General features: G+C 54.8%; 208 protein-coding genes, 1 tRNA gene and 1 riboswitch (1 of these 210 cut by a window edge). Of the genes, 124 read left to right on the top strand and 85 right to left on the bottom strand.

Annotated features, from left to right (window positions below; genetic code table 11):
- The 3 genes from aceB to aceK form a co-directional block, all read left to right on the top strand.
- Positions 1-964, top strand: the 3' portion of a protein-coding gene (gene aceB, locus F3J37_RS14200; protein ID WP_166933976.1) for a malate synthase A. Its footprint begins 635 nt before the window's first position; the window shows 964 of its 1,599 coding nt (coding positions 636-1,599); its start codon lies off the left edge, out of view; it ends in the stop codon at positions 962-964.
- A gap of 16 nt (positions 965-980) precedes the next feature.
- The gene (aceA, locus tag F3J37_RS14195; RefSeq protein ID WP_058960030.1) at positions 981-2,282 is read left to right on the top strand and encodes an isocitrate lyase; all 1,302 of its coding nucleotides are present in this window, start codon (positions 981-983) and stop codon (positions 2,280-2,282) included.
- Positions 2,283-2,415: 133 nt separating this feature from the next.
- A complete protein-coding gene (gene aceK / locus F3J37_RS14190) occupies positions 2,416-4,149 on the top strand; it encodes a bifunctional isocitrate dehydrogenase kinase/phosphatase (RefSeq protein ID WP_166933974.1) in 1,734 nt (577 codons plus the stop codon).
- On the opposite strand, the gene iclR is transcribed toward aceK, so the two are convergent.
- The gene (iclR, locus tag F3J37_RS14185; RefSeq protein ID WP_166933972.1) at positions 4,146-4,976 is read right to left on the bottom strand and encodes a glyoxylate bypass operon transcriptional repressor IclR; all 831 of its coding nucleotides are present in this window, start codon (positions 4,974-4,976) and stop codon (positions 4,146-4,148) included. The genes aceK and iclR overlap by 4 nt on opposite strands.
- A 198-nt stretch (positions 4,977-5,174) precedes the next feature.
- Here iclR and metH point away from each other — a divergent pair, with 198 nt between their 5' ends.
- Positions 5,175-8,858 carry a methionine synthase gene (gene metH, locus F3J37_RS14180; protein ID WP_166933970.1) on the top strand — a complete coding sequence of 1,228 codons (3,684 nt, stop codon included), beginning with the start codon at positions 5,175-5,177 and terminating at the stop codon, positions 8,856-8,858.
- 119 nt (positions 8,859-8,977) lie between these two features.
- On the opposite strand, the gene F3J37_RS14175 is transcribed toward metH, so the two are convergent.
- The 5 genes from F3J37_RS14175 to pgi all read right to left on the bottom strand — a co-directional run bounded on the left by F3J37_RS14175 (position 8,978) and on the right by pgi (position 14,945).
- Complete coding sequence (locus F3J37_RS14175) at positions 8,978-11,068, bottom strand: YjbH domain-containing protein (protein ID WP_058960031.1); 2,091 nt, start codon at positions 11,066-11,068, stop codon at positions 8,978-8,980.
- Positions 11,068-11,805 (bottom strand): capsule biosynthesis GfcC family protein, encoded by a 738-nt coding sequence (locus F3J37_RS14170; protein WP_166933968.1) that lies wholly within the window; start codon positions 11,803-11,805, stop codon positions 11,068-11,070. The genes F3J37_RS14175 and F3J37_RS14170 overlap by 1 nt, the downstream gene beginning before the upstream one ends.
- A complete protein-coding gene (locus tag F3J37_RS14165; RefSeq protein ID WP_166933966.1) occupies positions 11,802-12,449 on the bottom strand; it encodes a YjbF family lipoprotein in 648 nt (215 codons plus the stop codon). Before F3J37_RS14165 ends, F3J37_RS14170 begins: the two co-directional genes overlap by 4 nt.
- Before the next feature lie 77 nt (positions 12,450-12,526).
- Positions 12,527-12,775, bottom strand: coding sequence for an exopolysaccharide production protein YjbE (gene yjbE, locus F3J37_RS14160; protein ID WP_034827112.1), 249 nt, complete (start codon positions 12,773-12,775; stop codon positions 12,527-12,529).
- A 523-nt stretch (positions 12,776-13,298) separates the two neighbouring features.
- Positions 13,299-14,945: a glucose-6-phosphate isomerase gene (pgi, locus tag F3J37_RS14155; RefSeq protein ID WP_160834053.1), complete on the bottom strand. Its 1,647-nt coding sequence runs from the start codon at positions 14,943-14,945 to the stop codon at positions 13,299-13,301.
- Positions 14,946-15,339: 394 nt separating this feature from the next.
- Positions 15,340-15,534: riboswitch (Lysine riboswitch) on the top strand.
- A 109-nt stretch (positions 15,535-15,643) separates the two neighbouring features.
- Between pgi and lysC the strand changes: the two genes are divergently transcribed.
- The 3 genes from lysC to panS all read left to right on the top strand — a co-directional run bounded on the left by lysC (position 15,644) and on the right by panS (position 19,062).
- Complete coding sequence (gene lysC / locus F3J37_RS14145) at positions 15,644-16,999, top strand: lysine-sensitive aspartokinase 3 (protein WP_034827106.1); 1,356 nt, start codon at positions 15,644-15,646, stop codon at positions 16,997-16,999.
- Between the two features lie 265 nt (positions 17,000-17,264).
- Positions 17,265-17,957 (top strand): aquaporin Z, encoded by a 693-nt coding sequence (gene aqpZ / locus F3J37_RS14140; RefSeq protein ID WP_166933964.1) that lies wholly within the window; start codon positions 17,265-17,267, stop codon positions 17,955-17,957.
- Positions 17,958-18,138: 181 nt separating this feature from the next.
- Positions 18,139-19,062 (top strand): ketopantoate/pantoate/pantothenate transporter PanS, encoded by a 924-nt coding sequence (panS, locus tag F3J37_RS14135; protein ID WP_034827093.1) that lies wholly within the window; start codon positions 18,139-18,141, stop codon positions 19,060-19,062.
- A gap of 39 nt (positions 19,063-19,101) precedes the next feature.
- Here the strand turns inward: panS and F3J37_RS14130 are convergent, their stop codons facing one another.
- Complete coding sequence (locus F3J37_RS14130; RefSeq protein WP_166933962.1) at positions 19,102-19,425, bottom strand: DUF805 domain-containing protein; 324 nt, start codon at positions 19,423-19,425, stop codon at positions 19,102-19,104.
- 15 nt (positions 19,426-19,440) lie between these two features.
- Positions 19,441-20,034, bottom strand: a complete 594-nt coding sequence (locus F3J37_RS14125; protein ID WP_166933960.1) for a YhgN family NAAT transporter — start codon at positions 20,032-20,034, stop codon at positions 19,441-19,443.
- Positions 20,035-20,355: 321 nt separating this feature from the next.
- Between F3J37_RS14125 and asd the strand changes: the two genes are divergently transcribed.
- The 6 genes from asd to glgP all read left to right on the top strand — a co-directional run bounded on the left by asd (position 20,356) and on the right by glgP (position 31,260).
- A complete protein-coding gene (gene asd / locus F3J37_RS14120) occupies positions 20,356-21,465 on the top strand; it encodes an aspartate-semialdehyde dehydrogenase (RefSeq protein ID WP_097118913.1) in 1,110 nt (369 codons plus the stop codon).
- A 359-nt stretch (positions 21,466-21,824) separates the two neighbouring features.
- On the top strand, positions 21,825-24,011 hold the full coding sequence (glgB, locus tag F3J37_RS14115) for a 1,4-alpha-glucan branching enzyme (protein WP_166933958.1): 2,187 nt from the start codon (positions 21,825-21,827) through the stop codon (positions 24,009-24,011).
- Positions 24,011-25,990 carry a glycogen debranching protein GlgX gene (glgX, locus tag F3J37_RS14110; protein WP_166933957.1) on the top strand — a complete coding sequence of 660 codons (1,980 nt, stop codon included), beginning with the start codon at positions 24,011-24,013 and terminating at the stop codon, positions 25,988-25,990. The genes glgB and glgX overlap by 1 nt, the downstream gene beginning before the upstream one ends.
- Before the next feature lie 10 nt (positions 25,991-26,000).
- Entirely contained in the window at positions 26,001-27,284 is a 1,284-nt protein-coding gene (gene glgC, locus F3J37_RS14105) for a glucose-1-phosphate adenylyltransferase (RefSeq protein ID WP_034827087.1), read from the top strand.
- A 73-nt stretch (positions 27,285-27,357) separates the two neighbouring features.
- On the top strand, positions 27,358-28,791 hold the full coding sequence (glgA, locus tag F3J37_RS14100; protein WP_160868394.1) for a glycogen synthase GlgA: 1,434 nt from the start codon (positions 27,358-27,360) through the stop codon (positions 28,789-28,791).
- A gap of 21 nt (positions 28,792-28,812) precedes the next feature.
- Positions 28,813-31,260: a glycogen phosphorylase gene (gene glgP, locus F3J37_RS14095; protein WP_166933955.1), complete on the top strand. Its 2,448-nt coding sequence runs from the start codon at positions 28,813-28,815 to the stop codon at positions 31,258-31,260.
- A gap of 88 nt (positions 31,261-31,348) precedes the next feature.
- Here glgP and F3J37_RS14090 read toward each other — a convergent pair whose 3' ends face one another.
- Complete coding sequence (locus F3J37_RS14090; RefSeq protein ID WP_034827084.1) at positions 31,349-31,906, bottom strand: DcrB family lipoprotein; 558 nt, start codon at positions 31,904-31,906, stop codon at positions 31,349-31,351.
- 125 nt (positions 31,907-32,031) lie between these two features.
- Positions 32,032-32,697 (bottom strand): 7-cyano-7-deazaguanine/7-aminomethyl-7-deazaguanine transporter, encoded by a 666-nt coding sequence (locus F3J37_RS14085; RefSeq protein WP_034827083.1) that lies wholly within the window; start codon positions 32,695-32,697, stop codon positions 32,032-32,034.
- A gap of 307 nt (positions 32,698-33,004) precedes the next feature.
- Here F3J37_RS14085 and tusA point away from each other — a divergent pair, with 307 nt between their 5' ends.
- Entirely contained in the window at positions 33,005-33,253 is a 249-nt protein-coding gene (gene tusA, locus F3J37_RS14080; RefSeq protein ID WP_034827082.1) for a sulfurtransferase TusA, read from the top strand.
- Here the strand turns inward: tusA and F3J37_RS14075 are convergent.
- Together F3J37_RS14075 and F3J37_RS14070 are read right to left on the bottom strand one after the other, a co-directional pair.
- Positions 33,250-35,526 (bottom strand): zinc/cadmium/mercury/lead-transporting ATPase, encoded by a 2,277-nt coding sequence (locus F3J37_RS14075; protein ID WP_166933953.1) that lies wholly within the window; start codon positions 35,524-35,526, stop codon positions 33,250-33,252. The genes tusA and F3J37_RS14075 overlap by 4 nt on opposite strands.
- Positions 35,527-35,618: 92 nt before the next feature.
- Positions 35,619-36,248, bottom strand: coding sequence for a lysoplasmalogenase (locus tag F3J37_RS14070; protein WP_097118920.1), 630 nt, complete (start codon positions 36,246-36,248; stop codon positions 35,619-35,621).
- Between the two features lie 162 nt (positions 36,249-36,410).
- Here F3J37_RS14070 and F3J37_RS14065 point away from each other — a divergent pair, with 162 nt between their 5' ends.
- Positions 36,411-36,767, top strand: coding sequence for a DUF2500 domain-containing protein (locus F3J37_RS14065; RefSeq protein ID WP_160834062.1), 357 nt, complete (start codon positions 36,411-36,413; stop codon positions 36,765-36,767).
- A gap of 27 nt (positions 36,768-36,794) precedes the next feature.
- On the opposite strand, the gene F3J37_RS14060 is transcribed toward F3J37_RS14065, so the two are convergent.
- Both F3J37_RS14060 and rsmD read right to left on the bottom strand, forming a co-directional pair.
- Positions 36,795-37,064, bottom strand: coding sequence for a DUF1145 family protein (locus tag F3J37_RS14060; RefSeq protein WP_034827067.1), 270 nt, complete (start codon positions 37,062-37,064; stop codon positions 36,795-36,797).
- Positions 37,054-37,653 carry a 16S rRNA (guanine(966)-N(2))-methyltransferase gene (gene rsmD / locus F3J37_RS14055; RefSeq protein ID WP_058960042.1) on the bottom strand — a complete coding sequence of 200 codons (600 nt, stop codon included), beginning with the start codon at positions 37,651-37,653 and terminating at the stop codon, positions 37,054-37,056. The genes F3J37_RS14060 and rsmD overlap by 11 nt, the downstream gene beginning before the upstream one ends.
- Positions 37,654-37,883: 230 nt before the next feature.
- On the opposite strand from rsmD, the gene ftsY reads away from it, so the two are divergent.
- From ftsY to rpoH, 4 genes are all read left to right on the top strand, one after another.
- Complete coding sequence (gene ftsY, locus F3J37_RS14050) at positions 37,884-39,524, top strand: signal recognition particle-docking protein FtsY (protein ID WP_166933951.1); 1,641 nt, start codon at positions 37,884-37,886, stop codon at positions 39,522-39,524.
- Positions 39,525-39,529: 5 nt separating this feature from the next.
- Positions 39,530-40,198 (top strand): cell division ATP-binding protein FtsE, encoded by a 669-nt coding sequence (gene ftsE, locus F3J37_RS14045; RefSeq protein ID WP_034827061.1) that lies wholly within the window; start codon positions 39,530-39,532, stop codon positions 40,196-40,198.
- Positions 40,188-41,174 (top strand): permease-like cell division protein FtsX, encoded by a 987-nt coding sequence (ftsX, locus tag F3J37_RS14040; protein WP_058960044.1) that lies wholly within the window; start codon positions 40,188-40,190, stop codon positions 41,172-41,174. Before ftsE ends, ftsX begins: the two co-directional genes overlap by 11 nt.
- A gap of 239 nt (positions 41,175-41,413) precedes the next feature.
- Positions 41,414-42,271 carry an RNA polymerase sigma factor RpoH gene (rpoH, locus tag F3J37_RS14035; protein WP_034827057.1) on the top strand — a complete coding sequence of 286 codons (858 nt, stop codon included), beginning with the start codon at positions 41,414-41,416 and terminating at the stop codon, positions 42,269-42,271.
- 147 nt (positions 42,272-42,418) lie between these two features.
- Here the strand turns inward: rpoH and panM are convergent, their stop codons facing one another.
- Entirely contained in the window at positions 42,419-42,805 is a 387-nt protein-coding gene (gene panM / locus F3J37_RS14030) for an aspartate 1-decarboxylase autocleavage activator PanM (RefSeq protein ID WP_166933949.1), read from the bottom strand.
- A gap of 404 nt (positions 42,806-43,209) precedes the next feature.
- On the opposite strand from panM, the gene F3J37_RS14025 reads away from it, so the two are divergent.
- From F3J37_RS14025 to ugpQ, 10 genes are all read left to right on the top strand, one after another.
- Entirely contained in the window at positions 43,210-44,337 is a 1,128-nt protein-coding gene (locus F3J37_RS14025) for a branched-chain amino acid ABC transporter substrate-binding protein (protein ID WP_166933947.1), read from the top strand.
- Between the two features lie 154 nt (positions 44,338-44,491).
- On the top strand, positions 44,492-45,418 hold the full coding sequence (gene livH, locus F3J37_RS14020; protein WP_166933945.1) for a high-affinity branched-chain amino acid ABC transporter permease LivH: 927 nt from the start codon (positions 44,492-44,494) through the stop codon (positions 45,416-45,418).
- On the top strand, positions 45,415-46,686 hold the full coding sequence (locus F3J37_RS14015; RefSeq protein WP_058960048.1) for a high-affinity branched-chain amino acid ABC transporter permease LivM: 1,272 nt from the start codon (positions 45,415-45,417) through the stop codon (positions 46,684-46,686). Before livH ends, F3J37_RS14015 begins: the two co-directional genes overlap by 4 nt.
- Complete coding sequence (gene livG, locus F3J37_RS14010) at positions 46,683-47,450, top strand: high-affinity branched-chain amino acid ABC transporter ATP-binding protein LivG (protein ID WP_034827032.1); 768 nt, start codon at positions 46,683-46,685, stop codon at positions 47,448-47,450. The genes F3J37_RS14015 and livG overlap by 4 nt, the downstream gene beginning before the upstream one ends.
- 1 nt (position 47,451) lies before the next feature.
- Positions 47,452-48,165 (top strand): high-affinity branched-chain amino acid ABC transporter ATP-binding protein LivF, encoded by a 714-nt coding sequence (gene livF / locus F3J37_RS14005; protein WP_034827030.1) that lies wholly within the window; start codon positions 47,452-47,454, stop codon positions 48,163-48,165.
- 285 nt (positions 48,166-48,450) lie between these two features.
- On the top strand, positions 48,451-49,767 hold the full coding sequence (ugpB, locus tag F3J37_RS14000; RefSeq protein ID WP_034827028.1) for a sn-glycerol-3-phosphate ABC transporter substrate-binding protein UgpB: 1,317 nt from the start codon (positions 48,451-48,453) through the stop codon (positions 49,765-49,767).
- Positions 49,768-49,828: 61 nt separating this feature from the next.
- Positions 49,829-50,716, top strand: a complete 888-nt coding sequence (gene ugpA, locus F3J37_RS13995; RefSeq protein ID WP_034827026.1) for a sn-glycerol-3-phosphate ABC transporter permease UgpA — start codon at positions 49,829-49,831, stop codon at positions 50,714-50,716.
- Positions 50,713-51,558, top strand: a complete 846-nt coding sequence (gene ugpE, locus F3J37_RS13990; protein WP_166933943.1) for a sn-glycerol-3-phosphate ABC transporter permease UgpE — start codon at positions 50,713-50,715, stop codon at positions 51,556-51,558. The genes ugpA and ugpE overlap by 4 nt, the downstream gene beginning before the upstream one ends.
- Complete coding sequence (locus F3J37_RS13985) at positions 51,559-52,632, top strand: sn-glycerol-3-phosphate import ATP-binding protein UgpC (protein WP_058960051.1); 1,074 nt, start codon at positions 51,559-51,561, stop codon at positions 52,630-52,632.
- Positions 52,629-53,372: a glycerophosphodiester phosphodiesterase gene (gene ugpQ / locus F3J37_RS13980; protein ID WP_160868401.1), complete on the top strand. Its 744-nt coding sequence runs from the start codon at positions 52,629-52,631 to the stop codon at positions 53,370-53,372. Before F3J37_RS13985 ends, ugpQ begins: the two co-directional genes overlap by 4 nt.
- Here the strand turns inward: ugpQ and F3J37_RS13975 are convergent.
- Complete coding sequence (locus tag F3J37_RS13975) at positions 53,369-53,647, bottom strand: DUF2756 domain-containing protein (RefSeq protein WP_058960053.1); 279 nt, start codon at positions 53,645-53,647, stop codon at positions 53,369-53,371. The two genes, ugpQ and F3J37_RS13975, sit on opposite strands and share 4 nt — an antisense overlap.
- 202 nt (positions 53,648-53,849) lie before the next feature.
- On the opposite strand from F3J37_RS13975, the gene ggt reads away from it, so the two are divergent.
- Complete coding sequence (gene ggt / locus F3J37_RS13970; protein ID WP_058960054.1) at positions 53,850-55,601, top strand: gamma-glutamyltransferase; 1,752 nt, start codon at positions 53,850-53,852, stop codon at positions 55,599-55,601.
- A 67-nt stretch (positions 55,602-55,668) separates the two neighbouring features.
- On the opposite strand, the gene F3J37_RS13965 is transcribed toward ggt, so the two are convergent.
- A complete protein-coding gene (locus F3J37_RS13965) occupies positions 55,669-56,160 on the bottom strand; it encodes a GNAT family N-acetyltransferase (protein WP_058960055.1) in 492 nt (163 codons plus the stop codon).
- A gap of 363 nt (positions 56,161-56,523) precedes the next feature.
- On the opposite strand from F3J37_RS13965, the gene F3J37_RS13960 reads away from it, so the two are divergent.
- The 4 genes from F3J37_RS13960 (at position 56,524) to gntU (ending at position 60,415) form a co-directional block, all read left to right on the top strand.
- A complete protein-coding gene (locus F3J37_RS13960; protein WP_166933941.1) occupies positions 56,524-57,219 on the top strand; it encodes a pirin family protein in 696 nt (231 codons plus the stop codon).
- A gap of 180 nt (positions 57,220-57,399) precedes the next feature.
- Positions 57,400-58,395, top strand: coding sequence for a gluconate operon transcriptional repressor GntR (gene gntR / locus F3J37_RS13955; RefSeq protein ID WP_034826990.1), 996 nt, complete (start codon positions 57,400-57,402; stop codon positions 58,393-58,395).
- Between the two features lie 140 nt (positions 58,396-58,535).
- Positions 58,536-59,072 (top strand): gluconokinase, encoded by a 537-nt coding sequence (gntK, locus tag F3J37_RS13950; RefSeq protein ID WP_034826988.1) that lies wholly within the window; start codon positions 58,536-58,538, stop codon positions 59,070-59,072.
- A gap of 2 nt (positions 59,073-59,074) precedes the next feature.
- Complete coding sequence (gene gntU / locus F3J37_RS13945) at positions 59,075-60,415, top strand: gluconate transporter (protein ID WP_034826986.1); 1,341 nt, start codon at positions 59,075-59,077, stop codon at positions 60,413-60,415.
- A 150-nt stretch (positions 60,416-60,565) separates the two neighbouring features.
- Here gntU and F3J37_RS13940 read toward each other — a convergent pair whose 3' ends face one another.
- From F3J37_RS13940 to F3J37_RS13915, 6 genes are all read right to left on the bottom strand, one after another.
- Complete coding sequence (locus tag F3J37_RS13940; protein ID WP_160868405.1) at positions 60,566-62,191, bottom strand: Na/Pi cotransporter family protein; 1,626 nt, start codon at positions 62,189-62,191, stop codon at positions 60,566-60,568.
- A gap of 180 nt (positions 62,192-62,371) precedes the next feature.
- Positions 62,372-63,364, bottom strand: a complete 993-nt coding sequence (locus F3J37_RS13935) for an ABC transporter ATP-binding protein (protein WP_166933939.1) — start codon at positions 63,362-63,364, stop codon at positions 62,372-62,374.
- 2 nt (positions 63,365-63,366) lie between these two features.
- A complete protein-coding gene (locus tag F3J37_RS13930) occupies positions 63,367-64,152 on the bottom strand; it encodes an ABC transporter permease (RefSeq protein WP_034826980.1) in 786 nt (261 codons plus the stop codon).
- A gap of 3 nt (positions 64,153-64,155) precedes the next feature.
- A complete protein-coding gene (locus F3J37_RS13925; protein ID WP_166933937.1) occupies positions 64,156-65,004 on the bottom strand; it encodes an ABC transporter permease in 849 nt (282 codons plus the stop codon).
- Positions 65,004-65,813 (bottom strand): alkaline phosphatase family protein, encoded by an 810-nt coding sequence (locus tag F3J37_RS13920; protein WP_058960062.1) that lies wholly within the window; start codon positions 65,811-65,813, stop codon positions 65,004-65,006. Before F3J37_RS13920 ends, F3J37_RS13925 begins: the two co-directional genes overlap by 1 nt.
- A 124-nt stretch (positions 65,814-65,937) precedes the next feature.
- Positions 65,938-66,999 (bottom strand): ABC transporter substrate-binding protein, encoded by a 1,062-nt coding sequence (locus tag F3J37_RS13915; protein ID WP_166933935.1) that lies wholly within the window; start codon positions 66,997-66,999, stop codon positions 65,938-65,940.
- A gap of 223 nt (positions 67,000-67,222) precedes the next feature.
- Between F3J37_RS13915 and F3J37_RS13910 the strand changes: the two genes are divergently transcribed.
- The 4 genes from F3J37_RS13910 to ubiA all read left to right on the top strand — a co-directional run bounded on the left by F3J37_RS13910 (position 67,223) and on the right by ubiA (position 69,902).
- Positions 67,223-67,921: a UTRA domain-containing protein gene (locus tag F3J37_RS13910; protein WP_166933933.1), complete on the top strand. Its 699-nt coding sequence runs from the start codon at positions 67,223-67,225 to the stop codon at positions 67,919-67,921.
- Between the two features lie 70 nt (positions 67,922-67,991).
- Positions 67,992-68,402 carry a phosphate-starvation-inducible protein PsiE gene (gene psiE, locus F3J37_RS13905; RefSeq protein ID WP_058960065.1) on the top strand — a complete coding sequence of 137 codons (411 nt, stop codon included), beginning with the start codon at positions 67,992-67,994 and terminating at the stop codon, positions 68,400-68,402.
- Positions 68,403-68,492: 90 nt separating this feature from the next.
- Positions 68,493-69,011, top strand: a complete 519-nt coding sequence (gene ubiC / locus F3J37_RS13900) for a chorismate lyase (protein WP_160868411.1) — start codon at positions 68,493-68,495, stop codon at positions 69,009-69,011.
- Positions 69,012-69,035: 24 nt separating this feature from the next.
- Positions 69,036-69,902 carry a 4-hydroxybenzoate octaprenyltransferase gene (gene ubiA / locus F3J37_RS13895; protein WP_182056482.1) on the top strand — a complete coding sequence of 289 codons (867 nt, stop codon included), beginning with the start codon at positions 69,036-69,038 and terminating at the stop codon, positions 69,900-69,902.
- Positions 69,903-69,965: 63 nt separating this feature from the next.
- Here the strand turns inward: ubiA and plsB are convergent, their stop codons facing one another.
- Positions 69,966-72,389 carry a glycerol-3-phosphate 1-O-acyltransferase PlsB gene (gene plsB / locus F3J37_RS13890; protein WP_058960067.1) on the bottom strand — a complete coding sequence of 808 codons (2,424 nt, stop codon included), beginning with the start codon at positions 72,387-72,389 and terminating at the stop codon, positions 69,966-69,968.
- A 127-nt stretch (positions 72,390-72,516) separates the two neighbouring features.
- Between plsB and F3J37_RS13885 the strand changes: the two genes are divergently transcribed.
- The 4 genes from F3J37_RS13885 to F3J37_RS13870 all read left to right on the top strand — a co-directional run bounded on the left by F3J37_RS13885 (position 72,517) and on the right by F3J37_RS13870 (position 75,431).
- Positions 72,517-72,885: a diacylglycerol kinase gene (locus F3J37_RS13885; RefSeq protein ID WP_034826963.1), complete on the top strand. Its 369-nt coding sequence runs from the start codon at positions 72,517-72,519 to the stop codon at positions 72,883-72,885.
- A 105-nt stretch (positions 72,886-72,990) separates the two neighbouring features.
- Positions 72,991-73,605, top strand: coding sequence for a transcriptional repressor LexA (gene lexA, locus F3J37_RS13880; RefSeq protein ID WP_034826962.1), 615 nt, complete (start codon positions 72,991-72,993; stop codon positions 73,603-73,605).
- A gap of 126 nt (positions 73,606-73,731) precedes the next feature.
- Positions 73,732-75,054: an MATE family efflux transporter DinF gene (gene dinF / locus F3J37_RS13875; RefSeq protein ID WP_166933930.1), complete on the top strand. Its 1,323-nt coding sequence runs from the start codon at positions 73,732-73,734 to the stop codon at positions 75,052-75,054.
- 164 nt (positions 75,055-75,218) lie between these two features.
- Positions 75,219-75,431 (top strand): CsbD family protein, encoded by a 213-nt coding sequence (locus F3J37_RS13870; protein WP_034826959.1) that lies wholly within the window; start codon positions 75,219-75,221, stop codon positions 75,429-75,431.
- Positions 75,432-75,496: 65 nt separating this feature from the next.
- On the opposite strand, the gene zur is transcribed toward F3J37_RS13870, so the two are convergent.
- Positions 75,497-76,018, bottom strand: a complete 522-nt coding sequence (zur, locus tag F3J37_RS13865) for a zinc uptake transcriptional repressor Zur (protein ID WP_166933928.1) — start codon at positions 76,016-76,018, stop codon at positions 75,497-75,499.
- A 452-nt stretch (positions 76,019-76,470) separates the two neighbouring features.
- Here zur and F3J37_RS13860 point away from each other — a divergent pair, with 452 nt between their 5' ends.
- Entirely contained in the window at positions 76,471-77,721 is a 1,251-nt protein-coding gene (locus tag F3J37_RS13860; protein ID WP_166933926.1) for a conjugal transfer protein TraF, read from the top strand.
- A 119-nt stretch (positions 77,722-77,840) separates the two neighbouring features.
- Here the strand turns inward: F3J37_RS13860 and F3J37_RS13855 are convergent, their stop codons facing one another.
- Positions 77,841-78,734, bottom strand: coding sequence for a LysR substrate-binding domain-containing protein (locus F3J37_RS13855; protein WP_166933924.1), 894 nt, complete (start codon positions 78,732-78,734; stop codon positions 77,841-77,843).
- 183 nt (positions 78,735-78,917) lie between these two features.
- On the opposite strand from F3J37_RS13855, the gene F3J37_RS13850 reads away from it, so the two are divergent.
- The 6 genes from F3J37_RS13850 (at position 78,918) to pspG (ending at position 84,770) form a co-directional block, all read left to right on the top strand.
- Positions 78,918-79,778 carry a transketolase gene (locus F3J37_RS13850; protein ID WP_058960071.1) on the top strand — a complete coding sequence of 287 codons (861 nt, stop codon included), beginning with the start codon at positions 78,918-78,920 and terminating at the stop codon, positions 79,776-79,778.
- Positions 79,775-80,779 carry a transketolase family protein gene (locus tag F3J37_RS13845; protein ID WP_058960072.1) on the top strand — a complete coding sequence of 335 codons (1,005 nt, stop codon included), beginning with the start codon at positions 79,775-79,777 and terminating at the stop codon, positions 80,777-80,779. Before F3J37_RS13850 ends, F3J37_RS13845 begins: the two co-directional genes overlap by 4 nt.
- A 20-nt stretch (positions 80,780-80,799) precedes the next feature.
- On the top strand, positions 80,800-81,657 hold the full coding sequence (locus F3J37_RS13840; RefSeq protein WP_205298942.1) for an NAD(P)-dependent oxidoreductase: 858 nt from the start codon (positions 80,800-80,802) through the stop codon (positions 81,655-81,657).
- Between the two features lie 48 nt (positions 81,658-81,705).
- A complete protein-coding gene (locus F3J37_RS13835) occupies positions 81,706-83,031 on the top strand; it encodes an MFS transporter (protein WP_166933923.1) in 1,326 nt (441 codons plus the stop codon).
- A 91-nt stretch (positions 83,032-83,122) separates the two neighbouring features.
- Positions 83,123-84,118, top strand: coding sequence for a tRNA dihydrouridine(20/20a) synthase DusA (gene dusA, locus F3J37_RS13830; protein ID WP_166933921.1), 996 nt, complete (start codon positions 83,123-83,125; stop codon positions 84,116-84,118).
- 385 nt (positions 84,119-84,503) lie between these two features.
- Positions 84,504-84,770, top strand: a complete 267-nt coding sequence (pspG, locus tag F3J37_RS13825) for an envelope stress response protein PspG (RefSeq protein WP_166933919.1) — start codon at positions 84,504-84,506, stop codon at positions 84,768-84,770.
- A 185-nt stretch (positions 84,771-84,955) separates the two neighbouring features.
- Here pspG and F3J37_RS13820 read toward each other — a convergent pair whose 3' ends face one another.
- Positions 84,956-85,939: a quinone oxidoreductase gene (locus tag F3J37_RS13820; protein ID WP_166933917.1), complete on the bottom strand. Its 984-nt coding sequence runs from the start codon at positions 85,937-85,939 to the stop codon at positions 84,956-84,958.
- Positions 85,940-86,012: 73 nt separating this feature from the next.
- Here F3J37_RS13820 and dnaB point away from each other — a divergent pair, with 73 nt between their 5' ends.
- The 5 genes from dnaB to F3J37_RS13795 all read left to right on the top strand — a co-directional run bounded on the left by dnaB (position 86,013) and on the right by F3J37_RS13795 (position 90,671).
- Positions 86,013-87,419, top strand: a complete 1,407-nt coding sequence (gene dnaB, locus F3J37_RS13815; protein WP_034826934.1) for a replicative DNA helicase — start codon at positions 86,013-86,015, stop codon at positions 87,417-87,419.
- Positions 87,420-87,547: 128 nt separating this feature from the next.
- A complete protein-coding gene (locus tag F3J37_RS13810; protein ID WP_034826932.1) occupies positions 87,548-88,039 on the top strand; it encodes an Lrp/AsnC family transcriptional regulator in 492 nt (163 codons plus the stop codon).
- Positions 88,040-88,269: 230 nt separating this feature from the next.
- Complete coding sequence (locus tag F3J37_RS13805; RefSeq protein ID WP_084936102.1) at positions 88,270-88,884, top strand: YitT family protein; 615 nt, start codon at positions 88,270-88,272, stop codon at positions 88,882-88,884.
- A 48-nt stretch (positions 88,885-88,932) separates the two neighbouring features.
- On the top strand, positions 88,933-90,126 hold the full coding sequence (locus F3J37_RS13800; RefSeq protein WP_155288004.1) for an amino acid aminotransferase: 1,194 nt from the start codon (positions 88,933-88,935) through the stop codon (positions 90,124-90,126).
- Between the two features lie 188 nt (positions 90,127-90,314).
- A complete protein-coding gene (locus F3J37_RS13795) occupies positions 90,315-90,671 on the top strand; it encodes an MmcQ/YjbR family DNA-binding protein (protein ID WP_034826926.1) in 357 nt (118 codons plus the stop codon).
- Here the strand turns inward: F3J37_RS13795 and F3J37_RS13790 are convergent, their stop codons facing one another.
- On the bottom strand, positions 90,672-91,736 hold the full coding sequence (locus tag F3J37_RS13790; RefSeq protein WP_166933915.1) for an NAD(P)-dependent alcohol dehydrogenase: 1,065 nt from the start codon (positions 91,734-91,736) through the stop codon (positions 90,672-90,674). It abuts the gene before it with no gap.
- 290 nt (positions 91,737-92,026) lie between these two features.
- On the bottom strand, positions 92,027-94,858 hold the full coding sequence (uvrA, locus tag F3J37_RS13785) for an excinuclease ABC subunit UvrA (protein ID WP_034826922.1): 2,832 nt from the start codon (positions 94,856-94,858) through the stop codon (positions 92,027-92,029).
- Positions 94,859-95,080: 222 nt separating this feature from the next.
- Between uvrA and ssb1 the strand changes: the two genes are divergently transcribed.
- The 3 genes from ssb1 (at position 95,081) to F3J37_RS13770 (ending at position 99,072) form a co-directional block, all read left to right on the top strand.
- Positions 95,081-95,632: a single-stranded DNA-binding protein SSB1 gene (gene ssb1, locus F3J37_RS13780; RefSeq protein ID WP_034826920.1), complete on the top strand. Its 552-nt coding sequence runs from the start codon at positions 95,081-95,083 to the stop codon at positions 95,630-95,632.
- A gap of 114 nt (positions 95,633-95,746) precedes the next feature.
- Positions 95,747-97,843, top strand: a complete 2,097-nt coding sequence (locus tag F3J37_RS13775) for a RecQ family ATP-dependent DNA helicase (protein WP_166933913.1) — start codon at positions 95,747-95,749, stop codon at positions 97,841-97,843.
- The gene (locus F3J37_RS13770) at positions 97,843-99,072 is read left to right on the top strand and encodes a DNA-processing protein DprA (RefSeq protein ID WP_166933911.1); all 1,230 of its coding nucleotides are present in this window, start codon (positions 97,843-97,845) and stop codon (positions 99,070-99,072) included. Before F3J37_RS13775 ends, F3J37_RS13770 begins: the two co-directional genes overlap by 1 nt.
- A 55-nt stretch (positions 99,073-99,127) precedes the next feature.
- Here the strand turns inward: F3J37_RS13770 and F3J37_RS13765 are convergent, their stop codons facing one another.
- The gene (locus F3J37_RS13765; RefSeq protein ID WP_034826913.1) at positions 99,128-99,655 is read right to left on the bottom strand and encodes an isochorismatase family protein; all 528 of its coding nucleotides are present in this window, start codon (positions 99,653-99,655) and stop codon (positions 99,128-99,130) included.
- Between the two features lie 124 nt (positions 99,656-99,779).
- Between F3J37_RS13765 and F3J37_RS13760 the strand changes: the two genes are divergently transcribed.
- Positions 99,780-100,610: an AraC family transcriptional regulator gene (locus F3J37_RS13760; RefSeq protein ID WP_166933910.1), complete on the top strand. Its 831-nt coding sequence runs from the start codon at positions 99,780-99,782 to the stop codon at positions 100,608-100,610.
- Positions 100,611-100,682: 72 nt separating this feature from the next.
- Positions 100,683-101,636, top strand: coding sequence for a DMT family transporter (locus F3J37_RS13755; RefSeq protein WP_058960082.1), 954 nt, complete (start codon positions 100,683-100,685; stop codon positions 101,634-101,636).
- Between the two features lie 903 nt (positions 101,637-102,539).
- Here the strand turns inward: F3J37_RS13755 and F3J37_RS13750 are convergent.
- Positions 102,540-102,935, bottom strand: a complete 396-nt coding sequence (locus F3J37_RS13750) for a transposase (RefSeq protein WP_097118957.1) — start codon at positions 102,933-102,935, stop codon at positions 102,540-102,542.
- A gap of 527 nt (positions 102,936-103,462) precedes the next feature.
- Here F3J37_RS13750 and F3J37_RS13745 point away from each other — a divergent pair.
- Both F3J37_RS13745 and F3J37_RS13740 read left to right on the top strand, forming a co-directional pair.
- A complete protein-coding gene (locus F3J37_RS13745; protein ID WP_166933908.1) occupies positions 103,463-104,719 on the top strand; it encodes an oligosaccharide flippase family protein in 1,257 nt (418 codons plus the stop codon).
- Positions 104,720-104,727: 8 nt separating this feature from the next.
- A complete protein-coding gene (locus F3J37_RS13740; RefSeq protein ID WP_034826903.1) occupies positions 104,728-105,678 on the top strand; it encodes an ATP-grasp fold amidoligase family protein in 951 nt (316 codons plus the stop codon).
- A gap of 55 nt (positions 105,679-105,733) precedes the next feature.
- Here the strand turns inward: F3J37_RS13740 and F3J37_RS13735 are convergent, their stop codons facing one another.
- Together F3J37_RS13735 and soxS are read right to left on the bottom strand one after the other, a co-directional pair.
- On the bottom strand, positions 105,734-106,015 hold the full coding sequence (locus tag F3J37_RS13735) for a YjcB family protein (protein ID WP_034826901.1): 282 nt from the start codon (positions 106,013-106,015) through the stop codon (positions 105,734-105,736).
- Positions 106,016-106,267: 252 nt separating this feature from the next.
- Complete coding sequence (gene soxS, locus F3J37_RS13730; RefSeq protein ID WP_034826899.1) at positions 106,268-106,696, bottom strand: superoxide response transcriptional regulator SoxS; 429 nt, start codon at positions 106,694-106,696, stop codon at positions 106,268-106,270.
- A gap of 97 nt (positions 106,697-106,793) precedes the next feature.
- Between soxS and soxR the strand changes: the two genes are divergently transcribed.
- On the top strand, positions 106,794-107,270 hold the full coding sequence (soxR, locus tag F3J37_RS13725) for a redox-sensitive transcriptional activator SoxR (protein ID WP_034826898.1): 477 nt from the start codon (positions 106,794-106,796) through the stop codon (positions 107,268-107,270).
- A gap of 44 nt (positions 107,271-107,314) precedes the next feature.
- Positions 107,315-107,977: a glutathione S-transferase family protein gene (locus F3J37_RS13720; RefSeq protein ID WP_166933906.1), complete on the top strand. Its 663-nt coding sequence runs from the start codon at positions 107,315-107,317 to the stop codon at positions 107,975-107,977.
- Positions 107,978-108,069: 92 nt separating this feature from the next.
- Here F3J37_RS13720 and F3J37_RS13715 read toward each other — a convergent pair whose 3' ends face one another.
- Entirely contained in the window at positions 108,070-108,297 is a 228-nt protein-coding gene (locus F3J37_RS13715) for a hypothetical protein (RefSeq protein WP_166933904.1), read from the bottom strand.
- A 424-nt stretch (positions 108,298-108,721) separates the two neighbouring features.
- On the opposite strand from F3J37_RS13715, the gene F3J37_RS13710 reads away from it, so the two are divergent.
- On the top strand, positions 108,722-110,071 hold the full coding sequence (locus F3J37_RS13710; protein WP_166933902.1) for an NCS2 family permease: 1,350 nt from the start codon (positions 108,722-108,724) through the stop codon (positions 110,069-110,071).
- Between the two features lie 139 nt (positions 110,072-110,210).
- Positions 110,211-111,860: a Na+/H+ antiporter gene (locus F3J37_RS13705; protein ID WP_166933901.1), complete on the top strand. Its 1,650-nt coding sequence runs from the start codon at positions 110,211-110,213 to the stop codon at positions 111,858-111,860.
- Between the two features lie 30 nt (positions 111,861-111,890).
- On the opposite strand, the gene F3J37_RS13700 is transcribed toward F3J37_RS13705, so the two are convergent.
- Entirely contained in the window at positions 111,891-112,793 is a 903-nt protein-coding gene (locus F3J37_RS13700) for a LysR family transcriptional regulator (RefSeq protein WP_166933899.1), read from the bottom strand.
- A 104-nt stretch (positions 112,794-112,897) separates the two neighbouring features.
- Between F3J37_RS13700 and F3J37_RS13695 the strand changes: the two genes are divergently transcribed.
- The 3 genes from F3J37_RS13695 (at position 112,898) to F3J37_RS13685 (ending at position 114,677) form a co-directional block, all read left to right on the top strand.
- On the top strand, positions 112,898-113,323 hold the full coding sequence (locus tag F3J37_RS13695; RefSeq protein WP_034826883.1) for a CidA/LrgA family protein: 426 nt from the start codon (positions 112,898-112,900) through the stop codon (positions 113,321-113,323).
- Positions 113,316-114,011, top strand: a complete 696-nt coding sequence (locus F3J37_RS13690; protein ID WP_034826881.1) for an LrgB family protein — start codon at positions 113,316-113,318, stop codon at positions 114,009-114,011. The genes F3J37_RS13695 and F3J37_RS13690 overlap by 8 nt, the downstream gene beginning before the upstream one ends.
- Positions 114,012-114,131: 120 nt before the next feature.
- The gene (locus F3J37_RS13685; RefSeq protein ID WP_034826879.1) at positions 114,132-114,677 is read left to right on the top strand and encodes a YfaZ family outer membrane protein; all 546 of its coding nucleotides are present in this window, start codon (positions 114,132-114,134) and stop codon (positions 114,675-114,677) included.
- A gap of 83 nt (positions 114,678-114,760) precedes the next feature.
- Here F3J37_RS13685 and F3J37_RS13680 read toward each other — a convergent pair whose 3' ends face one another.
- The 3 genes from F3J37_RS13680 to acs form a co-directional block, all read right to left on the bottom strand.
- Positions 114,761-116,413, bottom strand: coding sequence for a cation acetate symporter (locus tag F3J37_RS13680; RefSeq protein WP_166933898.1), 1,653 nt, complete (start codon positions 116,411-116,413; stop codon positions 114,761-114,763).
- On the bottom strand, positions 116,410-116,739 hold the full coding sequence (locus tag F3J37_RS13675) for a DUF485 domain-containing protein (RefSeq protein ID WP_166933897.1): 330 nt from the start codon (positions 116,737-116,739) through the stop codon (positions 116,410-116,412). The genes F3J37_RS13680 and F3J37_RS13675 overlap by 4 nt, the downstream gene beginning before the upstream one ends.
- Before the next feature lie 173 nt (positions 116,740-116,912).
- A complete protein-coding gene (acs, locus tag F3J37_RS13670) occupies positions 116,913-118,868 on the bottom strand; it encodes an acetate--CoA ligase (RefSeq protein WP_058960090.1) in 1,956 nt (651 codons plus the stop codon).
- 581 nt (positions 118,869-119,449) lie between these two features.
- Between acs and gltP the strand changes: the two genes are divergently transcribed.
- From gltP to F3J37_RS13635, 7 genes are all read left to right on the top strand, one after another.
- Positions 119,450-120,751, top strand: a complete 1,302-nt coding sequence (gene gltP, locus F3J37_RS13665; protein ID WP_058960091.1) for a glutamate/aspartate:proton symporter GltP — start codon at positions 119,450-119,452, stop codon at positions 120,749-120,751.
- 222 nt (positions 120,752-120,973) lie between these two features.
- Positions 120,974-121,150: a type II toxin-antitoxin system HicA family toxin gene (locus tag F3J37_RS13660; RefSeq protein ID WP_166933895.1), complete on the top strand. Its 177-nt coding sequence runs from the start codon at positions 120,974-120,976 to the stop codon at positions 121,148-121,150.
- A 108-nt stretch (positions 121,151-121,258) separates the two neighbouring features.
- Positions 121,259-121,663 carry a type II toxin-antitoxin system HicB family antitoxin gene (locus F3J37_RS13655; RefSeq protein ID WP_166933893.1) on the top strand — a complete coding sequence of 135 codons (405 nt, stop codon included), beginning with the start codon at positions 121,259-121,261 and terminating at the stop codon, positions 121,661-121,663.
- 150 nt (positions 121,664-121,813) lie between these two features.
- On the top strand, positions 121,814-122,725 hold the full coding sequence (murQ, locus tag F3J37_RS13650; protein WP_166933891.1) for an N-acetylmuramic acid 6-phosphate etherase: 912 nt from the start codon (positions 121,814-121,816) through the stop codon (positions 122,723-122,725).
- Positions 122,725-124,164: a PTS N-acetylmuramic acid transporter subunit IIBC gene (murP, locus tag F3J37_RS13645; RefSeq protein WP_166933889.1), complete on the top strand. Its 1,440-nt coding sequence runs from the start codon at positions 122,725-122,727 to the stop codon at positions 124,162-124,164. The genes murQ and murP overlap by 1 nt, the downstream gene beginning before the upstream one ends.
- Before the next feature lie 568 nt (positions 124,165-124,732).
- Positions 124,733-130,816, top strand: a complete 6,084-nt coding sequence (locus tag F3J37_RS13640) for an autotransporter outer membrane beta-barrel domain-containing protein (protein ID WP_166933887.1) — start codon at positions 124,733-124,735, stop codon at positions 130,814-130,816.
- Positions 130,817-131,188: 372 nt separating this feature from the next.
- Entirely contained in the window at positions 131,189-132,733 is a 1,545-nt protein-coding gene (locus tag F3J37_RS13635) for a methyl-accepting chemotaxis protein (RefSeq protein ID WP_166933885.1), read from the top strand.
- On the opposite strand, the gene F3J37_RS13630 is transcribed toward F3J37_RS13635, so the two are convergent.
- Positions 132,730-133,680: an AraC family transcriptional regulator gene (locus F3J37_RS13630; RefSeq protein ID WP_097118970.1), complete on the bottom strand. Its 951-nt coding sequence runs from the start codon at positions 133,678-133,680 to the stop codon at positions 132,730-132,732. The genes F3J37_RS13635 and F3J37_RS13630 overlap by 4 nt on opposite strands.
- 103 nt (positions 133,681-133,783) lie before the next feature.
- On the opposite strand from F3J37_RS13630, the gene F3J37_RS13625 reads away from it, so the two are divergent.
- The 4 genes from F3J37_RS13625 to F3J37_RS13610 all read left to right on the top strand — a co-directional run bounded on the left by F3J37_RS13625 (position 133,784) and on the right by F3J37_RS13610 (position 138,516).
- Positions 133,784-134,971, top strand: a complete 1,188-nt coding sequence (locus F3J37_RS13625; protein ID WP_166933883.1) for an MFS transporter — start codon at positions 133,784-133,786, stop codon at positions 134,969-134,971.
- A gap of 306 nt (positions 134,972-135,277) precedes the next feature.
- Positions 135,278-135,487: a YdgH/BhsA/McbA family protein gene (locus F3J37_RS13620; protein ID WP_166933882.1), complete on the top strand. Its 210-nt coding sequence runs from the start codon at positions 135,278-135,280 to the stop codon at positions 135,485-135,487.
- A 215-nt stretch (positions 135,488-135,702) separates the two neighbouring features.
- Complete coding sequence (yncE, locus tag F3J37_RS13615; RefSeq protein ID WP_166933880.1) at positions 135,703-136,752, top strand: 7-bladed beta-propeller protein YncE; 1,050 nt, start codon at positions 135,703-135,705, stop codon at positions 136,750-136,752.
- 123 nt (positions 136,753-136,875) lie between these two features.
- Positions 136,876-138,516, top strand: a complete 1,641-nt coding sequence (locus tag F3J37_RS13610) for a dihydroxyacetone kinase subunit DhaK (RefSeq protein WP_166933879.1) — start codon at positions 136,876-136,878, stop codon at positions 138,514-138,516.
- 106 nt (positions 138,517-138,622) lie between these two features.
- Here the strand turns inward: F3J37_RS13610 and sbmA are convergent, their stop codons facing one another.
- Positions 138,623-139,858: a peptide antibiotic transporter SbmA gene (sbmA, locus tag F3J37_RS13605; protein WP_166933878.1), complete on the bottom strand. Its 1,236-nt coding sequence runs from the start codon at positions 139,856-139,858 to the stop codon at positions 138,623-138,625.
- Between the two features lie 295 nt (positions 139,859-140,153).
- Here sbmA and F3J37_RS13600 point away from each other — a divergent pair, with 295 nt between their 5' ends.
- The 3 genes from F3J37_RS13600 to F3J37_RS13590 are packed head-to-tail and all read left to right on the top strand — an operon-like array spanning position 140,154 to position 144,006.
- Positions 140,154-140,888 carry a gluconate 2-dehydrogenase subunit 3 family protein gene (locus tag F3J37_RS13600; protein WP_058962216.1) on the top strand — a complete coding sequence of 245 codons (735 nt, stop codon included), beginning with the start codon at positions 140,154-140,156 and terminating at the stop codon, positions 140,886-140,888.
- A gap of 2 nt (positions 140,889-140,890) precedes the next feature.
- Positions 140,891-142,675 carry a GMC family oxidoreductase gene (locus F3J37_RS13595; RefSeq protein WP_160834351.1) on the top strand — a complete coding sequence of 595 codons (1,785 nt, stop codon included), beginning with the start codon at positions 140,891-140,893 and terminating at the stop codon, positions 142,673-142,675.
- 11 nt (positions 142,676-142,686) lie between these two features.
- The gene (locus F3J37_RS13590) at positions 142,687-144,006 is read left to right on the top strand and encodes a c-type cytochrome (protein ID WP_166933876.1); all 1,320 of its coding nucleotides are present in this window, start codon (positions 142,687-142,689) and stop codon (positions 144,004-144,006) included.
- Between the two features lie 231 nt (positions 144,007-144,237).
- Here F3J37_RS13590 and F3J37_RS13585 read toward each other — a convergent pair whose 3' ends face one another.
- From F3J37_RS13585 to F3J37_RS13570, 4 genes are all read right to left on the bottom strand, one after another.
- Positions 144,238-145,647 (bottom strand): MFS transporter, encoded by a 1,410-nt coding sequence (locus F3J37_RS13585; RefSeq protein ID WP_166933875.1) that lies wholly within the window; start codon positions 145,645-145,647, stop codon positions 144,238-144,240.
- Positions 145,648-145,836: 189 nt separating this feature from the next.
- The gene (gene abgT / locus F3J37_RS13580; RefSeq protein WP_034826820.1) at positions 145,837-147,357 is read right to left on the bottom strand and encodes a p-aminobenzoyl-glutamate transporter; all 1,521 of its coding nucleotides are present in this window, start codon (positions 147,355-147,357) and stop codon (positions 145,837-145,839) included.
- Between the two features lie 149 nt (positions 147,358-147,506).
- Positions 147,507-148,946, bottom strand: coding sequence for a M20 family metallopeptidase (locus tag F3J37_RS13575; protein ID WP_166933874.1), 1,440 nt, complete (start codon positions 148,944-148,946; stop codon positions 147,507-147,509).
- Entirely contained in the window at positions 148,943-150,256 is a 1,314-nt protein-coding gene (locus F3J37_RS13570; protein WP_166933872.1) for an amidohydrolase, read from the bottom strand. Before F3J37_RS13570 ends, F3J37_RS13575 begins: the two co-directional genes overlap by 4 nt.
- A 114-nt stretch (positions 150,257-150,370) precedes the next feature.
- Between F3J37_RS13570 and F3J37_RS13565 the strand changes: the two genes are divergently transcribed.
- Both F3J37_RS13565 and yjdN read left to right on the top strand, forming a co-directional pair.
- A complete protein-coding gene (locus F3J37_RS13565) occupies positions 150,371-151,273 on the top strand; it encodes a LysR family transcriptional regulator (RefSeq protein WP_166933870.1) in 903 nt (300 codons plus the stop codon).
- 78 nt (positions 151,274-151,351) lie between these two features.
- Positions 151,352-151,783, top strand: coding sequence for a VOC family metalloprotein YjdN (gene yjdN / locus F3J37_RS13560; protein WP_034826811.1), 432 nt, complete (start codon positions 151,352-151,354; stop codon positions 151,781-151,783).
- 115 nt (positions 151,784-151,898) lie between these two features.
- On the opposite strand, the gene F3J37_RS13555 is transcribed toward yjdN, so the two are convergent.
- The 3 genes from F3J37_RS13555 to F3J37_RS13545 all read right to left on the bottom strand — a co-directional run bounded on the left by F3J37_RS13555 (position 151,899) and on the right by F3J37_RS13545 (position 155,224).
- Positions 151,899-152,765: a nucleoside-specific channel-forming protein Tsx gene (locus tag F3J37_RS13555; RefSeq protein ID WP_034826809.1), complete on the bottom strand. Its 867-nt coding sequence runs from the start codon at positions 152,763-152,765 to the stop codon at positions 151,899-151,901.
- 444 nt (positions 152,766-153,209) lie between these two features.
- Positions 153,210-154,568 (bottom strand): sensor histidine kinase, encoded by a 1,359-nt coding sequence (locus F3J37_RS13550; protein WP_097118982.1) that lies wholly within the window; start codon positions 154,566-154,568, stop codon positions 153,210-153,212.
- Positions 154,565-155,224 carry a response regulator gene (locus tag F3J37_RS13545; RefSeq protein WP_034826805.1) on the bottom strand — a complete coding sequence of 220 codons (660 nt, stop codon included), beginning with the start codon at positions 155,222-155,224 and terminating at the stop codon, positions 154,565-154,567. Before F3J37_RS13545 ends, F3J37_RS13550 begins: the two co-directional genes overlap by 4 nt.
- A 291-nt stretch (positions 155,225-155,515) precedes the next feature.
- Between F3J37_RS13545 and F3J37_RS13540 the strand changes: the two genes are divergently transcribed.
- The 3 genes from F3J37_RS13540 to F3J37_RS13530 all read left to right on the top strand — a co-directional run bounded on the left by F3J37_RS13540 (position 155,516) and on the right by F3J37_RS13530 (position 158,276).
- Positions 155,516-155,884 (top strand): helix-turn-helix domain-containing protein, encoded by a 369-nt coding sequence (locus tag F3J37_RS13540; RefSeq protein WP_034826803.1) that lies wholly within the window; start codon positions 155,516-155,518, stop codon positions 155,882-155,884.
- Between the two features lie 179 nt (positions 155,885-156,063).
- The gene (locus F3J37_RS13535; protein ID WP_166933868.1) at positions 156,064-156,954 is read left to right on the top strand and encodes a LysR family transcriptional regulator; all 891 of its coding nucleotides are present in this window, start codon (positions 156,064-156,066) and stop codon (positions 156,952-156,954) included.
- Between the two features lie 110 nt (positions 156,955-157,064).
- Positions 157,065-158,276 carry an MFS transporter gene (locus F3J37_RS13530; protein WP_166933866.1) on the top strand — a complete coding sequence of 404 codons (1,212 nt, stop codon included), beginning with the start codon at positions 157,065-157,067 and terminating at the stop codon, positions 158,274-158,276.
- A gap of 129 nt (positions 158,277-158,405) precedes the next feature.
- Here F3J37_RS13530 and F3J37_RS13525 read toward each other — a convergent pair whose 3' ends face one another.
- Positions 158,406-160,796 (bottom strand): glucose/quinate/shikimate family membrane-bound PQQ-dependent dehydrogenase, encoded by a 2,391-nt coding sequence (locus tag F3J37_RS13525; protein WP_166933864.1) that lies wholly within the window; start codon positions 160,794-160,796, stop codon positions 158,406-158,408.
- Between the two features lie 283 nt (positions 160,797-161,079).
- Positions 161,080-161,679: a hypothetical protein gene (locus F3J37_RS13520; RefSeq protein WP_166933862.1), complete on the bottom strand. Its 600-nt coding sequence runs from the start codon at positions 161,677-161,679 to the stop codon at positions 161,080-161,082.
- A 417-nt stretch (positions 161,680-162,096) separates the two neighbouring features.
- Between F3J37_RS13520 and F3J37_RS13515 the strand changes: the two genes are divergently transcribed.
- Positions 162,097-163,335 (top strand): MFS transporter, encoded by a 1,239-nt coding sequence (locus F3J37_RS13515; RefSeq protein WP_166933860.1) that lies wholly within the window; start codon positions 162,097-162,099, stop codon positions 163,333-163,335.
- 101 nt (positions 163,336-163,436) lie between these two features.
- Here the strand turns inward: F3J37_RS13515 and F3J37_RS13510 are convergent, their stop codons facing one another.
- Positions 163,437-164,597 (bottom strand): Gfo/Idh/MocA family protein, encoded by a 1,161-nt coding sequence (locus F3J37_RS13510; RefSeq protein WP_166933858.1) that lies wholly within the window; start codon positions 164,595-164,597, stop codon positions 163,437-163,439.
- A 267-nt stretch (positions 164,598-164,864) separates the two neighbouring features.
- Here F3J37_RS13510 and F3J37_RS13505 point away from each other — a divergent pair, with 267 nt between their 5' ends.
- On the top strand, positions 164,865-165,740 hold the full coding sequence (locus tag F3J37_RS13505; RefSeq protein WP_369410668.1) for a glucosamine kinase nucleotide-binding domain-containing protein: 876 nt from the start codon (positions 164,865-164,867) through the stop codon (positions 165,738-165,740).
- Positions 165,741-165,766: 26 nt separating this feature from the next.
- Positions 165,767-166,888, top strand: coding sequence for an ROK family transcriptional regulator (locus F3J37_RS13500; protein ID WP_166933854.1), 1,122 nt, complete (start codon positions 165,767-165,769; stop codon positions 166,886-166,888).
- A 99-nt stretch (positions 166,889-166,987) separates the two neighbouring features.
- Here the strand turns inward: F3J37_RS13500 and F3J37_RS13495 are convergent, their stop codons facing one another.
- Together F3J37_RS13495 and F3J37_RS13490 are read right to left on the bottom strand one after the other, a co-directional pair.
- The gene (locus F3J37_RS13495) at positions 166,988-168,079 is read right to left on the bottom strand and encodes an ABC transporter ATP-binding protein (RefSeq protein WP_166933852.1); all 1,092 of its coding nucleotides are present in this window, start codon (positions 168,077-168,079) and stop codon (positions 166,988-166,990) included.
- Positions 168,080-168,092: 13 nt separating this feature from the next.
- Positions 168,093-168,692, bottom strand: coding sequence for a GNAT family N-acetyltransferase (locus tag F3J37_RS13490; protein WP_166933850.1), 600 nt, complete (start codon positions 168,690-168,692; stop codon positions 168,093-168,095).
- Between the two features lie 531 nt (positions 168,693-169,223).
- Between F3J37_RS13490 and F3J37_RS13485 the strand changes: the two genes are divergently transcribed.
- The 5 genes from F3J37_RS13485 (at position 169,224) to F3J37_RS13465 (ending at position 173,235) form a co-directional block, all read left to right on the top strand.
- Positions 169,224-170,567, top strand: a complete 1,344-nt coding sequence (locus F3J37_RS13485) for an extracellular solute-binding protein (protein ID WP_166933848.1) — start codon at positions 169,224-169,226, stop codon at positions 170,565-170,567.
- A 58-nt stretch (positions 170,568-170,625) separates the two neighbouring features.
- The gene (locus F3J37_RS13480; RefSeq protein ID WP_166933846.1) at positions 170,626-171,498 is read left to right on the top strand and encodes a carbohydrate ABC transporter permease; all 873 of its coding nucleotides are present in this window, start codon (positions 170,626-170,628) and stop codon (positions 171,496-171,498) included.
- Positions 171,498-172,313, top strand: a complete 816-nt coding sequence (locus tag F3J37_RS13475; RefSeq protein WP_166933844.1) for a carbohydrate ABC transporter permease — start codon at positions 171,498-171,500, stop codon at positions 172,311-172,313. The genes F3J37_RS13480 and F3J37_RS13475 overlap by 1 nt, the downstream gene beginning before the upstream one ends.
- 132 nt (positions 172,314-172,445) lie before the next feature.
- Positions 172,446-172,979, top strand: a complete 534-nt coding sequence (locus F3J37_RS13470; protein WP_166933842.1) for a DUF2778 domain-containing protein — start codon at positions 172,446-172,448, stop codon at positions 172,977-172,979.
- Entirely contained in the window at positions 172,963-173,235 is a 273-nt protein-coding gene (locus F3J37_RS13465; protein WP_072017014.1) for a hypothetical protein, read from the top strand. The genes F3J37_RS13470 and F3J37_RS13465 overlap by 17 nt, the downstream gene beginning before the upstream one ends.
- Positions 173,236-173,246: 11 nt before the next feature.
- Here the strand turns inward: F3J37_RS13465 and F3J37_RS13460 are convergent, their stop codons facing one another.
- The gene (locus tag F3J37_RS13460; protein WP_166933840.1) at positions 173,247-173,729 is read right to left on the bottom strand and encodes an Hcp family type VI secretion system effector; all 483 of its coding nucleotides are present in this window, start codon (positions 173,727-173,729) and stop codon (positions 173,247-173,249) included.
- A gap of 102 nt (positions 173,730-173,831) precedes the next feature.
- Entirely contained in the window at positions 173,832-174,902 is a 1,071-nt protein-coding gene (locus F3J37_RS13455; RefSeq protein WP_166933838.1) for a tartrate dehydrogenase, read from the bottom strand.
- 84 nt (positions 174,903-174,986) lie between these two features.
- Here F3J37_RS13455 and F3J37_RS13450 point away from each other — a divergent pair, with 84 nt between their 5' ends.
- The 4 genes from F3J37_RS13450 to F3J37_RS13435 all read left to right on the top strand — a co-directional run bounded on the left by F3J37_RS13450 (position 174,987) and on the right by F3J37_RS13435 (position 179,431).
- Positions 174,987-175,892: a LysR family transcriptional regulator gene (locus F3J37_RS13450; protein WP_160868453.1), complete on the top strand. Its 906-nt coding sequence runs from the start codon at positions 174,987-174,989 to the stop codon at positions 175,890-175,892.
- Between the two features lie 254 nt (positions 175,893-176,146).
- Positions 176,147-177,568, top strand: coding sequence for a sodium:solute symporter family protein (locus F3J37_RS13445; RefSeq protein WP_166933836.1), 1,422 nt, complete (start codon positions 176,147-176,149; stop codon positions 177,566-177,568).
- A 1-nt stretch (position 177,569) separates the two neighbouring features.
- Positions 177,570-178,757, top strand: a complete 1,188-nt coding sequence (locus F3J37_RS13440; RefSeq protein WP_166933834.1) for a sialidase family protein — start codon at positions 177,570-177,572, stop codon at positions 178,755-178,757.
- The gene (locus tag F3J37_RS13435) at positions 178,754-179,431 is read left to right on the top strand and encodes an SDR family NAD(P)-dependent oxidoreductase (protein WP_166933833.1); all 678 of its coding nucleotides are present in this window, start codon (positions 178,754-178,756) and stop codon (positions 179,429-179,431) included. Before F3J37_RS13440 ends, F3J37_RS13435 begins: the two co-directional genes overlap by 4 nt.
- A gap of 271 nt (positions 179,432-179,702) precedes the next feature.
- On the opposite strand, the gene F3J37_RS13430 is transcribed toward F3J37_RS13435, so the two are convergent.
- Positions 179,703-181,661, bottom strand: a complete 1,959-nt coding sequence (locus F3J37_RS13430) for a sigma-54-dependent Fis family transcriptional regulator (protein ID WP_205298941.1) — start codon at positions 181,659-181,661, stop codon at positions 179,703-179,705.
- Positions 181,662-181,858: 197 nt separating this feature from the next.
- On the opposite strand from F3J37_RS13430, the gene F3J37_RS13425 reads away from it, so the two are divergent.
- The 4 genes from F3J37_RS13425 (at position 181,859) to F3J37_RS13410 (ending at position 186,303) form a co-directional block, all read left to right on the top strand.
- Positions 181,859-182,878, top strand: coding sequence for a Gfo/Idh/MocA family oxidoreductase (locus F3J37_RS13425; protein ID WP_058961844.1), 1,020 nt, complete (start codon positions 181,859-181,861; stop codon positions 182,876-182,878).
- Entirely contained in the window at positions 182,878-183,657 is a 780-nt protein-coding gene (locus F3J37_RS13420; protein ID WP_034826749.1) for a TIM barrel protein, read from the top strand. Before F3J37_RS13425 ends, F3J37_RS13420 begins: the two co-directional genes overlap by 1 nt.
- 73 nt (positions 183,658-183,730) lie before the next feature.
- A complete protein-coding gene (locus tag F3J37_RS13415) occupies positions 183,731-184,645 on the top strand; it encodes a substrate-binding domain-containing protein (RefSeq protein WP_166933831.1) in 915 nt (304 codons plus the stop codon).
- Between the two features lie 206 nt (positions 184,646-184,851).
- On the top strand, positions 184,852-186,303 hold the full coding sequence (locus F3J37_RS13410; protein ID WP_166933829.1) for a methyl-accepting chemotaxis protein: 1,452 nt from the start codon (positions 184,852-184,854) through the stop codon (positions 186,301-186,303).
- Between the two features lie 73 nt (positions 186,304-186,376).
- On the opposite strand, the gene F3J37_RS13405 is transcribed toward F3J37_RS13410, so the two are convergent.
- From F3J37_RS13405 to F3J37_RS13395, 3 genes are all read right to left on the bottom strand, one after another.
- Positions 186,377-186,667: a DUF1330 domain-containing protein gene (locus tag F3J37_RS13405; RefSeq protein WP_034826742.1), complete on the bottom strand. Its 291-nt coding sequence runs from the start codon at positions 186,665-186,667 to the stop codon at positions 186,377-186,379.
- The gene (yghU, locus tag F3J37_RS13400; protein WP_038643540.1) at positions 186,667-187,548 is read right to left on the bottom strand and encodes a glutathione-dependent disulfide-bond oxidoreductase; all 882 of its coding nucleotides are present in this window, start codon (positions 187,546-187,548) and stop codon (positions 186,667-186,669) included. The genes F3J37_RS13405 and yghU overlap by 1 nt, the downstream gene beginning before the upstream one ends.
- A gap of 102 nt (positions 187,549-187,650) precedes the next feature.
- Complete coding sequence (locus tag F3J37_RS13395; RefSeq protein ID WP_166933827.1) at positions 187,651-188,670, bottom strand: LacI family DNA-binding transcriptional regulator; 1,020 nt, start codon at positions 188,668-188,670, stop codon at positions 187,651-187,653.
- Between the two features lie 100 nt (positions 188,671-188,770).
- Here F3J37_RS13395 and F3J37_RS13390 point away from each other — a divergent pair, with 100 nt between their 5' ends.
- The gene (locus F3J37_RS13390; protein ID WP_166933825.1) at positions 188,771-189,781 is read left to right on the top strand and encodes a Gfo/Idh/MocA family oxidoreductase; all 1,011 of its coding nucleotides are present in this window, start codon (positions 188,771-188,773) and stop codon (positions 189,779-189,781) included.
- A gap of 132 nt (positions 189,782-189,913) precedes the next feature.
- Here the strand turns inward: F3J37_RS13390 and F3J37_RS13385 are convergent, their stop codons facing one another.
- Together F3J37_RS13385 and F3J37_RS13380 are read right to left on the bottom strand one after the other, a co-directional pair.
- Positions 189,914-190,795 carry a sugar phosphate isomerase/epimerase family protein gene (locus F3J37_RS13385; protein WP_034827178.1) on the bottom strand — a complete coding sequence of 294 codons (882 nt, stop codon included), beginning with the start codon at positions 190,793-190,795 and terminating at the stop codon, positions 189,914-189,916.
- Positions 190,796-190,811: 16 nt separating this feature from the next.
- Positions 190,812-191,849: a Gfo/Idh/MocA family protein gene (locus tag F3J37_RS13380; RefSeq protein WP_166933823.1), complete on the bottom strand. Its 1,038-nt coding sequence runs from the start codon at positions 191,847-191,849 to the stop codon at positions 190,812-190,814.
- Positions 191,850-192,181: 332 nt separating this feature from the next.
- Between F3J37_RS13380 and F3J37_RS13375 the strand changes: the two genes are divergently transcribed.
- The 3 genes from F3J37_RS13375 to F3J37_RS13365 all read left to right on the top strand — a co-directional run bounded on the left by F3J37_RS13375 (position 192,182) and on the right by F3J37_RS13365 (position 195,565).
- The gene (locus tag F3J37_RS13375) at positions 192,182-193,207 is read left to right on the top strand and encodes a LacI family DNA-binding transcriptional regulator (protein ID WP_166933822.1); all 1,026 of its coding nucleotides are present in this window, start codon (positions 192,182-192,184) and stop codon (positions 193,205-193,207) included.
- Between the two features lie 254 nt (positions 193,208-193,461).
- Positions 193,462-194,385 (top strand): TIM barrel protein, encoded by a 924-nt coding sequence (locus F3J37_RS13370; RefSeq protein ID WP_166933820.1) that lies wholly within the window; start codon positions 193,462-193,464, stop codon positions 194,383-194,385.
- Between the two features lie 10 nt (positions 194,386-194,395).
- On the top strand, positions 194,396-195,565 hold the full coding sequence (locus tag F3J37_RS13365) for a Gfo/Idh/MocA family protein (protein WP_166933818.1): 1,170 nt from the start codon (positions 194,396-194,398) through the stop codon (positions 195,563-195,565).
- A 49-nt stretch (positions 195,566-195,614) separates the two neighbouring features.
- Here the strand turns inward: F3J37_RS13365 and F3J37_RS13360 are convergent, their stop codons facing one another.
- From F3J37_RS13360 to nac, 6 genes are all read right to left on the bottom strand, one after another.
- Entirely contained in the window at positions 195,615-196,352 is a 738-nt protein-coding gene (locus F3J37_RS13360) for an amino acid ABC transporter ATP-binding protein (protein ID WP_045816006.1), read from the bottom strand.
- A gap of 9 nt (positions 196,353-196,361) precedes the next feature.
- Positions 196,362-197,117 carry an amino acid ABC transporter permease gene (locus tag F3J37_RS13355; protein WP_034826721.1) on the bottom strand — a complete coding sequence of 252 codons (756 nt, stop codon included), beginning with the start codon at positions 197,115-197,117 and terminating at the stop codon, positions 196,362-196,364.
- A gap of 5 nt (positions 197,118-197,122) precedes the next feature.
- Positions 197,123-197,818: an amino acid ABC transporter permease gene (locus F3J37_RS13350; protein WP_058961854.1), complete on the bottom strand. Its 696-nt coding sequence runs from the start codon at positions 197,816-197,818 to the stop codon at positions 197,123-197,125.
- Positions 197,819-197,840: 22 nt separating this feature from the next.
- Entirely contained in the window at positions 197,841-198,593 is a 753-nt protein-coding gene (locus F3J37_RS13345; protein WP_160868463.1) for an SDR family oxidoreductase, read from the bottom strand.
- 131 nt (positions 198,594-198,724) lie between these two features.
- The gene (locus tag F3J37_RS13340; RefSeq protein ID WP_166933816.1) at positions 198,725-199,141 is read right to left on the bottom strand and encodes an acetyl-CoA carboxylase biotin carboxyl carrier protein; all 417 of its coding nucleotides are present in this window, start codon (positions 199,139-199,141) and stop codon (positions 198,725-198,727) included.
- Between the two features lie 114 nt (positions 199,142-199,255).
- Positions 199,256-200,179 (bottom strand): nitrogen assimilation transcriptional regulator NAC, encoded by a 924-nt coding sequence (nac, locus tag F3J37_RS13335; RefSeq protein WP_034826712.1) that lies wholly within the window; start codon positions 200,177-200,179, stop codon positions 199,256-199,258.
- 456 nt (positions 200,180-200,635) lie between these two features.
- On the opposite strand from nac, the gene F3J37_RS13330 reads away from it, so the two are divergent.
- Complete coding sequence (locus tag F3J37_RS13330) at positions 200,636-201,838, top strand: pyridoxal phosphate-dependent aminotransferase (protein ID WP_034826708.1); 1,203 nt, start codon at positions 200,636-200,638, stop codon at positions 201,836-201,838.
- Positions 201,839-201,902: 64 nt separating this feature from the next.
- Here F3J37_RS13330 and F3J37_RS13325 read toward each other — a convergent pair whose 3' ends face one another.
- The 4 genes from F3J37_RS13325 to F3J37_RS13310 are packed head-to-tail and all read right to left on the bottom strand — an operon-like array spanning position 201,903 to position 205,230.
- Positions 201,903-202,673 (bottom strand): 5-oxoprolinase subunit PxpA, encoded by a 771-nt coding sequence (locus F3J37_RS13325; RefSeq protein WP_166933814.1) that lies wholly within the window; start codon positions 202,671-202,673, stop codon positions 201,903-201,905.
- Positions 202,674-202,694: 21 nt separating this feature from the next.
- Positions 202,695-203,681: a 5-oxoprolinase subunit C family protein gene (locus F3J37_RS13320; RefSeq protein ID WP_166933812.1), complete on the bottom strand. Its 987-nt coding sequence runs from the start codon at positions 203,679-203,681 to the stop codon at positions 202,695-202,697.
- Positions 203,678-204,379: a 5-oxoprolinase subunit PxpB gene (gene pxpB / locus F3J37_RS13315; protein WP_370662130.1), complete on the bottom strand. Its 702-nt coding sequence runs from the start codon at positions 204,377-204,379 to the stop codon at positions 203,678-203,680. The genes F3J37_RS13320 and pxpB overlap by 4 nt, the downstream gene beginning before the upstream one ends.
- Positions 204,380-204,390: 11 nt before the next feature.
- A complete protein-coding gene (locus tag F3J37_RS13310; protein WP_058961861.1) occupies positions 204,391-205,230 on the bottom strand; it encodes a transporter substrate-binding domain-containing protein in 840 nt (279 codons plus the stop codon).
- A gap of 259 nt (positions 205,231-205,489) precedes the next feature.
- Here F3J37_RS13310 and F3J37_RS13305 point away from each other — a divergent pair, with 259 nt between their 5' ends.
- A complete protein-coding gene (locus F3J37_RS13305; RefSeq protein ID WP_166933808.1) occupies positions 205,490-206,410 on the top strand; it encodes a DMT family transporter in 921 nt (306 codons plus the stop codon).
- A gap of 96 nt (positions 206,411-206,506) precedes the next feature.
- Here F3J37_RS13305 and F3J37_RS13300 read toward each other — a convergent pair whose 3' ends face one another.
- The 3 genes from F3J37_RS13300 to F3J37_RS13290 all read right to left on the bottom strand — a co-directional run bounded on the left by F3J37_RS13300 (position 206,507) and on the right by F3J37_RS13290 (position 209,337).
- Positions 206,507-207,202 (bottom strand): RraA family protein, encoded by a 696-nt coding sequence (locus F3J37_RS13300; RefSeq protein WP_034826696.1) that lies wholly within the window; start codon positions 207,200-207,202, stop codon positions 206,507-206,509.
- A gap of 13 nt (positions 207,203-207,215) precedes the next feature.
- Positions 207,216-208,727, bottom strand: a complete 1,512-nt coding sequence (locus F3J37_RS13295) for a sialate:H+ symport family MFS transporter (RefSeq protein ID WP_166933806.1) — start codon at positions 208,725-208,727, stop codon at positions 207,216-207,218.
- 283 nt (positions 208,728-209,010) lie between these two features.
- On the bottom strand, positions 209,011-209,337 hold the full coding sequence (locus F3J37_RS13290; protein WP_166933804.1) for an SDR family NAD(P)-dependent oxidoreductase: 327 nt from the start codon (positions 209,335-209,337) through the stop codon (positions 209,011-209,013).
- Between the two features lie 296 nt (positions 209,338-209,633).
- On the opposite strand from F3J37_RS13290, the gene F3J37_RS13285 reads away from it, so the two are divergent.
- Together F3J37_RS13285 and F3J37_RS13280 are read left to right on the top strand one after the other, a co-directional pair.
- Positions 209,634-209,993, top strand: a complete 360-nt coding sequence (locus F3J37_RS13285; protein ID WP_034826694.1) for a type II toxin-antitoxin system RelE/ParE family toxin — start codon at positions 209,634-209,636, stop codon at positions 209,991-209,993.
- Positions 209,986-210,285 carry a helix-turn-helix domain-containing protein gene (locus F3J37_RS13280; RefSeq protein ID WP_166933802.1) on the top strand — a complete coding sequence of 100 codons (300 nt, stop codon included), beginning with the start codon at positions 209,986-209,988 and terminating at the stop codon, positions 210,283-210,285. The genes F3J37_RS13285 and F3J37_RS13280 overlap by 8 nt, the downstream gene beginning before the upstream one ends.
- 195 nt (positions 210,286-210,480) lie before the next feature.
- Here the strand turns inward: F3J37_RS13280 and F3J37_RS13275 are convergent, their stop codons facing one another.
- The 7 genes from F3J37_RS13275 to aspA all read right to left on the bottom strand — a co-directional run bounded on the left by F3J37_RS13275 (position 210,481) and on the right by aspA (position 216,733).
- The gene (locus F3J37_RS13275) at positions 210,481-210,810 is read right to left on the bottom strand and encodes a helix-turn-helix domain-containing protein (protein ID WP_045831892.1); all 330 of its coding nucleotides are present in this window, start codon (positions 210,808-210,810) and stop codon (positions 210,481-210,483) included.
- A 255-nt stretch (positions 210,811-211,065) separates the two neighbouring features.
- Positions 211,066-211,141, bottom strand: a tRNA-Phe gene (locus tag F3J37_RS13270).
- A 137-nt stretch (positions 211,142-211,278) separates the two neighbouring features.
- Entirely contained in the window at positions 211,279-211,416 is a 138-nt protein-coding gene (locus F3J37_RS28130) for a hypothetical protein (RefSeq protein ID WP_240154100.1), read from the bottom strand.
- Between the two features lie 32 nt (positions 211,417-211,448).
- Entirely contained in the window at positions 211,449-212,027 is a 579-nt protein-coding gene (gene dicD / locus F3J37_RS13260) for a division control transcriptional repressor DicD (protein WP_166933797.1), read from the bottom strand.
- A 66-nt stretch (positions 212,028-212,093) separates the two neighbouring features.
- A complete protein-coding gene (locus F3J37_RS13255) occupies positions 212,094-213,794 on the bottom strand; it encodes a protein-disulfide reductase DsbD (protein ID WP_166933795.1) in 1,701 nt (566 codons plus the stop codon).
- Between the two features lie 83 nt (positions 213,795-213,877).
- A complete protein-coding gene (locus tag F3J37_RS13250) occupies positions 213,878-215,179 on the bottom strand; it encodes an anaerobic C4-dicarboxylate transporter (RefSeq protein WP_166933793.1) in 1,302 nt (433 codons plus the stop codon).
- Positions 215,180-215,296: 117 nt separating this feature from the next.
- Positions 215,297-216,733, bottom strand: coding sequence for an aspartate ammonia-lyase (aspA, locus tag F3J37_RS13245; protein WP_007886584.1), 1,437 nt, complete (start codon positions 216,731-216,733; stop codon positions 215,297-215,299).
- A gap of 375 nt (positions 216,734-217,108) precedes the next feature.
- Between aspA and F3J37_RS13240 the strand changes: the two genes are divergently transcribed.
- The 4 genes from F3J37_RS13240 to F3J37_RS13225 all read left to right on the top strand — a co-directional run bounded on the left by F3J37_RS13240 (position 217,109) and on the right by F3J37_RS13225 (position 220,294).
- On the top strand, positions 217,109-217,561 hold the full coding sequence (locus tag F3J37_RS13240; RefSeq protein WP_097119018.1) for an FxsA family protein: 453 nt from the start codon (positions 217,109-217,111) through the stop codon (positions 217,559-217,561).
- A 195-nt stretch (positions 217,562-217,756) separates the two neighbouring features.
- Positions 217,757-218,050: a co-chaperone GroES gene (locus F3J37_RS13235; protein WP_021507766.1), complete on the top strand. Its 294-nt coding sequence runs from the start codon at positions 217,757-217,759 to the stop codon at positions 218,048-218,050.
- Positions 218,051-218,095: 45 nt separating this feature from the next.
- Positions 218,096-219,748 carry a chaperonin GroEL gene (gene groL, locus F3J37_RS13230; RefSeq protein ID WP_034826677.1) on the top strand — a complete coding sequence of 551 codons (1,653 nt, stop codon included), beginning with the start codon at positions 218,096-218,098 and terminating at the stop codon, positions 219,746-219,748.
- 198 nt (positions 219,749-219,946) lie between these two features.
- The gene (locus tag F3J37_RS13225) at positions 219,947-220,294 is read left to right on the top strand and encodes a DUF4156 domain-containing protein (protein WP_034826674.1); all 348 of its coding nucleotides are present in this window, start codon (positions 219,947-219,949) and stop codon (positions 220,292-220,294) included.
- 70 nt (positions 220,295-220,364) lie between these two features.
- Here the strand turns inward: F3J37_RS13225 and epmB are convergent, their stop codons facing one another.
- On the bottom strand, positions 220,365-221,393 hold the full coding sequence (epmB, locus tag F3J37_RS13220; protein WP_166933791.1) for an EF-P beta-lysylation protein EpmB: 1,029 nt from the start codon (positions 221,391-221,393) through the stop codon (positions 220,365-220,367).
- A 41-nt stretch (positions 221,394-221,434) separates the two neighbouring features.
- On the opposite strand from epmB, the gene efp reads away from it, so the two are divergent.
- From efp to epmA, 4 genes are all read left to right on the top strand, one after another.
- The gene (efp, locus tag F3J37_RS13215; protein WP_034826669.1) at positions 221,435-222,001 is read left to right on the top strand and encodes an elongation factor P; all 567 of its coding nucleotides are present in this window, start codon (positions 221,435-221,437) and stop codon (positions 221,999-222,001) included.
- 55 nt (positions 222,002-222,056) lie between these two features.
- Entirely contained in the window at positions 222,057-222,191 is a 135-nt protein-coding gene (locus F3J37_RS13210) for an entericidin A/B family lipoprotein (protein ID WP_034826667.1), read from the top strand.
- A 104-nt stretch (positions 222,192-222,295) separates the two neighbouring features.
- On the top strand, positions 222,296-222,430 hold the full coding sequence (locus F3J37_RS13205) for an entericidin A/B family lipoprotein (protein ID WP_038649531.1): 135 nt from the start codon (positions 222,296-222,298) through the stop codon (positions 222,428-222,430).
- A gap of 159 nt (positions 222,431-222,589) precedes the next feature.
- The gene (gene epmA / locus F3J37_RS13200; protein ID WP_166933789.1) at positions 222,590-223,567 is read left to right on the top strand and encodes an elongation factor P--(R)-beta-lysine ligase; all 978 of its coding nucleotides are present in this window, start codon (positions 222,590-222,592) and stop codon (positions 223,565-223,567) included.
- 69 nt (positions 223,568-223,636) lie between these two features.
- Here the strand turns inward: epmA and degS are convergent, their stop codons facing one another.
- From degS to zapG, 3 genes are all read right to left on the bottom strand, one after another.
- Positions 223,637-224,716 (bottom strand): outer membrane-stress sensor serine endopeptidase DegS, encoded by a 1,080-nt coding sequence (degS, locus tag F3J37_RS13195; RefSeq protein WP_034826661.1) that lies wholly within the window; start codon positions 224,714-224,716, stop codon positions 223,637-223,639.
- Between the two features lie 86 nt (positions 224,717-224,802).
- Positions 224,803-226,173, bottom strand: coding sequence for a serine endoprotease DegQ (gene degQ, locus F3J37_RS13190; protein WP_058961870.1), 1,371 nt, complete (start codon positions 226,171-226,173; stop codon positions 224,803-224,805).
- Positions 226,174-226,284: 111 nt separating this feature from the next.
- Positions 226,285-226,689, bottom strand: coding sequence for a Z-ring associated protein ZapG (zapG, locus tag F3J37_RS13185; protein ID WP_034826655.1), 405 nt, complete (start codon positions 226,687-226,689; stop codon positions 226,285-226,287).
- Between the two features lie 184 nt (positions 226,690-226,873).
- Between zapG and zapE the strand changes: the two genes are divergently transcribed.
- The 5 genes from zapE to sspB all read left to right on the top strand — a co-directional run bounded on the left by zapE (position 226,874) and on the right by sspB (position 230,532).
- Positions 226,874-228,001 (top strand): cell division protein ZapE, encoded by a 1,128-nt coding sequence (gene zapE / locus F3J37_RS13180; protein WP_160868474.1) that lies wholly within the window; start codon positions 226,874-226,876, stop codon positions 227,999-228,001.
- Positions 228,002-228,240: 239 nt separating this feature from the next.
- Positions 228,241-228,669: a 50S ribosomal protein L13 gene (rplM, locus tag F3J37_RS13175; RefSeq protein ID WP_034826650.1), complete on the top strand. Its 429-nt coding sequence runs from the start codon at positions 228,241-228,243 to the stop codon at positions 228,667-228,669.
- 15 nt (positions 228,670-228,684) lie between these two features.
- Positions 228,685-229,077, top strand: a complete 393-nt coding sequence (gene rpsI, locus F3J37_RS13170) for a 30S ribosomal protein S9 (RefSeq protein WP_034826648.1) — start codon at positions 228,685-228,687, stop codon at positions 229,075-229,077.
- A 327-nt stretch (positions 229,078-229,404) separates the two neighbouring features.
- Positions 229,405-230,046: a stringent starvation protein SspA gene (gene sspA, locus F3J37_RS13165; RefSeq protein WP_034826645.1), complete on the top strand. Its 642-nt coding sequence runs from the start codon at positions 229,405-229,407 to the stop codon at positions 230,044-230,046.
- A 3-nt stretch (positions 230,047-230,049) separates the two neighbouring features.
- A complete protein-coding gene (gene sspB / locus F3J37_RS13160; RefSeq protein WP_034826642.1) occupies positions 230,050-230,532 on the top strand; it encodes a ClpXP protease specificity-enhancing factor in 483 nt (160 codons plus the stop codon).
- A gap of 45 nt (positions 230,533-230,577) precedes the next feature.
- Here the strand turns inward: sspB and F3J37_RS28125 are convergent.
- On the bottom strand, positions 230,578-230,686 hold a 109-nt coding region (locus F3J37_RS28125), incomplete at its 5' end, for a hypothetical protein (protein ID WP_237449393.1).

Genomic DNA, 230,686 nt, shown 5'->3' with positions numbered 1-230,686 from the left:
GCCAAAAACCGAGCATGCATCTGAAGTGGCGTGGTGGCGTGAGATCTTCCGCTTTAGCGAGGATCGCTTTGATCTGCCGCGCGGCACCATCAAAGCCACGGTATTGATCGAAACGCTGCCAGCGGTATTCCAGATGGATGAGATCTTGTGGGAGCTGCGCGATCACGTGGTCGGCCTGAATTGTGGTCGCTGGGATTACATCTTCAGCTACATCAAAACCCTGGCACAGCACGGCGATCGCATTCTGCCGGACCGCCAGCAAATCAGTATGGATCAGCCCTTCCTCGATGCCTATTCACGGTTGCTGATCAAAACCTGCCACCGCCGCGGCGCACTGGCGATGGGCGGCATGTCCGCGCTGATTCCGAGCAAAGATGCCGAGCGTAATGCGTGGGTGATGCAGAAAGTACAAGAAGACAAAGCGCGTGAAGCCGGTAACGGCCATGACGGCACCTGGGTCGCGCATCCGGGGCTGGCCGATATCGCCATGGCTGAATTCGACCGTCAGCTCGGCAATCAGCCTAATCAGCTGCAGGTCAGCCGCGATCAGGATGCACCCATCACCGCCGAACGTCTGCTGCGGCCATGTCGGGGTCTGCGCACTGAAGCGGGTATGCGCGCCAACATTCGCGTGGCGTTGCAGTACCTTGAGGCGTGGATTGGGGGTAACGGCTGCGTGCCGATTGATGGGTTGATGGAGGATGCCGCCACGGCAGAAATTGCCCGCACCTCCATCTGGCAGTGGATTCATCACAAGCAGATCCTCAGCGATGGCCAACTGGTGACCGCCGAACTGTTTGAGCGGCTACTCGATGAAGAGATGCTGGCCCTGCAACAAACGTTGGGCGAGGAGCGCTTCCGTAGCGGACGCTTTGCCGATGCCGCCGCGCTGATGGCGCAAATCACCACGGATAACGAACTGGTTTCTTTCCTTACTCTGCCGGGCTACCGCCTGCTGCCATGAACCTGGAGATAACGCTATGAATCGTCACCAACAGATCAAACAACTGGAATCGAGCTGGAACGACGCGCGCTGGCAGGGCATTACCCGCCCCTACAGCGCGGAAGATGTTATCAACCTGCGTGGCTCAGTGAATCCGGCCTGCACGCTGGCAGAGCGCGGGGCGAATAAACTGTGGTCGCTGCTCAACGGTGAGTCCACCAAAGGGTATATCAACAGCCTCGGCGCCTTAACCGGCGGGCAGGCAATACAGCAAGCCAAAGCCGGAATAGAGGCGATCTATCTCTCCGGCTGGCAGGTTGCTGCGGATGCGAATATGGCCGGGCAGATGTATCCCGATCAGTCGCTCTATCCGGCGAACTCGGTGCCGAATGTGGTCGAGCGTATCAATCAGAGCTTCCAGCGCGCCGACCAGATTCAGTGGGCGAATGGTCTGTCGCCAGAAGATGAAGGCTTTATTGACTACTTCCTGCCGATTGTGGCGGATGCAGAAGCGGGATTTGGTGGCGTGCTCAATGCCTTCGAGCTGATGAAATCGATGATTCAGGCAGGTGCCGGTGCGGTGCACTTTGAAGATCAGCTGGCCTCGGTGAAGAAGTGTGGCCATATGGGTGGCAAAGTGTTAGTGCCCACTCAGGAAGCGATTCAGAAACTGGTGGCTGCGCGGCTGGCAGCTGATGTCATGGGCGTGCCGACGATATTGCTGGCACGCACCGATGCGGATGCCGCTGACTTGATTACCTCCGACTGTGACGAGCGCGATGCGCCGTTTATCACCGGGCAACGTACCGCTGAAGGGTTCTTCCGTACTCGCGCCGGTATTGAGCAGGCGATCAGCCGTGGCTTGTCGTATGCGCCGTACGCAGATGTATTGTGGTGCGAAACCTCGACGCCGGATCTCGAACTGGCGCAACGTTTTGCCGACGCGATTCACGCGCAGTATCCGGGCAAGTTGCTGGCCTACAACTGCTCGCCGTCATTCAACTGGAAGAAGAATCTCGACGATCGCACCATCGCCCGTTTCCAGCAGGCATTAAGCGACATGGGCTATCGCTTCCAGTTCATTACGCTGGCCGGCATTCATAGCATGTGGTTCAACATGTTCGATCTGGCACACGCGTATGCGCAGGGTGAAGGGATGCGCCATTACGTTGAGAAAGTGCAGCAGCCGGAATTTGCCGCGCGCGAAAAAGGCTACACCTTCTCCTCTCATCAGCAGGAAGTGGGCACCGGCTATTTTGATCGCATCACCAACGTGATTCAGGGCGGCCAGTCCTCAGTCACTGCGCTGACCGGTTCGACGGAAGCCGCGCAGTTCTGATCAGTCTGCATGCGTACCCTACGAAAATGGCACGACCCATTCGTAGGGTCGCCATTGATGGCGACTAAAACCGCATCGCGGACTTTCATCACGCCTGGCCCATGGATGGGCTCCCTTTGCCGGAGCGTTGCCGATGACACCAAGAGAATCTCTGATTGCCCACACCATTCTGCAAGGTTTCGACGCGCAGTATGGCCGCTTTCTGGATATCACCGCAGGCGCCCAGCAGCGCTTCGAGCAGGCCGACTGGCATGCCGTGCAGCAGGCAATGAAAGCGCGTATCCATCTTTACGATCACCATGTTGGATTGGTGACCAACCAACTGCGCATCCTCAATGATGTGTCAAACTGGGATGAAGCGTTCTGGCTGCGGGTAAAAAGCCACTATGAGACGCTGCTACCCGGTTATCCGCGCCATGAAATTGCCGAAAGCTTCTTTAATTCCGTCTATTGTCGCTTGCAGGGGCACAGCCATCTCGATCCAAATCGGCTGTTTATCTTCCCGTCGCAGCCCTATGTCGCCGCGCCGATGGCACAACGTCCATTGTCGCGGCTGTACCGTCCACAAGGCAGCTGGCATGAAGTATTAAGGCAGGTTCTGAACGATATTCCTTTGCGCTTGCCCTGGCAGGATATCACCCGCGATATCGGCTGGATCGTCCGCCACTTGCATGAACAGTTCAGCCCCGCTCAACTGGCCACCGCCACGCTGGATGTCGCCGGTGAACTGTTCTACCGCAATAAAACCGCCTGGATCGTGGCGCGATTACAGTTGAGTGATGGCATGGTGCCTTGCTTGCTGCCCATCCAGCGTGATGAGGCGGGACGCTTGTGGATCGACACCTGCTTAACCGACAGCGACGACGCCAGCATCGTGTTTGGCTTCGCCCGCGCCTACTTTATGGTATATGCACCCGTGCCTGCGGCGTTGGTTGCCTGGCTGCAACCGATTCTGCCGGGAAAAACTCTCGCCGAGCGCTACATGGCCATCGGCTGCCAGAAACACGGTAAAACCGAATGTTACCGTGAATACCTGCATTATCTGGCACACAGTGATGAAGAGTTCACTATCGCGCCCGGCATCCGCGGCATGGTGATGCTGGTGTTTACACTGCCTGGATTTGATCGCGTATTTAAGGTGATTAAAGATCGCTTCGCGCCGCAGAAAGAGGTCACCGATGCGCAGGTGCGGGATTGCTATCGCATGGTCAAAGAGCACGACCGCGTAGGACGCATGGCCGATACGCAAGAGTTTGAATATTTCGCGATACCGCGCGCACGTATTCCGGCAGCGCTGATGGAGGAATTTCAACGCGATATTCCGGAGAAGATGGAACTGCGTGACGACGTGCTGATCATTCGACATCTGTGGCTGGAGCGCCGTATGGAGCCACTCAATTTGTGGCTGGCGCAGGCCACACCAGAACAGCGTCAGCACGCGATTGGCGAATATGGCGATGCGATTCGCCAACTGGCGGCAGCGAACATTTTCCCCGGCGACATGCTATTTAAAAACTTCGGCATGACGCGTCACGGTCGCGTGGTGTTTTACGACTACGATGAAATTCGGCCTATGACCGAACTGCAGTTCCGCGATGTGCCGCCAGCACGTTACGAAGAGGATGAGCTGCAAGCCGAGCCGTGGTACAGCGTGGGGCCGGATGATGTGTTCCCGGAAACTTTCCGCTATGCGCTGTGCAGCGAGCCGGGCACCGGTAAGTTATTGCTCGCGCTGCACCCGCAGCTGTTTGATCCGTGCTGGTGGCGCGCGCTGCAAACGCGCATCCGGGAAGGGCACATCGAAGAAGTGATCGCCTGGCGCGCCGGACAGCGTTTCAGCGCGCGCTATGCATCAGTGGCCGCTTAGCGGCCAGAATAGGTCTGCGTCACCTGCCTGGCGGCACGGATCACCAGCGCGCCCAGTTCGGTCACACGGTCGTCGGTCATGCGTGCTATCGGGCCGGAAATCGAGATGGCGGCAAAAGGCTCGCTGTGCTCATCATAGATGGGTGCCGCCACGCAGCGCAGGCCCAGCGCGTGCTCTTCATCATCGTGCGAAAAGCCCATCTTACGGATCAGCGCCAGATTCTCTTTCAGGCTGTGCGGAGACATCAAAGTTTTCGGCGTGTAGTGGTGCAATCCTTTCTGATGCAACAGCGCGGTCACCTGCTCATCGCTGAGATGGGCGAGAAATGCTTTGCCTGCGCCAGACGCGTGCATCGGTAGCTTACCGCCAATCGGTGCCGACATACGCATCAGCTGCGTACACTGCACCTGGTCGATAATCACTGCCTGATAGTCGCTGAGATCCAGCACCGCCAGATTCACGGTCTCTCCGGCATCTTCCATCAGTTTACGCAGGATGGGATGCACAATCGCCAGCAGATTGCGGCTCTGAAGAAAACTGCTGCCGACCACAAAGGCATGTGAGCCGATGGTCCAGAAGCCCAGATCACCAACCTGATGCACAAATCCCTGCTGCTGCATGGTGGTCAGCAAGCGATGCGTGGTGGAGTTCGGTAAGCCGGCCTGTTGAGCCAGCTCGGTCAGCGCGACGCTGCCGTGAGATTCGGCGATCAGTTCGAGTAAACGCAAACCGCGCGTCAGGGATTGAACTTGCCCACCTGTCGGGGCGCTGGTGGCTGTTGCGGCACGCGGTTTTTTTCCACGTTTCGCCGGTACTGGGGTTGCCATAACGTCTCCACAATCGCATCAATGCTGGAAACCATTTTCGTTTTTGGGCGTATGAATGCAAACGCTGCTTTACTGGTCGGATCTGTAATGCTTTCAGGCTGAAAATGTCTCATCTGTCGTGACTTTTGCTCACCGGAAAGTTATGACAGTATGTTTGGCTGGCATATTAGCCAACGCAATGACGTGGACGGGGCGAGAGTGAGCAATAAAACCGAAATGCTGCATCAGCAACTGGCACAACGCATTATGATTTTGGACGGTGGTATGGGCACCATGATCCAGAGTTATAAACTCAGCGAAGCCGATTTTCGTGGCAGCCGTTTTGCCGACTGGCCCTCCGATTTGAAAGGCAATAACGACCTGTTAGTGCTGACCAAACCTGAAGTGATCCGTGAAATCCACGATGCCTATCTCGCCGCTGGCGCAGATATTCTGGAAACCAACACCTTCAACTCCACCACCATTGCGATGGCTGATTACGCGATGGAAGCTTTGTCAGCGGAGATTAACTTTGAAGCGGCAAAACTGGCGCGCGCCAGTGCGGATGCATGGACGGTAAAAACACCTGACCGACCGCGCTATGTTGCGGGCGTGCTCGGCCCCACCAATCGCACCTGCTCCATCTCGCCGGATGTGAATGATCCTGCCTTCCGAAACGTCACCTTCAATCAGCTGGTGGAAGCCTACCGCGAATCAACGCATGCGCTGATTGAGGGTGGCTCCGACCTGATCATGATAGAGACGGTGTTCGATACCCTGAATGCCAAGGCGGCGATTTACGCCGTGCAGGTCGAGATGGAAGCGATGGGCGTGAAGCTGCCGGTGATGATCTCCGGTACCATTACCGATGCCTCGGGTCGCACACTCTCCGGCCAGACCACAGAAGGTTTCTACAACTCACTGCGTCACGCCGAGCCGCTGTCGTTTGGCCTGAACTGTGCGCTCGGTCCAGACGAGCTGCGCCAGTACGTGCAGGAGCTATCCCGCATTGCGGAAGGCTATGTCACTGCTCACCCTAACGCCGGTTTGCCGAATGCGTTTGGTGAATACGATTTAGATGCGGCAACCATGGCTGAACAGATCGGCGAATGGGCGCGAGCCGGTTTCCTGAATATCATCGGCGGCTGCTGCGGTACCACGCCGGAACATATCGCGGCGATGGCGGCGGCGGTTGAGGGCGTTGCCCCCCGCCAGCTGCCTGAAATCCCTGTTGCCTGCCGTCTGTCCGGTCTGGAACCCCTGAATATTCACGCTGATTCGCTGTTTGTGAACGTCGGTGAACGCACCAACGTCACGGGTTCGGCCAAATTTAAGCGTCTGATTAAAGAAGAGAAGTACAACGAAGCGTTGGATGTGGCCCGTCAGCAGGTGGAAAGCGGCGCGCAAATTATCGATATCAACATGGACGAAGGCATGCTGGATGCGGAAGCTGCGATGGTGCGCTTCCTCAACCTGATTGCCGGTGAACCCGATATCGCGCGCGTACCGATCATGATCGACTCCTCCAAGTGGGAGGTGATCGAGAAAGGGCTGCAGTGCATTCAGGGCAAAGGCATTGTTAACTCAATTTCGATGAAAGAGGGTGTTGAGCCATTTATCGAACACGCGCGTAAAGTGCGACGCTACGGTGCCGCCATGGTGGTGATGGCGTTTGATGAAGTCGGCCAGGCGGATACCCGCGCACGTAAAATCGAAATCTGTCGCCGAGCCTACAAGATCCTGACGGAAGAGGTCGGTTTCCCGCCAGAAGACATCATTTTCGACCCAAACATCTTCGCAGTCGCCACCGGTATTGAAGAGCATAACAACTATGCGATGGACTTTATCGGCGCCTGTGAAGACATCAAGCGCGAGCTGCCGCATGCGATGATCTCCGGCGGCGTGTCTAACGTGTCGTTCTCGTTCCGTGGTAACGATCCAGTGCGCGAGGCGATTCACGCGGTGTTCCTCTATTACGCGATTCGCAATGGGATGGATATGGGCATCGTCAACGCCGGTCAGCTGGCGATCTATGACGACTTGCCCGCAGAACTGCGCGATGCGGTGGAAGATGTGGTGCTGAACCGTCGTGACGATGGCACTGAGCGTTTGCTGGAGCTGGCGGAGAAATATCGCGGTAGCAAGAGCGACGGTGAGCAGGAGAAGCAGCAGGCCGAATGGCGCAGTTGGGACGTGGTCAAGCGTCTGGAATACTCGCTGGTAAAAGGCATCACTGAATTTATTGAGCTGGACACCGAGGAGGCGCGTCAGGCTGCCGCAAGGCCCATTGAAGTGATTGAAGGGCCGCTGATGTCCGGCATGAACGTGGTCGGCGATTTGTTCGGCGAGGGTAAAATGTTCCTGCCGCAGGTAGTGAAATCGGCGCGCGTGATGAAGCAGGCGGTGGCTTATCTCGAACCTTATATTGAAGCCAGCAAAGAAGTCGGGCGCAGCAACGGTAAAATCGTGCTGGCGACGGTGAAGGGCGATGTGCATGACATCGGTAAAAACATTGTCGGCGTGGTGCTGCAGTGTAATAACTACGAAATTATCGATCTTGGCGTGATGGTGCCAAGTGACAAAATCCTGAAAACCGCCATTGCTGAAAATGCCGATATCATTGGGCTTTCCGGGCTGATTACGCCTTCGCTGGATGAGATGGTCAACGTGGCGAAAGAGATGGAGCGCCAGGGCTTCACCATCCCGTTACTGATTGGCGGTGCGACCACGTCGAAAGCGCATACGGCAGTGAAGATCGAGCAGAACTACAGTGGTCCAACGGTGTATGTGCAAAACGCCTCACGCACCGTGGGTGTTGTCTCTTCACTGCTCTCAGAAAGCCTCAAAGAGGAGTTTGTGGCCCGAACGCGCAAAGAGTACGACACGGTGCGCATTCAGCACGCACGTAAGAAGCCACGCACGCCGCCGGTCAGCCTGCAAACCGCACGCGACAACGATTACGCCATCGACTGGGAAAGCTATACGCCGCCGGTCGCGCATCGCCTTGGGGTCAGCGCGGTTGAAGCCAGTATCGACACCCTCCGTAACTACATCGACTGGACGCCGTTCTTTATGACCTGGTCGCTGGCGGGGAAATACCCGCGCATTCTCGAAGATGAAGTGGTGGGTGAAGAGGCTAAACGCCTGTTTGCCGATGCCAACGCCATGTTGGACAGGCTCAGTGAAACCGGCACCCTCAATCCGCGTGGCGTAGTTGGGATTTTCCCGGCAAACCGCGTCGGAGACGATATTGAAGTCTACCGTGATGAAAACCGCGATCAGGTGATAGGTGTGAGCCATCACTTACGTCAGCAGACCGAGAAAACCGACTTCGCCAACTACTGCTTAGCTGACTTTGTCGCACCGAAATCCAGCGGTAAAGCCGATTATCTCGGCGCGTTTGCTGTCACCGGTGGACTGGAAGAGGATGCGCTGGCCGAAGCGTATGAGCAGCAACATGATGATTACAACAAGATCATGGTCAAGGCGCTGGCAGATCGTCTGGCAGAAGCTTTTGCCGAATATCTGCATGAGCGGGTACGTAAGGTGATTTGGGGCTTTGCCGCTCATGAGAACCTGAGTAACGAAGAGTTGATTCGCGAAAATTATCAGGGCATTCGTCCTGCTCCGGGCTATCCGGCCTGTCCGGAACACACGGAGAAAGCGCAAATCTGGCAGTTGCTGGATGTGGAGACGCACACTGGCATGAAGCTCACGGAGTCCTTTGCTATGTGGCCGGGCGCGGCAGTATCCGGCTGGTATTTCAGCCATCCGGACAGCAAATACTTCGCTGTGGCGCAGATTCAGCGCGATCAGGTGGAAGATTACGCGGCGCGTAAAGGGATGAGTGTCAGCGAGGTTGAGCGCTGGCTGGCACCGAATCTGGGTTATGACGCGGATTGATGGGCTGATGGCGTAAAAGGATACGCAGAGCATTCAGTCGGGGCCCAACCAGGCAAGGCCCCGAAACCTCCAGGTATGCGCCTGGAGGTCAACGCCGTTTCAACCTTCCACACTTGTCGTTAATTAAACCGCGCATCACGATCTGACGTCATGTCATACAGTTGATATTTACGACCCAGCATCTGTCCGCCATCACGCGTTAACGGCACCCAGTTCACCTGTGCACGGCCACGCGTTGGCGTCACGGTAAACAGGTCCATTGGAATCGAAATATAGAAGCCTTTGGTGAAGTCGCCTTCGCCATAGGCTTCGGCGGACACGTTGGTTTTGGTGGCGTAGAAGCCAACCATCACGCCGCTGTCGAAGCGCTTCGACACATCGACCGTCACGCCTTTATCTTTCGCCAGATATTCACCGACGCTGGCTTTCACCAACACATCCTGCATAAACCACGGACGCCAGTACGCGGTGAAGTGTCCGGTTGGCGCTTTGTAGTCGGTGAACTGCATCATGTTGTCCCAGTCACGCTGTTTCACGTAGTTGGCATCAACACCAAAGGCCCAGTTGCTGTCGATTGGGCGATACAACACTTCTCCGCCGACACCGCCGTACATGGTTTCGAGATAACCGCCGTACACCTGGCCGTAGAAGCCATTGCCGAGGTAACCCATGTAGTTGGCTTGCAGGTCGTTAACGTAGACATTGTTCTCGACGTAGTCGCGAATATGGGTACGCACGCGCGGCAGGGTGGAGTCAGCCGGTGCGCCGTTGTAGTTAAATTTGTCGTAGTTATTGGCGAGGTTACCAAACAGGCTGCCGCTAACCAGCAGGTGATCGGTCAGTGCGTAATCAACGCTGCCCATCACGCCCAGTTGGTACATGTAGAAGCTTTCCGGCCCACCAACCGACTGATTGAGCACCGGTGCCAGATTGTAGTGAAGGCGATCTTTGCGGATAAAGAAGCCTTGTTCAGTCTCGCCAGGATCGACCGGATTCTCACGCGTCTGCTGCAGCGGCTGCTCATGACCCAGCGGGTAACCGCTCAGCGCATTGTGCAGACTGGCGACATCAGTGCGGGTGGTCACCTGCGGCATATTGAGACGCGACTCGGTGACATCTATGGTATCAATGCCGGCCGGCAGGTTGTTCATGATGATGCGATTGGCACGATCGACGCCCTCACGCGTATCGCGGTATTTCGTCTGTTCGCCAGAGACATACAGCGTACTGCCTTTGGTCTGGATGCGCGGACCGCTTAATCCGGCGTTGTACTTCAGATCGGTCAGCTGGTTGGCTACCACCGTCGGTTGCAACAGATCACCCTGCGGCTGCGGGTTATAAGCCGGTTTGGCACTATCAATGTGCGACTGGCGCAAATCGTTGAAGTTAGTGCGCACGGTCACGCCAAACATAAAGGTGTTGCCACGCTCATAGCTGGCGTTGATATCGGCCCAATCGGTCAGGCGATAAATCGCTCCCACGTTGACCTTGCTGCGCTGTTCCAGACGTCCGGCAAAGTCATCCTGATAGTCATTGCCTTCATATTCCAGCTTCAGACGTAGCGGCTGCCAGGGGGTTTGATACTCCACGCCGCCAAACAGTGCTGCCGGGCCGTGGAACATCTGGGAACCATTGATAGAACCCGCCGAGCCACCGCCGGTACGGCTACAGAAGCTATCGCTGTAGGAGCAGAACGGGTTTTTGATACTGCCGCTGTTACCGAGGTAGCCCCAGCCGATGCCCATGGTGAAATCAAACGGTCCCCAGGCTTTGGTTGCCACCAGATATTCACTGTCAAACAGGCCGGTACCGCCCAAATCACGCGATCCGACTGCCACTTCAGGCAGCCAGTAGCTCTCCTGCCACAGACGCAGCTTCACATCGAAGGCTTTGTCTTTATAACTTTGGTCGCCACTGAAGCCTTCAACTGCGCTATAGCGGCGCGTACGCACGTCAGTGTAACGCACGGTGGTTTCCAGCCATGGGAACAGCTGCAGCGAAGCAGAGTAGTAGCGATATTGATCGTTATCGCGGAAGTTCAGGCTGAATTCGCCCTCTTTCGCCATGCGTGCCGTGGGGGTCTGCATCAAACCCACGCCGCCGAAATCCGATTGTGATGGCCCGATGGGTTCCGGCCAGGTTTCCGCGTGCACCTGGCATGCCGCAGAGACAGAAGCAGCCAACAGGCTGAGAAGTAATTGTTTTTTCATCAGTCTGGAATCCGGTGTGTCAGAACAGAAAGCATGCGCGCATTCAAATCAGCTTTTCCCCACGGCAGGCTCCACGAGGTAAAGCCCAGCCAGATGATGCTGCCGGGTGCCACTTCCACGTGACGTTGATTCCAGTAGGCGACCGGCACCTGCTGCATCTGGCCCGAAGGCGAGATCACCGTGGCGAAACTGCGCTCGGCTCCTGACAGGCGATCGTGGGTATCAAGGTAATCACGCACGGTGCGACCGGGTTGCCAGCTTGCTTTGCCGGGATGTTCCAGCGCGCCGAGAATCAGCACCTGGTCAGGCTGAGGCAGCGTGTAGAGGTCGTAGCTGCCCTGTAGCGTGCGATTGGCTTCTGGACGCAGGCGTACCCAGTCAGGATCGAGTGAAGTGAACTGGCGTCCGGTAACTTGTATCGCGCTGAGCTGGTGGATTACTGCGCCAATGGTCGCTGCCAACGCATCGCCGCTTTCGGCCTGCCAGGTGCGTAAATCAGCTAGCAACTGTTGCTGATGTTGCTGTGCGACCGCCGTTGCGCCACGTTCAGCGATCACCGTACCGGGCCACCAGGTGTGCAGTGCCGGGTTGGTGACCAGCTGCGCCAGATTCTGCGCATGATCGATCTGCAGGCTGTTTTGGTTGTGCAGGTTATGCACCGTTACCTGACTATCTGCCAGTGCATAACCGGCCGTCAGCAGCGCGATGGCCGTTAACAGAGGGGAGAGTATTTTCATGATTTCGCCGGCTTCAGAATAGTGGTTTCAACTGGGAAGGCATCTGCGGCGAGCATTTGATTTGCCTGCAAAACGCTGCCATCACGGTTATCGATCCAGAAGGTGTTTTGCCATTCTGCGCCCAGGCTCTCCATGCGGACTGTCTCGATCCATACGCGACATGGCACGTGTTCGCCTGCCACATTCAGCACTGCGTCATCGCCGCGCTGAAATCGAGATACGGCGGTCGCGGCGCGCACGCGATCTTTCTCGCGCCACTGCACCACGCGGGTCCAGCTGGCGTTGTTTTGCAGATGCAGTGGATCGGCGAGCGGGTCTTGCGCCAGATTGCTGACCTCATCAAGGTTGCTGGCCAGCCCCAGTGTTTTGACGAGCCTGCCATGCTGCATCACCAGCATCGCCTTATCCTGGGTGATCCATTTCTGTTGGCCGTTTTCGTCATAACCGAGCACCACAAAAATGCGTGGCCCTTCATTAATCCGCGCATACAGGCTGGCGTAAGGGAGACTGGCAACCTGCTCATCGGTGACGGTGACATCATCCGGACCTTTCACGGCCAGCATCACGGTTTGTTCCAGGCCTTTTTGTGTTTGTGTGCAGGCCTGCAGCAGCAGGCAGAAAAGTAGCAAGGAGAGTCGGTGCACTGTGTATATCCCTGTCAAAAATAAAACCAGGCAAAAAATAACCACACGGCTGTGTGGTTATGTTTAAAGGTGCTACATCAACGCGTGGTGCTCGTTGTGGTGGTCGTTGTTGTGCCGGTATTTGCGCCGTCACCACCGCCAGCAGCAGCGATGCCGAGACCGACTAACGCGCCCAGTGCGCCGATACCCACAGCGGTCGTGGCACCGGTCGAGATTGCTCCCGCCTGCGCGCCCGCTGCAGCACCAGCTTCTTCCGGTGCGGCAATCGCAGCGGAAGAAACGGCAACGTAAAGTAAGGCTGCACCGGCAACCATCAGTTTTTTCATAACAACGTTTCCTGCATTTTTAGAAACAAATGAATGAAGGATGTACCCTAATTTCGGGCGCGTTCAGTATAGGGCAACAAATTACCAGAGTTCATCGCCAGTAAAAGAGGGTGAAAAACAGGGCTTATTCTGGTGATAAATACGGCGAATTGGCGATAGCTGCTTTTTTTAAATGAAGATTTTTCAGGTGACGGGATATTTGAGTGGTTGTGGCTGACACGGCAGCATTTTTCACTTTTGCATTAAAAAATGGTACGGAATAGGATTAATCAGATTTTCCTGAGTGTGCTTTAATTTTAATGATAGATTAATCAAATAGATGCTTATTTTGGGTGGGCGAATTAGATCCATTTTTTGATGAGTGCCATGCTATTCATTTTAAACAAACTCCGATTTTCCTTAGCGCATTTTAAGAATTATCTAACCGTAACGGGAACGCTAAATAACAAAATTGCGAGGTTTATCGCATGTTTGATAGAAATAAGGCGGCAATTAAGCCGCCTTATTCGTATCGGCAGGAAAATTAACGCCAGGATTTATAGCGGTTAATTAAGCCATTAGTGGAACTGTCGTGGCTGCTGATCTGCGATTCATTTTCCAGCTCTGGCAGAATACGGTTTGCCAGCTGTTTACCCAATTCAACACCCCATTGGTCAAAGGTGAAGATGTTGAGAATCGCGCCCTGGGTAAAGATCTTGTGTTCGTACAGCGCAATCAGTGCACCCAGGCTGAACGGGGTGATTTCACGTAGCAGGATGGAGTTGGTTGGGCGGTTACCTTCGAACACCTTGAACGGCACGATGTGAGCAACAGACTCAACGGATTTACCGGCATCGGTAAACTCTTTCTCGACCACCTCACGAGATTTACCAAACGCCAGCGCTTCGGTCTGCGCGAAGAAGTTCGACAGCAGTTTCGGATGGTGATCGGTCAGTGCGTTGTGGGTCTGCGCCGGGGCGATAAAGTCGCAAGGGATCAGTTTAGTGCCCTGATGAATCAGCTGATAAAACGCATGCTGGCCGTTGGTGCCTGGCTCGCCCCAGATAATTGGGCCGGTCTGGTAATCCACCGGGTTGCCTTCGCGATCCACGTATTTACCGTTGGACTCCATGTTGCCCTGCTGGAAGTACGCTGCGAAACGGTGCATGTACTGGTCGTAAGGCAGGATGGCTTCGGTTTCGGCACCAAAGAAGTTGTTGTACCAGATACCGATCAGTGCCAGCAGCACCGGCAGGTTTTGCTCGGCTGGCGTGTTGGCGAAGTGGTTGTCCATCGCATGTGCGCCGCTCAGCAGCTGTTCGAAATTCTCGAAGCCCACTGACAGGATGATCGACAAACCAATCGCTGACCACAGTGAATAGCGACCGCCGACCCAGTCCCAGAACTCAAACATATTGTCGGTATCGATACCGAACTCGCCCACCGCTTTACCGTTGGTCGACAGCGCAGCAAAGTGTTTGGCGACATGCTGCTGGTCGCCCGCGGTTTTCAGGAACCAGTCGCGCGCGCTGTGGGCGTTGGTCATGGTCTCCTGCGTGGTGAAGGTTTTAGACGCCACGAGGAACAGGGTGGTTTCCGGGCTGAGATCTTTCAGCGTTTCGGCAATGTGTGTGCCATCAACGTTAGAAACAAAGTGCATGTTCAGGTGATTTTTATACGGGCGCAGCGCCTCAGTCACCATGAATGGACCGAGATCCGAACCGCCGATACCGATGTTCACCACGTCGGTGATCGCTTTGCCGGTATAACCTTTCCACTCGCCGCTGATGATGCGCTCAGAGAAGCCTTTCATCTTCGCCAGCACCGCATTCACTTCTGGCATCACATCTTTGCCATCCACGATGATTGGCGTGTTGCTGCGATTACGCAAAGCAACGTGCAGCACGGCACGCTCTTCGGTGCGGTTAATCTTCTCGCCAGAGAACATGGATTTGATGGCGCCCGCCAGATCGGTCTCTTTTGCCAGCGCCTGTAACTTATCGAGGGTTTCCTGGGTGATGCGGTTTTTTGAGAAATCCACCAGCATCTGGTCATCGAAGGTGGCAGAGAATTTCGCAAAACGGTCGGCATCATCTTTAAACAGGTCGGCGATCTGCACCGATTTCATCTGGTCAAAATGCTGCTGCAGCGCTTTCCAGGCTGCGGTTTGTTTCGGATTGATATTTTTCATGGCAACACTCTTGTTGAAATAAGAACCGTCATTCCAGCCGGGCGCGTCCTGCTGGCCCAGCGTGCTAAGCATTTCTTGTGGCTGATACGCTACCGCGAACGGGTTTCAGTATGACCACAGTTGCAAACGAAGGGAAAAAATTTGTGACCGTGGCCGCAAGGTTTCAGGTTAATCCGGCGGTGATTGTCGATGTTCTGGCAAAAAAATTCCCTGTGCCGCATCAGCAAAAAGCCGCGTTTTTGCGCGCCGTTGACTACTTTAGGCGGGTGTGGCTGCCAGCGTTTGTTCTGCGATGCGCTGGCGTAATTCTAAAAAAGAATTTTCAACGTGTTGCAAGGCTGGACAGCAGCAAAATTAATCAGTATTTTGTGCCCGCGACTTGCACCTTTGGGTGCAAGCCAGAAGAGGCGCGTCGCCCAGGCAGTGTGTTTGAGGATCCGTATCCAACGACAACACATCATGGGGTGCGACGCCGAGATGGAACAACACGCGGAGTGTTGTCCTGTCGGCTGCAGGGGCTGAATCCTCTGGGTTGTCACCAGAAGCGTCCGCAGTCGGACGTTTCGCAAGGTGAAGTGCTTTTGGTGACTCATCTCCTGATCTTGTCTGTCCAATTCTGCTCTTCTCTTGTGCCAAGGCTGAAATCACCTCTTCCGTTTAACCACGGGAGAAAGCTAATCTGACACGAGGTTCGTAACATGTCTCAAAACCTGATCGTGGCAAAATTTGGCGGCACCAGCGTTGCCGATTTTGATGCCATGAACCGCAGTGCGGATGTTGTGCTCTCTGATGCCAATACCCGTTTAGTGGTGCTCTCTGCGTCTGCTGGCGTGACTAATCTGCTGGTTTCTCTGGCTGAAGGCCGGGAACTGGAGCAGCGCGCACACCTGCTGGACGAAATTCGCAACATTCAATACGCCATCATTGATCGCCTGCAATCCCCTGAAGTGATTCGCCAGGAGATTGATCGCATGCTGGAAAACATCCTGATGCTGGCGGAAGCGACTGCGCTGGCGACCTCACATGCGCTGACCGATGAGTTGGTAAGCCACGGTGAGCTGATGTCGACCCTGCTGTTCGTGGAAGTGCTGCGTGAGCGTCAGGTCAATGCCGAATGGTTTGATGTGCGTAAAGTGATGCGCACCAGCGACCGTTTTGGTCGTGCTGAGCCTGATGTTGCCACGCTGAAAGAGCTGTCCACCGCGCAACTGGCTCCACGTGTTGCAGAAGCACTGGTCGTTACTCAGGGCTTTATTGGTAGCGAAGGCAAAGGGCGCACCACCACGCTGGGACGTGGCGGCAGCGACTATACCGCAGCACTGTTGGGAGAAGCTCTGCAGGCATCGCGTGTGGATATCTGGACCGACGTGGCCGGTATCTACACCACCGATCCACGCGTGGTGCCCACCGCGAAACGCATCGAAGAAATTACCTTCGAAGAAGCGGCTGAAATGGCAATCTTCGGCGCGAAAGTGCTGCATCCGGCGACCTTGCTGCCAGCTGTGCGCAGTGACATTCCGGTGTTCGTGGGTTCGAGCAAAGATCCGGCTGCCGGTGGCACGCGCGTGTGCAATGAAACCCAGAATCCACCGCTGTTCCGTGCGCTGGCACTGCGTCGTAAGCAAACCCTGATGACGCTGCACAGCCTGAACATGCTGCACGCGCACGGCTTCCTGGCTGAAGTGTTCGCGATTCTGGCTCGCCATAACATCTCCGTCGATCTGGTCACCACGTCAGAAGTGAGCGTGGCGCTGACGCTGGATACCACCGGTTCTTCGACCACCGGTGAAAGCTTGTTGACGCAAGCACTGCTGACCGAACTCTCTTCACTGTGCCGCGTGGAAGTGGAAGAGAACCTGGCGCTGGTGGCGATTATCGGCAACAACCTGTCGAAAGCCTGCGGCGTTGGCAAAGAGGTGTTTGGTGCCCTTGAGCCGTTTAACCTGCGCATGATCTGTTACGGAGCCAGCAGCTATAACCTGTGCTTCCTGGTACCAACGCCAGACGCAGAAGAAGTGGTGCGCGCGCTGCATAAGAATCTTTTTGGTTCTTAAGGCAAATTTTTAGCGCAATCCATCAAGCCGGACCTGGTCCGGCTTTTTTATTTTATAAATTTCGTTAAACAATAAATTAAGCCAAACGGCAGCCCGCTTTCCGCACCAGTGATTTCTTGATAACCCCATGATTCATAGCTATTTACTTCGTTTTCTCTACTGGAATTGTCTTCATATCCCACTACGCTGCTAATCAGCGGTTACGTTTTAATCGCTCTTATCGATTGTCCCAATGAGAAAACATTCAATTTTTGAGGGAATGGCTATGCAAAGATTGGTTGCTGAAGGGGTAGGCACGTTTGTTCTGGTGTTAGGCGGGTGTGGCAGCGCGGTATTAGCTGCCACCTTCCCACAAGTGGGGATTGGTTTTGCGGGCGTGGCGCTGGCATTTGGTTTAACGGTGCTGGTGATGGCCTTCGCTGTAGGGCACATTTCCGGTGGCCATTTTAATCCGGCCGTCACCATAGGGTTGACGGTGGGAGGGCGTTTCCCGGCCGCTCAGGTGATCCCTTACATCATCGTGCAGTTAATCGGCGCCGCAGCCGCAGGCGGCGTGTTGTATCTGATTGCCAGCGGTAAACCCGGCTTTGATGCCGCTGCCAGCGGGTTCGCTTCGAATGGCTATGGTGAGCATTCACCGGGCGGATTTAGCCTGCATGCCGGGATGATCTGTGAAACGGTGATGACGGCAATCTTCCTGGTGGTGATCATGGGCGCGACCGATAAACGCGCACCGGCCGGTTTCGCACCGATTGCCATTGGGCTGGCGCTAACGCTGATCCACCTGGTGAGCATTCCGGTGACCAATACCTCCGTCAATCCAGCACGCAGCACCGGCGTGGCGATCTTCCAGGGCGGTTGGGCATTGCAGCAACTCTGGATGTTCTGGCTGATGCCGATTATTGGTGCGGCAATCGGTGGTGTGATCTACCGTGTTTTACTGGAAAAAGCAGAGTAATTTCTCTACAAAGCGCGGATCGACCGCAGACGATCCGCATTTTATCCTGCCAGCGACTTCCCGCCTTACGTCACGATAATGAAATGTTATGATCCCGCGTCCGTCGCTGTGGTCGTTCCCCGCGCGGCACTTCATCTGTGGCATATGAAATAAATTAAAAAATATCTAAGGAAGTCTCTCCATGCTCGCCAAGTTAACCCGCCTGTTCCCGCTCTGGGCCGTGCTGCTCTCGGTCGCGGCGTATTACTCGCCCTCGACATTCCTCGGCATTGGGCCGTGGGTCACTTACCTGCTAATGCTGATCATGTTCGGCATGGGTGTGACGCTGAATATTGATGATTTCAAACGTGTGCTGACACGTCCGGCACCGGTTATCGCCGGCACCTTTTTGCACTATCTGGTGATGCCACTCGCCGCCTGGGGCCTGGCTAAGCTATTCCACATGCCGCCGGACCTTTCAGCCGGGATGATCCTGGTGGGCAGCGTGGCCAGCGGTACTGCGTCCAACGTGATGATCTATCTGGCGAAGGGCGATGTGGCCCTGTCCGTGACCATCTCTTCAGTGTCTGCGCTGGTGGGTGTTTTCGCCACGCCGCTACTGACGCGCTTCTATGTCGATACTCACATTCAGGTCGATGTGATCGGCATGCTGCTCAGCATTATTAAAATCGTGGTTATCCCGATTGGTCTGGGTCTGATCATCCACCACTCAATGAACAGCGTGGTGCGCCGTGTCGAGCCCTATCTGCCGGCATTTTCCATGGTCTGCATTCTGCTGATTATCAGCGCAGTGGTAGCGGGTTCTCAGGGCTTTATCGGTTCTGTCGGCCTGGTGGTGATTGCGGCGGTGATCCTGCATAACGCCATCGGCCTGCTGGGCGGTTACTGGGGCGGCAAGCTGTTTGGCTTTGACGAATCCACCTGCCGCACGCTGGCACTGGAAGTGGGTATGCAGAACTCCGGTCTGGCGGCAACGCTGGGCAAACTCTACTTCTCGCCACTGGCCGCTTTGCCGGGTGCGCTGTTCTCGGTGTGGCACAACCTGTCAGGTTCGCTGCTGGCCGGTTACTGGTCGGGCAAACCGATTGAGAAGAAGCAGAAGTAATCCTGCGAGCGGGCGGCCAAAGTGCCGCCCGCTGTCTATTTACTTACGCGCTACCGAAGCAGGGAATGCGAGGAAAGGGAACAGCAGATAGGGCGCGATGAGCAAGAGAATAAAAACACCTCGCGAATAACCCGCATCATTAATCCTTCGGCTGCCACAAGACAGCAACGGCAGAATAAACAGCAGCAGCGGCACGAAAGCAATTTCGCCACTCTTCATGGCAAACAGCTGCAGGTAGAGGCAAAACCAAACCACCTGAAACACGAGGAACACCACGTAGCCTGCACGTCTTTCCAGCCCACAAAAGTTAAATGTCTTGAGAAAGCCATCTTTGATAATCGTAAAAAATCGGGTTATCAGCATCTTCCCTTCCTATGGCTACAGTTTCAGATAAGCGCGAATCCCATCCAGGAACATCTGCGTTGCCAGCATAATCAAAATCAAGCCCATTAACCGTTCCAGCGCGTTAACGCCTTTGTCACCCAACAGGCGTAAAAACAGTCCTGACATCAGCAGAATGACCACGGTAACGCCCCAGGCAATCAGCAATGCGCCAACCAAATGTGGCATCTGATTAGGATATTGATGTGACAGCAGCATCAGCGTGGCTAACAGTGACGGACCTGCGACCAGCGGAATCGCCAGCGGCACCAGAAACGGTTCTTCACCTGCAGGTAATCCGCTGGTACTGGTTTCGCCAGAGGGAAAAATCATGCGGATGGCGATGAGGAACAGGATGATGCCGCCGGAGATCGAGACGGTTTCGGTGCGCAAATTCAGGAACGCCAGAATACGTTCGCCGGTAAACAGGAACAGCAGCATGATGATCAGTGCGATCAGCATTTCACGTATCAGCACCGCACGCCGGCGCTTGGGTTCGAGATGCTTGAGCACCGACATAAAAATCGGCAGGTTGCCTAGCGGATCCATAATCAACAGCAGCAATATGGTCGCAGATATCATTTCAGTCATAGGTAAAAGCCATCCCTTGTTCCCTTCATTCTTCAACTGAGGTGCGTTGGCGGCGATGGGCTTCCGGAGCGCTGACTCGCGTAGCCGATCGAGATACTCCGAATTTCCGCCTGCCCGTACCTCGATTCATTGAGGGGAATATTAGTTGTACTGCTGAAAAAGTTGGCGCAATCGAATTAATTCACTTGCCAGAAAGCCTGCATTTTGTAGAGTTGGAGGTCGCAGGTAAACCTGATTATTACGCAGATCAACTGGATATTCCGCTTGGTCTTTTCCTCGCACCACGAAGGGCACAGTGAAAACGCCCCGGACGGACAGAAAATGAAGAATGTAGGCTTTATTGGTTGGCGTGGCATGGTCGGCTCTGTGCTGATGTCACGCATGAGTGAAGAACGCGATTTTGATGTGATCAATCCGGTCTTCTTCTCCACGTCTCAGCTTGGTCAGGCAGCACCGACATTCGGCGGCAAGTCGACCGGTGCGCTGCAGGATGCTTTTGATATCGAGGCGCTGAAGGCGCTGGATATTATTATCACCTGCCAGGGCGGTGACTACACCAGTGAAGTTTACCCTAAGCTGCGTGAAAGCGGCTGGCAGGGTTACTGGATTGATGCGGCGTCGACGCTGCGCATGAAAGATGACGCCATCATCATTCTCGATCCGGTTAACCACAATGTGATTCGTCAGGGCCTCGACAACGGTATCAAAACTTTCGTCGGCGGTAACTGCACCGTCAGCCTGATGCTGATGTCACTCGGCGGCCTGTTCGCTAACGATCTGGTGGAGTGGGCCTCTGTCGCTACTTATCAGGCGGCGTCGGGCGGCGGTGCGCGCCATATGCGTGAACTGCTGACCCAGATGGGCATGTTGCACGACCACGTGGCGAAATCCCTGCAGGATCCGGCTTCGGCGATTCTGGATATCGAACGCAGCGTCACCGATTTCACCCGTTCAGGCACTTTGCCGACCGACAACTTCGGCGTACCGCTGGCGGGCAGCCTGATTCCATGGATCGATAAGCAGCTGGATAATGGCCAGAGCCGCGAAGAGTGGAAAGGCCAGGCAGAAACCAACAAGATTCTGCGCACCAGCAGCGTGATCCCAGTGGATGGTCTGTGTGTGCGCGTCGGTGCACTGCGCTGCCATAGCCAGGCATTCACCCTGAAGCTGAAAAAAGATATCCCGCTGAATGAAATCGAGCAGCTGCTGGCTTCTCATAACGAATGGGTGAAAGTGGTGCCAAATGACCGCGAAATCACCATGCGTGAACTGACGCCAGCGGCCGTCACCGGCACGTTGACCACGCCGGTTGGTCGTCTGCGCAAACTGAACATGGGGCCGGAATACCTTTCCGCCTTTACCGTGGGCGATCAGCTGCTGTGGGGCGCGGCTGAACCGCTGCGCCGCATGTTGCGTTTGCTGATCGACTAAGCGCAGCGACAAACCAGACAGGCCGGGATTTCCCGGCCTTTTTTATGCCAACCAGGTTGCAAAACTTAACCCAAATTGCGCCTGACAAGTGATCCGCTTCCCCTTTTTGCTTGCCCGACAAGATTTTTTTGCTTTCCCCCCTGGCTTCTGCCAGCCCCAAGCTATGATTTAACAGTGATGTGCCGGTTGTTAACTGTTTTTGCTTTCCGAACTGAATGGTTGTTGTACACGGCAAAGATCTTCTCCCATGGACGGTGTCCTCTCTTGCTGGTGTACGTATGGCTCAATGAAAAGCAGCGCACCAGAGGCGGCATTGTTGTCCACTCCGGTCGCCTGCGCAAAATCATAGGAAGAAAGTCATGTCAGAGCTTCCCGATCGCCAGGCGATCAATGCCCTTTTTGCCGGGAATTATGCCGATCCCTTCTCTTTTTTGGGGATGCACCAAACTGTCGAAGGCCTTGAAGTGCGCGCGCTGCTGCCCGATGCCTCCGAAGTCTGGGTGATTGAAACCAACACCGGACGCAAATGCGCGCAGCTTAAATGTCTCGATTCACGCGGCTTCTTCTGCGGTGTGATCCCACGCCGTAAAAACCTGTTTCGCTATCAGTTGGCGGTCACCTGGCACGGCCAGCAAAACCTGATCGATGATGCCTTTCGTTTTGGCCCACTGCTTGCAGAAATGGATGCCTGGCTGCTGGCAGAAGGTACACATCTGCGCCCGTATGAAACGTTGGGGGCGCACAACGCGACCATTGACGGCGTCAGCGGCACCCGTTTCTCGGTGTGGGCACCGAACGCACGTCGCGTCTCCGTAGTGGGCGAATTCAATTTCTGGGACGGTCGTCGTCATCCGATGCGCTTCCGCCGTGAGCTGGGTATCTGGGAGCTGTTTGTGCCGGGCGCGGTGAATGGCCAGCTGTACAAATATGAAATTATTGATGCGTCAGGGCAGATGCGCATCAAAGCCGACCCGTTTGCCTTTGAAGCACAGATGCGCCCGCAAACCGCCTCGATGATCTGCGGCCTGCCGCCGAAAGTGGAGATGCAGCCGCAGCGCAAAGCCGCCAATGCTTTTGATCAGCCGATCTCGATTTACGAAGTGCATCTGGGATCCTGGCGCCGCCACACCGACAACAACTTCTGGCTGAGCTACAAAGAGCTGGCCGAACAGCTGGTGCCTTACGTCAAAGAGATGGGCTTCACCCACATTGAACTGCTGCCGATCAACGAACATCCGTTTGATGGCAGCTGGGGCTATCAGCCTCTTGGCATGTATGCACCCACACGCCGCTTTGGTACCCGCGATGAGTTCCGCCACTTTATCGCCGCAGCGCACGATGCCGGTCTCAACGTGTTACTCGATTGGGTGCCGGGCCATTTTCCCAGTGACGATTTCGGATTGGCGAAATTTGATGGCACCGAACTGTATGAGCACAGCGATCCGCGTGAAGGCTACCATCAGGACTGGAACACACTGATCTACAACTTTGGTCGCCGCGAAGTCAGTAACTATCTCTCCGGCAACGCGCTGTATTGGATGGAGCGCTTTGGCATTGATGGCCTGCGTGTGGATGCCGTGGCATCGATGATCTACCGCGATTACAGCCGCAAAGAGGGCGAATGGATCCCTAACCACTTTGGCGGGCGTGAAAATCTTGAAGCGATTTCCTTCCTGCGCCACACCAACCGCACACTGGGCCGTGCGGCACCGGGCACCATCAGCGTGGCAGAAGAGTCCACCGACTATCCGGGTGTGACACGCCCTTCTGAAGATGGCGGCCTCGGCTTCTGGTTCAAATGGAACCTCGGCTGGATGCACGACACGCTCGACTACATGAAGCTCGATCCAGTGCACCGTCGTTATCATCACAACCTGATGACCTTCGGCATGCTGTACAACTACACCGAAAACTTTGTGTTGCCGCTGTCGCATGACGAAGTGGTGCATGGCAAGCGCTCGATCCTCGATCGCATGCCCGGTGATGCCTGGCAAAAATTTGCCAACCTGCGTGCCTATTACGGCTGGATGTGGGGCTTCCCTGGTAAAAAGCTGCAGTTTATGGGCAACGAGTTTGCTCAAGGCCGCGAGTGGAATCACGATTCGAGCCTCGACTGGCATCTGCTGGAGGGCGAAGACAACTGGCACAACGGCGTACAGCGTCTGGTGCGCGATCTCAACCACAGCTATAAACACTTCACGCCATTACATCAACTGGATTTCGATGCGCAGGGCTTTGAATGGCTGGTGGTCGACGATCATGAAAACTCGGTATTTGTGTTTGCACGTCGCGATCGTGACGGCAATGAAATCATTGTTGCCAGTAACTTCACGCCGGTGGCGCGCCACGGCTACCGCTTTGGCGTCAATCAACAAGGCGGCTGGCGTGAGGTACTGAACACCGACCAACAGGATTATCACGGCAGTGATGTGCGCAATCATGGGGTGGTGCATACCGACGTGATTGAGAGCCACGGTCGGCCGCAATCGCTTAGCCTGGTCTTGCCGCCGCTGGCCACGATTTGGCTGGTGCGGGAGGGCGACTGATGCTGGAGACCGGGCAGCCGATGCCGTTGGGCGCCCATTATGATGGGCGCGGCGTAAACTTCACGCTGTTTTCCCGCCATGCCGAGCAAGTGGAGCTGTGCCTGTTTGACGCGCACGGCGTTGAACGGCGCTTTGCGCTGCCCGCGCGCAGTGGGGATATCTGGCACGGCTATTTTCCGGCATTAAAGCCCGGCCAGCGTTACGGCTATCGCGTGCACGGACCATGGGCACCGCAACAAGGACATCGTTTCAACCCGGCAAAATTACTTGTCGATCCCTGCGCGAAAGCGGTGGTGGGGGATATTCCCGACGATCCGCGTTTTAGCGGAGGTGAGCAGCAGCCGGATGAGCAGGATAACGCCGCCATTGCGCCCAAATCACTGGTGATCGCTGAAGATTTTGACTGGGATGATGAGAAACCACTGCGTACGCCGTGGGGCAAGACGGTGGTGTATGAGGCACACGTGCGCGGCTTAACCCGGCAACATCCGGAAATTCCGGAAAGGCTGCGCGGGACTTATGCGGCACTGGGCCATCCTGCTATGGTGAAGTACTTGCGCCATCTCGGTATTACCGCGCTGGAACTGCTGCCGATAGCGCACTTCGCCAGCGAGCCGCGTCTGCTACGACTCGGGCTGAGTAATTACTGGGGTTACAACCCGTTCGCGCTGTGGGCGGTGGATCCCCGCTACGCGTCCGGCGAGCAGGGTTTAACGCCCTTGCAGGAGTTTCAGCAGGCGGTGAAAGCGCTGCATGCGGCGGGTATCGAAGTGATCCTTGATGTGGTGTTCAACCACACTGCCGAGCTGGAAGAGATTGGCCCCAACATTTCACTGCGCGGCGTGGATAACGCCAGCTATTACTGGCTCGACGCGCAGGGTGAATATCAAAACTGGACCGGCTGCGGCAACACGCTCAATCTCAGCGATCCGCAGGTGATGGAATGGGCATTAGAAGCGCTGCGCTATTGGGTGCGGGACTGCCATATCGATGGCTTCCGTTTTGACCTCGCCAGCGTGCTGGGCCGTACGCCGGACTATCGGCAGGATGCGCCGCTGTTCATCGCCATTAAAGCCTGTCCGGTGCTGTCACAGGTCAAATTGATTGCTGAACCGTGGGATATCGGCCCCGGCGGCTATCAGGTGGGCAATTTTCCCGAAGGATTCGCGGAATGGAATGACCATTTCCGCGATGCCGCGCGCCGTTACTGGCTGCACGGCCAGCTCAATAATGGCGAATTTGCCCGGCGGTTTGCCGCCTCCAGCGATGTGTTCCAGCGAGAGGGACGCTTGCCGCACGCCAGTATCAATCTGATCACCGCGCATGACGGTTTTACGCTGCGCGACGTGGTGAGCTTCAACAATAAACACAATCAGGCCAATGGCGAAGACAATCGTGACGGCAGTAGCAGCAACTTCAGCCACAACCATGGCAAAGAGGGGCTACAGGTCAATTTCGATATTGTCGAACGTCGTCGGCGTAGCGTGCATGCTCTGCTGACCACGCTGCTGTTGGCGCAAGGTACACCGATGCTGCTGGCCGGGGACGAACGCGGTCACAGCCAGCACGGTAACAATAACGCGTACTGTCAGGACAACCCACTCACCTGGTTGCACTGGCATCAGGATGATTTTGGACTGGTCGACTTCACTGCCGCGTTAATCCGGCTGCGTCAGCGCATTCCTGCACTGACAGCGGATCGCTGGTGGCAGGAGGGCGATGGCAATGTGCAGTGGTTCAATGCCAGCGGCAAACCACTGGGAAATGAGGAGTGGGAACAGGGGGCGCACAGAATGCAGATCCTGCTCTCCAGCCGCTGGTTAATAACAATCAACGCCACGGAATCGGTGAGTGACCTTGCCTTACCAGACGGAGAGTGGCGTGCCATTCCTCCTTTCGCCGGGGAAGATAACCCCATCCTGACAACTGTCTGGCACGGGCCCGCACACGGCGTGTGTGTGTTCCTAAAGCAATCATAAGGAGTCAGACATGGTTAAGTTAGATAGAACAGATCCACTGATGCTGGCGCGCCAGCTCCCTACACAAACGGTGGCGTTGATCCTTGCTGGCGGGCGCGGTACGCGTCTGAAAGATCTCACCGCGAAACGCGCCAAACCTGCCGTTCATTTCGGCGGCAAGTTCCGCATCATCGACTTTGCGCTGTCGAATTGTATCAATTCGGGTATTCGGCGCATCGGCGTGATCACGCAATATCAGTCGCATACGTTAACGCAGCACATCCAGCGTGGCTGGTCGTTATTCAACGAAGAGATGAATGAATTTGTCGATTTGCTGCCGGCGCAGCAGCGTGCATCCACCGAGCATTGGTATCGCGGTACCGCCGATGCAGTTTCGCAGAACCTCGACATCATTCGCCGCTATCGAGCGCAATACATCGTGATTCTCGCCGGGGATCATATTTACAAAATGGATTACTCGCGGATGTTGCTCGATCACGCTGAACGTGGCGCGAAGTGCACCATCGCCTGCTTACCGGTGCCGCTCGCCGAAGCCACGGCGTTTGGTGTAATGGCGGTGGATGCGGACAACAACGTGGTGGATTTTGTGGAAAAACCGCCGAAGCCACCGTCAATGCCGGGCGATGACACCAAAGCGTTAGCCAGTATGGGGATCTACGTGTTCAACGCTGATTACCTCTACCAGCTATTGGAAGAGGATTTGCTAATCCCTGAATCGAGCCACGATTTCGGCAAGGATTTGCTGCCAAAAATTGTCGCCAGCGGTGAAGCCTACGCGCACTCCTTTACGTTGTCGTGCGTACAGAACGATGAAAACGCCGAGCCTTACTGGCGTGACGTCGGAACCCTGGAAGCTTACTGGCGCGCTAATCTCGATCTGGCTTCGGTCACGCCGGAACTGGATATGTACGACCACGACTGGCCAATCCGTACGCATATGGAACCCTTGCCGCCCGCCAAATTTGTGCAGGATCGCTCGGGCAGCCACGGCATGACGATGAATTCACTGGTTTCCGGCGGCTGCATTATCTCCGGTTCCGTGGTGGTGAATTCGGTGTTGTTCCCACGCGTGCGCATTAACTCGTTTTGCAATATCGACTCATCGGTGCTGTTACCGGATGTGGTGATCAATCGTTCCTGTCGTCTGCGCCGTTGCGTGATTGATCGCGCCTGCGTGATTCCGGAAGGCATGGTGATTGGTGAAAACCCTGATGAAGACAGCCGCCGTTTTTACCGTTCAGAAGAAGGCATCGTTTTGGTGACGCGCGCCATGCTGGCCAAATTGGCTGGCTGACCACGAACGCAACGAGCAAGCACACAGGCAATCGCCGCGGGGAACGCGCGCGATAACACAATAGGGGTCCAGGATGCAGGTTTTACATGTCTGTTCAGAACTTTTCCCGCTGCTGAAAACCGGCGGGTTAGCTGATGTCGTCGGCGCATTGCCTCAGGCTCAGATTGCGGGTGGTACGGATGCACGGGTATTGCTTCCCGCTTATCCGGATCTGCGTAAAGGGATTCCTGACACCGAGATCGTTGCGGAATTGCATACTTTTGCTGGCCCGGTCCGTTTATTATTTGGACAATTCAATGGAGTTGGCATTTATTTAATTGATGCGCCGGGATTGTATGAGCGTCCCGGCAGCCCTTATCACGACACATCGCAGTTTGCCTACGTGGATAACTATCTGCGTTTTGCGCTGCTGGGCTGGATGGGCGCCGAACTGGCCAGCGGGTTGGATACCTACTGGCAACCCGATGTGGTGCACGCGCATGACTGGCACGCAGGGTTAACCTGCGCTTACATCGCGGCCCGGGGTCACCCGGCAAAAACGGTGTTTACCGTGCACAATCTGGCTTATCAGGGGTTGTTCAATGCGCGCCATCTGGATGAGATCCAGATCCCGCGCAGTTTCTTCACCATGCATGGCCTGGAGTTCTACGGACAAATTTCGTACCTCAAGGCGGGATTATTTTATGCCGATCATATTACGGCAGTCAGCCCGACGTATGCTCTGGAAATCACCCGGCCAGAATTCGGTTATGGCATGGAAGCGCTGCTGGAGCAGCGGCTCAAAGAGGGCCGGCTGAGTGGCATCCTGAATGGCGTTGACCCAGGTATTTGGGACCCGGCGCACGACCTGCTGCTGACGGCGCGTTACGATCGGGAAACGCTGGAGAGCAAAGCGGAGAACAAGCGCCAATTGCAGATCGCCATGGGCCTGAAGGTGGATGACAAAGTCCCCGTATTTTGTGTCATCAGCCGTTTGACCAAACAGAAAGGGTTGGATCTGGTGCTGGAAGCGTTACCGGGGCTATTGGCGCAAGGCGGCCAGCTGGTGCTGTTGGGCCAGGGCGATGCAGAGTTACAACAAGGTTTCCTCGCTGCGGCGGCGGAACATCCAGGCAGCGTCGGCGTGCAGATCGGTTATCACGAAGCCTTCTCGCACCGTATTGTGGGTGGCGCCGATGTGATTATGGTGCCGAGCCGTTTTGAACCGTGCGGCTTAACTCAGTTGTACGGTTTGAAATACGGCACGTTGCCGCTAGTGCGCCGCACCGGCGGGCTGGCAGATACCGTGCAGGACAGTTCGCTGGAGAACCTCGCTGACGGGGTCGCAAGCGGTTTCAGTTTTGAAGACAGTAACGCCTGGTCGCTGCTGCGGGCGATTCGACGTGCTTTTGTCCTCTGGTCCCGTCCTTCTCTCTGGCGCTACGTTCAGCGGCAGGCGATGGGGATGGATTTTAGTTGGCAGGTGGCCGCACAAGCCTACCGCGATCTTTATCAACGTTTGCTGTAATCAGAGATTGGGATACTGGATATGAATGCACCTTTCACCTATGCCTCACCCACGCTAACGGTTGACGCACTGAAGCACTCAATCGCCTATAAACTGATGTTTACTATTGGTAAAGACCCGTCGATCGCCAATCAGCATGAGTGGCTTAACGCCGCCTTGCTGGCAGTGCGCGATCGTATGGTGGAACGTTGGTTGCGCTCAAGCCGTGCGCAGCTGTCGCAGGATGTGCGTCAGGTTTACTACCTGTCGATGGAGTTCCTGATGGGACGCACGCTGGGCAATGCATTGCTGGCGATGGGCATCTATGACGATCTCAATCAGGCGCTGGACGAGATGGGGCTCGACCTCAGTGAACTGATGGACGAAGAGAACGATCCGGGGCTTGGCAATGGCGGCCTGGGTCGTTTAGCGGCCTGTTTCCTCGACTCGCTCGCCACCCTCGGCTTACCGGGACGCGGTTATGGCATTCGTTATGACTACGGCATGTTCAAGCAGAATATTGTCGACGGTCAGCAGCGTGAATCGCCGGATTACTGGCTGGAATACGGCAATCCGTGGGAGTTCCAGCGCTTCAATACCCGCTACAAAGTCCGCTTTGGTGGCCGTCTGCAGCATGAAGGTGCGCGCGTACGCTGGCTGGAAACCGAAGAGATTATCGCGGCGGCTTACGATCAAATCATTCCAGGTTTCGACACCGATGCCACCAACACGCTGCGCTTGTGGAGCGCGCAGGCCAGCAATGAGATCAACCTCGGCAAGTTTAACCAGGGGGATTACTTTGCGGCGGTGGAAGATAAAAACCATTCAGAGAACGTATCGCGCGTGCTCTATCCGGATGATTCTACCGATTCTGGTCGTGAACTGCGTTTGCGTCAGGAGTATTTCCTCGTCTCCGCCACGGTGCAGGATATTTTGAGTCGCCACTGGCAAATGCATGAAACCTGGGACAACCTGGCGGATAAAATTGCTATCCATCTTAATGACACCCACCCGGTTTTAGCCATCCCTGAATTGATGCGCTTGTTGATCGACGATCACAAGTTCAGCTGGGATGACGCTTTTGAGGTCACTTGCCAGGTGTTCTCGTACACCAACCACACATTGATGAGTGAAGCGCTGGAAACCTGGCCGGTGGATATGTTCGGCAAGATTCTGCCGCGCCACCTCAGCATTGTGTTTGAAATCAACGATTACTTCCTGAAAACCATCCAGGAATACTATCCGGATGATTGGGATTTGATGTCACGCATCTCGATCATCGACGAAAATAACGGCCGTAAGGTGCGCATGGCGTGGCTGGCGGTGGTAGTGAGCCACAAGGTGAATGGCGTTTCAGAGCTGCACTCCAACCTGATGGTGCAGTCGCTGTTTGCTGATTTTGCGCGCCTGTTCCCGGGGCGATTCTGTAATAAAACCAATGGCGTGACGCCGCGTCGCTGGCTGGCGCTGGCTAACCCGGCGCTTTCTGATGTGCTGGATGAGACGATTGGTCGCACCTGGCGAACCGACCTCAGTCAGCTGAGCGATCTGACGCCACACGTTGATTATCCGGCCTTTATCGAGCAAATTTCCGACGCCAAATTCGCCAATAAAAAACGTCTGGCGGATTGGGTGGCGAAGAACATGGATATCGTGCTGGATCCGCATGCGCTGTTCGATGTGCAGATCAAACGTATCCATGAATATAAGCGTCAGCTGCTTAACGTACTGCACGTCATCACCCGTTATAACCGCATCAAAGCCGATCCCACCGCGGATTGGGTGCCACGCGTCAATATCTTCGCCGGTAAAGCCGCATCGGCCTATTACGTGGCGAAGCACATCATCCATCTGATCAACGATGTTGCCAACGTGATCAACAACGATCCGCAGGTGAAGAACAAGCTGAAGGTGGTGTTTATTCCTAACTACAGCGTGAGCCTGGCGCAGATCATTATTCCGGCGGCGGATCTCTCCGAGCAGATCTCTACAGCGGGTACTGAGGCGTCCGGCACCAGTAACATGAAGTTTGCCCTCAATGGCGCGTTGACCATCGGCACGCTGGATGGTGCGAACGTCGAGATGCGCGAGCATGTGGGTGCGGAGAATATCTTTATCTTCGGCAACACCACTCCGCAGGTCGAGCAGTTGCACAAGGATGGCTACAACCCGCGTAAATATTATGAGGAAGATGCCGAGCTGCACCAGGCGCTAACGCAAATTGCCAGTGGTGCATTCAGCCCGGGAGAGCCAGGTCGCTATCGCAATCTGTTTGATGCGCTGGTGAACTTCGGCGATCACTATCAGCTGCTGGCCGATTATCGCAGCTATGTGGATGCGCAGGATAAGGTGGACAAGCTTTATCGTCAGCCGGATGAGTGGCAGCGCCGTGCGGCATTGAATATCGCCAACATGGGCTACTTCTCAGCAGACAGGACGATCCAGGAGTACGCGGACGAGATTTGGCACATTTCGCCGGTGAGATTGTAAGGTATGAAATGGGTCGCCATTAAAGGCGACCCTGAACGCAATGGATGAGATTTTCGAAGGGTGCGCTTTTATGCGCACCTGTAAAGCATTACTTGAGAGTGATGCTTTTCACGATCGCATCAGCATCGCTCTGCGCCTGCTGCTGATTGTCGGCTGGAAGAGTGATCTGCAGGGTCAGCAATTTGCCATCCACTTTTGCCAGAATCACGGAAGACCATGAGGTTTGGTTGTTGGCCGAAATCACGGTATCCAACTGCTGAGCTGGCTGATCTTTCAGCGTCACCGCTTTGTTAGAAACGACCTGCAACTGCGGATCGCGACCGCGTTGCTGCTGTTCCAGACGCTGTGACAAGGCATCCAGCGCTTCGTTGGTCGGATCGCCCGCAATCACAATAATCGCGCGCTGGCCGGTTTCATCGGCGTACACATGCATATTGGTAGATTCAGAACCGAGTTTACCGCTTTTATCAGACATGCCCGCCGGCAGACTGAAGCTCAGTTTGCCGTCCATCAGGTTCACCGTCTGGGCTGACTGGCTGGCGCTGGCACCGTTGCTGCCTGCCGCCGCATCTTCTTTCTTCTGATCACAGGCCGCAAGACCTAACACCAACAAACCAATACCCGCATATTTCACTAAGTTACGCATTCTTTTCCCTTTGATGATTCCAGTCAGGTGCTTTCTACCCGGTATAAAAACGGAATCGGCGGTCAAAAGCAACCGCCGGTTTGTCAGGAAATCTTAGCGCGCTGCGGCGTTTCGTCTATGTGCAATTAGCCGAAATTGATCTGACGCTGTGTCGAGCGCTCTGCCAGACGTTTTAGCAGGCTGTTCAGCAACACACCGTAAGCAGGCAGGAAGAAAATCATGCAGATTAGCACTTTGAAGCTGTAATCCACCAGTGCGATCTCCACCCAATGCGCGGCCATGAACGGGTCCGGGCTCTTGTAGAAGGCGATGAAAAAGAAGGCCAGCGTATCGCTGATATTGCCGAGGAACATGGCTGCAGCAGGGGCGATCCACCACTGCGGTAAACGACGCAAACGGTTAAAAACGTGGACATCCAGAATCTGACCGAGCGCATAGGCCATAAAGCTGGCACTGGCGATACGTGCGACAAACAGATTCACCTGTTCCAGCGATGCCCATCCCTGCCATTCGCCCTGGTAAAACACACAGGACACCACGTAAGAGATAAACAGCGCCGGGATCATCACCGCCAAAATAATACGACGGGCTAACGGCGCGCCAAAGATGCGCACGGTGAGATCGGTAGCGAGGAAGATAAATGGAAAGCTAAAGGCACCCCAGGTGGTGTGGAAGCCGAAGATGGAAACCGGCAGCTGGACCAGATAGTTACTGGAAGTGATCACCAGCAGATGGAATAGGGAAAGCCAAAACAGCGCATGCATGCGCTGACGTGCAGAGAAATCAATCATGTCTGACCTTTTTGAGTAATGGGGTGAGGGAACCCAACAATCCTCTTCATACTTCGCGTTGTCGCTTCGTTGGCTACGTTCGCGTACCCCAGCCACTTAGTTATGTAAGCTCCTGGGGATACACGCACTTGCCGCCTTGCTAAAACGTGAATTATTTCGAGGATTAAGCAATTTGGTAAAAAAACGGCGGCATCTTAGCGCGTTGCGCAATTAATGCAATGGTTAATTTTAACGCAATCGTTATCGCCTTGCGCTGTGCATTTAGCGCGCTAGAATGAGCGCCCATCTTGAATGAAGACAGAGAATCATGAGCGATCCCTTTTCTGCGCCGGACCACAAGCTTGATGCCCTTGGCCTGCGCTGCCCTGAGCCGGTAATGATGGTGCGCAAAACCGTGCGCACCATGCAGGCGGGCGAAACCTTACTGATCATTGCCGATGATCCGGCCACCACGCGTGATATTCCCGGTTTTTGCCGCTTTATGGAACATCAGTTGCTGGCACAGCAGACGGAAACGCTGCCGTACCAGTATCTGATTCAGAAGGGCACGGCTTAACGCTGTCGCAGCAATCGCAAAGCGTTGGCTGTGACCAGCGCTGTTGCACCTGAATCTGCCAGCACCGCCAGCCACAAACCGGTGAAACCGAGCAGTGTGGTGATCAGGAAAATGCCTTTCAGCCCCAGCGCTATCGCGATGTTTTGACGGATGATGGCGCGCGTGCGACGGGCCAGTGCGATAGTGCGTGGCAGAATTGCCAGACGGTTTTGTGTCAGCGCGGCGTCGGCGGCTTCCAGCGCGACATCGGTGCCGCTGCCCATGGCAATGCCAATCGTGGCCGCTTTCATCGCCGGGGCGTCGTTAATGCCATCGCCTACCATCGCCAGCGGCTGCTGCTCCTCCAGTTTGCGCACCATCTCCACTTTATCGGCAGGCAACAAGCCGGCGCGATAATCGATGTTGAGTTGCGTCGCCATCGACGCCGCCGCACGCGGGTTATCACCGGTCAACATCAGGCTATTAATGCCCAGCGCTTGCAACTGTGCCAGCGCCGTGACGGCTTCCTCGCGTAGCTGATCCTGCAACGCCAGGGTGCCGATGACGGTCTCATCCTGTAACAGCACCACCACAGTTTTACCTTGAGCTTCCCGTTGCGCGATCGCCTGCTGCTGATCGACCGTGAGCGTGCTGGCATCACGTGGTGCCAGCAGCTGATAGGTCACGCCATCAATCTGCGCACGGATGCCGCTGCCAGCCAGCGTTTGCTGCTGCCGGGCGCGCGGTAGCCTGAGCTGGCGCTTTTCGGCCTCACGCACGATGGCGATCGCCAATGGATGGCTGGAACTTTGCTCCACTGCCGCCGCAATGCTCAGCAGTGCATTTGCTTCCATCGCACTGAAAGATTCGACCTCGGTCACCTGCGGTTTACCCAGTGTGAGGGTACCGGTTTTATCGAATGCGATGGTCTGGATGCGGCTGAGACGTTCCAGCGCGGCGCCACCTTTGATCAGGGCGCCCTGTCGCGCGGCCGCCGCTAAGCCAGAGGTGATTGCAGCGGGGGTAGAAATCACCAGCGCACAAGGGCAACCAATTAACAGCAGCGTCAGGCCTTTATAAATCCATGGCAACCACGCTACCCCCGCTAACATTGGCGGCAGCACCATCACGAACAGCGCCAGCAGCATAATGGCAGGCGTATAAATGCGGCTGAAGCGATCGATAAAGCGCTCAACCGGTGCACGGTGGCTTTCAGCTTCTTCGATGAGCTGCAGGATGCGATCAATCGCGCTCTGGCCAGGTTCGGAGATGACTTTCAGCGTGACCAGGCGATCCACGCTGGTGGCGCCAGCCATCACCGTTTCGCCCGGCTGACGGGCAACCGGCACGGACTCGCCCGTCAGCGCACTTTCATCAAAACTGGCGCTCTGGTTCAGCAGCTCGCCATCGGCCGGCAAACGACCGCCAGCCGCGACTTCAATCGTATCGCCAGGATGCAAGTCAGCCAGCGCCACCTGCTCGCGCTGCGTGCCTTTCAAACGCGTAGCAGTATCGGGGCGCAGTGCCATTAACGCCGTCACACCGCGTCGTGCGCGAGAAGCTGCAAATGACTCCAGCCGTTCACCCAGTTGGAACAGCAACAGCACCATCGCGGCTTCGGCATGTGCGCCAATCACCAACGCACCTGTGGCGGCAAGGGTCATCAGGGTTTCGATACTGAAGGGTGAACCGCCTCGCAGCAGTTTCCACGCGCTGAATGCAATCGGAGCCAGGCCGATCAGCGTGGTCATCACAAACAGGCGATCGCCCCATACCGGAGAAACCTGGCTCAGCAGCCAACTGGCAAGCATCAGCAGCGCCAGTAACAGCAAACCGGCATTTTCCTGCCAGCGGCGTTGCGGTGCGGGCTGAGATTGCGGATCGTTTGAGGTCAGGGTAAAACCGACATTTTTGACGGCCTGTTCGATGGCCGGGCGAATATCCTGGTCGGCATCCACCACCAGTTTTTCACTGGCAAAAATCACGCGAGCGGTGCGCACCTGCGCCAGCTGTTGTACAGCACTTTCAATTTTTCGCGCGCAGCTGGGGCAATCCATTCCGGCAATCTGCCAGCGGAATTGATGAGATGTGGATGAGGGCCTGTCGCTTTCGGCGTCGCTTTCGCCGCCGGGACTGCCGCTGTCGTTGTCACAGCAACCGCAACCACTTTCTGGTGTGGCGGGGAGGGCGGCTGAGATTTTCAGCGTCGTAGGTGAAACGCTGCGAATGGCGCACAGCGGCTGGGTTTTGCTGTGGGATTTTCCACAACGGCATGAATGAGAATGGGCGTGCATAGAGCCTCCGGGATCAATGCGGGCCACTGCCCGCATCCCGAATGCTACACTCTGGAGTCAACTCCAGAGTCAAGCAAAAGGTCATCTTTTCTTCAATACAGCCACAGCGAACGCACAATCATAAAGTGGCCGGCAAAGTAGCAAGCGGCAACAATGGCGCTATCGGCACTGAAACGGCGGCGATAATGGGTGATAAACCAGATAATGTTGCCTAACAGCAGCAGTCCGGCGCCAACCAATAGTGAGAAGCTGTAATCCGTTGGGCGGAAGAAGTAATTCTCTGCCGCCATCCAGTTCATCACCAGTGTCATCCCAATTAGGGTACAGATCGGCCAGCGCAAATCCTCCAGCTTCGACCAGATAATGCCAATCACCACCACCCCAATCACCAGCAGCGTGACCGGAATCGGCCAGAAGAAACTCATGGTCATGTGGGCAGCAAAGCTGATGGTGTAGAGCAGATGTGACAAGAAGAATGCACCCAGTGCATAGAGCATTTGCTGGCGAGGCAGTAACGTCAGTGCATCACCGACCAGAGTGGCAATCAGGCCAGCCAGGATCAGATAGTCGGTGGTATTCAGTGTGGGTGCTTGCCATGCCCAGGCGACCAGCAACAGCAAGGTAACGGGTTTGAACAGCCAGCGTTGCCACTGCGGGCCGCGGTATGAAGCATCAACGTACAGCCAACCGGAAAAAAGTACGGCAAGGAAAGACCAAAGCATGTTTTCTCCCTTTTCTGAACGTGCTGTCCAGAGTCATGAATTTTCCCAAAATCGCGATCTCAGTGTAAGTTACCGGCGACGAATGTGACAATCGGTCAACTCTGGTTGTATGCTTTGTCGTCTTTTACTGTTCCGACATTAACGCAAAGTGCGAGAGAAAACATGAGCAAACCACCGCTAATCTTTTTCATCGTTCTGGCGATTATTGCCGTATTGGCGACCCGTCAGTTTATTAAGCAACGCCGTGAAACCGCGGTAAATGATGCTTCACCGATTCGCTCACTGAGCGTAGAAGTGAAAACCAAACGTGAGTTCCCTTCCCCCAATCGCCGTTCGCGCCAGCGTGAAGAGATTGTGGCTGAAGATATGAAGTACGAAGCCTGGTTTCATCCACTCAATGGGGCGAGTGATATCAAGGTGGTGGTGAGCGCCGATGACTATCATCATATCGATAAGGGCGCGAAGGGAGAGTTGAAAATGCAGGGCAGTCGCTTTGTCAGTTTCACGCCTGCGCAATAAAACGGGCCGCTGCAGCGGCCCGTATCGTTACATCTTCGGGTAATGCTTTTTCTGCCACGCCAGCAGTTCAAACACACCAAAAAAGAAAATCTTCGCTTGCGTGACGCCACTGAGTTTTGGCGCCTCTTTCGGCTGAGTCGCGCGCAGCAGAACCAGCTGCAAGCCGTGCATGATCACCATGAAGAACAGTGCCACATGCACAAAGTAGCGCAGCGGTGTCGGGAAAGGATGCACCAGATTGAGCAGCAGAAATGCCCAGACGCAAATCATCAGTAATCGTCCCAGATTAAGCCACATCGTGCGTCTCCTGTTGGCGTTGATAAAGGCGATATGCCACCTGACCGGCAATTTTTTCGCGATATAAATCCCAGTTAGCGGGCGCCACTGGCGTGCCGTGCTCCACTTCACTTTCGACGTAAATCAGTGCGTTCTCCGCCAGCCAGCCATTGTTTTCCAGCAGCGTCAGCGTCTCCAGTAGCAAGCCTTTGCGGAATGGCGGATCAACAAACACCACATCGAACGGCTCTCCGGGTTGGCTTAACCACTGCAGCGTATTGGTCTGCACGACGTTGCCTTGCGTCGCACGCAGGGTTTGCAGATTCTGCGACAGCTGTTGGGCGACGGAACGTTCCATCTCAAGCAGCGTAGCAGACGCCGCATAGCGTGACAGTGCTTCCAGGCCGAGCGCACCGCTACCGGCGAAGCAATCGAGACAACGCGCTTCCTGAATATCCGGCGCTAACCAGTTAAACAGGGTTTCACGCACGCGATCGGTGGTGGGACGCAGGCCTGCGCTATCCGGCACCGGTAATTTGCGGCCGCGCCACTGTCCGCCAATGATACGAATCTGGCCAGCAGCGCCGCTGCTGCGGGGGGATTTACTCATTTTGCTCACAACTCGTCATAATTTGTTGCGTAGTTTAACGGGCGTGGCAGGCAGAAGAAACGTAAAAAAGGGTGCTGTGGTGCGCTGGCTGGAAAGTGTTAGACTACTGAGTTGATATGGCGCGCGTAATTGCCTGATTTTTACGCCGCTCACGAACAAAAAATTGAATTTTTTATCCCCTGGGAACAGCGTGCTACCGGGAATAAGCCATCGAGGAGTGTGGTTACACAATGGCAAAAGAGAAAAAACGTGGCTTTTTTTCCTGGCTAGGCTTTGGCAAAGAAGAAGAGAAGCAGCAGCCTGCGGAAGAGCAGCAACCGGCCGAAGCGGCGCAACAGCCGATCGCTGAAGAGAGCGCGTTAGCAAGCGCCGAAGCGCAGGCGGAAGAGACGGTTGCCGTCACTGAGCACGTAGCCGAAGAACAACGGGCACAGCCGGAAGCGGTGGTGTCCAAGCCGATCACGGCAATTGAAGAGGAAGTGCTACCGGAGGAGGAAATCCATCCGGACGTAGCACCTGTCGAAGAAGAGCCTCAGGCAGAAGAACTGATTGTTGAAGCGCCTGCTGCGCAGCACGAGCCGGAGATCGAAGAAGCAGTCGTTGAGCCAGTGATTGCGCAGCACGAGCCAGAGATCGAAGAAGCGGTCGTTGAGCCAGTGATTGCGAAGCACGAGCCAGAGATCGAAGAAGCGGTCGTTGAGCCAGTGGTTGCGCAGCATGAGCCAGAGATCGAAGAAGCGTCCGTTGCGCCAGTAGTTGCGCAGCATGAGCCGGAAATCGAAGAAGCAGCCGTTGAATCGGAAGACGACGCGTTAAGCGACGAAGAACTTGAAGCCTTGGCGTTGGCCGAAACCTATGCGGAAGACGCTGAAGCCGAAGCGCAGGATACCGTCAGCGATTTACCGCTGGCCGCAGCGCCGCTGGTCACGCAGGAGCAGGATCGTCCGACCAAAGAGGGCTTCTTTGCTCGCCTCAAGCGCAGCCTGGTCAAAACCCGAGAAAACCTCGGTTCCGGTTTTGTTAGCCTGTTCCGCGGCAAAAAAATCGATGATGACCTGTTTGAAGAGCTGGAAGAGCAGTTGCTGATTGCTGATGTGGGTGTAGAGACCACGCGCCGCATCATCACCAATTTGACGCAGCAGGCTAACCGCAAGCAGTTGCGTGATGCTGAAGCACTTTACGGCCTGCTGAAAAGTGAAATGGCCGGCATTCTGGAAAAAGTGGATCAGCCACTGGATGTGGGCGGCAAAGCGCCATTTGTTATCCTGATGGTAGGCGTCAACGGTGTGGGTAAAACCACCACTATCGGTAAGCTGGCGCGTCAATATCAGGCTCAGGGCAAATCAGTGATGTTGGCGGCGGGTGATACCTTCCGTGCAGCAGCAGTGGAACAGCTTCAGGTCTGGGGTCAGCGTAACAACATTCCTGTGGTGGCTCAGCATACGGGTGCTGACTCGGCTTCCGTTATCTTCGACGCCATTCAGGCCGCGAAGTCACGCAACGTCGATGTACTCATTGCAGATACCGCTGGTCGCCTGCAGAACAAAGCCCATCTGATGGAAGAGCTGAAAAAAATCACCCGCGTGATGAAAAAGCTGGATGAGGATGCACCACATGAAGTGATGTTAACCCTCGATGCCAGCACCGGGCAAAACGCCGTTAGCCAGGCCAAACTGTTCCATGAAGCGGTGGGACTGACAGGCATCACGCTGACCAAGCTCGACGGCACCGCCAAAGGTGGTGTGATCTTCTCGGTTGCCGATCAGTTTGGCATTCCGATTCGTTATATCGGTGTCGGGGAAGGCATCGAGGATTTACGGCCGTTTAAGGCCGCAGACTTTATTGAGGCACTGTTTGCCCGAGAGGAATGATTGGGATGATTCGCTTTGAAGAGGTCAGTAAAGCATACCTGGGAGGACGTCAGGCGCTGCAGGGAGTGGATTTCCATCTTCGCCCCGGCGAAATGGCATTCCTGACCGGCCACTCCGGTGCAGGGAAAAGTACCTTGCTGAAGCTGATTTGTGGCATTGAGCGCCCGAGCGCCGGGCAAATCTGGTTTAGTGGCCACGATATTTCACGTCTGCGTCGCAGCGAAGTGCCTTTCCTGCGACGTCAGATCGGGATGATTTTCCAGGATCACCACTTGCTGATGGATCGTTCGGTCTATGACAACGTGGCGATTCCACTGATCATTTCCGGCGCCAGCGGTGAGGATATTCGTCGCCGTGTATCGGCAGCGCTGGATAAAGTCGGCTTGCTCGACAAAGCGAAGAGTTATCCGATCCAGCTTTCTGGTGGTGAACAGCAACGTGTGGGTATTGCCCGCGCGGTGGTGAACAAACCTGCGGTGCTGCTGGCGGACGAACCCACCGGTAATCTGGATGATGCCCTGTCAGAAGACATTCTGCGCCTGTTTGAAGAGTTCAATCGCGTTGGTGTGACCGTCTTAATGGCGACGCACGACACCGGGCTGATTGCCCGCCGCAATTACCGCTTGATGACGCTGAATCAGGGACGCCTGCACGGAGGCCATGATGGTCAATAAACGCAATAAGCGCCCAGCGGCGCCGAAGGCGGCGAAGGCGCCTTCAAAAAGTAAGGCTCTGAAAGGCGGCTGGCAGGAGCAGTGGCGCTATGCGCTGCGCGGTACGCTCTCGGATATGTGGCGTCAGCCGCTGGCCACGCTGCTGACCGTGATGGTGATTGCCATCTCGCTGACGCTGCCGAGCGTCTGCTATATGGTGTGGAAAAACGTCAGCCAGGCGGCGACGCAGTGGTATCCGGCACCGCAGTTGACGGTGTATCTGGATAAAGCGCTGGATGATACGGCGGCTGAGAATGTCGCTGCTGAGCTGAAAAAGTTAGATGGCGTGGATAACGTCAACTATCTGACGCGCGAAGAAGCGCTGAATGAGTTCCGTAACTGGTCTGGTTTTGGCGGCTCGATGGATATGCTGGAGCAAAACCCGCTGCCTGCCGTGGCCATCATCACGCCGAAACTGAATTTCCAGAATTCAGACACCATGGCTAACCTGCGCGACCGCGTGTCGAAAGTGCAGGGTGTGGATGAAGTGCGCATGGATGACAGCTGGTTTGCCCGTTTAGCGGCGTTAACCGGGCTTGTAGGGCAAATTGCTTCGATGATTGGTCTGCTGATGGTGGTGGCGGTGTTCCTGGTGATTGGTAACAGCGTGCGCCTGAGCATCTTTGCCCGTCGCGATACCATTAACGTGCAAAAGCTGATTGGTGCCACCGACGGCTTTATCTTGCGTCCGTTCCTGTATGGCGGCGCGCTGTTAGGTTTCAGTGGTGCAGTGCTTTCACTGCTGCTGTCCGAAGTGCTGGTACTGCGTCTGCAATCAGTCGTAGCGCAGGTGGCGACGGTGTTTGGCACCACCTTTGTTCTTGAAGGTTTTTCCTGGGACGAAGGGCTGCTACTGCTGCTCATCGCCGCCATTATTGGCTGGGTTGCCGCATGGTTAGCCACTGTACAACATTTACGCCGATTTACGCCGCAGTAACCAACAGCAACGTTTTTTGATATACTCTTCCTCTGCTGCCGACGATCTGGGAGCAGAGGAATCTTCCTATTTTCCCCGCCGTCATCTGTGTGTAAAATATTCACTGCTAATATTGAACTTGTGGATAACTTTGTCGTCCAAGTAGCACAGATTGCTTTTGGTTTTTTCGCGACGTTGACATAATGTAACGTCTGCGCAAAATACCGCGCAGCAAGTCCATTGAATTTGTGAGGGTTTGAATGACCAAAGAAATGCAAACTTTAGCGATTGCGCCTCTGGGTAACCTGGAATCTTATGTCCGGGCTGCCAACAACTGGCCGGTGTTAACGGCAGAAGAGGAGAAGGCATTAGCGGAGAAACTGCATTACCAGGGCGATCTGGATGCAGCTAAGACGCTGATCCTGTCTCACCTGCGCTTTGTTGTTCATATTGCTCGTAACTACTCCGGTTACGGCCTGCCACAGGCGGACCTGATTCAGGAAGGTAACATCGGCCTGATGAAGGCGGTGCGTCGCTTCAACCCTGAAGTTGGCGTGCGTCTGGTGTCATTTGCCGTGCACTGGATCAAAGCAGAGATTCACGAATACGTGCTGCGTAACTGGCGTATCGTGAAAGTCGCGACCACGAAAGCCCAGCGCAAGCTGTTCTTTAATCTGCGTAAAAGCAAACAGCGTCTTGGTTGGTTTAATCAGGATGAAGTGGAGATGGTTGCGCGCGAGTTGGGCGTGAGCAGTAAAGATGTCCTCGAGATGGAATCTCGTATGGCCGCGCAGGATATGACTTTCGACATGTCTTCGGATGACGAAGCTGGCGAAGGTAAGCCGATGGCACCGGTACTCTATCTGCAGGATAAAACCTCAGACTTTGCCGACGGCATTGAAGAGGATAACTGGGATGCGCACGCTGCTGATAAGCTGAGCGATGCCATGCTGAGCCTTGATGAGCGCAGCCAGCACATCATCCGCGCCCGTTGGCTGGATGATGAGAACAAAACCACGCTGCAGGAGTTGGCCGACAAATATGGCGTCTCTGCAGAGCGTGTGCGTCAGCTGGAAAAGAACGCCATGAAGAAACTGCGTATGGCGATTGAAGCCTGAGAACCATCAGGTGAAAAACGGGGCGACTTTATAGTCGCCCTTTTTATTTGCCCGCAGTCCGTAGCCGCGCAATGTATTGCGCATCAGTCACCAACCCTGGCGCTTCAGGACAGCGCGATAAATCGCGCCGTTACGTGTCCGCAATAATTAGCGCACCCAGCCATCGGCCTGCGTGCGAAAACCACAGGCCTGCATAAAGGCCGCGCGCACACTCTGATCGTCGTCGCCGTCATCGGCTACCCACCAATCTGCCAGCGCGCGATTCTGTGCGATAGTCTCTTCCAGCAAATATTGCCCGACTCCACGGCGGCGCGTCACTTCGCGCACGGTGAGGTGTGAAATCTTCCCCTGCGTGCCACAAATCTCCAGCTGCAACCCGCCCAACAGACGATCGTTAAACCTTGCCGCATACAAGCGCTGCGTCTCGCTTAATGCAGCCTCAAGTTGCGAAATATCGATCTGCGACCAGACTTTAGCTAAATCCAACCGATCCTGCGGCGTGAGTGCGGTGATTCGCTGAATAGTGAGCTTCATTACCCTTACCTGTACTGCCAGAAAGGCCATAGTGTAGCGAATTTAGACAGTCAGCGTGCTGTCACTTTTTTGCGATAAAAATAGGTCAAATGCCAGCCGCTTTGCCAGGATTGTGGAGGAAGTCATCAATGTTAGCTGAAAAAGCCAGCATAACGCGCTGGCATTTTGGCTAAAAACCGGCCATAAAAACCAGATGATTCTGCTGTGCAACGCGACTAATACTGAATATGTCAGTTGATTTACAGAAGAAAGTTCCTGTTTAATAACCTGAAAAATAAAGCCTTATTACCAATAAATGCCAGAAAAGAGCGCTAACTCATTATTCTTGAATCAGTTTTCCTCTTTGACTGGCAGAAAATAAACCAAACACAACGACACACGACACAACAGATGGGGAAGTTCGCATGAAAATGAGTAAAGGACGCGCATTACTGGCGGGTTGCGTTGCGCTGGCGCTGAGCCACGCGGCACTGGCGAAAGATATCAAGATTGCCATCGTTGGCGCAGCAACTGGTCCGGTTGCACAATACGGTGATATGCAGTTCACCGGTGCAGCGCAAGCCATTAAGGACATCAACGCCAAAGGTGGCGTGAACGGTGACAAACTGGTTGGCGTGGAATATGACGACGCCTGTGACCCGAAACAAGCGGTTGCAGTGGCCAACAAAGTGGTTAACGACGGCATCAAGTATGTGATCGGCCACCTGTGCTCCTCTTCTACTCAGCCTGCTTCCGACATCTATAACGATGAAGGCATTCTGATGATCACCCCAGCGGCAACCGCACCAGAGCTGACCGCGCGTGGCTATGCGGATGTGCTGCGTACTACCGGTCTGGATTCCGATCAGGGTCCAACCGCTGCAACTTACATTCTCAATGAGATCAAACCAAAACGTATCGCTGTGGTGCATGACAAGCAGCAGTACGGTCAGGGACTGGCCGAATCGGTGCAGAAAACCCTGAAAGCCAAAGGCGGCAATGTGGTGTTGTTCGAAGGTATCACCGCGGGCGATAAAGATTTCTCTACGCTGATTGCGCGTCTGAAGAAAGAAAACGTCGATTTCGTTTACTACGGCGGCTACTACCCAGAGCTGGGCCAGATTTTGCGTCAGGCAAAATCAGCCGGTTTGACTGCTGGCTTCATGGGCCCAGAGGGCGTGGGCAACGCCTCACTGTCTAACATCGCCGGTGATGCTTCTGAAGGTCTGTATGTGACCCTGCCGAAGCGTTATGACCAGCTGCCAGAGAACAAGGCCATCGTTGACGCGATCAAAACCAACACGGCCTCAAACCGCAAAGATCCAACCGGTCCGTTCGTCTGGACGACTTATGCCGCGATTCAGTCACTGGTGGCCGGTATCGAGCGCAGTAAGAGCGATGAGCCTGATGCGATTGCTAAGAATCTAAAAGAAGGCGCTGCAGTGCCAACCGTGATGGGCAACCTGAACTGGGATCAGAAAGGCGACCTGAAAGGCTTCGAATTTGGTGTCTTCAAATGGCACAAAGACGGTTCTTCTACCGCTGTTAAGTAATTCCCAAGCTTAAATAGATTGGCCCTCTCTCTTGCCGGAGAGGGCTGGGAGAGGGACAGCGCACACGACTCTCATGACGCGCGCTGCTGTTCCCTCACCCTAACCCTCTGCCAAAAGGGAGAGGGGATTTTTAGTCCACATGCAGGTCCTCACTATGTCCGAGCAGTTTCTCTATTTCATTCAGCAGATGTTCAACGGGGTCACCCTCGGGAGCACTTACGCGCTGATCGCCATTGGTTACACCATGGTTTACGGCATCATCGGCATGATCAACTTCGCCCATGGCGAGGTGTATATGATCGGCAGTTATGTCTCCTTTATTGTGATTGCCGCCCTGATGATGATGGGTATCGATACCACGTGGCTGATGATTGCCGCCGGGTTCGTGATGGCGGTGATCATCTCCAGCGCCTACGGCTGGAGCATTGAGCGCGTGGCGTATAAACCCGTGCGCTCCTCTAAGCGCTTAATCGCGCTGATTTCGGCTATTGGGATGTCGATCTTTCTGCAGAACTACGTCAGTCTGACGCAAGGTTCGCGTGATCTGGCGTTGCCAAGCCTGATTACCGGCCAGTGGACGCTGGGCGAGAGCAACGGCTTTGCTGCCACGCTCTCCACCATGCAGCTGGTGATTTGGGTCGTGACCTTCCTCACGATGCTGGCCCTGACGCTGTTTATTCGTTATTCACGTATGGGCCGCGCCTGCCGCGCCTGTGCGGAAGACCTGAAAATGGCCAGTCTGCTGGGGATTAACACTGACCGCGTGATTTCACTGACCTTCATTATTGGTGCGGCGATGGCGGCGGTGGCGGGCGTGCTGCTCGGCCAGTTCTACGGCTCCATTAACCCGTTCATCGGCTTTATGGCCGGGATGAAGGCGTTTACCGCTGCGGTATTAGGCGGCATCGGCAGTATTCCTGGCGCGATGATTGGTGGTCTGGTGCTCGGTATCGCTGAAGCGCTGACCTCGGCGTATCTGTCGACCGAATACAAAGATGTAGTGTCATTCGCACTGCTGATTGTGGTGCTGCTGGTGATGCCTACCGGCATTCTGGGCCGCCCGGAGGTAGAGAAAGTATGAAACGCCTCGGTCTGGTCAATGCCGTGATTTCAACGGTGATGTTACTGATTCTCGCCACTTTCTTTATGGGCGTCCGTCTTGATCTTGATGGCACCAAACTGGTGGTGGCTAACGCTGGCGCGGCGCGCTGGAACTGGATTTTCATCGGCTGTGCGGTGGTTTTTGTCTTCCAGCTGCTGCGCCCGCTGTTCCATGGAAAGTTCAAACGCAGCGGTAAAGGCTTTGTGCTGCCGGGCTTCGATGGTTCGACGCCAAAGCAAAAGCTGGTGATGGCGCTGTTGATTGTTGCTGCGGTGCTGTGGCCGTTTCTGGTGTCGCGCGGCAGTGTCGATATCGCAACATTAACGCTGATCTACGTGATGCTCGGTCTCGGCCTCAACGTGGTGGTCGGCCTGTCTGGTTTGCTGGTGCTGGGCTACGGTGGTTTCTATGCCATCGGCGCTTACACCTTTGCGCTGCTCAATCACTATTACGGTTTTGGTTTCTGGGAAAGCCTGCCGCTGGCGGGGATTGTCGCCGGTGCGTTTGGCCTGATGCTCGGCTTCCCGGTACTGCGCCTGCGCGGTGACTATCTGGCGATTGTGACGCTCGGCTTCGGTGAGATCGTGCGTATTCTGCTGCTCAACAGCACCTCTATTACCGGCGGTCCAAACGGTATCGCGCAGATTCCTAAACCAAGCCTGTTTGGCATTGAGTTTGGACGTCGTGTCAGTGAAGGCGGCTGGACCACTTTCCATGAGCTGACGGGCCTGCAGTACGATCCGAATCATCGTGTAATCTTCCTCTATCTGGTGGCGCTGCTGCTGGTGGTGCTGACCTTGTTCGTGATTAACCGTTTGCTGCGTATGCCATTGGGTCGCGCGTGGGAAGCGCTGCGTGAAGATGAGATCGCCTGTCGTTCATTGGGGCTCAGCCCAACACGCATCAAGCTGACCGCTTTCACCATCAGCGCCGTGTTCGCCGGTTTTGCTGGCACGCTGTTTGCCGCACGTCAGGGTTTTGTTAGCCCGGAATCCTTCACCTTCGTCGAATCAGCCTTTGTGCTGGCGATTGTGGTACTGGGCGGCATGGGTTCGCAGTTTGCGGTGATCCTCGCGGCCGTGCTGCTGGTGGTGTCGCGCGAATTGATGCGTGATCTGAACGAGTACAGCATGCTGGTGTTGGGTGGTTTGATGGTGCTGATGATGATTTGGCGTCCGCAAGGATTGTTGCCGATGAAGCGTCCACACCTGAAGTTGAAAAGCAGTAAACAAGGAGAGCAGGCATGAGTCAGCCTTTGTTAGCCGTTGAAGGCTTGATGATGCGCTTTGGCGGGCTGTTGGCCGTCAACAATGTGGCGCTGGAACTGCATCCCCAGGAAATCGTGTCACTGATCGGGCCAAACGGTGCCGGTAAAACCACGGTGTTCAACTGCCTGACCGGTTTTTACAAGCCGACCGGCGGTACCATCAAACTGCGCGATCAGGAGTTGCAGGGCCAGCCGGGCCAGAAGATTGCGCGTATGGGCATCGTGCGTACTTTCCAGCACGTGCGACTGTTCCGTGAGATGACGGTGATTGAAAACCTGCTGGTCGCGCAGCATCAGCACCTGAAAAGTGGCGTGTTCTCCGGCCTGTTCAAAACCCCGGCGTTCCGTCGCGGGGAGAGTGAAGCGCTGGATCGTGCTGCCACCTGGCTGGATCGCATCGGCCTGCTGGAGCTGGCCAATCGCCAGGCGGGCAACCTCGCTTACGGCCAGCAGCGTCGTCTGGAGATTGCGCGCTGCATGGTGACGCGTCCGGAAATCCTGATGCTGGATGAGCCTGCCGCAGGACTTAACCCACGCGAAACCCACGAACTGGACGAACTGATTGCCGAACTGCGCGGTGAGCATAAGGTCTCGGTACTGTTAATCGAACACGATATGAAGCTGGTGATGGGCATTTCTGACCGCATTTATGTGGTGAACCAGGGCACACCGCTGGCTAACGGTACGCCGGAAGAAGTGCGTAACAATCCGGATGTGATCCGTGCTTATTTAGGTGAGGCGTAATATGGCAAACCCAATTTTAACGTTGCAAGGGGTGAGTGCCCATTACGGCCCAATTCAGGCACTGCACAACATTAACCTGCACATCAGTCAGGGTGAAATTGTCACCCTGATTGGGGCTAACGGCGCAGGTAAAACCACGTTGCTCGGCACCCTGTGCGGTGAGCCGCGTGCCACCAGTGGCACTATTATCTTCGACGGCAAAGAGATCACCGACTGGCAAACCGCCAAAATCATGCGTGAAGCGATTGCGATTGTGCCGGAAGGCCGCCGCGTGTTTTCACGCATGACGGTGGAAGAGAACCTGGCGATGGGCGGTTTCTTTGCCACGCGCCAGCAGTATCAGGAGCGCATTGAGCGGGTTTATCAGCTGTTCCCGCGTCTGGCTGAACGTAAAGTGCAGCGCGCGGGCACCATGTCCGGTGGTGAACAGCAGATGCTGGCGATCGGTCGTGCGCTAATGAGTCAGCCGCGTTTGCTGTTACTCGACGAACCTTCTTTAGGTTTAGCGCCGATTATTATTCAGCAGATTTTCGATACGATTGAACAGTTGCGTAAAGAGGGCATGACCATTTTCCTGGTGGAGCAAAACGCCAACCAGGCGCTGAAGCTCGCCGATCGCGGCTACGTGCTGGAGAACGGTCATGTGGTGCTGGAAGACAGTGGTGAAGCGTTGCTGTCCAACGAAGCGGTACGCAGCGCTTACCTCGGCGCCTGACCTGGCTTACTTGCCAGCTTGCGGTTGGGCAGTGCTCGCCATCCTCACGTACTAAGAGTACGTTCCGGTGGCTGCGCCGCCGACGGTCTGACTGCAACGCTGGCGGTCTAAACAGTGGCTCAAGTTTGAGATAACTTGTGCCACTTTAAACTTTCTAATACGCGCAATCTCCGTCACATTTCCGTCATAAACCTGTTATTAATCCGTCATTTCCCCGTGTCATGTTACTTCGCGAACAAAAAAATGCGTGATATCGCGCGTACCTAACAGCACAGGAAAAAACTTATGTCCGCTTTTACGCTTCGTCCCCGCCTGATGAGTGTTTTGCTTGGTCTGGCGCTCAGTGGTAACGCGCTGGCTGCCACTGACATTCCTTTCTGGCACTCAATGGAAGGCGAGTTAGGCAAAGAAGTCGATTCTCTGGCACAACGTTTTAACCAGGCTCACCCAGAATATAAAATCGTACCGACTTACAAAGGTAACTACGAGCAGAGCCTGGCAGCGGGTATCGCTGCTGTGCGTACCGGTAAAGCACCGGCGATTCTGCAGGTTTACGAAGTGGGTACGGCGACCATGATGGCTTCAAAAGCTATCGTGCCTGTGCATGACGTGTTCAAAGACGCGGGCGTGCAGATGGATCCAAAACAGTTCGTGCCAGCGGTTGCAGGTTATTACAGCGACAGCAATGGCCAGCTGATCTCTCAGCCGTTCAACAGCTCAACCCCAGTGCTGTACTACAACAAAGATGCCTTCAAGAAAGCCGGTCTGAACCCAGACCAGCCGCCTAAAACCTGGCAGGAACTGGCAAAAGACGCCGACGCACTGCGTAAAGCGGGCATGACTTGTGGTTACGCCAGCGGCTGGCAGGGTTGGATTCAAATCGAAAACTTCAGCGCCTGGCATGCACTGCCGGTTGCCACCAAAAACAACGGCTTTGACGGTACCGACGCGGTATTGGAATTCAACAAGCCGGTTCAGGTGCGCCACATCCAGATGCTGGAAGACATGAACAAGAAGGGTGATTTCACCTACTTCGGTCGTAAAGATGAATCCACCGCGAAGTTCTACAACGGCGATTGCGGCATCACCACGGCTTCTTCCGGCTCTCTGGCGGATATCAAGCATTACGCTAAGTTCAACTTCGGCGTCGGCATGATGCCTTATGACTCAACTGTGCCTAACGCACCGCAGAACGCCATCATCGGCGGCGCGAGCCTGTGGGTGATGAAAGGCAAAGATGCCGACACCTACAAGGGCGTAGCAGAGTTCATGAAGTTCCTGGCTCAGCCAGAAATCGCCGCAGAATGGCACCAGAAGACCGGTTACCTGCCAATCACCACTGCTGCATATGAGCTGACCAAGCAACAGGGCTTCTATGACAAGAACCCAGGCGCAGACATCGCCACGCGTCAGATGCTGAACAAAGATCCACTGCCGTTCACCAAAGGCATGCGTCTGGGCAACATGCCACAGATTCGTACCATTGTGGACGAAGAGCTGGAAGGCGTGTGGACGGGCAAACAGGCTCCACAGGCTGCACTGGATAACGCTGTGAAGCGCGGAAACGAACTGCTGCGTCGTTTTGAACAGCAAGTGAAGTAATTCCGTTGTCTCGGGGCTGGCGCATGGCGTCAGCCCCGATTTCTCTTTTGGCGAGTCTGCTATGTCCTCATCACGCCCCGTTTTTCGCTCCCGTTTTTTGCCCTATTTGCTGGTGGCACCACAGCTGGTCATTACTGCTATTTTCTTCCTGTGGCCGGCCGGTGAAGCGCTGTGGTATTCGCTGCAAAGTATCGATCCTTTTGGTATTTCCAGCACCTTCGTCGGGCTGGATAACTTCAAACGCCTGTTCAGCGACAGCTATTACCTGGATTCTTTCTGGACCACCATCGAATTCAGCGCACTGGTTACGGTGTGCGGCATGACCTTCTCGCTGCTGCTGGCGGCGCTGGTCGACTACGTGGTGCGTCTGAAAAAACTGTACCAAACGCTATTGCTGCTGCCTTACGCCGTTGCACCGGTGGTCGCTGCCGTGCTGTGGATGTTCCTGTTCAACCCTGGCCTCGGCCTGTTCAGCCATCTGCTGAACCAGATTGGCTATAACTGGAACTACGCGCAAAACAGCGGTCAGGCGATGTTCCTGATCGTGCTGGCATCCATCTGGCAGCAGATGAGCTACAACTTCCTGTTCTTCTTTGCCGCACTGCAGTCGATCCCCAAATCGCTGGTGGAAGCGGCGGCGATTGACGGTGCTGGACCGGTGCGCCGTTTCTTCAATCTGTCACTGCCGCTGATCACCCCGGTGAGTTTCTTCCTGCTGGTGGTCAACCTGGTGTATGCCTTCTTCGACACCTTCCCGGTGATCGATGCCGCGACCGGCGGCGGTCCGGTGCAGGCCACTACCACGTTGATCTACAAAATTTATCGCGAAGGCTTTACCGGTCTGGATCTCTCGTCCTCTGCCGCGCAATCCGTGGTGCTGATGCTGCTGGTGATTGGCCTGACGATCCTGCAATTCCGCTTTGTCGAGCGTAAGGTGCAATACCAATGATTGAGAATCGACGCGGGCTGGATATCTTCAGCCATACCCTGCTGGTGCTCGGTGTCCTGACCATTCTGTTCCCGCTGTACGTGGCGATAGTCGCCGCCACGCTGGATAACGAAGCGGTGTATCAGGTGCCGATGACCTTAGTGCCCGGCACCCATCTGTGGGACAACATTTCACGCATCTGGACCCAGGGCGTCAACGGCAGCGGTCCGGCCTTTGGCATGATGATGCTCAACAGCCTGATCATGGCGCTCGGCATCACGGTGGGTAAAATCGCGGTATCGATGCTCTCCGCGTTTGCACTGGTGTGGTTCCGCTTCCCGTTGCGCTCACTGTTCTTTTGGCTGATCTTCATCACCCTGATGCTGCCGGTGGAAGTGCGTATCTTTCCGACGGTAGAAGTGATTTCAAACCTGCACATGCTCGACAGCTACAGTGGCTTAACCCTGCCGCTCATGGCTTCAGCAACTGCGACCTTCTTGTTCCGCCAGTTCTTTATGTCGCTGCCGGATGAGCTGATTGAAGCGGCGCATATTGATGGTGCCAGCCCGATGCGCTTCTTCTGGGATATCGTTTTACCGCTGTCAAAGACCAACCTTGCCGCACTGTTCGTGATCACCTTTATCTACGGCTGGAACCAGTATCTGTGGCCGCTGTTGATCATCAACGATCCCAGTCTCAGCACCGCGGTCGCCGGGGTGAAAAGTATGATCAACACCAGCGGTGGGCCGACGCAGTGGAACGAAGTGATGGCGGCAATGTTATTAACCCTGATCCCACCGGTGGTGGTGGTACTCGTGATGCAACGTGCCTTTGTGCGTGGCCTGGTGGAGAGTGATAAATAAATGGCAGGCGTAACCCTTCAGACCGTCACCAAATCGTATGACGGCAAAAATCAGATCATTCAGCCACTGAATATCACCATCAACGATGGCGAATTTATGGTGATGGTGGGCCCTTCCGGCTGCGGCAAGTCGACGCTGCTGCGCATGGTGGCTGGCCTGGAACGTGTGACTTCCGGCGATATCTACATCGACGACAAACGCGTCACTAACATGGAACCGAAAGATCGTGGCATCGCCATGGTGTTCCAGAACTATGCGCTTTATCCGCACATGACCGTGGGTGAGAATATGGCCTATGGCCTGAAAATTCGCGGCATGGGTAAAGAGCAGATCGATCAACGCGTAATGGAAGCCGCGCGCAGTCTGGAACTGGATCACCTGCTGTCACGTCGTCCGCGTGAGCTTTCCGGTGGACAGCGCCAGCGTGTGGCAATGGGCCGCGCCATCGTGCGTGAACCAGCGGTGTTCCTGTTCGATGAGCCATTGTCGAACCTGGATGCGCGCCTGCGTGTGCAGATGCGTCTTGAGCTGCAACAACTGCACCGTCGCCTGAAAACCACCAGTCTGTATGTGACGCACGATCAGGTAGAAGCCATGACGCTGGCCCAGCGCGTGATGGTGATGAACAAAGGTGTAGTCGAGCAAGTCGGCACGCCGGTGGAAGTGTATGAGCGTCCGGCGAGCCAGTTTGTGGCGTCGTTTATCGGTGCACCGGCAATGAACCTGCTGCCAGGCCAGATCAACAGCGACGGCACGCGCTTTACGCTCGATGCGCTTAATAGCTTGCCATTGGGCGAGAGCAAAGCGAAGTGGGCGAATCGTCCCCTTACGTTGGGCATCCGTCCTGAGCATCTGGTGCTCAGCTCGCAAGCAGCGGGCGGCATTCCATTAGTGGTCGATACGCTGGAGATGCTGGGTGCGGATAATCTCGCGCACGGCCGTATCGGTAATACCCGTCTGGTGGTGCGTTTGCCGCACAGTGAACGTCCGCAATCGGGCAGCACCTTATGGCTGCAACTGCCGCCAGATGCGTTACACTTCTTCGATTCAACCCATGGAAAGCGTCTGGAATGAGTGTAGAAAATTGGCCATACCCACAGATCGTCGCCCATCGCGGCGGCGGTAAACTGGCACCGGAAAATACGCTGGCGGCGATAGATGTCGGTGCGCAGTACGGTCATACCATGATCGAGTTTGATGCCAAGCTGTCGGATGATAAACAGGTATTCCTGCTGCATGACGATACGCTGGATCGCACCAGCAACGGCTGGGGTGTGGCGGGCGATCTCTCATGGAGTAAGCTATCGCAGCTGGATGCGGGTAGCTGGTACAGCCGTGAGTATGAAGGCGAGCCGCTGGCGCTGCTGCGTGACGTGGCCGATCGCTGCCGCCAGCATCAGATGATGGCGAACGTTGAGATCAAGCCGACCACCGGCAAAGAGGTGGAAACCGGACGCGATGTGGCGTTGGCCGCGCGAGAACTGTGGCAGGGGCAAACGGCGCCGCTGCTCTCTTCCTTCTCTTATGAAGCATTGGAAGCAGCGATGCAGGCGGCGCCTGAATTGCCACGCGGATTATTGCTGGATGAGTGGCACGATGACTGGCAGGCGCTGACGAGTGCACTGGGTTGCGTCTCCATCCATCTGAACCATAAATTATTGGATGCCGAACGCACCACGCAGCTGAAAGCCGCCGGATTGCATATTTTGGTGTACACGGTGAATCAGCCCGCGCGAGCGCGCGAGCTGCTGAACTGGGGCGTCGATGCCATCTGTACTGACCGCATCGACATTATCGGTCCCGACTTCCGTTAATTCTGGTTTTGTTGCTGGCCCGGCTGTTGCTGAATCATGCGCTGCTGGGCGCTATCCCTTCGCTCCTGCATTTTCCGCTGTAATTCCTGATTCTGCTGCTGCTGATCCTGACGCAGTTTTTGCTGCTGCTGCTGTTGCTGAACCTGCATCTGCGTTTGCATCCGCTGCTGGCTCGGGTTATAGCCGGGTTTAAAAGGCTCATTCGTATTGTTGAGCATGTTCGCCATGCCGCTCAGTGGCAGCAATGCGGCAATCACAATTAGCCATTTTTTCATGGTCTTCCTCCATTAATGCAGCCTGCTGTGTGTGGTTACCGATGATCTGGCAACCAAGGCTGCTGTCATAAGTTTATGCGATGTCACAAAGTCCTGAACCAGGAGTGCGCCGAATTTGGCTTACTGCTACGCTTTTTATCGTGTTTGCAAACACTTGCATCAAAAAATAACAAATGTAAATAATCGCAAAGGAAGATCGCAAATGAGACTAAAGGGCAGCGTGCGTCAGGTTGGCTGGGCATTATTGATGAGTTTTACCGTGGTACAGGGGGCGTTTGCCGCGCCCGCCAGCGCGCCACCGGTGTCATACGGCGTGGACAGTGACACCTTCCATCCGGTGAAGGCGCAGCACGGTATGGTGGCGTCTGTGGATGCGATAGCCACCCAGGTGGGCGTCGATATTCTGAAGCAGGGCGGTAATGCCGTGGATGCGGCCGTTGCAGTGGGCTTCGCATTAGCCGTCACTCATCCACAAGCCGGTAATCTCGGCGGTGGTGGCTTTATGATGCTGCGTACCGCCTCGGGACGCACCACGGCGATCGATTTTCGTGAAATGGCGCCGGCACGTGCCTCACGCGATATGTTCCTCGATAAGCAGGGTAATGCTGACCCTAAACTGTCGCTCACGTCCCATTTAGCCTCGGGCACACCGGGCACTGTTGCTGGTTTTGCGCTGGCGGCACAAAAATACGGTACGCTGCCGCTGAGTAAACTGCTGGCACCGGCGATTAAACTGGCGCGTGAGGGCATCATCGTTAACGATGCGCTGGCGGACGATTTGGCGACCTACGGCAAAGAGACGTTGATCAATCACGACAACAGCCGGGCGATTTTCTACAAGGCAGACGGCAAGCCGTATCAAAAAGGTGAGCGTCTGGTGCAGAAAAACCTCGCGCACAGCCTGCAACTGATTGCTCAACAAGGGCCGGATGCGTTCTACAAAGGCAAAATTGCCGATGAGATCGCCGGAGAAATGGCACAGCATGGCGGATTGATTGGCAAACCGGATCTGGCCGCCTATCGTGCGGTAGAGCGTAAACCGGTCAGCGGCACCTATCGCGGCTATGAAGTGTTCTCAATGCCGCCACCGTCTTCAGGTGGGATTCACATCGTGCAGATCCTGAATATCCTCGAAAACTTTGATCTGGCGAAGTGGGGCTTTGGCAGTGCGGACGCTATGCAGGTGATGGCGGAAGCGGAAAAATACGCTTATGCCGACCGCTCGGAATACCTTGGCGATCCGGATTTCGTCAAAGTGCCGCAGCAGGCGTTGACCAGCAAAGCCTACGCCAAAACCCTGGCGCAGCAGATTGACGTCAACAAAGCGCGTCCTTCCAGCGAAATCAAACCGGGTAAGCTTGAGCCGTACGAAAGTAATCAAACCACCCACTTCTCGGTGGTGGATAAAGACGGTAATGCGGTCGCCGTGACCTACACGCTGAACACCTATTTCGGTAGCGGCATTGTCGCCGGGCAGAGCGGTATCCTGATGAACAACGAAATGGATGACTTCTCCGCTAAGCCGGGTACACCAAACGTGTATGGTTTAGTGGGCGGCGAGGCGAATGCGGTGCAACCGGCTAAACGTCCATTGTCATCGATGTCACCGACTATCATCGCCAAAGACGGCAAAACCTGGCTGGTGACGGGCAGCCCTGGTGGCAGCCGTATCATCACCACCGTACTGCAAATGGTGGTGAACAGCATCGATTTTGGTATGAACGTAGCGGAAGCGACCAATGCGCCGCGTTTCCACCATCAGTGGTTACCGGATCAGCTACGCGTGGAGAAAGGCTTTAGCCCGGATACGCTGCGTTTGCTGGAAGCTAAAGGTCAGCATGTAAAAGTGATGCCCGCGATGGGCAGCACGCAGAGCATTATGATTGGGCCGGACGGCATGCGTTACGGAGCTTCGGATCCGCGCTCGGTGGATGATTTGAGTGCCGGGTATTAATTTAGCGTAATAAAGTGCGCCGCTACCGCCTCAGTACGAGTTGTAGCGGCGCGATTCATCGCGCAAGTTATTTCAATCGCGCCATGTAATGCGTATCAATCATCTCGCCGTCGCGCATGGCAAAACGCTTCGCCGTCCCTTCGATCTCAAAGCCAAACTTCTGATAAAGGCCCATCGCTTTATGGTTATCAGCGAACACGGTTAACTCGATTCGTGTCACTTGTAGCCAGTTGTCACACAGGTCAATCATCGCGGCCATCAGCGCCGAGCCTACGCCGCGACGGTGAAAGGCAGGATCAACGCCCATGCCAAAGGTAGCGGCATGGCGACGTCGTGCGACAGATTGCACTTCTAGCGTGATTTGCCCAGCCAGTTGATCGTCAATCATTGCCACTAGCATATGTACACCCGGACGTGGATTGCTAAGGCGTTCCTGCCATAGCGTGGGTGACTGGTGTGGCAGTTGCAATGTATTCGCCTGGGTCTCCGGTTGGCTGTAGAGACGTGTTAGTGCAGCAGCATCTTCTGGGATTACGTGGCGAATGACGATCTGACTCATAAAGCGACTCCTTGTGCAAAGTGAATAAAATCCCCTTTAACATCAAGGAATTCTCACGATGCGTCAATCGAAAATAATTCTCAAAAGGGGTTTACAGACGCGAATGATAATGATTATTATTGTCATGCGGACCGGGAACGTCTCCTGACTACCGGGTAAGCACGACATTGCTCACATTGCTTCCAGTGTTTCTTAGCCAGCTCGGGTGCTGGCTTTTTTTTTGCCTGCTATTTGCCTCTTTCATCCTCATTGTCCGATCACCACTAAAACGTTCAGCATTTTTGAACAGAGGCGTGAAGTTTTTCAGCTATCAATCAATCTCTCTCAGGCACACACTGTAAAAAACATTGAGGAGAATTGAACATGATCTACGTACGCAAAGCAGAAGAACGCGGTCACGCCAATCACGGTTGGCTCGATAGCTGGCACACCTTTTCTTTCGCCGACTATTACGATGCCAACTTTATGGGCTTCTCGGCCTTACGCGTTATCAATGAAGACGTGATTGATGGCGGCCAGGGTTTTGGTACCCATCCGCATAAAGATATGGAGATCCTGACCTATGTGTTGTCTGGCACCGTGGAACATCAAGACAGCATGGGCAACAAAGAGCAGATCCCGGCAGGTGAGTTCCAGATCATGAGCGCCGGTACTGGCGTGCGCCATTCAGAGTACAACGCCAGTGATAAAGATCCGCTGCATCTGTATCAGATCTGGATCATTCCAGAGCGCAAAGGCATTGAGCCACGCTATGCGCAGCGCCGCTTCGAGGATGTGAAAGGTCGCCAGTTTGTCCTGTCCCCGGATGAGCGTGAAGGATCGCTGAAAGTGTTCCAGGACATGACCTTGTCGCGCTGGGTGTTTGCTAAGGGCGAAGCCGACGCGGTGACTGTCGAAGCGGGTCGTCGTGTGTGGATTCAGGTGGTAAAAGGTCTGGTGAGCGTGAATGGCGAACAGGTCGGTACCAGTGATGCGCTGGCGATCTGGGATGAAAGCGCGCTGACCATCAACGCTGACAGCGATGCAGAGATTCTGCTGTTTGATCTGCCGCCGGTGTAACAGCCTGTCAATAAATCGTGCAAGGTTGTCCTCTATGGCGACCTTGCATTTTTTGCCGACGTTTCGTTGGGTGCGTACCGATGTGCACAAAATCAGAGCGGGAATTCATGGTTTTCCGCAAAGCCTGAAATTGACAAAAAAATGATAGACTCATCGTATCTCTGACCTCAGGCGCATACGATGAAGAAGAAAAGGCCGGTACTACAGGACGTTGCCGATCGCGTCGGCATCACAAAAATGACCGTCAGTCGCTACCTGCGAAACCCCGATCAGGTCTCTGCGGCGCTGCGCGATAAGATCGCCGTCGCACTGGATGAACTTGGTTATATCCCCAACCGTGCCCCCGATATGCTCTCTAATGCCACCAGTCGCGCTATCGGCGTCTTGTTGCCCTCGCTCACCAACCAGGTGTTCGCCGATGTGTTACGCGGTATTGAAACCGTGACGGATGAGGCCGGTTATCAAACGCTGGTGGCGCACTTTGGCTATAACGCTGATAAAGAGGAGCTACAGCTGCGTTCGTTACTGGGCTGGAACATCGATGGCGTTATCCTGACCGAACGCACCCACACGCCCGGCACGCTGCGTATGCTGGAAGTGGCCGGCATTCCGGTGATTGAGATGATGGATTCGGTGACGCCGTGCCTCGATATGGCGGTGGGCTTCGATAACGTCGAAGCGGCGCGCCAGATGACGCATGCTATTCTGAAAAAAGGCCACCGCCACACCGTTTATCTTGGCGCGCGTCTGGATGAACGTACTCTGCAAAAACAGCAGGGCTACGAAAAGGCAATGCGTGAAGCCGGGCTCACCCCGCACAGTGTGATGATGGAAGATGCTTCCTCCTTCAGTGCCGGCGCGCAGCTGCTGCGTGAGGCGCAGAAACGCTATCCCGAAACCGACAGCCTGTTTTGTACCAACGATGACCTGGCGGTCGGCGCGATGTTTGAGTGCCAGCGTCAGGGGTTAAACGTACCTGCGCAAATGGCGATTGCCGGATTCCACGGCCACGATATTACGCAAGTGGTCACGCCGCGCCTGGCCACGGTGCTGACCCCGCGTGAGCGCATGGGACGCGAATCGGCTGCGATGCTGCTGGCGCGCATCGGCGGTGACCGCAGCGTGACCGAGCCGCTGGATGTCGGGTTTGAAATTGCAGAAGGTGGCAGCATCTGATTTTGGCGATTATTTGAGTCAGTTCACACTTTCGTGCTTTTCCGCCTAACAAGGGTTGCCAGTCCTGCAGTGGCCTCCGACAATGATAATCAAATTTGTTATCGGTAACATTGGCAGTCAACCTGCCGGAGCGCAAAACCATGACCACGCCATCTCCATCGCACCACGTCTTTATCCTGATGGGCGTTTCCGGCAGCGGAAAGTCTGCCGTCGCTAATCAGGTTTCTCATCAGTTGAGCACGGCATTTCTGGATGGCGATTTCCTGCATCCGCGTAGCAACATCATGAAAATGGCCGACGGTCATCCGCTGGATGATAACGATCGCCAGCCGTGGCTGCAGGCGCTGAATGATGCCGCCTTCGCCATGCAGCGCACCCAGGCTATTTCGATTATCGTCTGCTCTGCGCTGAAAAAGTCCTACCGCGACATCCTGCGACAGGGCAACCAAAACCTGAAATTCATCTATCTGAAGGGCGATTTCGAAACCATCGAATCGCGTCTGAAAGCACGTAAAGGTCACTTCTTTAAGCCGCAGATGCTGGTGACGCAGTTTGAGACCTTGCAAGAGCCTGGGGCTGACGAGCCCGATGTACTGGTGGTTGATATCAATCATTCACTGGATGAAGTCGTTGCGGCCACGGTTGCGACCATTGAGGAAGCAACCAACAAGGGTTAGTAATGAGTACCGCAACGCTGGTGTTAACCGCAGCAGGCTCCGTCCTGCTGCTGCTGTTTTTGGTGATGAAAGCGCGTATGCACGCCTTTGTCGCCCTGATGTTAGTCTCAATTGGTGCCGGTCTGTTCTCTGGCATGCCACTGGATAAAATTGCTGACACCATGCAAAAAGGCATGGGTGGCACGCTCGGATTTCTCGCCATCGTGGTGGCATTGGGCGCGATGTTCGGCAAAATCCTGCATGAAACCGGCGCAGTCGATCAAATCGCTATCCGCATGCTGAAGGCCTTTGGTGAAAACCGGGCGCACTACGCGATGGGGATTGCCGGACTGATCTGCGCGCTGCCGCTGTTCTTTGAAGTAGCGGTGGTCTTGCTGATCAGCATCGCCTTTGCCGTGGCGCGTCGTACCCATGGCAACTTAGTGAAGCTGGTCATTCCACTGTTTGCTGGTGTGGCGGCCTCTGCGGCGTTTCTGCTGCCGGGTCCGGCCCCGATGCTGCTGGCTTCCCAGATGCACGCGGACTTTGGCTGGATGATCCTGCTGGGCCTGTGTGCAGCGATTCCCGGTATGCTCATTGCGGGTCCGCTGTTTGGCAATTTTATTGCCCGCCATGTCAGTTTCAGTGCGCCGCCGGAAGATCATCAGCCAGAAGTGGAAGAGGGTAAGCTGCCGTCGTTTGGCTTCAGCCTGGCACTGATCCTGTTCCCGCTGCTGCTGGTGGGCCTGAAAACCATCGGGGCGCGCTTCACCACACCGGATTCACGTCTCTACGAGTGGCTGGAGTTTATCGGCCATCCGTTTACGGCGATCCTGCTGGCGTGTCTGGTAGCGATTTACGGTCTGGCCTATCGCCAGGGAATGGACAAAGAGAAGGTGATGCAGGTGTGCGGCAGTGCGCTGCAACCGGCAGGCATTATTCTGCTGGTGATCGGTGCGGGCGGTGTGTTCAAGCAGGTGCTGGTGGATTCTGGCGTCGGCCCGGTATTGGGGCACGCGCTCACTGGCGCCGGGATGCCGATTGCGCTGGCGTGCTTCATCCTTTCCGGTGCGATCCGTGTGATTCAGGGATCGGCGACCGTGGCCTGTCTGACGACCGTGGGCCTGGTGATGCCGGTGATTGAACCGCTGCACTACAGCGGCGCGCAGTTGGCGGCGCTGTCGATCTGCATCGGGGGTGGCTCCATCATTATTAGTCACGTCAACGATGCCGGTTTCTGGCTGTTTGGCCGCTTCACCGGTGCAACGGAAGGTGAAACGCTGAAAACCTGGACGCTGATGGAAACCATTCTGGGTACCACCGGTGCCATTGTCGGGATGATCGCGTTCACTCTGCTGTCGTAAGAATTTTTAGGTGCGCCGCAATGCGCACCCCTATCCGCAGGGCAGGTTGCCATTGATGGCGACCTGACCGAATAGCACAGCCGATTGGTCGCGCATGTATGACGATGTGGCTGCATCCCGCAGCCGTTGATCATCGCACCAGACTGTTCGTTAATCCTCATCCCGCTCATCATCCGGCTGATCCAGCACCGTATAAGCCACCGCACAGAACAGCGAGTTCAGACGCTTCATATCTCCCAGCAACCCTAGATGCAGGGAGCTGGTTTCGATGCTCTGCACATTCTTCTGATGCAGGCGCTCGACGTGAGCGTGTGAGAAACGGCGAATCAGGATGCGAAAACGGTGTTTGGAGCGGCGTAGTCGGCGCGCGCTGGGGATATCTTTCGACAGAAACACCGACAAACTGAGGCGCAGATTGTTGAGTACCTGCTCCTGCAATGTGTTCAGCTCTTCCAGCCCTTCGGGGGAAAATGCCCGACGGGCGTTCAGCGATTTCACCGCCACGTCCGCACACATGCGTTCAATGATATCGCCCGCCTGCTCAAGGTTGAGTGCCATCTCGATGACCTCGGCCCAGCGGCGCGAATCCTCCTCGGCCAAATCCTCCTTCGGCATGCGCGCCAGATAGAGTTTGATGGCGGTATACAGCACATCGACATCATCATCCAGACGCCGCACCGCGCGCTCTTCACGCAGTTCGCCATGCACCACTTTATTGAAGGACTCCATCATATGTTCGACGACATCACCGATGCGCAAGGTTTCGCGCGCCGCATTGGCCAATGCCAGCGCAGGGGTATCCAGCGCGCTGCGGTCGAGATGTTTAGGGCGTAAATGGGCATCGGTTTCCGGCTCGTCGGAAATCATACGACGGCACAAGCGCGCCATCGGTTCGGCGAACGGCACCATAATCAGGCAGCGAATCAGGTTGTAGAACACGTGGAAGAAGATCACCAACTCCTCATCATCGACCGGCATCTTGTCCAGAATATCAGCGATGTAATTCACCAGCGGCAAAATCGCCAGGCTGCCGATGAGCTTGAACAGCAGGCTGCCCAGCGCCACGCGTTTTCCCGCAGCATTTGAGCCACTGGCGTTAATCATCGCTAGTAAACCACTGCCGAGGTTGGCACCAATCACCAGACAGAGCGCCACTTTGAAGGAAATCACATCCGCTGCCGTCAGTGTAGCGGTGATCAGCACCGCCGCGAGGCTGGAATAACTGATGATGGCGAATACCGCGCCAATCAGTGCATCCAGCATGACATCGCCGGTTAGCGTGGAGAACAGCACCTGCAAGCCCGCCGCCTGGGTAATGGGTTTAGCAGCGGCCACGATCAACTGTAGCGCTAACAGAATTAAGCCAAGGCCAATGGCAGCTCGACCCATTTGTCCGGCCCGTGTCTGCTTACGGCTGAGGAAGAACACCACACCAAAGAAGATGAAGAGCGGCGATAGCCAGGAGAGATCGAAGGTCAGGATACGCGCCATGATGGCGGTACCGACATCGGCACCGAGCACCACCACCAGCGCAGGCGTCAGACTCACCAGATTCTGTGCGACAAACGAGGTGACGAGCAGGGTGGTGGCATTGCTGCTCTGCACCAGCGCGGTGACGCCAATCCCGGCGAGAAACGCCATTGGCTTCTTTTCCACGCTGCGGCTGAGCACCCGGCGCAAATCGGCGCCGTACACGCGCATGATGCCGGTGCGCACAATGTGCGTGCCCCATACCAGCAGGGCCACGGCGGACAAGAGATTGAGCAGGGTCAACACGTCGGGCGGTTCCTTATCCTCAGACTTACATTGCACCAACTGCAAGCCTGTGGGTGAATACCGAGGTGTCGGGCGCACCGTAGCGCGACCACAGGCAGCCTAAAGGCCGCCTCGACAACGATTAACAGGCTGCATTAACGCTGAATGCTGCCGCGTTGCGTAGCCCATTTTTCGTTAAAATTAAGCGACCTGGCGCAACGTCGACATCTCTAACTGTAGACCAATTTGCATGCCAGCAGGGTGCAAATCCGCCACGCTGCGATTCAGCACATCCACTGACAATTCAACCCCATGCGCCAGTACACGATAACGAATCACGTTACCCAGCAGGCTGTGGCTGACAATAGTGGCCGGAATGCCGTCTTGTGGCGTACTTAAGCGGATCGATTCAGGGCGAATCGCCACCTGGCCGTTAAATGTCTGGCCGGTGAGCTGTGTGGCCTGCTCGGCGCTCAGCAGGTTGTAGTTGCCGATAAACCCGGCGGCAAACAGGTCGGCTGGCTGCGTGTAGAGGGCTTCGGCGTTACCGTTCTGTACGATTTTGCCACGATTCATCAGCACGATACGGTCAGACAGCGTCAGCGCTTCTTCCTGATCGTGAGTCACGAAAATGGTGGTGAGCTTCAACTCTTGCTGGATATTGCGGATCTGTTCGCGCAGATGGCGGCGGATGCGCGCGTCCAGTGCGGAGAGCGGCTCATCCAGCAACAGCAAACGAGGGCGCGTCACCAGCGAGCGCGCTAAGGCAACACGCTGGCATTGTCCGCCAGAAAGCTGATGCGGATAACGGCGGGCGAAATCGGTCAGCTCGACCAGTGCCAGCGCTTCCATTACCCGTTTCTGAATATCGCCGCCTGGCAGTTTCTGCATTTTCAGGCCAAACGCCACGTTCTTCTCCACCGTCATGTTGGGGAACAGCGCGTAGCTCTGGAACACCATGCCAATGGTGCGTTTCTGCGGCGGCAGCGGCACAATATCCTGACCCTGCAGCAGAATTTTGCCGCTATCGACATCGGTCAGACCGGCGATGCAGCGCAGCAGTGTCGATTTGCCGCAGCCGCTCGGGCCGAGCAGGGTGACAAACTCACCTTCATCGGCGCTGAAATCGATATTTTCAAAGATGCTGGTGGGGCCGTAGCTTTTGTTCAGCTGGGTGACGTTCAGATAACTCATGGTCAGCCTCGTTCAGGATTGAGGGCATTCGCCAGCCAGGTGACCAGCAGGACGACAGCAAAATAGGAGATCACCAGCGCACTGGTAAAGTGGCCGCTGCCGTTACGCATATTGTAGAGATACACCTGCAAGGTTTCATAGCGGGTGCCGACTAACAGGTTAGCGAACACAAACTCACCTATCAGGAAAGAGAAAGAGAGCAGCACCGCGATAAACACGCCTTTGCGCAGATTCGGCAGTACCACAAACAGTGCCGCCTGCCAGGTGCTGGCACCCAGCAGATGAGACGCATCAATCAGCTCTTTCAGATTGATCGCCTGCATATTGTTAGCAATAGCACGGTAAATAAACGGCAGCGCGATGGTGAAGTAACAGCCGACCAGAATCCATGGCGTGCCGGTGATCATCAGCGGCGACGAGGAATAAAGCTGCAGCAGGCCAACGGATGACACCACCGGCGGCACGGCAAACGGCATCAGAATCAGCACGTTCATCACCGCATCCAGCTTCGGATAATAGTAAGCGATTACAAACATCGCAGGCAGCACCAGCACTAATGAGAACAGCAGCGCGCCAAAGCAAATCAGCAAGGAGTGGCCCAATGCGGTCAGGAAGCGGGGATCGCTCCACAGCTCAATCAACCACTTCAGGGTAAAGCCCTGTGGCAGAATGGTGTCGCTCCAGTCAGTCGAGATGCCATACAGCAGCGTCGCCAGCAACGGGGCGGCGAGGATGATCAGCAGCAGCCAGATAATCAGGCGATGATAAATTTTTTCCGCGCGAGACACGTTCTACTCCTGTGATTTCGCGTTGAGATAACTGCGGCGCACCAGATACTGCTGCACCACGGTAATCAGCGCCATAATGAACACCAGCAACATGGCCAGCGCACCGCCGGTATTCGGATCGAGCGAGATATCACCCGACACCAGCGCCGCAATACGCACTGGCACCACGTTAAAGTTACCGGTGGTCAGCGCATAAATGGTGGCGTAAGCGCCCAGCGCATTGGCCAGCAGAATAACAAAGGTGCCGAGCAGCGCCGGGAACAGAATAGGTAAGCCAATATGCCACCAGTAACGCCAGCGGCTGGCACCGAGCAGGGCAGCAGACTCTTCCCAATCTTTGCGTAAGCCATCAAACGCCGGATAGAGCAGCAGAATGCCGAGCGGGATCTGGAACCAGGTGTAAACCAGCACCATGCCGTCACGCGAGAACAGCTTGAACCCTTCCAGCATGCCGAAGTGGCGCAGCAGCAGCGTCAGACAGCCGTTCATGCCCAGCAGAATCACAAAGGCGAACGCCAGCGGCACGCCCGCAAAGTTGCTGGTCATGTTGGTAAACGACATCAGGAAGCGCTGAAAGCGGCCGCTGCCTAGCTGATGCAGAGAATAGCCGGCAATCAACGAGATCAGCAGGCCGTAAATGCTCGACCAGATGGAGATATCCAGCGACAGACGAAACGCCTGCAGGTAAAACGGTGAAGTGAGGATATCGGTGTAGTTATCGATACCCCAACGCTCGTTCATGTCGCTCCAGAAGCTGTTGATGGCGATCCACAGCAGCGGCGCGAGCTGGAAGGCAACCCAAAAGAAGGCGAACGGCAGCAGCAACAGCGTGGCGAGGGTTTTGCCCTTCATTAACGCGGCTCCGCCAGCAAACCGTGGCACACCGGTTTATCGTGCTCAATGCCCAGCAGCGTGCAAACGATGCCACACAGTTCAGTTTGCTGCGGTTCGAGATCGGGCTGACGGGAGAAGCCCGCACCAAACACAAACAGCGGCACCTGCGTCTCTTCCGGCAAAATGCCGCCGTGCGAGCGGTCATCATTCATACCGTGATCGGCGGTGACGATCACCTGATAGCCCGCGGCGAGCCAGCCGGGCATCCACTGTGACAAATAGCCATCGGCCATACGTGCGCGGTTGCGATATTGTGGCGATGACAGGCTATGCTTGTGCCCGGCATCGTCAATATTCATCGGGTGGATCAGTAAAAAGTCCGGATCGTGGTTCAGACGCAGGCTCTCAGCATCTTCAAACAAGTGGGAATCCGGATAACTGTCGTCCCAGTAAAAGTGGCCGTATTGAATCGGCAAATCGGGGGCGACGGTATGGCGATCACGCGCATTGTTGAACGGGGATTGGTTATACAGCTCACTCACCCAGTGATAGGCGGCAGCGGCCGTGGTTAAACCGGCGGCGCGGGCGTAATGAAAGATGCTGCGCTGATTGCTCAATCGATTGACGCCGTTATGAATAATGCCGCTCTGCACCGGCGGAATCCCAGTCAGAATGCATTCATACAGCGGACGTGACAGCGAAGGCAGTTCGCAGGTCAGCGTGTAGTATTGGCCGTTGCCCTGTTTGCATTCAGCAAACAGATAGCCCATCGCATGCTGTGCCACCTGATTACTCAGGCCATCCAGTACCACCAGGATTGTCTTCATTCCCGTTCCTTACACCATTCAAAATACGAGCACTGTGCGTAGCGGCGCAATTTATTGCGCACTTATCAGCAGAATCATTGCTTTACGTTAACGCGATAAATCACGCCGCCACGTTAGGTGCAAATTACTGCTTCATATTGATAATCACGTTCTCTTGCCACAGACGCGGCAGCATTTTCGAGCTCTTATCCCATGCAGCCTGATCTTTGATCGGGCGGGCATTTTTGTACTCAGACTGCGGCAGCAGTTTGGCTTGCACATCGGCTGGCAGAGTTAAATGCTCAGCGCGGATTGGACGTGCATAACCTTTCGCCAGGTTGATCTGACCGGCATCAGAGAAGATGTATTCACGCGCCAGTTTGGCGGCGTTCGGGTGTTTGGCGTATTTGTTGATGATGGTGCTGTAACCGGAAATCACGGAGCCATCAGACGGGATCACCACTTCATAGCGGTTTTTGTCGATCTGATCGCGGTAATTCAGACCGTTGAAGTCCCATACCACGGCAACCTGAATTTCACCTTTCTCAATGTTGGCAATCACCGGATCGGTCACGCCCAGACGGCCTTCTTTAGCCAGCTCGCCAAAGAATTTCAGGGCTGGCTTCAGGTTCTTCTCATCACCGCCCATCGCGTAGTTGGCCGCCAGTACGCCGTTAGCCGCCTGAGCAGCCACACCGACGTCACCGATAGTGACCACATACTTACCTTTCTTCAGATCGGCCCAGCTGTGCGGTGCATCTTTCACCTGCTGCTTGTCGATCAGGAAGGCGATGGTGCCGGTATACGCCAGCATCCAGTTGCCTTCGCTGTCTTTCGCCCAGCTTGGAATCTGATCCCAATGCGTTGGTTTGTACGGTTGTGCCAGACCTTTGGACACAGCAACCGGACCGAACGCGGCGCCCACATCACCGATATCGGCGCTGGCGTTCTCTTTCTCTGCATCAAATTTAGCCAGCTCCTGCGCCGATGACATATCGGTATCGCTGTGCTTCAGGCCATATTTGCTGTTGATGTCATTCCATGTGTCTTTCCAGTTCGCCCAGCTGTCTGGCATACCGACGCTGTTGACCTGGCCCTCAGCACGCGCGGCTTTTTCCAGCGCGGCAAGGTCGTTATCGGCGGCGTGCGCGGCGGGCAGCGCAAGCAGTACGGCACTGGCTACTACAGAGGAGATAAACGCTTTCATCTCGGTTGCTCCGGGTGTAAGTTGTGGGACGTCTTGGTCTAGTCCAGCAAGAACCGAGCCAATGTAGCCCGATCAGATGAAGGTTTTATGACCATGGTGGTGAAATGTGGTGTGACGCTTAGCTCCACATGCGGATACAGCGCGCGAAAGCGTGGGATATGCCTGTCATATTGTAGTCATCGAACTGTCATAGTGCAGAATTGCCCCAAAATGAGGCTAAAAAATGTCGTCGAAAACGGTGGATGTGATTGCTGCGGCGCTGAGCGAACGCATTGAAAACGGTGAATTTACCAGCGGACGTTTGCCGGCAGAGCGCAGTTTAAGTGAATATTATTCCACCACGCGTATTACCCTGCGTGAGGCGCTGGGCTTACTGGAAGCGCAGGGCGTCATTTACCGTGAACTGCGTCGAGGTTGGTTTCTCGCCCCACCCAGGCTGGTGTATAACCCGGCCCATCACAGCCACTTTCATGCCATGGCCGCCGAGCAAGGGCGCATCGCTCTCACTGAAGTGATTGAGGCGCGGGAAGTCCCGGCACAGCTGGTGATTGCACGGCATTTGCAGTTACTGGAAGGGGATAGCGTGTTTCGCATTCGACGCCTGCGACGTATTGATGGGCGCGCGGTGTTGTACGTGGAGCATTACCTCAATCCAGCCTTTTTTCCCGGCCTGCTAGAGGAAGACCTCACCCGCTCACTTACCGATCTCTACGATCAGCGCTATGGCATTCGCTACGGCGGCGCTCGCTTTACCATTCTGCCCGGCCCGCTTCCTGCGAGAGCGGCACCGGCACTTAATGTCGCCAGCGGAACTCCCGGATTACTCATTACACGCATTAACCGCGATCAACACAAACGGGTTATCGACTGTGACTGCGAGTACTGGCGCTATGACGCGCTCTGTGTGGATGTTGATGTGTAGCATATTGTGATTTCGATCACACTACAGCATGATAGCCTCAGAGAGTTTCCGTACTTTGAGGCGCACAAAAATGACAACAAAATCAGCACCGGGGCAGCTTATTGCTTCGGTATTACAGTGGGTTCTGAATATTGGCCTGGTGACGTTGGCCATCATCCTGGTGGTGTTTCTTGGCAAAGAGACGATTCATTTAGCTAATGTGCTGTTTAGTACTGGTGAGCAGGCGTCTTCTTACCTGCTGATCGAAGGCATCGTGATCTATTTTCTCTATTTCGAATTTATCGCGCTGATAGTGAAGTACTTCCAGTCCGGCTATCACTTCCCGCTGCGTTATTTCATCTATATCGGCATCACCGCAATCATTCGTCTGATTATCGTTGACCATAAAAACCCGTTCGACACGCTTTATTATTCAGCGGCGATTTTAATTCTGGTGGTCACGCTGTGGTTAGCCAATAGCAATCGCTTAAAGCGCGAATAATCCCCCTTCTGTCTGGCGTGGCACAACCAGCAGTGCCACGCCCGATTCTCTGCGTTAAACTAGGGCAACTTTTTCTCCGGAGATGTCCTGATGTCGCATCACGCGCTGCGCCAGTTACTCGCACTGCATTGGCTGCCAGCCACTTCCCCCTTGCTTTCCCCCCCTCTGCTTGACTGGTTGCTGGAGGAAGACTCCATGACGCGTCGCTTCGAGCAGCATTGCCAGCAGGTGACGGTGGAACTGATCCGCGAAAGCTTTATTACCGCTGACGAGATGGCGCCAGAAGCGGAATTCCTGCCCGCCGATGATCGCTTTTGGTTACGTGAAATCGTGCTGTGCGGCGATGGCGAACCCTGGTTGATTGGGCGAACCGTGGTGCCAGAAAGCACGTTGAACGGCCCGGAGCAGATGCTGCAAAATCTTGGCACTCGTCCGCTGGGGCGCTATCTTTTCGCCTCCTCGACGCTGAGCCGCGATTTTATCGACCCCGGCCAGGTGGATGATCTGTGGGGACGTCGCTCGCGCCTGCGTTTATCAGGCAAACCGCTGCTGCTAACTGAACTGTTTTTACCAGCGTCGCCGTTGTACCGCGCGCTGAATCAAGGATAAAGGATTGTGGAAAAAACCTTAACCATGACCAAATGGCAGGCTTATCGACGCCTGATGCGCATCGATAAACCGATTGGCACGCTGTTGCTGCTGTGGCCCACCATGTGGGCACTGTGGTTATCAGGCATGGCGGTGCCGCCTTTGTCTGTGCTGGTGGTATTTGTGCTCGGCGTCATTGTGATGCGTGCCGCGGGTTGCGTGATCAATGATTATGCGGACCGTAAGGTGGATGGTCATGTCAAACGGACCGCATCGCGTCCGCTGGCGAGCGGCGCGGTGACGGAGAAAGAGGCCAAAATCCTGTTTGTCGTGCTCGGGTTGCTGGCATTTGCGCTAGTGCTGACCATGAACCGTATGACGATTTTTCTGTCATTTGGTGGCCTGGCACTGGCGTGGGTCTATCCGTTTATGAAGCGCTACACCCATTTACCCCAGGTGGTATTGGGAGCGGCATTCGGCTGGGCGATTCCAATGGGTTGGGCGGCGGTTAGTGAGTCCTTACCTCTTGTTTGTTGGCTGGTGTTCTTCGCGAATATCTGCTGGACGGTGGCTTACGACACGCAATATGCGATGGTTGATCGTGATGACGACCTGAAGATTGGCGTGAAATCCACAGCGATTCTGTTCGGTCGTTTCGATAAGTTGATCATCGGCTTATTGCAGTTGGCCACGCTGGGGCTAATGGCGCTAGTCGGATTGATGTTGCATTTGAACGGGGCGTTTTACTGGTCACTGCTGGTGGCGGGCGGCTTCTTTGTGTATCAACAAAAGCTGATTGCTCAACGTGAACGCGATCCTTGCTTCCAGGCCTTTCTAAATAATAACTACGTTGGTCTGGTGCTGTTTATCGGCGTACTTCTCAATACTCAGCCATTTATTGACCTGTTTTAAGGGGTTGCTGCCATAAAAAAGGCGACCCGTTGAGGGTCGCCTTTCTGTTTTTTATGCCCGACGTTATTCGTGGGCTACAGCACTTTCAATGGTCAGACGGACATCACTGGTCACCAGCTCTGCCAGCATCTGCCACATAATGTGGGTGCGTTCCGCATCGGCATCGCCTGAATCACTGATGTAGCCTTCATCACGCAGTGACAGCACCAGCGCGGTAAACACCGCTTTGTCGAAGAACTCTGGCGCGTTAATGCCATGCAACACTGACAAACGCTGCGCCAGCGTGCGGCTCTCTTTCTCCAGCGTGCCGCGGTTAATCGTCGGCTTGGCACTCAGAATGGCGAAGGTGATGGCAAAACGCTGCAGCGTTTCACGGATACCGGCAGCCAGCAGTTGCAATGAACGATGGCGGGCCGGATTCATGCGTAACTGCCCATCATGCTCGGTAATCAGGCCTTGTCGCGCCATCTCAGCACAGAGGGCATTCAGCACGCCTGGCAGCTCTGCGTTATCCCAGCGCAGGAACAGCTCACTCTTCAGCATCGGGTAAACCAGACTCACCTGACGCAGCAGCTCCGCCTCACTGATCTCACGATGCTGCTGCACAATAGCGGCAATCAGCGATGGCATGACCAGCATGTGGTGGATGTTGTTGCGGTAATAGGTCATCAGGACGGCCTGTTCGCGCGGCAGAATGATGATATCGCCAATGCTGTCTTGTTCCGTCTCGAACTTGTTCATGCCCATGGCGTGATCAAGCAGCGCTTCAGCACTCATCTCCGGCACAGTCGCTTCCGGTGAATAAGGCACGTTACGCAGCAGCTGGGTGTAGCATTCCAGTTGCTCAATCAACTGCTCACGCGTCAGGGAACGCTGACGAGAAGCCAGCAGCGCGGTGACGCACAGGTTCATGGCGTTGGCGGCACCGGCTTCGTTAATACGCACCATCAGACGTGCCGCGATATCATTTACGGTCGGCGTCATCCATGCCGGGCGTTGTGGTTCAATCGGATCGATCGCATCACGCCATTCCGGCACGTTTTTGTTCAGATAGTTCATCAACGGCAGGGGTTCGCCGAAGTTAACGTAGCCCTGGCCAAGATTGCGCAGTTTACGTAACCCGCGCACCATCTGCAGGAAACTCTCTTTCTCTTTGGCCGCGCCACGTAACTCTTTGGCGTAAGTACCCACTTCCATGACGTGTTCATAGCCGATGTAGATCGGAACAAACGTAATCGGACGGCTACCGCCGCGCAACATGGCTTGCAAGGTCATCGACAGCGTGCCGGTTTTAGGATCCAGCAGTCGGCCCGTGCGCGAGCGCCCGCCTTCAACGAAATACTCGACTGAATATCCGCGGCTGAACAACTCGCCCAGATATTCACGGAACACCGTGGAATAGAGTTTGTTGCCCTTGAAGGTACGGCGAATAAAGAAAGCACCCAGACGACGGAAAATCGGACCTGCTGGCCAGAAGTTCAGGTTGATGCCGGCCGCGATGTGTGGCGGCACCAGCCCCTGATGGTAGAGCACGTAAGAGAGCAGTAGATAGTCCATGTGGCTGCGATGGCAGGGCACATACACAATCTCATGGCCATCTTGCGCCAGCTGACGGACTCGCTCGCCACCGTTGACGTTGATGCCCTGATAAAGGCGGCTCCACAGCCAGCCCATCACGCGGTCTGTGACGCGAATGGCCTCATACGAGAAGTTCGCTGCGACCTCTTCCATCATCTCAACAGCATTCTGCTGGGCTTTCTCGTGCGAGATTTTTTTGCTACGCGCTTCATCTTCAACCGCTTTTTCAATCGCTTTGGATTGCAGCAGCTTGTTGAACAGATCCTGACGCGCAGGCAGACGTGGGCCTACAGCAGCCAGGCGCTGACGCGCGAAGTGAATGCGAGCCACGCGTGCCAGCTTCTGGGCAATCGACTTATCCGTACCGTGCTCCGTCGCCATCTGGCGCAGGGAAACGGTCGGCGAGAAGCGCACAAAGCTGTCACGTCCGTGCCACAAAATGGCGAAGAATTTCTCTACACCATTAAGGATGCGCAGATGTGGCGTATCTTCTCCCTGGATTTCGCGTCCCGGCGCACGACCAAACATCACCGCCACCGGTAACATCTGTACGTCGAGATCAGGGTTACTGCGGTGCAAATCGAGATAGTCGTGGAATAGCTTCACCGACTCAGGATTGGCAACGAAATAGGGGAATACGCGTGGGCCATCATGAATAAACACGTGACGCGGCAGTAGCGTGCCGTCGATCTCCAGCGGAGCCAGCGGATCGGGCAGATCATGTTTCAGGCACTGTGCCCGAAGAGTGAGCAGGTCAGCCTTTGAATCATAAGGCAAAACATACATCACTGGACGAGTCGGATCGATCCCGTGTTCTGAGACAGGATCGGTCGGAATGACCTTACTCTTTACCAAAAAAGAGAGTGGTAAATTCAATAGTTTGTAATAAAGTTTACGCCAACCTGACATAGACAACTTAAAGCCTCTTGTTAGCAAAGCGCGGCAAGCATACCAGAAAGTGCAACGAAGATCTGTGGCTTACACGACCTCAGATAGCCCACATATTGACGCCAAATCACATCAAGGGTTCCAAAGCATGGCAAATAACGTCACCGGTATTCAAAGAATAGTGAATGCAGCCGGTTATTCCTGGCAGGGCTTGCGCGCCGCCTGGAAACATGAAGCCGCATTTCGTCAGGAAGCCATTGCTGCACTGGTGGCGATTGTGGTGGCTTGCTGGCTGGATGTTGATGCGATTTCCCGCGTACTGATGATTGGCTCCGTGGTGCTGGTGATCATTGTTGAAATCCTGAATAGCGCCATTGAAGCGGTGGTGGACCGCATTGGGCAAGAGCGCCATCCTTTAGCCGGACGAGCAAAAGATATGGGCTCAGCGGCGGTGTTGCTGGCTATCTTACTGGCTCTGTTTGTCTGGATCGCACTGCTCTGGTCGCATTTGCGATAGGCATTCCAGAATCTTCAAACCGCTGATTTTTCCCTCTGTTTTGGTTTTCATTTCGCCAATACCTGTATATACTCACAGCGACTGTATAAACAACCAGGGGGCGGGATGAAAGCGTTAACCACCAGGCAGCAACAGGTCTATGATCTGATTCGCGACCACATTAACCAGACCGGCATGCCGCCAACGCGTGCGGAAATTGCTGCGCAACTGGGTTTTCGCTCGCCCAATGCTGCGGAAGAACACCTGAAAGCACTGGCGCGTAAAGGCGTCATCGAGATTGTATCCGGCGCATCTCGCGGCATCCGCCTGCTAATGGAAGAAGAAGTCTCCGAAGGGTTGCCGCTGATCGGTCGCGTGGCCGCCGGTGAGCCGCTGCTGGCGCAAGAGCACATCGAAGCGCACTATCAGGTTGATGCCAATCTGTTTAAACCTACCGCCGATTTTCTGCTGCGGGTGAGTGGTATGTCGATGAAAGACATCGGGATTATGGACGGCGACTTGCTTGCCGTGCATAAAACCCAGGAAGTCCGTAATGGTCAGGTTGTGGTGGCGCGCATTGATGATGAAGTGACCGTCAAACGCTGGAAAAAGCAGGGTGCCATTGTGCATTTGCTGCCAGAAAACACCGAATTCCAGCCGATTGTGGTCGATACCCGTGAGCAGGCTCTGACCGTTGAAGGTTTGGCTGTGGGCATCGTACGTAACGGCGAATGGCTTTAATCTCTCATTGAATTCCCCCGCTGCGGTTGGTCGCTGTGCTGACCGCAGTCTGATACATTGATTTTCCTCTTCAGGCTGATTGCCGGTTAATGGTCCTATTGACCAGCGCAACAATGGAACGGGCGAATGCGGCTGTTTTCCTCTTCAGATAAAGCATTGTGGCGGCTGGCGCTGCCGATGATTCTCTCCAATATTACCGTTCCGCTGCTCGGTGTCGTCGATACGGCAGTGATTGGCCATCTCGATAGCCCCATTTACCTCGGTGGCGTGGCGGTAGGTGCAACGGCGACCAGTTTCATCTTTATGTTGCTGTTGTTCCTGCGCATGAGCACCACGGGTTTGACTGCGCAGGCGTTTGGCGCGAACGATAAAACCGCCTTAGCGCGGGCGTTGACGCAACCTCTGCTGATCGCCCTGGTGGCGGGCGTGCTGTTTTTATTACTGCGCGCGCCCTTCAGTTTGATCGCCGCCTCATTAATGGGCGGCAGCCCGGAAATGCAACACCAGGCACAAATTTTTATCAACATTCGCTGGCTTAGCGCACCGGCGACCTTAGCCAATCTGGTGATTTTGGGCTGGTTGCTTGGCGTGCAATATGCGCGAGCGCCGATGGTGCTGCTCATTGTCGGTAACCTGGTGAATATCCTGCTCGATCTCCTGTTTGTGCTGAAGCTTCACTGGGGCGTTGCAGGTGCGGCGGCGGCAACGGCGGTGGCAGAGTACGTCACGCTGGGTGTGGGGTTATGGATGGTGGTACGTGTGCTTAAGTTGCGCGGCATTTCTTTCAATCTGCTAAAACAGAGCTGGCGTGGTGATGCGGCACGCCTGTTCCGGCTCAACCGCGACATCATGCTGCGTTCGCTGATGGTGCAAATCTGTTTCGCGTCACTCACCTTGCTGGGCGCGCGTTTAGGGCCAGATGTTGTTGCGGTGAATGCCGTACTGCTGATGTTCCTGACGTTTACGGCCTATGCGCTGGATGGTTTTGCCTATGCCGTGGAGGCCTGCTCCGGTGAAGCGGTGGGGGCGCGAGATCGCAGTCGCTTATTACTGATTTGGCATGCTGCCTGCCGTCAGGCTGGTATCGTTGCCCTGGCGTTCGCAGCCATCTATGCGATAACCGGCCCCCAAATTGTGGCGTTGCTCACCTCGCTTGAGCCACTGCGAGAGATGGCCGATCGCTATCTTGGCTGGCAGGTGATTCTGCCGCTGATCGGTGTCTGGTGTTATCTGCTGGACGGTATGTTTATCGGCGCCACGCGCGGGCGCGAAATGCGCAACAGCATGGTGATGGCGGCAGTGGGTTATGGGCTTGCCTTACTGACACTCCCGTGGCTCGGCAATCACGGCTTATGGCTGGCGGTGACGGTGTTTCTTGCCTTGCGTGGCTTGACGCTCTGGTGGATGTGGCGACGTCACTGGCGACACGACAGCTGGTTCACTGTTTGAATAAGCGAAGCGTAACCTACAGATTATTCTGTATTTTTTTGCGTAATCCTATCTGGCTACTATAATTATCTCAAACGGCGCAATTGAGTAGCGCGTTGTGTGGGTGATTACCTGATTTATCAGGAGATCATCGCATCTCACTCAGGATGATGTGGAGGATTATGATGAACAAAGACGAAGCGAGCGGTAACTGGAAGCAGTTTAAAGGGAAAATGAAAGAGAAGTGGGGCAAGCTGACGGATGACGATATGACGGTCATCGAAGGTAAGCGCGATCAGCTTGTCGGTAAAATTCAGGAACGCTACGGCTACGCGAAAGACCAGGCCGAAAGCGAAGTGAAAGACTGGGAAAGTCACAATAAAGATTACCGCTGGTAACCGGAATTAAGGAAGATGCTCCTACCCCGCCGATCACCCGTCGGCAAGGCACAAGGAAGTGCCACTCACCCTTTTCTCACTCTCTTTTTCGTATCAATCTCATGATCGTGATCGCAGCTATCGTGAAGATTGCATGCTGCGACTTCTGCGCAGTTCTCGCACAAACCATGGGCTTCAATAACCGTGTGGCGCAATGAGAAACCGGCCTGATCGGCCAATCCCGAAATAATCTTTTCTACGCCCTGTGCGTGTTTTTCACTGACTGCCGCACAACCATCACACACCAGCATCACCGAAGTATGCGCAGGCTCGTCGAAATGGTGGCAAACCACATAACTGTTATTTGATTCGACACGATGAATAAAACCCTGCTCCAGCAGAAAATCCAACGCGCGGTAAATGGTCGGAGGTTTAGCCTGCGGCTCGCTGATGCGAAGTTGATCCAGCAGATCGTAAGCACTGATCGAACCATTCTGCTCAGCCATTAAACGCAACACTTCAGCGCGTTGAGTGGTCAGGCGCACGCCGCGGTCAAGGCAAAGGGATTCTGCCTGAGTAAGCAGTTGTGCGGGCGTGAGGTTTGACATAAATGTTCTCCAGGTTGCAGGCGATGTTATTTTATCACACAAACTTTTACCCTGCTGTGATTGCTTTTTACCCGGTTAAAGACCTGGAAAAATCCCGTTAATCAATAAATTAACTTAACCTTCCTGTTGTGCTGATAAAACTGCTCATTTCAGACCCTCTATGAGATCAGTCATATAGCGTAATTATCACGCTATTTTTGCTTTGCAACTCACCGGGTTAGCGTCTAAGGTTCAAAAGGTCTTAAGTAATATCTGGCATCAATTTAGGCTTTGTTCATTTTTCTGCATAACTAAACAGCAGAATGGTGTGGTTGTATCCAATTCTGCGAACAGCAGTGCTATTTCCTTTTAATTCACAGCAATGATGCGTTAGCCAGGGTTCAGAATAGCGGCTAACTAAACTGTTTCGTTTCTGAGTTATTCAGCGACATTTCAAAGGTGATGGCAGGCTCATGGTGAAGACATTATTCAGGCACAAAAAAGTAGCTTATCTTGTTGGTTTGAATGCAGTATTTCTTTCTTCTTCAGCTCTGGCAGCAGGTACATGGTATGACGCGCGTAACGATGCCATGGGTGGCACCGGCGTCGCTTCGTCAACCTGGAGTTCAGCGGTGCTGGCTAACCCGGCATTGATGACCAAAGCCAAACCTGAAGATAACGTCAGCGTCATATTCCCTTCAGCCGGTGTGCAGGTTACCGACAAAGACAAATTAATTAACAAAGTTGATGACATCACGGACAGTGTTGATCGCTACAAAAACGTGATCGACAACCTGACGTTTGCCGACTATTTAAGAGGTTATCCGGAATTAAAGGCTGCGGCTGGTGATATGGCTAATCAGCTGGATGACTTAAAGGGTGATAAAGCACACGGTACTGCGGGTGTCGCTTTTGCTGTCACTGTACCGAATGAAACACTGCCTTTTGCCTTTATTACCAAAGCCTACGGTACGGCCAGTGTGCAGGCTAACGTTGTGGACAGCGATATTACCTATCTGCGCGGTGTGGCTAACGGCACGGTGATCCCCGTGCCAGGCGATCAGGATAAACTGAGTTCGAGCGGTCATGGTCTGGCAGCACTAGTCACGGACTATGGTGTGGCACTGGCACATGAATTTGATGTCGCTGGCCATCCGGTTTCTGTGGGCGTGACACCAAAGCTGCAAAAAACCTGGCTGTATAACTACACCGCCAGTATTTATAACTTTGATAAAAGTAATATCAACAACAGCCAATACCGCAGTTCCGATACCGGCTTCAACATTGATGCAGGCATCGCGACCGACTTTGGTGAGCATTGGACGTTGGGTGTGACAGGGCAGAACCTGATCTCACGCGACATCGACACCAAAACAGTGGAAGGCTACCGCGATACCTATCAAATCCGTCCGCTGGTCACGTCAGGTCTGGCCTGGAACTACGGCGCGTTCACCCTGGCAGGCGATGTTGATTTGACGCAAACCAAGCGTTTCAAATCGGAAGAAAGCAGCCAATATGCGGGAGTGGGTGCCGAGTATCGCGTGCTGGATTGGTTAGCACTGCGCGCGGGTTATCGTGCGGATATGAAATCAAACGATACCAATGTGTTTACCGCAGGTCTGGGCGTTTCACCGTTTAACAACACGGTGCATCTGGATCTTGCTGGTTCAGTGGGTGACGATAATACCTGGGGCGGCATGCTGCAGCTCGGGTTTAACTTCTGATTGCGTCATTTCACATCACGCTAACATTCACCCTGAAATGGCGTGAACATGCTCACAAAAACAGGTCGCCATTGGCGGCCTGTTTCATTATTGGGCACACAATTTGTGATCGTTATCAATCAGCGAAGCTGTGCCAGATTCAACTGGGAAAGTAGCCAATCTTTAAAGCTATTTAACGCAAAGTGGCGATGCTGATGTCGTGGGAACACCAGGTAATGGCCGATATAGTGAATCTCCTGGGTGGTCTCAATCAGCGGACAAACTAAGCGCCCACTGGCAAGCTCTCGTTCTGCTAATAATTTGGATTCCAGCACCACCCCCAGACCATCAACGGCAGCGGCAATCGCCATAAAACTGCGGTCAAAGCGCAAACCATAATGGCGCGGAGGCGTCAGGTGATTGGCTTCAAACCAGCCCTTCCATTGGTAGAGTTGCACATCGCACTGAATCAACGATTGGTGATAGAGGTCTTCCGGGCAGCGAATGCGTGCGGCAATCTCTGGTGAGCAAAGCGGTGTTAATTCCTCCACGGCCAGCGGGATTTTCTCGTAAGGCGAAGGACGCGGCTCGCCATAAACAATATCTAAATCATAGTCATCCTGCTCAAAGCGCGCATATTCGGTGCTGGCTGAAAGACGCAGATCAATATGTGGGTGTGCGGCAATAAAGCTTCCCAGGCGGGGTAATAGCCACTGATGGGCAAAGCTTGGCGCGGTGTGCAGACGCAGTGGTCGCGATTCATCAGCAGTGACGAGCGAAAGCCCACGCTGCATCTCATCAAATCCCCGCTGGATATGTTCCAGCAAGATGGCCCCTTCTTTGGTTAGCATGATTTCGCGCGTACTGCGCTGAAACAGGCGCGTGTCGAGCGTCTCTTCCAGCTTACGAATCGCATGACTAATGGCGCTAGGCGACAAATCCAACTCTTGCGCTGCGGCGGTAAATGCCCCTGTGCGGCCTGCGGCTTCAAACGCGCGCAACAGCGAAAGTGGGGCTTTTTTTAATAATGTCATTTGTGAATCCCATTCAACAGTTGATGCATTTTTTGCTTTTGTCGGCAGGCGCCAAGGCTGAGTAATCTGCTGCTAAACGGCAAGCAGGTGAAAATGGCACGTGAATCCGCTGCAGCTTTCACCATGACAGATCGCTCTTCTGCTTGCCAACTCTGCTGATTTTCTCTTCTTTCAGGAACAGATATGACGACTCTTGCAGAACCGGAATTGAGCCTTACACAGCGGCTGTCACAGCACGCTTATCGTATTCGTCGCTACGCGTTGCAAATGGGCGAAGTACAGGGGCAAGGCTATATCGGCCAGGCTCTGGGACTGGCTGATATGCTGGCCGTGGCATGGTGCCATGCGATGAATTACCGCGCGGAAGAACCCGAATGGGAAGGCCGCGATCGTTTTCTGCTTTCCCACGGCCACTATGCGATTGCACTTTATGCGGCGTTGATTGAAGCGGGCGTGATTCCTGTGGAGGAGCTGGAAACGTATGGATCTGATGATAGTCGCTTACCGATGTCGGGCATGGCGACCTACACGCCAGGTATGGAAATTTCAGGCGGATCGCTCGGGCAGGGGCTGACGATTGGTGTCGGTATGGCATTGGCATTGCGTCATAAAGGAAATCCGGCTTTTGTTTACAACTCGATGTCTGATGGCGAACTGGATGAAGGGGCAACCTGGGAAGCTGCGATGGGAGCGGCACATCATCAACTGAGTAATTTGATCGTCATGGTGGATATCAACCAGCAGCAAGCAGATGGCCCCTCTGGCAAGGTCATGGGATTTGAACCGCTGGCAGATAAGTGGCAGGCATTTGGCTGGCATGTACAGCGTGTGGATGGCAATGACATTGCTGCTGTGAAGCAGGCATTTGATCGGGCACGCGCGTTAAGCGAACCCAAGCCGCGCGTCATTCTGCTGGACACGCTAATGGGTAAAGGCGTGCCATTCCTGGAAGCGCGTGAAAAGAATCATTTTATTCGTGTGGATGCTGACGAGTGGCAACAGGCCATCACCATCCTCGATCAGGCTCAGGAGGCCACGCAATGAGCAGCATCACCACAGAGAAAAAGCCACGCCTGACAACGTCGGCGATGATTGCCTCAATTGCCGCAGAAGGACAAGCCACGGTTGCTGCGCCCTTTGGTCATGCGCTGGTCAAAGCCGCTGCGACCCGGCCGTCGATCGTTGGGTTGACTGCCGACCTGTCAAAATACACCGATTTGCATATCTTCGCCCAGGCCTATCCAGAACGTCATTTCCAGATGGGCATGGCAGAGCAGCTATTGATGGGCGCAGCCGGTGGCATGGCGAAGGAGGGCATGACGCCATTTGCGACCACCTATGCGGTGTTTGCCACGCGTCGTGCCTACGACTTTATCCATCAGGTGATCGCGGAAGAGCAGCTGAATGTGAAAATCTGCGCTGCGCTGCCGGGGTTAACCACTGGCTACGGCCCAAGCCATCAGGCCACTGAAGATATCGCGCTGATGCGGGGTATTCCGGGCATGACCATTGTTGATCCTTGTGATGCGCTGGACACGGAGCAAGCCGTTGCCGCTATCGCTGACCATCAGGGGCCGGTTTATATGCGTCTGTTGCGCGGTAAGGTGCCGCTGGTGCTGAACGAATACGATTATCAATTCGAACTGGGCAAAGCCAAATTGCTGCGCGATGGCCGTGATGTGCTGCTGATTTCCAGTGGGATTATGACAATGCGAGCACTGGAGACAGCAAAAGCGCTGGCAGCCGATAACGTCGATGTTGCGGTATTGCACGTACCGACCATCAAGCCTCTGGACACTGAAACCATTATCACCCAGTGCCGCCGTGCCGGGCGTTTAGTGGTGGTGGTTGAGAACCATAGCCTGGTCGGCGGTTTGGGTGAGGCGGTGGCGACCACGTTAATGCATGCGCAGGTCATGCCCGTGTTTCGTCAAATCGGCTTGCCCGATCAGTTCCTGGATGCGGGCGCGTTGCCCACTTTGCACGACCGCTACGGCATTTCCACAGAAGCGATGGTCAGCGCGATTCGCGTCTGGCTGGCATAACGGCGCGAAAGGAGAACAGCATGAAGGTGATATTTGTCGGCACCGGGGCAATTGGTGTTCCTATGGCTTGCCAGATTCAGCGTGCAGGGCATGCGGTAATCGGAGTGGATGTGTTTGAAGCGTCGCGCCAGCGTGCTCAGGCGCAGGGAATTGAAGCGGTTAGTCGCATTGCAGAAGCACCTGAAGCGGATGTAGTGGTGGTGATGGTCGCCACGCCACAACAGCTGCAGGCGCTGGTGGCGGAAGCGCTGCCGCAGGTGGCTGGTCAGCACTGGGTCATCATGTCCACTGTCGGGCCGCAGGCGGTACGTGAGGCGGCTTCTTCACTGATTGCTGCCGGTGCGCAGGTGGTGGATGCACCGGTCACGGGCGGAACCGCCCGTGCCAGCACCGGTGAGTTAGTGATTTTTGCTTCCGGCGCATCTGCCGCCATTGCCTTTGTTGAGCCAGTACTCAAAACCATGGGATCGGTGTCGATCGTGGGTGACGAGGTTGGCGAGGGGCAGGGGATCAAGGTGATCAATCAGCACCTTTGCTCGGTGCATATTGTGGCAGCCGCGGAGGCGCTAAGTCTGGCAAAGTCGCTGGGGTTAGCACCCGCTCAGGTATTGAAACTGGTCGAGCGCGGCGCGGCGGGATCGTGGATGTTGTCAGATCGTGGTCCGCGCATGCTGGAGGGGACAGATGTCCCGGTCTCCAGCGCCATCAACATCTTTGTCAAAGATAGCGGGTTAGTGGCAGAGGCGGCGACCGCCTGCCACGCTGAGGTTCCGCTGTTACAGGTCGCTCATGCTCGTTATCTGGCGGCAGCAGAAGCCGGATTGGGGCAACGTGATGACAGCAGAGTGATCGAGACCTGGAGCAAACCTGCAAATTAACCGCTCCATCACTGCTGCCCGAAAAATACGATAATACCGGGGTAACACATGAACACGACTTCTGTACCTGCAAACACCCGCGACAATGCGGTGAAAGTCTCTTTCGCCTCAATGATTGGCTCAGCGGTGGAGAGCTATGATTTCTTTATCTACGGCACCGCCGCTGCAGCCTGGTTCGGTAAGATCTTTTTCCACACCCAAGAGCCTATCGTCGGCATTCTGGCGGCATTCGCCACTTTAGCGGTCGGCTTCCTGATGCGCCCGTTTGGCGGCTACCTCGCCGGCCATTTCGGCGATCGCTATGGCCGAAAAACCGTGCTGTTCTGGTCATTACTGGCCATGGGCGGTGCCACCGTATTGATCGGTGCGTTGCCAACCTATGAGCAGGCTGGCGTGCTGGCACCGATCTTGTTGATCTTATTACGCATGATCCAGGGGATCGGATTCGGCGCAGAGTGGGGCGGCGCGGTGTTAATGGCATTTGAGCATGCGCCCGTGAAAAAGCGCGGTTTCTATGGTGCAGTACCGCAACTCGGGATACCGCTCGGCCTGCTGCTGGCGAATGGCTCTTTCCTGCTCTCTGCGGCACTGTTTGAAGGTGATTGGGTGTGGCGCATGCCGTTCCTGATCTCTTTTGTGATGGTGGCCATTGGCATCTTTATCCGAATGCAGGTCGCGGAATCGCCGGAATTCGAGAAAGCCAAAGCAGATAAGCAGATTGTGCAACAGCCCGCGCTGGAAGTGATTCGTCGCGACTGGCGCACCATCGTCAAAATTATGGGGCTACGCCTGGCAGAGACGGGTGGCTACTACATCACGACCAGTTTTATGTTGTCCTATGTGGTGCTGGCGGAAATCACAGATACGCGCCATGTGTTATGGGGCACGTTGATTGGTTCAGCGCTGGGGCTCGGCAGCCATCTGCTGTATGGCGCGCTAAGTGATAAGGTGGGACGTCGCCCAATATTCCTGATTGGCGCCATCTTCACCATTCTGTTTGGCATTCCTATGTTTATGCTGATCAACACCGGTGCAGTGATGATGGTGATTGTCGCTGTCGCTATGTCTCTGCTCTTTAGCCATGACCCGATATTTGCCGTAGAGTCGAGTTGGTTCTCCGAACAGTTTCCGGCTAACGTCCGCTCCTCGGGTATCTCATTGGGCTACAACGGCGCTTCCGTGGTGGCGGGGTTGTTGCCGTTCATCGCAACAGGCGTGTATGGCATGGTCGGCTGGATCGGACCGGCGGTGATGTTCTCGTTACTGGGTGTCATTTCAACCTGGGTCGCCTTCAACACACGGGAAACCGCGCCGGTGAAAGTGGGCGAGCCCTCTCTGGCAGCCTCATCAACCTCAACAGCCCCGACGGTGTGAGTGAAATAACGGGCGGCTGTGTAGCCCGTTATTGCTGTGGTATCATTGCGCAGTTTCTCGTCACTCACTAACTCCGGATTTACTGCGTTTCATGACCGATACTTTCTCTTCGCAACGTTTTTCTATCGCTCCGATGCTGGACTGGACCGATCGCCACTGCCGTTATTTTCACCGTAAGCTGAGCGGCGATACGCTGCTGTATACCGAAATGGTGACCACGGGCGCCATTATTCACGGCAAAGGCGATTATCTGGCTTACAGCGAAGAGGAGCATCCGCTGGCGCTGCAGTTGGGCGGAAGCGATCCGGCAGCCCTGGCGCAATGTGCGAAGCTGGCGGAAGCGCGCGGTTACGACGAGATTAACCTTAACGTCGGTTGCCCATCCGATCGCGTGCAGAATGGGCGCTTTGGTGCCTGTCTGATGGCTGACGCCGCGCTGGTCGCAGATTGCATTAAAGCGATGCGTGATGTGGTGAGCATTCCGGTGACGGTGAAAACCCGTATTGGGATTGATGAGCAGGACAGCTATGCCTTCCTGTGTGATTTCGTTGGCACCGTGGCCGATAAGGGTAACTGCGATACCTTTATTATTCATGCGCGGAAAGCCTGGCTTTCAGGTTTAAGCCCGAAAGAGAACCGCGAAATTCCCCCGCTGGATTATCCGCGTGTGTACCAATTGAAGCGTGATTTCCCCGCGCTGACCATGGCGATTAACGGCGGCATTAAAACGCTGGAAGAAGCGAAAGTGCATTTGCAGCATATGGACGGCGTGATGATGGGGCGCGAAGCGTATCAGAATCCCGGTATTCTGGCGCAGGTTGATCGCGAGCTGTTCGGCCGTGATACACCTTTAGTCGATCCGGTTGCGGTGGTGCGTGCGATGTATCCTTACATCGAGGCAGAACTGAGCAAAGGCACTTATTTGGGCCACGTTACACGTCATATGTTGGGCCTGTTCCAGGGTATCCCAGGCGCGCGCCAGTGGCGTCGTCATTTAAGTGAGAATGCCCATAAGCCGGGGGCCGATATACGGGTGCTGGAAGCGGCACTGGCGCTGGTCGCGGATAAGATTCCACAGGAAGCCTGATTGTAGGTGAGTCGCGGTGGGGCGGTGTGCCCGGCCATAAAAGGGCAGTCCGAACGCCAGGGAAAGCAAACCTCTGTGCCGATCTGCCGCGCGAACCTTCGCCCCATTTTTGGGAAACGGCCCGATGCTGCGCATGGCTGAAAACGCTCTCAGCGTATTTGTCTCTGGCGCGGAAGCTTTGCTTTTCTGACGGGCCATTTCTGTCCCTTCAGAGGAGCATCGCTGCCGTTAATACGGTTTAAAATGCACCAATAATTAGTGAATTTCATCACTGCTGAAATATTTCCTCTGAATATAACATCTTATTTTTCAATGTATTAACCGTATGCCTATATTGGCACGTATCTTGTAATACATTCTGTGTTACTTACACAGGAGTGCCTTCGTGGAAATTTTATTTGTTATCGGCTTTTTTCTGATGCTGTTGCTGACTGGCGTTTCACTGCTGGGTGTTATCGCTGCATTGGTTGTTGCCACCGTTGTGATGTTCCTCGGCGGGTTATTCGCGCTTGTTATCAAGTTGTTACCGTGGCTGGTGTTGGCGGTGGTAGCCGTGTGGCTTTATCGCGCCTTTACGACACCGAGCGGTGAAGTGAAATTGAACAGACTGAAAAGAAAAATCAGTAAGATAGAGAGGACGGGCTGGCGCTAATTGCGGGAGCGATCACAGAGTCGGTAATTGCTTAGTACGAATCTGCAATTAAACATATTTTTTACTTATGTTTTCTGTCAGGATGCGTAAAGTAATTCAAAACGAATTCATCGCCGCTGACCCTACACCAGCGCGAACTATAAAAAGAAAGAAAAAAGGGCTTCCTTCGGGAAGCCCTTAACTTTTTAGGGAATCAGCAAGCTGGAACCTTGCGTGGCGCGGCTCTCAAGAACCTGATGCGCGCGCACCGCATCGCTCAAGGCAAACTTCTGCGCTTCTGGTACTTTCAGCTGAATCGCACGACTGGCAATTAACGAGAACAACTCGTTGCTGGCGTTATCCAGTTCCTGACGATTGGTAATGTAACCAAACAGCGAAGGGCGTGTGACAAACAGCGAACCTTTCTTGTTCAGAATCCCAAGATCAACGCCGGTGACGGGGCCCGAGGCATTACCAAAACTCACCATTAAGCCATGACGACGCAGGCTATCGAGAGAAGGTTCCCAGGTATCTTTCCCCACCGAGTCATACACCACCGCGACCTTTTCACCGTCAGTCAATTCACTGACGCGCTGAGCGATATTCTCCTCGCGATAGTTAATGGTCGCCCAGGCACCGGCATTTTTTGCAATCTGCGCTTTTTCGGCGGAGCCCACGGTACCAATCAGATGCGCGCCCAGCGCTTTAGCCCACTGACAGGCAATCAGTCCCACTCCGCCCGCTGCGGCATGGAACAGGAAGATTTCATCGGCTTTCACTTTGTAGGTCTGACGCAGCAAATACTGCACGGTTAAGCCTTTCAAAAACGAGGCAGCACCTTGTTCAAAGCTAATGCTCTCCGGCAGGATCACCAGGCGCTCTTCCGCCACGTTATGCATTTCGCTATAGGCACCCAGCGCAGCCTGACAATAGACCACGCGGTCGCCGGGCTTAAAGCGCGTCACGCCTGAGCCAACACGTTTCACCACGCCAGCGGCTTCAGTGCCCAGCCCGGACGGGAAAGCTGCCACCGGATAGAGCCCGCTACGCACATAGGTGTCGATATAGTTGATGCCAATCGCCTTGTTTTCGACCTGAACCTCATTTTCGGCGGGATCGGCCAGCTCAAAATCGACCCATTGCAGTACCTCCGGGCCACCGTGTTGGTTGAACTGAATACGCTTTGCCATTCTGACTCCTGTGATTGTTCATCCTGGGACGGTATACTTGCGCGTCCCTTTCACGATCGGTAATGCATTCACTATGGCAGGAAATAAACCCACCAACAAATCCAACGAACCCCGCGATCGTCAGCTGGAAGGCGTGAAAATGCCGCCGCACTCTATTGAAGCGGAGCAGTCGGTGCTCGGTGGGTTGATGCTGGATAACGAACGCTGGGATAACGTCTCCGAGCGCGTGGTGGCGGATGATTTCTTCAACCGTTCGCACCGCATGATCTTCTCTGAGATGCAGCGTCTGCTGGAAATGGGCCAGCCGATTGACCTTATTACGCTCTCTGAATCGCTGGAAACACTGGGCGAGCTGGAGATGGCCGGTGGCTTTGCTTATCTGGCAGAGCTGGCGAAAAACACGCCAAGTGCGGCGAACATCGGCGCTTATGCGGATATCGTGCGTGAACGTGCCGTTGTGCGCCAAATGATCTCGGTCGCGAACCAAATTGCTGATGCCGGTTACGATCCGCAGGGGCGCAGCAGTGAAGATTTGCTCGATTTCGCAGAATCCAACGTCTTTAAGATTGCTGAACAGCGCGCCAATAAAGCAGAAGGCCCGCAGAACATTGAGCAAATTCTGGAAGCCACGGTCTCGCGTATTGAAGCGCTGGTGTCGACCCCGCACGATGGTGTCACCGGAGTGGACACCGGCTATCAGGATCTCAACAAAAAGACCGCCGGTTTGCAGGGTTCAGATTTGATCATCGTGGCGGCGCGTCCGTCGATGGGTAAAACCACTTTCGCCATGAACCTGTGCGAAAACGCCGCGATGCTACAAGACAAACCGGTGCTGATTTTCAGTCTGGAGATGCCCAGCGAACAGCTGATGATGCGTATGCTGGCGTCATTGTCGCGCGTGGACCAGACGCGCATTCGTACCGGCCAGCTGGAAGACGAAGATTGGGCGCGCATCTCTGCCACCATGGGCATCCTGCTTGAGAAGAAGAACATGTTTATCGATGATTCTTCTGGTCTGACGCCCACGGAAGTGCGTTCGCGCGCGCGCCGCGTGTTTCGTGAAAACGGCGGTTTAAGCCTGATCATGATCGACTATCTCCAGTTGATGCGCGTGCCGGCGCTATCGGACAACCGTACGCTGGAGATCGCAGAGATCTCGCGCTCGCTCAAAGCCTTGGCGAAAGAGCTGAATGTTCCGGTGGTGGCGTTGTCGCAGCTTAACCGCTCACTGGAGCAGCGCGCCGATAAACGTCCGGTGAACTCGGATCTGCGTGAATCGGGTTCGATCGAGCAGGATGCTGACTTGATTATGTTCATCTATCGCGATGAGGTGTATCACGAAAACAGCGATCTTAAAGGCATCGCCGAGATCATCCTCGGTAAGCAGCGTAACGGCCCTATCGGCACAGTACGATTGACCTTCAATGGCCAGTGGTCGCGTTTTGATAACTACGCAGGGCCGTCTTACGACGACGAATAATCCTTTCCAACGAGATGCATGCACGATTTGTGCATGCATTTCACGTCATCAGAAAATAGTGTTGGACAACCTTGGCTTTAATCAGGTTATCTGTACCAAAGCGCACCCTATAACGCTGTGGAAGCAGAATGACTCAGGTAGACGATTACGACCTTAAGATATTGACACTATTACAATCTAACGGCCGCCTTACCAATCAGGAACTCAGTGATTTAGTCGGTCTTTCGGCGTCTCAATGTTCACGCCGCCGCATCAATCTCGAACAGGCAAACCTCATCCTCGGCTATCACGCACGGCTCTCGCCGGACGCGGTGGGTCTTGGCATGGTGGGCTTGATTGAAGTGCGTTTAAAGAATCACACGCCAGATTATGAAGAGAGTTTCCATCGCATGGTGGCAGAGGAGGATGCGATTGTTGATGCCTTCAAAACCACCGGTGATGCTGATTATCTGCTGAAAGTGGCCGTGGCTGATTTAGCCTCGTTGAGTGCGTTGATCAGTCAGCTGGTGGCCGGCCATCAGAGTGTGGCCCATGTGAAAACCTCCGTGGTGTTGAGCCGTTTAAAAGAGAACGGCTTGATGATTATCCCCGAGCACAAAACGCGCCAAAAAAGTGCATGATGTGCTAATCTGGTGCAATCAAAGCACATTGAATGCAAATAACGCGCACCAGAAAACAGATTTGTGCATGAATCAACGGTTGAATCTTGGGTTGATGCATAAAAACCTGCAATAAAAGCGCCTTAGATATCAATTGGATAATCGCTGGCACCCCATAGGTGGCGACTTAGCGCCGCCTATGTGGTGCGTTTTTTGCATTTGAACCGCATCATTTGCACTGAGATTACTCCATGGATAACGTTGTTCAACCCACTAAAGTTCCTCATTCACTGATTGAAGACGCGCTGGCGATTGTGCTCGGCACCTTAATGGTCTCCTTTGGCGTGATGATGCTGAAACAGGCGGGCGCGCTGACTGGCAGCACTGCAGGTATCGCGTTCTTAATCAGCTATCTGACGCACCTCTCTTTTGGTAGCGCTTTTTTCCTGATTAACCTGCCGTTTTACTGGCTGGCAGTGCGTCGCATGGGCTGGGAATTCACGATTAAAACGTTCTGCGCGGTGGGGCTGGTTTCACTGTTCACACACTTGCATCCGATGTTCATCCATTTTTCTGCGCTAAATCCGTTTTATGCGACATTGTTCGGTAACGTGGTGATGGGGATTGGGTTTATAGTGTTGTTTCGTCACAAAGCCAGTCTCGGCGGTATCAATATTTTGGCACTCTGGCTGCAGGACCGCATCGGTCTGCGCGCCGGCAAACTGCAAATGGCGGTAGATACCTGCGTGGTACTCGCTTCGCTTTTCGTGGTGTCGCTACCGATACTTTTGGCCTCAATTGCGGGCGCGGTGATCCTCAATCTCATCATCGCTATGAATCATCGTCCCGGCCGCTACATGGTTTAATGACGCCTCTTTACCGACTATTTATGACCAATCATGGAGATCTGCACCGTGTTTCAAAACGTTGATGCTTATGCTGGCGATCCAATTCTGTCGCTGATGGAAACCTTCAAACAGGACCCACGCGACAATAAAGTGAATCTGAGCATTGGTCTCTATTACAACGAGGCGGGCATCATTCCTCAGTTGCAAGCCGTGGCTGCGGCAGAAGAACGCCTGCAGGCGCAGCCGCATCAGGCGTCACTTTACCTGCCGATGGAAGGCCTGGGCCCATACCGTAATGCGATTGCACCGCTGCTGTTTGGCAAAGAACACCCGATGCTGAAGGCCGGCCGCATTGCTTCCATCCAGACGTTGGGTGGCTCCGGTGCACTGAAAGTAGGGGCGGATTTCCTCAAGCGTTACTTCCCGCACTCAAATGTGTGGGTGAGCGATCCGACCTGGGAAAACCACATCGCAATTTTCAACGGTGCTGGTTTCGACGCTCAGACTTATCCGTGGTACGACGAAGAGACCAATGGTGTGAAGTTTGATGCGTTTATTGCCAAGCTGAAAACGCTGCCGAAGCAATCTATCGTGCTGTTGCACCCATGCTGCCACAACCCGACGGGTGCGGATCTGACGAACGCACAGTGGGATGAAACCACCGAAGTATTGAAAGCGCAGGAACTGATTCCGTTCCTCGATATCGCTTATCAGGGCTTTGGTGCCGGTATGGAGCAGGATGCTTACGCGATTCGCGCGATTGCGGCTGCGGGCTTGCCAGCACTGGTCAGCAACTCATTCTCGAAAATCTTCTCGCTGTACGGCGAGCGCGTTGGCGGCCTGTCCATCGTGTGCGAGAGCGCAGAAGAATCTGCACGCGTGCTGGGTCAGCTGAAAGCCACCGTGCGTCGCAACTACTCCAGCCCACCAAACTTTGGTGCGCAGGTAGTTTCTTGCGTACTGAACGATGAAGCACTGTTGAACAACTGGCTGGCCGAGGTGGAAGCCATGCGCTTGCGCATCATCGAAATGCGTCAGACGCTGGTCAACGTATTAAGCACCAAACTGCCAGGCAAAAACTTCGATTACCTGCTGAAGCAGCGCGGCATGTTCAGTTACACCGGTTTAAGCGCGCAGCAGGTTGATCGCCTGCGTGATGAGTTCGGCGTGTATCTGATCGCCAGCGGCCGCATGTGTGTGGCTGGCCTTAACAGCCGCAACGTTAACCAGGTGGCTGAGGCCTTTGCTGCCGTGATGTAACGCACTTCACAGCAGGAGAAAACCGCCATGCCTTCGGGCTGGCGGTTTTTTTATGCGCGTAATCGGGTGCCACCGCCTTTACCTTTGGCTGACTTGCTGCACACTTAAACGGTGTCATGACGTCTGTAGTGAAGCCGATGGCAGACGTCATCGGGCCTCACATCGGCCTCTACCAAGGAGAATACCGCATGAACATTTCGGATCTCCTCACCTACTGCATGAGCAAATCGGGTGCGGAGCAGAGCTATAAAAATGAATGGGATGCCACACAGGTAAAAAGCGAAGGCGTACTGTTTGCCATGGTGCATGAGGTGAAAGGGCGTCCGGCGCTCTCGTTGAAAACCTCGCCTGCGCTGGCTGATTTATTGCGCGAAGAGCACAGTGATGTATTCCCGAGCGAGCATCTAAATAAGTCGCACTGGAGCACGCTGTGGCTGGATGGATCCCTAAAGGATTCGCAGATTTATTATCTGGTGGAAGCTTCCTGGCAACAGGCTGACGCCACGCGCGCGGCGGGCGTCAGCCATGATGAAGACGCGCGCTAATTAAGCCGCTGACTCTTCACGCAGGGTGTTGATATCAATCACGAAGCGGTATTTCACGTCGCTTTTCAGCATACGTTCGTAGGCTTCGTTAATCTGGTTCATGGCGATCAGCTCGATATCTGAAGTGATACCGTGCTTGCCGCAGAAATCCAGCATCTCCTGGGTCTCAGCGATACCACCGATCAGTGAACCGGCGATGCTGCGACGTTTGAAGATCAGATTAAAGACCTGTGGAGCCGGATGATCGTGCTCTGGCGCGCCCACCAGCGTCATGTTGCCATCGCGTTTCAGCAGGGCAATAAACGGGTTGAGATCGTGCTGAGCAGCCACGGTGTTGAGGATGAAATCGAAGCTGTTGTTGTGCTGCGCCATTTGATCAGCATCTTTCGAAATCACCACTTCATCAGCACCCAGGCGCTTACCGTCTTCAATCTTCGATGGTGAGGTGGTGAACAGCACCACATGAGCGCCCATCGCATGCGCGATTTTCACGCCCATATGGCCCAGGCCGCCCAGACCGACGATGCCCACTTTCTTACCTGGACCGACGTTCCAGTGACGCAGCGGTGAGTAGGTGGTGATACCGGCACACAGCAGCGGGGCAACGCCTGCCAGCTCAAGGTTTTCCGGCACGCGCAGCACAAAGCTTTCATCAACCACCATGCTGGTGGAGTAACCGCCGTAGGTGATGGCGCCGGTTTCGCGATCTTCACCGTTATAGGTGCCAACAAAACCGTTTTCGCAATACTGCTCCAGTCCTTCCTGGCAGCTTGGACAGCTGCGGCAGGAGTCAACCATACAGCCGACACCGACCAGATCGCCCACTTTGTATTTGTGAGCGTGGCCGCCAACGGCGGTAACGCGTCCAACGATCTCATGGCCTGGCACCACCGGGAAGATGGTGTTTTTCCATTCGTTGCGCGCCTGATGCAGGTCAGAGTGGCAAACGCCACAGTACAACACTTCAATCTGCACATCATGAGCGCGCAGCTCGCGCGGCTTATAGTCGAACGGGGCGAGTTTAGTTTTCGCGTCCTGTGCGGCATAGGCATGCGTAATATTCATGGTGTCTCCAATCGGGTGTGTCGTGAGTGTTTTGCGGGATCCCGTTCAGCGAGCTGAAGGGACAAAGGCGTAACGAGCTACGCCAAAAAGGAACTGTGTAAGGATAGTCAGCAGGATGAGATGCGTATATGCCTGAAGTTGTCTGATTCTTGCCTGTTTCTGCATTTTGCTGCGGAATCTGACAGCGAGGTATCAGGCCCGACTGACTGCAATATTCAGCGAGTAAACTAGAGAGTGCGGCGTCTGTGGATTGAAAGAAATAAGAAGGCCCGCACTGCGGGCCTTCAATTTTACTTCTTCTTCAGCATCGGCTTAAGGAAGCGTGCGGTGTGGGATTTTTCACACTCCGCCACGGTTTCTGGCGTGCCTGAAATCAGGATTTCGCCGCCGCCGCTACCGCCTTCTGGGCCGAGATCGACAATCCAGTCAGCGGTTTTGATCACGTCGAGGTTGTGTTCAATCACCACAATGGTATTGCCCTGATCGCGCAGCTGATGCAGCACTTCCAGCAACTGCTGAATATCAGCAAAGTGCAGACCCGTGGTTGGCTCATCAAGGATATAGAGCGTCTGCCCGGTACCGCGTTTCGACAGCTCACGCGCCAGTTTCACACGCTGCGCTTCACCGCCTGACAGCGTGGTTGCAGACTGACCGAGGCGAATGTAGGACAGGCCCACGTCGATCAGCGTTTGCAGTTTACGCGCCAGCGCAGGGACAGCATCAAAGAACTCACGCGCTTCTTCGATAGTCATATCCAGCACTTCGTGAATGCCTTTGCCTTTGTATTTAATCTCCAGCGTTTCGCGGTTGTAGCGTTTGCCTTTGCACTGATCGCACGGCACATACACATCCGGCAGGAAGTGCATTTCGACCTTGATCACGCCATCGCCCTGGCAGGCTTCGCAACGTCCACCGCGCACGTTAAAGCTGAAGCGTCCTGGATTGTAGCCACGGGAACGTGCTTCAGGTACACCGGCAAACAGCTCACGCACCGGAGTGAAAATGCCGGTGTAAGTAGCAGGGTTCGAGCGCGGCGTACGGCCAATTGGGCTCTGGTCAATGTCGATGACTTTATCGAAATGCTCCAGACCGGCGATCTCGCGATACGGCGCCACTTCCGTGGTGGTCGCGCCGTTCAGCTGACGCTGCGCAATCGGGAACAACGTATCGTTAATCAGCGTGGATTTACCGGAACCGGATACACCGGTGATACAGGTAAACAGACCCACCGGAATCGTCAATGTGACGTCTTTCAGGTTGTTGCCGCGCGCACCGGTAAGTTTCAGCACTTTTGCCGGATCGCCTTTCACGCGTTGTTGCGGAATGGCGATTTCGCGCTTGCCACTCAGATACTGACCGGTCAGCGAAGCTTCGTTAGCCATAATGGCATTCACGTCACCCTCAGCCACCACCTGACCGCCGTGCACACCCGCGCCAGGACCGATATCAATCACGTGGTCAGCGGCGCGAATCGCATCTTCATCGTGCTCGACCACAATCACGGTGTTGCCGAGATCGCGCAGGTGAATCAGCGTACCAAGCAGACGTTCGTTATCGCGCTGATGCAGGCCAATTGAGGGCTCATCCAGCACATACATCACGCCCACCAAACCCGCACCGATTTGACTTGCCAGACGAATACGCTGCGCTTCGCCACCAGAGAGGGTTTCTGCGGAACGCGACATCGACAGATAATTCAAACCGACGTTAACGAGGAAGCTCAGGCGATCGCCGATCTCTTTCAGGATTTTTTCGGCGATCTGCGCGCGCTGCCCGCTCAGTTTCAGATTGCGGAAGAAGTCGGTGGCATGGCCAATACTCATCTCAGAGATGGTCGGCAGGTTGGTATTCTCAACAAATACATGGCGTGCTTCACGGCGCAGGCGTGTGCCTTCGCAGCTGGTGCAGGAGCGGTTGCTGATGAATTTCGCCAACTCTTCACGCACCGCATTGGATTCCGTCTCTTTATAACGGCGTTCCATGTTGTGCAGCACACCTTCAAACGGATGACGACGTACCGAAGTGTCGCCCCGATCGTTGATGTATTTAAATTCGATACTCTCTTTGCCGGAACCGTACAGAATCACTTCACGCGCTTTGTCGCTCAGGCTGTTAAACGGCGCTTCGACATCGAAATCCAGATGCTCTGCCAGCGAGCGCAGCATCTGGAAGTAATAGAAGTTGCGGCGATCCCAGCCACGAATTGCACCGCCAGCCAGTGACAGTTCAGGGTTCTGCACCACGCGATCGGGATCGAAATACTGCTGCACGCCGAGTCCATCACACGTTGGGCAAGCGCCGGCTGGGTTGTTGAACGAGAACAGGCGCGGTTCCAGTTCACTCATGCTGTAGCCACAAATAGGGCAGGCAAAGTTAGCCGAGAACAGCAGCTCTTCGGCATCGCTGTCATCCATGTCGGCGACGATGGCGGTGCCACCACTCAGTGCCAACGTGGTTTCAAAGGATTCGGCTAAGCGAGTTGCCAGGTCATCGCGCACGCGGAAGCGGTCCACCACGACTTCGATGGTGTGTTTTTTCTGCAGTTCCAGCTTTGGCGGATCGGAGAGATCACAGACTTCGCCATCGATACGGGCGCGGATGTAGCCTTGCGCCGCGAGGTTTTCCAGCGTTTTGGTGTGTTCGCCTTTGCGATCTTTCACCACGGGTGCCAGCAGCATCAGACGACGGCCTTCTTCCTGCGCCATCACCTGATCCACCATCTGGCTCACGGTCTGTGCCGCCAGCGGAACATCGTGATCCGGGCAGCGCGGCTCACCCACACGGGCAAACAACAGACGCAGATAGTCATGGATTTCAGTAATCGTGCCGACCGTCGAGCGCGGGTTATGCGATGTGGATTTCTGCTCAATAGAAATGGCGGGCGAGAGACCTTCAATATGGTCCACGTCCGGTTTCTCCATTAATGAAAGAAACTGGCGCGCATAGGCCGAGAGCGATTCAACATAGCGACGCTGACCTTCGGCATACAACGTATCAAACGCCAGCGAAGACTTACCGGAACCCGACAGACCGGTGACCACAATCAGCTTATCGCGAGGGATGATCAGGTTGATATTCTTCAAATTATGGGTGCGAGCACCGCGGACTTCGATCTTATCCATTCACCTTTCCCGGATTGAACAACACTCGCCATGCCTTGCCAGCATGACCAGCAGAAACGCGTTAGTATGGCACAAAAAATAAACTGAATAAATATCCAGTGTTTTTGCTATTCTGTGTGCCAAATAAAAATTGCGAGCCTGCTCTGAAGTGGGCACCGTCATTGTGACGTGATACAATTTTTGGCTTAGACTTTTAGCATCAACTCATCGGGAGACAGCAACATGGCCAGTCGTGGCGTAAACAAAGTGATTCTTGTCGGGAATCTGGGTCAGGATCCGGAAGTGCGCTACATGCCAAATGGTGGCGCGGTAGCCAACATTACGCTGGCCACGTCGGAAAGCTGGCGCGACAAGCAAACCGGTGAAAACAAAGAGATCACTGAATGGCACCGCGTTGTGCTGTTCGGCAAACTGGCTGAAGTGGCGGGTGAATACCTGCGTAAAGGCTCTCAGGTTTACATCGAAGGCCAGCTGCGTACCCGTAAATGGCAGGATCAGAGCGGTCAGGAAAAATACACCACCGAAGTGGTTGTTAACGTTGGCGGCACCATGCAGATGCTCGGTGGACGTCAGCAGGGCGCGAACGCAGGTGGCGCACCGATGGGCGGCCAGGGCGGCGGCAATAACAACGGTTGGGGCCAGCCACAGCAACCTCAGCAGCAGCCTCAGGGCGGCAACCAGTTCAGCGGCGGCGCACAACAGCGTCCGCAGCAGCAGAGCGCACCGGCGAACAACGAACCGCCAATGGACTTTGACGACGACATCCCGTTCTGAGTCAACGCTCACGCATAACTACTCGCTAAGGCCTCGTTTTACGGGGCTTTTTTGTATCTGGCTCTCAGGTTTCTCAATCAAAAGAAGGGACGCATTTCCCATCAAGGAGTGATAATGAAACAGCATCAGGCAGAAGTGTTATTAAAAACCGCACTGGCGGATGAGCAGGCTCAGTTTCGTCGTGGGCAGTGGGAAGCGATTGATGCTTTGGTCAATCATCGACAGAAATTATTGGTGGTGCAGCGCACTGGTTGGGGTAAAAGCTCCGTCTATTTTATCAGCGCCAAAATTTTTCGCGATCGCAGTATGGGTCCGACCATCATTGTTTCACCGCTACTGGCGCTGATGCGTAACCAAATTGAGTCGGCTCGTCGACTGGGTATTGTTGCTGAAACCCTCAATTCTTCGAACAGCAGTGACTGGTCTTCAGTGACACAACGGGTGCTGGACAATCAGGTCGATTGTTTACTCATCTCTCCAGAACGTCTCGCCAATGATCAATTCATCGAAACCGTACTGCAGCCGATTGCCAACCGTATCGCGCTCATGGTGATTGACGAGGCGCACTGTATCTCCGATTGGGGGCACGATTTCCGTCCTGATTATCGGCGCATTGTCAGCATCTTGCGGCAACTACCGGCGAATACGCCAGTGCTCGGCACCACCGCTACCGCCAATAATCGTGTCGTTGCAGATATACAACAACAGATGGGCGACATTGTGATTCAGCGCGGTGAGCTGATTCGTAAAAGTCTGGCGCTGCAAACGCTCATTTTGCCGAATCAGGCCTCTCGCCTTGCCTGGCTGGCGCAGGTCATTCCCTCTCTTCCGGGAACCGGTATCGTCTATACGCTCACCGTGCGGGATGCCGAGCAGGTTGCGGCCTGGTTACGCACGCAGCACATTGATGCGCGCGCCTATCATGGCAGCGTTGAGGCCGCTGGTTTCGACAGCAGCAACGACTATCGTCAACACCTTGAGACCTTGCTGCTAACTAACCAATTGAAAGTTTTGGTGGCGACCACCGCACTGGGAATGGGATATGACAAACCTGATTTGAGCTTCGTGCTGCACTATCAGGCACCCGCTTCCATTGTTGCTTACTACCAACAGGTAGGGCGTGCGGGACGTGGCATCGACCATGCGGTTGGCGTGCTGATGTCAGGCGGTGAAGATCGCGATATTCACCAGTTTTTCCGGCAGTCTGCTTTTCCAGCAGAAACTCAGGTATATGATATTTTGCAAGTGCTGGAGGAGAGTGATGGGTTGTCGATTCGTGATATCGAACAGCAGACCAATCTGCGCCAGGGGCAAATTGAAAAAGTGCTGAAATTGCTCAGCGTTGAAAATCCTGCTCCGGTGATTAAGGTCAAATCCCAATGGCGGAGAACGCCGGTCGCTTATCTGCTGGATCGCGAACGTATCGTGCATCTGACGCAACAGCGCGAGCAAGAGTGGCAGGAGGTGCAGCGTTATATCTCACAGCGCGGTTGCCTGATGACGTTTCTGCGATTATCACTGGATGACACAGACCCCGTATCCTGTGGCAAATGTGCCAGCTGCCTCGGTCGACCTTTGATTGACCCGCAGGTGGATGCGACACTGGCTCATCAGGCAGCGACCTTTCTACAGCGCGCCGAAACGGTGATTTTGCCCAAAATTCAGGTGGCTGCTCAGGCATTTGAAGAGTACGGTTTTCGCGGCAATTTACCTGCCGCTCTGCGTGCGCAGGAAGGTCGGGTGCTTTCGCGCTGGGGAGATGCCGGATGGGGATCTCGCGTAGTGGCCGAGAAAGCAGCCGGTCATTTCAGTGATGAACTGGTTGCTGCCATAGTGGAAATGATTGAACAGCGCTGGCAGCCAGCACCTGCTCCACGGTGGGTTTGCTGCGTACCGTCGTTGCGTCAGCCTCAATTGGTAGCGGATTTTGCCCGCCGATTGGCACAGCGACTCGGCATACCCTTTGTCGATGCACTGCAGAAAGTGAAAGATAACCCTCAGCAACGTCTGCAGAATAATCGCTTCCATCAATGTCGTAATCTGGATGGCGCATTTGCCACCAGCGCTGACCTGCCTGCCACTGCCGTGTTACTGGTAGACGATATTGTCGATTCAGGCTGGACGATGGCAGTGACTGCAGCCCTGCTTCAGCAAGCGGGTAGCGGCATTGTCTATCCACTGGCGCTGGCAACCTCAACGGTGAAAGAGTGATGAATTTATCTCCTGTTGCACAGGCAACGCTTTTGTTAACCAGCGACTTCTCGCGCCAGAGTGAGGATGAGGTGAAGCCGCTAGGTAATGCTGAATGGGGACGATTCGCCCTGTGGCTGAAACAACAATCTGCAACACCCGCCGATCTGCTCGGCTCTGGTGCTGATGTCATGCTAGCCGCCTGGGTTGATTCACATATCACGCGCGAGCGTATTGAAGCGCTACTGAGCCGTGGACATAGCCTGGCGTTAGCGATTGAACGCTGGCAGCGTGCGGGGTTGTGGGTGTTAACACGTTCTGACGCTGAATATCCAAGGCTGCTAAAGCAACAGCTGCGCACTGACGCGCCGCCGGTGCTGTTCGGCTGTGGTGATATCACTCTGTTAAATCACCCAGGCCTTGCGGTGGTTGGGTCAAGAAATGCCAGCGAGCGGGATTTAACGTTCAGCCGTCAGGTTGCGGCAAGAATTGCTTCTGCGAATATAAATCTGATTTCGGGTGGTGCACGAGGCATTGATGAAGCCGCGATGCTGGGCGCTTTGCAACATAACGGAGCCGTCATTGGTGTCCTCAGTGATAGTCTGCTCACCGCTGCGACCAGCGCCAAATGGCGTAAAGGTCTCATGGCAGGAAAGTTATTGCTGCTTTCGCCTTTCTATCCGGAAGCAGGCTTTACTGTGGATCACGCGATGGCGCGCAATCAATATGTTTATTGCCTGGCGAAGAGTGCGTTGGTCGTACACGCGGGTCACAAGGGCGGTACGCTGGCTGGTGCGGAAGAGAATCTGCGCAAGAAATGGGTACCGTTGTGGGTTAAGCCGACCGACGATGTACAGGCCAGCAACGCCCAACTGGTCACACAGGGTGGGCAATGGTGCGCTGCTCACCCCGATGACATTGATGTTGCGCAATGGATGACGACTCACCGTCATCAGCCTTACCAGCAGGATGATCTATTGAGCGGCGCATGGCACACGATGCCCGACAAGATCGCGGATGCTAATGTGGCTCAGGAACCAGAAGGAATCTGGCATCCATCCGATTTTTACCTGATTTTTCAGGCGCAATTGCCTGCACTGGCCGCCTATCCGGTCACGATTGAAGATCTGGGCTTGCGGACCGGTCTGCATCAGATTCAGCTGACTGAATGGTTGCAGCGTGCGGAGCATGAGGGGCTGATTGAACAGCTGGCAGGATCAAACCGTTATCAATGGAAGCGTAAAATCTAGCTGCTGAATGCCGCCCATAATGGAAGCCGGATAATTCTGCCCGGCAAAGTGACTGCTAATGCGGCCGCCACTCCCGCAGCAATACCTCAGTATCACGCACTAACACCGGGTTGCCCGGCAGAATCAAATCCGCCCAGATTTCATTGTGCTGATTGATCTGCTGTTGTGCGGAAACGTAAGTCCGGTCAGCGGTGGTATGCGCATCGGCAGCAACGGTGATGTGATAGCCCAGGCTGGCACCCACCTTGATGGTGGTATCGACACAGTAATCGGTCGCACAACCGCAAATCACAAAGCTCTCAATGCCATGTTGATCAAGCTGAGCCGCCAGGTCGGTTTGCCAAAAACTGTCACAGGCGGTCTTGTTAACGTAGATCGCATTGGCTGGCTGATCCAATTCCGGCACGATTTGCCAGCCTTCGCTGTTCACTTCGAGGCCAGGCTCAACGTGCTGAATAAAAATCACCTGATCGGCCGCTGCCGTCAGTTGATTGATGCGCTGACAACGTCCGTCACGATCAAAACGTGGCGAAGCCAGCACGCCGTTTTGCATATCCACTACCACGACAACCCGATTAGCCATCACTGCCTCCTTTATATAGAAGATGACAGTATCGCGATTGTGATGCATGCAGGTAAAGCAAATCTGTTTTGCATTTCATCTCGCCGCCGCGCATGCTAATTAACCTGTTTCTAGGAGGTGTGACGTGAAGGTGGTTCCGGAAATCTTTCCTGATAAGTGCGATCAGGCGCAGTTCCAGCATTTTGCTGAACTGCCGGGTATCGAGCTGTATCAGGCGCACATCTCGCGTTACGCTTTTGAGCCGCATACCCATGAAGCCTTCGGTATCGGCACCATTGAATCGGGTGCACAGCGTTTTCGCTACCGCGGCACGCACTATACGGCACCGCAGCATTCACTGGTAATGATGAACCCTGATGAATTGCACACCGGGGAATCGGCCTGTGATGAGGGCTGGCGTTATCGCATGATCTATATTGATCCGCAGGAGATGGAGCGGCTTACCGGCGATCGTCACTGGTGGTTTAGTGAAGCGCTGCGTACAGACGCCCGTCTGGCACAGCCGTTTTCCCAGCGACTGGCGCAGATGTGGCAGGCCACCAGCGCGCTGGAACGCGAGAGTCTGTTGCTGGAACTGCTGGAGCTATTACGCCCGCTGGCACATCAGGGAAAATCCCGACCCGACGAGGGCGCCCATCGCTTTGATGCGGTAAAAACCTATTTGCGTGAAAACCTGGCGGAGCCGGTTCGTCTTGATGAGCTGGCCGCCCTGGCGTCTTTGTCGCCGTGGCATTTTCTCCGCAGTTTTAAGCACCACTTCCATGTCACGCCACATCAGATGCTGATGGCCTTTCGTCTGTTTGATGCCAAGCAACGTTTGGGGAGGGGAGAAAGTGCAGCTTCGGTGGCGGCCGCCGTTGGATTGACCGATCAGGCGCACCTCACGCGCGCTTTTGCCCATCGCTATGGCATCACACCAGGGCGTTATCAAAAGCAAGTTTTCCCCTCACGTTAACCGCAATCTGCTACAAGCCTTTATTATCCGGTTACGCCACACTGCGACGGAAAAGTGATAAAGGAAAAGAGAATGTTTGCAGGAATCGTGTTTGCACTTGCCGCAGGATTAATGTGGGGGCTCATTTTTGTGGGACCGCTGCTGATACCTGACTATCCGGGTACCTTACAATCGGCCGGACGCTACGTGGCTTTTGGGCTGGTGGTCTTGCCGCTGGCATGGCTGGATCGCCGCCGTCTGAAACAGCTGGCACGTAAAGATTGGCTGGAAGCGCTGAAATTGTCGCTGGTCGGTAATCTGCTCTATTACGCCTGCCTCGCCAGTGCTATCCAGCGCACCGGTGCGCCTATCTCGACCATGATAATTGGCACCTTGCCGGTGGTCATCACTGTGACGGCCAACCTCTGCTACGGCCATCTTGAAGGGCGACTTTCCTGGCGTAAACTCTTTCCGGCGCTACTGATTATTGCTGCTGGCCTGGGCTGCGTGAATGCCGCTGAGATGCAAATGCAGGGGCCAGAATTTGACTGGTCGCGCTATCTTACAGGGCTGTTACTGGCGATTTTAGCGGTCGCCTGCTGGACCTGGTATCCGCTGCGTAATGGCATCTGGCTGCGCGCGCATCCACAGCATAAAGCCGGTAGCTGGGCAACGGCACAAGGGTTGGTGACCTTACCGCTGGCGCTGGTGTTCTATTTATTCGTGTGCGGTCAGCTTTACTGGCAGCAGCCTGAGTTCGCTCTGCCATTTGGCCCACAGCCCACGCGTTTTCTCCTCATCATGCTGGCGATTGGGCTGATATGTTCATGGTTAGGCACGCTATGCTGGAATGCGGCCAGCCAGCGTGTGCCAACGGTCATCATGGGGCCGCTGATTGTGTTCGAAACGCTGGCGGGTCTGCTGTGGACCTTCCTCTGGCGACAGAGCTGGCCGCCGCTGCTCACTGGCATTGGTATTGGCTGTCTCATCGTTGGCGTAATCTATGCCATGCGTATTAAACCGCAGCCGAAAGTCAGCGCGCTTTAACATGAATTTCTGGCTGCTGAGTAGAGGGGCTCAGCAGCCCTTTCTTCAGTGTTTTTAGGAATTTGCCCCCTCTGTTTTGCGCTCCTCTTCGCCATTTATATCCTCAGTCACCACCGCGATATAACTTTACCTCGCTTATCCTTGCCTGTTTTTACCCCACTTTGTCATAACCCATGTTGCATTCAGGGGGGCAATCCGGTCACTCAAGTGGGTGGAAACGAGGTGATAACCCGCGGGGAAGGGTAAAAAAACCGGCGCCGGCAGGGTTAAAAAGGTGTTCTGTCTGCATTTTTACTGCGATTTGGCACTGAAAATTACCGCTTTAAGCCACCATTTTCTCAAGATGCTGCTCCGGTGTTGAGAAACATCCGCTGAATTTGCATGAAAAAATGATTAAACACAGCGATGAATTACCGGGCGATATTTCCAAAAAGTCGCCATTTTTTACTGTTATTGTTTAGGTGTGATAACGTTTCTAATCCGGAATAATCCTGGTGCGGTTATCAGCGTATTGCTCTGGCCAGATGGCAACCCGTGATCATCACCTAAAGTGATAGGTCCAATAAAAATAAGAGTTATTGTGTGAGCGATTACATGCCGTTGTTCATGACTGCTTAACAGATTTATCTGTATTCAGTCCTGATCATTAATATCAGTTAAGTAATAAAACGAAGCACCAATCTCACCGTAATGAGATTGGGCTGCGTCTAAAAGGCTTGAATAGCGAGACTTTTGCTGATGTGAATCAATTTTACCGCAAAAAAGGAAGCAAATCCGCGATGATATTCATCAGGAAAAAATGGTGCGAATTGTTATGTTACGAACGCCGAATTAAATGATCTTCATCTCTTCTGGTAAGAACAAATCTCAGCATTAAGTCAAATAACAACGGTCTTAATGGTGTTAACGATTATCGGAGCCTGAAGGATAGTGGTAAACACTGCGGCTAATATCCAGCAAACGACAGCTGCGACGCGTTCCAATGTCGAAGGTGGTTTGAAGGAAGTTAACGGCTTGCCGCTTCTCATTTGTAGTGAAGAAGTTTTTCAGCACGCTTTGCAGCATCTCTTTATCGGAACTCAACGACTGCAGTTCACGGGTAAGGTTTTGTAGTTGATCCTCCAACTCTTTGATTTTTCGTCCTTCTTCGGAAGAAAGCCCAGAGAACTTTTTCTTCCAGCTGTAGAAGGTGGCCTCGGAAATGCCAAGCTCTTCACAAATCTCCCTGACTTTCACTCCCGTTTCAGAAGCTTTAATGGCATTTGTGATTTGCTCTTCGCTATATCGTGACTTTCTCATAAATGCTCTTACCTTTCTTATCAATTAGTGGATGAGAATTACTGTATTAATATCTGGTACTGCAAAAAGAGTATTAATGCAGTATTAAAGTGCGCGATTAGAATTGCGAGGTTTAAATTAAGTTATTTAGAATAAATATCATCATGGGATAAATCTTATTTTATTCTGAATGCCATTGAACGCCTTCCTGGCTTTGGGTTTTTGATATAGATTCATTCCATCCCAAATGCAGAAAAATACTACAATCATTGGAAATACGGCATAACCTGTTTGTGAAAATCACAGGGTGTGCCAGTAAACCTTTGCTTCGAATTCAGGCTGAAATCGTTTACATCCGCAGAGTTTCGCACCAGGTTTAATCGGAATTTTCCTGAATTCATTCAAAGAATCCTGACGGGAGTCTCATTTTTCGGACCAGTTTGGTTTGAAGTTATTAATTTAAGTCAGGCCCACTGAGCGCTTGTTAATTCATTTCAAGGACGTTGTACCGAAAGGCAGTTGCTGTAAGTAATACTAAGGATCAGTCGATGAAATTGAGCGTAATGTCTAATGCCGCCTGGATGATGTCTGAGAAGATCGTCTCGGTGTTTGGCGTCATATTTGTGACCTCCTACGTGGCGAAGTCATTTGGCCCGACCATATTCGGTCAGATGGCGTTTTCAACCTCGTTGTTCTCGATGGTACAGACCGTAGCGATTTTCGGTACCGAAACCATCCTGTTCAAACGCATCAGCAAAAGTGCGCCGAAAGGCCTGCGGCTGATGGCGGTGGCCCGCACCATGCGGTTGGTTTTGTTGTTGCTGACCTCCATCCCGGTGTTGATTTGGGTGTGGTACAACATGCAGGAAAATTTCCTCGCATTTGCCCTGGCCTCGTTTATCTCCTCCGTTTTTGTGACGCAGGATACGTTCAGCGTTTATAACAATGCGCGTCTGGCTTCCCGACTCAATACCGTGGCTAACTCGGTCGGTCTGCTATTGGGCTTTATCCTGAGTTTCACCATTGCCTGGCTGCACCTCAATCCCTTGTGGCTGACGCTGTCGATTGTGCTGGTCACGCTGGTGCCGTACGTCATTAAACGGTCTAACTTTTACCGCGAAAACCAGGACATGGCGCCACCGCAGGAGAAGCGCAATACCTACCTGCGTTATCTGCTGTACGCCGGTTTACCGTTGGCAATTTCCAGCATCTTCATTTCCGTGCAGGTTAAGGCGGCCCAGATGTTTCTGGCGGGTATAGCCTCCGCTCGCGATCTCGGCCTGTTTGCTGCCGCCAATACCATTTCGGCGTCCTGGATATTCATTCCGGTTGCCATCATCACTTCCTGCTTCTCGGAGATCTTCCGGGAGCGCGGAGCAGCCGCCATCAAGCTCACTGCGCGGCTGAACGGCTATGTCATGGGTGTTTCATTGTTGTTGTTAGCGGTGATCGCGCTGTATGGCGAGCAAATCATCATCGCTTTGTATGGTCACGAGTACACACAGTCAGGGAGTCTCATTACGTTACTGTCGTTAGCAACCTGCTTTTCGGCAATGGGGACCGTAGCGTATCGCTACATGGTGAAAGAGGGCGGATTTAACTATCTGCTGAAGAAGATCATCTGCCTGATGGTGATCAGTCTGCCGCTGTCGTGGTGGCTGATCCAGGGCTACGGCATCATGGGTGCCGCCTGGAGCGTCTTCATCTCTGAACTTCTGTCCCTCACCGTAATGAATTACTTCTTCAATAACGGCGTCATTCAGAAGATTCAAGTTTCCTCACTCAACTACAAAACCTACAAATGAGGTCCGATATGCTCAAGTTGAAAGATGAACTCAGAAGAAGTGTCCAGTACTTCATCAAGAAGATGCCCTGGGCTTACCAGGACCGCATCTATTACTTTCATAAATTCCGCAAACTGCCCAATTTGCGTCAACCGAAAGTGTTTAATGAGAAGGTGCTGTACCGGAAATTCGTTTTTGGCGATTACCAAATCTATGGCCGCCTGTCGGATAAATATTCGGTGCGCGAATACATCGCCGAGAAAGTGGGCAGCGAATACCTGATCCCATTGGTGTATGAGACCAGCGACCCGCACTCGCTGCATACGCTGCCGAGCTGGAAGAACACGGTCATTAAGCCCAATCACGGCTCCAATATGGTGGAAATCCTGCTGGAAGAGCCGGATGCGCTGAAGAAGCAGAAAATTATCAGTGACTGCCATCGCTGGTTGAAGACCGACTTTGCCAATGAAGCGCGTGAGATTCACTATCGCTACATCAAGCCGCGTATCCTGGTGGAGCAGTACATTGGTGATGGCAAAACTGCGCCGATTGATTACAAGTTTCACATGTTCAACAAGCGTGACGGCAGCTTTGAATATGTGCTGCAGGTGATTTACAACCGATGTAACCCGTTACTGTCGATGAATTTTTATGTGAACAACCTCAATGAGGCGTACCACAAAATTCGCGATACCGGGCTGGATGTGAATCCACAAATGGCGCAGTTACAGCACGCATTAGCGCTGAGTAAAACCCTGGCGAGCGATTTTGATTATGTGCGTGTGGACTGGTATATCGATGGTGATCGGATTTACTTTGGCGAGCTGACGTTTACGCCAGGTGCCGGGTTGGTAACCGGGTTGGACCGTGGATTAAACCAGATGATGGGTGATATGTGGATTCAAGACCGCCGCGGTACGCAGATACCGGGTGTGACGGTGCCGGAAGTCGCTATTCCAGCCGTACTGAAGAAAATTTGAGTATCACACAGCAAAATAAAAAACCCCGCTTAGCGGGGTTTTTTATTGGCTGCGATTAAGGCATCGGCCAATCAGCAGGCGTCTGGCTCATCACTTCTACGAAGGCGTTTTTGGAGATTTCCATGAAGTTGTGCAGATTTTCCATGCTCAGGGTAATGCCGAGCAGGCCGGTAACGAACCAGCATGACATGCCTACACCAATACCGCCGCACATCAGTGCCATCACGTGGTGACTATTCTGACGCAGTTTAATTTTCATGGTGCTGGCAAAGAACATCATGATGGCGCTGAGCAGCTCCCAACGCATGACGATTAAACTGGTGGTTAACGTAGCCATCTGCAAAAACCTCTTCAAATCAGTAATATCCCTGACATTGATTGGACATCACTGGCGGCAAAGAAGGAGGGTCAGGGAGGCCCTTCTGGCCGTCTTACGCGGGGGTAAATCTGTGACTTGGGTCACATTATATCACCCGATTTGAAAGTTTGAACAAAATTTATACCTGGTATGGTAGAAAGATTTTTATCGAAGCGGGGGAGATGGCAGAGGCAAAGCGGGAAGGTGCGCCCGTGAAGGGCGCGCAGAATGTCACTGAACCGGGCAGCACTCGCCGGTGGTGCGCTGGGCAAAGCTGTTCATGTTTTCACTGCAATCGAAACTCAGCAGACGCGGACGCTGAATCATCGCCTGACGGCGCATGGTGTGACGATAGGCGGTCGGCGTCTGGGAAAACTGACGGCGGAACACGCGCGAAAAAGTTTGCTGTGAATCGTAACCGTATTGCATCGCGATATCGAACACTGGACGCTGAGTCTGGCGTAACGCTTCAGCGGCCAGAGTCAGGCGGCGCTCACGAATATAGCCACCCAGCGTTTGTTTCGTCACGGTACGGAACATACGCTGCAGGTGCCATTTTGAGTAGCCGGATTTTGCTGCCACTTCGTCGATCGACAGGGCCTTATCCAGATTTTCATCGATCCAGTGTGTCAGTGAATGAATGATTTCCTGTTGCATCATAGCCTCATCCTTCTGAAAGGTTTATCGGGTTTGAAATTCGAAGTTTTGATGGGGTGCGAGTATAATTCCTCAAGTTAACTTGAGGTAAAGGCCCTAAATGAAAAAAGAACGCAATTACCCAAAACCGGTGTTAACGCCGGGTGAAGTGGCGAAACGTAGCGGCGTGGCCGTTTCCGCGCTGCACTTTTATGAAACCAAAGGTTTAATTTTCAGTTCGCGCAATGGCGGCAATCAACGGCGTTACAGCCGCGATGTGCTGCGCCGTGTGGCGATTATCAAGATTGCGCAGCGCATCGGTATTCCGCTGGCCACTGTCAGCGACAGTTTGATGCATGTACCAGCCAACAAGCGTATGTCGACGCAGGAGTGGGATGCGCTGACGCAGCACTGGCGTGAAGAGCTGGATAAGCGTATCGAAACCCTGACGCGTCTGCGCAACGATTTGGACGGGTGTATTGGCTGTGGCTGCTTATCGATGCGCGATTGTCCACTGCGCAATCCCGGTGACCGTCTGGCACAGCAAGGTTCGGGGGCGGTGTTACTCGATCCTGAGCAAGACGAGCACAAAGGTTAATCCGCTATACTTGCCGGGAGACTTTGACCGGCAAGGAAAACCGCATGATTACCGTTCACCATCTGGAAAATTCCCGTTCGCATCGCGTGTTGTGGCTGCTGGAAGAGCTGTCGGTGCCGTATCAAATTAAACGTTATCAGCGCGAGGACACGCTGCTGGCGCCAGAGTCATTAAAGAAAACTCACCCGTTGGGGAAGTCGCCGGTGATTACCGATGGCAATCGGGTGATCGCCGAGTCAGGGGCGATTCTGGCATATCTGCAGCAGAAATATGACAGCGAGCATTTGTTCGCCATCACGGACGAGGATGAACAGATTCAGGCGCGTTACTGGCTGCATTACGCAGAAGGGTCGCTGATGCCATTGCTGGTGATGAAGCTGGTGTTTGGGCAACTCGGGAAGAAGCCGGTGCCGTGGATTTTACGTCCGGCAGGCGTGGCGTTGAGCAAAGGGATTCAGAAGGCCTGGTTGAACAAGCAGCTAAAACTGCACGGCGACGTGATTGAGCAGCATCTTAGCCAGCATCGTTATTTCGCCGGGTCACGGTTTAGCATCGCCGATGTGCAGATGAGTTTCCCGCTGCTGGCGTTGCAAGTGCGGGGATCGTTGAAAGAGATGCCGGCCACCGCACGCTGGCTGGAATCGATGCAGCAACGTGCTGCCTGGCAACGCGCGATTGAGCAGGGCGGGGCGATTACGTTTAGTTAGTTTGTCGCTGCAGTGCTGTGGGTTGGGTGCTGTGAGTTGGGTACTATAGGTTGAGTGCTGTGGGTTAGTCGTTGTGGGTTGGGTGCTGTGGATTATCGCTGTGAGTTGATTGCCATGCCCATCAAAGGCCCGCCCGATCGCAAAGGAATAACGCATCCATGCAGATCGGCCGCGCCGTCCATGGCGCGGACGCTTTGCTCTTCGGGCGGGCCTTTGCTGGGCCTCAAGTTGATCATCGCTTCAAGTTGCAGCAACCTCATACCTTTGGTGCCGTTGGTGAGAAAATTATGCGATGAATGGAATGGGTCGCGATTTTCCATACATTCATCACACGGACGCTTTGCTCTTCGGGCTGGCCTTTCTTGGGCTTCAAGTTGATCATCGCTTCAAGTTGCAGCAACCTCGTACTTCGGGTGCAGTTGGAGTGGAAAACTATGCGATAAATTGAAAAAACCAATATTTTCCAGCCAGTTCCGACCCCTTAAGTTTCGCCAAAAGCAGTGTAACCACATTGTTAACCCGCGCCAGTCTGCGCTTTATCCTGCCTGATAATCGATTAGTAGTTGAAAACCCCATAGCAAACGCCAGATAATCGTTTGCCTTTTTCCGTGTCCCCCTTTTACGACCTGGAATACGCGGCCACGTAAACGTTTGCCTCTTTTCTCTTTGAGAACCTTCACCAGGATGATGCGCAAACGCGGGCCGTGGGGCTCATTACATCTTAAAAAACGCAGAGGATTTACTATGTCTGGCGACTCACGCCCGGCCAGTGGAAAACTGGACGCCTGGTTCAACATCTCGGCACGCGGCAGCAGCGTGCGTCAGGAAATTTTGGCGGGGCTAACCACCTTTTTAGCCATGGTTTACTCCGTCATTGTCGTACCGGGTATGCTGGGTAAAGCCGGCTTCTCGCCGACTGCCGTGTTTGTAGCGACCTGCCTGGTCGCCAGCTTTGGTTCGATCATCATGGGATTGTGGGCCAACCTGCCCATGGCGATCGGCTGTGCGATTTCCCTGACCGCCTTCACCGCGTTTAGCCTGGTGCTGGGCCAGCACATTAGCGTCCCGGTTGCCCTTGGCGCGGTATTCCTGATGGGCTTGCTGTTCACGTTGATTTCGGTCACCGGGATTCGCGCCTGGATTTTGCGTAACCTGCCGATGGGCGTGGCGCACGGCACGGGAGTCGGTATTGGCTTGTTCCTGCTGCTGATTGCGGCCGATGGTATTGGCCTGGTTGTGAAGAACCCAGCGCCGGGCTTGCCGGTGGCACTCGGCCACTTCACCTCGTTCCCGGTGATTATGGCGCTGATCGGGCTGGCGGCCATCTTTGGTCTGGAAAAACGTCGTGTGCCAGGCGGAATTTTGCTGACCATCGTAGCGATTTCTGTGGTGGGTCTGATCTTTGATCCGGCTGTCACCTATCAGGGGCTATTCGCTATGCCGAGCCTGAAGGATGCCAACGGCCAATCCGCGATGTTTAGTCTCGATATCATGGGGGCGCTGCAACCGGTGGTGCTGCCAAGTGTGCTGGCGCTGGTGATGACCGCGGTATTTGATGCCACCGGCACCATTCGTGCAGTGGCGGGCCAGGCGAATCTGCTGGATAAAGACGGCCAGATCATTAACGGTGGCCGCGCGTTGACCACCGACTCCGTCAGCAGCCTGTTTGCCGGTTTAGTCGGTGCTTCGCCTGCGGCGGTGTATATCGAATCGGCAGCCGGAACGGCAGCGGGCGGTAAAACTGGCCTGACAGCGATTGTCGTCGGTCTGTTGTTCCTGTTAATTCTGTTTATGTCCCCGCTGGCCTATCTGGTTCCGGCCTACGCGACGGCGCCAGCGTTGATGTACGTTGGCCTGCTGATGCTGAGCAACGTGGCGAAGATTGACTTCAATGACTTTGTCGATGCGATGTCGGGTTTGGTCACTGCCGTGTTCATCGTCCTGACTTGCAACATCGTGACTGGCATCATGCTCGGCTTCGGCTCGTTGGTGATTGGCCGCCTCTTTGCGGGTGAATGGCGCAGGCTGAACGTGGGCACCGTGGTGATTGCTGTTGCACTGGTGGCCTTCTACGCGGGTGGCTGGGCCATCTGACTTTTGAACGCGCTTATTTCCAGATAAGTCTCTTTCTGGTCCACGCCGCACGCAGGGTTGCCCCTTTGTGCGGCGTTTTGTTTTACACTTTCCTGCGCAACAACATCGCTTTAATGAAATTGATTCGCCTAAGGAAAGCATGGAAATCTTCTTTACTATTCTCATCATGACGCTGGTGGTGTCCCTCTCCGGCGTGGCGGCGCGCATATTGCCGTTCCAAATTCCCCTGCCGTTGGTGCAAATTGCCGCTGGTGCATTGCTGGCCGTGCCGAGCTTTGGCCTGCATGTCGATTTTGACCCCGAACTGTTCCTCGTGCTGTTCATTCCACCGCTGCTGTTTGCCGATGGCTGGAAAACGCCGATTAACGAATTCCTGCACCACGGACGCGAAATCATGGGCCTGGCACTGGTGCTGGTGCTGATTACCGTGGTCGGAATTGGTTATCTGATTTACTGGCTGGTGCCGGGTATTCCGCTGATCCCTGCCTTCGCGCTGGCTGCGGTGCTGTCACCTACCGATGCCGTGGCGCTCTCCGGCATTGTCGGGGAAGGGCGCATCCCGAAAAAGATCATGTCGATTGTGCAGGGCGAAGCCCTGATGAACGACGCATCCGGCCTGGTATCACTGAAGTTTGCGGTCGCGGTGGCGATGGGCACCATGGTGTTTACCTGGGGCGGCGCCAGCGTGGAGTTCCTCAAAGTGGCGGTCGGCGGTCTGGTCGCCGGTGTGGCGGTGTGCTGGCTATATGGCCGCTCGCTGCGTCTGCTGAGCCGCTGGAGCGGTGACGATCCGGCGACGCAAACCGTGCTACTGCTGCTGCTGCCTTTCGCCTCTTATCTGATTGCTGAGCATCTGGGCGTGTCGGGCATCCTCGCGGCGGTGGCGGCGGGTATGACCATTACCCGTTCTGGCATTATCCGCCAGGCACCGCTGGCGATGCGTTTACGTGCGAATAGCGTATGGCAGATGCTGGAGTTTGTGTTTAACGGCATGGTGTTCCTGATGCTGGGCCTGCAACTGCCGGACATTCTGGAAACCTCCGTCGCGCAAGCCAATGCCGATCCGAACGTCGAGCTGTGGATGCTGTTCACCGATGTTGCCCTGGTGTATGTCGCCTTGATGATCGTGCGCTTTGGCTGGTTGTGGATGATGCAACGTGCCAGTTTGCGTTTCCTGAAGAAGAAGCCGCTGGAATTCTCAAACTACTCATTCCGTGAGTTGCTCATCGCCTCTTTTGCCGGTGTGCGTGGTGCCATTACATTGGCCGGTGTGCTGTCGATTCCGCTGTTTCTTAGCAATGGCGAACCGTTCCCGGCTCGCTATGAGCTGGTGTTTATTGCCACCGGTGTGATTCTGTTCTCGCTGTTTGTCGGGGTGATTCTGCTGCCGATATTGTTACGCGGTATGGAAAGCACCGATAAATCGGGACATCGCCGTGAAATCCAGCATGCGCGTGCGGCAATGGCCAATGTGGCGATTGAGAGCCTGCACAAAATGGAGCAGCGGCTGGAAAACGATGCGGAAGAGAATATCGATCCGGAGCTGTTAAAAGAGGTCAGTTTGCGCGTGATTGGCAATTTGCGCCGCCGCGTGGTGGGCAAAGATGAGGTGGATCAGGCGTTGTTTGCCGAAAACCTGGAGCGTCGTTTCCGCCTCAATGCCCTGCGTGCCGAGCGCGCCGAGGTTTACCATCTGCGCGCGACGCAGGAGATCTCTAACGAGACGATGCAGAAACTGCTGCGCGATCTCGACCTGCTGGAAGCGTTGTTGATTGAGAAAGAGGAGTAAGCACAGCTCAACAGCTGGCATATAGCGCCGCTACACCGATAACCGTGGCGGCGCGTCCGGCCAATGCTCGCGGCAGCAATCTATCCACGCCTGCGCACTGCGCGACAGATAGCTGCCTTCTCGCCAGATCAAACCCAGACTCCACTGCAACTCCGATTCCAGTGGCAACCACAGCAGCGATTGCTTATCCAGCCGCCGGCAAATCGGCTCGGGTAAAATTGCCAGCCCCATTTCGGCTTGTACCATTGCTGCCAGGAAATCCCACTGCGCGCTGCGCACCGCAATCTCCGGCGTCAGTCCCTGACGCTGAAATGCCTTCATCAACTGACGATTAAGCGAGAACTCTTCATTCAGGATCAGCAGTGGATGAGCCGCCAGTTCCTTGAGACCCAGGCTGCTGCGATTGAGCCACTGCGCGCTGCGCGGCAGCAGCACGCACAAAGGATGACGCATCAGTTCCAGCGTATTGAGCGGCAAATCCGCATCGACCGGCAGCGCAGTGAGGGCGATATCCAGCCCGCCGTTCAGCACGGCCTGCTGCACCGTTAAGCCGCCGGATTCGACAATCTTCAATTGCACACCCGGATAGCGGCGGCGAAACGCGGAGATCGAACCGGCGATCTGCATCCCGACCATCGGCGGGATGCCCAGCCGCAGTTCACCGGTTTTCAATTCATTGATATCGCCAATCTGCGCTTCCAGTTGATGAAACTCCTGCAAAATCGCCAGCCCGCGCTGATACACCGCCTGACCGCTGTCGGTGAGATGCAGCTTGCGGCCCTCACGCAGCAGCAACGTGCAGCCGAGTTCTTCCTCTAACTGGCGCAGCATTTTGCTGATGGTAGGTTGCGTGACAAACAGCTTCTCAGCGGCACGGGTGAAACTTTGCTGGCGTACTACCTCGGTGAAATAGCGTAGGGCGCGGACGTCCATCAAGCATTCCTTTTTGGCATAGTTTGAATAATTTTAATTCATTTCTTTCACAGTTTGACGCGGATTTATACTAAGCCCAACGTTTAATTCTGGGGAGAAGGAAAATGGCGCTTGCATTGAGTCCGCGCAGAACGGACATCCTGCAACGTGTTTTTGTGCCATTGCAGTTGGTGCTGTATATCGGCCTGTTTATGGCCAGCGACAAACTGGTGAGCTGGCTGCATTTGCCGCTGCCTGCCAATGTGGTGGGAATGGTACTGCTGTTGCTATTGATCATGACACGCGTGGTGCCGCTGCGTTGGGTGAAAGCCGGGGCCAACTGGCTGCTGGCGGAAATGCTGCTGTTCTTTATTCCTGCCGTCGTGGCGGTGGTCAATTACAGCGATTTATTGCGCAGCGAAGGCTGGCGTATCTGTGTGGTGATTGCGGTGAGCACTTTGTTGGTACTGGCGGCGACCTCGCTGGTGGTGGATCGTCTGTACCGCTTCGAACTGGCGCGTGCGGCGCGTAAGCAGGCGCATCATGGCTGATTTCATCATTAGCCTGCTGTGCCTGGCGCTAACGCTGCTGGTCTATTACGTCAACAAGCGCCTCTATCGCCGCAAACAGACATTGCTGCTGATGCCGCTGGTAATGACGCCGGTGGTGCTGGTGGCGCTGCTACTGCTGACGCACGTCAGCTGGAAGGATTACATTGCCGAGAGTCATTGGCTGATCTGGCTGCTGGGCCCGGCAACGCTGGCGTTTGCCGTGCCAGTGTATGAAAACCTGGAGATCATCAAGCGCCACTGGTTATCGCTGAGTGTCGGCGTGTTAACCGCCACGCTGGTGGCGGTGTGCAGTTCGGTATGGCTGGCGCGACTGCTGATGCTGCCGGAAACCATCCAGCGCAGCCTCGCGGTGCGCTCGATTACTACGCCATTTGCACTGGCGGCTGCACTGCCGATTGGCGGCCAGCCGGATTTGGTGGCGCTGTTTGTGGTGATCACCGGGGTGTTTGGCATGGCAGTAGGCGATGTGCTGTTTCTGCGTATTGCCATCAAACAGGGCGTGGCAAAAGGTGCCGGATTTGGTGCTGCGTCGCACGGTGCGGGAACGGCTCGCGCTTATCAATTAGGTCAGCAAGAGGGCGTGGTATCGAGCCTGGTAATGATGCTGTCAGGCGTGGTGACGGTGATTCTGGCACCGCTGTTGAGCCACTTGTTATGGGCGGCCTGATGGTCGCTTTTTGCGCACTGTCATCGATTTTTACGTAAAGGTTTCCAAATAAAGTTGTCTCCTGCTGCCAGGCTGTTACCCTTTGCGCCGACTTATTTGTCCTTCATGGAGTGGAATCATATGTTTAAGCAACTTGTTACTGGAAGCGTATTGGGTCTGGCACTGCTGAGCAGCGGCGCGCAGGCAATTGAGGGCAGTGTTGACGTGGGTGAGCATAGCACCAACCTGAACCTTGGCCTCGGCACCACCTCTCCTGGCCTGTTCCTGAAAGGCAACTGGCTGCGCAGCGATCACGATGGCAGCACCTACGGTCTGGGCGCGGGCTACAACATCGATTTTGGCGACTTCCGCATTGCCCCTACCGCCAAAGCACTGTTCACCCATCCGGAAGATGGTCGTGATGGCTTCACCGTGGCTGTAGGTGCCGGTGCACAGTACAACTTCAACAGCATGTGGGGCCTGTACGGCGAATACTACTACGCGCCGGAAGCGTTCTCCGATCGTCTGGACAGCTACAAAGAAGCGTCTGGTGGTCTGAGCTTCACCCCGATTTCACTGCTGAATCTGCGTGTGGGTTATCAGTACATCGAGCTGAACAACAAAGGCGATCGCAAAGACAACGTGTTGGTCGATGGCCCATACGTGGGCGCGTCACTGCGTTTTTAATGATGAAACCCGATGCACCTGATGGCGCGTCGGATTCATCATCGCACAAATTGAATGCCGCCCATTTGGGCGGCATTTTTTGTTTAGTGCGCTTTGCCCTGCGAAATGCCTACGCCCGTTTGTGAACGAATAAACTGACCACGGAATTTGGCCCGCTCTTCAGCACCCTGTCTGGAGTGATCGGTAATCGAGAACAGCCAGGTACCGATAAACGCTGCCGCCATTGAGAACAGCGCCGGATACTCATACGGATAGACCGGGGTGGCATGCCCCAGCACCTGCACCCAGATGGTCGGCCCGAGGATCATCAACACAACCGCCGTAATCAATCCCAGCCAGCCGCCAATCATCGCGCCGCGCGTGGTCAGCTTCGACCAGTACATTGAGAGCAAAATAATCGGGAAGTTACAGCTGGCCGCAATCGAGAACGCCAGTCCGACCATAAAGGCGATGTTCTGTTTCTCAAACGCGATACCCAACACAATCGCCACCACGCCGAGGATCAGCACGGTAATTTTCGACACCCGCAGCTCATCACGCTCAGTCGCCTGACCTTTGCGAATCACGCTGGCATACAGGTCATGAGAAACCGCAGAAGCACCGGCCAGCGTCAGCCCGGCAACAACGGCCAGGATCGTGGCGAAAGCCACCGCCGAGATAAAGCCAAGGAACAGGCTGCCGCCCACCGCATTCGCCAGATGCACCGCCGCCATATTGGTGCCACCAATCAGCGCGCCAGAAGCATCTTTGAAGGCTGGATTTGCGCCGACCAGCAGAATCGCGCCAAAACCAATGATAAAGGTGAGGAAGTAGAAATAGCCCATAAAGCCGGTGGCCCAGAACACGCTCTTACGCGCTTCACGTGCATCCGCCACGGTAAAGAAGCGCATCAGAATATGCGGTAAGCCAGCGGTGCCGAACATCAATCCAAGACCAAGAGACAGTGCCGATATCGGATCTTTCACCAGACCGCCCGGTTGCATGATCGCGGCACCCTTCGGATGGACCGCCATCGCTTCGGTAAACAGCGTGTTGAAGCTGAAGCCGGTGGCTTTCATTACCATAATCGCCATAAAGCTGGCCCCAAACAGCAGCAGCACGGCTTTGATAATCTGTACCCACGTCGTGGCTAACATGCCGCCAAACAGCACATACATCACCATCAAAATCCCCACCAGTACCACGGCGATATGATAATCGAGGCCAAACAGTAACTGGATGAGTTTGCCCGCACCCACCATTTGCGCTATCAAATACAGCGCCACGACGACCAGCGAGCCACAGGCCGACAGGGTACGAATCGGTTTTTGCTGCAGGCGATATGACGCCACATCGGCAAAGGTATAGCGTCCGAGGTTACGTAAGCGCTCCGCAATGAGGAACAGAATCATCGGCCAGCCCACCAGGAAGCCGAGCGAGTAGATCAAACCGTCGTAGCCCGAGATGTAAACCAGCGCCGATATCCCGAGGAACGAGGCCGCAGACATAAAGTCACCCGCCATCGCCAGACCGTTCTGGAAGCCGGTAATATTGCCGCCCGCCGTGTAGTAATCGCTACGTGAACGGGTGCGTTTGGAGGCCCAATAGGTGATGCCGAGCGTCGCCGCCACAAACACCACAAACATGATGATGGCTTCGTAGTTGGTGGCCTGTTTTTGCACTGCGCCGGTAATGGCGTCGGCGGCAAACACGCTGGCAGGCACTACCGCTAACAAGGCTGAGAACAGGCGCTTCATGATTTCACCTCGCTCAGGATTTGTTTGGTCAGGCGATCAAACTCGCCGTTAGCGCGCCAGACATAGACGCCAGTGAGCAGAAACGACACCACAATGAGGCCAACGCCGATGGGGATGCCGCGTGTGACATTGGTGCCTTCATGCAGCGGCGTACCGAGCCAGCCAGGGGCAAAGGCAATCAGCAAAATAAAGCCGACGTACAACACCAGCATGATGATACTGAGCAACAGCGCAAAGGCCTGGCGCTTGTGCACCAGTTCCTGAAAACGCGGGTTACTCTCGATTTGTTGCCAGACTGCTTCCTGTTGATTTAGGGCTACGTTCATCACAGTTTCTCCAGAGGAAAGGCAGGCAGATATCTCACGGTTAAATGATTTAAACTGCTGAATATTCTAGTTATATAGGTTTTGCGATGGTGAAAAGCGTACGGCGTAAGGTAGGGATGACGGAGAGTAGCCTGCCGTGAACAGGCTGACACTCTCCGTCGCGTCGATGCCGGTTACGGCATGGTGATGGACTGCTTCTCCTCCAGCAATTTCTCTACCACGCCCGGATCGGCCAGGGTTGAGGTATCGCCGAGATTACTGGTATCGCCCGCCGCGATTTTGCGCAGAATACGACGCATAATCTTGCCGGAGCGGGTTTTCGGCAGTGAGTCGGTCCAGTGCAGCACATCCGGCGTGGCAATCGGGCCGATCTCTTTACGCACCCAGTTACGCACTTCGGTATACAGCTCTGGCGAGGGCTCTTCGCCGTGGTTCAGCGTGATATAAGCATAGATCGCCTGGCCTTTAATGCTGTGAGGAATACCCACAACTGCCGCTTCCGCAATCTTCGGATGTGACACCAGCGCCGATTCAATCTCTGCAGTGCCGAGACGATGGCCTGAGACGTTCAGAACGTCATCGACGCGGCCGGTGATCCAGTAGTAACCATCTTCGTCACGGCGTGCGCCGTCTCCGCTGAAGTAGCGGTTTTTGAAGGTGGAGAAGTAGGTTTGTTCGAAGCGATCGTGATCGCCAAACAGCGTACGCGCCTGTCCTGGCCACGAATCGTTGATCACCAGGTTGCCTTCGGTTGCGCCTTCCAACGCGTTGCCTTCGTTATCCACCAGCGCGGGCTGCACGCCAAAGAACGGCTTGGTGGCCGATCCGGCTTTTAGCTCAATCGCGCCTGGCAGCGGCGTAATCATGAAGCCACCGGTTTCGGTCTGCCACCAGGTATCCACAATCGGACAGCGGCTGTCGCCAATCTTCTTGTAATACCACTCCCAGGCTTCCGGGTTGATCGGCTCGCCGACGGAACCCATGATGCGCAGGCTGCTGCGGCTGGTACCTTCAATGGCCTTGTCGCCTTCGGCCATCAGGGCGCGGATGGCGGTTGGCGCGGTATACAACAGCGTCACCTTATGCTTATCGACGACTTCAGCCATACGGCTCGGCTTCGGCCAGTTCGGCACACCTTCGAACATCAGGGTAGTGGCGCCGCAGGCCAGTGGGCCGTAAATCAGATAGCTGTGTCCGGTGATCCAGCCCACATCGGCGGTGCACCAGTAGACATCATCCGGATGGTAATCAAACACATATTTGAAGGTGCTGGCGGCATACACCAGATAACCCCCGGTGGTATGCAGCACGCCTTTCGGTTTGCCGGTGGAACCGGAGGTATAAAGGATAAACAGTGGATGCTCGGCTTCAACCGCGACCGGTTCGTGCTGATCGCTGGCCTTCGCCACCAACTCGTGCCACCAAAGATCGCGGCCTTCGTGCCAGCCGGTGTCTTTACCGGTGCGCTTGAATACCACCACGTTTTTCACGCTGGTGACGCTCGGGTTGTTCAGTGCATCATCGACGTTTTTCTTCAGCGGAATGCTGCGTCCGGCGCGTACGCCTTCATCTGCGGTGATCACCAGTTTAGCGTTGGAATCCACTACGCGACCGGCCACCGCCTCCGGTGAGAAACCGCCGAAAATGACGGAGTGCACTGCGCCAATACGCGCACAGGCCAGCATCGCCACGGCCGCTTCCGGTACCATCGGCATATAGATGGCGACGACATCGCCTTTCTTGACGCCGAGGCTCAGCAACACGTTGGCAAAACGGCACACGTCACCGTGCAGTTCACGGAACGTAATGGTTTTGCTTTCGCTGGCGTCATCGCCTTCCCAGATAATCGCCGGGTGATCGCCACGCGTTTGCAAATGGCGGTCGAGGCAGTTGGCAGCGAGATTCAGCGCGCCATCTTCATACCAGCGAATCGAAATATTGCCGGGGGCAAAGGAGGTGTTTTTCACCTTGCTGTAAGGCTTGATCCAGTCGAGGATTTTGCCTTGTTCACCCCAAAAGGCGTCGGGATCGTCAACCGATTGTTGATACAGCGCCGCATACTGGTCGGCATTAATCAGGGCATTCGCTGCAACGGCAGCGGGTACAGGATGCTTATGTATTTGGCTCATGGCTGACCTCCTTGAAGATGTTAATCATATGTCAATCAAAGGTTAATTGAAGAGCGTGGCTGGGCTTTGTTTCTGTTTTGTAGTCTGGATCACGACCTTTTGTATGCCTGAAAAGCGCCCGAATTCATACTGTTCATCACGGAAACCAATGAGACCCAGTCTGGGGTTTTTCGCAGAATCAGACGTTGTCTCTGGTTAAATAATCAGCAAACGCGCCAGGCGGTTTTTTGCCCGATATTGAATAGCTATGCGGAAAATTATCGAATTAACACTTTTCATAACAGCGAGTTATGACTAAAAGTTAATGTCAGCATTTTATGCTACTCAGTTGCGCAGGATTTACGCTAACCCCCCAGGGGTTGCAATTACCGCAGTGAAAATGGTACTTATCTCGGCCCTGTTCAGCAGGTATCCACTCAGGCTGCATCATCGCGCAGGCGCAAAATGCTTACGCAGCAGTGTCTGATGCAGTCCACTATAACCCTCTATTTTATCGGGCTTTTGCTCACTTCCCTGTGCGTCATGTCTTCTGCAGCTTCGCAGAGGAGCAAAGGGGTTTTTACTGAGGAAAGTAACGCGTTATGAAAGGTTTTAAGCTCACCCTTGCCTGGCAAATTTTGATTGCCTTGATTCTCGGCGTTATCGTCGGAACCGTGCTGCATAATCAGCCAGACGATCGTGAATGGTTAATCACTAACATTCTCACCCCTGCAGGCGACATCTTCATTCATCTGATCAAGATGATTGTGGTGCCGATTGTGATTTCCTCCCTGATTGTCGGCATTGCTGGCGTTGGCGATGCGAAAAAACTGGGGCGTATTGGTGTCAAAACCATCGTCTATTTTGAAGTGATCACCACCATTGCCATTGTGGTCGGCATTACGCTGGCCAACGTATTCCAGCCAGGTAGCGGCATTGATATGTCTACGCTGGTAACGGTGGACATCTCTAAATACGAAGCCACAACGGAAGCGGTACAGGGGGCGCCTCACGGCCTGGTGACCACCATTCTGTCGCTGATTCCGCAGAACATTTTCGCCTCGCTGGTGAAGGGCGACATGCTGCCGATTATCTTCTTCTCGGTGCTGTTTGGTATGGGCTTGTCAGCGCTGCCTTCAGAACATCGTGATCCGCTGGTGACCGTGTTCCGTTCAGTGTCTGAAACCATGTTTAAAGTGACGCACATGATCATGCGTTATGCACCAGTCGGTGTGTTTGCGCTGATTGCGGTCACTATCGCTAACTTTGGTTTTGCCTCGCTCTATCCGCTGGCCAAGCTGGTGTTGCTGGTGTACGTGGCGATTCTGTTCTTTGCCTTCGTGGTGCTGGGAACGGTCGCGCGCATGTGTAAACTGCGTATTACCACGCTGATGCGCATCCTGAAAGATGAGCTGATTCTGGCCTATTCCACCTCCAGTTCAGAAACCGTGCTGCCACGAATCATGCAGAAGATGGAAGCCTACGGTGCGCCGAAAGCCATCACCAGCTTCGTGGTGCCGACCGGTTACTCATTCAACCTCGATGGTTCAACGCTGTATCAGAGCATCGCGGCGATCTTTATCGCGCAGCTGTACGGTATCGACCTGTCGCTAACCGATGAAATCATTCTGGTGCTGACGCTGATGGTGACCTCGAAGGGGATTGCTGGCGTGCCGGGCGTCTCCTTCGTGGTGCTGCTGGCGACACTGGGCAGCGTGGGTATTCCACTGGAAGGCCTGGCGTTTATCGCCGGTGTGGACCGCATCATGGACATGGCGCGTACTGCGCTGAATGTGATCGGTAATGCGCTGGCGGTGCTGGTGATTGCGCGCTGGGAAAACCAGTTCGACACCAGGCAGGCCGAAGCCTACGAGCTGGAACTGCGCACACAGAAAGCCAGTTAAGGCCATCAGCCGTACGCAATGACGACTTCAGTTGCGTCATGCACCTTTGCGTAGTTAACGAAACCCGCCATCCGGCGGGTTTTTTTTTATATCAATTCAAGACGTGTCTTGGGTGTTTGGCCGCCGGAATTGTGATTAATTTTATACCCACCATAACCACTAATAATTTGTTTTGTGGTTATGGTGGGTATATTCTTAGCGCTAAGATAACCGGAGGTTTGATTGAGCAGCAGGGAGCTGATCAGGATGTTGCTGGAGCGCGGTTGGGTTTTAGACCGAATAAAAGGCAGCCACCATGTGTTTGTGAGAGCAGATAAGCCGTATCACATCTCACTTCCTCATCCTGAAAAAGACCTGGCAACTGGAACATTACGTAAGTTAATGAAGTTAATGGACTAAATGTATACGGGGGCAATGCCCCCGATTTGGAAAAAATTAGCAATGTCAGTTGCAGCAGACATTGCAATGAATTCCTAACTGAATATTTCTTTTTAGTGAGGACTGAACATGAGATTCCCCGTTTATCTGCATAAGACAGAGGACAACAGCTGGTCAGGTTTTGTGCCAGATGTGGAGGGATGTTTTTTTGCAGGCAAAAGCGTAGATGATGCGCTGCGCGATGCATTTAACGCGATTGATGTACACGTAGAATCTTTAGCGGATGCCAGCAAAGCCATCCCTAAAGCGGCAGATATTGAGACTCACATTCATGATGAAGCCTGTCAGGGAGGTTACTGGGCATTTGTGGAGATCGATCTGAGTCGCTATGAAGGTAAAGCGGTAAAGCTCAATATCACTTTGCCACAAAATCTACTCAGCAAAATTGACAGTTATGTCGAATCCCACCGCGAATATGGTTCGCGCAGCGGTTTTCTGGCGGAGTTAGCGCGCAGAGAATTAGCGAACGCGTAACCAACATTGCTAAACATCTACCCGCCATCCGGCGGGTTTTTTTATGCCAGCTTCTGCAAAAAGTACAAAAACATGACAACCGATCAGGAATTAACAATTCAAAATGGTATATAGTTTTTTGAATAAATTATTCTTTCACAGGAGTGCGTGATGCAGATCGACCTGAGCCAGATGATCACCGAAGGGCGTAACCCAGCGAGCCAAAACATTGACGAGCTACCCACCGAAGCGATGCTGCGCGTCATTAATGATGAAGACAAAAAAGTGGCGCTGGCGGTGGAAGCGATTGTGCCGCAGATCGCACAGGTGGTGGATGCCATTACTGCGGCCTTTAGCAACGGCGGGCGCCTCATCTATTGTGGAGCAGGCACGTCGGGCCGCCTCGGTATTCTCGATGCCAGCGAGTGCCCACCGACCTTCGGTACGCCGCGCTCGCAGGTGGTGGGTTTAATTGCCGGCGGCCACACCGCGATTTTGCAGGCGGTGGAGAATGCGGAAGACAACGTCGAGCAGGGTGCACAGGATTTAAAGGACATCAATTTCAACGCTAATGATGTGCTGGTGGGGATTGCCGCCAGTGGCCGTACGCCCTATGTATTGGGCGCGCTGGCGTATGCGAAACAGCAGGGCGCATTTAGCGCGGCGTTAACCTGCAATCCTAACAGCCCGATGTCACAGGCTGCGGATGTGGCTCTCACCCCGGTAGTGGGGCCAGAAGTGGTCACCGGTTCTTCGCGTATGAAAGCCGGTACGGCACAAAAGCTGGTGCTCAATATGCTGACCACCGGCGCGATGATCCGCAGCGGCAAGGTGTACGGCAACCTGATGGTGGATGTCGAAGCCACTAACCAAAAACTGGTGCAGCGCCAAATCAACATCGTCAAACAGGCCACTGACTGCGACGATGCCACCGCGCAGCAGGCGCTGAACGCGTGTCATGGTCACTGCAAAACGGCGATTGTGATGGTGCTGGCAGGATTGGATGCCAGCGAGGCCCAGGCGCTGCTGAAGCAAAACAGCGGCTTTATCCGTAACGCGTTGCGTGACGCAGGAGCGCAATAATGGCTGCCATCACCGAAGGATTACTGCGCGATATCCTGCACGCGGTGGGAGGCGCGCATAACATTGTGCAGTGCGGCAATTGCATGACGCGTCTACGCCTGACACTCGCGGATGCCACATTAGTCGATTATGCCCAACTGAAAACGCTGCCCGGCGTATTGGGTGTGATCGACAGCGACGCGCAGCTGCAGATCGTGCTGGGTCCTGGCAAAGCGCAAACCGCCGCAGAGAAAATGCAGGGATTACTGGAGAGTGATGAAACGGAAAAGCCGCAGGATCTCAGCACTATTGCTGCCGCCCAAAAGCAGCAGATGAAAGCGAAGCAAGCCAGCGCGCTGCACCGTTTTCTCTCCTGCTTCGCCACCATCTTCACCCCACTGATCCCCGGCTTTATCGGTGCGGGTTTGCTGCTGGGATTTGCCACGCTGATTGAGCAGATTTTTCACCTCAACCAGCCCGGTGAACATGCGCAGTGGCTGCTGGACACCGTGGCCTATATGAAGGTGTTCGGTAAGGGACTGTTTACCTTCCTGAGCATCCTGATTGGCTATAACGCGCAGAAAGCCTTTGGGGGCACCGGTGTGAACGGTGCCATTATCGCTTCACTGTTTGTGCTCGGTTATATGCCAAAAGCCACGGTGGGCTATTACAGCGGTATGTCAGATTTCTTTGGCATGGCGATAGACCCTCGCGGCAATATTATCGGCGTATTATTGGCGGCGATATTCGGTGCGTGGATTGAGAAACAACTGCGTAAAATTATCCCCGATAATCTCGACATGATTTTGACATCGTTACTCACGTTATTAATTACCGGCGCCATCACCTTTATGGTGATTATGCCGATTGGCGGTGAGTTATTTAAAGGCATGTCATGGTTATTTATTCATCTCAATAACAATCCCTTTGGCTGCGCTATTTTGGCCGGTCTGTTTTTAATTGCAGTGATGTTCGGGATTCATCAGGGTTTCATTCCGGTCTATTTTGCGCTGATGGAAACCCAGGGCTTTAACTCATTATTCCCGATTCTGGCGATGGCGGGTGCGGGTCAGGTTGGGGCTTCTCTCGCGCTGTGGTGCAAGGCCGATAAGCACTCGCTGCTGCGTACGCAAATCAAGGGAGCGATAGTACCGGGCCTGTTGGGCGTGGGCGAACCGTTGATTTATGGCGTTACGCTGCCGCGCCTGAAGCCATTTATTACTGCCTGTTGTGGCGGTGCGCTGGGTGGATTCTTCATTGGTCTGGTAGCCTGGCTCGGTCTGCCGGTGGGGATGAATACGGTATTTGGGCCTTCCGGATTGGTTACGTTGCCGCTGATGACCTCTTCACAGGGGATCTTTGCCGGTATGGCGGTGTATCTCGCCGGATTAATCGTGGCGTGGGTCGGTGGATTTGCCTTTACCTGGTGGGGCGGAACCAAAGGCGTCGATCTCAGCTAATGCCATTGCTATTCACCGTAGCAGCACACGACATCATGCCGCTACGGTGAAGCTGGAATGAAGCCTGAGATGGCGTGCCGCTACGGGGTATACGCCGGCAAAACCTTAAAGATTGAATGAATTGAAATGTGATTTATGTCACGTTTTTGCAATTCGCCGTATCGCTTAGCCTGGCGCTGATATCGCCGAATATGCCGTGCCATTCGTAAGTAAACTGCTAAGAAAAAATAAAGAAACTATTAGTAAGATAGCAGGCTAATTATTGGAAACTTCTGGGCTCAATTATTGCCAATAATTTCTCCCGCCTCACAAATATTTCGCTATTATGACAACGGGTTACCTTCATTTACCTTTTGCGTCCGATGGCAGAAAAGTCTATACCTAAAGCCAATTAATCTATAAAAACAGTTTTAACCGCTTATTCGCTGCACCAGACTTTCTTCACACAGTGGCTCTCAGAAATTAATTGCTCATCGGGGTTGGTGTCATTCCTGCCGTTGTATCCCTCGCGATGAATTTAACGCTGTTGCAATAACAGCGTGGACGCTGCACGCCCACTGGAGGAAGTATGAAGTTTAAATTAAACCCGATTGCGTTCGGAATATTAGCCGCGCAGGCGCTGTTTTATCCGGCGATAAGTGCGCAAGCCATTACGCTGGGAAGCTATTCACCGAAAATTAATGACAACCTCTTTGGCGAGCAGCGTATTGACGTTAATGGCAGTAACGAAACGCTGGACGGCAATCCTGATTTTGCACCGGGAACGGACGGATCAGTGAACTCCAGTCTCGGTCAGGTCAATATCACATCGGGTGCGCAGTTTCTGAATCAAACGCGTCTTGATCCCGGTCCACAGAACTTCGCCATCACCGTACCCGATTCTACCACGGGTGGTAACACCACCTTCCAGGTCTACAACTCCGCCAGCCTGGTGGCACAAACGCCAGTGACTTCCGATACCGCCGTGCCGGACGTGGTCAACGTTAACGGCGATCAATACATCAACACGCGCATCGCGGATGTTTCCAACGGTGGCCTGCTTGATGTGAATCTTGGGCAAGCGAATGCCGCCAGCAGCGCCAGCACCAACAGCTGGAGCATGGCAGCGAAGCAGACCACGCTGTTTCAGGTGGGCAGCAACAGCACGCTGAACTGGAATTCCAACAATCGCATCAGCTTCTTCGGCACTGCCGCGACACCGGATGGTGCAGGCGCCACGCAATCCTTTCAGGTGCAAAATCTGGCGACCTACAACGGCGGCGTGAATGTGCAAACGCTGGATGGCGTCACACACACCTTCACCGTCACCAGCGCCAGCGAATTGCAGACTTACAATAACTGGCTGATTGGTCAGTTGCAGGCGGGCAATCTGGATAAAGCCAACTACCTGACCGAATTCAACAAAGCGGTGACCGTCACCAATGGCAATATTGTGTACGACGTCAGCGCCACACCGCCGGATGAAGTCACGCAGCCGATTGGCAACCGCATCGTGGTCAATGCCGATGGCCCAGACGCTCGCGTCAATCTCGCGGCGGGCAACACACTGGAAGTCGTGGGTTCGACAGGCGGGGCGATTAAAGCCTCCAACGGCGCGCAGGCGGTGATTGATGGCAAGCTCGCCAGCCGCGGCACCCTCGCCAATAACGGCACGGCACTGGTGCTTTCTGGCAACAGCAACGGCAGTACCAGCACGACTGGCGTGATCAACGGTGGGTTCCTCAATCGCCAGGATGGCACGGGTATTGGCTCCACCGGCTACGGTGCCAATGGGGTGCTGGTGCAGAGCGGCAGTGCGTTTAACAACAACGGCATCGTCAATCTCGCCACCACCGGCAGTAATTCGCAGTATGGCGTAGCCGGTATTCGGCTGGAGGATGACGCCACATCCCGCAACAGCGGCAATATCAACGTCGGCGTGAACGGCTCCAGCGCGCGCGGTACAGCATCGGGCGTACTGCTGACATCGCCGACCTCCACCTTCACCAACAATGCCGATGGGCAGATTTATATTGGTCGTGGTCCTCAAAACAGCCTGACCGACAACGTGGCGGATACCGCCATGAATCAGAGCGGCCTGACCAGCGGGATCGCGCTGGTGGCTAACGGCTCTGCCACCAACAACGGCAACATCGTGATTGGCTCAAAGGCGCAGAACGCGGCGGGCATGTCGGCGACCGGTGCCAGCGGGGTCACGATGGTCAATAACGGCACCATTGATGTGAATGGTGCTGCCGCGACCGTGCCGCGTGAAAACGTCGGGATGTCGGTGACCAACAGCAGCGGCACCATCGATAACCGTGGCACCATTAACCTTAACGGCGTCAACGGCACGGGCGTGAAAGTCGTGGCGACCAGTGGCAATAACGCTTCTGCAAGTTCAACGGGGACCATTAACGTTGCCGGGGGGGCCGATCCCGCCAGCGGTACACGCAACTTTGGCGTGTGGGTGGAGGGCCAGGGCACCGGACAGGCCAGTGCAGACGTCAACGGCCCGGTGAATCTGAGCGGCACGGGCGCGATTGGCGTGCACGCACGCGGCAATGCCACGGTGGAAGTAGCGGCTAACGCAATACCGACGTTCAGTAACGGCAGTAATCAAATCGCTTTCTTCGCCTATGGCCCCAATGCGCGGATTAACATAGCAGGCAACAATCCGTTCAATGTCACCACCACCAACTCGACACTGTTCCGCGTTGAGCAGGGCGCGGATTTTGACGGCACCGATCTGTCACTCACCGCATCGGGCGCGGGTTCTGTGGCGGTGAACGGCACCGGCACCGGCGGTACCGAAGTGAACACCCGCAATGCCACGCTGAACGTTAGTGGTGCAGGCGCCACGGGGGTGAATATTGAAGGCGGGGCAACGGGCACCATCGACAATGACACGACCATCAACCTCACCGGCAACAACGCGATTGGCGCGATTGTCGATGGACAGAAACATACGTTAGCGGGCAGCAACAGCGGTACGCCGGTGACCAGCACGACGTTAAGTTCTGCTGCGGCACTCAATTCATCGCAAAGTGGATTGATTGGCTATCTGGCGCGCAATCGCGCACAGCTCAATAACACTGGCAACATTGCTTTCAGCGGCGCTAACGCCACTGGCATTCGCGTGGAGAGCGGTGCGACCGGTACTAACAGCGGTAACATCAGCATCAACGATGGCGGCACCGGCATTGCGGTGAACAGCAGCGGCAGCACGGCCAATACCACGGCCAACAACAGCGGCAACATCGACGTTAATGGCGGCAGCACCACCAGCCGCAGCCGGGGCGTGAGCGCCAGCGGTAGCCGGGCGATTGCTAACCTCAACAGTGGCAGCTTGAATCTTAACGGCACAGGTGCGATAGGCGCGGAAGCGCTCAACGGCGCATTGGTGAATATCGCGACTGGCTCGACGCCTAACTTTAACAGCAGCGATCAGATTGCTTATCACGCGGCGGGCAGTGGTTCACGTATCAACTCTGATGCCAACGCGCTGGACGTGAATACGCTGAATTCCACCGGATACCGTATTGATGATGGCGCTGGGCTGAGCTTCAGCAACCCAGCGACGCTCACCGCCAGTGCTGCCAACAGCACCGGCGTGATCGTTTCTGGCCGTGGCAGCACGCTGAACACGGCGAATGTCAATCTTACCGCCAGCGGCCAGGACAGCACGGCGATCCGTACCGAAGGCGGCGCCGCGACCACACTCGATAGCGGCAGCAGCATTAACCTGAGCGGCAATCGTGCCGTCGGTGTGCTGGTCAATAATCTGCGTACCGATCTCAGCAACGCGCTGGATGGCACCTCAGCGGCCACCACCGTCACCAGCAATGGCAATCTCAACGGCGCAGGCAGCAACGCCATCGGCTTTGATGTCACCAACGGCGCCACGCTGGTCAACAACGGTACGGTGGATCTTACCGGCAGCAACAATATCGGTATTCGCTCACGCGCGGGCAGCACGCTAACCAATAACGGTACGGTCAATGTGGCGAACGGCACCGGGCTGGATGTCTCTGGCAGCGGCAGCACGCTGGCCAAAGGCGGCGTGATCAATGTCGATAACGGTGTGGCAGGCGTGCGCATCAGTGACGGCGCACAGCTGGCGTTAACCGGCAGCGATACCGTGATCACCACGCGTGGCACTGCGCACGGCATCCTGGTCGATAACGGTGCCAGCGCGCTTAGCGCCAGCGACGCCACGGTCAACGTACTGGGCAGCGGTAATGGCATCGAAAACCGGGCAGAACTCAGCAATGTTAGCCTGAGCAACCTGACGCTCAACGTGGCGAATGGCAACGGGATCCGCACTGCGGTGCCGTTTGATCCGGCCTCGACGGTCACCACCAATGTTACCGGCAGCGGTACGGGCCTGAACATCGCCAATGCGGATGGATCGACCACCCGCGGCGATTTAACACTCGGCTCCGGCTATCAATTTAATGTCACCGGTGCGGGCGGCAGCGGCATCCGCGCCAACACCACTGGCAACGTCACCACTGCGGCTGACGTCACGATCGATAACCCTGCTGGCGGATCGGCACTGATCTCCAGCACGGCGGGCACCATCGTCAACACCGGAACGTTTACCTCGAACAGCCTTACCTCGCCAGTGGTGGATTTGCGCGGGGGCAAAACCATCTTCGAAAACCTCGGCAACATCATCACTGCTAATCCGCAAACCGTTGCAGTGGCGGGCAGCAATGCCAATGATGAAATCCTGCTGACCGAAGGTGATGTGCGTGGCGATATCAACCCCGGCGGCGGTTCCGATGTGTTCCGCTGGACGGGCGGTACGCTTAACGGCAGCCTGACGATGGGCAATGACGCTAATAACAGTGCGGAGGTCAGCAAGGTGGACCTCGGCACCACCTATCACCTCACCAGCGGCAGCGGAACGGGTAACACCCTGACGTTCAACCAGATCGACTCTCGTGGCGGGAGCCTGAGCGCCGACGATCTCAATAAAGGGGTTAACCTCGGCAGCGGCTGGAGCACCATCAACTTTACCGATACGCAGTGGACGTTGACCGATAACCTCAAGCTGGCGCACAGCACCATTAATATCGATGAGAACTCCACGCTGTATGCGGGCAACAACGTGCATCCGACGTTAGCGGGTGGCACCGCGGATTCACTCACGGTGAACAACGCCGGTATTCTCGACCTGACTAACGGCGCGGGATCGCCGGGCAACACCTTGAATATCAATGGTTCGCTGGCTTCCAGTGGCGGCCAGCTTAATCTGATCACTGACCTTAACGCAGGTGGCGCGCTGAGCAACCAGTTCACCGACCATCTCAATGTCACGGGTAATGCCACCGGCACCACGCTGGTGAATGTCAAACTGACCGACAGCAGTACCGGTGCGTTAACGGACCTGAATCGCAATGGCGGCATTGAGGGTAATGAGGGGATTTCACTGGCACAGGTCGCGGGTAATGCTGGCCCTGAGAGTTTTGCCCTTAAAGATGGTTATCTCGGCGCAGGGCCCTGGCAATACCGGCTCTACACCTTCGCACCGGGCAGTACCGATCCCAGCCAGCGTTTAGTCAGCGGCAGTGGCAACAATTACTGGGATTACCGGCTGGCGAATTATTACGTGTGTGAAGATGGCGCCAGCTGCCCATCGACCTTTATTACCGATGCGTTCGGCAGCGGGCAAAGCTACGATGCGCGTCCCGCTGTGGTGCCGCAGGTGCCTTCCTATATCTCCGCCCCGGTTGGCCTTGCTTATTACACCTCGGCGATTATCGACGATTTGCATAAGCGTCTTGGTGAGTTGCGTCATGAGCAGACACGACCGGAAGGCGATGGCGGCGAGATGTTCCTGCGTTACATCGGTTCCAACCTGAAATACAAAAGTGACCAGCGCTTCCGTGATTATGGCTATGACTTCGATCTGGATTACAGCGCGGTGCAGGTGGGTGGTAACGTGCTGCACCTCGACGGTGACAAAGACAGCCTGCGCGGTGGCTTAGCCTATACCCGAGGTAACACGCGCATCCGTCCGGATGCCGCCGACGGTTACAGCAGCACCACCTTCGATAGCGATAGCCTGGCCTTTTACGGCACCTGGCAGCGTCAGAACGGGTTTTATCTGGATGGCGTGCTGTCGTTCGACTGGCATCGTGGTGAAACCGATATCGCACGGCAAAAACAGGAAGCGAAGCTGAAGGGCCATGGCTGGACCGCCTCACTCGAGAGCGGTTATCCGTTTGCTCTCGGCGATGGCTACAAACTGGAACCGCAGGCGCAGTTGATGTACATGAAGCTGAATATGAACGATTTTACCGATGAAGACGGCAACAAGGTGCGTTACGGCGATTACAACCAGACCATCGGACGTTTGGGCGCACGGCTCGATCGCACCTGGACGGATGACAGCAACCGCCAGTACACCCCTTACCTGCGCGCCAATTACTACAAAGGTTGGGGCGGCACGGCGGACACCAACGTCTCCTCGGTGGAAAACCCGGCATTGAGCGCCACTTTCACCAGCGGCCACTTTGGTCAGATGTGGGAAGTGGGCGCAGGCGGGACCGCCACGTTGCAGAAAGATGTGTCACTGTATGCGGAGGCGGATTACCGCAAAGAGATCAGCGGCAACGGGGCCAAGGGGTGGCGCTATAACGTGGGCGTAAGGTGGCAGTTTTAAATGAGGACATTTCAAGCGTTGCCTTTAATGTCGTCATTAAAGGGCTGCGGTATTTGGACAAGTCGCGTTATATGGCGTTGTTAAACGGATACGGTATTCGGCCTGATCGCCATTAATTGCAGGATGGGCTGAGGTGCATATTGCTGTGCACCTTTCTCATCTTGCGCCTCGGCAAAACCTTGATTTCATATACTCTAAATAAAATTTTAACGATGAATTTCTGCTACAAAAAACAGGGATATTGTTCACTGTGGCTTTAATTCAGGATAAAAATTAATTCTCATCGCTAAAGACCGCTCCCTGCGCTGCCGAAAAGGTAAAAAAGTGTAATTGATTTTTTCCTTTAGCCTGCATTTTGCAAGGACAACACACATGCGGAACAACCAGCCTATCACTCAGCGTGAATTTATCTTTGATGATGACGCCACGCTGATGTCGACCACCGATCTCAGCAGCCACATAACCTATGCCAACGACGCCTTTATTGAGGTTAGCGGTTTCGAGCCGGAGGAGGTCAATGGGCAACCGCATAACATGGTGCGTCACCCGGATATGCCGCCGGAAGCGTTTGCCGACATGTGGGCCACCCTGAAACAGGGTGAACCCTGGACTGCGCTGGTGAAAAACCGTCGTAAGAACGGTGATCACTATTGGGTGCGCGCCAATGCGATTCCGGTGGTGCGCGAAGGTAAGGTGCAGGGTTACATGTCGGTACGCACCAAACCTTCCGCCGAAGAGATCCGTCAGACCGAAGCGCTGTACCGTGATTTCCGCGAAGGGCGGGCTAAAGGCCGCCGTTTCCATAAAGGGTTGCTGGTCGGCACCGGCTTGCGTCGTCTCGGATCACTGTTAAAAATTATGCCGCTGCGCTGGCGTATTCGCTCTACTTTGCTGGCCGTACTGCCGCTGTCTGTTATCGGCGTCTGGCTGCTGGGGATGGCACCGATGGCGCTGGGCGGCTTTGCCGCAGGCATGGCAGGTTTATTGCTGCTGGCGAGCCTATGGCTGGAGCAGCAGATTTCCCGTCCAATGGAGCGTATCTGCCGCCAGGCATTAAGCGTCGCCACTGGCGCCAGTCATAAGGTGGATCAGTTAGATCGTGTGGATGAAATCGGGATCACGCTGCGTGCCATCGGACAGCTCGGCCTGATGTTCCGCTGGCTGGTGGATGATGTGAGCGGCCAGGCGATCAATGTACTCAGTGCCAGCGGTGCGATAGCGCGCAGCAACGACGAATTGAGCCGCCGCACGGAACAGGCCGCGGCCAACGTGCAGCAAACCGCCGCCACCATGAATGAAATGACCGCCACGGTGAAAAGCAACACCGATACGGCTAATGAAGTAAACAAGCTGTCAGAAAATACCAGCCACGCCGCGCTGAAAGGCGGTGAAGTGATGCAGGAGATGGTGGGGATGATGGCGGAGATCGCCGACAGCTCGAAACGCATCGCCAATATTACCAGCGTGATTGACGGCATCGCTTTCCAGACCAACATTCTGGCGTTAAACGCCGCGGTGGAAGCGGCGCGTGCCGGTGAGCAGGGCAAAGGGTTTGCGGTGGTCGCGGGCGAGGTGCGCAGCCTGGCGCAGCGTAGCGCCAAAGCCGCCAGTGAAATCAAAACGTTGGTGGAAACCAGCGCGGGTCGCGTGCAGTCGGGCAGTAATCACGCTGATGCGGCCGGGCGCACCATGCAGGATATTGTCGACCAGGTGCAAAATGTCACGGCATTGATTGCCCAGATCAGTTCTGCCACGGCGGAACAGTCCATCGCGCTAAGTGAAGTGAGTACTGCAGTGGAAGATCTCGACGATATCACGCACCAGAATGCCGCTCGCGTGGCGGAAAGCGCCGAAGCGTCCGGGCGCATGACGCGTCAGGCGAACCGCCTGGTGGAAGCGATCAGCGTGTTTCGTTAAAGCGTCTCGCGCGCTGCCCTTAATGCGCCGGGTGGTGAGCCGACAATGCGTTTAAACGCCCGGCTAAACGCCGCCAGCGAACCGTAACCGAGGTGGAAGGCGACGCTTTCCACCGCTTCGCCCTCGTTGACGATACGTTCCACTGCCAGCCGCATGCGCAGTTCAGTGAGGTAGCGCAGCGGCGTCATGCCGGTAGCCGTTTGAAAACGGGCGGCAAACACTGAGCGTGAACTGCCCGATTCGCGTGCCAGCCGCTCCACCGTCCAGTTTTCGCCCGGCTCACGATGCATGGCTGCCATCGCCAGGCTAAGACGCGGATCGCGCAGTGCCTGCACTAATCCACTGCCTTTGCCGCAGCCGTTTTCCACCCAGCCGCGCACAATCTGCGCTGCCACCACATCCGCCAGTCGGGACAGAATCCCGGCGAAACCGGCTTTGCGCTCGCGGGTTTCACGCTCCATCGCATCGAGAATCGGCTGGATTTCCGGGTACTGCGCCAGCAAGGTACTCACGAGCATGACATCCGGCATGGTGTGTACCAGCGGCTGCATACCGCCGAGTTCAAACGCCATGCAGGCGCTAAACAGAATCACATCGCTGTCGTCCGGGCAACCTTCGCTGCTGTCAGCGATGTCACAGACGCTGCCACAGATCGGTTTGCTGTTGAAGGTGCCAATCGGTTCACAAATGGCGTCTTCGCTGGAGATCAACGCGTGCGCTTTGCCGTGCGGGATTAGCATCGCATCGCCTGCCTGCAACGGATAGATCACGCCAGACGCTGAGCGGATCATTAACGATCCACGGCCAACAAAGTGCAGTTGTGCCTTGCCCGGCGCGTCATCGTATTGCAAACCAAAAGGGTTATGTAAGGCGATACGCTGATATTTCACGCCGTACAGGCGCATGCCCATTAGCAGTTCACTGGTCAGATCTTCATAGCGGCTCATACGAATCCAGACGAATTATCAAAAAACAAAGTTTTTGTATCATAGATCGTCTTGCGTCATCTCACTATGCTTACAACCTGAATTTTTGTGATGGGGATCGCAAATGAGTCTGGATACTGAAGTAGTCGAAACAAGTATAGCGGCGGATAAACCCGCATGGGGCGCGGTGTTTGCCATGGCGTTTGGCGTGTTCGGCCTGATCACTGCCGAATTTCTGCCGGTGAGCTTGCTGACACCGATTGCCGACTCGCTGCAGGTGAGCGAAGGGCAAGCGGGCCAAACGGTGACCGTGACTGCGCTGGTGGCATTGCTCACCAGTCTGGTGGTCGGCAACCTTACGCGTCGTCTCGATCGTCGCGTCGTGATGCTGGCCTTTACGCTGCTGCTGATTGCCTCGGCGCTGCTGGTGGCCTTTGCAGAAAATCTGCCAATGATCCTGCTGGCGCGTGTGCTGCTCGGCATGGCGATTGGCGGCTTCTGGACGCTTTCCACTGCGATTACCATGCGGCTGGTACCCAGCGATCAGGTGCCAAAGGCGCTGTCGATAGTGTTTAGCGGCATTTCGCTGGCGACCATCATTGCCGCACCGTTGGGCAGTTACCTCGGCGGCATTGTTGGCTGGCGTAATATCTTCCTGTTGACCGGTGCATTGGGCGTGCTGGCGTTGTTCTGGCAGTTCTTCACATTGCCTGCGATGCCGCCAGAGAATAAAGCGCGCAGCGGCGGCGTGCTGGATCTGCTGCGTAACAGCCTGATGCGCTGGGGCATGCTGGCAGTGATCATGATGTTCACCGGTCACTTTGCCTTCTTTACCTATCTGCGTCCGTTCCTGGAAAGCAGCGCGCAGCTCAATATCAATCAGCTGTCGCTGGTGCTGCTGGCGTTTGGCGTGGCGAACTTCTTCGGCACCTCACTGGCGGGTTACCTGGTGACGCGCAGCGTGTCGCTGACGCTGACCGGTATGGCGCTGGTCATGAGTGTGACGGCGGTGGTGCTGGTGAGTTTTGGCAATCTGCCGTGGCTGGTCGGTGCCGGCGTGGCGATGTGGGGCCTGGCATTCGGTTCGATGCCGACCGGCTGGTCAACGTGGATCTCCCGTGCGGTGCCGGATGATGCGGAATCCGGCGGCGGTTTGCTGGTGGCGACCATTCAGTTGGCGATCACCGCAGGTGCTGCGGCCGGTGGCTGGATGTTTGATCTCAACGGCGCGGGCGGTGTGTTCCTCGCCAGCGGCGTGCTGATGCTGCTGGCGGCTATCACTATTTTCACCCGCGTTCGACATCACGGTTAAATAGCTTGCTGTGTCAGGGTCGCCATCAGCGTCGATCCTATAAAAAGCTCACATACCTGTAGGTCGCCATTGATGGCGACCTTTCTTTTTTCTGGCAAACCACGCAGACATAAATCCTGCACCACTCTAAAAACCCAGTTTTTTAACCCTTTGCACACAGGTTAATCCAAATGTGCTTTTTATATTCAAATTAATCGAATAACTACGGCAAATCTCTCTGCTTTTTTGTGATCGGATTCACGCCTATTATTTATCTCAACAAGGCGATGACGCCTTATCCGATAAAAAATCATTGAGGAATTGACCATGAAATCTATCAAAATTTTTGCTTCTGTTATCGCTCTCTCTGCTCTGCCATTCGCCAGCTTCGCGCAAAGCGTCACCGCATGTGCTTCAACACTGGATGGTGCAGAAGCGCAAATCGCTGCTCAGGCGCACAAAGCTGGTGCTTCCTATAAAGTGACTGAAGCCAATTTCAACAACGGCGTGCACATGACTGCTGAGTTGATCAAATAAGTCTGCGTTAACGATCTGTGCTGATAGGGTGCCTTAGGGCGCCCTGGCGGCGTTGGTAACTGCATAAAATTCTGTTACTTTCCTACCTAAATGATTACTATTCTCAAAAACTAACATCCTTCGTCGGCTCGCCTCGGGCTGTCATTCTGAAATTGGTTGCATTGTCGGGCTTTCACTTCACTGCCATGAGGCGGTGGATTTGCTATGGAGAAGTTATGAAAGCGATTAAAACAACATGGGCGTTGCGTCCATTGCTGCTGGCAACGGCGCTGTTATCTTCCTCTGCGGTACTGGCAGCGGAGTCTCAGCCGCTGAACCGGGTGATTTCCAAAGGTGCTTACGAACTGGCGTTCAGCAACAGCGATAACGCGCTGTTCCTCGCCACGGCGCAAAACGCCAGCACCAAAGGCGGCACCGTTTATCGTCTCGATCCGCAGGATCTGTCGGTGAAGCAGACCATCAATACCGATCTGCCGACCTTTGGCGCCGCCATCAACCAGAAAACCAACACGCTGTTCTTTGGTAATACACGCGATGCGGCACTGACCTCGGTCGATGCCAGCAGCGGTAAAGTACTGAACTCGCTGGTGCTGGATGCGCGTCAGCGCAGCGAAACCGTCCGTCCACTGCAGCCGCGTGAAGTGGTTGCGGATGCGGCCACCGACCGCGTGTATGTCACCGGCCTCGGTGAGCAGAGCGTGGTGTGGGTTGTGGATGGCAAAACCCTGAAGCTGGTTAGCACCGTACCGAACACCGGTAAAATGGGTACTGGCCTGGCCATCGATTCTGCGGCACAGAAGTTGTACGTAACCAACGCCGATGGCGAACTGGTGACCATCAATACGCGCCTGAACGCGATTGAAAAACGTCAGAAAATCGATGGCGACAAAGACCACTTCTTCCTGAATATCGCGCTGGATACCCAGGGCCATCGCATCTTCCTGAGCGACTCTAAACAGCCTCAGGTGCTGGTGCTGGATTCCCGCACTCAGCAGGTGATTCATAAGATTGATGTGCCAGAATCGCTGGCGGTGCTGTTCAATGCCGACCGCAACGAGCTGTATGTGACGCACCGTAAAGCCGGCGAGATCAGCATCATCGACGCCAGCTCTTATAAAGTGAAGCGCACGGTGAAAGCACCGGGCCTGCCAAACAGCCTGGCGCTGTCAGCAGACGGTAAAGCGCTGTTTGTTAGCATCAAGCAGCCGGGCACCCGTAAAGAGCCACCAAAAAACCCGGATAGCGTCCTGCGCATCGCGCTGTAAGCGGCAGTTATCTGAAACTCAAGGGCGGCGTGTGCCGCCCTTTGCATTTCCGCACTTTCCTTCCCCGCTCGCCCCGCGATATACGCTACCTTTTACCTCGACAACACCAATGGAGAGGAAGCAATGAGCCAGTTTTTTATGCATGAGAAAAACGATCTGGTGAACGAAGCCATCGAAGGGGTTTTGCTGAGCACGCCCTGGCATAACCTGAGCCGTCTCGATCTCGGAGATGAGATCCGCGTGGTGGTGCGCACAGATTGGGATAAGAGCAAAGTGGCGCTGATCTCCGGCGGCGGATCGGGCCATGAACCGGCGCACGCCGGTTTTGTCGGCAAAGGCATGCTCACGGCGGCGGTATGCGGCGATATCTTTGCCTCACCGAGCGTCGATGCGGTGCTCAATGCCATCATCAATGTCACGGGCGATGCAGGTTGCCTGCTGATTGTGAAGAACTACACAGGCGACCGGTTGAACTTCGGGCTGGCGGCGGAGAAAGCGAAAAATCTCGGCTACAACGTCGAGTTGGTAATGGTGCAGGACGATATTGCGCTGCCCGAAAATCCTCAGCCGCGCGGCATCGCTGGGACCGTGCTGGTGCATAAGATCGCCGGTTTTGCTGCCGAGCAGGGGCAATCGCTGGATGAAGTTAAAGCGCTGGCGCAGCGTGCCATCGACGCCACCTCATCGATTGGGCTGGCGTTTGCTACCTGCCATATTCCCGGCGAAAAGCGTGATGAACGTGTCGAAGCGGGCCACAGCGAGCTGGGTATGGGCATCCACGGCGAACCGGGCGTGGTGACACTGGATACCCAAAACAGTCGAAAGATCAGCAGCATTACGACCGATAAGCTGGCGCAGTCGCTGCCAGACGGCAAACAGGCGCTGCTGTTGATCAACAACCTCGGCGGCTTCTCCCAGCTGGAGCTGGCGGTGTTGACGCGCGAAGTGTTGCAATCACCACTTGCCGCGCGGGTTACTCACCTTATCGGTCCGGCAACCCTGGTCAGCGCTTTAGATATGAAAGGCTTCTCGCTGTCATTGCTGGCGCTGGAGGAACCCTTCCTTGAGGCACTCAATGCGCCGGTGCAGGTGCTGGGCTGGGTACCGGTCTATGATTTTGCACCGATCAGTTTGCAGAGCGCGGAAAAAGTCGGCAGCGTGCTGGATTTCGACCCGTCCGACAACGCTGAAGTGGCTAAACACGTTGAGCGCGTGACGCAAACCTTGATCGATCTGGAAAGCGAACTCAATGCGCTGGATGCCAAAGTCGGCGACGGCGATACCGGCTCAACCTTTGCAGCGGGCGCGAAGAAGATTCAGCGCGGCCTGCGTGACAAGCAGTTGCCGCTGGATGAGTTGCCGACCTTAATGGCGCTGATCGGTGAGCAACTGGCGACGGTGATGGGCGGTTCAAGCGGCGTACTGATGTCGATTCTGTTCACCAGCGCCGGGCAAAAACTGGAAGAGGGCAGCGCATTGCCGCAGGCATTAATGCATGGTCTGGAGCGCATGAAGCATTACGGTGGCGCGCAGCCGGGGCATCGTACGTTAGTGGATGCGCTGCAACCGGCGCTGGAGGCGTTAGTGGCGGGTGAGTCACTGGCCGCTGCGGCGAAAGCCGCTCAGCAAGGCGCGGATGCCACGGCACAAATGCAGAGCGCCAAAGCGGGACGTTCGGCTTATCTGAACCAACAAAGTCTGGATGGAGTGAAAGATCCGGGTGCGTATGCGGTTGAGAAAGTGTTTGCGGTGCTGGCAGGTTGATTTAAGCGGATGACACTGCTTGCAATGATCTGTTGCAGCGCGATTTAACGCGCACCTGAAGCGTGATTGACGCGACAGGTGCGCATTATGTTGCCGCCACAACCGCTTATTCCGATGCCTCGCGCATCATCTCATCATGCGGAATATCCGCCAGAATCTGCTCAAAGCTGCGTAGACGTTTGTAGATCGACATCAGCGTAATCAGTGTGGACCATGACGTAATCAAGTACTGGAATGATGAGCGCACCTGATCAAATACGTTGGTAATCTGGTTCAACAGGCCCAGCGTGATGGTCCCTGCGACAATCGATGGGAACAGCACAAACAACCCGAACACGTTATCGACCTGCAGATAGAGAATGCGGGTGATGTTGAAGTACAGATAGTGAAAATAGAGACGGAAATAGTTGTGGCGCACGCGGCTAAACAATTCTTGTACCGTAGGCGGTGAAGCGCGTTCTGCGTCATCTTCGCCATAGACCAGTTCCTTACGAAATGCGGCTTCCACGCGCTGATTACGAAACTCCAGACCTGGCAGTTTAATCCCGACTAATGCCAATAACGCCGTACCAAACAACGACCACAAGAGCGCGGCAATCACCAGTGCATACGGGATGTTGCCAAGAATCGGCACTTCTTTAACGTGATGTGATAGCGCCACCAGCACCGGCAAAAACGCCACCAGGGTCATGATGGCCTGGATAAAACTGATGCCCCAATCCTGTAATGTGCTGGCAAAACGCATGGTGTCTTCCTGCACACGCTGTGCTGCACCTTCCACCAGACGTAAACGCTGCCAGTTATGCATGTAGTAATTGTTCATCGCGGTACGCCAGCGGAATACCCAGTGGCTGACGAAGAATGAATTCATTACGCCAATCACCACTGCAATCAACGCGATCCCCAGGAAAGCGAGGACCTGAACATAGAATTGGTGGATTGCGACAGAACCCGCTTTCGTTAAGGCCTGTTGAATCATGTCGTAAAACGGGCCATACCATGCGTTCACGCCTACACCCACCTGCACGCCAAACCAGGTGACGAAGATGATCAGCATCGAGCCCCACACTGACCAACGCTGCCATGGATGGTTGTCGATTACGCGCCAGGCCAGTCCGAAAATACCGGCGACGATCCAGTAATAGGCATAAAACCATAGTTGGCTCGCGTGAATAAAGCGGCTGGCATTGGTTGGCAATGGCTGCTGCATCGCGGCCTGTAGCGCAGGCCAGCGTGCTGGAAAATCATTGAAAAAGCCAAACCAGGCAAAAATCGCAATCAAACTCCAAATCGCGGCCGAGCTGAAAAACAGCGCTGGCCGCGGAAAATAGGACTTAAACATAGGCACTCCGCTGTTGTGTGTACTCTTTTATACCGCGTCAGACAGTGCTTTGTCTGTTGTGGGTTGTATCTGACGATGACAGCATCGCTGCTGCGATGTAAAGCGACACCATGACTTGTTAAGTATTTTGTGCGCATTTGTTTCGAGAAACTAAATTAATAACAGTTGTGGTGTTACACTATGCGCACTGTTACCGGTAACAGTGACGCTGTATCCCTTAAGCCACAACTAAAAAAACAATACAACGCAACGAGTTAACTTTCATACCGCATTCATGTGGTAATGAGGCAATGTCATGTCAGAACAAAAAAATGGTCACAGTCGCAGGGATTTTCTGCTGAGAACCATCACCCTGGCGCCAGCCATGGCCGTTGGCGGTTCGGCAATGGGCGCGTTAGTGGTGCCGATGGCCGCAGGAGCAGCAGAGCAACCCGTCGCACCTCAACAAGCACGCGCTTATCAGCCAAGCTGGTTTACGGCGGAAGAGTTCGCCTTTATCACTGCGGCAGTGGCGCGCCTGATCCCCAATGATGAACGCGGGCCTGGTGCACTGGAAGCCGGTGTGCCGGAGTTTATCGATCGTCAAATGAACACGCCGTACGCCACCGGCAGCAACTGGTATATGCAGGGGCCGTTCAATCCCGATCTGCCTAAAGAGCTGGGTTATCAGTCTCCGCTGGTGCCGCAGCAGATTTATCGTCTGGGTCTGGCCGATGCCGATGGCTGGAGCAAAAAGCAGCACGGCAAAGTGTTCGCTGAGCTAACCGGCGAACAGCAGGACGCACTGCTGACCACGTTTGAGAGCGGTGAGGCACAGTTCCCGCAGCTCAACAGCAAAACCTTCTTCTCCTTCCTGCTGCAGAACACCCGCGAGGGTTACTTCAGCGATCCGATCCACGGTGGAAATCAGGGCATGGTGGGCTGGAAGCTGATTGGCTTCCCTGGCGCACGTGCCGACTTTATGGATTGGGTGGAGCGCGGTGAACGTTATCCGTTCCCGTCAGTGGATATTCGCGGGGAGAGGGCGTAACCGTGGCAAATGAATTGAAAAAAGTAGACGCGGTGGTGGTGGGTTTCGGCTGGGCCGGAGCCATCATGGCGAAAGAGCTGACCGAAGCCGGTCTGACGGTGGTGGCGCTGGAGCGTGGTCCGCATCGTGATACCTATCCTGATGGATCTTATCCGCAGTCGATTGATGAACTGACCTATAACATCCGTAAAAAGTTGTTCCAGGATCTGTCGAAAAGCACCGTGACCATCCGTCACGATGCCTCGCAAACTGCGGTGCCGTATCGTCAGCTGGCGGCGTTTTTGCCGGGCACCGGCACCGGCGGTGCAGGTCTGCACTGGTCAGGCGTGCATTTCCGTGTCGATCCGGTGGAGCTGAACCTGCGCAGCCACTACGAGCAGCGCTACGGCAAAAACTTCATTCCGGAAGGCATGACCATTCAGGATTTCGGCGTCAGCTATGATGAGCTGGAGCCGTTCTTTGATCAGGCTGAGAAAGTGTTTGGCACTTCCGGCAGCGCCTGGTCGATCAAAGGCAAGCTACAGGGCAAAGAGAAAGGCGGCAACCCGTACGCGCCGGATCGTTCCAGCGCTTTCCCTCTGCCTGCACAGAAGCGCACTTACTCGGCACAGCTGTTTGCCCAGGCCGCTGAATCAGTGGGTTATCATCCCTATGATATGCCGTCAGCCAACACCTCTGGCCCGTATACCAACACCTATGGTGCGCAGATGGGGCCGTGCAACTTCTGCGGTTACTGCAGCGGTTATGCCTGCTACATGTACTCCAAAGCTTCGCCGAACGTGAATATCCTGCCCGCGCTGCGTCAGGAGCCGAAGTTCGAACTGCGTAACAACTCCTACGTGCTGCGCGTCAATCTGACCGATGACAAGAAGCGCGCTACCGGCGTGACCTATCTGGATGGTCAGGGGCGTGAAGTGGTGCAGCCAGCGGATCTGGTGATCCTGTCTGCGTTCCAGTTCCACAACGTGCATCTGATGCTGCTGTCAGGCATCGGCAAACCGTACAACCCGATCAGCAACGAAGGTGTGGTGGGCCGTAACTTCGCCTATCAGAACATCTCGACCCTGAAAGCGCTGTTCGACAAAAACACCACCACCAACCCGTTTATTGGTGCGGGCGGTGCGGGCGTGGCAGTGGATGACTTCAACGCAGACAACTTCGACCACGGCCCACATGGCTTTGTTGGCGGCTCCCCGTTCTGGGTTAACCAGGCGGGTACCAAACCGATCTCCGGTTTGCCGACGCCGAAAGGCACGCCAAACTGGGGCAGCCAGTGGAAAGCCGCTGTGGCTGATACCTATAACCATCATATTTCGATGGATGCGCACGGCGCGCACCAGTCGTATCGCGCCAACTATCTCGATCTCGATCCGAACTACAAAGATGTCTATGGCCAGCCGCTGCTGCGCATGACCTTTGACTGGCAGGACAACGACATCAAGATGGCGCAGTTTATGGTCGGCAAGATGCGCAAGATCACCGAAGCGATGAACCCGAAAATGATCATCGGCGGCGCCAAAGGACCAGGCTCTCACTTCGATACCACCGTGTACCAGACCACGCATATGAGCGGCGGTGCGATCATGGGTGAAGATCCGAAAACCAGTGCGGTGAACCGTTATCTGCAGAGCTGGGATGTGCCTAACGTGTTTGTGCCAGGTGCCTCTGCGTTCCCGCAGGGCCTCGGCTATAACCCAACCGGCATGGTGGCGGCGCTGAGCTATTGGTCAGCTAAAGCTATCCGCGAACAGTATCTGAAGAACCCCGGCCCCCTGGTTCAGGCATAAGGAACACGGCGATGATCAAAAGCATTTTGGCCCTGTTTCTGGGCACGATGACGTTCGCCGCAGTGGCGGACGAAGCAGGTTCGGACGCTCTGGTGAAGCGCGGTGAGTATCTGGCACGCGCGGGTGACTGCGTGGCGTGCCACAGCACCGAGGGCGGCAAGCCGTTTGCCGGTGGCTTACCGATGGCGACGCCAATTGGCACCATTTACTCTACTAACATCACCCCGGATAAAACCACCGGTATTGGTGACTACAGCTACGACGATTTCCAGAAAGCGGTGCGTCATGGCGTGGCGAAAAATGGCGAGACGCTCTATCCGGCGATGCCATATCCGTCCTACGCGGTAGTCAGCGATGAAGACATGCAGGCGCTGTATGCCTACTTTATGCATGGCGTACAGCCGGTGGCGCAGGCCAACAAAGACAGCGACATTCCCTGGCCGCTGTCGATGCGCTGGCCGCTCTCCATCTGGCATGGCATCTTCGCGCCAGACGTGAAAGCGTTCCAGCCAGCCGCGCAGGAAGATCCGGCGCTAGCGCGTGGTCGCTATCTGGTGGAAGGTCTGGGTCACTGCGGTGCCTGCCATACACCGCGTAGCATCACCATGCAGGAAAAAGCGCTGACCAACGGCGAAGGCAATGATTACCTGTCAGGTAGCAGCGCACCGATTGATGGCTGGACCGCCAGCAATCTGCGCGGTGACAACCGTGATGGTTTAGGCCGCTGGAGCGAAGACGATCTGAAGCAGTTCCTGCGCTTTGGCCGCAACGATCACACCGCCGTATTTGGTGGCATGACCGACGTGGTGCAGCACAGCCTGCAGTATCTCAACGATGAAGATATCAGCGCGATTGCCAAATATCTGAAGTCGCTGGGCGCGAAGGATGCCAGCCAGACGGTGTTCACGCAGGATGATGCGGTCGCCAAAGCGTTGTGGAAGGGCGATGACAGCCAGCCAGGTGCTTCGGTGTATGTCGATAGCTGTGCGGCCTGTCATAAGACCGACGGCAGCGGTTATCAACGTTTCTACCCGGCACTGCGCGGCAATCCGGTCGTCATGGCGGACGATCCAACCTCGCTGATCCACATCGTGCTGGTGGGCGGTACCTTGCCTGGCGTGCAGGGCGCTCCGTCAGCCATCACCATGCCGGCATTCGGTTGGCGTCTCAACGACAACCAGGTGGCGGATGTGGTGAACTTCATTCGCGGCAGCTGGGGTAATGGCGTGAAGTCGACGGTGACGGCGAAGGATGTGGCGAAGCTGCGCAAGGATGAAGCGGTCGAGTCGAAGCAGGGCAGCGCGGACATTAAGGTGTTGGAAGGGCAGTAAAGTGACATAAAGCGGGGCACAAATTTGTGTCGCGCTTTAAAAAGATAAGGCCGCCATTTTCATCACTGGCGGCCTTTTTTATAAGTGTTAGTGCGGGTTGAAGTACATCTGCAGTTGCCGATCAGTAGTATTGGTGCCCTTTTGATAAAAACGCATAAAAGTTCAGGAGAGGCCCCTGCTTGCGTTATCACCCGTTACTTACCGCTGGATATCAAGACACCTTACGTCTTGTTAAATATTCTCCAAATCCAGCCCGCGTGTTTTCGGACCGTAAATCCCCACTGACAGCATCACCATCAGCATGCTCAGCACGATAAAGGCGATCACACCCTGACTGCCGGCGTACTGCAAAATAATGCCGATCAAAATGCTGCTGAACACCGTGGACAGGCGGCTAAAGGAGTAGCAGAAGCCGACCGCACGCGCGCGAATATGCGTCGGGAAAATCTCGGTCTGATAGGCATGGTAGCTAAAGGTCAGCCACGCGTTGCTGTAGGTGATCAGGAAGCCACAGATGATCATCAGCACCGGATTGGTTGCCAGTGCGAACAGCGTGCCGAACACCACGGTCATCAGGGAGGAGAAAACGATCTGCCATTTGTTCTCGAGCTTATCGGCGTAGCGACTGCAAATCAGTGAACCCAGCGGATAAGCCAGGGTGATAAAGAACGCATACAGCAGGCTGTGGGTCACCGTTGCGCCTTTGCCGGACAGCAGCGCAGGCAGCCAGTTACCGAAGCCGAAGAAGCCAATCGCCTGGAAGAAGTTCATCACTACCAGCATCAGCGTACGCTTGCGGTAAGCCGGTGACCAAATCTCGCTGAAGCGACCTTTTTTTGGCAACACTGCTGCGGCATCGCTGTCAGAGAAATCTTCGCCCGGCGCAATCCCGCAGCGTTTTTCCATCTCACTCAGCACCTTATGCGCTTCCTGATGACGGCCCTGCTGCGCCAGCCAGCGCGCCGATTCCGGCAGGTTTTTACGAATCAGCCAGATCACCAGCGAGCAAACCGCACCGGCGATCACCACCCAGCGCCAGCCTTCAAGGTTGAGAATAGTTTGCGGTACCAGCCACCATGACATCAGCGCCACGGCAGGTACCGACAGGAACTGGATAAAGAAAGAGTAGGCAAAGGCGCGGCTGCGCAGATGAGCAGGCACCCATTCGGACAGATAGGTATCAATGGTCACCAGCTCAACACCGAGGCCGATACCGACCAGGAAGCGGAACAGGATGATCATTTCAGCGCTCTGCTGGAAGGCCATCAACAGCGAGAACACGCCGTACCATGCCAGTGCGCACATAAAGGTCAGACGACGACCAAAGCGGTCGGCATATGGGGCTAGCAGGCTGGCACCGACGAACAGGCCGAGGAAAGTGGCAGAAGCAAAGGCAGCCTGGTCAGCAATGCCGAAGACCCCTTCCGAGCCGGTATGAAACACGCCAGCAGCCAGTAGACCAGAACTGATATAGCCGGTTTCAAACAGATCGTAGAGCTCAAAAAAACCGCCCAGCGCCAGCAGCGTAATAAAACGCCACAAGCCTGCGGATGAGGGCAGTGCATCGATGCGCCCGGCTAAGGTGCGGCGATCCGCTGCGATGTGATCGTTCGCCATCCCTGTCGAAGTGATTGTTGTCATTATTGGATAAACCTCGGTGTTTGCAGAACTCGCACGGTTGTAATTGGTTTTAAAAATAATTAACCGTTAGCAAGCGAAGGAATAGCAGGATAATCAATTCATCGCGGGTTGCCGAGAGGGGCAACGGTGACATTTTCGCAATCTACGTTGCAGTTCACAGAAGTGTGATCGCCGTCCCTGGCGATGCGATTAATGCAGGCTGGGGTAAACGCCCGGTCCAATCGGTAAACCCAATGCGTACCATGCCAGCAGCAAGATGATCCAGCTGATAAAGAACACCACCGGATACGGGAAGATCAGCACATAATAGGTGCCAAGTTGCGCATCTTTTTGGTATCGCTGCAGGAATCCGAGGAACAGCGGCAGGAACGGTGACATCGGCGCGAGGGGCAATACGGCAGAATCCGCGATACGGAAAATCATCTGCGCAAAGGCCGGATGGAAGCCGAGCAGCATAAACATCGGCACGAACACTGGCGCCAGAATCGACCAGATGGCTGAGCCGCTGGCAATAAACATGCACAAGAATGCCGACAGGAACATCAAACCGAGGAACGCGGGCGCGCCACTGATGCCGGCACTTTCCAGCATATCGGTCAGACCGATCGCCATGAATTTGCCCATGTTGCTCCAGTTAAAGAAGGCGACAAACTGCGACAGCGGGAACACCATCACAATAAAGCCCGCCATGCTCTTCATCGGATCCACCAGCAGCTGCGGGATGTCATCGGCCCGACGAATCTGCTTCGTCACGGCGCCGTAAGCAATCGCCACCACAAAGAAGAACAGGATGATGATCGGCACAATGCCCTGAATAAACGGCGAAGGAATGATGCCGCCGGTTTTCGGGTTACGCAGTGGCGCATGTTCTGGCACCACCAGCAGGGCCATCAGGGCGATAAACACCAGCGCGGCAATGCCCGCAGCCCGCAGGCCACGATTTTCCAGCGCGGTCAGCGGCGGCAGGCGATCGTGATTGCCGCCGTTCCACACCGGAAGACGCGGCTCGACGAATTTATCGGTGAGGATGGCACCGGCAATCGTCAGCACAATCACCGAGCTGGCCATAAAGAACCAGTTGTCGATCACACTCACGTGCACGGTATCGCTCACCGCTTTCGCAGCTTCGGTACTGATCCCGGAGAGCAGCACGTCGGTGGTGACGATCAGCAGGTTGGCGGTAAAGCCGGAAGCGACACCCGCGATAGCCGCCAGTAAACCCGCCACCGGATGACGACCGACGGCCAGGAAGATCAGTGCGCCGAGCGGCGGCATCACCACCAGTGCGGCATCGGACGAGATGTGGCTGAAGAAGGCGATAAACAGCACCATATAACTGGCGTAGCGACGGCTGACGCGTGAGGCCATCTTTACCATCAGCGATTGCAGCAGGCCGACTTTTTCCGCCAGACCCGCACCTATCACCAGCGCCAGAATGGAGCCCAGTGGCGTGAAGCCGCTGAAGTTCTTGATGATGTTAGGCAGAATCCATTGAATCCCGGCCACGCTCAGCAGGTTATTAACCCGCACCAGTTCGCCATTGGTGGGGTTTTTCACCGCCAGATCGAAGTAGCTGATAATGGCGGTGGCCACCATTAATACCACGATCAAATAGACAAACAGTAAGAACGGGTTGGGCACTTTATTGCCGACCCGCTCAATCCAGCTAAACAACTTCCCCGGGCTGCGATTCTCCGTGGTCACTTCCATCGGTATTTCCTCGTCATGTCTGTTGTATTTGCGCCCGTCATACTTCAAGCCGCTAAGGCGACTCGAAGTATTGAGGGCTTTAGTTTTTATTTTTTTGTTTACTGCATCCGGGTTTGCGCCGGATTGAATCTTTTATGCCGCTACGGCTTTTATAATTTTGATGGCGTCACATCTGCCGGAATCGGGCAGCTGTAAGGCTGTTCGCTGCGCACGCGCTGGAACTCTTCGCGGCAGCGCGCCAGCGCTTCCTGGTCCTGCAACAAGGTCAGCGCGGTGGCGGCCATCACTTTGGCAGCCAGACACATGCCTTTGTGGCCCAGCGAGGTGCGGCCCTGCGCCACCAGTTGCCAGGTGTGCAGCGGGGTACCAAAGGCGAAGCAAGGCGCAAAGCACTGCGCGGTTGGCGTCACCCAACTCACATCGCCGACATCGGTTGAGCCATACAGCAACTCACGCGTCACGGCGTAGGGTGCCACTTCGTCCATCAAAATTTTGTCGCCCAGCGCCTCGGTCCAGGCGATACCGGCTTCACCGCCGGTGCGCGCTGCGTTCAAACGCGCATTGCGCAGATCGTCTTTGGTTAGCGTGGCACGAATCTCGGCGGCGAACTGCTGCTCCTCCGCGCTGTACTCGGGCAAGCCAAACTGATGCAAGTTGCGCTCCATCACCGCTTCCAGCGCGCGATTCGGCACATAGTTGGAACAGGCTTTATCGAAGCGTACCGTCATGGCGGTGTCGGTCATCAGGGCAGCGCCTTTGGCGATATTGATCACCCGCTGATAAATATCCTGTGCCTGATCGAGTTCTGGCGCGCGGATCAGATACAGCACTTCGGCATCAGCTTGCACCACATTGGGGGAAACACCGCCGGTGTTGGTCACGGCGTAGTGCACACGCGCTTCCTGCACGATGTGCTCACGCAGGAAGTTGGCACCGGTGTTCATCAGGGTGACGGCATCCAGCGCACTGCGGCCCAGATGCGGCGAGTTAGCGGCGTGCGCGGCAACGCCCTTGAAGTGAAATGCGGCCTGGATGTTGGCCAGGGTGCTGAGGTTGAACATGCCGCTGAAGCCTTCAGGATGCCAGGTGACAGCGGCATCCACGTCATCAAACAGCCCTTCGCGCACCATAAAGGTTTTGCCAGAACCGCCTTCCTCGCCTGGGCAACCGTAAAAACGCAGCGTGCCGCGCTGGCCGTTCTCCGCCCACCAGGCTTTGATGGCGAAGGCCGCGGCCAGTCCGGCGGTGCCCAGCAGATTATGACCGCAGCCGTGCCCGTTGCCGTTTTCCACCAGTGGTTGTGGTGTGGCGCAGCCTGATTGTTGGCTCAAACCGGCCAGCGCATCAAACTCACCGAGGATAGCAATCACCGGTTTTCCACTGCCGATGCTGGCGATAAAGGCGGTGTCGATATTGCCGACGCCACGCTCGACGGCAAAGCCTTCCTGCTCCAGCGCATCGGCCAGAATGGCGGCGGATTGTGTCTCTTCAAAGCGGGTTTCCGGTACATCCCAGATGGCATCGCTAAGGGCGGTGAAGCGCGGCTGGTTTTCGTTGATGTAACGATCGATAAAATCGTGATGGCTCATCGCTGACCTCCAAACTGTGCCTGGTTCAGCGCCAGCGTCGCGAGGGTTTGCACCGCTGTGGCCATAATCGCTTCGTCAAAATCGAACTTCGCGTTGTGGTGACCTGCCGCCAGATCGCAACCAAAGATCACATAGGATGATTGACCGCCGCGCTGCTGCACGCGTTCCAGCATGTAAGTGGCATCTTCCGAACCCGCCGCCTGCTTTTTGGTATCCACTACCGAGGTGAAAATCCCCATGGCATCGGCCTGCTGGTGGATAAAATCGACCCACGGCTGGCTTGGGGTACAGCTGCGTGCGCCACCCATCAGTTTGATGTCGAACTCAACGCCATACATCGCCGCCGCGCCGGAAATCACGCGCAGGGCTTGCTGATAGATGTCATCGTTAACCTGATTGCTGACGCCACGGGTTTCCACTTTCATCAGGGCATAATCGGGCACCACGTTGCGTCCGGAGCCTGCCTGCAGCACACCCACGTTGACGCGTGCGACACCGCCGCTGTGTTGTGGCAGGTTGTGCAGCGCCAGTGTAGCTTGCGCGGCGGCCAGCAAGGCGTTACGACCCTCTTCTGGTTTACCGCCCGCATGCGCGCCGACGCCGGTGAAATTGACGTCCAGTTTGGTGGTGGCCAGGAAGCTGTCGCTGCCGCAAACGATTTCGCCAGCAGGTACGCCTGTGCCGAGATGGATAGCGGTAAACAGATCCACATCATCCACCACGCCTGCGGCCACCATCGCTTTAGCGCCACGCACGCCCTCTTCGGCAGGCTGGAAGATAATTTTAATCGTGCCGCTGAGCTGATCTTTCATCTCCATCAACACGCCCGCCAGCGCCAGGCCGATGGTGGTGTGACCGTCGTGGCCGCAGGCGTGCATCATGCCGGAGTTGCAGGAGGCAAATCCTTCACGGGTAGGGATGTGGTCGGCATCACGGCTTTCGTTCTGGTCCAGCGCATCCATATCGACACGGAAGCCCATCACCGGGCCGGGACGACCGGTCTCCAGCGTGGCGACTACGCCGCAGAAGCCGCCAGAGAAATGCGAGATCCACTGTGGCAGGGCGCCTTGCTCCAGTGCGCGAGCTTCCTGCTGTGCCAGCACCTCGTCAGAAGGCAAACCCATGCGTGCGTCAGCGTCGATCACGTCGCGCCCCAGCTTGAGCTGATAACCAAGACGATGCAGCTCTTCAGCCACTATCGTTGCAGTACGGAACTCCAGCCAGCCCGATTCGGCAAAATGGTGCAGGTCGCGACGCCAGCTTTGCATCTGCGGAATCCGCGCGTTGACGAGGTCGGAGAGGGTTTTCATCGGCATATCCTTTGTGTTGGTTTTTTATGCATTATCCCGAATCTACACAATGGTATTGGTGCGCATAAGATGCGAATATCTTGTCACTGATAAACAACGGTTATCACAAAAATCATGCCTGCCAACCTCAAACTTCATCAACTGCGCGCCTTTGTCGATGTGGCCCGCCAGGGCAGTATTCGCGCTGCCAGCCGCTTATCGGGACTTTCACAGCCTGCGCTGACCAAAGCGATTCAGGAACTGGAGCTGGCGCTTGGCGCACGTTTGTTCGAACGTCGTCAGCAAGGCGTCACGCTAACGGATATCGGTGATAACTTTTTTCGTCATGCCAGTCTGGTGCTGGAAGAATTGCGCGTGGCGCAGGAGGATATTCAGCAGCGATTGGGATTGGCAGGGGGGCGGGTGAATATCGGCGTGGGCGGCAGTATTGCGCGCACTATCATGCCGCAGGTGATCACCCAGTTTCATCGTGAATACCCGCTGGTGAAGGTGCGTATCGTTGAGGGGCAACTGGTGTCGATGGTGTATGAACTGCGTCAGGGCGCGCTGGATTTCACCATTAATACCTACGATCAACATCATCTGGATCAGGAGCTGATTTTTGAGCGGCTAATGGAGCGTGACTATCAGGTGGTGATGCGTAAAGGCCACCCGATGGCGCATGCCCGCTCACTGAATGAGTTGCAGCACTGCGACTGGACCATGCCGACCCCGCAGGGCAGTTATTACCGCTTGCTGCACGATCTGTTTGGCGAGCGCGGTATGGCACCGAAGATCGTGGTGACCTGCGAAACCTTTATGGCCTGCACCAGCCTGGTCGCCAAAAGTGATTTTGTCAGCATCATCTCGCGCGATGTGATCGAAGATCCGACGCACGGTGGGCAGCTCATTGCCCTCGATCTTGACGATCCGTTACCGAAAGCCACCTTCTATTTGATCCAGCGGAAAGACACGGCGCTGACGCCAATGAGCGCGTATATGGCCCAGCTGTTTCGCCGCTATTGTCAACAAAGGTAAGAGTGCGGCCTGGCTCGCAGCTGATTACTTATTGCGCACTACACTTGCACTGGACGTTCCAATTGTGGAGAACTGACCATGCAAATCACACCTTATGTGTTTTACAACGGTCGTTGTGAAGAGGCGATCGCCTTCTATCTCGCGGCCACCGACGGCGAACTGCTGTTTAAAATGACTTTTGGCGATATGCCCGATGAAACCACCGTCGAAGATGAAGGTTGCCCCTCTGGCGTGACCTTCTCGCCTGAACAGATTATGCATGCCCATCTGCGCATCGGGCAGGGTGAACTGATGATGAGCGACGGTGCACAGCAGGCAAGTTATGCCGGATTTTCCGTGAGTCTATCCACGCCAGATGAAGCGCAGGGTAAACGTTGGTTTGACGCGTTGTCAGAGGGTGGGGAAGTGACGAAAAAGTGGGAACCGACGTTCTGGGCGCACGGTTTCGGCATGTTTACCGATAAGTTCGGCGTGCCGTGGATGGTGAATGCCTATAAGCCGCAGATTTGACGGGCAGGGTTTTACAGCCGGTCAGCCTACGTAGCGGCACAATTTAATGCGTTTCTGATAGCGATATTGCCGTTTCAGAAACGCGCGAAAATTGCGCCGCTAAGGAACTCGCTAATTAGAAGTTGTAACCCACGACGAGGTAGTAACCCCAACCGGTTGATTTCACTTCAAATGGACCGTTGCCGAAGTTCAACTCCTGCCCATCCGCCCACTGACCGCCGTTATGGAAATAACGCGCCACGGTAGAAACGTGCCAGTGATCGTAGTTCAGCGACAGAATGTGGCTGGACGCGATCGAGTTGCTGGTACGTGATGGACCGGTCTCATCGCGCAGGTCTGAACCCCAGTCGAAGTTGGTGAAGCCGATGTAGCTCAGCTTGCCGCCCCACAGATCGGTAATCGGCACAAAGTATTTCACTTTGAAGCGATAACCATCCCAGCTGTTTTCGTTCGCTGCACCGTAGTTCTGCCACTGGTATTTGGCATACACGTTCAGTGACAGACCGATATCGCTGTGGGTATCGATGTCGGTACCCAGACCCATGTACCAGGTGTTCTGACGCTGTGAAGCGTTGCGGCCCATGTCATAGATATAGTTGTTCGCGAAATACCACTCTTTAAACGGACCAAACGCCAGGCTGGTGCCGGTCAGTTTATCGATGGAGAAACGTGGCTCAATTTCCATGAACAGCGGCGAACCGTGGTCAAAAATGCCGTTAGCGTTGCTGTTACCCACGCCAAAGAAGTTGGTTAAATCCGCATAGCCGTAAAAATCGAACCAGTCTTTTTTAGCAAAGGCTTCGTATTCGAGATACACGTCATTGTTGAACTGCGGCCCGAAGCGGGTGTGCGTACTGCCCACCACGTTAACGCTCTGATGCCACCAGTCTGAAAGATACTGCGGATCGCTGTCTGCCGCTTGTGCCGCGCCGGTCCAGCTGCTGGCCAGTAAGGCCCCTGCTATCAATGCTTTAAATTTCATTATTTTATTAACCACATGCTAGTGATTGCTGCGGTTGCGCCGCAATCGAGTGAAATCGATCCCAGGGGATGGGCCGTGTGTTGTTTTTATCCGGTCTGAATCGCCGAATTTTCAAATGTGCGTAATGTGCCTGTAACAGAGCGATAGGAAATAGATTTTGATCACGTTTGTCAAAATGTGTTGCATTTTGATTCACTGAATATGTGATAACGATCACATAAATGCCGTGTGGCGAACGGAACCCCGCAACCGTTTACGTTGTCGCGTTCAGTCACAAAGATCTTAGATGCGGAAAAACGTGTAGCGGCACGATTGAACGTGCGCCTTTGGAATTTGGTGGCGGAAAATACGTGGTTCATCGTGTAGGGCGATTTAGATGAGGAAAAGACGCAATACGTTGTGCCGCTACCGCGCTGTATATTCAAGGCGGTAGCGACACGTCGGTTATGGCAAGGTCACACGCACCTGCAGGCCGGAGATTTGTCCCTGGGCGTTATGGCAGTTCGACAGCGCGACCTGCATCTGATGCTTCTGCGCTACGCTGCGCACAATCGACAGACCCAAACCGCTGCCTTGCGCCTGTACATCTGGCGAACGGGTGAAGCGATCAAAGGCGCGTTCGATAAAGGACTCCGGCATGCCCGGCCCGTTATCGACGATATCCACCACGGTGTGATTGCCCACGCGATGCAGCAGCACATCGACCAGGCTGCCTTCCGGCGTGTGCAGCATCGCGTTGCCGATGAGGTTATCAAACAGGCTACGCAAATCGGAACGGCTGGCGTGCAGGCGATAGTGCGTGGTGCCATTAAAACCGATATCAATGCCGCGTTTATCGGCGACCACCATCAACTGCTCGATGCTCTCTTTCAGCAAATCATCGAGTTGGATGGTTTCCACCGTGGCCACCACTGACTGATCTTCCTGGCGCGAGATATTCAGCAACTGCGTCACCAGATGGCGCGTCCGCGTGACGCCGGCTTCCAGCTGATCAAACTGGCGACTGGCTTCACCAGGCTGAATATGCTGGCGCAAATTCTCCAGCTGCAAGGTGACGGCGGTAACCGGCGTGCGCAGTTCATGTGCCGCATCTTCAAGGAACTGTCGCTGCGATGACCAGGCTGCCCGTAGCTTATCGAGCAGAGAGTTATAAGCAGCCACCAGCGGCAGCACTTCATCCGGTAAGCCATCCGGCGATACCGAGTGCGGATGCAATGTTTCTTGTGCGGCAATCTGTCGCGAGGCAACGCGCAAATCTCGCGTGATGGCACGTACTACCAGCCAGATCACCAGCAGTGACAGCGGCATCATCAGCATTAAGGGAATGATGGCGGACAGCACCCGCTTCACCATCAAACTTTTCATGTAGCCGATGTTGTGTAAAACCTGAATATTACCGATTTCACTGCCCAGTTCGCCGGGGCGGGTATACACGCGCCAGTCACAGTCATCGCCACAGTCGCCGACTTTTAAATCGGACCAGCCTTTTTTTGCCTGCAGCGGCGCCTGTAAAGCAGGCCATGAGCTGGCACGCAGATGATTGTTGGTGTCCCACAGCTGAACGATGTAGGTGCTCTTCAGCTTCTCTTGCTGCATCACCATAGGCATCAGCGCGGGCATGCGCTGGCTGGAGGACCAGGCATCAGCAATCTTGGCGAGCTGATCGTCCTTCATGGTGCCCATCATGTCGCCATAACAATGGTAGAAATACCAGGTGACGCCGCCGATCATCGCCAGGTGCAGCAGCACCAGCGTGGCGAGCAGTTTGTTACGCAGGGAGCGCATAAAAGTGAAAGGTTTCATATTGCCGGTACTCGCCAGCCCAAACCGCGCACGTTGCGAATCACTTCGTTATCGAGCTTGCGGCGCATGCCGTGGATCAGCACATCAACGGCGTTGCTGGTGACTTCTTCACCCCAGCCGTAAATGCGGTTCTCTAATTGTTCGCGTGACAAGATGGCACCAGGGCGCTCCAGCAGAGCGTAGAGCAGGGCATATTCGCGGGCGGTTAGCTGTTCGCGTTGGCCTTTGTACAGCACTTCGCGCGTCATCATATCCAGCTGCACATCGCCACTGCCTAACAGGGAATCCGCCGCTCCGTGACGACGTCGGGTGATTGCACGCATGCGCGCCAGTACCTCTTGCAGATCAAAGGGTTTAAGCAAATAGTCATCGGCGCCGCTGTCGAGTCCCTGAATGCGTTGTTGCACCGTGTCACGCGCAGTCAGCACCAGCACGGGCGTCATATCGCCACGCGTACGCGCACGCTTCAATACGTGAATACCGTCTTCCCGCGGTAAACCGAGATCGAGCAGCACGCAGGTATAACCGCCTTCGGCCCAGGCGTTGGTGGCAAATACGCCATCGCGCACCCAGTCCACCGACCAGCCCGCCGCTTCCAGCGCCTGCTGCAAGTTGGCGCCAATCATTTCATCATCTTCTACCAGCAGCACACGCATAGAGTTCTCCCAAACTGATGGACGCAGTGTAGCGCCAGATAATTAGGCCAGAATTACCCTCCGTCATACTTCCCGCTGCAGAGGCGTGAGCTGTGAGCGTTCACCCCCGTTACTGACTTATGTAAGCGCCTGAGGATTCACGCTCTTGCTGCCTTTCTGCCGCTGGACTTATTTAGGCGGAGCACCCATTTCCCCCCTTGCTAATTCTGCGCTAATTTTCTGCTAATTAAGGGATAAATTTAACGCGCTACAGTGACTGCACTGGACATATTGTCGAAGCAGGAGGTTCCCATGAATCAGCGCGAATTTATCCGTAGTTTGCTGGACTGGATTGAAGACAACTTAGGGCACGATTTGCATCTGGATGAAGTAGCACGCCGCTCGGGATACTCCCGCTGGCATCTGCAACGTCTGTTCCGTCAGCACACTGGTTTTTCTCTGGCAGAGTACATCCGTCAGCGCCGGTTGACTGAGTCCGCGCTCACGCTGATCAACAGCGATGAAGCGATTCTGCAGGTGGCGATGAGCTACGGGTTTGATACGCAGCAGGCGTATACCCGCACTTTTAAGAACTACTTCAGCGTCACGCCGGGTCAATTGCGTCGTCAGCGCCGCGTTGAACAGGAACGTTTGTTGTTCCCGCTGGCGGTGGCCAGTTGATTGATGACGCTGATAGTGATCTGCAAAGTAGACGTAGCGGCGCAATTTATTGCGCAGTAAATCGCGAAGGGATTGCGCGATAAATTACGCCGCTCCACCCCGTTCGCTGATTAAATTCGGTGCTTATTGCGGCTTTTACTTTTAAGCTGCTGTTCTCCGTTTGTTACCCACCAGAGAACATGGACAACAGCGATAATCTCACCGCCATGATGCTGTTTGCGCGCGTCGTTGAGCGGCAAAGCTTTAGCGAAGCCGCGCGAACCTTAGGCGTCTCTAAATCGCATGTCAGTCGCGAAATCGCGCGGCTGGAAGTGCGACTCGGCATCAAACTGCTGCAGCGCACCACGCGGAAAGTGGCGTTGACCGAGCTGGGTCAGGCTTACTATCCGTTTTGTACCCGCATGCTGGAAGAGATGCACCGCGCCGATGCGTTTGTGCAGCAGGTTCATCAACTGCCCGCGGGTAATGTGCGCTTACAGGCGCCAATCACCTATGGCTGCCAGTGCGTCGTCCCCACTCTGAATGACTTTATCCGCCGTCATATTCATATCAATGTCGATCTCGACCTCACCACCAGTGACGATCCGCAGCCCAGCGCGGATGTGGCGATAGTGATTCGTGCGCGCGCGCCGGAAGTCGCTAATTATCGCGAACTGAGCACCATCGAGTGGGGACTCTATGCCACGCCGGATTATCTGGTAGCGCATCCCGCTATCGACCATCCAGAGCGCCTGACACGCCACGATTTGTTGCTGTTCCACGGACCCGCGCATACGGCCGCACTGCCGTTTCGCCGCGATAAACAGCGGCTGGCGCTGGATGTGCATAGCCGTTTCCGCGCCAATAACAGCATGGCGCTGCTGAATGCGGCGCTGGCCGGCACCGGCATCGCTTATTTGCCAGCGTATATGACGCAAGAGGCGCTGGGGCGCGGCGAGATCCAACAGGTGCTGCCTGAGTGGCAAATGGATCGTTTACACAGTTATCTGCTGCTCAAAGAGCAGCCGCAACCTTCCTCCCCCGTGACGTTGCTGTGTGATGCGTTAATTAATGCCTTGAGCGGCAGTTAATTGTTGTTGCCTGACAACAATATTACGCTGGTTGGCAAATATCTCTCTCTCCCTGTTTTATGTCGTGCTCCGCTGTTAGCCTGCTAAAAAAGCAAAAACAGGGAATGACTATGTCGCAATCATCAACAGTGTTAGCGCCTGAGCAGCAACACTGGAAACGTAATTTGTTTGTCTGCGTGCTGGGTTCGTTCAGCACCATTGTGGCGATGACGTTGCTGCTGCCGTTTCTGCCGCTGTATGTGCAGCAGCTTGGTGTGCAGGAACCTGCCGCGATTGCGCGCTGGTCGGGGGCTGCGTATGGTGCCACTTTCCTCAGCGCCGCGTTAACCGCGCCGTTGTGGGGCAAACTGGCGGATCGCTATGGCCGCAAACTGATGTTGATTCGTGCCAGCCTCGGAATGGCGATTGCCATGTCGCTGATTGGTATGGCGACGGCGCCGTGGCAACTGGTTGCCTTGCGTTTGCTGGCGGGGCTGTTGGGGGGCTACGCATCGGGTTCAACCATCATGGTCGCGGCGCAAACGCCGAAAGAGCAGACCGGTTGGGCGCTGGGCGTGTTGTCTTCCGGCATTATGGCGGGCAACGTGGTGGGGCCACTGCTGGGCGGGGTGTTGCCACCGCTGATTGGCATTCGCCATACCTTCTGGCTGACCGGCGCCGTGATTTTCCTCGCCTTCCTTGCCACCACCTTTTTATTAAAAGAAGCGCCGCGTCAGCCGGGTAAAAAGACGGTGCAAACTCATGATGAGAGTGAGAAGCCGGTCAATCTGCCACTGGTGCGACTGATGTGGCTGTCAGGCATGCTGCTGATTTTTGCCAATATGTCGATTGAACCGATCATCACGCTGTATATCGGTCAGTTCGTGCAGGGCGATCATGCGATTACGGTGACGGCGGGCGTGGTGATGGCGGCGGCTGCACTGGGCAGTATTCTCTCTGCGCCGCGTTTGGGGCGCCTGGCGGATCGGGTAGGGCATGGCCGCGTGCTGGTTTACGGCCTGGTCGTTTGTGCGCTGTTGTTGATCCCGCAGGCGTTTATCACCCAAGCCTGGCAACTGGTGCTGCTGCGTTTCCTGATGGGCATGGCGTTGGGCGGTTTGATGCCGTGCGTGACGGCGCTGATTCGCCACAATGTGCCGCAAGGGCAGGTGGGGAAAATGTTGGGGTATTCGACCTCGGCCCAGTATGTCGGTCAGGTCTCCGGTCCGTTATTTGGCGGGTTTGTCGGTGGTGCTTTCGGCATGCGGCCAGTGTTTCTGGCGACCTGTGTGATCATGGCGCTGTGCGCGCTGTTAAATACGCGGGTGTTAAAGAAGCCGTAACGGCGACAGGTATTGCGATTCGAACAACCTTTAGCTTCTTCATAATGACGCGATACGCCAGAGCGCAGGCAGTGAGACAATAAAAAAGGCGGGCTTCGCAGCCCGCCTTTGTCACATCAAACCAGAAACTTATTTAGCATCTGGCAGTGCGTAGGCAATGACGTAATCGCCCAGCTTAGTACCAAACGAACCGTGACCACCTGCAGCAATGACAACGTACTGCTTGCCATCCACTTCATAGGTCATCGGCGTTGCCTGGCCACCGGCTGGCAGACGTGCCTGCCACAGCATTTCCCCGGTGTTGGTGTCGAACGCGCGCAGATAGTTATCGGCAGTCGCACCAATAAAGAACACGTTACCGGCCGTGGTAATTGGGCCGCCCAGCATTGGCATACCCATTTTGAACGGAACCGGAACCGGCGCGCTGTCGCGAACGGTACCGATACGTTTTTTCCACACGGTTTCGTTGGTTTTCAGGTCAACCGCTGAGACATAGCCCCAGGCCGGTTGTTTACATGGCAGACCCAACGGAGACAGGAACGGATTCAGCTCGACGCCGTACGGTACACCGTACTGTGGCTGGATACCGGTTTCAGTACCTGAACCGCCTTTGTCATCGGCTGGTGGCTCGATCGGATTACCCGGACCGCGTGGCACCAGTTTAGAGACAAACGGCAGCGCCATTGGGTTAGCAATCGCGATCTGGCGATGTGGATCTACCGCGATACCGCCCCACTCGAACATACCGAGGTTACCAGGGAACACCAGCGTACCTTGCTCAGACGGCGGGGTGAACGGACCTTCGTAGCGCAGACGCTTGAAGATCACGCGGCACACCAGTTGGTCGAACATGGTCGCGCCCCACATGTCCTTGTCCGTCAGATTGTTCTTCGGACGGAAGGTCAGTTCGGAGTACGGCTGAGTTGGGGATACGTGATCACCTTTCGCAGCGCCCTGTGGCACTGGAGTTTCCGGTGCGGGGACAACCGGCTTACCGGTACGACGATCCAGGACAAAGATGTTACCGGTTTTGGCCGGGGCATAAATCACCGGAACGGTGTTGCCATCTTTGTCGGTGATATCGGCCAGCGTCGGTTGTGACGGCAGGTCCATATCCCACAGATCGTGATGCACGGTCTGATACGACCACACCAGCTTGCCGGTGGTGGCGTTCAGTGCCAGTACGCTGCTCGCGAAACGTTCCTGGTCAGGCGTACGGTTACCACCCCAGATGTCTGGTGTGGTCACGCCCATTGGCAGGAATACGGTATCCAGTTTTGGATCGTATACTGCCGGTGCCCAGGAGTTCGGCGAGTTCATGGTGAAGGTATGTTCATCATCTGGAATCGCGTTGGGATCTTTCGCGCCCGGATCAAACACCCACAGCAGTTTACCGGTGTTCACATCAAAGCCACGAATAGCGCCTGACGGTTCACGGGTAGAGTAGTTATCGGTGACCGCACCGGCAATCACGATAGTGGTATCCGTGATGATCGGTGGTGAAGTCGGCTCATACTGGCCTGGGGTCAGTACCGGCTGTTTGTGCTGCAGATCCAGCTCACCGTTGTTACCAAACGCGGCACAACGTTCACCGGTCTCGGCATCCAGCGCGAACAGACGACCGTCGTTCACTGGCAGATAAATGCGACGTGAACACAGCGCAGGCTGGGTGTTAGACGCATCCGCTGCTGCTGGCATTTCATGGTAAGAGACACCACGACAGGTCACATGCTGGAAGGTTGGATTCGGTTTTAAGCCCGGATCAAATTTCCACTTCTGCTTACCGGTTTTTGCATCCAGCGCAAACAGAATCTGGTGCGGTGAGCAGAGATACAAGGTGTCGCGGATTTTAATCGGCGTCACTTCGTCGGTGATTTCACCTGGGTCGTTCGGGGTTTTCAGATCGCCCGTCTGGAACTGCCAGGCTACCTGCAACTCTTTCACATTACCGGTGTTGATTTGCTTCAGTGGAGAGAAGCGCGTGCCTTGCTGGTCACGCGCGTACGCAGGCCAGTCAGCATCCTTGATGTTGCTCAGCGGCTGCGCTTGCGGGGCATTATCTGCCGCCGCTGGGATTTCACCGTTCAGTTCCTGCGGATCGTGGAACACTGCCCACGCCAGCACCAGCACGCTGGCAATCAGCGCAACGGCCATCAGACCCAGTGCGCCTTTACCTGCATGATTCAGACCGCGATACACAAACGGCAGAATCAGCCAGATGCCGAAGATCACCAGCACATCGGTACGTGGTGCCAGCGCCCAGAAGTCGAAACCGACTTCCCAAACGCCCCACACCAGCGTTGCCAACAGCAACAGTGCATACAGCATGATCGCTGCACCGCTACGGCGCCACAGCAGGACAGCGGTGATCAACATAATCACACCGCCAATAACGTAGTACCAGGAACCACCAATTGCGGCTAGCCATACACCGCCTACCAGCATAAATGCGCCTGTGAGCAGTGCGAACAGCACCGTCAAAAAGCGAATCACGCCAAAAGATGAGGAAGCTTTCCCCATAATATTAACCTCTTTCTTTGCCATAAACTTAAAAGGAAACAACGCATTAGGTTGTTTCCCGACATAGAGTACGAAGTGACTTAACATGTTCGATCGCAGCGCTTCCGTTACGCCAGATGATCCCTTTGCGTTAAATTTTATCTTAAAAACGTTAACGGGTTTGATTTTTTTAGTGCTTTGCGCTTGTGGAATGGTAGTAGTGCGACATTTTATGAGGAGATTCCAACGTTATGCCCGAAGAGATCGGGACATAACGGCAAGAGGCGGCATTTCGTGTAAGCGTTTACACTTCAAACAGGGTGTTGCTGGTGCGTTGTTCCTGCCAGCCAGAAAGTTGCAGGTCTTCATAGACAGACAACGGCAGAGTTAATTGCGGAGTGCGTAATATCACCTCTGCTTCTCTTTCCCTGCAGGATCCGAGCAAAAAGGGAAAGCTGAACTTGAGATAATTATCATTGAAGAAATCATCGTTCAGGACAATTCCCCTGAAGGGAAAAGAGGCAATATTCTTCCAGCACGTTCCTGGCGGAGCCAAATCATAAAGCCAGAATGCGTGATGCTGTACGGTTTCTCGCAATGCCGCTTCATGCTTAACTAAACTGGCATTATTGATAGCAAGGGAGACATTTTCCATTTGCAGGCTGGGATAATTTTCTGGCGCCTGTAAAAAGCGCGCAAGACTATTTCCCACTAAAGGGATAATTATTCGTTCGGGCGCATCGGGCAACTGATTGTGCAGTGAAATTATGTTGCTTCCGTTAAGTAATGCTGTGCTTTCCTGTTCACAATGCATAAAGGGTGCTGAATAACACACGCCCATCAGTGCCCCGTCGAGGCGACGGATACGCTCAGTAACATAAGGATTGTATGAACTGTTTTCCATTTATCTCTATGAATAAATTAATTAACTGGAACGTCTTAATTATTATAAGGACGGCAAGGTTGCTGTGATCTTTACGCTTCCAATATAGACCGAATTGTTTGTTAAGGTCACCTGTTTTAGCTGTCTCTGATAGAGAGATATGGCGGCTAAAAGATGTATTTAATATTGAGTTATTGGAATTTCTGGAATGATTCAGATATTTTCAGGTGAAAACAATCAGCCTGCTAATATTCAGAACTCTATGCTTAGTTAAATTTTAGATAAGCAACTGTTTTTAAAGCGCACGGCTAGCCATTGCTTGCCAGCGTCAGATGTCGCACTCTGTGGCCGCAAAATGATAATGAGAGTCGGTAAACGGCTTTTCACCAGGCTGGTGCAATGATGCTGGCCGGAAGATGATTTAGGATGGGATAAAATATGGCTTCACCGTTATCCGCAACAGAAGACTCTCTGTTGCGGCACAGGTCGTTTGTCGCCTTCTGGCTGGCGCGCACCTGTTCATCGTTTGGTTTCCAGATGTTCTCCGTGGCGGTTAGCTGGCAAATCTACGCCCTTACGCACAGCGCGATGGCGTTGGGGATGATTGGCCTGATGCAGTTCCTGCCTTCGGTGTTACTGGCTCTGCCGGCCGGCCATCTTGCCGACCAGTTTGATCGCCGCCGCATTGTGCTGGTCGGGCAATTGATTGAATGGCTAGCTCTGCTTGGCCTGGTGGCACTGACGCTGATGCACTGGGCGGATAAAATTGAAATTTGGGGACTGGTGTTTCTGATCTCCGTGGCCAAAGCGCTGGAGTGGCCGTCGATCACGTCGATGTTGCCTGCGCTGGTGACTCCACCGATTCTCGCGCGTGCCATGGCGGCGAGTTCCGTGGGCGGTCAGGCAGCGGTGATCGTCGGCCCAACCCTGGGTGGCCTGCTGTATGTGGCCGGTCCCGAGGTGGTTTACGGCGTCTCAGCCCTGTTTTATCTCTTCTCTCTGGTGCTGGTTAGCCGCCTTCGCTATGAACGTCCACCTCAAACGCGGATGCCGATGAATCTCACCACCATGTTTGCGGGCGTGCGTTTTATTCGTGAGCGCAAAGATGTGTTGGGTGTGATCTCTCTCGATCTGTTCGCCGTGCTGCTGGGAGGTGCTACCGCGCTGTTGCCGATCTTCGCGCAGGATATTCTGCATACCGGCCCCTGGGGATTGGGCATGCTGCGCGGTGCACCTTCTGTAGGGGCGCTCATTGTTGGCGTGTGGCTCAGCCGTCACAAGCTGGAAAAACACGTCGGCATGATTATGTTTGGTTCGGTGGCAGGCTTTGGGGTCGCCACGCTGGTGTTCGCGCTCTCTACGCAATTGTGGCTCTCTCTGCTGGCGCTGGCCGCGCTGGGCGGGTTCGATATGGTGAGCATGGTGATTCGCGGTGCGCTGGTACAGCTGGATACGCCGGATGATATGCGCGGTCGCGTGAATGCGGTCAACGCCATCTTTATTAACACCTCAAATCAGCTGGGCGAGTTTGAGTCAGGCTTGCTGGCGGCGTGGATGGGGGCGGTGCCTGCCGCAGCACTTGGCGGTATCGGCACGCTGGTGGTGGTGGCGGTGTGGATGACGATTTTCCCGCATCTGCGCAAACGGCAGAAGCTGGAGAATGAAAACGCAGGTTAAGTGCCAACAAAAACCGGCTCGCGGGCCGGTTAATGATGTCACCACTCTGCACTGCCATGAAAAGCCCCGCGCAAAGGGGGATTTGCGCGGGGAGGTTGACCTTATACGGTCGCGGTTTTCCCCAGGCTGGCGTCAAATTGTTTCCAGCTGTCTGTCATATCCACCACGGTTTTCGATTTTCGTGCTTCATCGATTTTGATCGCGGTCAGACCCGCTTCCAGTGCATCCACCACGGATACTTTCAGTGGCGTTCCCTGTTTAATGTGTTTGACGATCTCTTCAGCCATCAACGCATCGGCACCATAGTGACCGTCATAAGCATTGCCGCTGTAGGTGGTATCGACTTCGCGCTCGCCGGTACGGGCGTTGTGTACGCGGAAGTAGTTACGCACAAAGTCGCCCTCGGCCATGCCGTCGGTGCCCATCACGCAGAAACGACGAAATTCATCCGGCACGTTGAGGTTGGCGTGGAAGGCGAGAGTTGCGCCATTGGCGTATTCGATCAGCGCCGTCTGGTAATCGACGATATCGGCGTCGCCGTCAAACACCGCATCCGTGCTCGACCAGCCGCTGGGCTTCACGTGATACACCTCTGATTGCGGCGTGACAGCCCCGGTGGGTGCATGCTGCGGGGTGAAGTTCTTACGTCCACCAAAGCTGGCAACGCGCACCGGGCGTTCACCGACCAATCCCTGATAGAGATCGATGTCGTGGCAACATTTTTCCAGAATATAAGGACCGGCGTATTTTTCCAGACGTCGCCAGTCGCGCTGGAAGAAGGCGCCGTGATAAGGCTTGATGTGTTCAGTGGCTTCGATTGAGGTGATTTCACCGAGACGATTTTCATCGCGTGCGTTCAACAGATCGTGATACAGCGGTGAGTAACGCAGAACCAAGCCGACCAGAATGCGCTCATGCCCATATTGTTGTACCAGTTGCGCCATCGCCATGGTTTGTTCTTCATTGATCACCACCGGTTTCTCGGTAAACACGGTGTAACCGGCTGCCAGCCCCTGCCGAATATGCTCAAGATGCATAAAGTTGGGTGACCCTACCAGCAACAGATCGAAACCACCGTGCTGGAGTAGCGCATCCACGCTGTCGAACGCCTGCCCGGCATCAATTCCGAAGGTGTGAAGATTTGGCAAGCCAGCGGGAGCCGGATCGACGTAACCCACCACGGAGAACTCTGCGTCAGCTTTGTTGAACTCTTTCACCACATGAGAAAGACGAAAGCCCAGACCAATAATGCCCACTTTCATGTTGTACCCCTGAAGCCCGTTGCTTGTTAGCTGCCCGACCCATCAGGCTGCTGATAATCTGACCATTAACTTATTACGGCAGAAAAACTAATGTCAATCCGTAACGCCGATCTCAAATTGGTACTTTTTGTTATCTTTATGTTTTAAATGAATATTAATTAACTATACGGAATGCGTATTTATTTGTGATTGCGATTTAAGTTTTTTTCCCCTATCTTTCGCACATCTATAAGCATCATGCCGTTCGTGGCAGGCAGGAGGAAGCGCGTGCAATCACTTTTGCTGGGTATTGATGGCGGTGGTACGCACTGTCGCGGACGCCTGACGGACAGCGCTGGCCGTGTGCTGGCGGAAGCGACAGGCGGGCCCGCCAATGTCTGGTCGCAGTATGATGCCGCCATCACCGCTATTGAATCGGTCATCGACACACTCTTTCAACAAGCGGGGCTGGCTGCCGATGCGCGCGACCGCACCTTGCTGGTGGCAGGTTTAGCAGGCGCCAATGTGGCATCGGTGCACACGCGGCTGCAAAGCTGGCAGCCACGCTGTCAGGGACGCTATCTGTTTACCGATGTCGAGATCGCCTGCGCGGGTGCGCACGATGGTGCACCAGGCGCGGTGCTGATTGTCGGGACGGGCAGCCAGGGCGCAGCCTGGGACGGCGCGCAGTTTACCCTGCTGGGCGGCTGGGGTTTTGCCCTGTCAGATGCCGGTTCAGGCGCCATCCTTGGACGCCGTGCACGGCGCTTGGCGTTGCTGGCGCACGAAGCTATCGTGCCTGCTTCGGCGCTGACTGAACGTATTATGGCGTTGCATCAACACAGCCCGGAACAGATGTTACTCTGGTCACAGCAGGCAACACCCGCCGAGTGGGGCAGCGTGGTACCTGAAGTCTTTGCCGCTGCGCAGCAGGGCGATCCCCATGGTATTGCGTTGGTGCAGCAGGCCGCTGCCGATATCGTGCAGATGGTGCAACCCTTGCTGGCACGCAGTCACGGCAAACTAGCCCTGATGGGGGGGCTCGCGGTGCCGATTCAGCCCTGGTTACCGGCTGAGATTGCTGCACAGCTTGTGCCGCCGCAGGGCGATGCCTTAAGCGGCGCACTGCGCCTTGCCAGCCAGTTCAGCCAGCAACCGGCTTAGCCTCTTCTAACTTAAAAAAGAGATCCATGAGCGCTCCCAACGTAACTGCACGCATTTTGCGGCTGATTGTCGAAAATGCGCCAATCAGCCAGTCTGACCTCAAAGTCCGTAGCGGCCTGAGCATGTCCACGGTTTCGCAGGCCACCAACCGCTTGCTCTCCGGCGGTATTGTGCAGGAGCTGGGGTTGCGTCGTGTATCAATGGGACGACCGAAAACCCTGCTCGGCCTCAACCCGGATCACGCCAGTGTGGTGGGCATTCAGCTTAACGCCGAACGTAATTTGATCGTCTTAACCGATCTCAGCGGCAACATTATTGGCGAACAGCAGATCCCTTCAGGCGCGATGACCCCCAAGCAACTGGGTGATGCGCTGGCGAAGTTTTTGCGTGGTGTGGAAGGAAAGAAAGTCGGTGCCATTGGGCTGGCCCTCTCGGGGCTGGTGGATGCCAGCAACGGCGTTTGCGTCTTGTCACGCGCGCTGGGCTGGAACAACGTGCCGATTGCACGCCTGCTGGAAGAACGTTTTTCACTGCCGGTCTTTATCGAAAATGATGCCAATGCCTTAGCCATGGCCGCGCTGGTATTTGGCCAGTTGGGCCATGCGCAGTCAGCGGTGATCGCCACCTTTGGCAAAGGGATTGGGGCGGGAATCTTGCTGGATCGCCAGCTCTATCGCGGCCGCCATGGCAAAGCTGGTGAGATTGGTGTGTCATTGCTCGGTGATGGCTCCGAACGCTTACTGGAAGATGTCGCCTCGTCGCAGGCGATTTTGCAGCGCGTGGCAGTTTCACTGAATGAGGCGCTGCCGCAGACGCTACGCGATCTGGATAGCCAGCCTACACCTGAAGTGCTCAGCGCGCTGGCGGAAGCCGGGCAGCATCTGGGCATGTCGCTGGCGAATCTGTCGGTGGCTTACGATCCTGACGTGGTGTATCTGGCGATGGAACCGCAGATGGCCTCGCGCATCCTGCTCGACCACATTACGCAGAGCTTCCAGACCTATCGGCTGAAGATCACGCCGCAGATGACGCCGCTGCAGTTCCTCACTGAGTCGAATCGGATGTGGGCACAGGGTGCGGCCGGCTTTGCAGTGAATAAGCTGTTGGATTTACTGGCGGCGCAGGCCGATGAAGAGACGGTGTCTTAAAGCAGCAATAGCTGTAGTGGCGCGATCTGCATCGACGTTGTTCACTCGTTATCAAGAGAGCGCCGTAGCATAACTACGGCGCTTGCTTCGTTCAGGCGCTTAACGCAGGCGCAATCCCTGTTCATCAAACAACATTCCGCGCTCAGCATTGATCTGATAACTGACGCGGTCGCCAATCTCATGTTCTGCCGCGTTACGCTCTTCAATCACCAGTAACTTCTCCTCACCGATATCCAGGTAAAGATAGTTGGTGTGCCCCAGCATCTCGCTGAATGACAAATCAGCGCTAAAGCTCAGCGCATCGGTATCCTGATTGGCCGGAGAGAAGTGTTCAGGTCGAATTCCCAGCGTGACTTTTTGCCCTTCATGACAGGCTGCGTCGATCTTCATGGTCAGCGTGTGAATGCCCAATGCGGGCACGCGCAGCTGCACAGCACCTGGTGCGATCGTGGCAATTTCCGCCTGCAGGAAGTTCATCTTCGGTGAACCGATAAACCCGGCGACAAACAGATTGTCGGGATCGTGATACAACGCCATCGGAGCTCCCACCTGCTCAATTTTGCCCTGACGAAGTACCACGATGCGATCGGCCAGCGTCATCGCTTCCAGCTGGTCGTGAGTGACATAAATCATGGTGTTGCCCAGTGAGGCGTGCAGGCGAGCGATCTCAATGCGCATCTGTAGCCGCAGCTCAGCATCCAGATTGGAGAGCGGTTCATCAAACAGGAAAATACGTGGATGGCGGATGATGGCGCGACCAATGGCCACACGCTGACGCTGGCCGCCGGAGAGCGCACGTGGCAGGCGATCCAGCAGTTCCGTCAGATGCAGACGCGCAGCCGTCTGGCTAATCGCTTTCTCAATTTCCGCTTTAGATTTCTTCATCACTTCCAGCGGGTAAGCCAGATTGCCGCGCACCGTCATATTCGGATAGAGCGCATAGGACTGAAACACCATGGCAATGCCACGCTCGGTGGCGGGCTGGTGCGTCATGTCTGTGCCTTCAATCAAGAGCTTGCCGTCGCTGATCTCCTCCAGCCCGGCAATCATGCGCAGCAAGGTCGATTTACCGCAGCCGGAAGGGCCGACAAACACCACAAACTCGCCGCTGTTAATGGTGAGATCGATACCGTGAATCACGTTCACATGGTCGTAGGACTTTTTAACGCTTTGCAGATGCAGGCTGGTCATGGTGATGCCTCAATCAGAGTAGTTGGCCCATGTAGATGGCGTTGCTGCGCATAATGTGCGTGAAACCGAGGCGTTGATAAAAGCCGCATACCTTCTCGTTTTGCAGACTCACGCCCAGATAAACACCCGACACGCCAGCGGCGCGTAGGTCCTGCAGCAGTTGCTCAATCAGTTTTCGTCCCCAGCCGCCTTGCTGGGCTGGCGGCAGCAGATTGATGTGCAGATGCGCAGGCCATTGCGCTACCAGTTGTTCCGCAGCGGCATCTGGCTGAAGGATGGCGTCCAGCACTTTGCTGTCGAGGGGGGCTCGCGGCGTGTAGTCGCGATATTGCTGTTGCAGTGGCGGCCACCAATGCGCATCCAGTTCTGCTTCGAAGGCGCGTGTATCCGGTGCTGCCACCGCATAACCCATCACTTCCCCCTCTATTTCAAGGGCATAAGCAAAGTCCGGCGCAAAGCGCGCGTAGGGAATGACAAAGCGCAGGCCGGGCAGTGCCGGGTCGGAATAGAGCGCGGTGGCGTCAGTGCCCGCATTGGCCGTTTCTAAGCAGATGCGCGACAGGGCAGGAAAATCGCTCTCGCTGGCGCGGCGAATAACACCTTTAGCCGTCATGGTGGTGCCTCTGTGGTCATGAGATAAACAGATTTTACGGTAAATAAAGCTGACTTAGTTTTCAAGGTGTAATAATTGCGCTACCGCACAACATCGAGGTAAATCCTGAGGGCGGACGGTGGCGTGAACGGCCACGTGAAGCGGCGCAGAGCCTGTGGTGCCTGTGTTCTGGGATGATTTTGCCGCAAAGGCCTCTCACCTCTCTCAATAAGTATAGAATTTTCATATGGTCTGTCAGTGGGTTAATGCGGCTGAACGGCGTGAGTGATTTGTGCTGTCGGCAGGGCCATGTCTTCTTATGGTGTGCGCTTCAGCGGCTGTCATGCAGAATTCTCTACTGCATAGCCCGCTTTTCTTCTCACAGTTTGCACTGTATCACAGAGCAAAAATTCCGCAGTGAGGGTGTTTGACTTTCTTTTGTTCATAAAGTAAGTATGAATTAACGTCGTTATTACTGCTGCTGAATCAACCTGCCAGGACATGCAGGTGTCGCGATGAAGGGATGCCAGTCATCTGTTGGAGAAACCGAGCATGATGTGTGATTCAACCAAACGTCCGTCCCGTATGAAAAGCTCACTGCGCAGTGTGTCGCGTCTGGTTTCAGCCGGGATTTTGCTCGGTGCGACCCTGGCGACGGCACAAGCGGTCACGCTGAACGAATGGGATATTTATAACTATCCGCAGCAAACCGAAGCCGTGGATGAAGCGGTTAAAGCGTTCCAGCAGAAGAATCCGGGCATTACCATCCAGCGCTCGGTTCACTCTTTTGAAGACACACGCATTCCACTGAAGCTGGCGCTGACTGCCGGTGATGGCCCGCAAATCGCGCAGGTCAATCAGGGCGGTGGCGATATGGGTTCGCTGGTGAAAGACAAACTGCTGTGGCCGCTGGACGATTATGCCAAAACTTACGGCTGGACCACGCGCTTCCCGGATTCGATCCTCAAGCGTAACCGCTGGTCTGATAAACAAGACTTTGGTAGCGGCAAACTGTATGGCGTGGCGAGTCTCGGTGAAATGGTGGGTCTGTATTACAACAAGGCGCTGCTGGACAAAGCGGGTGTTGCGGTACCGAAAACCCTGCCTGAACTCGAAGCGGCAATGGAGAAACTGAAAGCCGCGGGTACGCCGCCGATGATGCTCGGCCTGCTGGATGGCAATATGGGCCAGCAGCTGCTGAGTACCGTATGGGAAGCACAGATTGAGAGTAAAGATCGCAAAGCCCTCGACGATCTGATTTACGACGTCGGCGGCACCTTCAAAGACGACAAGCTGGTGAAAGCGGCGAGCATGATGAAAAGCTGGAAAGTCAAAGGCTACTTCTTCCCCGGCTTTGAAGGCATTGGTCATGATGATGCGGCCACCCTGTTCCAGAATGGTCAGGCCGCGTTCCTGGTGAGTGGCACCTGGTATCTCGGTCAGTTCAAAGACAATAAAGATGTGCACTTCGCGGCGATGCCGATGGGTGAGGGGGTACAGCATGCGCTAATGGTGGGCGGTACCGATCTGGCGTTCTCGATAACCAACACCGCGAAAACCAAAGAGCAGCAGGATGCGGCGGCCAAATTCATCGATTACATCGTTTCCGATGAGATGGCTAACCGCTGGTTGAAAGTGGGCTTCCTGCCGGCAGGCACCAGCAAGAATGCACAAATCCCGGCGGATAATCCGTTGCTGGCAGAGACATATCAGGTTTGGGTGACCCTCAACGAGCATGATGGCCTCGGCCATTATCTGGATTGGGCCACGCCGACCATGAACGCCGAGCTGAATCAGAACGTGCAGCTGTTACTGGCCGGAAGACAGACGCCGGAGCAGATGGTCACCAATTTCGACAACAACTATCAACGTTACCTGAAAACCCTGAAGCACTGATGACGTCCGGCCCGACAGCAATGCCGGGCCGTGAATTAGCCTGCAAGCGAGTAAGGTTATGCTGAACAAATCTGCCTGGCGCAATGCGCTCTATCTTCTGCCTGCCGTACTGGTCTATACGGTGTTTTTACTCCTGCCGCTGCTGGCCTCGCTCGGCATCAGTTTCACCGAGTGGGATGGCACCTCCTTGCCGATTTTCACCGGTATCAGCAACTACGTGCGCATGTTCCAGGATCCGGTTTTCTGGGTGGCGCTGGGCAACAACGCGCTGCTGATGTTGTTTTACACCTTACTGCCGATTGGCGTCGGTCTGCTGTTGTGCAGCTTCCTGTATGAAACGCGCAACGGCAAAGAGCGCAGCGTATTGCGTATTCTGTTTTTCCTGCCTTACATCATGCCGATGGCGGTATTGGGCGTGGTGTGGCGCTGGCTGTATAACCCAGCGTTTGGTCCTATCGATCAGTTCCTGCGCGCGATTGGCTTGCCGCAGTTGGCTCTGTCGTGGCTGGGTGATTTCACTTGGGCGTTACCGGCCGTGGGTTTTGTCGCCACCTGGTATTTCTTTGGATTCTGTCTGGTGCTGTTTATGGCTGGATTACAGCGCATGGATCCTTCGCTGTTAGAAGCCGCCGATTTGGATGGTTCTTCACGGCGTCAGAAGTTTATGCGTATCACGCTGCCCTCACTGCGCCCGGAACTGCGCATTGCGCTGCTGCTGACGGTGATTGCCAGCCTGAAGGCCTTCGATCTGGTGTATGTGATGACGCAAGGCGGGCCGGGCACTTCGACTATGGTGACCAACATCTTTATGTATAAGCAGGGCTTTGATCTGCATTACTTTGGCTACGCGTCTGCGGTCGCCGTGTTCAGTATGTTGATTGTGCTGATGATCAACGCCTGTATTCATTTTGCTATTCGGGAGCGTCACTGATGCGCGGTACGCCTGTTGTCTCACGCGCACTGATTTGGATTGTCGCGCTGATGACCATCCTGCCGTTTTTAATGGCGCTGATGACTTCGTTCAAAACCCAGATGGAGCTGTTTCAGGGCGTGTTCACGCTACCTTCATCGCTGAACTTTAAAAATTACGTGACGGCCTGGCAGCAGGGACACTTCAACGTCTACTTTATGAACTCGGTGCTGGTGGTGATTCCGGTGGTGATCAGCAGCATTTTGTTAGGGATTCTGGCGGGATTTGGTTTTGCCTGGCTGAAAATCCCCGGTAAGAAAGTAATAGCGGCGATGCTGGGTCTGGGCATGGTGCTACCGAGCGAGGCTTTCATCATTCCGCTCTACCACGAACTGCGCTGGATGGGGCTGACGAACACGTATCTGGCGCTGATCCTGCCACAAATTGCCTTATCACTGCCGTTTACCACGTTGATGATTGCCACTGCACTGCAGCAGGTGCCACGCGAACTGGTGGAAGCGTCAGTGATGGATGGTGCATCCCGGCGCAAAATCCTGTGGGGCATTCTGGTGCCCGCCATCTGGCCCACGCTATCAACGCTGGCGCTGCTGCTGTTTATCTGGACGTGGAATGAGTTCCTGATTCCGCTGATTCTGGTCAACAAGGATGAACTGCGCACCTTGCCAATCGGCATGATGTTCTTCCAGAACAAAAACACCATTGATATTCCAGTGCTAATGGCGGGCGCGATGATTGTGATCATGCCGCTGGTTGTGGTGTTCCTGGTTTTCCAGCGCAAGTTTATCAGTGGAGTGACGGAAGGGGCGGTGAAGTAGAGGTACCCTTTGGGACGTCTGGATCGCAACCTGTGATGGAATGCACAGTGTTGGACTATCCAGGGATATTTAATTAACACCCCTAAACCGTTTGTGGTTATTGTGCCATGGTTAATTTCAGGAGGAAATTACATGGCTATCAACGGAAAGTTTATTCTTACGGGTACTCAGTTCTCGCCACTCATATTGCCGGGGATTGGCCATTTCATGGCTTTCTCAGGCAATAATCATTATCGCAATCGCCCGGCATGTGCATCCATTCCATTTAATGGACCTTTACCCTTAGGTCTATATTACATCGTCAAGCGACCAACGAATGGCGTGAAAAGTATGTTATATAATATGAGCCGAGAGTTTTGGTCATGGCCCGGCAGTTCACCTGTTGTTCATGCAGAGTGGTTTGGACTTTTTCGGCACGATGCACTCATTGACGATTATACGTTTATTGAAGGTATTAAACGCGGCAACTTCCGTCTTCATCCAATTGGCCCTGCCGGCATATCACAAGGTTGTATTACCTTACAATATCGTAGTGATTTTCTAAAAATCCGTCAGGCATTGATGACTTACACTTATGGGAATAAAAACATTCCAGGCACCAGTTTCTATTCTTATGGGACAATTGAGGTCATTGATGGGAGTGTTTCAGATGCCTGTAGCGCATAGTTCTGGTATCAGATTTCCACAAAAAATTTTATTTTTCTTCTTTGCTTTTTTTATCCTTATTCCGATTAATCACTCAATAGCTTTCAGCTTTCTTGATGGAAATCAGTCTGCATTTGTTGACTTTACCTATGCATATGGTTTGGGTGATGCGGAGGGGTTTTACGGTCAATTGATTATTGCTTCATCTGTTATTGAAAGCGCAAGCCTTTTAGCACTCACGCTTTATCTGATAAAGGTGTTCAAAAAGCGTCATTGATCAGGGATTGATTAGCTTCGTTCATTCCATGCATCAGTGTGCTGTACATTGCCATCACAATATCGCCATGTGACTTTTTCATACATCATCGCAACGGACTCGACATGGTTAGTTTGATGGCTGTTCGCTTTTATATTTGCCATGCCAGGAATGACGGAAACAATTTTGACACCTTCAAAAAGCATATTGAAGTATTCAACCTCCTGCCCTGCATCACTAATACAGTACCATTTAAATTCTGCTGAAGTTAATGTCTGCCCTGATGTGACTGCTTTATAAAGGTAGGGACTTGATGAATCGAATACCTTTTCAAAACTTACCGGCATATGTGTACGCGTTCCCGTAATCTTACCCGTGGCACCATCAACCGGTAAAGTGACGCCATGAGAGAATCCTTGCACTTCAATACTATGTTCTCTTGCTGTTACATCTACGGAGCCTTTAATAATCGCTCCACCATCATCCTTTAACCACAAATAAGCAGGGATAGGCATATTATTTCCTTTTTACCGTTGTCCTGAAAATAAGGTACATCAATAAAATTCATTTCCCATGCTTATTTTGTGGTTATTGTGATCTCAATTGACACTTAATTTTTACAGCGCAGCCGCGATCGCCACACCCAACTCTTCCGTTGAGGCGCTGCCGCCGAGGTCGCGTGTCAGGCTATTACCGGCGGCCAGGGTGCGCTCAATGGCATCCAGCACGGCGGCACCCGCTTCGGCGTAACCGAGGTGCTCCAGCATCATCGCACCACACCAGATCTGTCCAATCGGGTTTGCCACGCCTTTGCCCGCGATATCCGGCGCTGAGCCATGCACCGGTTCAAACAGGCTCGGGAATTTCCCTTCCGGGTTGATGTTCGCGGAGGGCGCAATACCGATGGTGCCGGTACAGGCCGGGCCGAGATCCGACAGGATGTCGCCAAACAGGTTGCTGGCTACCACCACATCAAACCAATCCGGATGCAGCACGAAGTTCGCGGTCAGAATATCGATATGATACTTATCGACTTTCACTTCCGGATAGCTCGGTGCCATGGCTTCAACGCGGCTGTCCCAATATGGCATGGTGATGGCAATGCCATTGGATTTGGTGGCAGAGGTCAGGTGTTTTTTCGGACGCTTCTGCGCTAACTCATAGGCAAACTTCAGGATGCGATCGACGCCCGTACGCGTCATCACCGTCTCCTGAATCACCACTTCGCGGTCGGTGCCAGGGAACATGGTGCCGCCGACCGACGAATACTCGCCCTCGGTGTTTTCACGCACCACGTAGAAATCGATATCGCCGGGCTGACGATTGGCCAGCGGCGCTTTGACGCCCGGCATCAGGCGAACCGGACGCAGGTTGACGTATTGATCAAATTCGCGGCGGAACTGCAGCAGCGATCCCCACAGCGACACGTGATCCGGTACCACATCTGGCCAGCCCACCGCGCCAAAATAGATGGCATCAAACTGGCTCAGAGTGGCGAACCAGTCATCCGGCAACATCTTGCCGTGCTCTTGCCAGTACTCGGCGCTGGCAAAGTCAAACCATTGCCACTCCAGAGAAATATCGAATTTCTTTGCCGCTGCATCCATTACACGGATGCCTTCAGGCATCACTTCTTTGCCAATGCCATCGCCAGGGATGACGGCGATTTTGTAGGTTTTGCCGCTCATAGGGTTCTCGCAGGTTGCTGTTGATGTTCTGAACGCAGTATAACCATGCATCACCGGGAAATAATTAGCCTGAGCGGCAAGCCAATGTTGAATAAAAGTAGAGAATCGCGCACTTCGACTGACGATCTGGCCTTCTTTGTGCGCGTTGCCGCGCTGGAGAGTTTAACCGCTGCGGCGCGTGAGCTGGGTTTGTCGCTGCCGGCAGTGAGTAAACGCCTCAGCCATCTTGAGCAGCGTCTGGGGGTGCAGCTGCTTAAACGCACCACGCGGCGGCTGGAACTCACCGCCGAGGGGAAACGCTATCTGGAAGGGGCACGCCCTTTGCTCGATCAACTGGCGGAGCTGGAGGAGTCGGTCAGCAGCCAGGCGGCGGTGCTGCGTGGCAGCCTGAACATCAACGCCTCGTTTGGATTTGGACGGCGCCATGTTGCCCCTTGCGTGTCGCGCTTTGCAGCGCTGCATCCTGAAGTCTCGTTATCACTACAGCTCAGCAGCCAGCCACTGAATTTCATCGATTCACACATCGACATTGATATCCGCATAGGCGAACCGCCCGATGCGCGACTCATCGCGCGCAAGCTACGTACCAATCCACGCGTGCTATGCTGCGCCCCGATTTATGCGCAACGTCACGGCCTGCCTGACAGTATTGCGGCGCTGGCGCAGCACAACTGTATTTTGCTACGCCAGTACGAGAGCGATTTCGCATTGTGGCGATTGAGTGATGGCCAGCAGCAGGTGACGCAAAAAGTGCAGGGCAGCCTGATCACCAACGATGGCGAAGTGGCGATGCAGTTAGCGATGGATGGGCACGGCATTTTGCTGCGTTCCTGGTGGGATGCCCAGCACATGATTGAACGCGGCGATCTGCTGCATGTGCTGCCCGCGTGGAGCAGCGCGGACGGGGATATTTTTGCCGTATGGCGGCCACAGCGTCAGTTACCCGCCCGCATTAGCGCCTTTGTGGATTTTTTGCAGTCCGCCTTGTAACTATTAAATAATATTTGATTATTTATAATCATCATTGACTGTTTGTGAGCATGATCAAACAAATCATTGGCTATTTAGCCTATAAATTGCCCTGCTTATGCGTGAATTCATTCTCATGTGAGTGAAATAAATCAATGAGCATAAACAGGGTTGCCTTTGTGCACAGACACTAAAATAACAAAACAGGCAACCTCATTAACGGCAAGCGTGAAGCCCAGCGCAGGCCACGACCCTACGTTATTAATGAGGCTAAAATGAAACAGTTTTCTGCAGAAGGGATGATGATTATTGTCGGGATCGTCATCGCGTATATTCTGTTTACCACCTGGCTGACCTGGCGCCTGCGCAGTAAAAACAGCGGCGACTTTATGGCGGGATCCAACGTGATGCCGGCTTTTGTCGTGGGTGTGATGTTAATGTCTGAGTACATTGGCGCAAAATCGACCATTGGTACCGCCCAGGCGGCGTTTGAAGGTGGGTTTGCCGCCTCATGGTCGGTGATTGGTGCCGCGATTGGCTTCCCGCTGTTTGGATTCCTGCTGGTTAAGCGTATTTATAACACCGGAAAAATCACCATTTCGGGTGCGATTGCTGAACGGTACGGCAACTCAACCAAGAACATCATTTCCCTCATCATGATCTATGCGCTGCTGCTGGTGAACGTGGGGAACTATGTGAGCGGCGCAGCGGCGATCTCGACCGTGTTGAACCTCGATCTCACCACGGCGGCCGTGATCACCGCAATCGTCAGTACCTTCTACTTTATGTTCGGTGGCATGAAGGGCATTGCCTGGGTCACGCTGCTGCACAGCGGACTGAAATATATCGGTATCCTGATCATTCTCGGCGTCGCACTGCATATGACCGGCGGCGTTAGCCCGATGATCAAAGAGATGCCGCATTTCTACTGGACGTGGGATGGCAACATTGGGGCCAGCACCATATTTGCCTGGATGATTGGCACCATCGGTTCGATTTTCTGCACCCAGTTTGTGATTCAGGCCATCGCTTCCACCAAAAGTGCCGCATCCGCTAAGCGTGCAACCTGGGTTGCCTTCTTCTTTTGCATGCCGATTGCGATTGCCATTGCGTTGATTGGCGTGGCGGCGAAGTACCTGCATCCGGATATCAAAAGCCTGTATGCACTGCCGGTGTTTCTGCAGGATATGAGCCCATGGCTGGCGGGGATTGTGACCACCTCGCTGGTGGCCTCCATCTTCGTCAGTGTCAGTACCGTGGCGCTGGCGATTGCCTCGCTGGTGGTTAAAGATTTCTATGTACCGTATCGCAACCCAACGCCAGAACGTGAATTCCGTATGACGCGCTGGCTGTCGCTGCTGATTGGTTTCCTGCCGTTAATCCTGGTGCTGTTCGTCCCCGAGGTGCTGAAGCTCTCCTTCTTCACCCGCGCCATTCGTCTGTCGATCTCGGTGGTGGCGATTATTGCCTTCTACCTGCCGTACTATAAAAGTACCCGAGGGGCGAATGCCGGTCTGATTGGGGCCTGCGTGGTCACCACCGTCTGGTATCTGCTCGGCGATCCGTTCGGCATCAACAATATGTACGTGGCGTTGATTACGCCAGCAGTGATCATGGTGATTGATCGCCTGATCCCTTCGGCACAAACGCACGACAAAAAAGCACCAAAATCTTCAATGCAAAACAGTGGAGCCTGATATGACCGATTCAACGATTACCGTCGAACGTAACGGTAACCTTCATCCGCACGCGCAGGATGCGCAGCAGCTCACGGCGATGCTGCCTTCGGTCTGTCCGCAGAATCATGCCGCTAATCTGCTGCCGCTGCCCAACGGCGACCTGCTGTGTGTCTGGTTTGGTGGCACGCAGGAAGGGATTGCCGATATCTCCGTGTGGTGCTCGCGCCTGGAACAAGGTGGCAGCCAGTGGAGTGAGGCGCAGAAACTTTCTGATGATTCGACGCGCTCTGAGCAGAACCCGGTGCTGTTCCTCGATCCTGACCAGGTATTGTGGCTGTTATGGACAGCGCAGAAGTCCGGTAATCAGGACACGGCGATTGTGCGCTATCGCCAGTCACGTGATTTTGGCCGCAGCTGGAGCGCCATCGACACGCTGCTCGATCAACCCGGCACCTTTATTCGCCAGCCGATTACGGTGTTACCGAATGGCAACTGGCTGTTGCCGGTGTTCTATTGCCGCACTCAGCCGGGCGTAAAATGGGTCGGTAATGACGACATTAGCGCGGTAAAAATCTCCAGCGATAAAGGCAAAAGCTGGCGCGATGTGGCGGTGCCGGATAGCCTCGGCTGTGTGCACATGAACATTACTTTATTGCAGGATGGTAGCTTACTGGCGCTGTATCGCAGTCGTTGGGCAGACTTTATCTACCAAAGTCGTTCTGTTGACGGTGGTGAAAGCTGGAGTGCGCCGGTGGCGACGGAACTGCCCAACAATAACTCCTCAATTCAGGTGACCACGCTGAACAACGGCCATCTGGCGCTGGTGTTCAACGCCATGAGCGCCAAAGATGCCAGCGAGCGTCGCCTGTCACTGTATGACGAAATCGAAGATGAGGATGACGATGTGGCGGTGGCCGCTGAACCGGTGGTGCATAGCGGACGCACCGCATTTTGGGGCGCACCGCGCGCACCGATGACGCTGGCCATTTCCCCAGACGGCGGCAAAAGCTGGCCGTGGCAGCGTCATCTCGATGAAGGCGACGGCTACTGCATGACCAACAATTCGCAGCAGAAACTCAACCGTGAGTTCTCCTATCCCAGCATCAAGCAGAGTGAGGACGGCGCACTGCATATCGCCTACACCTATTTCCGTCAGGCGATTAAGTACGTCCGCGTTAACGAAGCGTGGGTGAGGGGCGAAAAATGAGTCGACACGCGCTGGTGACGGGTGACAGTTCAGGTATTGGCGCGGCGATTGCCGATCATCTGCTGGCGCAGGGCTGGCAGGTGACGGGGTTCAGTCGCACACTGGTCAAGAAAGATCATCCGGGCTTTACCTCGGTGAGCGTGGATCTGTTCGATGCCAGTTTGCTGAAGCAGGCGCTGGCCGCTTTGCCAAAGGTGGATGCGCTGGTGCATGCCGCAGGCATGATGGCGGCAGCGCCGCTCGGCGATCTCGATGAGGAGCAGAGCGCGCGCCTGTGGTATCTGCATGTGCAGGTGGCGCAGATCATGGCGAACGCGTTGCAGCCGCAGATGACGCAGGGCGATCGTATTTTGCTGATCGGCAGTCGCACTTCACGCGGCGCCGCTCATCGCAGCCAGTATGTCAGCACCAAAGCGGCAATGGTTGGGATGGCGCGCAGTTGGGCGGCTGAATTAGCGCCGCAGGGGATCACCGTGAATGTGATCGCGCCCGGTGCCACTGAAACGCCCATGTTGCTGCAACCTGGCCGTGCCAGTTCACCACCCAAGCTGCCGCCCATTGGGCGCTACATCAAGCCGGAGGAAGTGGCGGCGCTGGCGGGTTTTGTGCTGTCACCTGCTGCTGATGCGATAACCGGGCAAGAATTGGTTATCTGCGGTGGAGCGTCGTTGTAAAGATCGGTTGTGCTGTCACCTGCTGCTGATGCGATAACCGGGCAGGAACGGGTGATCTGCGGTGGAGTGTCGTCGTTGATAGCAGTTTATGCTGTCACCTATTACTGATGTGATAACCGGGCAGGAACGGGTGATTTGCGAAGGAGCGGCGTTGTAGAGAGCAGGCAATGTGCTCTGCCCACTCTGCGGTCATCCCTGAATCCAGCTCAGGATTCAGGGAGTGTTGGCACGCGAGCCGGCGGGTTGAGGGAAGATCTCTCGCCGTTTTACCCTATTTCCCTCGCAAAGCCGTGACATCCACCTGCCAGATATTCAGTTTGTTATACAGCGCGGTACGTGAAATCCCCAGTAGCTGTGCTGACTGGCGCAGGTTGCCTTTCTGCTCACTCACCACCTGCAATACATGCTGACGCTCATTTTCCTGCAATGATGTTAAAACGCTGGATTGTGGCGGCGAGACGCGCTGCGTCATCTCTTCCGGCAAATCCGGCTTGCCAATCTCCAGCCCTTCACACAAATTCACCATGCGTTCGACCAGGTTCTCCAGTTCACGCACGTTGCCCGGCCAGTGCCACGTCTGCAAGCAGTGCATGGCTTCAGACGACACCTGCGGCGCGATACGTTTCAATCGAGTACAGAGCGCCTGAATAAACGTATTCACCAGACCTGGAATATCTTCCTGACGTTCTCGCAACGGCGGAATGGCTAATGAAATCACGTTAAGACGGTAATACAGGTCGCGGCGAAAGGCGCCTTTTTCCACCGCATCCAGCAGATTACAGTGGGTGGCGGCAATGATGCGCACATTGACCTTAAGCGGATGCGCGGCGCCAATACGCACCACTTCACTCTCTTGTAATACGCGCAGCAGGCTGGTTTGCGCCTCCAGCGGCATTTCGCCAATTTCATCCAGAAACAGCGTGCCGCCATCCGCCAGCTCGAATTTTCCCGCGGAGCCGCCGCGCCGGGAACCGGTGAATGCGCCATCGACATAACCAAACAGTTCGCTCTGCACCAGGTCACGCGGCAGGGCGCCGCAGTTGAGGGCGATAAAGGGCTCCTGATGTCGTGGGCTGGCGTTATGGATCGCCTGCGCGAACAACTCCTTGCCGGTGCCGCTTTCACCGCTTAACAGCACGGTGCTATCTGTGCGGCTGCTGGCGCGTGCCTTCTGAATGGCTTGCTGCACGCGCGGAGCGTGGCCGCGGATCATCTCAAAGGTATAACTGGCGCTGACGCCCATTACCTGCCGCGTAATCGCCCGGATGCGCTGGTTCTCGCGCAGAGACAGCACACGTCCACCATCGGGTGCCGGCATCAATGAAATCAGACAGGAGAGGGGCTGCACGCCGTCCGGGATAAACTGCAACTCACGGTCATTACAGAATGGCATGGTCAGCAGCGATCCTCCCTGGGGTTGCAGTAACACATCAATCGGCCCGGCTTGAGGATCGAGACCACTAAAGATCTGCCGCGCATAGCGGTTTAACGTTTTGATCCGTCCGTGGCGATCGCAGACGATCACGCCCTCATTCAGGGTTTCCAAGATCGACTGTTGTTCTGCCAGCAAACTGCGCAACATTAATTGTTGTCCCACCGCTTCTGCAGCGGCCTGTACCGTGCCGAGCGTGTGGGCATTGAAATTATCCGGCGTGGCAGTGAGCGTGAGCACGCCGAGCAGCTGGCCGCCGGCATCTCGAATCGGCGCGGCTGCGCACTGGTAGTGGCGCTTACGCAGATCGATCTTCCAGTTTTCACCGCTCAACACATACACCAGCCGTTGCTCAATCAGGCAACGAGCTGTGCAGTTGGTGCCGAGCACCTCTTCGCTCAGGATGCTACCAATCGGCGTCAAATCAGCGCCGCAAAAATGCAGCGTGACACCTTGCGCGTCGGTGAGGTTGATATGGCCATCCGGGTTATAGGCCAGCAGGTTTTCCATCACGTTACGCGCCACCGCAATCAGCTCGGCATTGTGCGCCAGGATGGCCTTCAGCTCATCCGCAGGAGGCGAAGTGTAGATGAAGGTGTGTGGATCGATGGCGCGCTGCTGCGATCGCTGCCATGACTGCAAAATACTGCGCCGCATCCAGCCCGGTTGTTCCCCCCGGACAAAGCTGTGCCAGCCCTGCCACAGCAAGGTATCCCATTCGCCCGCTTCAGCCCCTTCCGGCAGGCTGAAAATCGGGTCGCTTTCATCTTTAAACGGCAAACGTTCGCTGGCGCGCATCAGCGGCTCCTGGTCAATCTGGAATGTCCATTTTATTGACATGTGAAGTTGACATGTAAAGTTTATGACCAATTCAAAGCGCAACGCTGTGTGGTTCCTCACATAAATTGCCCCTTTTTAGTTGGCATCTGGATTGCAATGAAATGTCTATCTCACCTGTCCCGAACGGACATATCCAAAACAGTAAGGAATGATTTATGACATTTCATCTTCAACCGGTACGTGTTGGTCTAATTGGCGCAGGGCGAATGGGCAGCTTCCACGCCGAGAATCTGGCATATCGCGTCCCCGGCGCCACGCTGGCAGCCGTCGCCGATCCGCAGCCCGGTGCGGCGGAAAAGCTCGCCAGCAAGCTGGGTGTCGCGAAAGCCTATAGCGATTTGCATGCGCTGCTACTCGATCCTGAAATTGATGCGATTGCCATTGCGGCGCCCGCTCGCACCCATGCCGAGTGGGTGATTGCCGCTGCGAATGCCGGTAAGCACGTATTTTGTGAGAAGCCAATGGCGGTCACGCTGGAGGAAGCTGACCGCGCCATTGCCGCCGCCAAAAGCGCAGGCGTAGTGTTGCAGGTGGGCTTTAATCGCCGTTTCGATACGGGTTTTGCGGCGGCGATTGCGGCAGTGAAGGCAGGCGAGAACGGTATTACGCAGTTGAGCCGTTCTGTAACGCGCGATCCGGCGCTGCACGATCCGTCGCGCATCCCGCAGTGGACCATTTATCTCGAAACGCTGATCCATGATTTCGACACCCTGCTGCATTTCAATCATGGGGCGAAGCCGGTGGAAGTGTATGCCATCGCCGATGCGCTGGTGCGGCCGGACTTCAAAGATAAAGGCTTACTGGATACTTCGGTGGTGACCATTCGCTTTGATAACGGAGCGATTGCCATCGCAGAGGCCAACTTCCAGGCAGTGTACGGCTACGACGTGCGCGGCGAAGTGTTTGGCAGTAAGGGGATGTTACAGGCGGGCCATATCACCTCTTCTAACTGTGTGCGCTACAGCGCCAGCGGCATCAGCATGGAGACCTCGCGCATGGATTCGGATCTGCTGCGCGAAGCCTATGTGGCGGAGATGATCGAATTTGCCCGCTGTATCCGCACTGGTGAAACACCGCGTGCCACCGGCGAAGACGCGCGCAATGCGCTGGAGATTGCGCTGGCCTGTATTGAATCGGTCACCCACAACCTGCCTGTCAAAGTAGGAGCGCGCTAATGGCTGCTTATCAACTCTCGGTTTGTGCCGAAATGGTGTTCCTCGATCTGCCATTTGTTGAGCGTGTGAAACGCATTCACGCGCTGGGGTTTGGCGTTGAAATCTGGGGATGGGCCAATAAAGACATTGATGCGCTGGTCGCAACCGGTGCGCGATTCACCTCCATGACCGGCTACCTCACTGGCAATCTCACCGATGATGACGAGATCCAGCAGCTCTTGCAGAGTGCCGAAGCCTCGCTGGCGGTGGCTGAACGGCTTAACTGCCCTGGATTAAATTTGCACGGCACCGGGCTGGATGACAAAGGCTTGCCGGTTAAACCCGTGGAAGTGGTGACCGGTGCGATGTGGCTGAAAGCGGTCGATACCTTGCGCAAAGTGGCGCAACTGGGCGAGCGCGCCGGGCGCGTGTTCACCCTCGAAAACCTCAACCTGCCGGTCGATCATCCTGGAACCCCGTTTGCGCTGGCTGCCGATACCCTGGCGCTGGTGGAAGCGGTCAACAGCCCGGCGCTAAAGATGAATCTCGACCTTTACCATGCGCAGATTGGCGAGGGCAATTTGATTGAGCTGATTCGCCGCAGCGGTTCCGCCATTGGCGAAGTTCAGGTGGCGGACGTCCCGGGTCGCCAGCAGCCGGGCACCGGCGAGATCAACTATCGCGCCATCGCGCGTGCACTGCAGGAAGTGGGTTACAGCGGTACGGTGGCGATGGAGGGCTGGGCCAGCGGTGACAGCACCGCCGCGCTAGAGCAGTTCCGCGATCACTTCACGATTTAAGCGTTTTACCGCCGGGTATTTGCCTGTTGCCCGGCGTCATAACAATAAAACCTCAACCTACAGGAATCACCTCATGAACATCCGAAACATCGTGCTTTGTCTGTGCTCGCTGCTGCTGAGTTTGAGCGTCAGTGCGAAAACCTTCACCGTCGGCGTTGCGCTGGCCAACTTCGACCTTAACTTTGTCTCGATTCTGCGTACGCAGATGCAGGCAGAACTAAAAGCCAATCAGCTCAACGGCCAGTTCGTGGATGCCAAAGGAGATGTGGCACTGCAAGTACAGCAGGTTGATGATTTTATTAACCAGGGCGTGGACGCCATCATCCTTAATCCCGTCGATACGCAGGGCGTGTTGCCGATGATCACCGCCGCGAAAAACGCCAATATCCCGCTGATTTTCGTCAATCGTAAGCCAGAAGTGAAACTGCCGGGCGACATGGCTTATGTGGGTTCTGACTCTGCATTGGGCGGCGAAATGCAGATGGAAGCGTTAGCGAAGAAGATGAATTACAAAGGCAATGTGGCGATTCTGATGGGCGCACTGTCCAATGAAGAGGCGCGCGAGCGCACCCGTGCGGTCGAAGCGGTGATCGCCAAATATAAAGACATGAAAGTGATTGAGAAGCAGACCGCCAGGTGGCAGCGCAATGAAGCCGTGGATGTGGTATCGAGTTGGTTGCTGAACCAGCGTCCGATCGATGCGATTGCCGCTAACAATGATGAAATGGCGATTGGTGCCATCATGGCGCTCAGTCAGGCGAAAAATGAAAAGATTCTGGTCGCGGGAATCGATGGCACGCCTGATGGACAGCAGTTTGTGAAGAACGGCAAGATGACACTGACCATTTTCCAGGACGCTAAAGGTCAGGCAACCGGTGCAGTACAGGTGACGAAGGCACTGCTGGATAAACAGAAAGTGCAGGAGTACAACTGGGTGCCGTATCAGACCATCACTCCGGAAAACTACGCGCAGTTTGCTGCAAAGTAATTCGACGTCAGCGACAGGCGCCCTCGGTGGCGCCTGTTCTGCGTGGACCACGCATCACTCTCACATGAACCTGCTCACATCCTTCTCTTTCAATTATTCACGGTCCTAAACTTTCCCATTAACGCGCCGATAATTTCACCACTCAGTCTGAGCATTTTGCCCTGACGTTTGGGCATCTTAATCAACCTCTGGTATGGAAAATTGCCATGATCGCAACGCCCTTGTCAGGCCCGGATGCCGCGCCGGTGGAGATGGTTTCGCTGCGACGTATTGCACAGCGCGCAGATAGCCTTGCGGTGATCCTCAACTGGGGATTGTGGCCGATTGTGCTCGGCGTTGGGTGGATGAATGACAGTTTAACCGTAGCGCTGATTGCTGGCCTTGCGTTGGCACTGCTGTCGACCTTCTTTGGCACCGTCCTGCGCGGCACGCTGACTTCAAGGTTGGTGCTCTCAGCCCTGTTGATCGGCTGGGCAGGTTTACTGATTCAACTCGGCGGTGGTGAAACCGAATATCACTTCTCGGTATTTGTGTTGATGTCGGTGCTGCTGGCGTGGCGCGACATCCGTCCACTGATCATGGGCGCGGCGGCAGCGGCTACGCATCACATTCTGTTTAATTATCTGCAGGAAAACGATCTTTTCGGCGTGGTGGTGTTCCATCATCCGGGCTGGGACATGGTGGTGTTTCATGCCCTGTTTGTGGTGGCGCAGACCGCCATCTTGCTGGTGATTGCGCGTCAGATGGCCGCCGATGCACGTTCGGCAAGCGAAGTGGCAGAGCTGGCATCACAGATCAACCGGCAGGCCGGATATCTGACGCTGAATGCGGATAGCCAGCAGAGTGAAAGCCCGTTCGCCCGCACCTTCAGTACCACGTTGGGCACCATGCATGGCACGCTTCATCAGGTGAGTCTCGGCGTGAGCGCCTTGTTGACGGAGTCTGAAAGTATATTGCAACGCAACGCTGAACTGTCGACCCGCACCGATGAACAGGCGCAGGCACTGGAAGTCGCGGCCAGTGCGATGACGGAAATCAGCATTGCTGCCAGCTTAACGCGTGACAAAGCACAGAGTGCAAGCGAACTCGCGCGGGATGCACGTGCGGTGGCCACGCACGGAGAGGAAAATATCCAGTCGGCGATGAGCTCAATGGCGAAAATCAGCGAAGAGTCACAGCGGGTGAAAGTGATTTTAGCATTGATCGACGGCATCGCTTTCCAGACCAATATTCTTTCTCTGAATGCTTCGGTAGAAGCGGCGCGCGCCGGCAGTCAGGGGCGTGGTTTTGCCGTGGTGGCAAACGAAGTGCGCAATCTGGCGATGCGCAGCGAGAATGCTGCCCGCGAAATTCGCCAACTGATGGATGCCAGCAGCCTGAGCACCGAACATGGCACCGTGCAGATTGAACATGCTGCACAGACCATGCGTGATATTCACAGCAGCATCAGCGGATTGTCACAACTGGTCACCGAGTTGTCTGAGATGAGTGAACAGCAGAATTTGAGCATCGAGCAGATTCAGCAGAGCATCAACAGCATCGATCACAGCGTGCATCACAACGTTCAGCACGTGGCGGAAACCTTGCAGGTGGCGCATCAGCAGCAACAGCAGGCGAATCGGTTGCAGCAGGCGATTGCGCTATTCAGACTGGATTGATCGGCGAGACGAGCAAATCTCGACCTCTCTGGCTGGCAGGGCGCACCGATTGAAGTGCGCCCCTGTTGGCAGATTAAGCCACACCCTTGACCAGTAACACGCGATAGTTCGCGCCTTTGACCCGATGGGCTTTCGCTTCCTGATACGCCGGGCTGTGATACCAGGCTTTTGCTGCATCAATATCCGCAAATTCCAGCACCACTACGCCTTCCGCCTCACGGCCTTCCAGCACTTCAAGATCGCCATAAAATGCCAGCGGCGTGATCTGATGATCGCCGCGTGCCTCACCGGCTTTCTGCGCGTATGTCGCCAGCTCATCTTTATCCAGCGTTTCGTCTTTAATCATCACCACATAAGCGGCCATTACTGCTCTCCTCGCGCCTGACGTTTGTCTTCGGTGTTGGTATCGAAATCAGAGGCATCGTGGCGTTCCAGCAGTTGATCCTGTGGTTCGGCACCAAATGCCTTATTCACTTTGCGACCCCGAATCACCGCTGGACGCTCAGCGATCTCTTTAGCCCAGCGCACCACGTTTTTGTACGACTGCACATCAAGGAACTCGCCGCCGCCATAGATGTTGTTCAGCACCAGGTTGCCGTACCACGGCCAGGTGGCGATATCGGCGATGGTGTATTCCTCACCGGCGAGGAAACGGTTATTGGCGAGCTGACGATCCAGCACATCCAGCTGACGCTTGGCTTCCAGCGTGAAGCGGTTGACGGCGTACTCGATTTTCTCAGGCGCGTAGAAATAGAAGTGGCCGTAGCCGCCGCCAAGATAAGGTGCAGAGCCCTGCAGCCAGAACAACCAGTTCAGGGTTTCGGTACGGCCCGCGATATCCGCCGGGATGAAGTGACCAAATTTCTCGGCCAGATACAGCAGGATGTTGCCTGATTCGAACACGCGCAGCGGTGGCGTCACTGAGTGGTCACTCAGCGCCGGAATTTTGGAGTTCGGGTTCACGTCAACGAAACCGCTGGAGAACTGATCGCCATCACCGATGCGAATCAGCCAGGCATCGTATTCGGCTTCTTTAGCCCCGACGGCCAGCAACTCTTCCAGCAGGATGGTGACCTTCTGGCCGTTTGGCGTCCCCAGTGAATAGAGCTGCAGCGGATGTTTGCCCACCGGCAGGGTCTTCTCATGCGTCGGCCCGGCGAACGGACGGTTGGTTTTTGCGCCGTTACCTTTGGCTTCCGGGTCCCAGGTCCAGACTTTCGCGGGCTGATACTGATTTTCCGACATAATGATTTCGCCTTGTTGTGATTGCGTTTTTTGCTGCTACTGAGTGTAGCAGCGACAGATGAAGGCGATTTAACCGCGCTGGCGGTGAGATGCAAAGTGTGATTATGCGAAGTTCTCTTGCGTAAACAGCATAAAGTCCACTTTGCCGGACTGGTAGGTGTCAGGCTGTTCACCCTCTTCGAGATGTTTTAGCAACAATGTCAACGCCAGCTGAGCATGGCGCAGGGTGTTTTGATCGAGTGTTAGCGTCAGCACGCGCTTCTCAAAAAGCTGGCGCGTGGTGGCATAAAGTTCATGCGTCACGTACACCACTTTGCCGCCGAGTCGATGGCGCGCCAGCGCTTCGTGAATCTGCGTATTGCCGAGGCCGGTGTTGTAGAGCCCGACGATATTTTGCGATCCGGCCAGGGTTTTCTCCAGCAGGCGGCTAATGCGATCGCGTTCATCCTGCCCAGCCAGAATTTCCCGTAACCTGAGCTGTGGAAACCGTTCTGCCAGCACGGTTTGAAAACCTTCAATACGCTGACGATGTGCCGAATAATCCGCGCGGCCACTCACCAGCACCACATCGCCCGGTGCATTGATCATGCTGCCGAGCATCAATCCAGCGGTGCGCCCGGCTTTATATTGATCGATACCGACATGACACAGGCGTGCCGCATTGGGCAGATCTGTGACCATGGTGATCACCGGTACGCCGCGTGCCTGACACGCCGCTAAGGCATCATAAATCAGCGGATTTTCATGGGCGAAAACGATCAGCGCATCCATTTTCTTACTGCTGGCCGCAATGTGTGCCGCCAGCTTCTCGGGGGCGTTTTCCGGGATCAGCGTGCGATGCAGGCGCAGGCGACGATAGCCCAGTTCATCAGCTAGTCGGGCAAAGTCCTGTGCCAGTTGCTGAAAGAAGAACGAGCCGTTGCCGCTGAGCAGCACTTCGATCTGCCAGCTATGGCGATGCTCCTCTGGCAAAATACGCTTTAAACCCGCATCCCGCGCCGCCTGCAGAATTTTTTTTGTCATCGCCGGAGACACACCACCGCGATCGTTGAGTACCCGATCAACCGTGGCCACGCCCACGCCTACTTGCTTCGCCAGCTCCGCCAGCGTCAGTGCTTTCATCTGAGGTAATTCCATCAAAAACCGCGTACAGCTAGCCTGCCAGAAAGCGCTATTTTGACAACATCGGCTATTCCGAAGTGTGAACAAAAGGAGCGTTAAAATGCGGACTCCGCAACGTTTTGCCTTGATTGGCAGTGGATTTATCGGCCAGGTGCACGCTGCCAACCTGGCAGCGCATCCCGGCGTTGAGCTGGCGCTGGTGTGTGATATCGATGCGTCGCGTGCCGAAGCGGTGGCACAGCGCTATGGCGCAAAAGCGGCCAGCGTGCAGCAGGCGCTGAGCAGTGATGGGATCGACGCGGTGCTGATCGCCAGCGCTACGCCAACCCATGCCGAACTGCTGGAGCAGGCGGTGCTGGCGGGCAAAGCGGTGTACTGCGAGAAACCGATCGACCTGTCGTTGCAGCGCGCGCGGGAAGTCGTGGAAAAAATCTCTCCGGTGCAGGTTCCTGTTACCGTCGGCTTTAACCGTCGTTTTGACCACAGCCATCAGCAACTTAAATCCCAGCTCAAACAGGGTCTGATTGGCCGCACTGAGCTGATTCAGATGGTGTGCCGCGCGTCAGAATTACCGCCGATCAGTTATCTGCAAGCTTCTGGCGGCCAAATGCGCGATCAGGCGATCCACTTTTTTGATCTGTTGCGCTGGCTGACAGAAGATGAAGTCAGCACCGTTGGCGCACTCGGTGCCGCACTGGCGATGCCGGAGATCCGTGATTTTGATGTCGATACTTCGGTGCTGATCATGCGCATGCAGCAGGGCGCGCTGGCGCAATTGGATAACACGCGCCGCACGGCTTACGGCTACGACGAACGCATCAGCGTGATGGGCAGTGAAGGGATGCTGGCTTCAGAGAGCCAGTCAGCGCGGGGTGCCACACTTTATCAGGGCAAAGGCATCACTCAGCCCGGCTTGTATGCAGACTGGTTTAGTCGGGTGAAAGAGACCTACTACACCCATCTGGATGCTTTTGTACGCCACATCGGCGGAGAGAAAATCGAAGGGCTGCCGGGATTGATCGACGGTCTGCGCGCGCAGGCGATTGCCGAGGCGGCACAGTTATCGCTGACGCGAGGTGAATTTACAGAAGTGGAGAGGGTGGCAATCTAATCCAACGCACTCTCGTAGGCGGGAGTGCTTGTTGGTGGAAAGAATCTTCCATTCAGCCCATGTGTTGAGCACTGGCACGATGTATTCCCCCTCTCACGATGAGAGAGGGGGGGAAAGAGTCGTGGGCCGGGTCTATTTCAGCAGCTCACGCTCAATTAATTCACGTGTTTCCACCGCTTGATATTTCATCTTCTCAGGATAGCCAAACAACGCCGCCGAGATAATCGACTCCCCCCCGACTTTATAGGTGCGGTTGGCGAAATCCATCTCGCGCAGCGCTTCAAACAGCGCATCGAAGTTCACTTCCCCTTCACCCACCGCCACGTGCTGGTGGATGGTGGCGTCGACACCCGGTGGGTTGACGATATAGCGGCAGTGCTTGGTGTGGTTCATGGTATCGGCAATCAACATATGCGACAGATCGTCGCCCGCGTAGTGCAGCATGTTTTTCACATCGCCCACGCCTTTGTCGTAGTAGAAGGTGTGCGGTGCGCTATAGATGTATTTGACGTTATCGCTGCGGAACGATTTCACGATATCTGCCGTTTCGTTGCTTTGTTCGCAGAAATCCCACGGATGTGCCTGAATTTCGACGCGGATACCTTCACGTTCGATAATCGGCAGTAACTCATCCATCGAGCGATAGAACATCTCTTCACAAATCTCCGGCTCGTTCGGATTGCCTGAGAGTTCGGTATTGATCACCTGCACCCCCATCTCGACGGCGATCTCGATCATGCGTTTCCAGTTCTTCACCGCCGCCTGACGACGCAACTCGTCCGGGCCTGACCAGCGATAAACCGTGATAAACGATGAGATTTCCACGCCAGTGGCATTCAGCGCATTTTTGTATTCGCGCATGATTTCCCGGCTGGCTTTCGGGTGTTTATAAAACGGATTGATCTGTGGATGGGGCGATTGTTCGATGTACTTGTAACCCCATTCGGCCACCTGATGCACCATGCGCGTGATGCCCATTTCTCTGATGACATCCACATCAAAAGCGATTTTCATGTTGTTCTCCTGATCGTTAAGCGGTGCGCTCTTCATTAAACACCACACCGATCTGCTTCCTGACTTCATCCATGGCGTGCAGCGTGGCCAGTGAGGTGGCCAGCGGACGGACAGGCGAATCAAGCAGCCCCTGATGGATACACCAGGCGGTATGTTCGATTTCATGACAGAGCTGAATATAGCGATTAGTCGGTTCTTCCCAGCGCAGCGTATGGCGGCCATCGCTGGAGGTGAGACGGAAATTGCCCGGCGCATAGAACTGGCCGTCGAGATAAAGCGTGGCATCACGACCGGCGATCACGGCGGTGCCCGGTGTGTTGCTGAACAGCGTGGTGTTGAGCACTGAGTGCATGCCGTTGCCGTGGGTCAGCAGCATTGATGTTTGCCCATTCACACCGCCAGGTGCAGGCTGGCCTTGCGCCACAATGCTGTCGGGTGCGCCGCCGACCAGCACGCTGAAGCCGATCAAATAGCTGCCGAGATCCAGCATCGGCCCGCCCGCCAGATCGAGATTGAAAATGCGGTGATCCTGGGTGAAATATTCACCATGATCGGCGATCAATGTATGAACATCTCCTAATGCGCCATCGGCCAGTAATTGACGGATCACATCGTATTTCGGCGCAAAATCACACCACATCGCTTCCACGCACAAGCGTTGTTGTTTGTGCGCTTCCTGCTGCAACTGCAACGCCTGCTGTGCATTGAGCGCCAGCGGCTTCTCAATCAACACATGTTTGCCCGCTTGCAGCGTGCGTAGCCCATCAGGGAAGTGATGATTGTGCGGTGTGGCGATATACACCACATCAATGTCCTGGCGGCTCAGCAGTGCGTCAAGGCCTTCAACGGCGTGCGGGATATCCCATTTGCTGGCAAAAGCTTGTGCTTTCTCCAGACTGCGTGACGATACGGCCACCAGCTGTTGCTGAGTATGATGACGCAACGCATTGGCAAAGTGGTCGGCGATCCAGCCGGGTCCAACAATGCCCCAGCGCAGCGCGGGGATCTGGTTTTTAAGGGGACGGCGAGGTGCAGGTAGGGTCTGAGGGAACATATCATCTCCGTTATTATTGAGTCGTTCATGTGCCGGGAGCCGATAAGGCAGATCGCTTTCACTATAGAAAGGCGCGACCGCCGCCTCTATGGATTTACTGATGCAAATCCATCAGCCCTCACCTCTGTCCTCGAACAGGAAAATATCAAACATTTATTCCGGTAGGTAATTTAATGAAATGGATCATTTCATTTTTGCGATAACGATCAAATTACTGAGAGATTCTCTATCAAATATTGAGATTTGATGACGATTTACTCCGCAATGTCTTCGCACTCCCGGTCCATTTCGGGCATTATTTTGATAACTTACTATCAAACTGGAATCTGTTGATGAGCAAAATCACCATGAACGCTATCGCCAATGCGGCTGGCGTTGGCGTCGCCACGGTGGATCGGGTACTGAATCGGCGGGCTCCGGTTCGAGCGGCCACCGAGCAGAAGGTGTTGGAAGCTGCCAACCGACTGGGTTATCGCATGGCGCCGGTTGTGCCTTTCAGCGCTGAGTCGCAGTCCGCGCACGTAACGCTGCGCATGGGGTTTGTACTGCTATCAAAATCGTATTCGTTCTATCACTCGCTGACAGATGCCCTCAGGCAACAGACGCAACCGTTGCATCCTGCGGGCAGTGAGCCACGGTTTTACTGGCATGACATTGATGATGTGGCAGCTGTGGTGGCCTCGCTGCATAAGCTGGCGCAAGAGGTGGATGTGATTGGCTTAGTCGCGCTGGATCACCCACTGATCCGCCACGCCATCGAACAGATTTCACGCCAGGGCGTGCGGGTTTACGCCCTGTTCTCCAACTTCTCGCCCTGCGGACATGCGGGCTATTTCGGGTTGGATAATCAGAAAGCCGGACGCACTGCCGGTTGGATGGCCTCGCATTTGCTGCATCAGCCGGGATCGATGGGCGTGCTGGTGGGCGACCATCGTTTTACCTGTCAGGAGAGCTGCGAAATCAGCTTCCGCTCCTATCTGCGCGAGCAGGACAGCACCCGACGCGTATTAGAGCCGCTGAAAACCCATGAGTCGATTGATGGCGGCTATCACGCCACGCGTCAGTTGCTGGAAGAGCATGCCGATCTCGCCTTAATCTACGCGCCCTGTGGCGGTATTGAAGGCGTGATTCATGCGTTACGCCAGCAGCCGCAGCGCAAGGTGGCGTTAATCTGTCACGGCCCGGTGAAAGAGGGCGAACTGGCACTGATTGACGGCACAATCACCGTGATGATTCGCCATGAAATTGAGGAAATGGTGCGGCAATTTGTCCGCACGACTCAACAAACTGTCGAATCAGGGGAGCATTTCTCTCAGGTCACGCTGCCGTTTGAGATCATCACGCGTGAGAATCTTTAGCCTCTAAGCACCGAAATCTGGCGACGCGATGAGAAGCGTCAGCCTGATTCGCTCTCAGGCTGGCTGACCGGGAATGCGTTGGCAGTACTTGAGTGGTTGGCCTGAAAGTGGCGCCAGCTATGAATTTGATAAATTATCTATCATTTTAATGATGAAATATAACATGATCGCTATCAAAAAATGAATGTTTCATGATTGCTGTGGGTGAAATTTTTATTTGATACTTGCGCTATCCAACACCGCAAGGAACGATCATGACGATTCACATTGCTAATGCGCCCTGCAGCTGGGGTGTCGACGATCCTAAAAACCCTTTCCTGCCACCCTGGCAGAAAGTCCTGTCGGAAGCCGCTCAGGCCGGATACAAAAGCATTGAGCTGGGTCCGTGGACCTATCTGCCGACCGATGCCGCTGAACTGCGTCACCAGCTGGAAGCCCATCAGCTTTCGCTGGTGGCGGGCACGATCTTTGACGATCTGGTCAGCGAAGCCAATTTTCCGGCGATGGTTGAACTGACACACAACATCTGTCGCAACCTGTCGCAGGTTCCTACTGCCGAAAAAACCCACGCGGATAATCTGCCCGCACCTTACCTGGTGATTATCGATTTCGGTAACCCTGAGCGTGCCAGATTTGCCGGGCAGTCTGATAAAGCGCCGCGACTCTCCAGCGAAGAGTGGCAGCGCATGATGCAGCACATCACCACCCTGAGCCAGATTGCCTGGGATGAGTATGGCGTGCGCGCGGTGATCCATCCGCATGCGGGCGGCTGCATTGAGTTCGCCGACGAGCTGGAGCAACTGGTGCAGGACATTCCACACGAGGTAGCCGGTTTGTGTCTCGACACCGGGCATCTCTACTACTCCGGTATGGATCCGATCCCTTATCTGAGCCGTTACTGGGATCGCATCGATTACCTGCATTTTAAAGATGTGAATGACGCAGTCTGGCGCGATGTGATTGCGCGTGGCGTGGACTTCTTTGCCGCCTGCGCCGAAGGGGTGATGTGCCCGATTGGCAAAGGCGCGATTGATTATCCGGCAGTGCGCGCGTTTCTCGCTGAGCGCAACTATCAGGGCTGGATCACCATCGAGCAGGAGCGCGATCCGCGCAACGCCGACACTAGCCTGCGCGACGTCACTGCCAGCCTTCACTACCTGCAATCGGTCGGATTCTGAGGAGATCATCATGATTAACGGCATTAAAGCTCTGGAACGTTCACTGCGCTGGGGCATGGTGGGCGGCGGCGGTACCAGTCAGATTGGCTACATCCATCGTTCATCGGCACTGCGTGATGGCAACTTTGTGTTGCAGGCGGGCGCATTTGATCTTAACGCCGAACGCGGTCGTGCGTTTGGCGTATCACTGGGCGTCGACGCGGATCGCTGCTATCCGGATTACGAAACGATGTTTGCGGCGGAAGCGGCGCGTGCAGACGGCATCGAAGCCGTTTCGATTGCCACGCCGAACAATACCCACTTCACCATTTGCCGTGCGGCACTCAATGCCGGTCTGCATGTGGTGTGTGAGAAGCCGCTGTGCTTCACCACCGAAGAAGCGGACGAGCTGGAAAAACTCTGCGCCGAGAAGAAAAAGATCATCGGCGTCACCTACGGTTATGCCGGACATCAGCTGATCCATCAGGCGCGCGAGATGATCGCAGAAGGGCTGCTGGGTGAAATCCGCATTATCAACATGCAGTTCGCGCACGGTTTCCATAACGAAGCGGTCGAACTGCAAAACGAAAGCACCAGGTGGCGCGTCGATCCACGCTTTGTTGGCCCCAGCTATGTGCTGGGCGATCTGGCGACGCACCCGCTGTTTATCGCCGAAACCATGGTGCCGAAACTGCAGGTGAAACGTCTGTTGTGTAGCCGCCAGAGCTTCGTGAAAACCCGTGCGCCGCTGGAAGATAACGCCTTTGTGATGATGGAGTACGACAACGGCGCCGTTGGCACCATGTGGGCCTCGGCGGTGAACTGTGGCTCGATGCACGGCCAGAAAGTGCGGGTGATTGGTGAGAAGGCCAGTCTGGAGTGGTGGGATGAGCAACCAAACCAATTGCGCTATGAAGTGCAGGGCGAGCCGCTGCAGATTCTGGAGCGTGGTATGGGCTATCTGCACAAAAGTGCGCTGGCTGACGACCGTATCGGCGGCGGCCATCCGGAAGGGTTGTTTGAAGCCTGGTCGAATCTCTATCGCCGTTTTGCGCTGGCGATGGATGCCACCGATCGTGGAGATGAGGCGTTTCTGGCTGACTTCTGGTATCCGGATGTGCATGCCGGATTGATGGGCGTGCGTTGGGTAGAGCAGTGCGTGAAGTCAGCGGATGCCGGTGCGGTGTGGGTGGATTGCTGATTGAGATGAAGTCAACAAACCGGTCGGCGGCTCTGCCGACCGGGATGCATCAATGCGAACGCAAATCGCTCAGGAAGCGCTGCGCACGTGGGTGCTGCGGTTGGGTGAAGAACTTCTCTGGTGTCGATTTTTCCAGAATTTGCCCCTGATCCATAAACCAGATGGTGTCCGCCACTTCACGCGCGAAATTCATCTCGTGCGTCACGCACATCATCGTCATCCCTTCCTGCGCCAGGCTGCGCATCACCGATAACACTTCACCGACCATTTCAGGATCGAGTGCCGAGGTCGGTTCATCAAACAGCATCACCGGCGGCTTCATTGCCAGCGCACGTGCAATCGCCACGCGCTGCTGCTGGCCGCCAGACAACTGCGCCGGATAGGCGTCTGCTTTGTGTGATAAGCCAACGCGCTCCAGCAACTCACCCGCTTGTTTACGCGCTTCGGCACGCTTCACGCCCAATACTTTCATGGGTGACATCATGATGTTCTCTGCCACCGAGACGTGGGGGAACAGGTTGAAGCTCTGAAACACAAATCCAATGCGAGTGCGTAGATGGTTGAGGCGTGTACTGCTGCCGTGAATGTCGGTGCCATCAAACACGATCTGGCCATTATCAATCGGTTCCAGGCGATTAACGGTGCGGATCAAGGTGGATTTCCCCGACCCGGAAGGACCGCACACCACCACCACTTCACCGGTATTGATTTCGGCACTCAGGTCGGTCAGCGCCTGATACGCGCCGTACCATTTGTTGACCTGGTTAAACATGATCATTGGGCTCATAGTGGTTCCTTATTGCGAAGAGGTTTTAGTCAGCATCACCGCGGGCGCTACGCTGGGATTCGCCTGCGGCGGTTGGCGACGTTTCTGCGCAATATGCGCTTCAAGTTTGTTAGCCAGCCAGGTGAGGCTGAAGCAGATGATGTAGTAGCTCAGCGCCACGATGGCGAACACCTGGAACGGTTTGGTCAGCAGTTGATTGCTGACCTGATTAGCGGCAAAGGTCAGCTCCGGCACGTTAATCACGTAGCCGAGCGTGGAGTCTTTGATGATCGAAACCAGCTGGCTCACCAGGCTCGGCAAAGTGTTAAACAGCGCCTGCGGCAGAATCACTAAACGCAGGGTTTTCAGGTGGCTCATACCCAGCGCGCGTGACGCTTCATACTGGCCGTGCGGCAGTGCCTGAATGCCGCCACGCACGATCTCAGCGATGTAGGCGCTTTCGTAAATCACCAGCGTACACAGCATGGTGGCGAAGCCGCTGATGTTGTGGCCAATCAGCAACGGGACACAGAAGTAGGTCCAGAACACCACCATCATCAGCGGAATGCCGCGCAGCAGATACACCCAACAGGTGGCGGGCCAGCTCAGCCAGCGCCACGGCGACAGACGCGCCAGGCCGAGCAACACACCGATGGGGAAGGCCAGCAATACTGCCAGCACGGAGATCAAAAGCGTACAGAGTACGCCGCCCAGCGGACCGTTAGGATACTGGCCCATTAACAGCAGCATGCCGTTGTCATGCAAAATGGTGAAGATCTCAAACATCGCCATTACCTCGCGTAAACGCGCTGGAAGCGGCGGGCCAGCAGCGCGCCCAAGCCCATCAGCAGCAGGGAGAAGAACAGGTAACCCACGGTTGCCACTAAGTAGGATTCGAAGGTACGGAAGGTTTGGTTCTCGATATCACGCGTTACATAGGTGAGGTCTGCCACGCCAATCACCATCGCCAGACTGGTGTTTTTAAACAGCAGCACGGTGTGATTGACCACGGATGGCAGCGCATTGCGCACACCCTGCGGCAAAATCACTGAGTGCATGGCGCGGACATAGCTCATGCCAAGCGCGCGGGCGGCCTCATTCTGTCCGTCTGGAATGGCCCGCAGGCCGCTACGGATATCTTCAGAGAAGTAAGCGGCCTGGCACAGCCCGAGCGCGATAAGAGAAAATAAAAACTCGGCGTTGTAGTCAACGATCATCATCTGCAGCGATTCTGGCAGCAGGGTGGGGATCGCGAAGTACCACATCATCAACTGAATCAGCGTGGGCACGTTGCGGTGATAGGAGACATACGCCTTAACCAGCCCAACGGCAAGACGATTCTCCGTCAGGCGGACCACCACCAATAGCAGGGCGAGAACCATCGCCAGCAGCCAGGCACCCAACGCCAGTTCAAGGGTGACCACCGTTCCGTCAACGATCATCTGGCCGTAATGGCCGGTTATCACACTGCTGAAATCAAGTGCCATACAGTTACCTCATTGTACGGTTTTACGCGGTGCGGTCGCCCGGTCGCATAGTGGAAAGACCGCCCGGCACCTGCAGCGTCGGGGTAATTTCGATGTTGCCGATGTTGACGGCGACTGGCGCAGACAGCGCAAAGGCCACGCAGTCGGCAATATCTTTGGCCTGCGGCAGTTCGAACCCATCGATAAAGCGGCGACGCGCCTCATCGTGATCGCCTGAAACGTTGCCGAAAATATCAGTGGCGACGCGGCCTGGGCAGATTTCGGTGATGCGCACACGTTTGCCATAGCAGTCCACGCGCAGCTGGCGTGACAGGGCATGCACCCCGGCTTTGGTGGCGTGATACACCGAGTTGCCGTTGAAGTTGTAGATGGCGGCAATCGAGGTGATGTTGAATACGTGGCCACGGTCACGCGCCATCATGCCCGGTACCAGCAAGCGGCACAGGTGCAGCACTGCACGCAGATTGACATCGACCTGGGTTTCTACCACGTTTTCGTCGGCATCAAGAATCGAACCAGGATGAGAGAGACCTGCATTGTTGACCAGGATATCGATTTCCAGGTCTTTGCACAGCGCGGTCAGCGCATTGACGTCACTGACATCCACGGCATGCGGGATGCAGCCAGTGCGATCGGCCAGCGCGGCCAGTTGCTCTTTACGACGTGCCACCGCGTGCACGGTGATCCCCTCTTTGCACAGGCGCTCAACAATCGCTTCGCCCATGCCCGCCGATGCGCCGGTCACCAGCGCGGTTTTGTAATCTGAGAATGGCATTTGTGTTTCCTCGTCTCGCCAGGTGTGTGTCCGGCGTAATGGGTCTTTTTTGACTTTATGCAGTTATGCCGCAAGGGCATAAGACATAAAAACTGTGAGGCGATAAGAGCCCCTTATAACCGGATTAATGATTAATTATCCGATTGAATAATAAGAATTTCTTCATCGTATTCAACCGCAGATCGCGTTGCAGAGGGGAATGGCTGCACCCGCCCTTTGCAGGGGCTGAGCACCGGCACGTACAGGGGGCCGACCTGCACCATCGCCAGCAGATCCCGAGGTTCTACCTGCTGTCCAGACTGGACAAAATCTTGCTGGCTGTGTGGGTGGCGACGCAGCAGCGTGCCGGGCAGGGGCGCGCCAATGCGATGCGTCACGGGCGGGCACGCTTGCGTCGGGATCGCCGTTGGGGATGAGAAGGAGGGCGGGTCAAACGTCAGACGCACCGACCACTGTTTGCCCTCTAACGCCAGGCTGTTAAGGCCGGATCGTTGCATCTTGCGCGCCAACGCACGCAGCGTCGGCAGCGGTATCGCAGTTTTTTCCATGGGGTTCCCGTCAAAGCGAAACACGCCCGCCGAAGCGGGCAACAGACCGAATCAATCTAGCGCGTTCGTCAGACGGGTTGTAAGAGGGTTTCGCTTTGCGGTGATAAGCGGGTCTTATCCCACCAGAGTCAGTGGATGATTCTCCACGTTGCGGCGCGACATCAGCGACAGCAAGATGGATTTCACCGCTTCTGCAGGCTGGGACAGCGGCAGATGATCCGACATGCAGAATGACAGCGAAGCCTGCACATCCGGCTCGATGATCTTCGCCATCCAGGTATCCCCGTTTTTCAGCATCGCGCGTGCGGCGGATTCCGGCATGATGGTGGTGCCCAGACCGGCACTCAACGCCGCATTTAGGGTGGTTTGCGACTCAATTTCGCACTTCACACGGTACTGCAGGTTGTTCTGCACGAAGGCGTCATCCAGCACTTTGCGCATGATGTTGTAGATACGTGGCAGGAACAGATCATATTGCGCGACCTGTGACAGCGGGATCTCTTTCACCGGTTTTGCCAGGCTGAACGGGCAAACGAAGCACAGATCTTCTTTCATCAGCGGCATGAAGCGCAGGCCATGGATGGTGCGATGATCGTAAATCACCGCCATATCCATACGCCCGTTCATGATCAGCTCGCTCAGGGTGGTGCCGAAGTTTTCGTTAAAATAGAGCACGATGCCAGGATGCTGCTGCTGCACTTCCATCATCAGCGGTAGCGCCAGGTTTTGCGCCGCTGTACCCGGTGCCAGCCCGACGGAAACACTGCCACTCAGCGCAGCGCCGACCAGATCAATCGCACTTTGCGCCTGTTCGCACTGGCGCAAAATGGACTGTGCATGGGAATAGAGTGTTTTCCCGGCTTCAGTAGGCGTGACACCGCGTTTGGTGCGAATCAACAGCTGTTGATTGACTTCACCTTCCAGCGTAGCCAGCTGCTGGCTCAACGCGGGTTGGGCTATATGCAGGATATCGGCAGCTTGCGTCAGGCTTCCGACGTCAACAATTTTAACAAAGTACTTCAGGCGACGAAGATTCATGGACACTTCCCTCAAACAGAACGCATATCCTCATCAAGCAAAGTTGATGCCAGGATAAGCTTTCGTTATTGAACTCAGACAGGAGGGTACGGCTACCGGGCCTCCTGAGGCTGGTGCTGAGCTAGTGAGCCGCCGGCATGGCGGGTGTTGAAAAATGCAGCGCTGCACCGAATGAGTGCAGTTGACCCATCAGCATTGCCAGTGACGGGCAAGGAAAATCGTGGGTTCGGGATGTAACCTGGGAAAGAAAGTAACACTTTATTAACATTCCGTCAGGCGTGCGGGCGTGACCTGTCGCGCAATTCTGAGTCAATCTGCCGCCTTTATGGCAGAAGTGTGCAGTCGGTCCAGTCATCGCTTTGTGTTATATCACCACAACAAAGCACTATTATCCGTGGCTTCGGCCCTAATCCTATGCTCAGGGAAAACTAACATCCCCCGAACCCAGGATTGACCATGCCCGAGATAGCCGATCGTTTAAAGAATGTGACCGTTTCCGCCTCCGTTGCCATGACCCAAAAAGCGCGCGATCTCGCGGCGCAGGGCGTTGATGTGGTAGCACTTTCTACCGGCGAACCGGATTTCCCCACGCCGGAACATGCGATTGAAGCCGCCTACGCCGCTGCACGCGCGGGCGACACGCGCTATCCACCGACCGACGGTACGCCTGCGCTGCGCAAAGCTATCCAGCTGAAATTCAAACGGGATAACCAACTGGAGTATGACGTCAGCCAGATTCTGACGGCCGGTGGCGCGAAGCAGATCATCTTTAACGCCATCCTGGCGACCATCAATCCGGGCGATGAAGTGGTGATCCCGACGCCGTCATGGATCAGCTATGCCGATATCGTGAAATTTGCCGGTGGTGTGCCGGTGCCGCTGCCGTGTGCGCAGGAGAATGGCTTTAAACCGCTGCCAGCGGATCTGGATGCGGCGATCACTGACAAGACCAAATGGCTGCTGCTGAACTATCCGAGCAACCCAACCGGTTCGGTGGCCAGCAAAGCCGAGTTGCAGGCGCTGGGTGACGTGCTGCTGCGCCATCCGCAGGTGTGGATCATGACGGATGATATCTATGAGCATCTGATCTACGACGATGTACGTTTCTATACCCTGGCGCAGGTTGAACCGCGCCTGTATGACCGTGTGCTGACGGTGAACGGCGTGTCGAAAGCCTATTCCATGACAGGCTGGCGTCTGGGCTTTTGCGGCGGTCCTGCACCGCTGATTAAAGCGATGAGCAATGTGAACACCCAGAACAGCGGCGGCGTCTGTACCCTGACGCAGGCAGCAGCGGTGGCGGTGCTGGAAGGTCCACAAGATCTGTTGCAGGAGCGCGCACGCATTTACCGTGAACGCCGTGATTACGTGCTGGAGCGTCTGACCTCGATTGATGGCCTGCGCTGCCATAAGCCAGAAGGCGCATTTTATCTTTTTGTGAACATTGAAGGGTTGATCGGCAAGACCAGTGCCGGTGGACGCTTCATCAGCAACGATGCCGATTTTGTGCTGGCGCTGATTGAAGAGCAGCATGTGGTGACGGTGCAGGGTGCGGCTTATGGCATGAGCCCGTACTTCCGCTTGTCCTACGCCACCAGCATGGAGCGCTTAGAGACGGGCTGCGATCGTATTGCGGCATTCTGCGCTGGCTGCCGTTAAAAGGAAGGCGAAAAAAATGGCTGCCGATAAGGCAGCCATTTTTATTTGGGCGATTCAAAAAAACTTATTGAGCAAGCACCTCTGCCGCCGGCGCCACCTGATGGCCGCTGGTTTCGATTTCACTGCGTACGATGGTGGCGAGGGCCAGGGAGCCTGGCGTATCGCTGTGCACCAGGATCGACCGGGCACGCACGGCTATCACTTCTCCTTCGAAGGTGGTGACGGTGCCATGCTGCAGGAACTGCCGCACGCGGGCACGCAGCGCCGCTTCCTCTTTGATCACCGAACCGGCAATGCCGCGCGGCACTAAACGTCCTTGTGCATCGTAAGCGCGGTCGGCGAGGAACAGCGTTAGGGTTTTCAAGCCCGCTGCCTGTGCCGCTCGCTCAATGATGGTATCGGGTTGTGCGAACACAATCAGATCCGCATTAATACGGGCGACGAGCATCATGACCTGGTGCGCTAATGCCTCGTCGCGGTTGACGATATTGCCCATCGCAGCGTGGAAGCTAAAGTGCGACACCTTCGTGCCTTCTGCCTGAGCAATCGCTGTCAGCGCGCCGAGTTGATAAGCGACCTGCTGGCAGATCTCTTCGGCACTGAACGGCAGCTCGCGACGACCAAAGCCCTGGCGATCGGGCAAGCCAGGATGCGCACCAATGCCGACACCATTCTCTTTCGCCAGTCGCACCATTCGGGTCATGATCGCCGGATCGCCGGCATGGAATCCGCAGGCGATATTGGCCGAGGAGACCACTTTCATCAGCGCGGCGTCATCGCACAGTTGATAAACGCCGAAGCCTTCGCCCATATCGGAGTTCACATCAATCTTCATGATTTGGGTTCCTTCGGAAAATTATGCGGTTAACGCTTTACGCAGCGGTGGGCAGCTCACACGTAAGCGGCTCAGCCAGCCTGCGACCTGTTGCTCGATGGCGATGGCCTCACGCGTATCGCTCTGGATCAGCTGGATCGATTGGCCGGGTAATACCTGTCCTAAACGCCACAGATCCTGCTCAATCACCCCGGCGATCTTGGGATAACCGCCCGCCGTGTTGGCATCGCTGAGCTGAATGATCGGCTCGCCGCCAGGCGGCACCTGCACAATGCCGGGAATCAGCCCGTAAGAACGCATCTCAATGGTTTTTGACGGGAAAATCGGATCGCCCGCCAGTCGATATCCGGTGCGATTGCTTTGATTGGAGACCTGCCATGATTGCTGCCAGAAGCGACCGGCATCGGCAGCAAACAAGGGATATTCGCCGGATGGAATGGCGCGCAGCTGAATCTCACCTGCGCTGTTACGCGGGAAATGTGCACGCAGGGCGCTGTCGGGCGGCTCAATGCCAATACCGCTGCTGGGCAACGGGGATGCCTGTGTTTCACCCAGCGCCAACCGATCGCCACGCTGCAGCGGGCGGCCTTCCAGGCCACCAAAGCCACCACGAAGTGCCGTGCTGCGCGAACCCAGCACCATTGGCACATCAATGCCGCCTGCTATACAGAGATAACCGCGTGCGCCACTGCGCGGGTAACGCATTTCCAGCACCTGTCCGGCACGCACGCCGCAGCCCCACCAGGGCGGCAACGGCGCACCGTCTAAAGTGGCGCGACAATCCGCACCTGTTACCGCAATGCTGCTGTCCTGCAAAAAACGCACACGGAATGGGAACAGCTGAACTTCAATGGCTGCGGCATTTTCTTCATTGCCGAGCAGCAGATTTCCGGCGCGCAGTGCCAGCGGATCCATCACACCACTCACCGAGACGCCCATATGGCGGAAGTTCAAACGTCCCAGATCCTGAACCGTGTTCAGGGCGCCGCTCTGTTCAATTTCGATCACAGTTCAATCCTCTGCGGCAGAAAACGGATACGATCGCCCGGTGCCATCAGCGCGGGGGACTCAGCCAGAGGATCAAACACTTCCAGCTCGGCAAAACCGATGGCGTTCCAGCCGTTGGGGCCGGTCAGCGCTGAAACACCGGCCTGGGCCCCACCAATGGTAACCGTGCCTTTGAGCATACTGAGCGAGGGGACTTTCTTGCGTGGCGTGGCTAATTGCGGATCGAGCCCATGCAAGTAACCAAAGCCCGGCGCGCTGCCGAGAGCAAACACGGTATATTCGCTTTGATGGTGACGGCGCACCACTTCGCGTGCGCTGAACCCGGTGTGACGACAAACGGCATCCAGATCGGTGGCGTGCTCGCCGCCGTAATAGACCGGGATTTCAATCAGTTTGCCCTGCGGACTGATCGCCTGTGCCTGATCCCAGGCGGCATGCAGCGAAGCACGAACGGCGGCTTCGTCCTCGGGGATGTGTCGGAACAGCACCAGCAGATTGGTGACGCCGGGGATCAAGGCTTCAACCGCCTCATCCGCCTGTAGCAAACGTGCCAGTGACCAGATGCGGCGTTGAGCGGAGAGATCGAATCCGCCCGGTGCTTCCACCAGCCACGCACGGGCGCCAATGGTGGAAAGGGCGATCGCAGAGGAACAAGCCAGCGCAGATGCGCTGGCGGGCTGGATATCAGAGTGCGACATCACGGGCATGATTATTCCAGTGGTTCAAATTTCAGGCTGGAGAGCGGCTGTACGCGCTCTTCGCGCACCATTTTGTATTCGGTATTTGGCCCAATCCAGGTGTTCCAGATTTTGTCGATGGTGCCATCGTCGTCCATCGCTTTCAGGCCGCTGTTAACGCTGGCCAGCAGGGCAGGTTCATCCTTTTTCATGCCGACACCAATCGGTTCCAGCGCCATCGGCTCTTTCACCATCGCTAGATTGATGCCGTCTTTTTTCGCCTGGGCGATGGTTTTCATCCCGGTCATGGTGTTAGTGACAAAGCCCACCGATTTGTTCTGCTCCAGCGCCAGGAAGGCGGAGGCAGAATCCTGGAAGGTGACGGCTTTACCGCCTTTGATGTGGATCGATTGCTCTGACGTGGTGCCTTTGGTGGCGCTGATACGTTTGCCTTTGAAATAGTCCAGTGGTTTATCTGCCAGCGGCGCTTTCACCAGCAGCATCTCTTTCGCCACGTAGTAAGGATCGCTGAACTGGATCTGATTACCACGCGTTTTGGTGTAGGCCAGGTTAGCAATCAACACATCGGCACGGCCGGTGGCGATCACCGCGATACGCGCTTCAACAGAGGTCGGCACCAGAGTCAGTTTGACGTTCATCTGCTTGGCCAGAGCGTGACACAGGTCGATATCCATGCCAGCCAGCTGGCGCGTTTGTGGATCCGGCGAAGAGAAGGGCGGTACGTCGGAGTAAACGGCGCATTTCAATTCACCGCTCGATTTAATGTTCGCCATCATATCTGCCTGCGCCGCCGAAACAGCCAGCAACGGCAGCATTGCCAAGCCAATGGTGGTCACTCTTTTCATGGTCATGTGCATTCCCTCAATGGTGGATACTGCTTAGGAGCGCAAAATCTCGCTTTTCTGGACTATATCGGCTTTGTTTTGCGGCGAAAAAGAGGGAAAGCGTGTTATGCAATAGGGAAATGATATGACCGATGGCGATAAGTTATTTCTATTCAGGCAGAGCGAAAAAGTGTTATCCAGCGCACATTTTTCTCCCTAGTGTAAGCCGCGTTGTCCTCTCGGCAACCCCGCCGATTGCACGTGGTAGAGAGAGAAGAGTGAGAGCATGAATCCCCGATTAGGCGTGTTATTAAAGATATTCGCCGCACTCAGCGCTACGCTGATGCTGGCCTGTGTTAAAGGTCTGAACGGTGCTATCCCCACCGGCGAAGTGATTTTTTTCCGCAGCTTTATCGCGCTATTTCCCCTGTTAATCTGGCTGAGAGTGCAGGGGAACGTGCTGGAGAATCTTAAGACGCGCAATCTGTTTGGCCACTTCATTCGCGGTTTCTCCGGCACCGGCGGCATGTATTTTAACTATCTGGCGCTGGTGTACATCTCGCTGGCTGATGCCACGGCACTGAGTTATGCCGCACCGTTGTTTACCGTGATTATGGCCGCGATGCTGTTGAAGGAGCGGGTGCGCATGTCGCGCTGGGTAGCTGTCGTGGTGGGATTGTCGGGTATCCTGATTATGCTCTCCTCCAGCCTTGCGGCCAGTGGGGGTGTGCTGGCAGGTGGCGCCAGCAGTACCACGGCCAGCCTTGGTGTTGCTTTTGCATTGATTGCCGCACTCTGTACGGCCACCTCGAATGTGCAAATCCGTTTTCTCAATGGCATCGAAAAACCGGGCGCGATCGTGTTCTATTTTTCGCTGATGACGACGTTGATTGGCCTGGCAACGGCATTTTTCGGCTGGATAAAGCCCACTGGCTTGCAGTGGCTGCTGTTGGTGGGCTGTGGTTTATTTGGCGGTCTGGCACAGATTCTGGTGACACTCAGCCTGCGCTATGCTGATGCCTCGCTGCTGGCACCGTTTGATTACACTACGCTGGTGTGGTCGATGCTGATTGGCTATCTGTTCCTCAACAGCCTGCCAGGCACGACAACCCTCTTCGGTGCATCGATTGTTGCACTGGCAGGAATCTTTGCGGTATGGCGTGAAAACCGTCAGCGCAAATTGGCGATGGTGAGCAGTACACCGTGATGTGGTGCTATTGCGGGTTTTTTAGCTGCGCGCTCAGCGAAAGACAGGCCACCATGGATGATGACCTGTGCAATTCTTGGCTGTCATGCTGGCACGTTACCGATAAACATCATCGATAATTTCTACCTGCTTGTTTTGCAGTGCTTCCGCCAGCCAACCGCGTTCCAGTGAACCGGTTTTCGCCAGCTCAAAGTTATGCTCATCAACAATCAAGTAAGCTTGTGCCGCTTCGAGAATGCGCGCGGCATCCTGCCGGGGAATGACGATCACGCCGTCGGCATCGCCTAATACGATATCGCCAGGTGAAACGTGAATTTTACCGCAGGCAATCGGCACGTTGATTTCGCCTGGGCCATCTTTGAAAGGGCCACCTGGCGTATGTCCGGCGGCATAAATCGGGAAATCCATACGTGATAAGCCCTCAATATCACGCACCGGGCCGTCCAGCACGATGCCTTCCATACCGCGCTGTCTGGCATAAGTGGCCATCACTTCACCCATCAATGATTGGCTGCGGTCACCCTCATTCGACAGGATGATGACATCGTTCGGCCCGGCCATATCCAGCGCTTTATGCAACATCAGGTTATCGCCAGAGCGCGCTTTTACCGTCACCGCCAGGCCGCACATGATGGGGGCTTTAGGCGCCGTTTTCAGGCTGATCTCTGCCGATAGCGCAGGCAAGCGACTCATGCAGTCGGCGACTACCGCCGCGGGTAAACGGCGGAACGCTTCCAGTAACGGTTCGGCATCGGAGGGACGGCGTAAATAAATACGATTTCCTGCGGTCATTTTATTTCTCCTGTCAGGATTTGCTGGGATTTATAGGGGTAAGAGAAGAATTGGCGCGATCTTCACGGGTGAATGCACCGGAGAGTGGAGTGCCATCAACGGTGTCGTAATGACGTATGGCTTGTGGTTTTAACCAACGCTGCACGCGCGAAGGCATATCAAAACCAATCAGCAGCATCACCACGAAGGTCAGCCCAAAGGAAAGCCCGCCCAGTGCACCGCCAAGCGATGCGTGTTGGGCAATCAGTGCACCAAGCACCGGCGCCAATGCGCCTCCCAGTGAACCGATGTTGTAGATAAAGCTAAGATTGGCGGCACGCTGCTCGGTATCAAAATAGCCGCTGATCATTTTCGCCAGCAGGCCACCCACTCCCTGGCTAAACAGCTGCTGCAGGAAGATCAGCAGGCATAGCAGCCAGACGTTTGAGCCGTTGAGCATAAATACCGGGATGATCAGCACCTGGGCGACCAGCAGACTCAGTACATAGGTTTTACGCGTGCCGATGAGATCGGCTGCAATCCCCGCCACGCAGCATCCGAGGCCCATCCCAAAGCGGCTGAAGGAAAATACCAGTGCCACCACTTCAGGTGAGTAATGCAGATCGGTTTTCAGATAGGTTGGTAAAAGAGCGTGAATCGGCCAGCCATACAAAAATACGCAGACGATAGTGACCGTGAGCATCAAGCTGGTGGGCCAGCGTTCTCCCGCGCTTTGCACCAGAAAACGGATAAATATGCCGGCGGTGATCAGCGCTAATGCTGCGATAACAAGTCCTGAGCTTTGATGATCGAAACAGATGTAAAGTGCCGCCGCCGCGAGGACTCCCAGCAAGATGTTGAGTATGTTGCTTTTACGGTTGGGGCCACGAAAAAGGGTATCTACCATGGTGATGGTGGATGTCGTTGCTCTGGCTTTTGCCGCTGCCCACTCTTCAGCTTCCGGAATGGCACGGCGTAGCCACAAAGCAAAAAACACCGGGATGATGCCGAGATAAAAGAGTGCGCGCCAGCCCCACAGCGGCACAATCCAGCTGTAGGCTAACACTGACAAGATCGCGCCTGCAGAAAATCCCGAATTAAGGAATGCACTGGCTTTATTGCGCATATCTTTTGGCCAGGTTTCGATGGCATAAGCCGAGCTGGTGCCATATTCTCCCGCCATACCAATACCGACTAAAATACGAGCAACAAACATCCATGTGTAATTCGGTGCAATACCGCAGGCAAAGGTGCCACCAGCAAATAATATAATGCTGGTGATCATGGCACTTTTACGCCCGTATTTATCGCCCATGGCACCGAGCGCTAAACCGCCGAACCAACGCAGGATAAAGGCTGCCGAAATTAATGCAGCCGCTTCAGCAGTGCTGACTTTAAATTCCGCCATTATTTCGGTAAGCACTAATGTGATAATGACGAAATCAAATCCGTCCAGCATATAGCCCATCCAGGCCGCCCAAAAGGCTTTCCATTGCTGGCGATTAAGCCGCTTATACCAGGGCAAAGCCATTGTCTCTTCAGCCATGACAAACTCCGGGTGTAATTAACAGAGTAGGGGAATCCAGACCGCAAATTACTGTCTGTGATTGGAGGTTATTTTTCTGTTTGAGCAAGAATACGGGAATTTATCGTGTTACGGATTTTGTGTTACGGCTAACGAAGTGAGGATCACGAAATATTATCAGGCTACCTTTTAACTTGCTGATAATTAATTTTATTGGGTTTCGTTATGGTGGCATATATTAATAATATGGCTGGAGAGTTGTTTTTAAATTTCCGCCGGTTTTTAACTCCGGCGGAAAAATCAATCAGGGCTTCAAATCACCGTACCAATAAGATGCCGTCACGCCGCCATCCATCAGAAAATCACTGCCGCTGATGTAGCCGCCTTCTGGTCCCATTATGAGGTCTGCCAGCGCTGTGGCCTGCTGCACCAAATGTTGAATCGATTGGCGCGAACTGACATCGACCTGGCTGGTTTCTACCGTAAAGCCGGCATCACGTAAGGTTTGTGCGGCAGCCGCACAGTTTCTCGAATTGAGGTCTGCCAGCAGCACAGTTTTGCCCTGACTCACGCGACGCGCGATGGCTTGTCCAATCGCACCTGCCCCGATAACCATCATAATCTCTTTCATTGTGTCTCCCGCCTTGAGGAATGACTGATGCGGCAAGCATAGCGGGGAAAGACTCTGGTGACTGTAGGGGCAATTGGCATGAGCTTATGAATGCTGCTCATGGGTTCTGAGCTTTAGGGGCGGTACCTGTGACTGACTGCACTTTGCAGGCTGTTTGCAGTTTTATTCGCGTTGTATCTCAGTTCAACATTATTTCAAACTCACTTAAGCGTTCAGGTATTGAAAAAGGGTAAGCTTCAAATATAACTTCTAGTTTATATCCAAGGCGTATAAACTACAGTTCATGTGAGGGACTTTTGAACAACTGGAGCGTTGATACAACGGAGCATTTTGCAGCGTGGCTAAAAGCGCAGGATGATGAAATGATTGAAGATGTACTCGCAAGCCTGGAAGTGTTGAAAATCTTCGGCCCTCATTTAGGGCGGCCTGATGTAGACACCATCATCGGTTCTCAATATGCAAACATGAAAGAATTGCGCGTGCAAAGTAATGGTAGACCTGTTCGGGCGTTCTTCGCATTCGATCCCAGAAGGAAGGGGATCGTCTTGTGTGCAGGGGACAAAACGGGGATCAATCAGAAGCGGTTTTACCGATCAATGATCAAATTAGCAGATCAAGAATACAGCAAGCATTTGAGAGGAATAATACATGCCTAAACTGGAAGAACTCATTGCACAACGATCTCCAGAATCACAGAAGAGAATTAAGGATAAAGTCGCGGTTAAAATTATTGAGGTTCAATTACGACACTTACGCGAAGAGCTTGAGCTCTCACAAGTACAGTTAGCCGAGAAAATGGGCGTTTCACAGCCAGCCATAGCAGCTATTGAAGCCCGAGGCGATGATATAAAACTCTCAAGCCTAAAAAAGTATGTTGAGGCATTAGGCGGAAAGCTGAGCTTGAACGTTGAACTACCTACGGGCGATGGGCGAACTTTTCTGCTTTAACATTAATAAGTTTCTCTATTTCATTTGGATGAATGGTGAAGATTTTCGGTTGCAGGTCGTTTGAGGATGCCTTGAGGCATCCTGCAGCTTATCTTGATGCGATTATGTTCATTGATGCTGTTTAAATATCTAAGACAGCGGCTTTGCAGAACGCACCCACTTCTTGTTGTGCATAGGTAACATTGATAACTTCCATTACCATTCTGATTTCTCCTCCCTGAGCGGTTTATCTTTTCGTTGCCCTGAAGCTCTCCGCCTTTGTTTACCCTGCAGCTTTGCAAGTTGAATCGGGGATATCTCCTGACGCGGCAGAAACAGCTCCAGCTTTTCGGTGAGATCCAACGCTACCATGATGGCGATAAAGACATCGAACGGCACTTTTCCTTTTTCAGCATTGAGCACAGACTTACGTGCAACACCTGCGCGCTCAGCAACCTCCGTCTGCGTTAAGTCACGATTTAGACGGGCTTGCTTGAGTCGCTGGCCAATTTCTTCAGCCAGTGCAGATGCGGAAGGAGTAGTCATATCTTTAAAGTCCCAATGTAGACACTTTATCGTCGGTCATGCGTTTAATGTCCAAATTATAGGACTCTATCGGATCATTGTCATGATAAATGGATGTATTGTAGAGTCCCTTATATAGCACTTTATGATGATTAAAGGTGAGTTAAGTCCTTAAAGTGGGACATAATAAAGTTGAGGGGGGCTAAGGGATTAAGTTTTGAAAACGTCAAACGCAGAAAAGCAAAAACCCAGCCATAAGCTGGGTTTTCAGAATGTTGGTGCCCGGACGCGGAATCGAACCACGGACACGGGGATTTTCAATCCCCTGCTCTACCGACTGAGCTATCCGGGCAACGGGGCGCATTAAACCTTAATGGCTTTCAGCCGTCAACGGCTTTCGTCAAAAAAGCGTAGCAATCGTGACTGATTGCTTGCTTTTCAGGCAGGGTGTGCAAAATCTCAACGTGCCCGCTGGTGGTAAAGCGGTATTCAGGATTGCGTGACCTGCATGACCTGCATGACCTGCATGACCTGCATGACCTGCATGACCTGCATGACCTGCATGACCTGCATGACCTGCATGACCTGCATGACCTGCATGACCTGCATGACCTGCATGACCTGCATGATGCACGGGCTTAAGGGCCTCCTGCGAAAGTTTAGGCCAGTGCCCCGTTCTGTCGGCACAGCGCGATACTCAGCACATCTTCCGCCAGACGACGCGCGGTGGCCACATCCTGCACGTTGCGTTTCACTAGCAGCTTGCTCAGACAACCCTCGAGAATCAGCTCCATTTGATCGGCCACCATCGTCGGATTATCCAGCGCCAAATCCACCAGAATTTCATGAGTGAACTGCCATGAGCTGCGTTTCTGCTGCTCGGCTAACTGATGTACGGGTTGGTCAGGCTGCGGATAGAAGCTGCAGGCGGCGATAAACAGGCAGCCGGGAAAGCGGCCTTTGTTCACGTGCTCACTTAACACGTCGTAACGTGCCAGCAATTTTTGTTGGGCTGTGAGATGTTCATTGAGCTGTATCTGGCGGCGCCAGCTGTCAATCTGCTGACCGTGATAGCGCAGCGCGTCATACAATAATGCGTCACGGTCGGGCCAGAAACGTTCAAGATGTTCTGCATCAAGTCCGGTCTCACCGGCCAACTGCTGCAGGGAAGTGGTGGCGGTAAGGCCGCTCTGCTCAAGCACATTCAGCGCATGCTCAAGAATCTGTTCACGTTGCAAGTGACTCTCCTCTGGAGTGCGGGCCCGCTCGCGCACGAACGGGCAGTGTCCTGCAACCAGTGTCGTTTAACGCGACAGATTGTGCAAATGCGTGCGGAAGTCGGCAGCGTTAAGGAAACCGGTGACGCGTGAGTCAGGGATTTCTTTGCCTTGCGCATCAAAGAACAGAATGGTGGGCAAGCCTAATACCTGTAAATGCTGCAACAGGGCGTTATCCTGCGCGTTATTCGCGGTGACGTTGGCTTGCAGCAATTGTAGCTGACTTAAGTCGGCACGCACGCCTTCATCGCTGAAGGTATATTTCTCAAACTCTTTGCAGGCAACGCACCAGTCGGCGTAGAGATCGATCATGGTAATGCGACCTTGTGCCTGCTGTAGCGCGCTATCCAATTGTGCGCTGCTGGCAATCGTCTTGAACGGCAGATGCGCCACTGACTGCACGCTGGCGCTGCTGCCAAAAGCCCAATCCTGCAGCGGACGAGCGGCCACCAGCGCAGTAGCGAGCATGAGGATTTGTAGAATGCGCCATTTGCCATTAGCACGCAGGCTGAGGCTGAACGCCCAGGCAAAGAACGCGACGCCGAGCAGGCTCCACAGACGCAAGCCCCAGACATCACCCACTACACGCTCCAGTAAGAACACCGGCAGCGCCAGAATCACAAAGCCGAAGCCCTCTTTGACGCTCTGCATCCACGGGCCACTTTTCGGCAGCAGCTTATTACCAAACATCGTGACGGCGATCAGCGGCAGGCCCATGCCGAAGGCATAGAGCCACAGCGTGCCCGCACCGGCCCACAGATTACCGCTTTGAGCGATATACAGCAGAATGGCACTCAGCGGTGCGGTGGTGCATGGCGAGCAGATCAATCCCGCCAGTGCGCCCATCATAAACACGCCTGGCAGCGAACCACCTTGCTGGCGATTACTCCACAGCGTCAGGCGCGTTTGCAGGCCGGAAGGCAGTTGCAGCGAGAACAAGCCAAACATCGACAGCGCTAGCACCATGAACAGCGCTGACAGGCCAATCAATACGTAAGGATGCTGCAGCGCCGCCTGGAAACGTAAACCTGCGGCGGCCACCACCATACCGAGCACGGTGTAGGTCAGCGCCATCCCTTGCACATAGACCATCGCCAGTGCGAACAGGCGTCCAGCAGAGTAGCGACGCTGGCCACCGAGAATGATGCTGGAGATCAGCGGATACATCGGCAATACGCACGGCGTGAAGGCAACGCCGATGCCAATCAGCAGCGCCCACAGCGGTGAAAACGGCAGTGGCGTGCGCTGTTGTGCAGGCTGCGCGTTAACGGCGGGGGCATCGTGATTGGCGGCAACCGGGTTAAGCGGCACCGAACGGGTTTCGGGCGGATAGCAGAATCCGGCGGCCGCACAGCCCTGATAGGTCACCGTGAGCGTGGCACCAGACTCAGCCTGATGCAGAGTGATCGGGACCTGTAAATCCTGCGGATAGATTTCGCTCTTGCCGAAGAACTCATCCTCATGCGGCTGTCCTGGCGGCAGAGCCAACGGTGCCATCTGTGCTTTTTGCGGCGTCACATGAATCTGCTGACGATAAAGGTAATAGCCGTCCTTCACCTTCCAGCTCAGTGTGAGTTGGTTGCCCTGCTGGCTGAAATCGAAGCCAAATGCCTGATCCACAGGCACAAAGCGGCTGTTATTGTTAGGTGAGAAGATATTGGCCTGTGCTGAAAAGCAAAACAGCAATGCAAGGCAAAGGCCCATCAGGCGATAAAGTCGTGCAGCCATGAGGATGTAATCAGCTCCGGTGGCGAATGAGCCGCGATGATAGCACGGCCGCCTCGCCACGAGGTTTTCAGGATGTAACGGCGCTACAGAATCAGGCTACCAAACAGAAAGCCAAACGCCACGGAGAAGGCAATCGCCAACACGCCGGGAATGATAAAGGAGTGATTAAACACAAACTTGCCGATTCGGGTCGAACCGGTGTCATCCATTTCTACGGCTGCCAATAAGGTGGGGTAGGTTGGCAACACAAACAGCGCCGAAACGGCGGCAAAGGAGGTAACGGCGGCCAGCGGGGAAACGCCGAGCATCAGTGCCGCAGGCATCAACGCCTTGGTGGTCGCTGCCTGTGAATAGAGCAGGGTAGCAGCGAAGAACAATATTAACGCCAGCATCCACGGGTAGCTCTGCAACATATCGCCAGCCGCAGTCTGGATGTCCGCCAGGTGGGCTTTGACAAAGGTATCGCCTAGCCATGCCACTCCCATCACGCAGATACAGGCACTCATACCGGATTTGAACGTACTGGCGCTGAGGATTTCGCCGGTATCCACTTTGCAGGTTAGGCAAATCAGTGTGGCAACGGTGAGCATAAACACCACAATCGCTTCGTTACGAGGCAGCATTGGGTTGCTGATTAATCCAACGCTGTCGCTGATCGCCGTGGCGTAGAGCACAACTGCCGCTATGCCGATCAGGAATAGCCCGACCGCACGTTTGGCGCCAGGCTTAATGTCATAGACGCGTTCTCCGCGCAGTGTGACTTCACCTTTGGCTAAGCGCGCCTGATACACCTCGTCTTCTTTTAACTCTTTACCAAGAAAGCTGGTGATCACGGCGGCACAGAATATCGCGGTCATCGTGGCTGGGATCGATACGCCCAGCAGCGCCAGATAGCTGACACCGCGCGGTTCCAGAATCGACGCGAAGAACACCACTGCAGCAGAGAGCGGCGAAGCGGTAATGGCAATTTGCGAGGCGACGACGGCGATCGATAACGGGCGAGAAGGGCGAACGCCTTGCTCTTTGGCGACTTCAGCAATCACCGGCAGCGTGGAGAAAGCGGTATGCCCCGTGCCTGCCAGCAGCGTCATTACATAGGTGACCAGTGGGGCGAGGAAGGTGACGTAACGCGGATGACGGCGCAGCAGGCGCTCGGCCAAACCGACCATGTAATCGAGTCCGCCTGCAATCTGCATCGCGGCAATTGCGGCAATCACTGCCATGATAATTTCGATCACATCGAAGGGAATCGCGCCCGGCTTCATGCCGCAGAACAGCGTCAACACCAGTACGCCCAATCCGCCGGCAAATCCAATCCCGATGCCGCCTAGACGTGCACCCAGCCAGATCGCCAGCAGGACAATCAATAATTCCACTAACACCATTCATTCCGCTCCTGAGCCGTGGGGGAAATCTCGACTCTTAAAGTTGTAGCCGCCAATAAGAAAAAAGCACGCCGTATTGTATACAGGCGTGCTTTTGGCAACTTGATCCGGAACGGATTACTGTTCGTTTTCGTCGGTGTAGCGTTTGGCTTTGTAGGTCGGATGCATCAGGTTTTGAATGGAGAAGATGTCATCCAGTTCCGCTTCGGTCAGCAGACCGCGCTCCAATACCACTTCACGTACGCTCTTGCCGGTTTCCGCACAAATCTTGCCGACGATATCGCCATTGTGGTGGCCGATATACGGGTTGAGATAAGTGACGATACCGATGGAGTTGAACACGTAAGCTTCACATACGGCTTTGTTAGCCGTGATGCCGTTGACGCATTTTTCCAGCAGGTTGAAGCAGGCGTTGGTCAGAATGCTGATCGACTCAAACAGCGCCTGGCCAATCACCGGTTCCATTACGTTGAGCTGAAGCTGACCCGCTTCTGACGCCATGGTCACGGTAATGTCGTTGCCGATAACCTTGAAGCACACCTGGTTCACCACTTCTGGCACCACCGGGTTCACTTTGGCTGGCATGATTGATGAACCGGCCTGCAGTTCTGGCAGGTTGATTTCGTTCAGACCCGCACGTGGGCCGGAAGAGAGCAGGCGCAGGTCGTTACAGATCTTCGACAGTTTCACCGCCAGACGTTTCAGCGCAGAGTGCACCATCACGTAAGCACCGCAGTCAGAGGTCGCTTCAATCAAGTCTTCTGCCGGGACGACAGGCAGATTACTGACTTCCGCCAGACGCTGAACGGCCAGCTGCTGATAGCCATCCGGGGTGTTGAGGCGAGTCCCGATGGCCGTCGCGCCCAGGTTTACTTCCAGCAGCAGTTCTGCGGTGCGCAGGATGCTGCGGGTTTCTTCATTCAGCAGCACGTTAAACGCGTGGAATTCCTGGCCCAGCGTCATCGGTACGGCATCCTGCAGCTGGGTACGACCCATCTTGAGGATATTTTCGAACTCGACCGCTTTACGCTGGAAGCCTTCACTGAGCTGGCTGATGCCGTCCAGCAGTTTCAGAATTGAAGCGTAAACCGCAATACGGAATCCGGTGGGATAAGCATCGTTGGTCGACTGACACTTATTCACGTGATCGTTAGGGTTGAGGTACTGGTATTCACCTTTTTGGTGGCCCATCAGTTCCAGACCGATGTTTGCCAGCACTTCGTTGGTGTTCATGTTGACCGAGGTGCCCGCGCCGCCCTGATAGACGTCAACCGGGAACTGATCCATGCATTTACCGTTATTCAGCACTTCATCACAGGCCTGAATAATGGTGTTTGCGATGTTGCGAGGGATTGTTTGCAGCTCTTTGTTGGCGAGCGCGGCTGCTTTTTTGACCATCACCATACCGCGGACAAATTCCGGTATGTCACTGATTTTGTTGTTACTAATGTAGAAGTTCTCAATCGCACGCAGAGTATGAACACCGTAGTAAGCGTCTGCCGGAACTTCGCGCATGCCTAACAGGTCTTCTTCGATACGAATGTTGTTCGCCATGATTACCTTCTTATTATTTCTGCGGTGTCACTGCCGGGCGACCGGGATGGTCGGGCGGCAATCACTGTGCAGGTGAAGCAATTATATTGTCGTGGATTACCAGCACCGACATTTTATCCATCTTCGGGCTGGCGGGCACGATCATATTCTGTTGTTACAGAATTGTTTGTGCACAGATCACTTTACGGGCATTTACTGGCCCAGCGGTAATAACGATATGTGATGTAGTTCGCAATTTTAAGTCAGTGGGAAAAATTTGGCAGGATCGGTTGAAATCGCGGGTTGAGATGCCCATCTCTATCAATACGGTCAGACAGACCATCCCTTTCTGCTGCCTGGCAAGAAGCGAGGCAGCCCTACTCACAGGAGATATCGGTGCGCTGGATACCGTTCGTGATTTTTTTTGTTCTGGCCTGGATTGAGATCTCAATTTTCATTCAGGTTGCACATGCCCTCGGCGTGCTGCTTACCATGCTACTGGTGATCTTCACCTCGTGCATCGGTGTGTCGCTGGTGAAAAACCAGGGTATGAAGAACTTCCGTCTGATGCAGGAGAAGCTGGCGCGCAATGAAAGCCCAGCGGCGGAGATGACCAAAAGCGTTTCACTGATTATTTCGGGCTTCTTACTGCTGTTGCCGGGCTTCTTTACTGACTTCCTCGGTTTGTTGCTGCTGTTGCCTCCGGTGCAGAAACATCTGACGCTGAAATTAATGCCGCATCTGCGTGTGTGGCGCGGACCCGGCGCCGGGCCGGACAGTGGCTATACCATGGATGGCGAATACGAGCGTAAAGATCAGGATCAAATCGGACACGATAAAGATCGATAAGAAGAGAAGGGCGGCGAGAGTCGCCCTTTTTGCTGTCTTTTTCGTCAATGGTTACAAAAACGAAAATTTTTTATTTTTTGCCCCTTGAAAGCCTTTTTTAGTGACCCTATCTCTCTCTCCACGAGGCCGGAAGCCATGCAGTCCGGTTCAACCCAAAAAACTGAATGATTGGACTTCTCAAAGGAGAGCTACCAAATGAAAATTCGTCCGTTGCACGATCGCGTTATCGTCAAGCGTAAAGAAGTTGAAGCTAAATCTGCTGGCGGTATCGTTCTGACCGGCTCTGCAGCTGGCAAATCAACCCGTGGTGAAGTTCTGGCTGTGGGTAATGGCCGCATCCTGGAAAACGGTGATGTTAAGCCGCTGGACGTGAAAGTTGGCGATCTGGTTATCTTCAGCGAAGGCTACGGTGCCAAAACTGAGAAGATCGATAACGAAGAAGTTCTGATCATCTCTGAAAGCGACATCCTGGCGATTGTCGAAGCGTAATTACGCGTAATTCACTGAACGAAACGAATTTAAGGGATATTTGAAATGGCAGCTAAAGACGTAAAATTCGGTAATGACGCGCGCGTAAAAATGCTGCGTGGCGTGAACGTACTGGCAGATGCAGTAAAAGTTACCCTGGGCCCGAAAGGCCGTAACGTGGTTCTGGATAAATCTTTTGGTGCACCGACCATCACCAAAGATGGCGTTTCTGTAGCACGTGAAATCGAGCTGGAAGACAAGTTCGAGAACATGGGTGCACAGATGGTGAAAGAAGTGGCCTCTAAAGCGAACGACGCTGCGGGCGACGGCACCACCACTGCAACCGTTCTGGCTCAGTCTATCGTGAACGAAGGCCTGAAAGCCGTTGCGGCTGGCATGAACCCAATGGACCTGAAGCGCGGTATCGATAAAGCCGTTGCTGCTGCCGTTGAAGAGCTGAAAGCGCTGTCTGTTCCTTGCCAGGATACTAAAGCCATTGCTCAGGTAGGTACCATCTCTGCTAACTCTGATGAGTCAGTCGGTACCCTGATCGCGAAAGCGATGGATAAAGTGGGCAAAGAAGGTGTTATCACCGTTGAAGAAGGCACCGGCCTGCAAGACGAGCTGGACGTGGTTGAAGGTATGCAGTTCGACCGTGGCTACCTGTCTCCTTACTTCATCAACAAGCCAGAAACCGGCGCAATCGAACTGGATGCACCGTTTATCCTGTTGGCTGACAAGAAGATCTCTAACATCCGTGAACTGCTGCCAGTACTGGAAGCGGTTGCGAAAGCCGGTAAACCACTGCTGATCATCGCTGAAGATGTTGAAGGCGAAGCACTGGCAACTCTGGTGGTTAACACCATGCGCGGTATCGTGAAAGTGGCTGCGGTTAAAGCACCTGGCTTCGGCGACCGTCGTAAAGCAATGCTTCAGGATATCGCAATCCTGACCGGCGGTACCGTCATCTCTGAAGAGATCGGTATGGAGCTGGAAAAAGCGACCCTGGAAGATCTGGGTCAGGCTAAGCGTGTTGTGATCAACAAAGATACTTCTACCATCATCGATGGTGTGGGCGATCAGGGGGCAATCTCTGGCCGTGTGACTCAGATCCGTCAGCAGATCGAAGAAGCAACTTCTGATTACGACAAAGAAAAACTGCAGGAGCGCGTAGCGAAACTGGCAGGCGGCGTAGCCGTTCTGAAAGTGGGTGCAGCCACTGAAGTTGAAATGAAAGAGAAGAAAGCACGCGTTGAAGATGCCCTGCACGCTACCCGTGCTGCGGTAGAAGAAGGCGTGGTTGCTGGTGGTGGTGTTGCACTGGTTCGCGTTGCAGCCAAGATCGCTGCTTCTGGCCTGAAAGGTCAGAACGAAGATCAGAACGTGGGTATCAAAGTTGCGCTGCGCGCAATGGAAGCTCCACTGCGTCAGATCGTTTCTAACGCCGGTGAAGAGCCATCTGTTGTTGCTAACAACGTGAAAGCAGGCGACGGCAACTACGGCTACAACGCTCAGACTGAAGAATACGGCAACATGATCGACTTCGGTATCCTGGACCCAACCAAAGTGACCCGTTCTGCGCTGCAGTACGCGTCTTCTGTTGCGGGCCTGATGATCACCACCGAAGCGATGGTAACTGACCTGCCTAAAGGCGATGCTCCTGATTTAGGTGGCGCTGGCGGCATGGGTGGCATGGGTGGCATGGGCGGCATGATGTAATTTGCCCCTGACTGCTTAAGTCATGTGAAAAACCCTCGATCGGAAACGGTCGGGGGTTTTTCTTTTGGTGGCGAACAAGGTATAAGTAAGAGCGCAATACTTCGGCTTTGCGGGTTTAGGGCAATGAATGTTCAGAAAAAAAGTGCGCTTTTCTGCTACGCTGCCGCCCGACACTGATGATAATAAATGGGGATTACAATGCGGATTAACCTCTTGCTCGGACTGGCGGTAGGGACTTTACTGCTGGCGGGCTGCAGCAGCTCCAATCAACTGAGTTCCGGCGGACAGCGTGTCACTTTCGTTGACCAACAGCCTGGAAGCCAATGTCAGCTGCTGGGCAATGTCACCGGCTCACAGAGCAACTGGTTGAGCGGTTCAGGCGGTGAAGGCAGTTCTTTGCGTGGCGCAGCCAATGACCTGCGTAACCGCGCGGCAGAGATGGGTGGCAACGTGATTTACGGTGCAACCAGCCCAACGCAGAACCTGCTTTCAGCTTTCGCACCGCTTGACAGCAAAATGTCTGGTCAGGTGTATAAGTGCCCGTAATGGCATGAAAGAGATGTAAAAAAAGCCGCTGATGCGGCTTTTTTTGTGGGCGCAATGTCTCGCGCGGCGGTTATTCCTGACGTAGCTGTAAATCCAGCGGCGTTTTACTTGGCTCTCCGCCAATCTCGCGCGCCAGTTTTGGCACCATGTAACCTGAGACCATGGTCAGCAGCTGGCGTACCAGGGCACGCGCTTCATCATCCGAAACAAAGAAATGCGCCGCGCCCTGTACTTTATCCAGCACGTGCAGGTAATAGGGCAGAATACCGGCATCAAACAACGCGTTGCTCAGATTAGCCAGCGCGTGTGCATCATCATTGATACCGCGCAGCAGCACGCTTTGATTAAGTAAAGTGACGCCCGCACGTTTGAGCATCTGCATGCCGTAGTGCAGCTCATCGTCAATCTCTTGCGCGTGGTTGATATGACTCACCATCAGCACTTGCAGGCGTGTCTCGGCCAGAATCTGGCATAACCCTTCGGTAATACGTGCGGGAATCACCACCGGGAGGCGGCTATGAATGCGCAGACGCTTCAGATGGGGGATTTTCTCCAGTGCGCCCACCAGCCACGCCAGCTCATGGTCTTTAGCCATCAGCGGATCGCCACCCGAGAAGATAATCTCATCCAGTTCTGGATGCTCAGCGATGTAATCGATCGCCGCCTGCCAGTTACGCTTATTGCCCTGATTATCCTGATAGGGGAAATGGCGACGGAAGCAGTAGCGGCAGTTAACCGCACAGCCACCTTTCACCAGCAGCAACGCACGGTTTCGATACTTATGCAGTAAACCGGGCACCACGCTACTTTGCTCATCCAGCGGGTCAGTGCTGTAACCTGGCGCATCGACAAATTCCTGACGGCTGGTTAATACCTGCAGCAAAAGGGGGTCGTGCGCATTGCCTGGCGTCATGCGTTGAATGAAGGCACGCGGCACGCGCAGCGCAAAAAGCTTGCGCGCATCGTTGCCTGCGGCCAAATCAGCATGCTGTTCGAGAGATAAAAGTCGCAGTAATTCAGTAGGATCGGTGACAACATCAGCAAGTTGCTGCAACCAATCTTCTCTGATGGGGGGATTTAGGGTTACAATGTTTGCCATTTTTTTGGCTATTACCAGTTCAATATTTACAGAGGGCCTTTATGGCGACTTATCTTAGCAACGATTTCCGTCCCGGTCTTAAAATCATGTTCGAAGGCGAGCCATATGCCATCGAAGCCAGTGAGTTCGTTAAACCGGGTAAAGGCCAGGCATTTGCACGCGTTAAAATGCGTCGTCTGCTGACCGGTTCTCGCGTTGAGAAGACCTTCAAATCTACCGACTCTGCCGAAGGCGCAGACGTTCGTGATATGACGCTGCAGTACTCTTACAACGACGGCGACTTCTACTACTTCATGCACCCAGAGTCTTTCGAGCAGTATCAGATCGAATCTAAAGTGCTGGACGACGTGACCAAATGGTTGCAGGACAATGCGGATTGTATCGTTACCCTGTGGAACGATAAAGCGATCGCTGTTCAGCCACCGAACTTCATCGAAGCAGAAGTCATCGAAACAGATCCAGGTCTGAAGGGTGATACTGCCGGTACCGGCGGCAAGCCAGCGACCCTGTCTACTGGCGCAGTGATCAAAGTTCCACTGTTCGTCCAGATTGGCGAAGTGGTTAAAGTTGACACCCGCTCTGGCGAATACGTTTCTCGCGTAAAATAATTGCCAAATCAGGCGCATCACTCGATGCGCCTTTTTTCTCTATGAGTTCAGAATAATGAAAAAGATGGCGAAATTGGCTGTTTTTGCGTTGCTGGTCTCTTCTGCTTTAAGTGCCTGCAACACTTTCCACGGCTTTGGTGAAGACGTCTCCCATTTGGGCGGTGCCATTTCACGCGCAGCTGATAAATAAATTGCGAGGGCGCCGCCTTTTCTCAGCGGCTTAGCCAGCAAGGTTGTGTATAAGGTCTATGCTTGAATGGCTGTACTTTTACTGCAACCAACAAGGATATGGCTATGTTAAAGAAAAGTATTGTCGCGATTCTTTCTGTTCTGGTGCTTTCCTCTGTGTTGACCGCCTGCAACACCACCCGTGGTGTTGGCGAGGACGTTCAGGCCGGTGGCAAAGCGATTCAGCGCAGCGCACAGTGATCCAAACCGGTGCGAAACCCGATTTCGTACCGGATTCCCTGATTCCCTCTTTCTTTGTCTGAAAAAGCACCGCTAACGCCTTCGATCCCGTCACGCCGTTGTTTGCCGTAGCCAATACGGGTAGACTTCTCCCCCTTATCTGTATAAGGAGTCACCAACATGAGCGAAACGGCAAGCTGGCAGCCGAGCGCACCCATTGCCAATTTGTTGAAACGCGCCGCTATTTTGGCGGAGATTCGTCGTTTCTTTGCCGATCGCGGCGTGCTGGAGGTCGATACCCCGGCGATGAGCCAGGCAACCATCACGGATATCCATCTGGTGCCGTTCCAGACGCGCTTTGTGGGTCCAGGTGCAGCGGAAGGGCGCGATCTGTGGCTGATGACCAGCCCGGAATATCATATGAAGCGTCTGCTGGCGGCGGGCAGTGGCCCAATCTATCAGATGGGACGTTGCTTCCGTAACGAAGAAGCAGGGCGCCACCATAATCCTGAGTTCACCATGCTGGAGTGGTATCGTCCTCACTACGATATGTATCGCCTGATGAATGAAGTCGACGATCTGATGCAGCAGGTGCTGGAGTGCGATAGCGCCGAATCTTTATCGTATCAGCAGGCATTTATTCGCCATCTGGAACTTGATCCTTTGTCAGCGGATAAAACGCAGCTGCGTGAAGCCGCGACGAAGTTGGGTGAGGGTGAACTGGCGAATCGTGAAGAAGACCGCGATACCTTGTTGCAGCTGCTGTTTATGCTGGGTGTTGAGCCGAAGATTGGTAACGAGAAACCGTGCTTCGTGTATCACTTCCCGGCCAGTCAGGCGGCATTGGCCGAAATCAGCACTGAGGATCATCGCGTCGCGGAGCGTTTCGAGGTGTATTACAAAGGCGTGGAGTTGGCTAACGGCTTCCGCGAATTGACCGATAGCCGCGAACAGCGTCAGCGCTTTGAGCAGGATAATCGTCGCCGTGCAGCGCGTGGTTTACCGCAGCATCCGATTGATACCAACCTGCTGGATGCGCTGGGACATGGCATGCCTGCATGTTCAGGTGTGGCGTTGGGTGTGGATCGTTTGATTATGCTGGCGTTGAAAGCCAATGCATTAAGCAACGTGATTGCCTTCCCGGTGGATCGCAGCTAATCATTCTTGCTCAGGCAGGGTGTTTCAGACAACAACGGCGCATGTATTGCGCCGTTGTTCATTTAAGGGTTACTGCTGCGTCGTGGGTGCGGCTGGCGCTTCGGGGAACTCCTGAATAGTGACTGGCAGCATCATCTTTTGTTCGTTACGCAGAACCTGCACCTGAATCACCGATCCTGGACGAATCTCGGCGACCTGATCCATGGTTTCCTGCGCCGACAGCGCCGGTTTGCCGTTCACCTGTAAAAGCACATCATTGGCTTGAATGCCTGCCCGATCGGCTGGCCCGCCTGGCGTAACCTCACTGACGATAATACCCTGTGCACGATCCAGACTGCTGCCCTGACCGTGTAGCGGCGGCAGCTCACGGCCGGTGATGCCGATATAGCCACGAATGACCCGACCGTCACGAATCAATTTATCCATGATCTTGGTTGCTAACGCGGTTGGAATCGCAAAGCCAATCCCTTCCGGCGTTTCGCCATCATTGCTTTTATCAAATGTCAGGGTGTTAATGCCCATTAGTTCGCCGAGCGAGTTAATCAGCGCACCGCCTGAGTTGCCCTGATTGATGGATGCATCGGTCTGCAGGAAATTTTGACGACCCGATGAGCTCAAGCCCACGCGCCCGGTGGCACTGATAATGCCCTGAGTGACGGTCTGCCCGAGGTTGTAGGGGTTACCAATCGCCATCACCACATCGCCGATATGTGCGATACGGTTAGCGTTAATCGGAATCACCGGCAGGTTAGTGGCGCTGATCTTCAGCACCGCTAAATCGGTCATCGCATCTGAACCCACTAAGGTGGCTTCAAAGAAACGACCATCCTGCAACGCCACAATGATCTGGTCGGCGTTATTAATGACATGCTTGTTCGTGAGAATGTAGCCTTTCACGTTCATGATCACGCCAGAACCCAGCGTGGTGATACCGCGATTATTGTTGCCATGGGCACTGCGGTTGTAGACGTTGACCACCGCAGGCACAGCGCGGCGCACCCCCTGATTGAAGCTCACGGGGGATTCATCATCACTGTTGTCATGATCAAAGGTGACGTTGCTGCTCATACGCAGCGCAGGGATCGCTACCAGCAGCAAACCCGCTACGATCAGGCCCATCACCACAGAACGCAAAAGTTTAAGAAACATGGTGTTATTTCAGGAAAGGTGGGATCGCTGGGCAGAATAACATGAGAAAGGCGGACAAACACCTGCTTGTCCGCCTGTTGCGAGGATTATCGCATAAGTAAGTAAATGCTCTCGTCGCCACGCACCACGTTCAGTGCCAGGATCGCGGGTTTACTTTCCAGCGCTTTACGCATTTCAGCCAGCGAGGTCACGCGATCGCGGTTCACACCGACAATCACATCATCTTTCTGCAAACCTGCCTGCTCAGCTGGCGTGCCTTTTTCGATGGCATCCACTTTCACGCCTTTATCGCCGGCTTTAGAGGCACCATCGCTCAAGGTGGCACCTTGTAACGCCGGAGACATCAGCTGGGCGCTGGCGGTGGTTTGCGCGCTCTGTTCCAGCGTCACGGTCACCGTCACCGGTTTGCCTTCACGCAGCAGACCAATTTTTACCTGCTGACCCGGTGGGGTGGTGCCCACTTTTACGCGCAACTCGGCAAAGCTGGTGATCGCTTTGTCATTGATGGAGGTGATGATGTCGCCCGCTTTAATGCCCGCTTTCTGCGCCGCCGAGTTAGGCAGCACTTCAGAAACAAAGGCACCACGCTGAGCGTCAACGTTAAAGGCTTTGGCGATGTCAGGCGTCATTTCGGTGCCTTTAATGCCCAACTGACCACGCTTCACTTCACCAGACTGAATCAGCTGCTGCGCGAGGTTCATCGCCATATTGCTGGGAATCGCGAAGCCGATACCAATGTTGCCGCCGCTGGAGGCCAGAATCGCGGTGTTGATACCAATCAACTCGCCATTCAGGTTCACCAGCGCACCGCCGGAGTTCCCCCGGTTAATCGCCGCATCGGTCTGGATGAAGTTTTCCAGGCCTTCAAGGTTCAACCCGCTGCGGCCCAACGCCGAAATAATGCCGGAGGTGGCCGTTTGGCCAAGACCGAAGGGGTTACCGATAGCCACGGCAAAATCGCCCACTTTTAGTGAGTCAGAGTCGGCGATTTTCACCTGCGTCAGATTTTTAGCGCCTTCAACCTGAATCAGCGCGATGTCGGTTTGCTCATCATGGCCAATCAGTTTGGCATCATATTCATTGCCATCGCTGAGCTGGACGCTGATTTTATCGGCACCGTTCACCACGTGGTTGTTGGTGAGAATGTAACCTTTAGCCGCATCAATGATGACACCTGAACCAAGGCCCTCAAACGGTTGCGGCTGGGATTGTCCCGGTGCCTGGCCAAAGAAGCGCTTCAGCGGTTCAGGAATATCCTGTGCCTGCTGGCCGCTGTCGGTGCCTTCAACATGCACGCTAACGACCGCGGGCAGAACTTTTTCCAGCATGGGTGCCAGACTCGGCAGTGCTTGTCCCTGCACCTGTGCGGGCAGCGTCGCCATCGCGCCAGGCGTTGCCGCCAGACTCATCCCAATACTCAAGGCTAATGCGCTTAACAGTCGTGCTTGTTTTTTCATTGCTACAACGCTCTCGCTGCGAAAGAAGAAAGGGGATAGAAAGTGTGACAGTAGTTTGGCGTAAGTGTTCGAAAAACAAAAAGGGCACAGCTAAGCTGTGCCCCAAAAGGATTATTTACGCGGAGTGCGGTCGCTACCACGCAGCAAACCCGATGCGCCATCAGAGTAATCACGCGGCATTTGCACCGGTGCCTGATCGTTATCCGCTTCGGCTTCCGTCAGCTGATAAGCAAACGGATTTTTTTCGCCCGGCAGATTTGGCAACAGGTCATTCGAACCCTTTGCCATATGCTGATACAGCTGGCGGTAGTCATGTGCCATGTTGTCCAGCAATTCTGCGCTGCGCGCAAAGTGGTTGGTGAGCTCTTCGCGATAATCTGCCAGCTCAGCCTTCGATTTTTCCAGTTCGTACTGCATGCTACGCTGCTCACGTAGCTTCTTGTTGCCAAAACGCATGACAACTGCGCCGACAATAATGCCAATCACTAAACCAATCAGCCCGTATTCCCAGGTCATAATGACTCCCGTGTAATTTCCGTTGCTTCGTAGGGCATTGCTTCTGTTTCCACTTCAATAGCAGTCACTATACCCAATAATCTTATGGAAGTGGAACTCTCGGGCTGCATCGCTTAGTGTAGTGCGGCCTAATTTTCGCCAACCGACCCGTGAATCGGACTTTTTCAGGGATTCTGAGAGAACCATGCAAACCTCATCTCCGCTTGCCCGCTATGAGCAGGCGCTATCACAGGGCGAATTTCGTCCGGATGATGTACAACGTGAAGCCATTACCCGCTTAGATGCTATCCAGCAAGGATTGATCGCCCGCAAGCCCGCGCAGGAACCTGTGGCGAAAGGGCTGTTTGGCCGCCTGTCGAAGCTGATGTCCAAAGAGAAAAGCAGCAACGAAGCGCCGGTGCGCGGGCTGTATATGTGGGGCGGCGTGGGTCGCGGTAAAACCTGGGTGATGGATTTATTTTTTCAGTCTATTCCTGGCGATCGCAAACTCCGCCTGCATTTTCATCGCTTTATGCTGCGGGTCCATGAAGAACTGACCCAGTTACAGGGCCATAGCGATCCGCTGCTGATTGTGGCCGACCGCTTTAAAGCAGAAACCGATATTCTCTGCTTCGACGAATTCTTTGTGTCCGATATTACCGATGCGATGCTGCTGGGTACGCTGATGGAAGCACTGTTCGATCGCGGCATTGCGCTGGTGGCGACGTCCAATATTCCGCCTGACGATCTCTATCGCAATGGCCTGCAGCGCCCGCGTTTTCTGCCCGCTATCGAACAGATCAAACGCCATTGTGATGTGATGAACGTGGATGCGGGCATCGACTACCGCTTGCGTACACTGACATCCGCGCATCTGTGGAATTTCCCGCTTAACGATGCCACGCATGCTGAAATGGAGCGCATGTTCCGCGCCTTGTCCGGCAAGCCGCGTGAAGATGCGCCGGTACTGGAAATTAACCACCGTCAGATGCCAACGCTGGGCGTTCATGAAGGCGTGCTGGCGATTGATTTCCTCGCGCTGTGTGGCGAGGGACGTAGCCAGCATGACTACATCGAGCTATCACGCCGCTTCCACAGCGTATTGCTGTATGATGTGCCGGTGATGATTTACAAGACCGAAGATCAGGCACGCCGCTTCCTGGCGCTGGTCGATGAATTCTACGAACGCCACGTGAAACTGGTGGTGGCGGCCGAAACCTCACTGTTTGAAATTTATCAGGGCACGCGCCTGAAGTTTGAGTATCAACGCTGCTTGTCGCGTTTGCAGGAGATGCAAAGCGAAGAGTATTTGCGTCTGCCGCATCTGCCCTGATGGCGTGGGCAAAAATCGCAGGATTTCGATGCAAAAAGGTTCGATCTTTGAGTTCGACTTCTCTATAATCTTGCGACCCCACGTTACAGCATCGGTTTTCTTTCCCAAGAACTCGATGTGATCCGGTAACTCACTTGAAGGGGTGGCTTGCTGGGCAAAATGGTCGTGTGAGCCTCAATCGTTTACTTAGCGTTTGGGATTTCACCAACGTGTAACTTTTTATTTGGGTAAGCTTTTCAATGAAAACTTTTACAGCTAAACCAGAAACCGTACAGCGTGACTGGTATGTTGTTGACGCAACGGGCAAAACCTTGGGTCGCCTGGCGACTGAACTGGCGCGCCGTCTGCGTGGTAAGCACAAAGCGGAATACACTCCGCACGTTGATACCGGTGATTACATCATCGTTCTGAACGCTGAGAAAGTTGCTGTAACCGGCAACAAGCGTACTGACAAGATTTACTATCACCACACTGGCCACATCGGTGGTATCAAGCAAGCGACCTTTGCAGAGATGATCGAGCGCCGTCCTGAGCGTGTGATTGAAATCGCGGTTAAAGGCATGCTGCCGAAAGGCCCACTGGGTCGTGCTATGTACCGTAAACTGAAAGTTTACGCAGGCAACGAGCACACTCACGCGGCGCAGCAACCGCAAGTTCTTGACATTTAATCGGGATTATAGGCAATGGCTGAAACTCAAAACTACGGCACTGGTCGCCGCAAAAGCTCTGCCGCTCGCGTCTTCATCAAGCCGGGTAGCGGTAACATCGTCATTAACCAGCGCTCACTGGAGCAATACTTCGGTCGCGAGACTGCACGCATGGTCGTGCGTCAGCCGCTGGAGCTGGTTGATATGGTTGGTAAATTTGACCTGTACATCACCGTTAAAGGTGGTGGTATTTCTGGTCAGGCTGGTGCGATCCGTCACGGTATCACACGCGCTCTGATGGAATACGACGAGTCTCTGCGTCCTGAACTGCGTAAAGCGGGCTTCGTTACCCGTGACGCACGTGAAGTTGAACGTAAGAAAGTCGGCCTGCGTAAAGCACGTCGTCGTCCGCAGTTCTCTAAGCGTTAATTGTTGCTGCTTCGGCAGACACAATTTGCTCAAAAAACCCGCTTCGGCGGGTTTTTTATTGTCACCATTCACGATTTTTCACGCTAAAAACGCGAGCTTTACCCGCATTTTGCCCGCAAATCATTATCCCTGCCCCACAAGCTGCTTAAAATCTGGTAAACTCACTGACACTTTGCGCCCGCAAGCCGGAGCGTTGTGCGTGTTATTTCTGTCGGGACGACGGGAAAGCGCCACTGACGTTGGCTGTGTGCGAATCTGATGAGCAGGTGAGTCGCCGCGTGGTTGGCTATTCGCAGTATCTTTTTGTGAACAAACTTGGAGGTTTTCATGGCTGTCGCTGCCAACAAACGTTCGGTAATGACGCTGTTTTCTGGTCCGACTGACATTTTTAGCCATCAAGTACGTATTGTACTGGCTGAAAAGGGCGTCAGCGTGGAGATCGAGCAGGTTGAAACGGATAACCTGCCGCAGGATCTGATTGACCTCAACCCGTATCGCACTGTACCAACGCTGGTCGACCGTGAACTGACGTTGTATGAATCACGCATCATCATGGAATACCTGGATGAGCGTTTTCCGCATCCACCGCTGATGCCTGTTTACCCGGTTGCCCGTGGTGAAAGCCGCCTGATGATGCATCGCATCGAGCAGGACTGGTACACCCTGATGCGCGCCATCGAAACCGGTAACAACGCTGAAGCAGATGCCGCGCGCAAACAACTGCGTGAAGAACTGCTGGCGATTGCGCCATTGTTCTCGCGTACGCCGTTCTTCATGAGCGAAGAGTTCAGCCTGGTCGACTGCTACCTGGCACCGCTGCTGTGGCGTCTGCCGCAGATGGGCGTGGAACTGGTTGGCGCGGGTTCTAAAGAGCTGAAAGGCTACATGACACGCGTATTTGAACGTGACTCTTTCCTCGCTTCATTGACGGAAGCAGAACGTGAAATGCGCCTGCAAGCCCGGGGCTAATGTATGGAAATGTCGCAATTAACGGCTCGTCGTCCGTATCTGCTGCGTGCGTTTTATGACTGGCTGCTCGATAACCAGTTGACGCCGCATTTGGTGGTCGACATCAATCTGCCTGGTGTGCAGGTGCCGCTGGAGTATGCGCGTGATGGCCAGATCGTTCTGAACATTGCGCCGCGCGCTGTCGGTAACCTCGACCTCGCCAATGACGAAGTGCGTTTCAATGCGCGCTTCGGCGGCGTGCCGCGCCAGGTTTCTGTGCCAATGGCTGCTGTGCTGGCCATTTACGCACGTGAAAACGGTGCAGGAACCATGTTCGAACCGGAGCCGGCTTACGAGCTGGAAACCAACGAACAGGAAGGCCAGGAAGAGACGATGATGTCAGTGATTGATGGCGATCGTCCCGACGATGCGGCTGATAACGATCACTCGCCGGATGATGAACCGCCACCGCGTGGTGGACGTCCTTCATTGCGCGTGGTGAAGTAAATCGCATGCAATAAAAAACGGGCCAATTGGCCTAATGCCAGTCAGTTAAGCCTGACTGGCATTTTTTCTTCTTGCTGTCGGATATTTATAGGGTCTCTCTTTCACCACCCTTGGGAACGAGCGCTCCCGTCGTCCCGGCAGTCTGACCATCTCT

The sequence above is a fragment of the Candidatus Pantoea communis genome, assembly GCF_011752685.1.
Lineage (GTDB): Bacteria > Pseudomonadota > Gammaproteobacteria > Enterobacterales > Enterobacteriaceae > Pantoea > Pantoea communis.
The sequence above is the reverse complement of the archived record's forward strand: the minus strand, read 5'-3'. Positions and strand labels throughout refer to the sequence as shown.

Excerpts from the sequence above, each read along its gene's own strand:
- F3J37_RS13540 (WP_034826803.1), top strand. The coding sequence starts at position 155,516 with ATGAATCAGCGCGAATTTATCCGTAGTTTGCTGGACTGGATTGAAGAC.
- F3J37_RS13975 (WP_058960053.1), bottom strand. The coding sequence starts at position 53,647 with ATGAAAAAATGGCTAATTGTGATTGCCGCATTGCTGCCACTGAGCGGC.
- F3J37_RS13855 (WP_166933924.1), bottom strand. The coding sequence starts at position 78,734 with ATGACATTATTAAAAAAAGCCCCACTTTCGCTGTTGCGCGCGTTTGAA.
- F3J37_RS13960 (WP_166933941.1), top strand. The coding sequence starts at position 56,524 with ATGATCTACGTACGCAAAGCAGAAGAACGCGGTCACGCCAATCACGGT.
- F3J37_RS13290 (WP_166933804.1), bottom strand. The coding sequence starts at position 209,337 with ATGAAAGAGATTATGATGGTTATCGGGGCAGGTGCGATTGGACAAGCC.
- F3J37_RS13695 (WP_034826883.1), top strand. The coding sequence starts at position 112,898 with ATGGCGCTTGCATTGAGTCCGCGCAGAACGGACATCCTGCAACGTGTT.
- gntK (WP_034826988.1), top strand. The coding sequence starts at position 58,536 with ATGACCACGCCATCTCCATCGCACCACGTCTTTATCCTGATGGGCGTT.
- rplM (WP_034826650.1), top strand. The coding sequence starts at position 228,241 with ATGAAAACTTTTACAGCTAAACCAGAAACCGTACAGCGTGACTGGTAT.
- pxpB (WP_370662130.1), bottom strand. The coding sequence starts at position 204,379 with ATGTCGCACTCTGATATCCAGCCCGCCAGCGCATCTGCGCTGGCTTGT.
- F3J37_RS13545 (WP_034826805.1), bottom strand. The coding sequence starts at position 155,224 with ATGCGTGTGCTGCTGGTAGAAGATGATGAAATGATTGGCGCCAACTTG.
- zapE (WP_160868474.1), top strand. The coding sequence starts at position 226,874 with ATGCAAACCTCATCTCCGCTTGCCCGCTATGAGCAGGCGCTATCACAG.
- F3J37_RS13255 (WP_166933795.1), bottom strand. The coding sequence starts at position 213,794 with ATGGCTGCACGACTTTATCGCCTGATGGGCCTTTGCCTTGCATTGCTG.
- F3J37_RS13430 (WP_205298941.1), bottom strand. The coding sequence starts at position 181,661 with ATGCGCGCCAGCGAACGTTTGCCGTTTAAAGATGAAAGCGACCCGATT.
- F3J37_RS13360 (WP_045816006.1), bottom strand. The coding sequence starts at position 196,352 with ATGAGCCCAATGATCATGTTTAACCAGGTCAACAAATGGTACGGCGCG.
- F3J37_RS13495 (WP_166933852.1), bottom strand. The coding sequence starts at position 168,079 with ATGACCAGCCTGCATCTGCAAAGCGTTAAAAAGTCCTACGACCATGTG.
- F3J37_RS13935 (WP_166933939.1), bottom strand. The coding sequence starts at position 63,364 with ATGAGTTATCTGAACGTCACCCAGCTGAACAAAAGCTACGGCCCCACC.
- ssb1 (WP_034826920.1), top strand. The coding sequence starts at position 95,081 with ATGGCCAGTCGTGGCGTAAACAAAGTGATTCTTGTCGGGAATCTGGGT.
- F3J37_RS13765 (WP_034826913.1), bottom strand. The coding sequence starts at position 99,655 with ATGGCTAATCGGGTTGTCGTGGTAGTGGATATGCAAAACGGCGTGCTG.
- abgT (WP_034826820.1), bottom strand. The coding sequence starts at position 147,357 with ATGGAAGTGACCACGGAGAATCGCAGCCCGGGGAAGTTGTTTAGCTGG.
- F3J37_RS13415 (WP_166933831.1), top strand. The coding sequence starts at position 183,731 with ATGAACATCCGAAACATCGTGCTTTGTCTGTGCTCGCTGCTGCTGAGT.
- aceA (WP_058960030.1), top strand. The coding sequence starts at position 981 with ATGAATCGTCACCAACAGATCAAACAACTGGAATCGAGCTGGAACGAC.
- ftsX (WP_058960044.1), top strand. The coding sequence starts at position 40,188 with ATGGTCAATAAACGCAATAAGCGCCCAGCGGCGCCGAAGGCGGCGAAG.
- rpsI (WP_034826648.1), top strand. The coding sequence starts at position 228,685 with ATGGCTGAAACTCAAAACTACGGCACTGGTCGCCGCAAAAGCTCTGCC.
- lysC (WP_034827106.1), top strand. The coding sequence starts at position 15,644 with ATGTCTCAAAACCTGATCGTGGCAAAATTTGGCGGCACCAGCGTTGCC.
- F3J37_RS13535 (WP_166933868.1), top strand. The coding sequence starts at position 156,064 with ATGGACAACAGCGATAATCTCACCGCCATGATGCTGTTTGCGCGCGTC.
- F3J37_RS13250 (WP_166933793.1), bottom strand. The coding sequence starts at position 215,179 with ATGGTGTTAGTGGAATTATTGATTGTCCTGCTGGCGATCTGGCTGGGT.
- rpoH (WP_034827057.1), top strand. The coding sequence starts at position 41,414 with ATGACCAAAGAAATGCAAACTTTAGCGATTGCGCCTCTGGGTAACCTG.
- panS (WP_034827093.1), top strand. The coding sequence starts at position 18,139 with ATGCTCGCCAAGTTAACCCGCCTGTTCCCGCTCTGGGCCGTGCTGCTC.
- F3J37_RS14170 (WP_166933968.1), bottom strand. The coding sequence starts at position 11,805 with ATGAAAATACTCTCCCCTCTGTTAACGGCCATCGCGCTGCTGACGGCC.
- F3J37_RS13740 (WP_034826903.1), top strand. The coding sequence starts at position 104,728 with ATGCTCAAGTTGAAAGATGAACTCAGAAGAAGTGTCCAGTACTTCATC.
- F3J37_RS13345 (WP_160868463.1), bottom strand. The coding sequence starts at position 198,593 with ATGCCATTCTCAGATTACAAAACCGCGCTGGTGACCGGCGCATCGGCG.
- F3J37_RS13790 (WP_166933915.1), bottom strand. The coding sequence starts at position 91,736 with ATGAATATTACGCATGCCTATGCCGCACAGGACGCGAAAACTAAACTC.
- F3J37_RS13550 (WP_097118982.1), bottom strand. The coding sequence starts at position 154,568 with ATGAAACCTTTCACTTTTATGCGCTCCCTGCGTAACAAACTGCTCGCC.
- F3J37_RS13275 (WP_045831892.1), bottom strand. The coding sequence starts at position 210,810 with ATGACTACTCCTTCCGCATCTGCACTGGCTGAAGAAATTGGCCAGCGA.
- F3J37_RS13710 (WP_166933902.1), top strand. The coding sequence starts at position 108,722 with ATGTCTGGCGACTCACGCCCGGCCAGTGGAAAACTGGACGCCTGGTTC.
- iclR (WP_166933972.1), bottom strand. The coding sequence starts at position 4,976 with ATGGCAACCCCAGTACCGGCGAAACGTGGAAAAAAACCGCGTGCCGCA.
- F3J37_RS13235 (WP_021507766.1), top strand. The coding sequence starts at position 217,757 with ATGAAAATTCGTCCGTTGCACGATCGCGTTATCGTCAAGCGTAAAGAA.
- F3J37_RS13375 (WP_166933822.1), top strand. The coding sequence starts at position 192,182 with ATGAGCAAAATCACCATGAACGCTATCGCCAATGCGGCTGGCGTTGGC.
- gntR (WP_034826990.1), top strand. The coding sequence starts at position 57,400 with ATGAAGAAGAAAAGGCCGGTACTACAGGACGTTGCCGATCGCGTCGGC.
- F3J37_RS13340 (WP_166933816.1), bottom strand. The coding sequence starts at position 199,141 with ATGGAAAAAACTGCGATACCGCTGCCGACGCTGCGTGCGTTGGCGCGC.
- aqpZ (WP_166933964.1), top strand. The coding sequence starts at position 17,265 with ATGCAAAGATTGGTTGCTGAAGGGGTAGGCACGTTTGTTCTGGTGTTA.
- F3J37_RS13455 (WP_166933838.1), bottom strand. The coding sequence starts at position 174,902 with ATGAGCGGCAAAACCTACAAAATCGCCGTCATCCCTGGCGATGGCATT.
- F3J37_RS13585 (WP_166933875.1), bottom strand. The coding sequence starts at position 145,647 with ATGACAACAATCACTTCGACAGGGATGGCGAACGATCACATCGCAGCG.
- F3J37_RS13450 (WP_160868453.1), top strand. The coding sequence starts at position 174,987 with ATGTTGAATAAAAGTAGAGAATCGCGCACTTCGACTGACGATCTGGCC.
- F3J37_RS13630 (WP_097118970.1), bottom strand. The coding sequence starts at position 133,680 with ATGAGCCGCTATGAAGATCTGACCAGTGAACTGCTAATGGGCATGCGC.
- F3J37_RS13425 (WP_058961844.1), top strand. The coding sequence starts at position 181,859 with ATGACATTTCATCTTCAACCGGTACGTGTTGGTCTAATTGGCGCAGGG.
- F3J37_RS13915 (WP_166933935.1), bottom strand. The coding sequence starts at position 66,999 with ATGAAAGCGTTTATCTCCTCTGTAGTAGCCAGTGCCGTACTGCTTGCG.
- F3J37_RS13885 (WP_034826963.1), top strand. The coding sequence starts at position 72,517 with ATGGCAAATAACGTCACCGGTATTCAAAGAATAGTGAATGCAGCCGGT.
- panM (WP_166933949.1), bottom strand. The coding sequence starts at position 42,805 with ATGAAGCTCACTATTCAGCGAATCACCGCACTCACGCCGCAGGATCGG.
- F3J37_RS13525 (WP_166933864.1), bottom strand. The coding sequence starts at position 160,796 with ATGGGGAAAGCTTCCTCATCTTTTGGCGTGATTCGCTTTTTGACGGTG.
- murQ (WP_166933891.1), top strand. The coding sequence starts at position 121,814 with ATGCAGATCGACCTGAGCCAGATGATCACCGAAGGGCGTAACCCAGCG.
- F3J37_RS13440 (WP_166933834.1), top strand. The coding sequence starts at position 177,570 with ATGACCGATTCAACGATTACCGTCGAACGTAACGGTAACCTTCATCCG.
- ubiC (WP_160868411.1), top strand. The coding sequence starts at position 68,493 with ATGTCGCATCACGCGCTGCGCCAGTTACTCGCACTGCATTGGCTGCCA.
- soxS (WP_034826899.1), bottom strand. The coding sequence starts at position 106,696 with ATGATGCAACAGGAAATCATTCATTCACTGACACACTGGATCGATGAA.
- sspB (WP_034826642.1), top strand. The coding sequence starts at position 230,050 with ATGGAAATGTCGCAATTAACGGCTCGTCGTCCGTATCTGCTGCGTGCG.
- F3J37_RS13405 (WP_034826742.1), bottom strand. The coding sequence starts at position 186,667 with ATGGCCGCTTATGTGGTGATGATTAAAGACGAAACGCTGGATAAAGAT.
- F3J37_RS13850 (WP_058960071.1), top strand. The coding sequence starts at position 78,918 with ATGACGACTCTTGCAGAACCGGAATTGAGCCTTACACAGCGGCTGTCA.
- F3J37_RS13465 (WP_072017014.1), top strand. The coding sequence starts at position 172,963 with ATGCCTGTAGCGCATAGTTCTGGTATCAGATTTCCACAAAAAATTTTA.
- F3J37_RS13805 (WP_084936102.1), top strand. The coding sequence starts at position 88,270 with ATGGATAACGTTGTTCAACCCACTAAAGTTCCTCATTCACTGATTGAA.
- F3J37_RS13355 (WP_034826721.1), bottom strand. The coding sequence starts at position 197,117 with ATGTTTGAGATCTTCACCATTTTGCATGACAACGGCATGCTGCTGTTA.
- aceK (WP_166933974.1), top strand. The coding sequence starts at position 2,416 with ATGACACCAAGAGAATCTCTGATTGCCCACACCATTCTGCAAGGTTTC.
- F3J37_RS13520 (WP_166933862.1), bottom strand. The coding sequence starts at position 161,679 with ATGGAAAACAGTTCATACAATCCTTATGTTACTGAGCGTATCCGTCGC.
- plsB (WP_058960067.1), bottom strand. The coding sequence starts at position 72,389 with ATGTCAGGTTGGCGTAAACTTTATTACAAACTATTGAATTTACCACTC.
- F3J37_RS13480 (WP_166933846.1), top strand. The coding sequence starts at position 170,626 with ATGCTGAACAAATCTGCCTGGCGCAATGCGCTCTATCTTCTGCCTGCC.
- gntU (WP_034826986.1), top strand. The coding sequence starts at position 59,075 with ATGAGTACCGCAACGCTGGTGTTAACCGCAGCAGGCTCCGTCCTGCTG.
- F3J37_RS13210 (WP_034826667.1), top strand. The coding sequence starts at position 222,057 with ATGAAAAAGATGGCGAAATTGGCTGTTTTTGCGTTGCTGGTCTCTTCT.
- F3J37_RS13225 (WP_034826674.1), top strand. The coding sequence starts at position 219,947 with ATGCGGATTAACCTCTTGCTCGGACTGGCGGTAGGGACTTTACTGCTG.
- F3J37_RS13435 (WP_166933833.1), top strand. The coding sequence starts at position 178,754 with ATGAGTCGACACGCGCTGGTGACGGGTGACAGTTCAGGTATTGGCGCG.
- F3J37_RS13610 (WP_166933879.1), top strand. The coding sequence starts at position 136,876 with ATGAGCCAGTTTTTTATGCATGAGAAAAACGATCTGGTGAACGAAGCC.
- F3J37_RS13410 (WP_166933829.1), top strand. The coding sequence starts at position 184,852 with ATGATCGCAACGCCCTTGTCAGGCCCGGATGCCGCGCCGGTGGAGATG.
- F3J37_RS13490 (WP_166933850.1), bottom strand. The coding sequence starts at position 168,692 with ATGACGGCTAAAGGTGTTATTCGCCGCGCCAGCGAGAGCGATTTTCCT.
- F3J37_RS13795 (WP_034826926.1), top strand. The coding sequence starts at position 90,315 with ATGAACATTTCGGATCTCCTCACCTACTGCATGAGCAAATCGGGTGCG.
- F3J37_RS13305 (WP_166933808.1), top strand. The coding sequence starts at position 205,490 with ATGAATCCCCGATTAGGCGTGTTATTAAAGATATTCGCCGCACTCAGC.
- ugpE (WP_166933943.1), top strand. The coding sequence starts at position 50,713 with ATGATTGAGAATCGACGCGGGCTGGATATCTTCAGCCATACCCTGCTG.
- F3J37_RS13350 (WP_058961854.1), bottom strand. The coding sequence starts at position 197,818 with ATGGCACTTGATTTCAGCAGTGTGATAACCGGCCATTACGGCCAGATG.
- F3J37_RS13470 (WP_166933842.1), top strand. The coding sequence starts at position 172,446 with ATGGCTATCAACGGAAAGTTTATTCTTACGGGTACTCAGTTCTCGCCA.
- F3J37_RS13565 (WP_166933870.1), top strand. The coding sequence starts at position 150,371 with ATGCCTGCCAACCTCAAACTTCATCAACTGCGCGCCTTTGTCGATGTG.
- F3J37_RS14085 (WP_034827083.1), bottom strand. The coding sequence starts at position 32,697 with ATGATTGATTTCTCTGCACGTCAGCGCATGCATGCGCTGTTTTGGCTT.
- yjbE (WP_034827112.1), bottom strand. The coding sequence starts at position 12,775 with ATGAAAAAACTGATGGTTGCCGGTGCAGCCTTACTTTACGTTGCCGTT.
- F3J37_RS13775 (WP_166933913.1), top strand. The coding sequence starts at position 95,747 with ATGAAACAGCATCAGGCAGAAGTGTTATTAAAAACCGCACTGGCGGAT.
- F3J37_RS14060 (WP_034827067.1), bottom strand. The coding sequence starts at position 37,064 with ATGTGGCTTAATCTGGGACGATTACTGATGATTTGCGTCTGGGCATTT.
- livH (WP_166933945.1), top strand. The coding sequence starts at position 44,492 with ATGTCCGAGCAGTTTCTCTATTTCATTCAGCAGATGTTCAACGGGGTC.
- F3J37_RS13870 (WP_034826959.1), top strand. The coding sequence starts at position 75,219 with ATGAACAAAGACGAAGCGAGCGGTAACTGGAAGCAGTTTAAAGGGAAA.
- F3J37_RS13910 (WP_166933933.1), top strand. The coding sequence starts at position 67,223 with ATGTCGTCGAAAACGGTGGATGTGATTGCTGCGGCGCTGAGCGAACGC.
- degQ (WP_058961870.1), bottom strand. The coding sequence starts at position 226,173 with ATGAAAAAACAAGCACGACTGTTAAGCGCATTAGCCTTGAGTATTGGG.
- groL (WP_034826677.1), top strand. The coding sequence starts at position 218,096 with ATGGCAGCTAAAGACGTAAAATTCGGTAATGACGCGCGCGTAAAAATG.
- F3J37_RS13600 (WP_058962216.1), top strand. The coding sequence starts at position 140,154 with ATGTCAGAACAAAAAAATGGTCACAGTCGCAGGGATTTTCTGCTGAGA.
- yncE (WP_166933880.1), top strand. The coding sequence starts at position 135,703 with ATGAAAGCGATTAAAACAACATGGGCGTTGCGTCCATTGCTGCTGGCA.
- F3J37_RS14025 (WP_166933947.1), top strand. The coding sequence starts at position 43,210 with ATGAAAATGAGTAAAGGACGCGCATTACTGGCGGGTTGCGTTGCGCTG.
- dinF (WP_166933930.1), top strand. The coding sequence starts at position 73,732 with ATGCGGCTGTTTTCCTCTTCAGATAAAGCATTGTGGCGGCTGGCGCTG.
- F3J37_RS13395 (WP_166933827.1), bottom strand. The coding sequence starts at position 188,670 with ATGAAAGCACTGACGCTGGCGGAGCTGGCGAAGCAAGTAGGCGTGGGC.
- glgX (WP_166933957.1), top strand. The coding sequence starts at position 24,011 with ATGCTGGAGACCGGGCAGCCGATGCCGTTGGGCGCCCATTATGATGGG.
- F3J37_RS13500 (WP_166933854.1), top strand. The coding sequence starts at position 165,767 with ATGAGCGCTCCCAACGTAACTGCACGCATTTTGCGGCTGATTGTCGAA.
- F3J37_RS14175 (WP_058960031.1), bottom strand. The coding sequence starts at position 11,068 with ATGAAAAAACAATTACTTCTCAGCCTGTTGGCTGCTTCTGTCTCTGCG.
- sbmA (WP_166933878.1), bottom strand. The coding sequence starts at position 139,858 with ATGTTTAAGTCCTATTTTCCGCGGCCAGCGCTGTTTTTCAGCTCGGCC.
- yjdN (WP_034826811.1), top strand. The coding sequence starts at position 151,352 with ATGCAAATCACACCTTATGTGTTTTACAACGGTCGTTGTGAAGAGGCG.
- sspA (WP_034826645.1), top strand. The coding sequence starts at position 229,405 with ATGGCTGTCGCTGCCAACAAACGTTCGGTAATGACGCTGTTTTCTGGT.
- F3J37_RS13655 (WP_166933893.1), top strand. The coding sequence starts at position 121,259 with ATGAGATTCCCCGTTTATCTGCATAAGACAGAGGACAACAGCTGGTCA.
- glgC (WP_034827087.1), top strand. The coding sequence starts at position 26,001 with ATGGTTAAGTTAGATAGAACAGATCCACTGATGCTGGCGCGCCAGCTC.
- ftsY (WP_166933951.1), top strand. The coding sequence starts at position 37,884 with ATGGCAAAAGAGAAAAAACGTGGCTTTTTTTCCTGGCTAGGCTTTGGC.
- F3J37_RS13530 (WP_166933866.1), top strand. The coding sequence starts at position 157,065 with ATGTCGCAATCATCAACAGTGTTAGCGCCTGAGCAGCAACACTGGAAA.
- F3J37_RS13280 (WP_166933802.1), top strand. The coding sequence starts at position 209,986 with ATGCCTAAACTGGAAGAACTCATTGCACAACGATCTCCAGAATCACAG.
- F3J37_RS13310 (WP_058961861.1), bottom strand. The coding sequence starts at position 205,230 with ATGACCATGAAAAGAGTGACCACCATTGGCTTGGCAATGCTGCCGTTG.
- F3J37_RS14015 (WP_058960048.1), top strand. The coding sequence starts at position 45,415 with ATGAAACGCCTCGGTCTGGTCAATGCCGTGATTTCAACGGTGATGTTA.
- F3J37_RS13515 (WP_166933860.1), top strand. The coding sequence starts at position 162,097 with ATGGCTTCACCGTTATCCGCAACAGAAGACTCTCTGTTGCGGCACAGG.
- uvrA (WP_034826922.1), bottom strand. The coding sequence starts at position 94,858 with ATGGATAAGATCGAAGTCCGCGGTGCTCGCACCCATAATTTGAAGAAT.
- F3J37_RS13475 (WP_166933844.1), top strand. The coding sequence starts at position 171,498 with ATGCGCGGTACGCCTGTTGTCTCACGCGCACTGATTTGGATTGTCGCG.
- F3J37_RS13295 (WP_166933806.1), bottom strand. The coding sequence starts at position 208,727 with ATGGCTGAAGAGACAATGGCTTTGCCCTGGTATAAGCGGCTTAATCGC.
- F3J37_RS13835 (WP_166933923.1), top strand. The coding sequence starts at position 81,706 with ATGAACACGACTTCTGTACCTGCAAACACCCGCGACAATGCGGTGAAA.
- epmA (WP_166933789.1), top strand. The coding sequence starts at position 222,590 with ATGAGCGAAACGGCAAGCTGGCAGCCGAGCGCACCCATTGCCAATTTG.
- aspA (WP_007886584.1), bottom strand. The coding sequence starts at position 216,733 with ATGGCGAACAACATTCGTATCGAAGAAGACCTGTTAGGCATGCGCGAA.
- degS (WP_034826661.1), bottom strand. The coding sequence starts at position 224,716 with ATGTTTCTTAAACTTTTGCGTTCTGTGGTGATGGGCCTGATCGTAGCG.
- F3J37_RS13620 (WP_166933882.1), top strand. The coding sequence starts at position 135,278 with ATGAAATCTATCAAAATTTTTGCTTCTGTTATCGCTCTCTCTGCTCTG.
- F3J37_RS13420 (WP_034826749.1), top strand. The coding sequence starts at position 182,878 with ATGGCTGCTTATCAACTCTCGGTTTGTGCCGAAATGGTGTTCCTCGAT.
- murP (WP_166933889.1), top strand. The coding sequence starts at position 122,725 with ATGGCTGCCATCACCGAAGGATTACTGCGCGATATCCTGCACGCGGTG.
- tusA (WP_034827082.1), top strand. The coding sequence starts at position 33,005 with ATGAGCGATCCCTTTTCTGCGCCGGACCACAAGCTTGATGCCCTTGGC.
- F3J37_RS13675 (WP_166933897.1), bottom strand. The coding sequence starts at position 116,739 with ATGAACGTAGCCCTAAATCAACAGGAAGCAGTCTGGCAACAAATCGAG.
- glgB (WP_166933958.1), top strand. The coding sequence starts at position 21,825 with ATGTCAGAGCTTCCCGATCGCCAGGCGATCAATGCCCTTTTTGCCGGG.
- F3J37_RS13705 (WP_166933901.1), top strand. The coding sequence starts at position 110,211 with ATGGAAATCTTCTTTACTATTCTCATCATGACGCTGGTGGTGTCCCTC.
- F3J37_RS28130 (WP_240154100.1), bottom strand. The coding sequence starts at position 211,416 with ATGCAGGTCATGCAGGTCATGCAGGTCATGCAGGTCATGCAGGTCATG.
- F3J37_RS13920 (WP_058960062.1), bottom strand. The coding sequence starts at position 65,813 with ATGAAGACAATCCTGGTGGTACTGGATGGCCTGAGTAATCAGGTGGCA.
- zur (WP_166933928.1), bottom strand. The coding sequence starts at position 76,018 with ATGTCAAACCTCACGCCCGCACAACTGCTTACTCAGGCAGAATCCCTT.
- zapG (WP_034826655.1), bottom strand. The coding sequence starts at position 226,689 with ATGACCTGGGAATACGGGCTGATTGGTTTAGTGATTGGCATTATTGTC.
- F3J37_RS14125 (WP_166933960.1), bottom strand. The coding sequence starts at position 20,034 with ATGACTGAAATGATATCTGCGACCATATTGCTGCTGTTGATTATGGAT.
- F3J37_RS13770 (WP_166933911.1), top strand. The coding sequence starts at position 97,843 with ATGAATTTATCTCCTGTTGCACAGGCAACGCTTTTGTTAACCAGCGAC.
- F3J37_RS13380 (WP_166933823.1), bottom strand. The coding sequence starts at position 191,849 with ATGTTCCCTCAGACCCTACCTGCACCTCGCCGTCCCCTTAAAAACCAG.
- F3J37_RS13365 (WP_166933818.1), top strand. The coding sequence starts at position 194,396 with ATGATTAACGGCATTAAAGCTCTGGAACGTTCACTGCGCTGGGGCATG.
- F3J37_RS13625 (WP_166933883.1), top strand. The coding sequence starts at position 133,784 with ATGAGTCTGGATACTGAAGTAGTCGAAACAAGTATAGCGGCGGATAAA.
- F3J37_RS13720 (WP_166933906.1), top strand. The coding sequence starts at position 107,315 with ATGATTACCGTTCACCATCTGGAAAATTCCCGTTCGCATCGCGTGTTG.
- F3J37_RS13820 (WP_166933917.1), bottom strand. The coding sequence starts at position 85,939 with ATGGCAAAGCGTATTCAGTTCAACCAACACGGTGGCCCGGAGGTACTG.
- F3J37_RS13575 (WP_166933874.1), bottom strand. The coding sequence starts at position 148,946 with ATGAGCCATCACGATTTTATCGATCGTTACATCAACGAAAACCAGCCG.
- ggt (WP_058960054.1), top strand. The coding sequence starts at position 53,850 with ATGAGACTAAAGGGCAGCGTGCGTCAGGTTGGCTGGGCATTATTGATG.
- glgP (WP_166933955.1), top strand. The coding sequence starts at position 28,813 with ATGAATGCACCTTTCACCTATGCCTCACCCACGCTAACGGTTGACGCA.
- F3J37_RS13680 (WP_166933898.1), bottom strand. The coding sequence starts at position 116,413 with ATGAAGCGCCTGTTCTCAGCCTTGTTAGCGGTAGTGCCTGCCAGCGTG.
- F3J37_RS13445 (WP_166933836.1), top strand. The coding sequence starts at position 176,147 with ATGAAACAGTTTTCTGCAGAAGGGATGATGATTATTGTCGGGATCGTC.
- F3J37_RS13860 (WP_166933926.1), top strand. The coding sequence starts at position 76,471 with ATGGTGAAGACATTATTCAGGCACAAAAAAGTAGCTTATCTTGTTGGT.
- glgA (WP_160868394.1), top strand. The coding sequence starts at position 27,358 with ATGCAGGTTTTACATGTCTGTTCAGAACTTTTCCCGCTGCTGAAAACC.
- lexA (WP_034826962.1), top strand. The coding sequence starts at position 72,991 with ATGAAAGCGTTAACCACCAGGCAGCAACAGGTCTATGATCTGATTCGC.
- ugpB (WP_034827028.1), top strand. The coding sequence starts at position 48,451 with ATGTCCGCTTTTACGCTTCGTCCCCGCCTGATGAGTGTTTTGCTTGGT.
- ubiA (WP_182056482.1), top strand. The coding sequence starts at position 69,036 with ATGACCAAATGGCAGGCTTATCGACGCCTGATGCGCATCGATAAACCG.
- F3J37_RS13745 (WP_166933908.1), top strand. The coding sequence starts at position 103,463 with ATGAAATTGAGCGTAATGTCTAATGCCGCCTGGATGATGTCTGAGAAG.
- F3J37_RS14070 (WP_097118920.1), bottom strand. The coding sequence starts at position 36,248 with ATGCTTTGGTCTTTCCTTGCCGTACTTTTTTCCGGTTGGCTGTACGTT.
- F3J37_RS13205 (WP_038649531.1), top strand. The coding sequence starts at position 222,296 with ATGTTAAAGAAAAGTATTGTCGCGATTCTTTCTGTTCTGGTGCTTTCC.
- F3J37_RS13590 (WP_166933876.1), top strand. The coding sequence starts at position 142,687 with ATGATCAAAAGCATTTTGGCCCTGTTTCTGGGCACGATGACGTTCGCC.
- F3J37_RS14090 (WP_034827084.1), bottom strand. The coding sequence starts at position 31,906 with ATGCGTAACTTAGTGAAATATGCGGGTATTGGTTTGTTGGTGTTAGGT.
- F3J37_RS13570 (WP_166933872.1), bottom strand. The coding sequence starts at position 150,256 with ATGAAAACCCTCTCCGACCTCGTCAACGCGCGGATTCCGCAGATGCAA.
- F3J37_RS13755 (WP_058960082.1), top strand. The coding sequence starts at position 100,683 with ATGTTTGCAGGAATCGTGTTTGCACTTGCCGCAGGATTAATGTGGGGG.
- F3J37_RS13300 (WP_034826696.1), bottom strand. The coding sequence starts at position 207,202 with ATGACCGCAGGAAATCGTATTTATTTACGCCGTCCCTCCGATGCCGAA.
- rsmD (WP_058960042.1), bottom strand. The coding sequence starts at position 37,653 with ATGAGTAAATCCCCCCGCAGCAGCGGCGCTGCTGGCCAGATTCGTATC.
- F3J37_RS13685 (WP_034826879.1), top strand. The coding sequence starts at position 114,132 with ATGTTTAAGCAACTTGTTACTGGAAGCGTATTGGGTCTGGCACTGCTG.
- efp (WP_034826669.1), top strand. The coding sequence starts at position 221,435 with ATGGCGACTTATCTTAGCAACGATTTCCGTCCCGGTCTTAAAATCATG.
- F3J37_RS13715 (WP_166933904.1), bottom strand. The coding sequence starts at position 108,297 with ATGGAAAATCGCGACCCATTCCATTCATCGCATAATTTTCTCACCAAC.
- F3J37_RS13750 (WP_097118957.1), bottom strand. The coding sequence starts at position 102,935 with ATGAGAAAGTCACGATATAGCGAAGAGCAAATCACAAATGCCATTAAA.
- yghU (WP_038643540.1), bottom strand. The coding sequence starts at position 187,548 with ATGTCGGAAAATCAGTATCAGCCCGCGAAAGTCTGGACCTGGGACCCG.
- soxR (WP_034826898.1), top strand. The coding sequence starts at position 106,794 with ATGAAAAAAGAACGCAATTACCCAAAACCGGTGTTAACGCCGGGTGAA.
- F3J37_RS13690 (WP_034826881.1), top strand. The coding sequence starts at position 113,316 with ATGGCTGATTTCATCATTAGCCTGCTGTGCCTGGCGCTAACGCTGCTG.
- F3J37_RS13460 (WP_166933840.1), bottom strand. The coding sequence starts at position 173,729 with ATGCCTATCCCTGCTTATTTGTGGTTAAAGGATGATGGTGGAGCGATT.
- F3J37_RS13810 (WP_034826932.1), top strand. The coding sequence starts at position 87,548 with ATGACTCAGGTAGACGATTACGACCTTAAGATATTGACACTATTACAA.
- F3J37_RS13700 (WP_166933899.1), bottom strand. The coding sequence starts at position 112,793 with ATGGACGTCCGCGCCCTACGCTATTTCACCGAGGTAGTACGCCAGCAA.
- F3J37_RS14065 (WP_160834062.1), top strand. The coding sequence starts at position 36,411 with ATGAGCAAACCACCGCTAATCTTTTTCATCGTTCTGGCGATTATTGCC.
- F3J37_RS13640 (WP_166933887.1), top strand. The coding sequence starts at position 124,733 with ATGAAGTTTAAATTAAACCCGATTGCGTTCGGAATATTAGCCGCGCAG.
- F3J37_RS13965 (WP_058960055.1), bottom strand. The coding sequence starts at position 56,160 with ATGAGTCAGATCGTCATTCGCCACGTAATCCCAGAAGATGCTGCTGCA.
- F3J37_RS13635 (WP_166933885.1), top strand. The coding sequence starts at position 131,189 with ATGCGGAACAACCAGCCTATCACTCAGCGTGAATTTATCTTTGATGAT.
- F3J37_RS13735 (WP_034826901.1), bottom strand. The coding sequence starts at position 106,015 with ATGGCTACGTTAACCACCAGTTTAATCGTCATGCGTTGGGAGCTGCTC.
- F3J37_RS13330 (WP_034826708.1), top strand. The coding sequence starts at position 200,636 with ATGCCCGAGATAGCCGATCGTTTAAAGAATGTGACCGTTTCCGCCTCC.
- ugpA (WP_034827026.1), top strand. The coding sequence starts at position 49,829 with ATGTCCTCATCACGCCCCGTTTTTCGCTCCCGTTTTTTGCCCTATTTG.
- asd (WP_097118913.1), top strand. The coding sequence starts at position 20,356 with ATGAAGAATGTAGGCTTTATTGGTTGGCGTGGCATGGTCGGCTCTGTG.
- acs (WP_058960090.1), bottom strand. The coding sequence starts at position 118,868 with ATGAGCCAAATACATAAGCATCCTGTACCCGCTGCCGTTGCAGCGAAT.
- F3J37_RS13555 (WP_034826809.1), bottom strand. The coding sequence starts at position 152,765 with ATGAAATTTAAAGCATTGATAGCAGGGGCCTTACTGGCCAGCAGCTGG.
- F3J37_RS13370 (WP_166933820.1), top strand. The coding sequence starts at position 193,462 with ATGACGATTCACATTGCTAATGCGCCCTGCAGCTGGGGTGTCGACGAT.
- F3J37_RS13385 (WP_034827178.1), bottom strand. The coding sequence starts at position 190,795 with ATGAAAATCGCTTTTGATGTGGATGTCATCAGAGAAATGGGCATCACG.
- F3J37_RS13485 (WP_166933848.1), top strand. The coding sequence starts at position 169,224 with ATGATGTGTGATTCAACCAAACGTCCGTCCCGTATGAAAAGCTCACTG.
- gltP (WP_058960091.1), top strand. The coding sequence starts at position 119,450 with ATGAAAGGTTTTAAGCTCACCCTTGCCTGGCAAATTTTGATTGCCTTG.
- nac (WP_034826712.1), bottom strand. The coding sequence starts at position 200,179 with ATGAATCTTCGTCGCCTGAAGTACTTTGTTAAAATTGTTGACGTCGGA.
- ftsE (WP_034827061.1), top strand. The coding sequence starts at position 39,530 with ATGATTCGCTTTGAAGAGGTCAGTAAAGCATACCTGGGAGGACGTCAG.
- F3J37_RS13325 (WP_166933814.1), bottom strand. The coding sequence starts at position 202,673 with ATGAAGATTGATGTGAACTCCGATATGGGCGAAGGCTTCGGCGTTTAT.
- F3J37_RS13925 (WP_166933937.1), bottom strand. The coding sequence starts at position 65,004 with ATGAAGGGCAAAACCCTCGCCACGCTGTTGCTGCTGCCGTTCGCCTTC.
- dusA (WP_166933921.1), top strand. The coding sequence starts at position 83,123 with ATGACCGATACTTTCTCTTCGCAACGTTTTTCTATCGCTCCGATGCTG.
- F3J37_RS13845 (WP_058960072.1), top strand. The coding sequence starts at position 79,775 with ATGAGCAGCATCACCACAGAGAAAAAGCCACGCCTGACAACGTCGGCG.
- psiE (WP_058960065.1), top strand. The coding sequence starts at position 67,992 with ATGACAACAAAATCAGCACCGGGGCAGCTTATTGCTTCGGTATTACAG.
- dnaB (WP_034826934.1), top strand. The coding sequence starts at position 86,013 with ATGGCAGGAAATAAACCCACCAACAAATCCAACGAACCCCGCGATCGT.
- F3J37_RS14130 (WP_166933962.1), bottom strand. The coding sequence starts at position 19,425 with ATGCTGATAACCCGATTTTTTACGATTATCAAAGATGGCTTTCTCAAG.
- ugpQ (WP_160868401.1), top strand. The coding sequence starts at position 52,629 with ATGAGTGTAGAAAATTGGCCATACCCACAGATCGTCGCCCATCGCGGC.
- pgi (WP_160834053.1), bottom strand. The coding sequence starts at position 14,945 with ATGAAAAATATCAATCCGAAACAAACCGCAGCCTGGAAAGCGCTGCAG.
- F3J37_RS14075 (WP_166933953.1), bottom strand. The coding sequence starts at position 35,526 with ATGCACGCCCATTCTCATTCATGCCGTTGTGGAAAATCCCACAGCAAA.
- livF (WP_034827030.1), top strand. The coding sequence starts at position 47,452 with ATGGCAAACCCAATTTTAACGTTGCAAGGGGTGAGTGCCCATTACGGC.
- F3J37_RS13840 (WP_205298942.1), top strand. The coding sequence starts at position 80,800 with ATGAAGGTGATATTTGTCGGCACCGGGGCAATTGGTGTTCCTATGGCT.
- epmB (WP_166933791.1), bottom strand. The coding sequence starts at position 221,393 with ATGGCAAACATTGTAACCCTAAATCCCCCCATCAGAGAAGATTGGTTG.
- F3J37_RS13390 (WP_166933825.1), top strand. The coding sequence starts at position 188,771 with ATGCGGACTCCGCAACGTTTTGCCTTGATTGGCAGTGGATTTATCGGC.
- livG (WP_034827032.1), top strand. The coding sequence starts at position 46,683 with ATGAGTCAGCCTTTGTTAGCCGTTGAAGGCTTGATGATGCGCTTTGGC.
- F3J37_RS13985 (WP_058960051.1), top strand. The coding sequence starts at position 51,559 with ATGGCAGGCGTAACCCTTCAGACCGTCACCAAATCGTATGACGGCAAA.
- F3J37_RS13510 (WP_166933858.1), bottom strand. The coding sequence starts at position 164,597 with ATGAAAGTGGGCATTATTGGTCTGGGCTTTCGTCTTTCTCATGTGGTG.